Source organism: Rhodococcus sp. DN22, from assembly GCF_036669995.1.
Taxonomy (GTDB): Bacteria; Actinomycetota; Actinomycetes; order Mycobacteriales; family Mycobacteriaceae; genus Rhodococcus_F; species Rhodococcus_F erythropolis.
This window is the reverse complement of record NZ_CP133326.1, coordinates 3,307,353-3,538,038: the sequence shown is the minus strand read 5'-3', so window position 1 is coordinate 3,538,038 and position 230,686 is coordinate 3,307,353. Positions and strand designations below refer to the sequence as shown.

Sequence of the window (230,686 nt, the reverse complement as noted above, 5' to 3'; positions counted from 1 at the left end):
TTTTGGCCGTTGATGGTGGGTGCGGGGTTGGTGGTGGCGGATCCGGGTGGGCATCGTGATCCGGTGTATTTGGTGGGTGTGATCGAGCGGTGGGGGGTGTCGGTGGTGCATTTTGTGCCGTCGATGTTGGAGGTGTTCGTGGGGGAGTTGAGCGTGGGGGAGTTGGGGGTGGGGTGTTCGGGTTTGCGTCGGGTGTTTGTGTCGGGTGAGGGGTTGTCGTCGGTGTTGGCGGGGCGGTTTGCGGGGGTGTGTGGTGCGGAGTTGGTGAATTTGTACGGGCCGACGGAGGCGTCGGTGGATGTGACGTTTCATCGGGTGGAGGGTGTTGTGGGGGTGGGTGTTCCGATTGGTCGGCCGGTGTGGAATACGCGGGTGTTGGTGTTGGATTCGCGGTTGCGGCCGGTTCCGGTGGGTGTGGTGGGGGAGTTGTATGTGGGTGGGGTGCAGGTGGCTCGGGGGTATGAGGGTCGTGTGGATTTGACGGTGGGTCGGTTTGTGGCGGATCCGGTGTCGGGGGTGGTGGGTGCTCGGGTGTATCGGACGGGTGATGTGGTGCGGTGGGGGTGTGGTGGGGTGTTGGAGTTTGTGGGGCGCACGGATTTTCAGGTGAAGGTGCGGGGGCAGCGGGTGGAGTTGGGTGAGGTGGAGGCGGTGTTGGCTGCTCAGGTGGGGGTGGCTGGTGCGGTGGTGGTGTTGCGGTCGGGTGTGGGTGGGGATTTTTTGGTGGGGTTTGTGGTGGGTGAGGTGGGGGTGGTGGTCGATGAGGTGGTGGTGTTGGAGGGGGTGCGGAGGTCTCTTCCGGGGTTCATGGTGCCGTCGGTGGTGGTGGTGTTGGGGGAGTTTCCGGTGACGGTGCATGGGAAGTTGGACCGTAAAGCCCTCCCGGACGTCAACTTCGAACTTCAAGCGCTGCAGTATGTTGCGCCACGAACGCCGGTCGAGGAGACGGTTGCCGCAATCTTCGATGATCTGCTGGGAACGTCGACGGTGGGCGTGAACGACGACTTTTTTGCCCTGGGTGGGAACTCTCTCAGTGCGGCCAGGCTGGTTGCGCGAGTGAATTCTGTTCTCGGCGAACGGATCAACATTCGCGACGTCTTCGATGCTTCTACCGTTGCAGCGCTGGCCGAGTTGGCGCAGTGTCGCGGAGGAGAGGGGGCCAAGCCGGCGTTGAGGCCGCGGGGTACGACGACGGATATCCCACTTTCGCCGGCGCAGGAGCGAATGTGGTTTGCGAATCAGTTCGACCCCGAGTCCGCCGCCTACAACGTCGCGTGCGCGTTGAGGCTCGACGGCACAGTGAATCTGAGTGCACTTCACGCGGCATTTGTCGACGTCGTCGAGCGGCACGAGTCCTTGCGCACTGTTTTTCCTCTCACTGACGACGGCCCGCGTCAAGTGATCATGTCTACCTCACAGGTGATATCGGATCTTGCACCGATACTTGTGCAGGGAGAGGAAGAGCTGCGCGAGCGTTGCCGGCAGATCGTTTCGGATGGTTTCGACGTCATGCAGCAGGTCCCGATGCGCGCCACCTTGTTGCGGCGAGACGACCAGGTCCACTCGCATGTCCTGGTGATCGTGATTCACCACATCGCCGCCGACGGATTCTCCACGGTACCGCTGGCCCGAGATCTCATGAGCGCATACACCTCCCGTGTGAACGGTGAGGCACCGCAGTGGGCGCCGCTCGGGATCCAGTATGCCGACTACGCGTTGTGGCAACGTGGTTGGTTGGGCTCGGAATCGGACTCTCGGTCTCTGATCTCGAAACAGCTCGGCTATTGGGCCGAGAATCTTGCGGGCGCACCGGAGGTTCTCGACATTCCGACCGATCGACCGCGCGGTGATGTGCGTTCGCTTCGACGCGGACGGATCAGGTTCGTGTTCGGTCCGAAGGTGCATGCCGGTGTGGTTGCCCTGTCGCGCAAACACAACGCCACGGTCTTCATGGTTGTGCACGCAGCCTTGGCAGTGCTGCTGGCGAGGCTCAGTGATGAGGACGACGTAGCCGTCGGAACTCCCATCGCCGGGCGTGGGGAGCGCGAACTCGACGACCTGGTGGGCATGTTCGTCAACACTTTGGTGTTGCGCACTGCAGTGGACCGCGGCGCAACTTTCGGAGACTTCCTCGACCAGGTCCGAAACGTAGATCTGAGCGCCTTCATTCACGCGGACGTGCCGTTCGAAAGAGTCGTCGAGATCGTGAATCCTTCACGTTCGACGGCGTACTCGCCCCTGTTTCAAGTCATGTTGGAGTTCCAAGACATCAAACGGCCTGCACTCGAACTCCCCGACCTGCAGGTGACCGACGTGGGCGTCGAGATCGACACCATCAACTTCGATCTTCAGTTGACGGTGACGCAGAACGCCGGCGCAGCCGGCGAATCGGACGGTCTTCGCGCCGAATTCGGATATGCCACAGATATTTTCGACGAGGAAACGGTAGCGGGCTTCGCCGACCGCCTGCAACGGATTCTCGAGCGCGTTATCACGGATCCGCAATCACGGATCGGAGATATCGAGATCCTCGACGCCTATGAGTCAGCCGAACTGGTACCCGTGCGAGGTGAGATTTCCGCCGCTGTTCAGACCCTTCCGGATTTGCTGACTGCAGCAACAGATATGGCGACTGCCCAGGATCCCGGCGCCGTTGCGCTGGTGTTCGAGGAACGTGAAGTGACCTATCTCGAACTCGACGCGCAGTCGAACCGATTGGCCCGCATGCTGATCGAATCCGGAGTGGGTCCCGAATCGGTGGTGGCGTTGTGTCTCCCACGCTCCATCGAGTCCGTTCTGGCGGTGTGGTCCATTGCCAAGACAGGTGCGGCATTCCTTCCCGTGGACCCGGGACATCCTGCTGCTCGTATCGAGCACATGCTGGGCGACTCCGGTGCAGGGTGGGGGATAACGTCTCGAGCTCACAACGCGGCATTGTCCGGCCTCGTGCCGTGGCTGGTCCTCGACGATGCCGGTTTCGAGGAACGGCTGCGGGCGTACTCGCCATCGAAAGTCACCGACGCGGATCGGAAGGCACCGATTCGCATCGACAATCCGGTCTATCTGATCTACACGTCGGGGTCGACAGGAACACCCAAGGGCGTGACGGTCACACATCGCGGGTTGAGCGACTTCGCGCTCCAGGAGCGTGAGACCTTCGCCGCCACGACCCGATCCAGAACTCTGCACTTCGCTTCGCCGAGTTTCGACGCGTCGGTTCTCGAGCTCGTGATGGCCGTTGGTGCTGGAGCCACGATGGTGATCGTGCCACCGACCGTCTACGGCGGGTCGGAACTGGCGGCGTTACTGGAGCGCGAGCGCGTCACCCATTGTTTTGTGACTCCGGCGGCCTTAACGTCCGTCGACCCAGACGGTCTCACCACTGTCGGTTGTGTCGTGACAGGTGGGGAAGCGTGTCCGCCGGAATTGGTGGCCCGCTGGGCTCCGGGCAGAAAGATGTTCAACGCCTACGGTCCTACCGAGGCAACTGTCGTGTCGAGCATCAGTGCGGCACTGGCTCCGAACGACCCGGTCACTATCGGCACACCTACTCGCGGATTCAGCGAGGTAGTGCTGGACTCGCGTCTGCGAGCGGTACCGGTAGGTGTCGCGGGGGAGTTGTATCTTGCCGGGCCGGCTCTCGCTCGCGGCTATCACCGGCGATACCCGTTGACCGCCACGCAGTTTGTCGCAGATCCCTTCGGTGCGCCGGGAACGCGGATCTATCGCACGGGCGATCGCGTGCGGTGGACGCCCGACCGACGGCTGGAGTATCTCGGGCGCACCGATGCCCAAGTCAAAGTCCGTGGGTTCCGCATCGAACTCGGGGAAGTCGAGGTGGCACTGCAGACGCACCCGCGCGTGGCCCAGGCGGTGACGGCCGTCTGGAACGGCGACGGCAGGGATCGGTTGATCGGCTACGTGGTTCCCGATCGCGGAGCGAGTGTCGATCCGCGAGACGTCCTCGCCCATGCAGGCAAGCGCCTGCCGTCGTACATGGTGCCGGCGGCGGTGGTGGTGCTCGACGCCGTTCCGCTGACGGTTCACGGAAAACTCGACCGCGCAGCGCTTCCCACACCCGATTTCTCGTCCGCCGCCACACCCGACCGGCCACCGCGAACGGAAACCGAGAATCTTCTTGCCGCTCTGTTCGCGCAGGTTCTCGGTCTCGACGCGGTAGGAGTGCATGATTCGTTCTTCGAGCTCGGTGGCGACAGCATCATGTCCATCCAATTGGTGGCCCGCGCTCGCGATGCGGGTGTGATCATCTCACCCCGAGATGTTTTCGACCACAAATCCGTCGCCGCGCTTGCCGAGTCGGCGCACCTTGAGCAGGACAGGCCTGATGTACTCGCGGAGCTACCGGGATCCGCTGTCGGAACTGTTCCACTGAGCCCGGTGGCGCAGTGGATGCTCGACCGCAGCAGTGGCGGGCTGCGTGGCGGCGGAGTGAAACGGTTCTCCCAGGCGCTCTTGCTGACAGCTCCCGCTGATCTCACCCAGGACCTCCTTGTCCGTGGTCTCCAGGTGTTGCTGGACCGCCACGGAATGCTTCGAGCTCGCTTGGTTGAGAGTGACCGGGTCATGGAAGTCTTACCACCCGGCTCGATCTCGGCCGAAGGACTGATCCACCGCGTAGCTGTCGATTCGGTGGACGACGAAGGTTTCAGGGCCTTGGCGTCGGGAGAACTCGAGGCCGTGGCCGACAGCTTGGATCCCGCCACGGCTGACATGGTGCGCGTGATCTGGTTCGACCTGGCCGACAAACCTGACGTGTCGACCAGGCGGGGCCGACTACTTGTGGTGATTCATCACCTGGTTGTCGACGGCGTCTCGTGGCGCATTCTGGTCACCGACCTGGCGTCGGTGACAGCACAACTCCAGGCCGGTGTCACTCCCGAACTGCCACAGATCGGGACGTCGTTCCGGCGATGGGCGCATGGGCTTGTCGAGCACGTGGGCGACCGGAGCGTCGAACTGGACATGTGGAGAACGATCCTGGACGGCGATGACCCGTTGATCGGTTCGCGCCCACTCGATCCCACGATCGACGTCGACGACACGGTCGACACCGTTACAGTGGACATCTCGCCTTCGGCGACCAGGAACCTTCTCACCACGGTTCCTGCGGCATTCCACGCCGGCGTGAACGACGGACTTGTCACCGCTGTTGCGTTGGCCTCGATCGGGTGGCGACGACGCCGCGGTATGGATACCGCTGCCGCCCTGATCACGCTCGAAGGACACGGGCGCGAGGAAGGGGTGGTTCCCGGCGCAGACCTCGCTCGCACCGTTGGTTGGTTCACCACGCTCTACCCGGTGCGCGTGGAACTTGGCGCAATCGACGTCGACGACGCACTGGCAGGTGGCGCCGACGCCGGGCGGGCTCTCAAAGCTGTCAAAGAGTACGTGCGTGCGATCCCCGATCATGGAATCGGATTCGGGATGTTGCGGTACCTGTCGGGCGAGAGCGACCCACTCGGCCGATTCCGTTCTCCTCAGATCAGTTTCAACTATCTGGGCCGGATCAGCTCCTCTGACGGAACACAGGACTGGCTGCCGGTGGAGGGCAATCGAAGGCTCGGCGGAACCCAGAACCCGTCCATGCCTGCGGCGTCCGTGATCGACATCAACGCGGCGGTTGAGGATCATGTCGACGGGCCCTGCCTGACAGCATCTTTCACCTTTCCCCGCGGAGTGCTCGACAGGTCTGACATCGCGGAGTTCGCGGAACTGTGGCGTCGTGCGCTCGACGGACTCACCGCGCACGCGTCGCGACCTGATGCGGGCGGTCTGACGCCGTCGGACATTCCCCTGGTCTCGGTGGACCAACAACAGATCGAACGCTGGGAGAACGATTTCCCCGGATTGCGCGATGTCTGGTCGGTGTCGCCTCTTCAGGCCGGGCTGATGTTCCATGCCTCACTGGCGGCCACGTCGACGGACGTCTACACAGCGCAGTTGTGCGTCGAGCTCGAAGGAGCGGTTGATTCCGAGCGTTTGCGCGGCGCTGCTGCCGGACTACTCGCAAACCACCCGAATCTGTGTGCAGCGTTTCTCTACGACGTGAACGGCCTACCGGTGCAGTTGATTGTCGACGATGCAGTGATTCCCTGGACCGAGGTCGACCTGAGTGATCGCGGATCGGCAACCGACGCAGATCTGGAGCGCCGCCTCGACGAGGACCGCAGTGCACCCTTCGACCTCGCTTCGCCGCCGCTGCTTCGGCTGACGCTGCTGCGAACCTCGCCGACGAGGTGCGTGTTGGTGGTGACGAACCATCACATCGTTCTCGACGGCTGGTCGATACCGTTGCTGGTTCGCGAACTGTTGATGCGATACGCGGCCGACGGTCTCCCGGTCGAGAGGGCCCCGGCCGATCTTCCCGAGACTCCCTCCTACCGCGCCTATCTGGAATGGTTGATGCACCGCGATATGGAGACCTCGCTCGCGGCGTGGGAGGACGCCTTGGAAGGCGTCGACGAGCCGACGTTGTTGGCGCCTTCGACGCCGATCGCGGAGCAGCTGGTGCCCGAAGAGGTTGCCGTCGATCTACCCGATTCAGTGCGCGACGGACTCGGTGCGCTGGTCCAACGGAGCGGGATCACGATGAACACGGTGATCCAGGCGGCGTGGGGTGTCCTACTGTCTCGGATGCTTTCCCGTGACGACGTCGTCTTCGGCGTCACGGTTTCGGGCCGCTCACCCGAGTTGCCTGGTGTGGAAAACATGATGGGGCTGCTGATCAACACGTTGCCTGTCCGAGTGCAACTGGATCCGGACGAGACGTGTACGCAGCTGCTCGCTCGACTGCAAAGCGAGCAGACAGCTCTGCTCGATCATCACTATGTCGGACTCGGCGCGATTCAATCTGTCGTAGGGACAGGCAATTTGTTCGACACACTGTCGGTCTTCGAGTCGTATCCGATCGATACCTCGGGGATGGGCGGGAACACCGACATTGCCGGTATGCGCGTCACCGCTGTGAATGCCCGCGACGCCACGCATTACCCGCTCACCGTGCTGTCGGTCGCGGAACCGACGCTGCAGGTCAGCCTGCGGTACCAGCCGGCGGCATTCGACCGCGCCGCGGTCGACACCATTGCACAGCGAATGTCGCGGATTCTTGCCGCCTTCGCAGCGAACGCGGATACACCGGTCGGTGAGGTCGACGTGTTTGTCGCCGGTGAGCGTGGGTTGGTGGTGGGTGGTTGGGATGGTGTGGGGGTTGTGGTGGGGGGTTTGACGTTGGTGGATGTGTTGGATGGGCGGTTTGCTGGTGTGGGTGGTGGGGGGTTGGTGTGTGGTGGGGTGGTGTTGTCGTGGGGTGAGTTCGATGTTCGGGTGAATCGTTTTGCGCGGTTGTTGATTTCGTTGGGGGTGGGTCCGGAGTCGCGGGTGTGTGTGGCGTTGTCGCGGTCGGTGGAGTTGTTGGTGGCGGTGTTTGCGGTGGTGCGGGCTGGTGGGGTGTTCGTTCCGGTGGATGTGGGTGCGCCGGTGGAGCGGGTGGGGTTTGTGGTGGGGGTGGTGGATCCGGTGGTGGTGTTGTCGCGGGTTGGTGATGGTGGGTGTTTGCCGGTGGGGGTGGGGTTTGTTGATGTGGGTTGTGTTGATGTTTCGGGGTTTTCGGGTGGTCCGGTGGGGGTGGGGGATCGGTTGGGGGTGTTGTTGCCTGAGCATGCGGTGTATGTGATGTTCACGTCGGGGTCGACGGGTCGTCCGAAGGGGGTGGTGGTGTCGCATGCGGGGGTGGTGAATCGGTTGTTGTGGATGCAGGGGGAGTTTCCGTTGGGTGTGGGGGATGTGGTGTTGCAGAAGACGCCGGTGTCGTTCGATGTGTCGGTGTGGGAGTTGTTTTGGCCGTTGATGGTGGGTGCGGGGTTGGTGGTGGCGGATCCGGGTGGGCATCGTGATCCGGTGTATTTGGTGGGTGTGATCGAGCGGTGGGGGGTGTCGGTGGTGCATTTTGTGCCGTCGATGTTGGAGGTGTTCGTGGGGGAGTTGAGCGTGGGGGAGTTGGGGGTGGGGTGTTCGGGTTTGCGTCGGGTGTTTGTGTCGGGTGAGGGGTTGTCGTCGGTGTTGGCGGGGCGGTTTGCGGGGGTGTGTGGTGCGGAGTTGGTGAATTTGTACGGGCCGACGGAGGCGTCGGTGGATGTGACGTTTCATCGGGTGGAGGGTGTTGTGGGGGTGGGTGTTCCGATTGGTCGGCCGGTGTGGAATACGCGGGTGTTGGTGTTGGATTCGCGGTTGCGGCCGGTTCCGGTGGGTGTGGTGGGGGAGTTGTATGTGGGTGGGGTGCAGGTGGCTCGGGGGTATGAGGGTCGTGTGGATTTGACGGTGGGTCGGTTTGTGGCGGATCCGGTGTCGGGGGTGGTGGGTGCTCGGGTGTATCGGACGGGTGATGTGGTGCGGTGGGGGTGTGGTGGGGTGTTGGAGTTTGTGGGGCGCACGGATTTTCAGGTGAAGGTGCGGGGGCAGCGGGTGGAGTTGGGTGAGGTGGAGGCGGTGTTGGCTGCTCAGGTGGGGGTGGCTGGTGCGGTGGTGGTGTTGCGGTCGGGTGTGGGTGGGGATTTTTTGGTGGGGTTTGTGGTGGGTGAGGTGGGGGTGGTGGTCGATGAGGTGGTGGTGTTGGAGGGGGTGCGGAGGTCTCTTCCGGGGTTCATGGTGCCGTCGGTGGTGGTGGTGTTGGGGGAGTTTCCGGTGACGGTGCATGGGAAGTTGGACCGTAAAGCCCTCCCGGACACTGATTTTGCGAGCGCTGCGTTTCGGACTCCCGCCACTCCTGCCGAAATCGGAATCGCCCGTGCTGTTGCCGACGTTCTCGGTCTCGACCAGGTGAGTGCCGACGACAGTTTCTTCGAACTCGGCGGGGATTCCCTCAGCGCCACTCGAGTCATCGCCCGCATCAACGCCGCATTGCACACCAATATGGGGGTCAATGCACTGTTCGACGCCCCCGTGGTCGCGGACCTGGCGGCCTCGATAGATCCAATCGACTCCGCGCCGGGCGAGCCTGGACTCGAGGGAGCTACTCGTGTGCCCCTCACGAGTAGGGCACGGCCAGAACGTATTCCGCTGTCGTTCGCGCAATCGCGGATGTGGTTCGTCAACCAGTTCGACACGTCGTCTCCGCTCTACAACATCCCCGTCGCACTACAACTGGACGGGTTCCTGGATTCGGGTGCGCTCCAAGCCGCGCTGGGTGATGTGGTGGAACGGCACGAATCTCTTCGAACGATCTTTCCTGCGTCCGCAGACGGGCCCTACCAGGTGATCGCCGAACCCGCGGTCGCTGCTCCTCGAATCCACCCCGTGTTGATTCCCGGCGAGGGGCTTTTCACGGACTTGCACGCGTTCTTCGACATCGGATTCGATGTGTCCGAAGAGTTCCCGCTGCACGTGAGGTTACTCCGAACCGGACCGGAGCAGCATGTACTCGCGATCGTTGTTCACCACATCGCCGCAGACGGCTTCTCGATGGCACCACTGGCACGCGACCTGATGAGTGCATATACCGCGCGCACGCAAGGTCGGAGCCCGGACTGGGTGCCGCTGCCGATTCAGTACGCCGACTACACCCTCTGGCAGCGTGAGATCGTCGACGCAGACGTTGGTCCGGAAACTTCGCCCTCGGCCGAATTCGATTATTGGACAGCGAAGCTGTCGGGTATTCCGGACGTCTTGCCGCTCCCTCTCGATAGACCACGAACCTCGAAACGGTCTGCCGAGGGCGCGGTGGTTTCGATGGACTTCTCGCCCGAGATCCATCGAGCTTTGAACGAACTCGCACACCAGAACGGTTCGTCTCTGTTCATGGTGATGCATGCGGCTCTGGCGGTATTGCTGGCACGGCTCACTACAGCGGACGACGTAGTGATCGGGACTCCGGTCGCAGGTCGCGGTGCATCGGTGTTCGACGATGTGGTCGGGATGTTCGTCAACACGCTCGTCCTTCGCACACCTGTCTCATCCGGAGCAACCTTTGCCGAGGTGTTGGCCGCGGTGCGGTCAACGGATCTCGGTGCTCTGGACCATGCAGACATCCCCTTCGAGAGGTTGGTGGATTACCTCTCGCCCGACCGTTCCACCGAGCATTCACCTCTGTTTCAGGTACTCCTCGAATTCCAGACCGATACGGGACTGCGCTTCGACTTGCCGGAACTGACGGTTCGCTCGCTCGACGTCGATCTCGCGGTTGCGAAATTCGATCTGCAACTGAGTGTGATGGAGCACGTCGACGAGCACGGTGAGCCCGCTGGTATCAGCGCCGGTTTCCGTTATGCAACAGATATTTTCGATCGAATGTCGGTGGCGCGCATCGCGGCGCGCTTCGAAAGAGTGATCGGCGCCGTGACCGAGAACCAGTCGGTGGTCGTCGGTGATATCGACATGATTCTGGCCGGCGAACTCAGCGGGTTGCTGGTTGCGCCCACGCCCTCCGGCGCCGGAACAGACGAGGATTCGTTGTCGGATCTCTTCGATCGCACGGCGCTGACGTCCGGTGCTGCCGTGGCGGTGCGCTGCGGCGGATTGTCGGTTACGTACCGCGAACTCGACGAGCGAGCAAACCGCCTTGCTCGACTGTTGGTGGCGCAGGGGGTGGGGCCGGAAACCTTGGTGGCAGTCGCGATGGCCCGCTCGATCGACCTGATGGTGGCATTGCTGGCGGTGGTGAAGGCGGGTGGCGGATACGTACCGGTGGACTCGACTTCTCCGGTAAACCGGGTGGACTTCGTGCTGCGTGACGCCCGGCCGAAGTGTGTGTTGACCACCCGGGCCGACGGCGACTACATACGAGACAGTGACGCAATCGCAGACAGCGAGATTCCAGTGATTGCGGTAGACGACCCGGTGATTCTCGATGCGCTGCAAAGGTTTTCTCCGCTTGCGGTGACCGACCGAGATCGGCTGCTACCGCTCCGGCCCGAATCGGTGGCCTACGTGATCTACACCTCGGGGTCCACCGGGCGCCCGAAGGGGGTGCAGGTTTCTCACCGCAGCGTAGTGACGTTGCTGGCAAACACCAGAGCGCTCTTCGGCTTCGGCAGCGGCGATGTGTGGACGATGTTCCATTCGGAGGCATTCGACTTCTCGGTCTGGGAAATGTGGGGCGCACTCGCACACGGTGGCCGACTGGTACTGGTCGACTACTTCACGGCCCGTTCACCAGAGGCATTCCTCGAATTGCTACGGCACGAACGTGTCACGGTGCTCAATCAAACTCCCACCGCCTTCTATCAATTGGCGGAAGCCGACCGGCTTACCGGGGGTGCGGCCCTGTCATTGCGCTACGTGATCTTCGGCGGAGAAGCGCTCGACTTCGGACAGTTGACGCGCTGGTACGCCCGTCGCGGGACTTCGTCACCAGATCTGGTCAACATGTACGGCATCACGGAGACCACTGTGCACGTCAGCCATTTACCGCTCGATCGTGTGCTGGTGCGTCAACGATCGGCCTCGGTGATTGGTCGGGCGTTACCCGGATTGCGTGTGTATGTGTTGGATCAGCGGTTGCACCCGGTGCCGCCCGGTGTGGTGGGTGAACTGTATGTCTCCGGTGATCAGGTTTCACGCGGATACCTCGGCCGGTTCGGTCTGACGTCCGCGCGGTTCATTCCCGACCTCGCGGTCAGTGGTGCGCGTATGTATCGATCCGGTGACCTGGGGCGCTGGAACGACAGCGGGCAGCTGGAGTACCTCGGACGAAACGATCTGCAGGTGCAGGTGAAGGGGTACCGAATCGAACTCGGCGAGGTGGAGGCTGCACTGCTCTCCGGAGTGGGCGTGTCTCAGTCGGCGGTGGTAGCCCGCAGAGACCGGTTGGTGGGCTACGTGGTGCCGGAGTCCGGTGCCACTATCTCTCCGGCGGCGTTGCTCGAGTATGTCTCACAGAGGTTGGCGCCCCACATGGTCCCCGCTGTCGTGACGGTTCTCGAGGGTTTGCCGCTGACGGTGAACGGAAAGCTCGACCGGAATGCATTGCCTGAACCTGACTTCGGGCGACAGGCAACCGTAAGTCGTGGCCCCGCGTCCGCGACGGAAAACATCCTTGCGAGTCTGTTCGCCGAAGTTCTGGGACTCGAGGAGGTGGGGGTCGACGATTCGTTCTTCACTCTAGGCGGTGACTCGATCATGTCCATCCAGTTGGTGACGCGCGCCAGGTCTGCCGGAGTTCTGATCACACCGCGCGAGGTGTTCGAACGCAAAACTGTTGCGGCGCTGTCCGAGACGGCCGGAACGGCTGGCAACCGTGTCGTCGTCGACGAATTGCCTGGCGGCGGCGTCGGTGAGATCGAATTGACGCCGATCGTCGAATGGATGCTTGACCGTGGTGGAGATTTTCGCCGGTACTCCCAATCTGTTCTGCTCTCGGTTCCTGCCACGCTCGACGAGGTCACGCTGACACTGGCCATGCAGGCTGTGCTGGACCACCACGACATCCTCCGCGCAGGCATCCGGGCGACGCATCATCCTGAATCCGCTCGGCGGATGGACGTTGCGCCTGTAGGTACGGTGCGGGCGGAGACCGTCGTACGCCACGGGAGCCTCGGGGGTTCTGCCGCGGAGACGGTCTCGACAGAACTCGACGCAGCTCTGGGGCGGCTCGACCCGGAGGCAGGTGTGATGGTGCAGGCAGTCCTGCTCGACACCGACGGACAGATTCAAAAGGACCGGCAGAGCCGGAAACAGTTGCTAATCGTGGCGCACCACCTCGTGACGGACGGCGTTTCCTGGCGAATCCTGATCCCCGATCTTGCACTTGCCTGTGCGCAGGTGCAGACAGGCGTCGACCCGTCACTTGCTCCGGTCGGAACCTCGATGCGTCGATGGGCACATGGCCTCGTCGACGCCGCGCGCGAGCCGGATCGGGTCGCTGAAATCGACTATTGGCGAGAGGTGCTCGAGGGCCCGGATCCGACTCTGGGTGTGCGCGCCCTGACGAAGAGGGACACCGCCTCGGCCACCATTGACATCGAAGTACGAGTTCCCACGGGATTGACCGAGGCCGTGTCGACGACAGTTCCGCAGGCGATTCACGGGAGCGTCGAGGACGGATTGTTGACGGCTTTGGCACTTGCGATGGTCCGCTGGCGCATGGACCGCGGCATCGACAATCCGGAGACATTGATCAGTCTCGAGGGGCACGGACGCGAGGAACAGGTGGTTCCCGGGGCAGATCTCGCTCGCACGGTGGGATGGTTCACGTCGATCTTCCCGGTGCGGATCGATCTGAGCGGAGTGGATCCGGGCGACGCCTTCGCCGGCGGCCCGGCTGCGGGCGTCGCTGCCAAGGCCGTCAAGGAACAACTCCGGGCGGTGCCGGACCGCGGCATCGGCTTCGGGTTGCTGCGCTATCTGAACCGCGAAACGGCACCAACACTTTCGCAACTTCCGGAGCCCCAGATCAGTTTCAACTACCTCGGACGCGTCGGTGGATCCGAGGCCGACGCTACAGCGGGATGGGTACCGATCCGTGACGAGGACCTGCGGACGGTTGCGGCCGTCGATCTTCCACTCGCCAGCGTCCTCGAGGTCAACGTGATGACGGTCGACAGCGATACCGAGGACGGTCCGCAGCTCGTTGCCGGCTGGACGTTCCCACCGGACATTCTGGGTGCGGACGACGTTCGGCAACTGGGGCAGTGGTGGCTCGGCGCACTGGCCGGGCTCGGAGAGTTCGCGGCGGGCGGCGGCGGATTCACACCCTCGGACTTCGATCTGGTCGATCTTCGACAGGAGGCGATCGACGACCTCGAAAGTCGGTGTCCCGACCTGAGCGATGTCTGGCCACTCTCTCCACTGCAAGCGGGGTTGTTGTTCCACGCCGAATTGGCCGAACGATCGGTCGACGCATACCTCGTACAAGTGGCTCTCGATCTAGCCGGCGCAGTCGATTCGGAGCGCCTGCGCCGCGCCGCCGACGCGCTGCTCGGCCGGCATGAGAACCTGCGTACCGCCTTCCTTCACAGCGCCGACGGCCGTGCCGTCCAGGTGGTCCGAAGCAACGTAGCAGCGCCGTGGCAGGAAATCGACCTCACTGGTGCACCAGATCAGGAAATTGATCGAGCGCTGGCCGAGGACCGAGCGCGCCCGTTCGACATGGCACGGGCGCCGTTGATCCGATTCACCCTGATCGCTCTCGCCCCCGAAAAGTTCACGCTCGTGCTCACCAATCATCACATCCTTCTGGACGGCTGGTCCATGCCCCTGCTGATCCGGGAATTGGCGACGCTCTATGCCGCCGACGGTCAAGTGGCGGCCTTGCCTCACGCGCGCGCGTATCGCGACTATCTGACCTGGATGAGCCGCCGCGATCAGCAAGCTTCCCGAGCTGTGTGGGCGAGGACGCTGAGCGGAGTCGAAGGACCGACGCTGTTGGCTCCAGCGGTTCGATCGCGTCGACTCTCCACCATGGCGGCCGAGTGGGTGTTCGATCTGGACGAGGAATTCACAACCTCACTTCGCGGGATGGCGCGTGAACTCGGGCTGACGATCAACACGATTGTTCAGGCATCGTGGGGGATCGTCCTTGCTGCACTGACCGGGAGAGACGATGTGGTGTTCGGAGCGACGGTGTCGGGTCGACCTCCCGAGCTGACCGGGATCGAAACCATGGTCGGGCTGTTCATCAACACAATTCCGGTCCGAATCACGCTGCGCCCGAGTGAAAGTATCGGCACACTCCTCGCGCGGATCCAGGCCGAGCAAGCAGAGCTGTCGGATCACCACTGTCTCGGGCTTTCCGAGATCCACGTAGGCGCGGGGCCGGAGATCGGATTCGACACGTTGACTGTCTTCGAATCGTATCCCGTTGACCGTCAGGGGCTTTCGTCCGCTACCGATATTGCGGGGGTCCGGATCACCGATGTCGAAGCCAAGGACGCTGCCCACTACCCGCTCAGCCTCGTAGCATCGGTCGACACCAGGCTCCGCCTGAAATTCGAGTACATACCCGAGGTTTTCGGTGCCGCCGACATCGAAGAGATCGCCGGACGACTGCGGCGCGTACTCGAAGCGTGTACCCAGCCGGATCGCCCCTTGGCTGTGGTGTCGGTGCTCGCAGCCTCCGAACATGCTGAATTGGTGCCAGTCCGTGGCACGGCCGGCGGGTCGTCGCGCGTCTTCCCGGAGATCTTCGACGAGGCAGCCCAGCGTGATCCGAACGCACCGGCCGTGGAATCGGCGGACGGCAGCATGACCTACGGCGAGCTGGACATCCTCTCCAATCGCATTGCTCGCCTGCTCGTCTCGCACGGCCTGGGAACCGAGGACTATGTAGCGGTCGGTGTCCCACGTTCTCTCGCGTCCGTGGTGTCGACACTTGCCGTCGCCAAGACAGGCGCTGCGTTCGTGCCGATCGATCCCGACTATCCGGACGAGCGGATCAATCACATGCTGATCGATTCGAAGGTCAGCTTCGGATTGACCACCACCGCGGGCCGAGATCGATTGCCCGATATCGCGGAGTGGCTGATTATCGACGATCCGCATTTCACGAAGAAGTGCGAGGGATTCTCAGGGAGCCCGTTGACCGACAACGACCGACTCCGTCCGATCGGGTTGGATTCAGCTGCCTACGTGGTCTACACCTCGGGGTCGACCGGCGTGCCCAAGGGCGTCGTGGTCACGCAGCGAGGGCTCGACAACTTCGCCCGAGACCAGCTCGAACGCTACGGCGCAACTCCACAATCACGCACGCTGCACTTCTCCACTCCGAGTTTCGACGGGTCGCTCTTCGAATATCTGCAGGCTTTCGGAGCCGGGGCGACGATGGTTGTCGCTCCACCCGGGATCTACGGGGGCGAGGACCTGGCGCAACTTCTGGCAGAGCACGCCGTCACGCACGCGTTCGTCACCACAGCGGCATTGGCATCGGTGGACCCGGCTGGGCTGGAACAACTTTCGGAAGTCGTATTCGGGGGCGAGGCGTGCCCGCCCGACCTCGTCGCTCGCTGGGCACCTGGCCGCCGCCTGTACAACGCGTACGGGCCGACCGAAGCAACGATCATGTCCAACGTCAGCCCGCCGATGACCGCCGGAGAACCAATCACCATCGGTGGACCCGTCAGGGGCGTCAGCGAACTGGTGCTCGACACTCGACTTCAAGCGGTTCCCGTCGGGGTCCCCGGCGAGCTGTACCTGGCCGGACCAGGCGTGGCACGGGGATATCACCGAAGGGCGGGGTTGACGGCAGAACGCTTTGTTGCCAACCCGGCTGACCCAGGAACGCGGATGTACCGCACCGGCGACATCGTGCGATGGACGGCGGACATGTGTGTCGAGTACGTCGGGCGAAGCGACTTCCAGGTCAAGGTTCGAGGCTTCCGTGTCGAACTCGGTGAGATCGACAGTGTGCTGATGGCGGAGCCCAACGTCGGTCTTGCCGTTACGGTTGCCGATTCCGGCCCCACCGGAGACACCCGACTCGTGTCGTACGTCGTGCCCACGGCGGGTCGACTGGACGCCAGGATCCTGATTCGCGCCGTGGCCCGGCGCTTGCCTTCGCACATGGTGCCTGCCGTTCTCACGGTGCTGGAGAACATTCCGTTGACCGCTGTCGGAAAAGTCGACCGTTCGGCGTTGCCAAGACCCGAAATCGAGACGACCACAGGGGATTTCCGTCCCCCGGTCGGCCCGGTCGAACAGGCAGTGTCGGACGTGTTCGGCGAGGTGCTCGGCCTCGAACGAGTCGGTACCGACATCAGTTTCTTCGAGCTCGGTGGAAATTCTCTGAGCGCCACTTCGGTCGCGGCGAGGCTACGGGCGGTGCTCGGAGCTACCGTAGGCGTGCGGGATCTGTTCGAGACGCCGACGGTGGCCGAGTTGGCTACGGTGATCGGCCAGTCGGTTGCCGAAGGGTCGGAGCGACTGGGACCGCGCCCCCGACCCGACAACATCCCCTTGTCGTTTGCTCAGCAGCGGATGTGGTTCGTCAATCAACTCGACACCAGTTCTCCCGCATACAACATTCCGCTCGTGGTGCGGCTGAGCGGTGAACTCGACAAACCGGCCTTGAGATCAGCGATGTCCGATGTCATCGCCCGCCACGAATCGCTGCGAACGATGTTTCCGGTCCGCGGTGACGGACCGGTCCAGCACATCGTGCCCACCGAGAGCGCCGAGCTGCCGCAACTGACCGAGACATCGGTGACCGACGAACTTCATCTCCGTGACGAGCTTGCCCGGATGGTCTCGGCCGGTTTCGACGTCGCCGCACGAATTCCCCTGCGGGCAGCGTTGTTCACCATCGATGAGCGCGAACACGTGCTTGCCGTAGTGGTGCACCACATCTCGGCTGACGGCTTCTCGATGTCTCCGTTGACCCGAGACGTGATGATTGCATACGAGGCCCACGCGTACGGCGGGGATCCCCAGTGGACGCCGCTTCCAGTCCAGTACGCCGACTTCGCGCTCTGGCAACGGGAGATTCTGGGCTCAGTCGACGACCCCGGGTCGGTGATCAGTGAGCAGTTGGCTTACTGGCGACGTGCATTGTCAGGTGCTCCCGACCTCTTGGAACTTCCGCTCGATCGAGACCGGCCGACGCAACAGAGTTTTCACGGCTCGCGGATTCACTTCTCGATCAGCAGTGATCTTCACCGCCGTATTCTGAACGTGTCGCGGCAGCACGAGTCCACTGCATTCATGACTGTGCATGCAGCGCTCGCGCTCTTGCTGGCACGATTGGGCAGCACCGACGACATCGTGATCGGCACGCCGATCGCCGGCCGGGGAGATCGTGCCCTCGATGATCTGGTCGGCATGTTCGTCGGCACGCTCGCACTGCGCACACAGGTGGATCCGGCTCGATCGTTCCGCGAGTTGGTTGAGCATTGCCGCGAAGTCGACCTCGCCGCGTTCGCTCATTCCGACGTGCCCTTCGAGCGGGTAGTGGAGGCGGTCGGGCCGAAACGGTCGAGCGCCTATGCGCCGATTTCCGCGGTGTCGCTGGAATTCCAGAACAACAAACGACCGATTCTGAAGCTACCGGGACTGGAAGTCCGTGGGATCGATCCTGAACTCGAGGTAGTGAAGGTAGACCTGGAATTCCTTCTGGCCGAGGAGTACGACGATCGCGGTGAACCGGGAGGGATGAGCGGAGCCGTCGACTTTGCCACTGATCTCTTCGACCCCGGTACGGTCAGCGGTTTTGCCGACATGTTCGTTCGTGTGCTCGAGGCCGTGACCCGGAATCCGCAGGTACCGATCGGTGACATCGACCTACTCGGCGATCTCGAACGTCGCGAGTTGACGCCGGCGCATGGGCTCCCCGAAGTACCTCCGAAATTGTGGCCTGAGTTGTTGGCGGACGCCGTGGCGATCGATCCTGACTCGGTGGCCCTGTCGCTCGAGAACCGGCAGCTCAGTTATCGCGACCTGGACGAGTGGTCGAATCGTGTTGCCCGGGAGTTGTGCGGTCGCGGTGTGGGCCCGGAGACCTTCGTGGCACTGGGAATGCCTCGCTCGATCGAATCGGTGGTCGCGATCTGGTCGGTGACCAAAGCCGGAGCGGCTTTTGTGCCTGTCGATCCGGCCTATCCGCGCGAGCGCGTCGAATACATGCTCGCCGATTGCCGAGCCTCGCTCGGTTTGACTGTTCAGACCAGCCGAACTCACCTACCCGACGTTGTTCCCTGGCTGGAACTCGACGACCCACACTTCGCCCGGCGGGTAGCCGCGCTGTCGCCGGAACCGATCACCGATGACGATCGAACCGGTGAACTGAACCTCGATCATCCGGCCTACCTGATCTACACCTCGGGATCTACCGGGAAACCCAAGGGAGTGAACATTACTCATCGAGGTTTGGCGAGCTTCACGGCTGAAACTCGTGAGAGGTTCGAGGTCACTCACGACTCTCATGTCTCACAGTTGGCATCGCCGAGTTTCGACGCTTCCATCTTCGAGTTGACGATGGCATTCAGCGCCTCGGCGCAAGTCGTGATCGTTCCGCCTGCTGTGTACGGTGGCGCCGAATTGGCCGATGTTTTCCGGCGCGAGCAGGTCACTCATGCCACCATTACACCGACCGCGCTGGCGGCGTTGGGTGACAACGGTTTCGAGGCGCTCCGTGTTCTCGATCTGGTGGGCGAGGCCTGCCCGCCGGAGGTCGTCGCGCAATGGGCGCCGGGTCGGAGGCTGCACAACGGTTACGGCCCGACTGAAACCACCGTGCAGGCGAGCGTCAGCGATTCGATGAAACCCGGTGCGGGAGTGAACATCGGCTCGCCGGCAGTGGGCTTCGGCTTCCTGGTGCTGGACGAGCGTTTGCAGCCCGTCCCGGTGGGCGTGCCGGGGGAGTTGTACATCATCGGTCCAGGTATGGCACGTGGGTACCATAATCGGGCGTCGCTCACGTCGGAACGATTTGTCGCGTGCTCGTACGGGTCGCCGGGGCGCCGGATGTACCGCACCGGAGATGTCGTGCGTTGGCGTGAATCCGGCGGTGACAGTGCCAAAATCGTTGGCTCCGGCGATGGAGTGCATCACACGCTCGAATACATCGGGCGCAGCGACTTCCAGGTCAAGGTCCGTGGTTTTCGGATCGAACTCGGGGAAATCGATGCAGTTCTCTCACGCCATCCGTCGGTGGACTTCGCCGCGACTGTCGGCCACACGGGACCGTCGGGTGAAACGGTCCTGGTGTCGTACGTGCGTGCGTCAGCTGCTGACGCCACCGGCACTGACGAGATACGGGCGTACGCAGCCGACCGACTACCCTCGCACATGGTTCCGTCGGCAGTGGTGCTTCTCGAGCGGATTCCGATGACACCGGTGGGCAAGCTCGACCGAAAGGCCTTACCGGAACCCGAATTCGGTTCGGCTGCAGCCGAGTTCCGCGAGCCGGTCACCGACACCGAGCGCGCCGTGGTCGACTCGTTCGTCGAGGTTCTGGGTGTCGACCGGGTGAGCACTACCGACAGCTTCTTCGACCTGGGCGGGTCCTCCCTGGTGGCCACCCGAATCGTCAGCGCACTGCACTCTCGTTTCCGACGGAGAATCCCGCTTCAGTGGATGTTCCTCGACCCGACACCCGCTGGAATCGCTCGACGCCTCGACATGCCGACTGCCGACGCCGGTATAGAAGAGCTTCTCGCCGTGGTTGTTCCACTGCGGACGAAAGGGACTGGGCGACCGCTGTTCTGTGTGCACCCCGGTATCGGCCTGTCCTGGGGGTATGCCGGCTTGGTGCGGTATCTGCCCGAGGACAGACCCGTGTACGGACTTCAGCTCCCCGCTCTCAGCGACGACGGTGACTATCAGTCGATCGAACAGTTAGCCCATCGCTACGTCGAAGAGGTGGAGGCCGTTTCGCCGGACGGGCCGTACGACTTACTCGGGTGGTCCCTTGGCGGAGTCATCGCGCACGCCATGGCCGTCGAACTGCAATCGTCCGGCCGCGACGTCGCCACACTGGCGATGATGGACAGCTACCCCGACAACGGCGATGCCCCTGCGTCAGCCGAACTCGACGTCCGAGATCTACTGCGAGGACTCGGCCTCGAGATCGAGACCGACCGAGATCTGACCTTCGACGAGGCGGCGGCCGTGTTGGCCCGGAGGCTCGGGCCCGAGACGGGAGTCGACGGTCGGGACCTCGAACGGATTGCCCGAGGGTACGAGACTTCGCAGAGAATCACGCACCAGTTCGTTCCCCAGGTCTACGAAGGAGATCTGCTGATCTTCCTGGCATCCGGAGACGACGACACGATTCCGCGCGACAGGTCGCCGCAGGAATGGAGCCCACTCGTGACGGGCCGGATCGTGGAGGTGCCCGTGCGCTGCGAACACAACGAGATGATCGAACCTCCGGCCATGGCGGTCATCGGACCGGTGCTCGCCCGGGTGCTCTCGATGTTTTCCGGATACTCCGAACGGGCATGACAACTTCAAGCCACCAAGCCGCACGCCCGCGAAGCGAGCGCCACCGAGCTGTTGCCGGGCACCGCAATCGAGCACGAGGAGCGGCAATGAGAAGAATCGGACGTACTCGGGCAATGCTTGTCGTCGCCCTCGTCGCGTGGACGGGACTGTTCGGCGAAGCAGCGTTGGCCTCGGCTGACCCGGCCCCGACATCCCCTTCAGGCGGTTCAGCTCTCGATCACGTCGAGGAGATCAACGCCCGTCAGCTGACTATGTACGTCTACTCGGCTGCGATGGACAAGGTGATTCCGCTCGAGGTGATTCGGCCGGCAGACACAAGTGCGCCCCGGCCGACCCTCTATCTACTCAATGGCGCCGGCGGAGGCGAGGACACGGCGACGTGGCAGACACGGACAGACGTCGTCGACTTCTTCGGCGACAAGAACGTCAACGTCGTCAACCCGATCGGCGGTGCCTACAGCTACTACACCGACTGGGAGAAGCCCGATCCTGTTCTCGGACTGAACAAGTGGACCACATTTCTCACCCAGGAGTTGCCACCGATCGTCGATGCCACGCTCGGGACTACGGGTACGAATGCCGTTGCCGGATTGTCGATGGCAGGTACCTCGGTTCTGAGCCTGGCCGAGGCGGCGCCATCCGTTTACCGTGCCGTCGGTGCTTTCAGCGGGTGTGCCGAGACGAGTACTCAACCCGGTCAGGACTACGTGAGATTCGTGGTCGGATTCCGCGGCGGCAACGTGGACAACATGTGGGGTCCTCCCGGCGGTCCGGGCTGGGTAGCCAACGATCCTGTGGTCAACGCCGAGAGATTGCGGGGGGTCGACCTCTACATCAGCAATGGATCGGGCCTGCCCGGCCCACACGAGAATCTGGGCGGACCGATGGTCAACGGCGACCTCGGCGTTCTGGCGAACCAGGTGATCGTGGGTGGAGTCATCGAGGCCGGGACGAACCAGTGCACCCAGCGTTTGGCCGAGCGGCTCGACTCCTTGGGCATCCCGGCCACCTATGATTTCCGGGCAACTGGCACTCACTCTTGGGGTTACTGGCAGGACGATCTTCACAACTCGTGGTCGATGATTGCCGCGTCGATCGGTGCGCGTTAGCCGGCGAACCCTGGGGTCGGTGGCTGAGTTGTTTCTCACTCCGGGACACTCTTGCCGAACCTAGCCGACCGAACTGCAGGTCAGCGGCGTTATATTCGCCTCATGAGTTCAGAAACACTCGCTCCCCTCGACACCGACGTACTTGCGCGCAGGTTTGCGTGCCTGGGTGATCCGACGCGGCTGCGAGTGCTCCGACTTGCTGCCGGCGGTCCGATCGACGTCGAGACGATTGCACACGCCGCATCACTCGAGCCGTCGGCGTTGAGTGCCCACCTCGAGGCCTTGATCGAGGTCGGTTTTGTCGAGGCTTCGGTGCGTGAAGGCACTTCGGTTGTCAGTGTTGCCGGAACGGCATACTCCGATCTGATGGCAGCGGCCGCCGTCGTGGCTGCTCGTGGTCCGGTCGAAGACACACTGGGAGTTCTTCCCGATGACGTGGTGGTGCGCCGCATGGAATCCGGCGACTGGGATGCCGTCCGCTCGATCTACCGCGAAGGAATCGACACCGGAACCGCGACGTTCACCACCTCGGTGCCATCCGCCGAGAAGCTCGACGCGCAATGGTTACCCGATCATCGATGGGTGGCCGAGATCGACGGCCGCGTCGAAGGCTGGGCGAGCCTCAGCCCGGTGTCCTCGCGTGATTGCTACCGCGGGGTCGCCGAGAACTCCATCTACATCGGTAGCGGCGCTCGCGGGCGCGGCGTGGGCAAGCTGCTGCTTCGCCGACAGGTGCAAGCCGCCGACGCCAGTGAGATCTGGACAGTGCAGTCGTCGATTTTCCCGGAGAACCGGGCAAGCGTCGCCTTGCACCAGGCCGTCGGATTCCGAGTCGTCGGCACTCGGTCGCGTATCGCTCAACTGGGTGGGCGGTGGCGTGACACGTTGTTCCTCGAACGTCGCAGCGAGGACGCTGACATCTGAGAAGAGACGCTCAGCCCTTGGCAGCGCTGACTCCGGCGCGTCGCCCGTAGAAGCTGCCGTCACCGAGGGACGTTCCGGAGGCGTATCCACCGGCGCAGACGCCGGCGGTGCAGCGTCCAGCGGCAAACAAACCCGGGATCGGTTCGCCGGAGACGTGGATGACCTCCGAGTTGATCGACGTGCGCAGGCCGCCGAGCGTGAATCCGGCGGTGAAATTGCGAAGATCGAGCGCAGCGACGGGTGAGCCGATCGGCTTGACCCACTCCTTCTTCTTACCGAGTACCGGGTCTTCACCACGGGCGGCGTGCCGGTTGTAGACCTCGACCGTCGACTGAAGGGTGCCTTCCGGCAGGCCCATGTCGGATTCGAGTTCCTCGACGGTCTCGGCCACCCACTTGGGCTGGAATCTGAAGAACGGTGTGGAACTGTCGGCGGCGCAGCCCTCTTCGTAGGAAGCTTCGTCGATGATCAGGTAGGCCTGATTCTCGTTGCGCAGCAGCGTCTCCTGGCCGATTCTTCCCGGATACGTGTCCTCGTTGACGTAGCGCTGGCCGCGTCCGTTGACGAGAATGCCGCGGATCATCAACTGGGGGTCGCCGAAGAATGCGACCTCGGTGGCGTCCATGTGCGCGAGGTCGGCCCCGAGAGCCTGCGCCATCTGGATGGACTTTCCGTCGTGCTCTTCGATAGCCGCACCGGGGCGCCCGATCAGCCGTGGGGCGTACGACTGAATCATCGCTTCGTTGTAGGCGAAGCTTCCCGTCGCCAGTACGACACCCGTGCGTGCTCGAACTGCCACTTCCTTGCCGTACTGCTTGGCGATGATGCCGACCACTCGATCTCCGTCGACGACCAGGCGCTGGACTCGCATGTCGTATTCTGCTCGTACGCCGAGGCTTTCGGCCGTCTCGATCAGTGGCTTCATCAACATGAAACCACCGCCCTTCTCCCCGGTGCGCTTGCCGCTCATCTGTGGAACGTGCCCGCGAGGGGCCGGTGTCGCGATCGTGTTGAACGGTGCCGAGTTCTCGCCGCCGGAATACATGAGTCCGTCGTCGAAGGGTGTTTCCCAGCCGGGTTGGCCGTAGAAACTCTCCTTGAACGGCACTCCGTTGTCGACGAGCCAGTTGTAGTGCTCGACGCTGCCTTCGCAGTAGTCGGTGATCTTCTCCTCGTCGGCGCCGGGACCGAGTGCGGCCATCATGAACGATTTCATGTTGGCGGGGGAGTCCTCGAACCCGAGTGCCTGCTGCAACGGGGTCCCGCCGCCCAGATAGATGAATCCGCCTGCCAGCGCCGCAGCGCCGCCCCAGCCGCTCGTGCGCTCGAGCACCAACACGTCGGCGCCCGCTCGCGCGGCCTCGATCGAAGCACTCACTCCGGCAATGCCGTAGCCGGCGACGACGACGTCAGCCTCGAAGTGCCACTGCTCGATGTTTGCGGAGGACTGCGGACGGATTGAGCTGGCCTCGGCCATGGATTCGGATCCTTCGTTCTTCTGGTTGGTTGGTGGGGGAATCGGTGGGTGTGATCGATGCCCTGATGGCAGTATCTCGACCGAAAGTCAGTCGGTGTCCGTTTTCGCGGAATCGGCCGCGGCCTTCTCCTTGGCGCGCGCGGCCTTACGTCTGTCGGCCTTCACAGCGATCAGCGCATTGTTGAGCCCGGTGGCCAGCGGCCAGCCGACGTAGTGGCACAGGAAGATTGCGGCCTCTTCGAACTGCTGCTCGGTCAACTCCTCGTTGTGGAGAGCAGCGTTGATCTGGATCTTCGCCACATCGTTGTGCCCCTGGGCGGTGATGGCACCGATCAGGAGTAGTCGTCGATCACGTACCGACAGTCCCGGTCGCGTCCAGATGTCGGCAAAGAGGTGGTCGGCGGTGACCGCGAAGAAGTCGCCGGGAACGTCGGCGGGAAGCTCCCAGCCGTACACCTCGTTCATCTTCGCGACGCCACGAGCACGGGCCTCGGAGATGCGGCTTTCGTCGGTTCCACCGGCATCGGTCATGTGAGTGGTGTCGGTCATGCGTGCTCCCGAATAGTAGATGCCGTTGAAGGTTCGGCCGACCTGTCTTCGCTGTCATTCCCGACGCCCAGACCGGCACCGAGTCCGGCGAGCGCAAGGTGCGCGAGCGGCAGGTCGAGATTCAGCCGATCACCGAGGTCGATGGCCAAGGCCAAGTCCTTCTCCCCGAGATTGCGAACATGCCGCAGTATCGAGAACCACGGGTCGTCCTCCGAGACCGGTGCGGTGGTGTCGCGGAGCATGATCGCGCCCGCGCCACCGGTGATCGCATCGGTGTGCCTGACGACCTTTCCGAGCGTGCGGAGATCGAGTCCTGCTGCTTCGGCGAGTCGCGCGGCCTCGGTCGTGGCGGTGAACGAGACGAAGTGAAGAAGGTTGCGTGCGAGCTTCATTCGCGTTCCCGCGCCGACGTCACCGGCGTGAACCACCAGCTCGGCCCAGGATCCGAAGGGCTCGCGGACGGCTTCGAACGCCTCGTCGGAGCCGCCGATCATCACTGCCAGCCTGCCCTGCGCTGCGCCGCCGGCACCGCCACTGATCGGCGCGTCGACCAGCAGAACACCACGCTGTTGACAGATGTCAGCGAGTTCCACCGCCGTGGTGTCCGAGATAGTGGAGTGAATCGCGACGACAGTGCCTGGCTGTGCGGTCGACAGAATCCCGTGCGGCCCGCACACAACCTCGCGTACCTGCGCGTCGTCGAGCACCGTGACGGAGATGATGCTCGCCTGCGCTGCAACGTCGGCGGGCGTCGATGCTGCGCTCGCGCCCGCAGCGGTGAACGGTTCGAGCGCTTCTGCGCGGGCATCACACACCACCAGTCCGCCCGGCCAGTCCAGGAGGCGCTGCGCCATCGGCGCGCCCATGTTGCCTAGGCCGATGTATCCCAGTCTGGTTTTCGAAGCGCTGGCTTTCGGCGCCGATTGCGTCATGACCGGTACACCTGGCCTCCGTCGACGTTGAAGATCTGCCCGGTCACCCAGCCTGCGTCGTCGGAGAGGAGGAACAGGCACATGCCGACGAGATCGTCCGGTGTTCCCATGCGCTGCAACGGGATTCGTTTCACCATGTCCTTGACGATGTTGCCGGGGGTGACGGTTCGAGTCGCCTCCGTGTCGATAGGGCCGGGAGCGATGGCGTTGATCCGGATGTTCGACCAGCCGAGTTCGGTCGCGAGTTGTTGTGTCAGGCTGTTGACGCCGGCCTTCGCGAGTCCGTAGTAATTCGAGTACAGCCAGGCTGCTGTGGAGGACTGGTTGACGATCGAACCGCCCTTCGCTCGCATGTGAGGTACTACCGCCCGGCACACGTGCAATGCGCCGTCCATGTTGACGCTCATGAACTTTCGGTAGTAGTCCCAGTCCACCGTCAACAGGGAATCGATCTTCATTCCGCCGTAGATGGCAGCGTTGTTCACCAGGTGCTCGATGCTGCCGAACTGCTCGATCGTGAAGTCGGCGAGTGCCGCAGTCGACTCCCCGTCGGCGACGTCGACGTCCTTGAACACGGCATTTCCGCCGTCCGCGTTGATCTGCTTGGCGACTGCTTCACCGAGTTCGCGATTGAGGTCCGCCACGACCACGTTGGCCCCCTCCGCGGCCAGAGCGCGGGCATACGCCTCTCCGATACCCTGCGCTGCTCCGGTGACTATCGCGGTGCGACCGTCGAAACGTCCCATGTCGACCTACTTTCGTGGTGATCATTCTGTGGTGAGGGTGTGGGGTGAGGGTGTGGAATGTCAGGAAGGTGAAGCGACGAGCTTGGTTTCGAGGTATTCCTCGAAACCCGCGAGGCCCATTTCGCGGCCGATCCCGGATTGTTTGTAGCCGCCGAACGGTGCGTCGGCCGAATACCAGACGCCGCCGTTGACGCTCAGCGTTCCGGTTCTGACACCGGCAACGACGTGCGCGACGCGATCGGGATCGGTGCCCCACACCGACCCGGACAGGCCGTAGGGGGAATCGTTGGCAATCCGGATAGCGTCGTCGTCGTTGTCGTACGGAAGGATCACGAGGACGGGCCCGAAAATCTCCTCCTGCGCTACGCGAGACGAGTTGTCCAGCCCGGCAATGAGAGTGGGTTCGACGAAGAAACCCCTCTCGCGATCGTCGGGACGGCCCCCACCCGTCACGATCGTGCCGCCCTCTTCGACCGCGAGGGCGAGGTAGCTCTCCACCCTGGCGCGCTGGCGCGCCGAGATGACCGGGCCACACACCGTTCCGCGCGCGCTGGGGTCGCCGGCTCGGATACCCGCCATCGCGGCAGATGCCGCGGCCAGAGCATCGTCGTACCGAGAGCGCGGCACCAGAAGTCTGGTACTGAGCGCGCATCCCTGACCGGCATGAACGCAGACGGAGAACGCGGCAACCGAGCATGCACCCTTGATGTCCGCATCGTCGAGGACGATGAATGCGGACTTACCCCCGAGTTCGAGGAAGACCTTCTTGAGAGTTTGCGCGGCCGTGGCCATCACTGTGCGTCCGGTGGCGGTGGAACCGGTGAAGGACACGAGATCGACGCGCGGATCGCTGCACAGCTGCGCGCCTAGGGAGTGATCCGTCGACGTCACGACGTTGACTACGCCGGCCGGGATCTCGGTTTCTTCTGCAATCACCTTGGCGACCAGCGCGGCGCACCAGGGCGTGTCCGGCGCGGGTTTGAGAACGATGGTGTTGCCGGCTGCGAGGGCGGGACCGAGCTTGGCGAAATTGATCTGGTGCGGAAAGTTCCACGGTGTGATTGCGCCGACGACGCCGACGGCTTCCTTGAGCAGTCGGCGATGGGTCGGAATCCCCATGGGTGACGCGTGCCCGAGATCTTGTTCCCACGAATAGGTTTCGATCAGATCGGCCCAGTAGCGAAGATCTTCGATCGGGCCTTCGAGTTGCGGACCGCTCGTCAGCATGACCGGTGCGCCGACCTCGGCGACGGTGATCTCACGCAACTCCTCGATGTGGGACTGGAGTGCATCGCACAGTTGGCGCAGGCAGCGAGCGCGAAACCCGTGATCGCGTGCCCATTCGGTGTCGTCGAACGCACGGCGCGCAGCGGCGATGGCCGCGTCCATGTCCGCGGCGGTGCCTTCGGCCGCACGGCCGATCAGTTCCTCGGTCGCCGGGTTGAAAACTTCGAAGGTCCCGCCGGATCCGGGAACCAGTTTTCCGTCGACGAGAAGTGCAGAACTGTCTGCGGGTCGAAGCGTCATAGCGCAAACCCTCTCTTTCTGGACATGTGTCTGGACTCTAGTTCACACTTGTGGTTGAGGCAATGGTTTTTGGGGCATAAGAGATTTCGAGAGCCCAGCAGTCTCGAGAGGGTCTCGGATCTGCTTCGACGAAAAGCGCCTCGTGTCCGGTGCGGCGCCGCTACGGTTCACCGCACATTCACAACCACGTCTTCACATCCACAGGAGAGAGGTCGAAATGAACAGAGTTGACGGAAAAGTGGTGTTGGTGACCGGCGCTGCTCGAGGTCAGGGGCGCAGTCACGCCGTCCGTCTCGCGCAGGAGGGCGCGCACATCATCGCCTTCGATCTGTGCGCAGACATCGCCAGCAACGAATACCCGCTCGCCAGTCCAGCCGATCTGGAGGAAACCGCTCGCCTGGTAAAAGAGGCCGGGCAGCAGGTGGTGACGGCGCGTGTCGACGTCCGTGATCGCGCCGGACTCGAAACAGCACTTGCCGAGGCGGTAGGGCAGTTGGGCGGATTGCATGTCGTCGTGGCGAACGCCGGTATCTGTCCGCTGGGCAAACACGTGTCGACCGCCGGTTTCGTCGACGCCTTCGATGTGAACTTTCTCGGTGTCGTCAATACAGTGCACGCGTCGATGGAATACCTCGGCGAAGGGGGTTCGATCATCGCGATCGGCTCTGTTGCCGGTCTGGTGCCGCAGACCGGATTCAACGGGCAACAGGCGCTCCAGGGTCCGGGTGGCGACGGATACGGCCTGGCCAAGAAGCTGATTCAGGCCTACACCAGTTCGTTGGCGCTGACCCTCGGGCCGAGTTCCATTCGCGTCAACGCGATTCATCCGACCAATGTGAACACCGACATGTTGCAGAGCATGCCGATGTACCGGACGTTCCGTCCCGACCTCGAGAATCCGACCGCCGAGGATGCGGCTGTGACGTTCCCGTTCATGCAGGCGATGCCGATCCCGTGGGTCGAACCCGCGGACATCTCGCATGCAGTCGTGTATCTGTCCTCGGACGAGTCGCGATTCGTCACCGGCCAGCAACTGCGCGTGGACGCTGGTGCCGGGATGAAGATCGGTCTGTAGTAGAACTTTTCGCGTCGCTGCTGCCTGTTCGTGGTGAATTTTCCAAGTTTCCCCATTTCGTTGCCCTGGACAGGACGCTGTAGTAACGTCCAGACACGTGTCCAGCAAACGGGGCGATTCAAGTGGCGGGGGATCGATTGTCTACGAATCCACGCGCAGGCGCCTCACGGGCAAACAGGCGGAAACTGTGGCCAGGCTTGCCGAAGCAACAGTGAAAGTTCTACGCAAACAAGAGTTTTCCGGGCTGACTGTCCGTTCGGTTGCGGCCGAAGCGGGTGTAGGAACTGCGACCGCCTACACGTATTTCGCGTCCAAGGAGCATCTCGTCGCAGAGGTTTTCTGGCGAAGACTTCAGAACTCGTCGGCGCCTGATGGCTCAGGGTTGGATCGCACCGCGCACGTGCTGTCTGTACTTCGAAATATCGCGCTGCTTCTCGCGGACGAACCGGAGGTATCGGCCGCCGTGACCAATGCACTGCTCGGATCCGACCCTGAAGTGGAACATCTTCGCGGCCGGATCGGGCTCGAGATCCATCAACGACTCGCCTCGGCGTTGGATCCGAATGGCGAACCCGAAGTGTTGGAAGCGCTCGAAATGCTTTATGCCGGGGCGCTTCTGCGGGCAGGGATCGGCTACGGAACCTACGCGCAAATCGCTGGACGCCTCGAGGCCTCAGCTCTACTGATCCTGGAGAAATCATGACAGAAGCTTTGATCGATCCGGTGGTCTTCAATCCGTACGACTACCACTTTCACGACGATCCGTATCCGACGTACAAGCGTCTGCGCGAAGAATCACCCCTGTATCACAATCCGGACGTGGGATTTTGGGCATTGTCGCGATATGCGGACGTGGTCGACGGATTCAAGGACAACAAGCGTCTGTCGAGCGCAAACGGAGTATCACTCGACCCCGCAGCCTACGGTCCACACGCGCATTATGTGATGTCGTTTCTCGCTATGGATGATCCCCGCCATATGCGGTTGCGCCAGTTGGTTTCTCGCGGATTCACACCGCGGCGTGTTGCGGAGCTCGACGGCCGGATACTCGAACTGACGAAGCAACATCTGATACCCGCGCTGGGCGCGGGGGAGTTCGACTGGATTACGGAGGTGGCGGGAAAGCTGCCGATGGACGTCATCTCCGAACTCATGGGTGTCCCCGAACCCGACCGAGCCGAACTGCGGCGCAAGGCGGATCTGGTGGTGCATCGAGAGGCGGGTGTTCTCGACGTGCCGCAACCTGCGGTGGAGGCTTCGATCAGTTTGATGGGCTACTACAAGGAGATGATCGCGCAGCGTCGCCGATCGCGGACGGACGATCTGACCTCGGCCTTGCTCGACGCCGAGATCGACGGAGACAAGCTTTCGGACCAGGAGATCCTCGGATTCATGTTTCTGATGGTCGTGGCCGGAAACGAGACCACGACCAAGCTTCTCGGAAACGCTCTGTACTGGGGTTCGCACCACCGGGAGCAGATCGCACCGGTCCTCGACGATCCCGAACGAGCCTCGGAATGGGTGGAAGAGACTCTTCGCTACGACACGTCGAGTCAGATCGTGGCTCGGACTTCGGTTGTCGACCTCGAATACCACGGGCGCACGATTCCGGCGGGGGAGAAGGTCCTGCTCCTGATCGGATCGGCCAACCGAGACGCCGACGTCTTCGACGATGCCGACAGCTTCCAGATCGGCCGGAGTTCGTCGGGCAAACTCGCGAGTTTCGGTGGTGGCGTGCACTTCTGCCTCGGTGCCCACCTTGCCAAGCTCGAAGCCAAGATCGCCCTGGCGGAGTTCGGGCGTCGGGTCAGCGACTACGAAGTCGTCGAGTCCGGAATCGAGCGTGTTCATTCGACAAATGTCCGGGGCTTTGCGGCCCTGCCGGTGAAAGTGCAGGTGCGCTGATGCCTCGTTTCGAACCCAATCCTGTTCGCCGGCCGGCACTGATCAGTGGTGCGTCGTCGGGAATCGGCACAGCCACCGCGTATGCCCTGGCCGAACTCGGGCATCCGGTTGCACTCGGTGCGCGTCGAGTCGCCGAATGCGAAGCCATCGCCGAGAAGATCCGCAGCAACGGTGGTGAAGCGTTCGCCCACTTCCTCGACGTCACGGACGGTGATTCGGTCGACGGGTTCGTCTCGGCCGCAGAGGCAGTCCACGGCCCCGCGGAAATCGTCGTCTCCGGTGCCGGAGACCTCGAATTCGGGGCTGCGGACGAGATGAATCCTGAGGCGTTTCTACGGCAGATCCAAGTTCACCTCGTCGGTGCGCAGCGATTGGCGCATCGTGTTCTCCCCGGTATGAGGCAACGACAGCGCGGTGACTTCGTACTGATCGGCTCGGATTGTGCCGAGCGCCAGCGTCCACTCATGGGTGCGTACGACGCAGCGAAGGCCGGGCTCGAGGCAATGGGGCGTCAGATGCGAATGGAGCTCGAGGGAACAGGCATTCGCGCGTCGATCGTGCGACCCGGGCCGACACTGACCGGCATGGGGATGGACACGACGCCGGAGATCATCGGACCGGTCGGGGAATCGTGGAGCAAGTGGGGGTTCGCCCGCCATGGTTACTTTCTGCGCGCCTCGGACATCGCCAATGCCATCGTCGCCGTTGTGTCGGCGCCGCGAGGAGCACACATCGTGCTCGTCGAAGTTCAGCCCGAGGCGCCACTGGACAAACTTCCCACTGCGAACTCACAGGAGACGACATGACGCACGGAGTGCAAGAGACGTCGCGAACACTGCCAGAGCCGCCGCGGGTGTCCGGCGGGGATCTCCCGCACGGGCATCTCGAGGAACTGCGAACCGACCCGATAGCGCTCATGCGCCGGGTGCGTGAGGAATGTGGTGACGTCGGCGCCTTTCAACTTGCCGACCGCACAGTGATCTTGCTGTCCGGAGCCGAGGCAAACGAGTTCTTCTTCCGCTCCACCGACGAGGATCTCGACCAACAAGCGGCTTACCCCTTCATGAAGCCGATATTCGGTGAAGGCGTCGTCTTCGACGCCAGCCCGGAGCGGCGTAAAGAGATGCTGCACAACTCGGCTCTGCGCGGCGAACAGATGCGCGGGCACGCCGCCACGATCGGCCGCGAAGTCGAGGCGATGGTCGCGCAGTGGGGAGACGAAGGCGAGATCGATCTGCTCGACTTCTTCGCCGAGCTGACCATCTATACCTCGTCGGCGTGCCTGATCGGCAAGAAGTTCCGCGACGAACTGGATGATAGCTTCGCCAAGCTGTATCACGAGCTCGAACAGGGAACGGATGCATTGGCTTTCGTGGATCCGTACGCGCCGATCGAGAGTTTCCGCCGCCGCGACGAGGCCCGGTTGGCGTTGGTCGCTCTGGTACAGGACATCATGAACGGGCGCATCGCGAATCCTCCGCAGGGCAAGGATGACCGCGACATGTTGGACGTGTTGGTCTCGGTCAAGGACGAGAACGGCGACCTCCGGTTCAGTGCCGACGAGATCACCGGAATCTTCATCTCGATGATGTTCGCCGGCCACCATACGACTTCCGGCACGGCAGCGTGGTCGCTGATCGAGATGTTGCGGCATCCCGACACCATGACGGACGTCGTCGACGAACTCGACAATCTGTACTCCGACGGCGCCGACATCAGTTTTCATGCCCTGCGCCAGATTCCGGTTCTCGAGGCTGTGGTCAAGGAAACCCTTCGACTGCATCCGCCGTTGATCATCCTGTTGCGGGTGGCACGTGGAGATTTCGAAGTGGGCGGCTTCGAGATCCGAGAGGGCCATCTTGTCGCCGCGACACCCGCGATCTCCAATCGAATCGCCGAGGACTTTCCCCGGCCGGACACCTTCGATCCCGGGAGGTACATCGACCCGAATCAAGAGGACATCGTCAACCGCTGGACGTGGATTCCGTTCGGAGCCGGCCGGCATCGCTGCGTCGGCGCTGCGTTCGCCCAGATGCAGCTCAAAGCGATCTTCTCGATCCTGCTGCGGGACTTCGAGTTCGAGATGGCGCAGCCGTCGGAATCCTACCGAAACGACCACAGCAAGATGGTCGTCCAGTTGCAGCAGCCGTGCGCGGTGAGGTACCGGCGCCGAACACGTCCCGGGCGTGAGGGGTGATCATGCACGTCGAAGTCGACCTCGACCTGTGCCAAGGCCATGCGGCGTGTGAGCTGGAGGCACCGGAGATCTTTGTCGTCCCGAAGCGGGGGAAGGTCAGTCTTCTGGACTCGGACCCACCCGAGTCGCTCCGCGGTGAAGCCGAGATGGCGGTCAGGTACTGCCCGACCGGCGCCCTGAGAATTGTCGATTGATTGCAGCGAATTCATGTGCTCGAGGGAGGAAGTTCAGATGACGGGTTTCGACCGCGCAGAGCTCGACGAGATGGTCCAACGCTGGATCGAGGCGAACAAAAAGGCCGAAGCCGCCGGCGATTGGAAACCGTTGGCGGACATGTATACCGAGGACGCCACGTACGGGTGGAACTACGGCCCCAAGCAAGATTTCATGGCGGTGGGGCGCGAGGAGATTCGCGAAGTCGCGCTCGGTCTCGAGATGAAGGGCCTCGAAGGCTGGGAGTATCTGTATCAAGACTTTGTGATCGACGACCGTAGCGGAAACGTGATCGGCTTGTGGAAGCAGATTTCCGATGCCAAGCGTGAGGACGGTAGCAACTACTCCGTCTACGGTATCGGTGGTAGTTGGTTCCGCTACGGCGGGGATTTCCAATGGTCGTGGCAGCGTGACTTCTTCGACTTCGGGAACGTGTCGGCACTGTTCATGGAGATGATCGGCAACAACGCTCTCTCGAAGGGGATGCAGGGCCGGATCCAGCGATCGATCTCGGGCGACCCGCTACCGGGCTGGTATCCGGTGGGCACCGCGCCGGTTTCGCTGTGGTGAGTCCGATGTCGGTGCGCGATTCCTTCGAGGCACTCTCGCAGCGCGACCTTGCCGTGCTGGTGCCCGAGTTGCTCCTGTGCGGGCAGCTGATCGATCGCTCGGGCATGGCGCATCTGATCGTCGAATTCGGACGCGAGGGTATGGCACAGGTGGCCGTCGAGGAGTGGGAGTCGGCCAGCCCCTGGTACACCCGCCGCATGCAGAAGGCTCTCGGATACGAGGGCGACGACGTCGTGACGATCTTCAAAGGATTACAACTCGACATCGGCGCTCCTCCACAGTTCATGGACTTCCGATACCGGGTCGACGATCCGCTGCACGGTGAATTCTGGCTCGACCATTGCGGAGCACTCATGGACGTCGAGCCGTTGGGCGATGAGTTCGTGACCTCGATGTGTCACGACATCGAGGATCCGACTTTCGATGCAACGGCCATCGCGACCAACCCGCGCGCCCAGATCCGGCCGATTCACCGACCACCGCGCAGGCCCGCCGACCGACATCCGCACTGCGCCTGGACCGTTTCCATCGACCCGTCGCACACGCCTCCCGTGATGACCGCGCACACCGAGCGGATCGGACGCACCGCCGCGGTGACGGTCGAGCTGAGCCCGATCGATCACGGTGGGGACGGTAGGGCGGACTACTCGGGTCCGTTGTTGTCCGACCTGAGGTTTTCCGACTTCTCGCGATCAGCCTTGGTTCGTATCGCAGAGGAGATCTGCGTGCAGCATCATCTGTTGGCGTTGGGCTTTCTGGCAGCGGTTCGCCGCCGTGCCGACGAAGACAAGGCTCGCGAGATCACGCGAAAGCAATTGACCGGAATCGCGGGAGTTGCGGCACAGCGTATTCGAGATGCGCTCGGGCTTCCTTCGACGCTGGAATCGTTGGCATTGGTCCTGTCCGTGCATCCCTTGCTGAATCCGAAGCAGTATGTGGAGAGCGAGTTTCGACAGGACGGCGGTGCTCTGGAGCTGCGGATCTCGCGAGAAGCTCTTGTCGACCGCGACGGCGGTTGGCCGACCTTGCTCGGCAGCGAGCACCTTGATCCTCTCCAAGCTTTGGTCCGCGGCGTGAATCCGCACTTCACCGTGAGAGTGGTGGCCGAAGATGCCGCGGGGCTTCTTCTGGCCGTCGACATCACCGAGGCTCCCGCTCCGGAATGCGTCGAAGTCGCCATCACGAAGGTCAGTACCGGCGCGGCATTCGTATTCGAAGATCGCGGAATCCCCTTGCCTCTCTTCGTCGTCTGACCGGCCGAACCCGAAGGACTCAACCTATGGCGTACACGTTTGCAGACCTGTTCGAGCATTCCGTCGATGTGATGCCCGATCGCCTCGCGCTGATCGTTTCCGGCGAGGAGGTGACATACCGTGAGCTCGACGAGCGGGCCAACCGATTGGCGCATTACTTCCAGTCCGTCGGGTTGGGTGTCGGTTCGCACATCGGTATTCAGCTGCACAACTCGATCGAGGCGATGGTTGCTGTCCTCGCGGCCTTCAAGATCCGCGGCGTTCCCATCACGGTGAACTACCGCTACACGAGCGACGAATTGGTTTATCTGTACGAGAACGCGGATCTCACGGCGTTGGTTTTCCATCGTGGTTTCGCTGAGCGGGTCGCCGAGGCCTTGGTGGCCACGCCGCGGGTCAAGTACGTGATCGAGGCGGCGGACGAACTCGCTCTCGGGAACGAACCGTCGATTCCGGGGGCAGTGGCGTACGAGGATGCGCTCGGCAACCAATCCTCGCTTCGCACAGGTGAACATGCATTTCCCGAGCGTTCCGGCGACGACGTCTACGTTCTCTACACCGGCGGAACAACCGGACGACCGAAAGGCGTCGTCTGGCGGCAGGAAGACATCTGGCGCGTGTTGGCCGGCGGTTACGACTTCTATTCGGGTGAGCCGATCGCCGACGAGTACCAGCAGTCGCGCGGTGGCGCCGCGGCAGCCGAACCGATGCGGTGGTGCATGCTTCCACCGCTGATCCACACCTCGGCACTGATGCCGACGTTCAACGCTCTGTTCTCCGGAAACACCGTCATCTTCGAACCGAAGTTCGATGCGGCGCAGGTCTGGAAAGTCGTCGCCGAATATCGCCCGCAGGTCATGGTCATCACCGGCGACGCCATGGGCCGTCCACTGGTCGAAGCCCATCACGAATTGCAACCGGATGCGTCGAGCCTGGCCGTGCTCGCCTCCGGCGCTGCGCTCTTCTCCGGATCGGTCAAAGATGCGTTCTTCGACGTCTTTCCGAATCTGATGATCTCCGATTCGGTTGGATCGTCCGAAACAGGCTTCGGCGGAATCGGATTCGCAACCAAAGGGCTCGAGCAGCGTGGCGGACCCAAAGTGGGCGCCAACAGATTCACGGTCGTCGTCGACGACGACAACCGAGTGTTGGAGCCGGGCTCGGGCGCCGAAGGATGGCTGGCGAAACTCGGAAACGTTCCACTCGGCTACTACAACGATCCGGTGAAGTCGGCCGAGATATTCCGCGAGGTGAACGGCGCGCGGGCAGTGGTGACCGGAGACCGGGCGCGGATCGAGGACGACGGCTCGGTCACCCTCGTCGGACGGGGAAACATGGTGGTCAACACCGGCGGCGAGAAGGTCTTCGTGGAAGAAGTCGAAGCCGTGGTGAAGGCCCATCCCGACATCTACGACGCGACAGTGATCGGTGTTCCGGACGAGCGGTGGGGCAATCGGGTGGCGGCGGTGCTTCGCATCCGCGACGGTGTGGAACCGGATTTCGAATCCATCGAGAAGCACGCCCGCAGTCACCTCGCCGGCTACAAGATTCCGCGTTCCTTCTGGATCGCCGACGAGGTCGTTCGAGCGCCGAGCGGCAAGCCGGACTACCGCTGGGCCAAGGAGTTCTCACAGAACAGCGACCCGGTCCACCGGATCGACTAGCGCTCACACGCAACACCCGGCACCCGGCACCCATCCGTAAAGGAGCATCTGCAATGCCTGAGATCGACCTTCCCGACGGGTTCGACGTGACCGACCCGCATCTGTACGGCGAGCGCGTCCCGCTTGCCGAGTTCGCCGAACTACGACGATGCGCTCCGGTCTGGTGGAACGCCCAGGAACCGGGTACCGGCGGATTTCACGACGGTGGTTGTTGGGTTGTCTCCCGCCACGCAGACGTCCGCGACGTCTCGTTGCGCAGCGAGGAGTTCTCGAGCAACGTCAACGGCTGCATTCCGCGGCATGAAGACAACATCTCGGCGGAGGAGTTGGAGGCGACAAAACACGTCCTCATCAACAAGGACGCCCCTGAGCACACACAGCTGCGCAAGTTGGTGGCGCGCTTGTTCACTCCGCGGTCGGTGGAAGCGATGCGGGCCGGGTTGGAAGCGCGGGCAGAAGACATAGCGTCGGCTGCCGTGGCGGAAGGTAGCGGTGATTTTGTCAGCCAGGTCGCCAGCGAGTTACCCATGCAGGCGATCTCGGAGCTGATCGGTGTACCGCAGGACGGGCGCCGTCAGCTGTACGAATGGTCGAATCAGATGACGGGATACGACGACGAGTCGCTCGCCGGCGAGTCTCGGATGGCGTCGGCGCAGATCCTGGGCTACGCCTATCAACTGGCTGAGGCGAGACGGGAGGAACCGCTCGACGACATCATCTCACGCTTGGTGCATGCCGACATCGACGGGCAGAAACTCACCCCGGAACAGTTCGGTTTCTTCGTCATCATGTTGGCTGTCGCGGGCAACGAAACGACGCGAAACGCAACGACACTCGGCATGATGGCATTTCTCGAGCATCCGGATCAGTGGGAATTGTACAAGCGCGAGCGTCCGCGCACCGCCGCGGACGAGATCATCCGCTGGGCTTCGCCACTGACGTCGATGCAACGAACAGCAGTGGTGGACACACAGATTGCCGGCACTGCGATTGCGAAGGGGCAGCGCGTCGTACTGCTCTACGGCTCGGCGAACTTCGACGAAACCGTCTTCGGGAACCCCGACGTCTTCGACATCACCCGAGACCCGAACCCGCACCTCGCGTTCGGAGGAACCGGGCCGCACTACTGCGTCGGCGCCAACCTGGCCAGAATGGAGGTCGATCTGATCTTCGGCAAGATCGCCGATCACATGCCCGACATCAGCAAGCTCGGCGATCCGAGCAGGCTCTCGTCCGGTTGGCTCAACGGGATCAAGGAATTCAAGGTCGACTACGGCAACTCCACGTCATGTCCTTCGGGGCATTGACGTGTACAGCGGAAGAGTTGCACTTGCGGGCCCGATGCGCGAACTCGGCCAGTTCTACCGGATGGGCGCCGATGTCGCAGTGGGCTTGTTCCGCAACCGCTTTCAGGTGCAAGAGTTTCTCGAGCAGAGTTGGATGATCGCCCGGGTGTCGATCGTGCCGACAGTGTTGGTAGCCGTGCCGTTCACGGTCCTGGTGAGTTTCACCCTCAACATCCTTCTCCGCGAAATCGGTGCCGCCGACCTCAGCGGCGCCGGGGCCGCGCTCGGCGCCGTGACTCAGGTCGGTCCGGTGGTGACGGTGCTGATCGTGGCAGGTGCGGGCGCGACAGCCATCGCCGCCGATCTGGGATCGAGAACGATTCGTGAAGAGATCGACGCCATGGAGGTGCTCGGGATCGATCCGATCAATCGGTTGGTGATTCCGCGGGTGGTCGCGTCGACCGTGGTGGCTTTGCTGCTCAACGGACTCGTCTGCGTCATCGGCATCGCCGGCGGTTACGCCTTCTCGGTGTTTCTCCAGGGCGTGAACCCTGGCGCCTTCGTCGAGGGAATCACGTTGCTGACCGGCCTGCCCGAGGTGGCGTTGTCGATGGTCAAAGCTGCACTGTTCGGGATGCTGGCGGGATTGGTGGCCTGCTATCGCGGACTGTCGGTACGGGGTGGGCCGAAAGGCGTGGGGGAGGCCGTCAACGAAACGGTGGTGTACGCATTCATGGCGTTGTTCGTCGTCAACACCATCGTCACCGCGGTCGGCATCCGATTGACGGCGGGGTGATCGAGGTGACGCTGTCGGATTCGCTGGCACAAATCGGCAAGTTCGGACGCACGCGGGCGCGGGTGGCTCGAACGTCACGCTCGATCGACGATGTCGGGCGACAAGCTGTCTTCTTCGCGCGCGCCATCGCTCACATCCCGTGGGCAATTCGCAAACACCCCAAGGAAGTGTTGAGACTGGTAGCCGAGATCAGCATGGGCACCGGAGCTTTGGCAGTGATCGGCGGCACGGTTGCGGTCGTGGGATTTCTGACTCTCGCCTCGGGCGGCACCATAGCGATCCAAGGTTTCAGCTCACTGGGAAATATCGGAGTCGAAGCGCTCACCGGATTCTTCTCCGCCTTCATCAACGTTCGTATCGCCGCGCCGGTCATCGCGGGAATCGGCCTGTCGGCCACGATCGGAGCAGGTTCGACCGCGCAGATCGGTGCCATGCGCATCAGTGAGGAAATCGACGCCCTCGAATCGATGGCGATCAGTTCGGTCCCGTACGTCGTCAGCACCCGCGTCACTGCGGGGATGCTGGCGATTCTGCCGTTGTACTCCCTGGCACTCGTAGGATCTTTTCTGGCCGGAAGGTTCACCACGGTCGTCCTGTTCGGTCAATCGTCAGGGCTTTACGACCACTACTTCACGACGTTCCTCGATCCGGTCGATGTCGCATGGTCCTTCGTTCAAGTGCTCGTGATGGCACTACTGGTGATGCTGATCCACACGTACTACGGATACAACGCGTCCGGGGGACCGTCGGGCGTGGGAACTGCAGTGGGCCGCGGGGTTCGGCTCTCGCTGATCTGCGTCGTGGCAGTGACCCTGCTCGTCTCACTCGCGCTCTACGGCGGTTCCGGCAACTTCAATCTGTCCGGTTAGGGGGACTGCGTGCACAGATACGGCTACAAGTTGGCTGCTCTGGGCTTGGCTGCGGCGATCGTCGGGGTCATCGCTTTGTCGGTCGCGTCTTTCAACCAGGTGTTTGTCACTCGCGTCCCGATCACGGTGATCGCGGAGCGCGCGGGGCTCGTGATGGATCCGGGCGCGCGGGTGAAGATGGCCGGGGTGACCGTGGGCTCGGTGGAGTCCATCACGCCGACTGACTACGCCACCGCGCAACTGTCGTTGTCGATCGATCCCGAAGCGCTCGAGTCGATTCCGTCAAACGTGGATGTGGCGATCACGTCGAACACGGCCTTCGGCGCGAAGTTCGTCAGCCTGTCCTCGCCGGAGCAGCCGAGTAGTGCGCGACTTGCCGCCGGGGCGACGATCGACGCATCCCGGGTGACCGTCGAGCTGAACACGGTGTTCGAGAAACTCACCGCCGTGCTCCGGACGGTGGACCCGGGCAAACTCGATTCGACATTGGGTGCCCTCTCGACTGCTCTGCAAGGACGCGGCGAACGGCTCGGGGTCGCACTCGAACAAGCAGATTCCTCCTTGCTCGAATTCAACACTGCACGTGAGGCTCTCGATCATGTGTTGACTGACCTGCCAGCCGTCACGCAGACCTACCGCGACGCTGTTCTCGACTTGATGGACACCCTCGACTCGCTCACGACTACGGGAATCACTGTTCTCGACGAGCAGCAGAATCTTGATCTCCTCTTGCTCAACGTGATCGGGGTCGCCCGCACCGGAGAAGATGTACTGGGAGCCAACGCCGACGGTATCGACACCGTTCTGTCGTTACTGCGGCCGACCACCGCACTGCTCGAGGAATACTCCCCGGTGATTCCCTGCATGTTCCACGGACTTCAGGAGAGCAAGAAGATCGGCGACGGCGCCTACAACGGACAACCAGGAATCAAGATGTCGATCGGTCTGATCGCCGGAACCGAACCGTACCGATATCCCGACGACCTTCCGAAGGTCGCGGCAACCGGTGGCCCGCAGTGTATGGGCCTTCCACTGCGCGACCCGAACGTCAATGCTCCGTACCTGGTGACCGACACCGGGGTGAATCCGTTTGCGCCCGAGCGTCAGCCGAATGGTGGGCAACCGATGAACACGGTCCCGGATCTGATGAGCTACCTGTTCGGGACGGAGATCCGATGAAAGTTCGTGGGTACACCGTCAAGTTCGGAATTTTTGTTCTGGTGATGATCCTCGTCAACGCCGGGCTGATCCTCGTGTTCGGCCAGATGCGAGGTGGCGACGCGAGGTCGTACTCGGCGGAGTTCGTCAACGCCTCCGGGCTCAGAGCCGGCGACAAGGTGCGCATCGCCGGTGTGCCGGTCGGTTCTGTCGGCTCCGTCGAATTCGGTGGGAATCACCGTGCCCACGTGAGTTTCAGTGTGGATACGGGTGACACCGTGACCGTATCGACCAGAGCCGCTGTTCGATATCAGGATCTGGTGGGTAATCGATACCTCGAATTGCTCGACGATCCGGGGATCGCGGAACCGCAACCGGAGGGCGAGAGCATCCCCGTCGATCGCACCGCACCGGCACTCGACCTCGATGCGCTACTCGGTGGTTTCAAGCCGCTGTTTCAAGCCCTGGACCCGGAGCAGGTCAACGCGTTGTCGATGTCCTTGCTCGAGGTGTTTCAAGGCCAGTCCGGAACTGTGGCATCGGTGCTGGCGCACACCGGATCGATTACGAACACTCTCGCAGACCGCGACCAACTGATCGGTCGAGTGATCGGCAACCTCGACGGTGTGCTCAGCGAATTGCGCAGCCGCGGTGGTCAGTTCAGTGACACTCTCGATCACCTACAACAGCTGGTCAGCGGGCTCGCGGCGGACCGGGAGATGATCGGGACTGCCGTCGAGAGTGTGAACACCGCATCAGGCACCTTCGCCGATCTCCTCGCCGGAGTTCGCCCGGACATCGCGGGAAACCTATCGAAGCTGGACGCAAGCCTGAATCCGCTGATCGAGCAACAGAGTGAGCTCGATCGGATTCTCGCGTCCATGCCCTCGAACTACAAGCAGCTGATCCGAGTCGGCTCGTACGGGTCGTTCTTCAACTTCTATCTGTGCGGAATCGCACTGAAGGTCGACGGTGCCGACGGTACGCCGCTCACTGTCGACCTGGTGGATCAGACGACCGGAAGGTGCGCACCACGATGAGAGAGATGGCACAGAGCCAGGCCGTACGCGTGGGGGTCGTGGGATTGGTCGTCACGGCCGCCGTCGTATTGGCATCGCTCCAGTATCAGAATCTGCAGTTCCTGAAATCGGGTGTCGGGTACAGCGCGGTGTTCGCCGACGCCAGCGGTCTCGCGCCGGGAGACGAAGTCAACGCCGCCGGAGTGAAGATCGGAACGGTGGATCGGATCGAGGTCGAGCACGGACTCGCGCGCGTGGATTTCACACTGGAAGGCTCGATCGGTTTGGGAGAAAGCACATCGGCGGCCGTCACCACGATGTCGTTGCTCGGCAAGCGAGCGGTATCGCTCGATCTGGACGGTCCGGGAAGGATCGCGGTCGGCGGTGAGATCCCGGTCGAGCGAACAAGATCGGCGTACTCGCTGCCCGACGTGCTCGGTGACCTCACCACGACGGTCGAGGACATCGATCTCGACCAACTCTCCGAATCGCTCGACGCAGTGGGGCAGGTGATGTCCGACAGTGCGCCGAACCTGAGGCCGGCGCTGGACGGTGTCGCACGGATCTCCGACAGCGTCAATAGACGCGACGACATGTTGCGCACCTTGCTGTCCGATGCAAACGACGTCGCCGGGACGCTGGCCGAGCGTGGACCACAGGTCAACGCGCTACTCGTCGACGGCAACGCCTTGTTGGGAGAACTGGATCGGCGACAGGCGGCGCTGGGGGAAGTGATCACGAACATCTCGGCGTTGTCGACCCAGCTGAGCGGACTCGTCCACGACAACGAGGCGCAATTGCAGCCGGTCCTCGGCAAACTCGACACGGTTGTCGGAATTCTGCAGAACAACAAGGACAACCTTTCTCAGGGAATCGACGGTCTCGGTACGTACGTGGGCACGCTCGGTGACACCGTGGCCAGCGGCCCCTTCTACTACGCCTACGTTCAGAACCTGGTGCCAGCGCAATACACCCAACCGTTGATCAACGCGATGTTCGGGCTACCACCTGCGCCGCTACCGATTCCGGAGGTTCGATGATGGGTGCCTTACGAGTTCGCAAACCGGTGAACTGGCGTCGAATCGCCGTTGTTGGTGGAAGCGTCATCGGTGCGGCGATCGTCGTCGTGTCGGGATACCTTGCGGTGCAACATCTGCGCTACTACAACGTGACGGCCTACTTCACCTCGACGACCGGTCTGTATGTCGGTGACGACGTTCGTGTCGTGGGAGTCGACGTCGGCCGCGTCACCGCGATCGCCCCACAGGGAGATCGAATGCGCGTCGAACTGAAATTGGCGCGCGAGGTTCCCGTCGCCGAGGACGCGAAAGCGGTGATCGTTGCCCAGTCGCTGGTCTCGGCCCGCTTCGTGCAGTTGACGCCGGCGGTGACGGACGGCGCCGACGCACTGAATGACGGTGCGGAGATCCCACTCGACAGAACGGCCGTCCCGGTCGAGTGGGACCAGATCAAGGAACAGCTGGGCCGGGCTGCCGATGCTTTGGGTCCCGTCGGGGACGATCGCGGTCCCGCCGCCAACTTCCTCGACGGTGCCGGATCCGCACTGGTCGGCAACGGGGAAGCGCTGGGGCGCTCGGTGACCGAACTCTCGGAGGCTATGAGCACACTCGACGAAGGCGGAGCCGATCTGTTCGGCACCATCCGCGGCCTGCAGACCTTCACGACCGCACTCGCCGCAAGCGACGAACAGATCGTTCAGTTCCAAGGACGACTGGCAAATGTCTCGAGTGTGCTCGCCGAGAGCCGGACGCAATTGGCTCCGGCTCTCGCCGATCTGGACGCCGCCGTCGTCGACGTACAGCGGTTCGTCGAACAGAACCGAACCGGCTTGACGGAGCAGATCGCGAAGTTGGCCGACGTGTCCCAGGTATTGGTCGACAAGCGCGCAGGTCTCGAGAAGGTACTGCATCTGGCTCCGACAGCGTTGTCGAACTACTACAACGTCTACCGGCCGGCCCAAGGAGCGATGGTGGGTGTGCCCGCATTCCAGAACGTCGGCAACCCGATCGACTTGATCTGCGGCGGAATCGCCGGCCTGGCCAACGACACCTCGAAGAAGGGCGCGGATTTGTGCATCGAATACCTCGGCCCGTTGCTCAACACGATCAAGGCCAACTACCCGGACCTGAGCATCAATCCGACCCGGGCGCTCGGCGCTCTTCCGGACCAACTGGTGTACAGCGAGCCTGATCTGGAACCGACTGGCGCCTTGGGCTTTCCGACGGTACCGGTTGCGTCGAGTCTGACCGGACTGATCATGCCGTCGACAGGATCACGATGACTGCCCGCTGGTGGGGAACAGTGTGTGTGGCGGCGAGCGCCGTGCTCGTTCTGACGGGTTGTCAATGGAGCGGGCTGAATTCGGTGTCGCTGCCAGGCGCGGCCGGCCGCGGTGAGGGAAGTTTCTCGGTCGTGATCGAGATGCCCGACGTCACGTCGATCAGTCCGAACTCTCCGGTCATGGTCAACGACGTGACAGTCGGGAGTATCAGTGCGATCGAGACCGACAACTGGCACGCACGAGTGACGGTTGCGCTCGACGGCTCGGTGTCGCTGCCCGCCAACGCGACTGCCAAGATCGGCCAAACCAGTCTGCTCGGGTCCAAACACGTTGCGCTTGCGCCGCCTACCGATGTTGCGCCGGAAGGGCGGTTGTCGGAGGGATCGGTGATCCCCCTCGCGTCGGCCGGCGTCTATCCCACCACCGAGGAAGCGTTGACGGCACTGTCATTGGTCCTCAACGGCGGCGGGCTCGCTCAGATTCACAGCATCACCACGGAGCTGAACACGGCGCTCGGCGGACGGACGGATGCGGCGCGCGACCTGCTGAGCCAGATGGACACCGTGACCGAGACACTCGACCGTCAACGCGAGGCGATAGTCACGACCATGGAGAATCTCGACGTGTTCGCCGGCGAGATCACGGCTCAGCGAGACGTTCTCGGTGAGGCGTTGGAGACCCTCGATCCAGCCTTGGCGGAACTGAGCGCCCAACGCGTCGACCTGACCACCGCCCTCGATGCGGTCGGCAGGTTCGGGGACGTCGGGACCGATCTGGTCGACCGGACCCGCGACGATCTGAAAGCCAATTTGAGCTCCTTGGAATCGACGCTGCAGAAGGTGGTCGAAACAGGACCGGACCTGATCAACAATTTGGGCAATCTGAGTACATTCCCCTTCCCCCAGACGACCATCGACGACGGAATGCGCGGTGATTACACCAATTTGTGGGCACTGATCGACCTCACGAGTAATCGTCTCCAGTCGGGGCTCGGCTTCGGCACTCCGTTCGGGGCGCCGCAAACCCCCGTGGAGAACGGAGTACTGGTCGATCCCTTGACCGCCCCACTCGGCCCAGGGCAGCCCGGCCCACTTGGCACAGCGCAACCCGCCCAGGGAGGTGGACGATGATTCTCACGAAGTTGGTGCGAAGGCAATTGACGATCTTCGCGATCCTGGCGGTGATAGGCATGAGCGCAGCGGCTATCTCGTACCTGAGAGTTCCGACCATGCTCGGCATCGGGCGCTATTCGGTGACAGTCGAACTGCCCGACGCCGGCGGCCTGTATCGGAACGCGAACGTGACCTATCGCGGCGACACCATCGGTCAGGTCAGGTCGGTGCGTCTGTCTCCGGGAGTGGTAAGCGCCGAATTATCTTTGGAGAGTGCGGTTCCCGTTCCCTCCAGCGGGCTCACAGTAGCGGTGCGAAGCGTGTCGGCAATCGGCGAGCAATACGTCGACATGCAACCGAGCACCGCGGACGGACCCTTTCTGACCGACGGAGACGTGATCGGCCCCGACGCTGTCACGATCCCGACCGAGATCGGACCGGTCCTCGATCAGGCGCAGGCGATGCTCGCATCCGTACCGCGGGACAAGTTGCGATCGGTGATCGACGAGTCCGCGGCAGCTTTCGGAGGCAGGGGAGAGGATCTGGCTCGTCTGCTGGATTCGACCACTTCGTTCGTCGATCAGATGTCCGCTGCCACAACGCCGGCTACGACGCTCGTACAGCAGTTGGATCCGCTCCTGCAGACCCAGGTGGTGACGGGCGATCAGATTCGCCAGTGGGCGTCCAGTGTCGCTCAACTCAGTGGACAGTTGGAGGTCGCCGACGGGTCCGTGCGCAATATCCTCGAGACCGGACCGGGCTTCGCGACTGAAGCCGACCTGCTGTTTCAAGGCCTCAAACCCACTTTGCCTGTGCTGCTTGCCAATTTCACCAGCACCGCTCAGGTGGCTTTGACGTACAACGCCGGGTTGGAGCAGGTGCTCGTAATCTTGCCGCCACTGGTCGCGGCACAGGAAACCGTCGTACAACGCGGGCAGGTGGACGGCGCCGCGAACGTCAACTTCCATCTCCAAGCGCAGGACCCTGCGGCGTGCTCGACCGGTTACCTTCCGGCCGATCAGCGACGGGACCCGACCCAGACGAGTGTGCCGGACACCCCGGCTGATCTGTACTGCAAAGTGCCACAGAACTCGGTCTTCGCCGTTCGTGGATCTCGGAACATTCCCTGCATGGAGGTACCGGGCAAACGAGCACCGAGCCCGGAGATCTGCCGGAGCCCCGAAGCGTACGTGCCGTCGGGGACCAATGCGCCCGGCGAGTTGTACACCGGGCCTGACGGAGTCGACTATCAACACACGGAGTTGGCTCCGGCTGACTCCGGTCCGGGGGAGGGTGAGCCGTGGCAACAGTTGCTGACGCCGACGAATCGCTGAGAGGTGAGGTGCTGGATCCGGTCGGAGGGAAGCGCGGTGTACTCACTGCCCTGGTCTGGATTGCACTCGCGGCTCTGAGCGTCGTTGTGGTCTTCGGTGCTCTGGCAGTTCAATCCGACCGGGCGCGCGAGACCCAGCGTCAAGAGTACGTCGACGGTGCGGTCGCAGGAACCCTTGCCCTGATCGACGTTCACTCCGCCACAGTCGACGAGAATCTCGCGACGCTACAGGCCCTGAGTACGGGAGCCTTTGCCGACGAACTGAAGTCCGGCGAATCTGCGTTCGTCGCGTCCATCCGTGATTTTGCCGTCGATTCCGACGGTCGTGTCGACACCGCAGCGTTGGCATCGGAATCCGGAACCTCGGGGGTGGTACTGATCGCCGCCTCTGCTCAGGTCGCCAATTCAGCGGGAGAGTCTTCGGCGCGAACCTACCGTCTTCGCGTCGGTGTCGAAGAGGTCGACGGTCGGGTACTGATGTCGAGTGTGGAGTTCGTCCCGTGAAGCGCGTGGTCTTGGCGTTTGCAGCGCTGATCTTGGTGGGAGCCGGCGGGACTCTGCTCTGGAGTCACCACCGTTCGGCAGCAGCCGAAACCGCACGTGCCGAGGTGATCGGTGTGGCGCCGATGCTCGTCGAGAAGCTCTTGAGCTACAACAGCGATACCGTCGACGACGACCTCGCACGAGCGGCCGAAGGCGCCGGCGGATCGTTTCAGGACAGTTTCACCGAATTCGGATCGAAAACAGTTGCACCCCAGTCGAAGGAGCAGGGAATCAGCACGAAAGCCCGAGTCGCCGATGTCGGTGTGCTCTCCGTTGCTGCGGACCGCGCAGAAGTGCTCGTGTTCGTCGATCAGATCACGACGAGTGCCGCGCAACCGGCACCTGCGTCGACGTCGAGCCGAGTCGAGGTGACGCTCGATCGAGTCGAGGGAACATGGTTGGTGAGTGCCATGACTCCGGTCTAGTGGAGGTTGTCGCGACCCGCCATGATCAGCCTGGCAGTGACTTCGAGCCGGTCTGCGATCTGCGAATAGGACTCGTAACCCATGCCGGCTCGAACAAGCGCTCCGGACCAGGAGATTTCGAGTGCTTCGAGTACGTCGGGATCGTACGACGGACCCAGTGCCTCGATGAGCCGCTCGCGGATGTTCTTGCCGATACGTCCCCGAAGGTGTTCGACGTCGGGATCATTGCCCATCATCGCCGTGGTCACGGCCGCGGCCAGCTCCGGTTCGTCGGAAACGAGGAGTGCGACGCTTCGAAGGACCGAGCAGACCTGCGCTTCTCGTTCCGCCTCGGGGGAGGGCTCGTGAGGTACCGCGTCGAGGCGACGCCAGAACAGTTCTGCCACAAGGTGACTCTTGGACGAAAAATAGGTGTATGCCGTGGCTGCGGCGACACCGGCTTCCGCTGCCACCATTCGTACAGTCAGATCGGCAAACCCTTTGTCGCGCAGGACCGTGATCGCTGCCGCGGTCAATCGATCGACGGTTTCGGCTTGCTGCTGTGTGAGCCGTCGACGAGTGGACTCGAACTTGGTCTTACCAGACATGTGTCCAGACACTACGGGATCAGACCCGTGCGAGCAAAGTGTGCGCTATCGCTGCTCGTTCTCGCTCCCGCTCGGCGTCATGTCTCGCTCCCGCTCGGTGGGACAGAATTTCGAACCCCCGCGATCGCTAAGTCCATGTGTTAGAACGATTTCTAGAACATGTTCGGAAACTGTGCCCAGAATCAGAGAGGCTGACGATGACGAAGTGGGACGAGACGTGCGACGTACTCGCTGTGGGATCAGGCGGCGGACTCACCGGCGCGTACACGGCAGCCCGCGAAGGCCTCGACGTCATTGCGATCGAAGCAACCGACAAGTACGGCGGAACAACGGCGTACTCGGGCGGCGGCGGAATGTGGTTCCCGTGCAACGCCGTTCTTCGTCGGGGCGGGGACGACGACACCATCGAGGATGCGCTGGAGTACTACCGATCAGTGGTGGGTGATCGTACGCCCGCCGACGTTCAGGAAGCCTACGTTCGAGGTGGCGCCGGGTTGATCGACTACCTCGAAGAGGACTCGAACTTCGAGTTCCAGATACTGCCGTGGCCCGACTACTTCGGTGAAGAGCCCAAGGCTCGAGCGAGCGGACGGCACATTGTTCCCAAGCCGATGAACGCGAACAAGCTTGGTGCGCTTCGTGATTCGCTTCGTCCGCCGCTGGCGACGGAACGTCTGGGGGAGGAGTTGCCGAAGTACCTCGTCGGCGGCCAGTCGTTGATCGGTCGATTCCTGTTGGCTCTTGCGGAACTCCCGAACGCCACCATGCACCTGAAGACCACTCTCGAAGAATTGGTCGTCGAGGACGGAGTGGTGGTCGGAGCCGTCGTCGACCGAGATGGTCGGCGTCGAACCATTCAGGCACGCAGAGGAGTGATCCTCGCCGCCGGTGGATTCGAGCAGAACGAGACCATGCGTGCCGAATTCGGTGTCCCCGGATCCGCTCTCGACACGATGGGCTGCCCCGGCAACCTCGGGAAGGCGCACCATGCGGCGGTCGCCGCGGGTGCCGACACCGACCTGATGGGCGAGGCCTGGTGGTCGCCGGGACTCACCCATCCAGATGGGCGCTCCGCGTTTGCGCTGTGGTTCACCGGCGGAATCTTCGTGGACGACGACGGTCGTCGATTCGTCAACGAATCAGCGCCGTACGACCGCTTGGGTCGCTCTGTCATCGAACACATGCGGGCAGGGAAAGTAACCACGCCGTACTGGATGATCTACGACAACAGAGAAGGCGCAGTGCCGCCGGTGAAGGCACCCAACGTACCCATGGCCCAGACGGAGCAGTATGTGGCTGCGGGGTTGTGGAAGAGTGCACAGACACTCGAAGACCTCGCTGCCCAGATCGATGTTCCCGCAGCGGAACTGGTGGAGACCGTGAAGCGATTCAACGCGTTTGCGGCGACTGGCGTCGACACGGACTTCGGTCGAGGAGACACTGCGTACGACCGCGCCTTCTCCGAGGGGGCTTCGCCGCTCGTACCGATCGATCAAGGGCCGTTTCACGCTGCCGCTTTCGGCATCTCCGACCTCGGGACCAAAGGTGGTCTACGGACCGACGCGACCGGGAGGGTGCTCAAAGCCGACGGTACGGCGATTGCCGGGTTGTACGCGGCGGGGAACACGATGGCAGCGGCCAGCGGGACTACGTACCCCGGCGGTGGAAACCCGATCGGAGCGAGCATGCTGTTCAGTCACTTGGCTGCACTCGACCTCGCGAAGCTGCCGTCTTGATCATCAGTCGCTCGTCTCGGGGATGTGGTCAGGCCTTGCCGAGTCCGGCGGCGATTCCCTTGTCCAGTTGGGTGAGCATTGCTGTACCCAACGACGAAAGCTGGGCGACCTGGCGATCGTCGAGGCCCTCGAAGAGGAGACCTTGAACTGAGGCGACGTGCGGCGGTGCGGCCGCGACCACCTTTGCCATTCCCTCATCGGTGAGCACTGCGTTGGAGCCGCGGCTGCCACGAATGACTTCCCGTTTCACCCAGCCGGCCTTCTCCATCTTCGTGATCACGTGCGAGAGGCGGGACAGGGACGCGTTCGCGCGCTGGGCCAGTACCGACAACTGGAGCTTGTGGTCGGGGGCGTCCGAGAGTGCCGCGAGTACGAAGTATTCGAAGTGTGTGAGTGCCGAATCGCGTTGTAGTTGAGTGTCGAGTGCGGCAGGCAACCGTGTCACGAGAGCGATCAGTGTCAGCCATGCTTCTTGCTGCTCGGCTGTGAGCCACTTCGTCTGAGACTGCGCGTCGGGCTGCGCGGTCGGTTCACTCATCGGTGACTTCTCCTTCGGGTCGAGCATTCTTCGTGCACGGAGCGTGCTTGTGTACAGCGTCTCAGACGCATGTCCAGAAGAATCCTGCGGGGAATAGTTGCGGGACGCAAGTGTTGAGTTCTATATTAGGTTGAATCTTCAACTTACGACGAATGTCTATCCCGAGGAGTCCGTATGTCCACCACAACCATGCCTGCGCTGTATCTCAGCCACGGTGCTCCGCCGCTGGTGGACAGCGCGTTGTGGGTCGACCAGTTGGGGGCGTGGGCCGGCGATCTTCCGCGGCCGACGGCAATCCTCGTCGTATCGGCGCACTGGGAATCAGCACCGCTGACGATCGGATCGACGACCACGGGCACCCCGCTCATCTACGACTTCGGTGGTTTTCCCGAGAGGTTCTACCGCGCGAAGTACAACTCTCCCGGCGCTCCGGAACTCGCCGCCCAGGTTGCCGCGTTGATGCCGGACAACGAACGCGTGGTTCAGCAGCCGAATCGAGGCCTGGATCACGGTGCCTACGTGCCGCTCACGGTGATGTACCCGGACGCAGACATCCCGGTACTGCAAATTTCGCTGCCAACCCTCGATCCCGAGCGTTTGCTCCATCTCGGACAGCGCCTACGGCCACTCCGTGAGCAAGGTGTACTGATCGTGGGATCCGGATTCACCACGCACGGGCTACCGTTCCTGCGCGATCCGTCACCGGAGGCGCAGGCCCCGGGATGGTCGGCGGAATTCGACGCGTGGGCAGGGGAGAGGTTCGCTGCCGGTGACGTCGATTCCTTGATCGACTTCCGCGCTCAAGCTCCCGGGATGCCGTACGCGCATCCGACCATCGAGCACTTCGCCCCGTTGTTCGTCACGCTCGGTGCGTCATCCGATCCGGAACAGGTGCCCACCCAGGTGATCGACGGATTCTGGATGGGGCTTGCGAAGCGCTCGATTCAGGTCGCCTAGAGATTTCAAATCGCGCAGAGAATCAGGTCGCCCAGGTGGGTCAGCTTCGATTGCGAAGGAACTCGAGCGCCTGGTCGCCGTGGGTGTTGGCGCGTAGTTCACTCGAGATGACTTTGAGGACGGTGCGGTCGGTGTCGATCACGAAGGTCGAGCGTTTGACCGGAGCCAACTTGCCCAGGAGTCCGCGCTTGACGCCGAACTGTTCGGCTACCTTGCCGTCGGTGTCGGCGAGTAGGGGGTAGTCGAAGGATTGTGCGGTGGCAAAGGTGGACTGAGCTTCGACCGTATCGGTGCTGATGCCCGCTCGCGAAGCGCCCACCGCGGCGAATTCGCTGCCGAGGTCACGGAAGTGGCACGCCTCGGCGGTGCACACCGGCGTCGAGGCTGCCGGGTAGAAGAAGAGGACCAGGGGTCCGTTCTCGAGCAGGCTCGTCAGCGAGCGCGGAGTCCCGTCCTGGTCGGGCAGTGAGAAATCGGGAGCGAGTTGGCCTGGTTTCATTCGGCCGAGGTTACCCGCGCACGACGACCGTGTGGGGGAGCCTGGGATGATGGAGCCATGCACGGCGAGCCCACCTCCATGTCCGCACGGTCGTCCGACACCGCGATCGTCGGTGACGCGTCCGATTCCACCACCACCCGGGAGCAGTTCCGTGCCCTCGCAGCTGAGCACCGGGTCGTTCCGGTCACTCGGAAAGTGTTGGCGGACTCCGAAACTCCGCTCTCGGCATACGAGAAGTTGGCCGGCAATCGTCCAGGCACCTTCTTGCTCGAGTCGGCCGAGAACGGTCGTTCGTGGTCGCGGTGGTCGTTCATCGGCGTCGGAAGTCCGGCTGCACTGACCGTCGTGGACGGAGAGGCGGCCTGGTACGGCAACGTTCCGGCCGGTGCTCCGGCCGGCGGCGACCCGATCGACGCGCTCGGCGCCACCCTCGAGCTGCTTCGTTCGGAGCGGCTGCCCGACCTGCCCCCGCTGACCGGCGGAATGGTCGGATTCCTCGGCTACGACGCGGTGCGGCGCCTCGAGAGATTGGGTGACTCCGCGGTCGACGACCTGCAGATCCCCGAAATGGTCATGCTGCTTGCCGCCGACATCGCCGCAGTCGATCACCACGAAGGGGCGATCACCCTCATCGCCAATGCCGTCAACTGGGACGGCACGGACGAGCGCGTCGACACGGCGTACGACGACGCAGTCGCCAGGTTGGACGCGATGACTCGTGCTCTCGCGGCGCCGGCGAAATCGACGGTGTCGACATTTTCGAAAGCGACTCCGAACTACCGTCGTCAGCGCACCACCGAGAGCTTCGGTGTCGACGTCGAAAAGTTGATCGGCGACATCGAAGCGGGCGAGGCATTCCAGGTAGTTCTCTCGCAGCGATTCGAGATCGATTGCACTGCAGCGCCGATCGACGTGTACCGGATGCTGCGCGCGTCGAACCCCAGCCCGTACATGTATCTGCTCAACGTGCCGAACGGTGATGGAGAGACGGCGTTTTCGATCGTCGGTTCGAGCCCTGAGGCACTGGTAACCGTCGCCGAGGGCGTCGCGACAACACACCCGATCGCTGGAACCAGATGGCGCGGTGCCACAGAGGAGGACGACATCCTGCTCGAGAAAGATCTCCTCGCCGACGAGAAGGAAAACTCCGAGCACCTCATGCTCGTCGATCTGGGGCGAAACGATCTGGGTCGTGTCTGTCGCCCGGGCACGGTGAAGGTGCACGACTACCGGCACATCGAGCGGTACAGCCACGTGATGCATCTCGTATCGACCGTCACCGGTCATCTGGCCGAGGGAAAGCACGCTCTCGACGCCGTCACCGCATGCTTCCCCGCTGGAACCTTGTCAGGGGCACCCAAGGTCCGAGCGATGCAGCTGATCGAAGAACTGGAACCGACCAGGCGCGGTATCTACGGCGGCATCGTCGGCTACCTCGACTTCGCCGGCGACGCCGACACCGCGATCGCGATCCGAACGGCATTGATCAAGGACGGGATCGGATACGTCCAGGCGGGCGCCGGCGTCGTCGCCGACTCGGATCCGGTCTACGAGGACACCGAGGCCCGCAACAAGGCGATGGCAGTGCTGAGCGCGATTGCGTCGGCGCACACCCTGCGCACCATCGGAGGTGACGATCAGTGAGTGAGAACGAGTCGAGTGCAGCGGAGCCTACAAGCGCGTCTCGTGGCACCGCCGTGCCGAGAACGCTTCTGCTGGCGTTGTCGGCAGCAGCTCTGTGGGGCAGCTCACGAATGACGTGGGTTCATCTGACCTCGAGCGACGGCAAGACGCTGGAGAGGACGACGGATCTCGACGGCAGCACCTGGGCGGCGGCGATGACTCCGCTCGCGCTCGCGCTTCTGGCGGCGATCGCGGCGTCGTTTGCGGTGCGAGGTTGGGCACTTCGGGTAGTCGGACTGTTGGTTGCCCTCGTCGCCATCGCGGTAGCGGTTCCGGCAGTGCAGTTGTTGGTGTCCGGAGCCTCTGCGGACCGAGCGGTGGAGTTGGCCGAGTTGTCCGGTCACCCGGAAGATCTCTCGACGACTGTTTCGGTACTGCCTGCCTTGCTTGCGTTGGTCGGAGCGGTGGCGGCGCTCGGCGCGGCAGTACTTCTGATGCGCAAACCTCCAGTGCGAGGCGGGTTGTCGTCGAAATACGACAACCCTGCCGCGCGCCGCGAGGCCGCGGCCAAGCTCGGTCAGGGAGACAAACCTGCATCGGACGAGCCTGTGACACAACGGATGTTGTGGGATGCGCTCGACGCCGGAGAGGACCCGACAGCGACTGACGGGGACGACGGAGTTGGGGGAGACAACGGCGCGAAACCGGGGTCGTCCCACTGAGTAAGACTGAACCCTCACCTGCGTGGGTACCCCGACGGAGTAGCAAAATTTCGTCCCACTAGGCTGAGACCACCCTGATGACGTATCTCACATCGGGCTCTTGCCCAGAAAGGATTCGGGCCACGATGACCGTACTCGACTCGATTCTCGACGGGGTGCGCGCTGATGTCGCCGCCCGCGAAGCCGTACTCGACTTCGCTGCAGTCAAGGCTGCTGCGGCCGCTGCACCGCCTGCACTCGATGCTGCAGCAGCACTTCTGGAATCGAGCATCGGCGTCATCGCCGAGGTCAAGCGAGCGAGCCCGTCAAAGGGTGCGTTGGCCGACATTGCCGATCCCGCTGAGCTTGCCGCGGCGTACCAAGCCGGTGGCGCACGCATCATCAGTGTTCTCACCGAAGAGCGCCGTTTTCACGGCTCGTTGGCCGACCTGGACGCAGTCCGTAAAGCGGTCACCATTCCGGTGCTCCGCAAGGACTTCATCGTGGGGCCGTACCAGATTCACGAGGCTCGCGCTCACGGCGCCGACGTCATCTTGCTGATCGTCGCGGCACTCGAGCAGCAGGCGCTCGCCTCGTTGATCGATCGCACCGAATCTCTGGGAATGACTGCCCTCGTCGAGGTGCACACGGAGGAAGAAGCCAACCGCGCGCTCGAAGCCGGCGCCAAGGTGATCGGTGTGAACGCCCGCAATCTCAAGACTCTCGAGGTGGACAAGAACACCTTCGGTCGCATCGCTCCCGGTCTTCCGACCGAGACGATCAAGATTGCCGAGTCCGGTGTTCGCGGAACTGCCGATCTGTTGGCGTACGCCGGGGCGGGCGCCGACGCAGTGCTCGTCGGTGAAGGCCTCGTGACCAGCGGCGACCCTCGCAAGGCCGTCGCAGATCTGGTCAATGCAGGTGCGCACCCGTCCTGCCCCAAACCGTCTCGATAAATCGCTTCACCCGCCCGGCGTGCTTTGATGCACCCGGGCGGTGACCAGCGACACCGTTGGGGCAGACTGGTGGGGTGACTTCACGTACTCAGGAACCAGGCTCCGGTGCAATATTCAAGGGCGGCAATCTGCCGCCGGCCAGCGCGGGACTCACCGAGCGCTCCCACGATCCCGACGCCGGAGGCCATTTCGGCGTCTACGGCGGACGGCATGTGCCGGAAGCTCTCATGGCGGTTATCGAGGAAGTCACTGCGGAGTACGAAAAGGCTCGCGCGGACGACACGTTCTTGAACGAACTCGATCGCTTGCAGCGCGATTACACCGGACGTCCGTCGCCGATTTTCGAGGCAACGCGAATGAGCGAGTTCGCCGGCGGTGCGCGCATCCTTCTCAAGCGTGAAGATCTGAACCACACCGGTTCTCACAAGATCAACAACGTTCTCGGTCAGGTTCTGCTGGCAAAGCGTATGGGCAAGACCCGCATCATCGCCGAGACCGGAGCGGGCCAGCACGGTGTGGCATCGGCCACCGCCTGTGCACTGCTCGGTCTCGAGTGCGTCATCTACATGGGTGCTGTCGACACCGAACGGCAAGCACTCAACGTCGCGCGCATGCGACTTCTCGGCGCGGAGGTCGTTTCGGTCGAGACCGGTTCGCGCACGCTCAAGGACGCGATCAACGAAGCCTTGCGCGACTGGGTTTCCCACGCGGACAACACCTATTACTGCTTCGGTACCGCGGCAGGCCCGCACCCGTTCCCCACCATCGTTCGGGACTTCCAGCGAGTGGTCGGCCTCGAAACACGCGTCCAGGTTCAGGCACTGACCGGCCGCCTGCCCGATGCAGTCACAGCCTGCGTCGGAGGCGGCTCCAACGCAATCGGAATCTTCCACCCGTTCATCGACGATCTGTCGGTACGGCTGGTTGGCTACGAAGCAGCCGGCGACGGTGTCGAAACCGGAAGGCATGCAGCAACGTTCGCCGGCGGTACCCCTGGCGCATTCCAGGGTGCCTACTCCTACCTGCTCCAGGACGAAGACGGTCAGACCATCGAATCGCACTCGATCTCTGCTGGTCTGGACTACCCGGGCGTCGGACCCGAGCACGCTTACCTGAGCGATATCGGGCGCGCGACCTACGAACCCGTCACCGACAGTGAAGCCATGGATGCGCTGCTGCTGCTCTCGCGCCGCGAGGGCATCATCCCGGCCATCGAATCGGCCCACGCCGTCGCCGGCGCACTCCGACTGGGCAAAGAACTCGGTGAGGGCGCGATCATCGTCGTCAATCTCTCCGGTCGCGGTGACAAGGACATGGACACCGCCGCAAGCTGGTTCGGTCTTTTCGACGGCGCCTCAGGTCAGGCAGCCGCTCCGGATGATGCAGCAGACGAGAACGACAACACGGAAGGCTCGGACAAGTGAGCGAACGACCATCACGCCTCGCACCCACCTTTGCCGCCTGCAAGGCTGACAAGCGTGCCGCCCTCGTCGGTTACCTGCCTGCCGGTTATCCGACCGTTCCCGAATCGATCGACGTGTTCAAGGCGATGGTCGACGGTGGCTGCGACATCATCGAAGTCGGTGTCGCGTATTCCGATCCGGTCATGGACGGTCCGACCATCCAGCGTGCAGCCGAAACTGCACTCACCAACGGCGTTCGCCTTCGCGATATCTTCACCGTGATCGAGCAGATCAGTTCGGTCGGCGGCAAGGCCGTCGTGATGACGTACTGGAACCCGGTACTGCAGTACGGCGTCGACAAGTTCGCACGAGACCTCGCTTCCGCCGGCGGGCTCGGACTCATCACCCCCAACCTCATTCCGGAAGAAGCCGGCGCCTGGATGGAAGCATCCGAGGAGCACCACCTCGACCGGATCTTCCTTGTCGCTCCGTCCTCGACGGAAGAACGACTCGCGATGACACTCGATGCGAGTAGTGGATTCATCTACGCGGCCTCGACGATGGGTGTCACCGGCGCTCGCGACGCAGTGTCTTCGATGGCTCCGGAACTGACCGCACGAATCCGCGCGCATTCCGATATTCCCGTCGGCGTCGGATTGGGAGTTCGCTCCGGCGCACAGGCTGCCGAAATCGCGGCATACGCCGATGCCGTCATCGTCGGCTCGGCTCTGGTCTCCGCGGTCGAGAACGGCCTGGGAGCGGTTCGCTCGCTCACCGAAGAACTCGCCGAGGGCGTCCGCTCGGCTACCGTGGCGTCGTGACCTCAACTGTGGACCTGCTGGCCTATATCCCCAGCCCGCCCCAAGGCGTCTGGTACGTCGGACCGGTGGCGCTTCGCGCCTACGCGCTCTTCATCATCCTCGGCATCATCGTCGCGATCGTGTGGGGAGATCGTCGTTGGGTCGCCCGCGGCGGCGAGAAGGGGACCGTTCTCGACATCGCGATCTGGGCCGTTCCCTTCGGTCTGATCGGTGGCAGGCTCTACCACGTTTTGACCGACTGGCCCGCCTATTTCGGCGAGAACGGTCAGCCACTCGACGCACTCAAGGTGTGGCAGGGAGGCCTCGGAATCTGGGGAGCAGTGTTCCTCGGCGGCATCGGTGCGTGGATCGGCTGCCGTCGACGCGGCATTCCGGTGTCCGCCCTCGGAGACGCGATTGCGCCCGGAATCTTGCTCGCGCAGGCTATCGGTCGTATCGGCAACTACTTCAACCAGGAATTGTACGGTCGCGAGACCACCGTCCCGTGGGGCCTCGAGATCTTCGAGCGTGTGAACTCTTCCGGCCAGCTCGATCAACTGGCAGGTGTCTCCAACGGAGAAGTCATTCGGGTCGTTCACCCGACGTTCCTCTACGAAGCTGTGTGGAACGTCCTGATCGTGATCCTGCTGGTCCTCGTCGACCGACGATTCAAGATCGGCCACGGACGCCTGTTTGCTCTGTACGTCGCGGGCTATTGCCTGGGCCGGTTCGTCGTCGAACTGATGCGCGACGATTTCGCCTACGAGATCGCCGGCATTCGCGTCAACACCTTCACTTCGGGGATCGTGTTCTTCGCCGCACTGGCCTACTTCTTCCTGGCGAAGAAGGGTCGTGAGGATCCGGCTGATTTGAAGTCGAAGGACTACGTCGCTGCGGTAGCTGCCGGCGAAGCAGGAGTCGCGGCGCCAGTTACCGAAACTGATTCGGCGAAGGCCGATGCTGAAGATTCTGAATCCGATGCTGCTGAATCCGCTTCCAGTGAGGCAAGCACCTCCACGGCAGCGTCGGATGAGTCGTCGGACGCGGTGAAGCTGTCGAAGAAAGACAAGCCGTGACAGGTCCCTATTCGCAGGGGGGATTCCCCGAGGATCAGGGACCGGTCTACGGCGCGCCCAATCCGTACGGATATCAGCAGCCATTGCCGCCTCCATCGATGTACGGGTTCGGAGATCCCTACGCCCCGTACGGTCGGCACCCGGTAACCGGGGAACCGTATTCCGACAAGTCGAAGGCCACCGCTGGACTGTTGCAGATCTTGCTGGGCTTCTTCGGAATCTGTGGAGTCGGGCGCCTCTATATCGGAAGTGTCGGCATCGGATTGTGCCAACTGCTCGGCATGTTCTTCGCGCTGTTCATGTCGGCGTTCCTCATCGGAATTCCATTTGCGATCGGAATCTGGATCTGGGCGTTCGTCGACGGCATCGTGATACTTTCGGGCAATGCGCGGGACGGTGCTCGCCGGCCATTGCGAGGATGAGTCGCGAGCGCGAACCGAGGAAACATGTGTGGGGGACTGGCCTCGAGAAGGTCGAACCTTCTCGAAGTCCGATAACAAAAGCTATTACGTACCGTCGTCGAATCGAAGGAAAGTACGTTGCCTAACTTGAACAAGAATCCGGAACCTTCCGAGTCGGGGGACTCGTCTGGATCACAGCCGCCGGTTCCACCGCAGTTCGGGTCGCCGTTCGACTACGACGCGACGGCGGATGCGTCGTTGACGGAAACCTCGGCACCCACCGAAAAGACGCCGTCGACGGAGACCACCGGCACCGGTCCAGGCTGGGACACGTATTCGGGAGTCGGAAACGGTCCGGGATGGGGAAACCACCCCATCTACCCGCCGCCGACCGGAACCGAATCGACCACAGCGTTTCCCGCTGCCGATTCTGATTCCACCCCGAATCAGCCCACAGCGCCGTACACGTCGCAGGAAAGCTACGCCGCTCAGAACTATCCGGCGACCGACTATCCGGCGCCGGACTACTCGAGGCCGACCCAAACCCCGACGGACGGTCCCGTCTACGGTGCACCGGCAGATCAGACTCCGAATCCCTACGCGGCTCCGCCGCAGGGCTACCCCCAGCCGGGATACTCACAGCCGGGTTACGGTCAGCCTCAGGGGTACCCACAAGCTCAGGGGTACGTCCAACCCGGCTACGGTTTGGTTGATGCATCCGCGCCTTATGGCCGTGATCCGCTGACGGGTGAACCGTTCTCGGACAAGTCGAAGACCACCGCTGGCCTGTTGCAGATTCTTCTCGGATTCATCGGTATCTGCGGCATCGGTCGGTTGTACATCGGAAGCACGACTATCGGAGTGCTCCAGCTACTCGGAATCTTCCTCGGCTACATTCTTCTGTTTCTGGTCGTGGGAATTGTGGTCGTCCCAGCGATCTGGATCTGGGCTTTCATCGACGGCATTATGATGTTGACGGGTAGCGTGCGTGACGGCCAAGGTCGGCCACTGCGTAGCTGATCGAAAACGATGTTCGGAACTGTGGCCCCCTGACGCTCGTCGTCAGGGGGCCACAGTTTTACTCTCGCGACCTGCGGTTATGGGCTGATAAACTAGCGCACGTCGGCTGCATGTCCGCGTGGAGGTCGCCGAGTGCCGTTTTCTCGAATACCTGAACCTCGGGGCCTGTACGACCCCGATCAGGAAACCGATTCGTGTGGTGTAGCCGTGGTAGCAGACACCTCTGGACGCCACCTGCATTCCGTTGTCGACGATGCGCTCGCGGTCCTGGGCAATCTCTCCCATCGCGGCGCAGTTGGGCGCGAATCCAACAGCGGAGACGGCGCGGGCATTCTGATTCAGCTGCCGACGGAGTTCTTCGACGCGGTGACCGAGTTCGAGCTTCCACCACCCAACGCGATGGGTGAGAACACCTACGCGGCCGGAAACTGCTTTCTCCCGGTGGATCAGGAAGCACGTCGGCGCGCGGTAGTTCGGATACACCGGTACGCAGCGGCAGAAGGACTGCAGATTATCGGGTGGCGAGAGGTGCCAGTCGACCGAGACTGCGTCGGAACCGTTGCCGCGCAGTGCGCTCCGTACATCAGTCAGTGTTTTGTGACGTGCGCCGAGTCACGAGATCGTAGTGTGGGCGGAATTGCCTTGGACCGACGAGTCTTTGCCCTCAGGAGACAAGCCGAGCGGATTCACTGTGCCGACACTGCAGTGTATTTCCCCTCGTTGTCCGCCCGAACCATCGTGTACAAGGGCATGCTGACGCCGACGCAGTTACCCGGTTACTTCACCGACCTACGCGACCACCGAATGCGAACTGCGTTGGCAGTAGTGCACAGTCGATACTCCACGAACACATTTCCGTCGTGGCCACTCGCTCAGCCGTATCGCTGCATCGCCCACAACGGCGAGATCAATACGATTGTGGGAAACAGGAATTGGATGCGCGCTCGCGAGCCGATGCTGCGGAGCACACTTTTAGGTGGGGACATCGATCGCCTGTTTCCGATCTGCACCCCGGGAGGATCCGACTCTTCGTCGTTCGACGAAGTACTGGAGCTTTTGACGCTCGGGGGCCGCAGTGTGCAACACGCCATCGCGATGATGATTCCCGGAGCCTGGGAGAACGATTCTTCGATGCCCGACGAGATAAAGGCCTTCTACCAATTTCACGGTTGTCTGATGGAACCGTGGGACGGTCCGGCGTCCGTGACGTTCAGCGACGGCATTGTTGTCGGGGCCGTGTTGGATCGCAACGGTCTTCGCCCAGGGCGATGGTGGCGGATGAAGAACGACCGTATCGTGTTGGCCAGTGAGAGCGGTGTGTTCGACGCTCCCACGTCCGAGGTGTTGGAGAAGGGGCGCCTCGAACCGGGACGCATGTTTCTCGTGGACACCGCTCGCCATCGGATCGTTTCCGATGCGGAGATCAAGTCCGAACTCGCGAGCACAGCCCCCTACCGGGACTGGGTCGACGGGGGATTGGTCGACCTCGAGGAAATCCCCGAGACTGCGCCTGCCCGAGGCGATCCGGCTCCGCTGTTGCAACGGCAGTTGCTCTTCGGATACCACGCCGAGGACCTGCGGGACATTCTTGTCCCGATGGCAAGCTCAGGATCGGAGCCGTTGGGATCGATGGGTGTCGACACGCCTCTCGCCGTTCTTTCGGAGCGGCCGAAGCTGTTGTACGACTACTTTATTCAGCTCTTTGCTCAGGTGACCAACCCGCCTTTGGACGCGATTCGCGAGGAAGTCGTCACAACGCTTGGTGTCACCCTCGGCGCTGAGCAGAACTTGTTCGAAGCGTCGGCGCTGTCGTGCCGAAGGATTGTTCTCGATAAACCGGTGATCGGACCGGTGAAGATGGCGAAGGTCGCCGAACTATGCGGCGCAAGAACTCCGAGAAGCGCTGTCCTACGGGGAGGTTTCGATCCGAGAGGCAGTCTCGCCGAAGGCGTCGAGAGGCTTCGTGAGTCCGCCCGAACAGCCGCCGCAGCCGGTATCGAGATTCTGGTGATCTCCGACCGTGGATCAGGCCCTGAGCAGGCTCCCATTCCGTCATTGCTCGCAGTATCAGCCGTGCACCACGATCTGGTTCGTCATGGCCTGCGGACCAAGGTTTCCCTCGTCGTCGAGTCGGGTGACGCGCGCGAAGTTCATCACATCGCGCTGCTGATCGGCTACGGTGCGGCGGCTGTCCACCCGTATCTTGCTCTCGAATCGGTAGAAGCACTCAGCGAGCAAGACGAACTTCCCGGGATAAATTCGGAAAAGGCATCGGACAACTATCTGAAAGCGGCAAATTCCGGCGTGCGCAAAGTGATGTCGAAGATGGGAATCGCTACGGTTCACTCCTACACGGGCGCAAAGGTATTCGAGGCCGTGGGCTTGGGTCGAGAGTTGGTCGACGAATACTTCTGCAACACACGGAGCCGGATCGGCGGGATCGGTATCACCGAAGTCGCGCGAGAAGTTCTGATGCGTCACGCGGCTGCGTTCTCGTCGTCCGCAGTGCAGCATCGTCAGTTCGACAATCGTCAGTTGACCGACAGCGGACAATACCGGTATCGCCGCGGTGGTGAATTGCATGTGTTCACACCCGAGTCCGTGTTCTTCCTTCAGCATGCGACCCGGACGGGGCGAAGTGAGATGTTTCGTCGCTACAGCGATGAAGTCGATCGACTGAGCGCGCAGGGCGGAACACTTCGGGGATTGTTTCGATTTCGGCGTGAGATTCGTCAGCTGATTCCCCTCGATCAGGTCGAACCCGTCGAGATGATTCTCGCTCGATTCAACACCGGTGCGATGAGCTACGGTTCCCTCTCTGCCGAGGCGCACGAGACGATGGCGGTTGCGATGAATGCTCTCGGCGGACGTTCGAACACCGGTGAGGGCGGAGAGTCACCGGAGCGGTTGCGTGACAACAAGCGTCGAAGCGCAGTCAAGCAGGTCGCGAGTGGTCGCTTCGGGGTGACCAGCGATTACCTGGTCAATGCCACTGACATTCAGATCAAGATGGCCCAGGGCGCCAAGCCCGGTGAAGGAGGGCAGCTTCCGGGGTCCAAGGTGTACCCGTGGATCGCGGAAACCCGGTACTCGACACCTGGAGTCGGCCTCATTTCTCCGCCCCCGCACCACGACATCTATTCGATCGAGGATCTCGCCCAATTGATCTACGACCTCAGATGCGCGAACAATCGCGCGCGGATACACGTGAAGTTGGTCAGCGCAGCCGGAGTCGGGACTGTTGCGGCAGGTGTGGCCAAAGCACACGCCGACGTGGTGCTGATCTCGGGTCACGACGGCGGGACGGGTGCTGCGGCACTCTCGTCCATCCACCACGCGGCTACGCCGTGGGAGATCGGGCTGGCCGAAACTCAGCAGACCCTGGTGCTCAACGGGTTACGCGATCGGATCGTCGTCCAGTGTGACGGGGGTTTGCGCACGGCGCGGGACGTCGTCGTTGCTGCGTTGCTGGGGGCGCAGGAGTACGGGTTTTCCACGGCGCCACTCATCGCGGCCGGGTGCGTCATGATGCGGGTATGTCACCTCGACACCTGCCCTGTCGGAGTAGCGACGCAGAATCCCGAACTGCGCGAGCGATTCACCGGCCGGCCCGAGTACGTCGAGAACTTCTTTCGCTTCATCGCCGCCGACGTACGACGGTTGTTGGCAGAACAGGGGTTTCGAAGTATCGACGATGCGCTGGGGCACGCAGACGTATTGGAAATGTCTCCGGCGGTGGCGCATTGGAAGAGTCGGACGTTGGATCTCTCACCACTCTTCGACGTTCCGGCCACGCCGGCCGGCGCGGCCTACCAACCGTATGTACCTGTTTCGAGCGAACTCGAACGCACCCTGATCAAGTTGGCTGCGAACTCGCTCGAGGACGCTCGACCCGTACATATCGAACTGCCAGTACACAATACGGATCGAGCGGTGGGAACGAGGCTGGGCGCTGAGGTGACCAGACGCTACGGCGCCGTCGGGCTACCTCAAGGCACCATCGACGTCGTGCTCAGAGGAACGGCAGGCCAGTCACTCGGTGCGTTCCTGCCACCGGGCATCTCGCTGGTCGTCGTCGGCGATGCAAACGATTACGTGGGAAAGGGGCTCTCGGGTGGACGAATCGCGCTTCGGCCGAGTGAGGACGCACCCTTCGTGGCCGAGGATCAGGTGATTGCCGGCAATACGCTGCTGTACGGCGCTACGAGCGGTGCGCTCTATGCCAGGGGGCGTGTCGGGGAACGATTTGCGGTGCGCAACTCGGGCGCGGTCGCTGTGGTGGAAGGCGTCGGAGACCATGCGTGCGAGTACATGACCGGGGGTCGCGTCGTCATCATCGGCCCAACTGGTAGGAACCTTGCTGCGGGAATGTCGGGCGGAATTGCCTTCGTACTCGACGTGAAGGCAGAAAAGGTCAACCGCGACATGGTCGTTCTGGAGCGGCCTTCGGCGGAAGACTGTCGTCAGCTGGTCGAAATTCTCGGCGAGCATTTGGCTGCGACCGGTTCGCCGGTGGCGGCAAAACTTCTCGACGACTGGGTTGGCCAGAGTCCGAGATTCACCAAAGTTTTGCCTGTCGATTATCAGAAGGTCGTGGAAGAGAACGAACTGGTGGAGCCGGCTCATGCCTGACGCACGCGGGTTCCTCAACGTGAAACGATCCGGCTCACCGACCAGATCGACCGATGTGCGTGTCGGTGACTGGGCGTCAGTATACGAGTCGCTGGATCCCGTCGTGCGAAATCGAGACGTATCTGCACAGGCCTCGCGTTGCATGGACTGCGCTGTGCCGTACTGCCATTCGGCCGATGTGGGGTGTCCGCTCGGCAATCTCATTCCGGAATGGAACGACCTGGTTCGGCGTGGACGGTGGTCCGAAGCCTCGGAGAATCTGCATTCCACCAACAATTTCCCCGAGTTCACCGGACATCTGTGCCCCGCACCGTGCGAAACGGCGTGCGTTCTCGCACTCGACGGCGAGCACACGTCGGGGGGTGTCACCATCAAGCGCATCGAACAGGCAATCGTCGACAACGCCTGGGAGTCGGGTTGGTTGGGGCCGCAGGCACCGGTAGTTCACAGCGGAAACTGTGTTGCGGTTGTCGGTTCGGGACCGGCGGGACTGGCCGCGGCTCAACAACTGACACGAGCCGGACACAGTGTCACGGTGTTCGAGCGGAGCGATCGGATCGGGGGACTGCTTCGCTACGGAATTCCGGAATTCAAGTTGCCCAAGGCCCTCATCAACCGGCGGCTGGACCAACTGACCGCCGAGGGGACCAGGTTCGTCACCGACTGCGCCGTCGGAGTGAACGTGAGCGCGCACGACCTCTCGACGGAATTCGAGGCGGTAGTCCTGGCGGTCGGGGCTGATCGTGCCAGAGACACCGACGTACCGGGTCGTAGTCTTCGCGGAATCCATCGTGCGATGACGTACCTGCGTGCGGCCAACCGCGAATGCGAGGGTGACGGTGCGTCGAGCATCTCGGCGCGAGGTAAGAACGTCGTGATCATCGGTGGCGGCGACACGGCCGCCGACTGCCTCGGCACGGTGCATCGCCAGGGTGCGCTCTCGGTGACGGAATTGGACTACCACGTCCCACCTCCGGCACGCCGCGATCGAGATCGCGACCCATGGCCGTTGTGGCCGCGGGTCCTGCGCACCTCGCCGGCGGACGAGGAGGGCAGTGACAAACGATTCCGATGGGCGGCGCAGGAATTTCTCGACGACGGTGGGGGTGCGGTCCGCGCAATCCGGATGGTTCCGGTAGCCGTGTCACGAGCGAAGGACGGACAACGGACCCTGGTGGAGACCGGCGACACGACGGATCTGGTGTGCGAGATGGTCTTGCTCGCTCTGGGTTTCGACGGCGTCGAAACCGCCCCACTGCTCACCGACCTTGATGTCGGCACCGATCCACTCGGCAGAATCGAGTGTGATGTCGGGTGGCAGACCCGGACACCCGGCGTATTCGTCTGCGGCGACGCGCATCGCGGGGCGTCGCTGGTCGTGTGGGCGATTGCCGAGGGACGGTCGGCCGCACGTGCCGTCGACGTGTTTCTCACAGGCGAGTCGGCGCTTCCGGCTCCGGTTCATCCAAAGGCATTTCCGCTGTTCGTGAGCTGACCAACTGAATCGAGTAAGTACAGAAAGTGCAGGTCGCAAATGCCGGATAGAAGTGCGGTGGGGTAGCGACTAGGCTCGAGCCGTGAACCGACGGACAAAAATTGTATGCACACTTGGACCTGCGACAGCTTCTGGCGACCGCATCCGTGAGCTCGTGGAGAGCGGCATGGACGTGGCGCGCCTCAACTTCAGCCACGGCGAGCATGCCGATCACGAAGAAAACTACATTCGCGTCCGCGCCGCGTCGGACGCCACCGGAAAGGCCGTCGGTGTTCTCGCCGACCTTCAGGGGCCCAAGATTCGCCTCGGCCGATTCAAGGACGAGCGGACCACCTGGGCCAACGGTGAAGAGGTTCGTATCACCGTCGACGACGTCGAGGGAACGCACGATCGCGTCGGGACCACGTACAAGGAATTGGCGCGCGACGCCAAGGCCGGCGATCGACTGCTGGTCGACGACGGAAAGGTCGGCCTGGTCGTCACGTCCATCGACGGCAACGACGTCGTCTGTCGGGTCACCGAAGGCGGTCCGGTCAGCAACAACAAGGGCCTCTCACTGCCCGGTATGAACGTCTCCGTTCCAGCCCTGTCGGGCAAGGACATCGCCGACCTCGAGTTCGCTCTCAAGCTGGGTGTCGACTTCATTGCACTCTCCTTCGTTCGCTCACCGGCGGACGTCGAATTGGTTCACGCCATCATGGATCGAGTCGGGCGCCGCGTTCCCGTCATCGCGAAGCTCGAGAAGCCCGAGGCCATCGACAATCTCGAAGCCATCGTGCTCGCGTTCGACGCCGTCATGGTCGCCCGCGGTGACCTCGGTGTCGAGTTGCCGCTCGAGCAGGTCCCGCTCGTTCAGAAGCGCGCAATCCAGATTGCTCGTGAGAACGCGAAGCCGGTCATCGTCGCGACGCAGATGCTCGAGTCGATGATCGAGAACTCACGTCCCACTCGCGCAGAGGCATCCGATGTCGCCAACGCCGTTCTCGACGGCGCCGACGCAGTCATGCTCTCGGGCGAGACTTCGGTGGGCAAGTACGTCATGGAAACCGTTCGCACCATGGCCCGCATCGTCGAGGCCGTCGAGAACGAATCAACCCGTGTCCCACCGTTGACCCACGTCCCGCGCACCAAGCGCGGTGTCATCTCGTACGCAGCACGCGACATCGGCGAACGTCTCGACGCCAAGGCCTTGGTTGCGTTCACTCAGTCCGGTGACACGGTGCGTCGACTGGCTCGTCTGCACACGCCGCTGCCGTTGCTCGCCTTCACACCGCTGCCCGCGGTGCGCAGTCAGCTGACGCTGACGTGGGGAACCGAGACGTTCCTGGTCGATGCGGTGGCCACCACCGACGAGATGGTGCGTCAGGTGGACAGTGCGTTGCTCTCCCTCGGGCGGTACGTCAAGGGCGACCTCGTGGTCATCGTTGCCGGATCCCCTCCGGGAACTGTCGGTTCCACCAACCTCATTCACGTCCACCGTATCGGCGAAGAGGACCACTGAGTGACCCACGCGAACGCGTCCACCGACCTCGGTACTCTCCTCGGTCTGTTGGATCTGGAGCAGATCGGTGAAGACGCGTTCCGTGGATACCACCCGAAACAGGTAGGTTCGCGGACGTTCGGCGGTCAGTTGGTGTCTCAGGCACTGATGGCCGCCGGGCGGACCGTCGACGGTGATCGCCCCATCCATGCGGTGAATGCCCATTTCATTCGCGGCGGAGATGTCAAGGCGCCCATCGAGTATCGGGTGGATCGTCATCGCGACGGGCGGGCGTTCGCCAACCGTCAGGTGACTGCCTATCAGGGTGAGAACGAATTGTTCGTGATGCTCGCGGCGTTCCAGGACTCCGGCAAGGGGCTCGACCATGCTGTCGAGATCCCGGATGTTCCACTTCCGGAGTCGTTGCCTCCCATCGGCGATCATCTGGTGGGGTACGAGGAGAAACTGCCGCATTTCAGTGCGGCGCTCAAGCCGATCGACATGCGGTACGCCAACGATCCGGCGTGGATCCTCAAGGGCACCGGCGAGAAACTCAACCACAATCGGGTATGGATGCGCCCCGACGGTGATCTGCCGGACGATTCGCTCATTCACGCTGCGACGCTGGCATATTCGTCCGACACCACCGTGCTCGATTCGATTCTGACCACTCATGGTTTGTCCTGGGGTCATGATCGTATCGTCGCGGCGACGGTCAATCATTCGATCTGGTTCCATCGCCCGTTCCGGTTCACCGACTGGGTTCTGTACGCCACCGAATCGCCGGTCGCCGCAGGTTCGCGCGGTCTGGCAACCGGACGGTACTTCTCGGTGGAAGGACTGCTGTTGGCGACGGTGGTCCAAGAAGGAATGATCAGGCATTTCCCGCGCAAAGGGGAATGAGATGCGGGCCCGAGACTGAACTCGGGCCCAGAATCAAGCAGACTTGCGATATTGCGGTGAGAGTTCGTCGGCGCGGTCCCACGGAGACCAGTCGACTTCGCGTCCATCGAGTTGGGCCGCAACAACTTCCAAGCCCGCGTGCCAGCCGGCAGCGTGGGCGTACGCGGACTCTTCGTCTTCCATCGTGTGGGTGAGGGTCAGCCAGCAACCGCCGGTGCCGTCCGGTGCCAGTTCCCAATGCAGAGTATCTGCGTCCCAGAGGAATTCGAGAATTCGGTGCGGGTGGACGCTGATGACCGTCCCGCGCGTCACGTGATCTGCTGGCAGTCCGAATCGCTCGACTTGTTCCGGGGTCACCTTGAACAGCAGATCCGCGCCTGGAGTGAGGTTGAAATCGACGTCCGCCGGGAACCAGGCGTCGAGGTACTCGCGTTCCGTTATCACTTTCCAGACCTTGTCCGGTGCGTGCGGAATCGCCAGTTGGAAGCTCAGTGACACCCGACCGTCATAGGTCAGGTTTATCTTGCCGTTGTCCATCGGTGCCTCCAATGCTTGGTGCCCGTGCGGTTGCCCCCATCGTGCCATCTAATTGCTTGGGATGGAATAACTGCAGGTCAGATCGTTACCTATTGATAGGTTATGTCGATTTGTCTCGTTTTGAGAGCGGCGTTCCGGATGCGTTTCGTGGCAGTGAGACAAACGCGCAGTACGCTGACCAAGCACGACTGGCGCGGGTGGGAATTACCACCGGGGAGTGCACATCGCGAGGCATCGACCGCCTGGGTGCTTCACACATCTTGTGTGAAGGGGGATTCATGTCTACCGAGAATCGGCCTACCGAAAACGTCTCTACCAAGAATCTGTCGACCCAGACCGCGCCCGCTCGAATAATCGACGGACGCGCAATTGCCGATGCTGCGCTCGCGGACCTGTCAGTGCGCACCAGGCAGTTTCGTGATGAGGCGGGGCACGTTCCTTGCCTGGCCGCCGTCATCGTGGGAGCGGACCCGGCCTCGAAGGCGTATGTACAGATGAAGGCCAAACGATCTGTCGCCGTCGGAATGACGTCGCGGACGGTCGAACTCCCGGTGAGTACAACCACCGAAGAACTGGTCGACGTGCTGAGAGCGTTGTCGGCGGACCCTTCGATCGACGGCATACTGCTGCAACACCCGGTGCCAGGCCACATCGACGAACGGGCCGCGTTCGATGCCATCTCGGCCGACAAAGACGTTGACGGCGTTACCTCGGCAGCGTTCGCGGCAATGGCGTTGACCGGTGGGGGATTCGAATCATGTACACCGAGTGGCATCCTGCGCCTCCTCGACGCCACAGGCGTCGAACTCACCGGAAAGCATGCTGTCGTGGTCGGCCGAAGCCCGATACTCGGATTGCCGATGGGAATGCTCCTCCTGCGTCGAGGCGCAACGGTGACGTACTGCCATTCGCGAACCGTCGACCTGGCCGCCCACGTCGCCTCGGCAGACGTCGTCATCGCGGCCGTCGGTGTTCCGGAACTGATCAAAGGGGCGTGGATCAAGCCTGGGGCAGTGGTGATCGATGCGGGGTACAACGAGGGCAACGTCGGAGACGTGGAGTACGCCGCTGCGCTCCCACATGCCGGTGCGATCACACCAGTGCCGGGTGGCGTCGGCCCCATGACGGTGGCAGTCCTGCTGGAACAAACACTGGCAGCAGCAGTTCGATCAGCGGACGTTCGGGCATGCAGTGAGAATCATGACAGTCGTGTTGAACCGGACCCCGCAATCGCCTCGGATCGATTGTGAGACCTCGGTTTCGAGACGGAGTATTCATCCGCCCCTCGATAACCGAATTACCGCGTCGAGCACCGCTGCGCTGGAATGGCTGAGCTGAGCGCGCAATTGGGTAATCGACAGTCAGCTGTGTGCTGTGGGGATGTCGATCGTCAACTGGGACGGTGAATCGGATGCCGATACGGTGTATGCCGGACGGATGTCGACCGTGCCGACAAACGACTGCAGGATCGCACTGTTCCTGGCTGCACTGTCTATGCGCGTGATGTTTTCGCCCTCGTGAGATACGGAGTTGAGCGACGAATCCGATTGGACTCCCATCAGGTCGACTTGAAGTATCGATCGACTTCCGACGTCCACGACTGTGCTGTCTCCCGCTCGGATTGCTTCGCTGACGTATTCGGTTTTCCAGAACACTGATCCATTTCCGTCGAATCGGTAGGTGATTCGGGTGAAACCGTCGTGATCGGTTACGTCGATCTCGGTCACGTCGACGCGCGGATTCGGTGAAGGGATCTCCGTGTCGTTCGGGAGCGGAGCAAGCGTGGAGATCTCGGTTGGTGGGGCATCGATCGGGGGAGTGCCGACCTGAACGGTGCCTGTCTGTGTTGCAGCATCGAGGACGGCCTGGGTGGAAGATTCGCCGGCAGTGCTGGATTCGCCGGCAGTATTGGATTGGCCGTCTGTTTGACACCCGGTGAGCAGCGCGAGAATCGATATGGCTCCGAGCAGAGCAATCAGCCGGTGACCGTTCATGGATCGAATCTAACGGCGGTCGATCTGGGGTACAGCCGAATGCCGAAACCTTGCGGTGCGGCCAGCTGCGGCAGGTGGTGCCCTCGGTGAGACTCGAACTCACACTGGACGGGTTTTGAATCCGTTTCCTCTGCCAATTGGGATACGAGGGCTTGTTGCGATGACTACATTAGAAGATGCGATTTCAATGTCAAACACCGGTACCCTCTAATCGTTCGCGTCTCGTGTCGGGGCGGTTCGATGGAGGAGGATGGTGGCCATGAATTCGCCGCAGCCGCAAGGCAATCAGCTCGCACCCCGTCGTGTTGTCGTCGCTGAAGACGAGGCGTTGATCCGCATGGATCTGGTCGAGATGCTCCGCGAAGAGGGCTACGACGTCGTCGGTGAGGCGGGTGACGGGCAGGTCGCGGTGGAGTTGGCCGAGTCGCTCAAGCCTGATCTGGTCATCATGGACGTGAAAATGCCCAGGAGAGACGGCATCGACGCCGCTTCGGAGATTGCCGCCAAACGCATCGCTCCTGTTGTCATTCTCACAGCGTTCAGTCAGCGCGAGTTGGTCGAGCGCGCACGCGATGCCGGCGCCATGGCTTACTTGGTCAAGCCGTTCTCGATCAGTGACCTCGTTCCCGCTGTCGAATTGGCGGTCAGTCGTTTCCGCGAGGTGACGGCGCTCGAGCGTGAGGTCGCTGATCTTTCGGACCGGCTCGAAGCACGCAAGCTGATCGAGCGAGCCAAGAGTGTTCTGATGGTTCGCCAAGCGCTCACCGAACCTGAGGCGTTCAAGTGGATTCAGCGCGCCGCGATGGATCGGCGCTCCACGATGAAGGCGGTCGCACAGGTCGTACTGGAAACTCTGGGCGGTGAACCGGACGCTTGAGCAAAGTGTCCGGGTTACCCGGTTGCTGCGTCGACCGTCGAAACGTCGCGCAGCGCTACAGCCGTGTAAACACTGTGCACCTTCAGATAACAGTCAGGTCACAGGGCTTTCTTGAAGGATCGCGAAACGGTTCCAAGGTCTAGCGTCTGATCCCACAGCGAGCGCCAGTTCGGGTGGCGCGAGCACCGGCTGATCTTAGGAGCGTGGGATGGCTAGACGAACACTTGTGCGTACTGCTGCAGTTCTCGGCGCGGCATCACTGGCACTTGCAGGCTGTAGCTCGGACAAGTCGGATGACTCGTCTTCGAGTGGCTCTACGTCCGGCGCTTCTGCCGCGACGACATCCGTCACGACTGATTGCACCCCGGAGCAGGCCAAGGCCGGCGCCACCCCGTCCACGGAAGCGCTGCGCATCGGCACGCTTCTTCCCGATACAGGCAGCTTGTCGTTCCTCGGGCCGCCGATGGTCGCGGGCACCCAGCTGGGAGTCAACGACGTCAATGCAGCCGGAGGCGTTCTCGGCCAACCGGTCCAGCTGATTCCCGGCGATTCGGGTGACACCACAACGGACACCGCCAATACCACCGTCGACCGCGAATTGGCTGCAGGCACTCAGGTCATCGTCGGCGCCGCGTCGTCTTCGGTCTCGCTCAAGGTGATCGACAAGATCGCCAGCGCAGGCGTCGTGATGTTCTCGCCTGCCAACACCTCGGACCAATTCGTCTGCTACCCAGACAAGGGCATGTACTTCCGCACCGCTCCGACGGACGTACTGCAGGCTCAGGCCGTCGCACAGCTCATTTCGGACGACGGTGGTCAGCGCGTAGCGATCATGGCCCTCAACGACCCGTACGGGACGGGTCTGGCGGACAACATCGAAAAGAATCTGATCGATTCGGGTGTCCCCTCCGATCAGATCGAGAAGATCATCTACGACCCGAACGCGCAGTCGTTCAACTCCGAAGTCGATCAAGTCAAGAACTTCAATCCGGATGCAGTGGCACTGGTGGGCTTCGAAGAGTCGGCGAAGATCATCACGCGCATGCACGAAGTGGGCATCGGCCCGTCGGACGGAATGGCGATGTACGGCGTCGACGGCAACATGGGCAACGCTCTCGGCGAATCCGTGGCGAAGCCGTTGCTCGACACCATGCAGGGAACGACGCCCCTGACGGACGTCGGAGCTGCCTTCCAGGATCGTCTGAAGGCTGTGAACCCCTCTCTGATCGACTTCAACTACGCCGGAGAGTCATACGACGCGGTGGTGATCTCAGCGCTCGCTGCCGAGCAGGCGAAGTCGACGGCCGGTACCGACATCGCGGCCAACATCAACAGCGTCACCGAAGGCGGCACCAAGTGCACGTCCTACGTCGAGTGCCTGCCGTTGGTGAAGGCGGGAACCGACATCGACTACGACGGCATCACCGGTGAGTTGGACTTCAACGATTCGGGGGAGCCGTCCATCGGTTCGTACGGAAAGCTCAAGTTCGGCCCTGAGAACACCCTGACCACAGAAGGATTCGTGGTGGTGGGCAAGTAAGCAGCCAAGGAGAATGGGCCAGGGTCTCGCGACCCTGGCCCATTCTCGTGTCTGTCCTACTTCTCTTTGCTTCCGGCAAGCGTTCCCAAGTACAGCTCGATCACCTTGGGGTCGTTCATCAGATTGGCGCCGGTGTCGGTGTACGCGTTCTTACCCTGATCGAGTACGTAACCGCGGTCGCAGATCTGAAGGCAGCGGCGCGCGTTCTGCTCGACCATGATGACCGAGACACCGGCAGCATTGATCTTCTTGCAGCGGATGAACACCTCGTCCTGGAACATGGGGGACAGGCCCGCGGACGGTTCGTCGAGCAGCAGCACCGACGGATCCATCATCAGGGCCCGGCCCATCGCGACCATCTGGCGTTCGCCACCCGAGAGTGCGCCGGCCTTCACCTTTCGTCGTTCACTCAGAAGAGGGAATAGTTCACTCACGAAGGCGAATCGTTCCGCGAATGCCTTGGGACGCAGATAAATGCCCATTTCGAGGTTTTCTTCGATGGTCAGAGTCTGAAAGACGTTCTGCGTTTGAGGGACGTACCCGACTCCCTTCTGAACGAGGACGTGAGCGGGCGCAGACGTGATGTTGTCCTCGCGTAGGGTGACCGACCCTTCGCGTACCGGTATCAGTCCGAACAGTGATTTCAGGAGTGTCGATTTGCCTGCGCCGTTCGGTCCGATGATCCCGACGATTTCCCCTTCCTTCAGGAAGAAGTTGCATTCACGCAGGATGTTGACGCCGGGAATGTAGCCCGCGACGAGGCTGTCGGCGCGGAGCAGGGCACCTGCCGACAGTCGCTGATGCTCCTCGGCCGTCGCGGCGAACTCTGCAGGCGTGAGTGAACGTGCGTGGTTCTCGCTCATGGCTTCTCGTGCCTTCCGCGCGGTTCCTCGGGACTCGATTCCAGCGTCGCGGCGAGATCGGCCGGAAGGTTGTCGACGTCGGGTTCCGACAGGTCCCCGCCCGACTCGAGGGTTTCGACCTCGGCTTCAGCCAGGGCGGCGGCCAGAACGGCCGTCTCGCCCACCGGATTTCCGTTGTCGTCGAACTCGAGGGCCTGGTCATGGTGGCTGCCCAGATATGCGTCGACGACGGCTGTGTTGGACGAGAGTTCGTCCGGGGTGGATTCGGCGATGACGCTGCCCTGCGCCATGACCACCACCCAATCGCTGATGTCTCGGATCACGTCCATGTCGTGCTCGACGAACACGACGGTCATTCCGTCGTCGCGCAATGACTTGATGTGTCCGAGCAGGCTTTGCGTCAGAGCAGGATTGACCCCCGCCATCGGTTCGTCGAGCATCACCACCGAGGGCGAGGTCATGAGTGCGCGAGCCATTTCGAGCAGTTTGCGCTGCCCACCGGAGAGTGAACCGGCGAGGTCGTCTGCCTTGGTGTCGAGTTTGAATCGTGCGAGGAGTTCGTTGGCGCGTTCGGTGATCTCGCGTTCCTGGCCTTTCCAGATCCACGGGACGAGAGATGCAAAAATGCGTTCACCACGTTGGCCGGTGGCACCGAGACGTACGTTGTCCAGCACGGTGAGTTTGGAGAGCGCCTTGGTCAACTGGAACGTCCGTACCACTCCTTTCCTGGCTACCTGGTGGGGATACATGCGGCCCAGCGATTGACCGTCCATCGACCACGTACCGGTGTCCGGCCGGTCGAATCCGGTAAGGAGGTTGAAGAGCGTCGTTTTTCCGGCACCGTTTGGACCGATCAGACCCGTGATGCACCCTCGTTGAATCTCGAGGTGATCGACGTCGACGGCCTTGAGACCGCCGAACGTCCGCGAGACGTTGTCAGCGACCAACACCGGGTCGGGTTTCGCCGATCCGGGAAGGTGAGGAACGTCGGCAAAGATCTGTGCTCTGGTATCGGCGTCAAGCATTGAGTTGCACCTCCCGCTTGTTACCCAGTATTCCCTGCGGTCTGAAGACCATCAGGAGAGCAATCATCAATCCGAGCAGGACATACCTGGTGGCCCCGACCTGTTGTTCGGTCAGCGAGAGCAGCGGATTCTCGCCGGAGATCGCCTGACGCAGCAAGGCATCAGGGATGGCGAGGAGGAACCAGAACAACATTGCGCCGACCACCGGGCCGAACACCGTTGCCGCCCCGCCCAGAATCAGTGCGCCGAACGCGAAGAACGTCTGCGCGGTCGAGTAGAAGTCCGGGTTGATGGACTTGGTCTGCAAAGCGTTGAACACCCCGGCCAGACCACCGATCACGCCGCCGAGAACCAGCGCCTGCATCTTGTACACGAAAACGTTCTTGCCCAACGATCGCGCTGCGTCCTCGTCTTCGCGAACCGCCTTGAGGACGCGCCCCCACGGACTGTGCGTCAACAGGTAGACAAATCCGCACAAGATCAAGACCAGCGTCCACCCCACGACCATCGACCAGAGGTCGTCTCCGTAGAACTTCACGCCGAGAAATGAGTACTGCTTGGCCGAGTCGAAGGGGCTCAGTGCGGTGAACGGGTCTGCGAAACCGAACAGGCCATTGGTGGAACCGGTCACCGAATCCGACGCGGTCGAGCGGAAGATCAGACGCAAGATCTCCGAGGCCGCGATGGTCACGATGGCGAGATAGTCGGCGCGCAGACGCAGCGTCGGGATACCGAGCACGAGCGCGAGGAGCCCGGCTGCGGTGAGTCCGACGAGGATGCCGAGCCAGAGCGGCTGGTCGTAGGTCACGGTCATGATGCCGACGCCGTAGCCGCCGAGAAGGGCAAAACCGATCTGACCGAAATTGAGCAGCCCGGCGTAGCCGAAGTGCAGGTTCAACCCGATTGCCAACAGTGCGTAGAAGATTGCCGACGGCCCGATCAGCTGGGCGAAGGAAACCTGGAAAGCTCCCATGATGTCCATGTTCGTCACCCGATCCTTTGTCTGGATCCGAGGATGCCCTGGGGGCGAACCACGAGGATCACGATCAAGACGAGAAGTCCGCCGATGTATTTGAGGTCTGGGTTGATGATGAGCGTCGAGAGTTGGACCAGAAGTCCGACGATGACGCAGCCGAGTAGCGCCCCGTACGCGGTTCCCAGACCACCGAGGGTGATTCCGGCGAACATGAGCAGCAACAGTTTGAATCCCATTTCCCACTGGACGCGTCCGCCGAGTTCGGAGATGCCGAACAGCACACCGCCGAGGGCGGCCAATCCGCCGCCGAGACCCCAAACGAACATGATCACGCGCTCGACGTTGATTCCGGACGAAGCGGCGAGGTCACGATTGTCGGAGACGGCACGCATGGCCTTTCCGATGCGAGTCTTCTGCAGAAGCAGTGCGACGCCGACCAGGACGACCAGACTGACGATCATGACTATCGCGTTGGCGTCGGTCAGTGCGATCGGGCCCCAGTTCTTCTCGACCTGGCCCTGGTAGTCGTCGAACGGTTCTGCGCGGTCGGAGAAGAAGATCAGGATCAAGTAACGCAATGAAATCGCGAGACCGATCGAGACCACCAATTGCGCGATCAACCCGGTCTTGCGCTTACGCAGTGGTTTCCAGACGATTCCGTTGGTCAGCAGGCCGATGCCGATGCCGACGAAGATCGCGAGGATCGTGGCGGGAATCAGCGGAACGCCGAAGGACGTGTTGATCACCCAGGCAGCAACGGCTCCCAACGTCACCATCTCGCCGTGAGCGAAGTTGGTCAGGCCAGTGGTGCCGTAGATCAGGCTCAAACCCACACCGGCGATCGCGATCACGAGGCCGAACCGCAGACCGTCGACCGTCGTGCGGATCAGCTTCTCGCCGAAGCTGACATTCGAGGCGGTACGTACCTCGCCGAACGAGAAGATCACGGTGTTCGCGCGGCCGGCCACCACCTCGCGTTCGACAGCGGCTTGCACACTGACCCCGTCGGGAAGTGTGTCGGCAACGATCTCGAAGGCGTAGGTGCCCGGTGCCACGGCCAGTTCCCAACGGCCGTTCGATGCCGATTCTCCGGTGGCGACTTCCGTGCCGGAAGAATCGAGCGCACGGACGGTGACGCCCTCGAGGCGTGTGCCACCGTTGTTGAGATTTCCGCTGACGGGGACAGCGTTGTCGGGAACCGGTGCTGTCGGTGTTGCGGATGCTGTCGGGGTCGGCGGTGTAGGGGAAGTGGTCGGTTCCTGAGCCGAAGCAGTTCCGGCCAGGCTGAGTAATGCGAAGAACGTCAGTAATGCAAAGGCCAGTAGTCGGCTGAGTGTCGCGAGGGTCTGCCGTTTCACTACGGGTGGGGCCACGTACGTCCTCCGAGCGGGTCGGGAATAGCGCGTCTGGACAAAGGTGCCGCGCAGCAGAGGGATTGTTTCGCTGCTGCGATTTCCGGACTCTAACGGCTCCGTTCGCTTCAGATGGGGTTCTGAGATTTCCGGGATGTTTCGGTTCCGTATCGAAGGCCGAAGGCTGCATCAATTGTCCGATTCTTGTGTCTGTTCCTGCGTAAACAACGGCGAAGGCGTCGATGTCGGTCGCGATCCCTAGACTGATGAACCGTGAGCCCCGCAACCACAACTCGGTCCAGCACGTCCACCGCTCCAGCCGGCACCACCGGCAAGGCGGACGATCGCCCTCTCTTGATGCTTCTCGACGGGCATTCGTTGGCGTTTCGCGCCTTCTACGCGCTGCCTGCAGAGAACTTCAAGACACACAGTGGGCAGGCCACCAACGCGGTGTACGGCTTCACGTCGATGTTGATCAACCTTCTTCGTGACGAGCAGCCCACCCACCTGGCCGCGGCCTTCGACGTGTCGCGTCAGACGTTTCGCGCCGACCTGTTCCCCGAATACAAGGCGCAGCGCGCGAAGGCTCCGGACGAATTCAAGGGCCAGATCGACATCACCAAGGACGTTCTCGGCGCGCTGGGCATCCCGGTCATGGCCGAGGAAGGTTTCGAAGCCGACGACGTGATCGCCACCTTGACCACGCAGGCGGAGGCCCTCGGATACCGGGTTCTCGTCGTGACCGGTGACCGTGACTCGCTGCAACTGGTGACCGACAACGTCACTGTGCTCTACCCGAAGAAGGGTGTCTCGGAGCTCACCCGATTCACGCCGACGGCCGTAGAGGAGAAGTACAGCCTCAGCCCGGCGCAGTATCCCGATTTTGCTGCACTGCGCGGCGACCCGAGTGACAACCTCCCCGGCATCCCCGGCGTCGGCGAGAAGACCGCCACCAAGTGGATCCGTGAGTACGGCGACCTGCAGGGACTGGTCGACAACGTGGACAAGGTCCGCGGCAAGGTGGGCGACTCACTGCGGGAGAACCTCGCGAACGTCCTGCTCAATCGTCAGCTCACCGAAATGGTTCGCGACGTTCCCTTGCCGTACACGCCCGAGCAGTTGGTGTTGGCCCCGTGGGACCGCGAGAAGATTCATGCGTTGTTCGACGATCTCGAGTTCAAGGTTCTCCGCGATCGACTGTTCGCGACCCTGTCGTCGTCCGAGCCCGAAGCAGAGGAAGGGTTCGAGGTCAGCGGCGACGCACTCGCCCCGGGTGCGGTTGCCGCGTGGCTCGACGCCCACGCACGAACCGGTGAGCGTCACGGCGTGACGGTGCTCGGAACCAGAACTCCGTTTGCCGGCGACGTCACTGCACTCGCGATCGCGGCCTCCGACGGTGAATGTGCATACATCGCGGCGTCGACGGCAACACCGGAAGACGAAGCAGCTCTCGGTGATTGGCTCGCCGACGCATCACAGCCGAAGGCGCTGCACGAAGCCAAGTGGGCGATCCATGCTCTGCGTGGGCGCGGTTGGACGCTCGGTGGACTGACCAGCGACACTGCTCTGGCCGCGTACCTCGTCCGGCCGGGCCAGCGCAGCTTCAATCTCGACGACCTCTCGCTCCGCTACCTCAAGCGTGAACTGCGCGCCGAAACATCCGGCCAGGAACAGCTTTCACTGCTCGACGACACCGAACAGCTCGATGCCGAAGCGGCCGAGACCGCGATGCTCAGCGCTCAGGCCGTTCTCGACTTGGCGGCTGCACTGGACACCGAGTTGGAGTCGATCGAATCCAAGTCGCTCCTCTCCGACATGGAACTGCCGTTGACGATCGAGCTCGCTCAGATCGAGGCCACCGGCATCGCCGTCGACAGCGCGCATCTGCACGATCTTCAGAGCCGTTTCGCCTCCCAGGTCGCCGACGCCGCAAACTCGGCCTACGAGGTGATCGACAAGCAGATCAACCTGGGTTCGCCGAAGCAGCTGCAGGTGGTCTTGTTCGAAGAACTCGACATGCCCAAGACGAAGAAGACGAAGACGGGCTACACCACCGACGCCGAGGCGTTGCAGGGTCTGTTCGACAAGACAGGACACCCGTTCCTCGAACACCTTCTCGCGCACCGTGATGCGACGCGTATGAAGGTGACCGTCGACGGTCTTCTCAAGGCCGTAGCCGAAGACGGACGCATTCACACGACGTTCAATCAGACGGTTGCCGCGACCGGACGCCTGTCGTCGACCGATCCGAACTTGCAGAACATCCCGGTGCGAAACGACGCGGGGCGCGAGATTCGCGACGGATTCGTAGTCGGGCAGGGGTTCGACGTTCTGCTCACTGCCGACTACAGCCAGATCGAAATGCGCATCATGGCGCACGTGTCAGGCGACGAGGGGCTGATCGAGGCATTCAACACCGGTGAGGACCTGCACAGCTTTGTCGGCTCGCGTGCATTCGGTGTACCGATCGAAGAGGTGACTCCTGAACTGCGTCGCCGGGTCAAGGCGATGTCGTACGGTCTGGCCTACGGGCTCAGTGCCTACGGATTGGCGTCGCAGCTGAAGATTTCGACCGAAGAAGCGAAGCAGCAGATGGATGCGTACTTCGCTCGTTTCGGCGGCGTGCGGGATTACCTCCACGCGGTGGTCGAGCAGGCACGTAAGGACGGCTACACCTCGACGCTCTACGGTCGTCGTCGCTACCTGCCGGACCTCAACAGCGACAACCGTCAACGTCGTGAGGTTGCCGAACGTGCTGCCCTCAATGCGCCGATCCAGGGCACTGCGGCCGACATCATCAAGGTGGCGATGATCAACGTGCAGAAGGCTCTCGCCGACGCCGGATTGAAGTCGCGCATGCTGTTGCAGGTGCACGACGAATTGGTGCTCGAAGTGGTTGCCTCCGAGTTGGAGGAGGTCACCGCGCTGGTCAAGGACAAGATGGCCACAGCCATCGAGCTGTCAGTACCTCTGGATGTTTCGGTGGGAACCGGTCGAAGCTGGGACAGCGCGGCTCACTAGGCAGCAACGAAAAAGGCTGGGCCGGAATCGACTTCGATTCCGGCCCAGCCTTTTCACGCTATTCAGCAGATGCGGTCTGCTCTGCGATCTGCTTGCGGACCTCGTCCATGTCGAGTGCCTTGACCTGAGTGACGAGCTCTTCGAGCTGAGCGGCGGGAAGCGCGCCGGCCTGGTTGAACACGAGTACGCCTTCGCGGAAGGCCATGATCGTGGGGATGGAGCGGATGTTGGCGGCCGCTGCGATTCCCTGCTCGGCCTCGGTGTCGACCTTGGCGTGAACGACGTCGGCATGCTTCTCCGAAGAGGCTTCGAACGTCGGTGCGAACTGGCGGCACGGGCCGCACCAGGAGGCCCAGAAGTCCACGAGGACGACGTCGCTGCCGTTGATCGTTTCGTCGAAGTTCTGCTGGGTGAGTGTCTGGGTGGCCACAGGGGTCCTTTCCATTGTGCGGGCTGTTGGTGTGTGCAACGCCCCGGAACCGCTGATTCTTCCCTGAGCCGATTTCAGCTTGCGTTCTCGGTCGCCCGAAACGTCCGGCGGTAGGCCTGCGGCGTGGTGCAACGCAGACGAATGAAGTGCTGGCGAAGCACGGCACCGCCGCCGAATCCGACGCGTTCTGCGATGACGTCGACGGAGAGGTCGGAATTCTCGAGGAGGTGTTGGGCGGCCAGTACTCGCTGATCGCTGAGCCAGCGGGCGGGGGTTGTTCCCGTTTCCGCTTGGAAACGGCGCGCGAACGTGCGCGCGGACATGTTCGCGCGGGCCGCGACCATGCCCACAGTGAGGTCGAGGGCGAGGTTCTCCGTCATCCAGTCGAGGAGCGGGGCAAGGGTTGCACTCGGCGTCGAGGCGAGGGGAGTGGCAACGTACTGGGCTTGCCCACCGTCACGATGGGGCGGCACCACCATCCTTCTCGCGATGCCATTGGCAACGCGAGAACCCTGTTCTTTTCGGACGATGTGCAGGCACAGGTCGATTCCTGCCGCGGTGCCTGCGCTGGTGAACACCGGATCTTCGTCCACGTACAACACGTCCGGATCGACCTTGGCTTCCGGATATGTCTGGGCAAGCCTCTCTGCATGCCGCCAATGCGTCGTGCATCGCCTTCCGTCCAGTAGTCCAGCCGCCCCGAGGACAAACGCTCCGGTGCACAGACTCGCCACCTTGGCGCCCCGGGCTACGGCCTCGTTGAGTTTGACCAACAGGGGATCGACACTCGAGTCGGGACTCGGTGAGCACATGTATGCGTCGCCGGCGTCGTAGGTTCCGCCGGCGGACACGACGATGAGATCGGCGTCGTCGAGAGAATCGAGGTTGTACGGAACATCGATGTTGTACCCGAACCGCGTTCGGATCGGACCCGGAACCGCGGCGATCAGAGAGAAGTCGTACGTGGGGAGGCCGTCGTCGGATCGGTCGAAGCCGAAGACTTCACATGCCACGCCGAGTTCGAACGCCTCGGTCATCGGCATCAGTGGGACCACCACTTTCGCGAGCATCTTTCGAGTGTGACAGAAAAACAGGAAAGTGGCAGAAAATCGTCCAAGTCTGGCTTTTCTGCCACTACTGCCACGTGGGACATTCCGTCAGGCTGGACACATGGCAATCATCGTCGTCAGCGTCTTGGTCCTACTGGTCCTGAACGTACTAGCTCTTGCCGGCCGAACGCCCGACACTCGTCACGACGTCAGTCCGCACGGAGACTTCACCCTTTGAGGGCAAGTCTGGCCTTTCAATACACCGCAGCTGCGGTGGTGTGGGGAGCTAGTTTCCTCTTCATGAAGATCGGGCTCGAAGGTCTGTCCTTCACGCAGGTAGTTCTGTGGCGCTTGGTCTTCGGTGCGCTCGCGCTGGTTCTCGTGACATCGGTCAGCCGGATCGGCCTACCGAGGGACTTTCGCGTCTGGAAACACATGGCTTTTCTCGCAGCGACACAATGCATCGTGCCGTGGCTGCTGTTCAGTTGGGCGGAGCAAAACATGTCCTCGGGACTCGCGAGCATCTACAACGCCACCACGCCACTGATGACTATGGCTGTCTCCCTTGCCTTTCTGCCGGGGGAGACGCTGACGCGATACAAATCGCTGGGGTTGCTTCTCGGATTCGGTGGGGTGCTGATCGTATTGGCGCCGTGGAATCTCGGCGTCGGCGGAAGTGTCAGTTCTCAGGTCGCTTGCCTGGGAGCGACTGCGTCGTACGGGATTTCGTTTGTCTACCTCAGACGTTTCGTGCTTCCTCTCGGCGTCGACACCCGCACAGTCGCGCTATTACAGATCAGTATCGGAGCTTTCGTGATGGTTCTGGCCTCACCGGTCATCGCGAATACACCGATGCACGTGACGCCGGCAATTGTCCTGTCGATGATCGCTCTGGGCGCACTGGGGACCGGGCTCGCATTCATCTGGAACACCAATGTCGTTCAGGGGTGGGGGCCGACTGCGGCGTCCACCGTCACTTATCTCAGTCCAGTGGTGGGCGTCGCTCTCGGCGCAATAGTCTTGAACGAAAGCGTTGGCTGGAATCAGCCGGTTGGTGCACTCGCGGTGATCGCGGGAATCCTGGTGACCCGACGTGCAACCCGATCTGTCACAGCGGCGGCGTCAGTAACCACTCCGTCTTCTGTTCGCCGTCCCAGCGCCTGATCGCGCCGCAGCGCCCTTGAATCACGTCGGTGCCCAGCAGGGCGATGGCTTCACCCAGACGTGCAGGTTCGACGCGTCGGGCGAGCGTTACATGAGGCGTCCACGCGCCGGGCTCGACGTGGGCGGGAAGTGCCGTCGAGCCAACTGTTGACTCGGCTATTTCTCGGTGCAGGTGAAGGAGTGCGCGCGAAGGAATGACCGAGCGCGCCAAGACCATCTGCTTGCCGCCGAACACGACGTAGCCACCGAGTCGGACCTCGAAGTCCGGGGCCGAGAAGCGCCGCTTCAACAGTTCGTCGATCTCCGCGGGGATCTCACGGGCGACGAACAGCGTGATGTGCGGACGGTTGGACGGGCTGTGATGAGAGGCCTGACTCGGTAAACCGGCGTCGGCGAGTAGCTGCCATTGTGCTCGCACTGCCGACTCACTCATTGGATCGAGGAGCAATTCCACCGACTGGACCATGGTGAGCAATGATTGCCTGATGACAGGTGCGAGCGCAATCGGTACTTCGGCCATGCGGCTGGGGCTCATGCACGGCGACGGAATCGGCCACGAAATCGTCCCGGCGACACGGCAGATCGTGGATGCGGCGTTGTCAGCGGTTCATGCTCCGCCCGTCGAGTGGGTCGAGCTTCCGCTCGGGAGTACGGCCATCGACAGCCACGGCACGCCGATTCCCGACGAGACCATCGATGGGTTGGGGCAGCTGCAGGGTTGGATTCTCGGACCCCACGACAGTGCGTCCTATCCGGAGAGGTTTCGCGGACAACTCACACCCGGCGGCGTCATCCGGAAGAAGTTCGAGCTGTTCGCGAACATCCGACCGGCAGCGGCGTTCCCCGGTGTCAAGGCGATGGTCCCCGACATGGATCTGGTGATCGTCCGCGAGAACACCGAGGGGTTGTACGCGGATCGGAACATGGCAGTCGGCAGTGGTGAATTCATGCCGACGCCCGACATCGCGCTGGCCGTCGGTGTGTTCACCCGCGCTGCGTGTGAACGGATCGCACGCACTGCCTTCGCGTTGGCGTCGCGACGGCGCAATCACGTCACGATCGTCCACAAAGCCAACGTCCTCACACTGACCACCGGCCTGTTCCGTGACGCCTGCCGAACCGTCGCTGCGGAGTACCCACACGTAGTCGTCGACGACGAGCACGTCGACGCGATGGCGGCGCACCTGGTTCGGCGCGGCGGCGACTTCGATGTCGTGGTGACGGAAAACATGTTCGGCGACATCTTGTCGGATCTGGCGGGCGAGCTGTCCGGTTCACTCGGAACCGCGCCGTCGATCAACGCTTCCGAGACGCAGGTCATGGCTCAGGCTGCGCACGGTGCCGCACCCGACATCGCCGGGAAGAATCGGGCGAACCCGACGGCACTGTTCCTCTCGAGTGCAATGATGCTCGACTGGCTCGGTGATGCGCGTGGCGATCGGTTGTTGTCTGCGGCAGCACGCCGGATTTCAGATGCCGTTCGCACGACCATCGCGTCGGGCATCGCGACCGCCGACCTCGGCGGTTTGGCATCGACCAGCGAATTTTCCGAAGTCGTGTACGCACACACTCTGCGTCGCTGATTCTTGTACGACAGGCCGGAATCTTGCGAAGTCGGCGACGGTGGAACTCCTGCCGTAACCTACCGTTCGACTGAATTTCGGATGGACGTTGCAAGTGCGGCGATCGACGAGTGGAGAGCAGAGTCGTGGTCGATGAAAACGCACGGGCACCAAGGCCACGTGGCGTGAGTTATGGCTCGAGCAGTGGCGGGCGTATCCGCACCAACGTGGTGCGAGTCTTGTTGGTGGGCTTGATCGTCGCACTGTGCGGCGGGTGTGTGACCAACAACGAGGGCCTCGTTCCGGAGGGGCCGCCACTTGACATCCAGAAGGTGCCCGAGATCGCCGCCCTGTTGCCCCCGAACGTCAGGGAGTCGGGCAAGCTGCAGGTCGGGGTCAACATTCCTTACGCACCAAACGAATTCAAAGATGAGAATGGCAAAATCGTCGGCTTCGACGTCGACATCATGAACGCAGTGGCGACTGTGCTCGGGGTCGAAGCTGTCTATAACCAGGCCGACTTCGACAAGATCATCCCCGCTATCCAGTCGGGAAGCTACGACCTCGGCATGTCTTCGTTCACCGACTCCAAGGAGCGGGAGAAGTCGGTCGACTTCGTCACGTACTACAGCGCAGGTATCCAGTGGGCTCAGCGGCCGGACAATCCCGTGGACCCGAACAATGCGTGTGGGTTGCGAGTGGCGGTACAGACCACAACTACCGAGGACATCGACGAAGTACCCGCCAAGAGCGAGGCATGCGTTGCTGCGGGCAAGCCGCCCATCGAGAAGATCAAGTACGACAGTCAGGACGACGCGGCCAACGCACTCATCCTGGGTCGAGTCGACGCGTTGTCCGCTGATTCACCGGTGACCGGCTACGCGATCAAACGGAGTAAGGGGCGGATGGAAGCTGCGGGTCAGCCCTTTGATTCCGCGCCGTACGGCTGGCCGATCGTGAAGGGTTCCGCCCTCGGTCCCGCCCTGCAGCAGGCAATGCAGTACCTGATCGACAACGGTGTCTATCAACAGATCGCGCAGACCTGGAGTGTCGAGGCCGGCGTCATCGAAGTATCCAAGATCAACGGCGCGGAAAGCTGATGAACATGACAACAACTGAGACTGGCGATCCGGCGCCGATCAAGGCGATCCCACTGCGCAGACCGGGCCGATGGGTCGCAGCAGTCGTGGTGGTGGTCCTGGTAGGGCTCTTTATCTACGGTTCGGCGACCAATGAACAGTTCGGCTGGGCGACTTACCGCCAGTACCTCTTCGACGCTCGAATTTCGAAGGCCGCCTGGGTCACCATTCAACTGACAATTCTGTCGATGGCAGCCGCGATCGTTCTGGGCATCGTCCTCGCGGTAATGCGGCTGTCGCCGAACCCGGTGCTGAAGTCCGCTGCCTGGGTGTATTTGTGGGTCTTCCGCGGCACGCCCGTTTACGTCCAGCTCGTCTTCTGGGGTCTCTTCCCCTCCATATACAAGAGCATCGATCTCGGCGTTCCGTTCGTCCATCAGTTCGTGCATTTCGACATGCAGGATCTCCAGGCGGCGTTTCTCTTCGCAGTCATCGGACTCGCATTGAACGAGGCGGCGTACATGGCCGAAATCGTCCGTGCAGGTATCGCCTCGGTCAACGAAGGTCAGACCGAAGCGTCAGTGGCTTTGGGAATGACGTGGGGCCAGACGATGCGGCGAACGGTCCTTCCCCAGGCGATGCGGGTGATCATCCCACCGACCGGCAACGAATTGATCAGCTTGCTCAAGACGACTTCGCTGGTGACCGCAGTGCCGTTGAGTACCGAACTCTACGGACGAGCGAGAGACATATCCGGTGCAAATTTCGAGCCGATCCCACTCTTGATGGTCGCGGTTACGTGGTACCTCGCAATGACCAGTGTTCTCATGGTCGGCCAGTACTACGTCGAACGCCACTATTCGAAAGGGTCGACGAGGACGCTCACCACTCGCCAGCTTCAGGCACTCGCCGACGCACAGGGCAAAGAAACGGTAGTGGAGACACTCCCGGATATTCCAGGAGGAGAACGCAGATGACACCGATGGTCAAGGCAGACCGGGTCTGTAAGAACTTCGGCGCGCTCGAGGTTCTCAAAGGGGTCTCACTCGAAATCGATCCCGGCCAAGTTCTGTGCCTCGTCGGGCCGTCCGGGTCGGGCAAGTCGACGTTCTTGCGCTGCATCAATCACCTCGAGCAGGTCAACGCCGGCCGACTGTACGTCGACGGCGACCTGGTGGGCTACTCGGAGAAGAACGGAAAACTGTACGAACTTCACCCGCGAGCAGCGGCCAAACAGCGCCGCGACATCGGGATGGTGTTTCAGCACTTCAATCTGTTCCCGCACCGCACCGCTCTCGAGAACATCATCGAAGCGCCGACGCAGGTGAAGCGCGTCAGTAAGAAGAAGGCTGTCGAACGAGCGAAGGACCTCCTCGATCAGGTCGGGTTGAGCGCCAAAGCCAACGCCTACCCGGCCCAGTTGTCGGGTGGTCAGCAGCAAAGAGTTGCCATCGCCCGCGCTCTCGCGATGGACCCGAAGCTCATGCTGTTCGACGAGCCGACGTCCGCGCTCGACCCCGAACTGGTCGGTGAAGTTCTCACCGTGATGAAGCAGTTGGCCAAAGAAGGTATGACGATGGTGGTCGTCACCCACGAGATGGGATTCGCCCGCGAGGTCGCCGACCAGTTGGTGTTCATGGACGGGGGAGTTGTGGTCGAGGCAGGCGAGCCGCGGGAACTCCTGGCCAATCCTCAGCACGACCGGACCAAGGCTTTCCTGTCGAAGCTGCTGTAGCCGTCAGGGTTTGACGGCGCTGAAAATTGCAGTGCCCGGAAAGAGTTGGCCGCGCAGGGGACTCCACTGTCCCCATTCGCGGTCCAACCACTCCGGCCATTCGGGCTCGATGATGTCGCGCACCTGAAGTCCGGCGGCGACGATCTCACGAACCCGGTCGCCGATGGTGCGGTGATGCTCGACGTAGGTGGGGACTCCGTTGTCATCGACCTCGACATACGGGGTGCGGTCGAAGTAGGGGAGGGTCGCGGTCAAGCCCTTCGGCCCGGGATCGTCGGGGAAGATCCATCGAATCGGATGGTTGACGGCAAAGACCCACGATCCGCCGGGACGCAGAACCCGGGCGACTTCGTTCATCACTCGCTGCGAATCGGCAACGAACGGGACGGCGCCGAACGCGGAACAGACGATGTCGAAACTCCCGTCGGCAAACGGCAGGAGTTCCGCACTTGCCTGAATCAACGGGACTGCCGGTCCGCCGGCATTCATCGCGTCCTGCCCGCGGGCGAGCATCCCCATCGAGATGTCGAGACCGACGGCCCGAGCACCATGTCCGGCGAGCCATCGGGCACACGGTGCCGAGCCGCAACCCACTTCCAATATGTCTTTGTCGACTATGTCGCCGAGCAAGTGGTGATCGCCCTCGTGCAGCCCTTCGGGGCACCAGACGAATTCACCTTCCGCGCTGTTCACGCCCAGAAACTCGCCGTGGGTTCGGTGGTAATCGTCGGCGTCGGCGTCCCACCACGCACGGCTGGCGCGGTCGCTGGCACTCGAATCGACACGGACTCGGCCGACGCCGCTGGTACCGAGAATGGAATTGGCAGCGGCATGGCGCTCGTCAGACATGAACAACACAGTAGAACGGGTGATGCGGGCGCAGGGTACCCGGGTTTGCCCGGCAAGATAGCCGACGCGTAGTCTTACTCACGCGAGTGTCTGTCATCCGACCGATTGTCTATACGAGATCTTTACCAAGGTCTCGGAATCAGTCGGACCGAGGGAGCTCGCGGTGCGCTTCCGCGGTGTGGAATGTGATCCGGTATTCGGTTGTTCGTTATTGATGCAGCTGGGTACTTCGATCTAGTACTTCACAAAGTACTTCCAACATTTGTACGCCACAGTTGCGCATCTCGTCCGACAAAATCCATCAACCGACCACAACTCGTCCGGAGCAATTCAACATATGCCCTCCACAACCGTCACCTCGCCGCAGGTTGCCATTAACGACATTGGCTCCGCCGAGGACTTCCTCGCCGCCATCGATGCCACGATCAAGTACTTCAACGATGGCGACATCGTCGAAGGAACCATCGTCAAGGTCGACCGCGACGAGGTTCTGCTCGACATCGGTTACAAGACCGAAGGCGTCATCCCTTCTCGTGAGCTCTCCATCAAGCACGACGTCGACCCCAATGAGGTCGTCTCCGTGGGAGATGCGGTCGAGGCTCTCGTCCTCACCAAGGAGGACAAAGAAGGTCGACTGATCCTGTCGAAGAAGCGCGCTCAGTACGAGCGTGCCTGGGGCACCATCGAGGAGCTCAAGGAGAAGGACGAGGCCGTCAAGGGCACCGTCATCGAGGTCGTCAAGGGCGGCCTCATCCTTGACATCGGTCTTCGTGGCTTCCTCCCCGCTTCGCTCGTCGAAATGCGTCGCGTCCGCGACCTCCAGCCGTACGTCGGCAAGGAGATCGAGGCCAAGATCATCGAGCTCGACAAGAACCGCAACAACGTGGTCCTGTCGCGCCGCGCATGGCTCGAGCAGACTCAGTCCGAGGTTCGCAGCGAATTCCTGCACCAGCTCCAGAAGGGCCAGGTCCGCAAGGGCGTCGTGTCCTCCATCGTCAACTTCGGTGCATTCGTGGACCTGGGCGGCGTAGACGGTCTGGTTCACGTTTCCGAGCTGTCTTGGAAGCACATCGATCACCCGTCCGAGGTTGTCGAGGTCGGCACCGAGGTCACCGTCGAGGTTCTCGACGTCGACCTGGACCGCGAGCGCGTCTCCCTGTCGCTCAAGGCAACGCAGGAAGATCCGTGGCGTCAGTTCGCCCGCACGCACGCCATCGGCCAGATCGTGCCCGGCAAGGTCACGAAGCTGGTTCCGTTCGGTGCATTCGTGCGCGTCGAAGAGGGAATCGAAGGCCTCGTTCACATCTCGGAGCTCGCTGAGCGCCACGTCGAGGTTCCGGACCAGGTTGTCGGCGTCGGCGACGATGCACTCGTCAAGGTCATCGACATCGACCTCGAGCGTCGTCGTATCTCGCTGTCGCTGAAGCAGGCCAACGAGGATTACAACGCCGAGTTCGATCCGTCCAAGTACGGCATGGCCGACTCGTACGACGAGCAGGGCAACTACATCTTCCCCGAGGGCTTCGATCCCGAGACCAACGAATGGCTCGAGGGCTTCGACAAGCAGCGTGAAGAGTGGGAGAACCGCTACGCCGAGGCTGAGCGTCGCCACAAGATGCACACCGCTCAGATGGAGAAGACCGCTGCAGACGAGGCCGCTGAGGCTGCCACCGCTGCTGCCGGCTACTCCTCGGAGACGGCTGCTGCAGACGACGCCGAGGCTCCGGCTGCTGCCGGCTCCGCTCCGGCCGAGTCCGCTGGCGGATCGCTTGCCAGCGATGCACAGCTCGCCGCACTTCGCGAGAAGCTGTCGGGCAACGCATAAGGATTACCGCTTGATCTGATCAGGCGAGATCTGTGAAGAACCCCGCCCCTGCACGTGCAGGGGCGGGGTTCTTCTCTCTGCCAGGTGTCACTTGCGAGCGAAGAATCAATTCAGTGAGTGAACACAAAAATGACCGGCACCGAAGGGTTGCCGGTCATTTTGTACTTCGTGAAGAGAACTCAGTTTGCGGGAGCAGGCACCCAGTAGGTGGCGGTCGCTTCGGCTGTGCGCTTACGCATCGACGCGAAGCTGTGTCGGCCTTGGCTCACGAGCATCGTGAACCACGTACGACGGTGCTCTGCCAGGGCAAAAGCAACTTCGGGAAACTCTATGCAGTGCACGCCGTTCGGCATTCCGAGGCGGTGCTGACCGTGATGGTCGCGATCTGCTCGCATGGCGTCCACTTTCTCGAGAAGGTGCAGGTACAGGTGCGTTCGCTAGAACATAACCGCACGGTCACCGAAATTGTGGTATTTGAGCCTCGAACGCCCCGGCGTGTTCGATCAGTAGGCGTGTCTGAATCTCTCGGGCGCGGAGATGAGAGACTGTCGAGTGTGTTGAGAGTTGGCCTCACTGGAGGCATCGGAGCCGGTAAGTCGACAGTGTCGAAAATCCTCAGCGAACTGGGAGCCGTCATCGTCGACGCCGACCTGATCGCCCGAGAAGTGGTCGAGCCCGGTACTCCGGGACTTGCCGCTCTGGTCGATGCATTCGGCGACGGGATTCTGTCCGAGGACGGCAGCCTCAACCGACCCGCGCTAGCGTCGTTGGCGTTTGCCGACGACACGTCACGCGGAACTCTCAACGGCATCCTCCACCCACTGATCGGTGCGCGGACGATGGAGCAGATTTCGTCTGCGCCGTCGGATGCAGTGCTCGTTCAAGATATTCCGCTGTTGGTCGAGGGTTCGATGGCGCCGGCATTCAATCTGGTCGTCATCGTTTACGTCGACGAGGAGGAACGAGTTCGGCGCTTGGTGGGCTCGCGCGGCATGCCTGAATCCGACGCTCGTGCGCGCATCGCAGCGCAGGCAAATGACGATCAGCGTCGTGCTGTTGCCGACGTGTGGCTCGACAACAGCGGAGAGCCGGGTTCACTCGACGACGTGGTCCGCGACTTGTGGGCGAATCGACTTGTTCCCTTCGAGAAGAACCTCCGCGAGGGCACGGTAGTGCGCGCACTGCCCGAGCTGACTCCAGCCGACCCGTCGTGGCCGGCGCAGGCCGAACGAATCATCGGCCGGTTGTCGTTGGCGTCCGGTGACCGTGCGCGCCGTATCGATCACATCGGATCGACCGCAGTGCCTGGTCTCGATGCCAAGGACGTGATCGACATTCAGATCACTGTCGAGCACCTCGGCGTTGCCGACGACCTCGCGGAAGATCTGGCCGCTGCCGGGTTCCCCCGGATCGAGCACATCGTCGCCGACGACCCGAAACCGTCGTACCTCGGTGGCGAGACCGATCCGGCGGTGTGGGCGAAGCGAATTCACGGAAGCGCCGATCCAGGGCGCCGCGCGAACATCCACATTCGGGTGGATGGTTGGCCGGGTCAGCAGTTCGCGATCCTCTTCCGTGACTGGCTTCGCGCCGACGCAGCGGCGCGTGCCGAATATGCCGAACTCAAGGTCAAGGCAGCCGAGAGTGCCGCCGGCATCGACGACTACGCCGCTGCGATCGATGCCTACCTGGGAGTCAAGACGCCGTGGTTCGACGCCGCTTTCCACCGGGCATGGGAGTGGGCCGAGAAATCAGGCTGGTCCCTCTAACCACTCAGCGCCACGTGACCGGCATGCCCACCGAGGTGAGCCAGGCGTCGAGATCGTGACCGTGGGCGGCGATGCCCTCGATAGCGCGGGCCGCGTTCAGCATCGCACGCTCTGACGTCTTCGGGTCGAGAATCCCGGCGGTGTTCGCCTCGAGCAATTCGTCGACGTCGAGCAATTCGACGCTGCGTCCGGTCTGCACGATCAGGTCGAGGTAGTGGTCCTCGGACGTCCAGACCTGGTCGCCGCGGATGAAGTCGCCGATGTCGACATAGAAATCCCAGTCTCGGATGTGTTCCGGGGTGAAGTGCAGGATCGACGCCCGAATTCCGAGTTCGGGAATGATCCAGGACTCCAGGTAGTGAAACCGGGGATGGTCGGCGTGGCGCGCCATGTACAGCCCCCACGGTTCTTCGCGGTAGTGCTCGACCGGGCGAACGAAGCCCTTGGGATCGACGTTGGTGCGAGCGGCGATGTCGAAGGTTTCGACCTTCGGCCGGTGAATGTGGGGACGTTCCTCGCTCATGGTCGAAGAACCTACCGCCGAACTGCATTTTCGGCTGAACGCGGACGAGCGGGCATTGTGTCGGTAGGTGCGCTTACCCTGGTTTCATGGCGTTTGCTTCCGAACATCCCGTGGTCGCACATTCCGAGTTTCGGCCGGTTGGTGACATCGAGCGCTCAGACGCGCGCTTCGAGGTCGTCAGCCCGTACGAACCGGCAGGCGATCAGCCGGCAGCTATCGCCGAGCTGGAGAAACGGATCAACGAGGGGGAGAAGGACGTAGTCCTCCTCGGTGCGACCGGTACCGGCAAGTCGGCCACGACTGCGTGGTTGATCGAGAAGCTGCAGCGCCCGGCTCTGGTGATGGCTCCGAACAAGACTTTGGCGGCTCAGCTCGCGAACGAGCTTCGGGAAATGCTACCCAACAACGCGGTCGAGTACTTCGTCTCGTACTACGACTACTACCAACCCGAGGCGTACATCGCCCAGACGGACACCTACATCGAGAAGGATTCGTCCGTCAACGACGATGTCGAGCGGCTGCGCCACTCGGCGACGTCCAGCCTTCTGTCACGACGGGACGTGGTCGTGGTGGCATCGGTGTCGTGCATCTACGGCCTCGGTACACCGCAGTCGTACCTCGATCGCTCGATTCAGCTGGACGTCGGTGTGGAGGTGCCGCGGGATGCATTCCTGCGTCTGCTCGTCGACGTTCAGTACAACCGCAACGACATGGCGTTCACGCGAGGTTCGTTCCGCGTGCGCGGCGACACGGTCGAGATCATTCCGTCGTACGAAGAGCTGGCGGTCCGCATCGAATTCTTCGGTGACGAGATCGAGGCACTGTACTTCCTCCATCCACTGACTGGTGACATCGTTCGCCAGGTCGACACGGTTCGTATCTTCCCGGCGACGCACTACGTCGCCGGCCCTGAACGCATGGAGCGTGCCGCCAAGGACATCGAGGCGGAACTCGAAGAGCGACTCGCCGAGCTCGAAGGCAAGGGCAAGCTCCTCGAGGCTCAGCGTCTACGCATGCGTACGCAGTACGACCTCGAGATGATCAAACAGGTCGGATTCTGCTCCGGCATCGAGAACTACTCGCGCCACATCGACGGCCGTGGCCCTGGAACTGCCCCCGCAACCTTGATCGACTACTTCCCGGAAGATTTCCTTCTGGTCATCGACGAGTCGCACGTGACGGTTCCTCAGATCGGCGCCATGTACGAGGGCGATATGTCGCGCAAGCGAAACCTGGTCGAGTTCGGATTCCGGCTACCGTCGGCAACAGACAACCGCCCTCTGACTTGGGAAGAATTCAGTCAGCGGATCGGTCAGACCGTCTACTTGTCGGCGACACCAGGTAAGTACGAGTTGGGTCAGTCCGGCGGTGAGTTCGTCGAGCAGGTGATCCGCCCGACCGGATTGATCGATCCCGAGGTCATCGTCAAACCCACCAAGGGACAGATCGACGATCTCGTTCACGAAATCCGCGAGCGAGCGGAACGTGACGAGCGTGTGCTGGTCACGACGTTGACCAAGAAGATGTCGGAAGATCTGACCGATTACCTGCTCGAACTCGGTATTCGCGTCCGTTACCTGCACTCGGATATCGATACGCTCCGGCGAGTCGAGTTGCTCCGTCAGCTCCGCCTGGGGGAGTACGACGTGCTGGTCGGCATCAACCTCCTGCGTGAGGGACTCGACCTTCCCGAGGTGTCGCTGGTCGCGATTCTCGATGCCGACAAAGAAGGTTTCCTACGTAGCTCCACCAGCCTCATTCAGACGATCGGCCGAGCGGCTCGAAATGTATCCGGTCAAGTGCACATGTATGCGGACAAGATCACCGCTTCCATGGCGCAGGCCATCGAGGAAACCGAGCGACGACGCGAGAAGCAGGTCGCCTACAACGAGAAGATGGGCGTCGACCCACAACCTCTACGCAAGAAGATCGCGGACATTCTCGATCAGGTGTACGAGGAGGCAGAGGACACTGCGGCGTCCGTGGACGTCGGTGGTTCGGGTCGCAATGCGACGCGTGGTCGGCGTGCGCAGGGTGAGGCCGGTCGTGCGGTCAGTGCGGGTGTGTACGAGGGGCGCGACACCAAATCGATGCCTCGGGCCGAATTGGCAGATCTGGTCAAGGAACTCACCGATCAGATGATGAACGCTGCACGTGACCTTCAGTTCGAGTTGGCTGGGCGATTGCGAGACGAAATCTCGGATTTGAAGAAGGAGCTTCGAGGAATGGACGCCGCGGGTCTCAAGTAGGTCGCCTCGCGTGCGTTCGTGCTTTCGACCGCTACGGTTTCAGGTATGGATGCACAGACTGCAGGCAAGACCGCGCGGACTCTCGAACTTCTCCATTCCTTGGCGTACTTCGTCCCGGAGACGGAGAAGGAACTTGTCGGCGTCGGGTTGGAGCCTGGCCGAATGGTGTACTTTGCCGGGCGATCAGCTCCGCTCGGCGCTCCACCCGCGACTGTCGTCACGGCCACCTTCTTCAACTTCAATCCTGAATTGATCGCCAGTGTCATCCCACGTGCCTGGGAATTGGCAAGGCCCACAGAGGTTGTCGCCGCGCGGTATCGGGCAATCGACGCGGCGTACGTCCGCCTGTTCGGTGCAGACGTGACAGGATCGGCGGACATGGCCGAGGCCGCCGAACTCGTGTCGATCGCTGCCCAGAACATTCCTGGAGTGGACGGCCGCCCTCTGTACGCGGGTTGGGCGTCGCTCGACTGGCCGGCCGAGCCGCACCTGCGTTTCTGGCACGCGCTGACACTGCTGCGTGAGTATCGCGGTGACGGCCACATTGCGGCCCTTCAGACCGCGGGATTGAACGGCCTGGACGCGTTGATCACGCACACCGCGACGGGAATCGGGTTTCAGCGCAAATTCGCGCAGACTCGTCGCGGATGGTCGCAGGAACAGTGGGACGAGGCCGTCGAGAGTTTGAAGGACCGCGAACTGCTCGATCGTTCGTCCGGTGCGCTGACCGAGGACGGGCAGGACTTGCGTGACGTCGTCGAAGACCTGACGGACGACCTCGCTTTGGCTCCGTGGGATGCGCTGGGTGAGGAGGGTGCCAAGCGGTTGCTGGAATTGGCGACGCCGTGGCGTACCGCCCTGGTCGAGCAGGAAGTATTTCCGGCGGCGCTGTTCGGGCCCCGCTTCGGCAAACTTCGCTGAGTGGTCACCACCGAACAAATGTGTCTGTGACGAAGAATCACATTCACTGTGGGCTTGTGGCGTGTACTGCAAATAACACTATCCGCGGCACAATCCCGCTAATGTCAGCGCAGCGGTTGTCGAGCGGGCGCAACAGCGTTGCGCCCGGTGCCGGCCGTACCGTCCGTCCCGTAACCATGGAGGAATGAATGAGTGCCTACCGGACCGTTGTCGTAGGAACCGATGGCTCCGAGTCGTCACTGAAGGCAGTCGACAGAGCTGCCGCCATTGCCAGTGGCTCGGACGCTCAGCTCGTCATCGCGTGTGCGTACTACCCGGCTGATCCCAAGGACGTGAGCGCTGCCGCTGATGCGTTGGGTAACGAGGCCTACCAGGTCACCGGTTCCGCTCCGACCTACGAGATCCTTCGCACCGCTCGTGAGCGCGCACATGCCCAGGGGGCAAAGGATGTTGTCGAGCGCGCCGTCGTCGGCGCTCCCGTCGAATCGCTTCTCGCTTTGCTCGACGAGGTGAAGGGCGACTTGCTGGTCGTCGGAAATCGCGGATTGAACACGTTGACCGGGCGTCTACTCGGATCGGTGCCTTCCGATGCCGCACGCAAGGCGACGTCCGATGTCCTGATCGTGCACACCGTTCGCTGAACTACCGGCAGTAGTCGGCCTCGGCCGCATCGACGAACACTTCAGCCAGCTGATCGGCGCTGGGGGGTGTTGTCGATGCGGCCGAGCCGTTTCCGGAGGTGACCATTGGTTCGCTTGCTCCGTTCAGCGATACCGCCCGCAGATTCGCGATGATCATCGCTCGATCCGTTCCGGCCGCGAGCTGCTGGCAGACGCCGTCACCGAGCGCCTGCAACATGTCGTCGGAAAAGGCGGGCGTGACCCCGGTAGACGCGAGCGCCGCCCGCAGCCGTTCTGCCTCGTCTACCGGTTTTTCGGTCGGTGCGGCAGCAACAGCAGCGATGTCGTCGCTGCCTGCAGCAGCCGTCGAACTCGAATCATCCTCTGAGCAACCGGCTGTCACCGCCGCAAGCATCCCGACGCCGATCACCACGCGAGCGATCTTGCGGATGGGTGCGGCGGAACTTGAGGGCAGGCCAAGCACGAGGGGTCATTCCTTCAGTCGTCGACACAAATTGGAGTGACACCACCATTCGTGGTGTCACGCACGAACCTACTCCGTGATGCTCACGAATCGAAGGCCAACTCTGCTGCTTCGACGCCGTCGAGAACCGAGGGGAGCGACTCGACGTGAATGATGCCGAGCCTCTGGGTAGCGCGGGTCAATGCGACGTAGAGGTCGTTCGTTCCGCGTGGTGACTCGTCGAGAATGTCGGCAGGTTCGACGATCAACACTGTGTCGAACTCGAGTCCCTTGACGTCCTTGACGGACAGGACGCTTACGGTGTCACTCGCAATGCCCGCCAGATCGGCAACGACCTCGGAACCGGCGATCACTGCGGTGATACCGGGATGCGACTCGGACTCGATGCAACGGCGCACGGTCGATTCCAATTCTTCGGCCGTGGTCTTGAGCGCCCACGGCGCGAATCCGCTGTCGCGTACCGACCGGGGCACGGATTGCTCCGGGTCGATCTCTTCGAGCACACGGTGCGCGACATCCATGATCTCCGAGGGAGTTCGGTAGTTGACGGTCAGTTCGGTGAGCTTCCAGCGCTTGGCGACGTAAGGCTCGAGAATCTTCTGCCAGGACGAAGTTCCCGCGGGATCACCGGTCTGAGCTGTATCGCCGACCAACGTCATCCAGCGATTCGGTATGCGCCGCATCAGCATTCGCCACGCCATTTCGGAGAGCTCTTGGGCTTCGTCGACGATCACGTGACCGTAGGTCCAGGTTCGGTCGCCGGCAGCGCGTTCTGCCGTGGTCTGGCGCTGGCCCTGATCGTGGCGTTGGGCGAGTTGGCTGGCGTCGATCAAGTCGTACGCCATCAAGATCTCGGGATCCATCTCGTCTTCGAGATCCTGTGGTGCAGACCCGGTGAGGATGTCGAGGGCGCCCTGGGCGTCGGCGATCTGCGCGCGCCATTCACGTTGTGCGCGTTCGCGTTCGGCGGCGTCGTCGACGCCGAGAATCTCGGCCAGTTCGTCGAGCAGGGGAGCATCGGCCGCACTGAAACCCGGTCCGACGCTCTGCAGAAGCTCGTCGCGTTGGGCGTCGTCGAGTTGCGGCGCTGCCTTGGCCAACCTCGCCGGCGACGTCCACAGTTCCGCGAGGATTTGCTGCGGCGACAATTCGGGCCACAGCTTTCCGATGGCGGACATGATGTCAGGGTCCTCACGCATCTCGTCGCGAATGTCGGCGATGTCGTCCCGACTGAGGAGTGACCCACCGTCGACGAGGTTTCCGCCGATGAGTTCGGCCATCTGCAGTGCCAACGCCTCGATGACTGCTGCCACGAAGATCGGGCGCGCCAGGTTGTGTGGGCGACGCGACGACCGAGCACGCCCGCGCGCCTTCGTGACAGTCTTGCGATCCAGTTTCAAGTCGTACGTGTCGAATCGAAGGGTTATCGGCTTCGACGGAACTTCCTGCCGATCCCGGACGGCGTTCTTGAGCACGTCGAGGATCGCGAGGGAACCCTTGATCTCACCGGCGGCGAGGGAATCCGTACGAGTCGCACGCACTCCGGGGTACAGGTCCCCGATCGTCGAGAGTAGAACTCCGGTCTCACCGAGTGAAGGAAGGACCTGGCTGATGTAGTCGAGGAACGTCGCGTTCGGCCCGATGATAAGAACACCGGCCTTGGCCAGTTGCTGGCGGTAGGTGTAGAGCAAGAAGGCGGCACGGTGAAGGGCGACTGCGGTTTTGCCGGTACCCGGACCGCCCTGGACGACCAAAACGCTCTTGTGCTCGGAGCGGATGATGGCATCCTGCTCACTCTGAATGGTCTCGACGATGTCGTTCATCTGACCCGTACGCGCTGCGTTCAGAGCGTCCAGGAGAGCGCTCTCACCGGCGACGCCGCCGGCTTCGGTCACCACGCCGGCGGCTCGGGCAGCGTCGAGGTCCAGGTATTCGTCGTTGATTCCGGTGACTGTTCGGCTCCGACTGCGGATATGGCGTCGTCGCTTGACGCCCTCAGGTGCCGCGGGCGTCGCCAGATAGAACGGGCGTGCCATCGGAGCTCGCCAGTCGAGCAGTAGCGTTTCGTAGTCGTTGTCGGTGTCCAGAATTCCGAGTCGGCCGACGTAGCGTCGCTCGTCGTCGAAGTCGATGCGTCCGAAACACATTCCGTTCTCGGCTGCGTCGTACTTGGCGAGATCCTCGGTGTACATGGCATTGAAGGATTCGCGTTCACTGCGTGCTTGCGGGGTTCCGCCGGTCTCGAGGAGCACCGTGCTCAAGCGAGTTTGGGCATACTTTCGAAGATCGTCGAGACGGGAGTACAACATCGTCACGTACTGCTGCTCGAGCTCTTGCTCGTTCAGTGACGGGTCCGCGTCGGGCAAAGGATCTCCTAGGCTTGATGAGAAATTCACGCGCTGCAAAAGCGCCAAGACAGTCTAGTTCCCCCAGATGAACTGCCGCATAGATACAGGTCAGGCCACCCGAAGGTGGCCTGACCTTGTTTTCGGTGCACTCAGTGCGTCAATTCGTCCTTCTTGGCGCGAGCCTTTTCGAGCGCCTTCTCGGCGCGCTTTCGGGCACGCTTACCCAGCACCTCGGTCTGCTCCGACGCCGTTTCGGCCCACTCGTTGCTCTTCTCGAGGGCGAGTTCGGCGAACTCAGAGCTGCGCTTGCTCGCCAGCTCTGCCAGTTCGGCGCTGCGCTCGCGTGCGGTTTCGGCCAGTTCGGAGCCGCGCTTCTGCGCGACTTCGAGGATGTCCGGGCCGCGTTCCTTGGCGACCTCTCCGAATTCCGCGGCTCGCTTGCTCGCGATCTCCGCAAACTCGGAGCTGCGCTCCTTCGCAAGTTCGAGCCAATCCGTGCCGTGTGCCTTCGCGGTTTCGGCAAGCTCGGAACCGCGTTCGGACGCCACCGACAGAGCATGCTCGACGCGATCGCTCGTGTGATCGGTCTGCGATGCGACCAAAGGAAGTGCTGCGGCGATAGACGCCTGGGCCTTCTTCGCGGCGCGACGGCCGCGCCAGCCGAGCGACGGCTTGCCCTCGGTGTCGACGGAGGCGATCATCAGTCCGCCGAGCAAACTGACGTTCTTGATGAAGTTTGTGCGCTGCATCGCTCGCAGTGACGGATCGGTTTCGTTCCAGAAGTCGTGACCGGCAAGCGTGGTCGGTACCAGGCTCCCCGCGAGCACCAACGACGCGAGCCGCGGCGCCTTGCCGGTGGCCAGCAGCGCACCGCCACCGATCTGGACGGCGGCGTTGATCTTGACGAGTGTTTCCGGATCAGCAGGCACCTTCTGCGTCACTGCTCCTGGCAGCGTCTCGACGGATTTGTCGATCAGCGGTGACGCTTTGGCTGCTCGCTGAGCAGGGTTGCGCAAAGCATCGATTCCCCCGGCGATGAAGATCGTGGAAAGCAGTGGACGAGCAATTCGACGTACCAGCATGTTTCAAGCCTCCCGATGTAGGTTCGTTTTCCACCCTAGCGATCTCACAAGGAATTGGTCCGGTTCGGCGATCCCGGCACGCCTGACCCGGTTGACGGATTCCTGGTCGCCGAAACGCGCTGTACTGCGACGATGACTTCTCCACTGATCCGGACACACCGTTCTGAAGTATCCGTTACCGCGTATCCGCATACGGCGTGTTCGAAGGTGTCACACAATGCACACCGATCAACCACCATGGAGTGGTTGCCACGAAGATATCGCTGAGCCGACGCCGTCCGCGGTCTTCGATTCGGGTGCGGCGCCAGCTGCGACTCCAGGGGCGTGGGCCGCTCGCGTGGATGCGATCCACGCCGAAGCGCTGCGCTGTTTTGTCACCGAATGGAACGACGATCCCAACTTCGTCGTTCTGGATTGGCAGCATCCGGGCTACACCTTCGACACGGAGGCACATGCTGCTGCGAAGGAGCTTGCGGAGTGGCGTGTCCCGGTCTATCCGAACGGCGACTACTACATATTCAGTCGTGACGACTTCACGGAAGGGACTCTGTCGACCTGGCTTCCGCGACTTCGAGTCAACGGTGAACAGGTCGACAGCCAAGTCGGTTAGCGGGTCCAGTACGGAACAGGTGAAACGTCACCAACCGCGTTCGCGCCACTCCGCCAGGTGCGGGCGCTCGGCGCCGAGCGTCGTGTCCTTGCCATGCCCGGGGTAGACGACGGTCGCGTCGTCGTACCTTCCGAACAGCTTGTTTTCCACGTCGTCGAGCAGAGAAGTGAACTTCTCGGGGTCGGCGGTCTTGCCTACTCCGCCGGGGAAGAGTGAGTCGCCGGTGAAGAGGTGAACCTGTCCGCTCGGTTCGGTGAGAGCCAGCGCGATGGAGCCGGGCGTGTGGCCGGACAGGTGAATGACGTCGAGGCTCAAGTTGCCAACGGTCACCTTGTCGCCGTCTTCGAGGAGTACGTCCGGGGTGACGGGAAGGACCTCTGAGTCGAGGGGGTGTGCGGCCGTCGGCACCTTGGTTGCGGCGTGAACGTCTTCGAGGGCCAACCAGTGATCGCCGTGCTGGTGGGTGGTGACGATGGAATCGAAAACAGGTGCTTCCTGTTCGATGAGCGCGATGATCTTCTCGGCTTCGTTGGCCGCATCGATCAGGAGAGATTTCCCGGTCGTGGAACAGACGACGAGGTAAGTGTTGTTGTCCATGGGGCCGACCGACATCTTCGTGATGACGGCGCCTTCGACTGTGCGCCGCTGAGGGGCAGAATCGGGGGAGACCTGACCGGTGTAGGAGTCGTCGATCACGATGGGCTGATTCGTCATGAAACGCAGGCTACCTTCGAATAGGGGCAGGTAGAGCGATGGGCTCGCCTGGTGAGAAAAACGTGTCGGTGGCTCGGCCTACGATGACGATCGCTCGAGGACTCGCGTTTGCGAGGCCACTCGAGACTTCTCCGGGGGGACGGCCCCGGACGATTGACAATGAAGGGAATTGGTGTGGCGGATCGCCTGATCGTGCGGGGTGCGCGTGAGCACAATCTGCGAGGAGTCGATCTCGACCTCCCGCGAGACAGCCTGATCGTCTTCACCGGGTTGTCCGGCTCCGGCAAGTCCAGCCTCGCGTTCGACACGATCTTCGCCGAAGGTCAGCGCCGCTACGTCGAGTCGCTCTCGGCATACGCGCGTCAGTTCCTCGGTCAGATGGACAAGCCGGATGTGGACTTCATCGAGGGATTGTCTCCTGCGGTGTCGATCGACCAGAAGTCGACCAACCGCAACCCCCGTTCGACGGTGGGCACCATTACCGAGGTCTACGACTACCTCCGACTTCTCTATGCCCGCGCAGGTTCGGCGCACTGCCCGGTGTGTGGTGAGAAGATCGCACGTCAGACGCCCCAGCAGATCGTCGACCAGGTGCTCGAGATGGAGGAGGGCATCAAGTTCCAGGTCCTCGCACCAGTGGTCCGTACTCGTAAGGGCGAGTTCGTCGATCTCTTCGATCAGCTCAACACCCAGGGCTACTCGCGAGTGCGCGTCGACGGTGTCGTCCATTCGCTGGCGGATCCGCCGAAGCTCAAGAAGCAGGAAAAGCACGACATCGAAGTAGTGGTCGACCGATTGCAGGTCAAGGCGAGTTCGAAGCAGCGCCTGACCGACTCGGTCGAGACCGCACTTCGCTTGGCTGAAGGCATCGTGGTCCTCGACTTCGTCGACCGTGAAGAAAATGCACCTGATCGTGAGCGTCGTTTCTCCGAGAAGCTGGCCTGCCCGAATGGCCACGCACTCGCGATCGACGATCTCGAACCGCGCTCGTTCTCCTTCAACTCGCCCTACGGCGCCTGCCCGGAATGCACCGGCCTCGGTATCCGCAAGGAGGTCGACCCGGATCTGGTGGTTCCCGATCCCGACCTGAGTCTCGAAGACGGTGCAATCGCGCCGTGGTCGATGGGCCAGAGTTCCGAGTACTTCGGACGGTTGCTGTCCGGCCTCGGCGACATTCTCGGATTCGACATGAAGACGCCGTGGAACAAGTTGCCGGCGAAGGCCCGCAAAGCAATCCTCGAAGGCAGTGAGGAGCAGGTTCACGTCCGTTACAAGAACCGGTACGGCCGTACCCGTTCTTACTACGCGGAGTTCGAAGGTGTGATGCCGTTCCTGCATCGCCGGCTCGAGCAGACCGAATCGGATCAGATGAAGGAACGGTACGACGGGTACATGCGCGACACCCCGTGCCCGGCGTGTGGTGGTGCTCGGCTGCGCCCGGAAATCCTGTCGGTAACTATCGCGGCTGGGGACTTCGGCAGTAAGTCCATCGCCGAGGTCTGTGAACTGTCGATCTCCGATTGCGCGGACTTCTTGAACAGCCTCACTCTCGGCTCGCGCGAAGAGGCGATTGCGGGTCAGGTCCTCAAGGAAGTTCAGGCACGACTCGGGTTCCTGCTCGACGTCGGCTTGGAATACCTTTCCCTCTCGCGTGCCGCTGGCACGTTGTCCGGTGGCGAGGCCCAGCGAATCCGCTTGGCAACGCAGATCGGTTCCGGACTCGTCGGCGTGCTGTACGTACTCGACGAGCCGTCCATCGGCCTGCATCAGCGTGACAATCGACGACTGATCGAAACCCTGACGCGCTTGCGCGACCTCGGCAACACGCTGATCGTCGTCGAGCACGACGAAGACACTATCCGCACGTCCGACTGGGTAGTCGACATCGGACCGTACGCCGGCGAGCACGGTGGCAAGGTCGTCCACAGCGGGCCATACGAAGAACTGCTGACGTGTGAAGAATCTCTGACCGGCGCCTACCTGTCAGGTCGTAGCTTCATCGAGGTTCCGGCCATTCGTCGACCGGTGGACCGCAAACGCCAGGTCACGGTCGTCGGAGCTCGCGAGCACAATCTCGACGGCATCGACGTGAGTTTCCCGCTGGGTGTTCTCACCGCTGTCACTGGCGTCTCCGGTTCGGGCAAGTCGACGTTGGTCAACGACATTCTCGCGACCGTCATGGCGAACAAACTCAACGGTGCACGCCAGGTACCTGGGCGTCACACACGAATCAACGGTCTCGATCAGCTGGACAAGCTCGTGCAGGTCGATCAGTCTCCGATCGGCCGGACTCCACGATCGAACGCGGCGACGTACACCGGCGTGTTCGACAAGATCCGAACCCTGTTCGCGGCCACGACGGAAGCGAAAGTCCGCGGTTACCAGCCCGGCCGATTCTCGTTCAACGTCAAGGGTGGACGCTGCGAGGCGTGCTCCGGCGACGGAACCTTGAAGATCGAGATGAACTTCCTGCCGGACGTGTACGTGCCCTGCGAGGTATGCCACGGCGCTCGGTACAACCGCGAAACGCTCGAGGTCCACTACAAGGGCAAGTCGATCGCCGAGGTACTCGACATGCCTATCGAGGAAGCAGCCGAGTTCTTCCAGCCGGTCACCTCAATTCACCGGTACCTCAAGACGCTGGTCGACGTCGGCCTGGGCTATGTCCGACTGGGTCAGCCGGCTCCGACTCTGTCCGGTGGTGAAGCGCAGCGCGTCAAGCTCGCCGCCGAATTGCAGAAGCGGTCCACCGGTCGCACGGTGTACATCCTCGACGAGCCCACCACGGGTCTGCATTTCGAGGACATCCGCAAGCTCCTGATCGTGATCAACGGTCTGGTGGACAAGGGCAACAGCGTGATCGTGATCGAGCACAATCTCGACGTGATCAAGACGTCGGACTGGGTCGTCGATATGGGGCCCGAAGGTGGATCCGGCGGCGGAACCGTTGTGGCGCAAGGTACGCCGGAAGACGTTGCCGCGGTCCCCGAGAGCTACACGGGCAAGTTCCTCAGTGAGGTTCTCACCGCGCAGCACGCGCCGGTCAAGGCCAAGCCGATCACCAAGAAGCGTGCGACGAAGGCAGTTGCCGCAAAGAAGGCCGCGCCACGGAAGAAAGCCGCTTCCGTGAGCTAGTAGAACGTGAGGAAGTAGAAATCGGTCAGTGATGCCGGGTCGGAATCGACCCGGCATCACTGCTTTGTCGATCAGGAAGTGCTGGCCTCGAGAATTACGTTGGCGACCTCTTCGGGGCGCGACCACATCGGCCAATGGCCGGTCGGGAGGTCGACGTACGTCACGGGGAGTTTCGCCAGTTCGGCGGCCATCGGATGACCTCCGTCGGCCATCTGGGCGATCACCGCGGAGGGGAAGGTGCTGCAAACGACGGTTGACGGCACCTGGTAGCGCTTTTCGTTCGTCAGGACAATCGGCTCACGCGCGGGCCCAGCCGGTTCGGGTACCGCGTTGGCGCGGAACGTCTCCAGAGCTTTCTCGTCGAGTCCTTCGAGGCTGCTGCCGTCCGCTTCGAGTTCTGCCCACGTGGGGAGCGGAATCTCGATGACATCGGAAGCCAGATCCGGTCGCAGCGCTGCGCCGTCGGGCATGGGGCCCGAGTCGACGTAGACGATCCGAGCGACGCGATCCGAGATGCGATCGGTGACGGCGTACCCCACCGGGCCGGCGCCGCTGTGTACGACCAAGACCGTGCGCTCGTCGGAGTCCGATACGGCGTCGACGACTGCACGGACGTGAGCGTCGAAGGTGACCGCTGATCGATCTGTGTCTACTGCGTCGAGCCCGGGCAGTGTCAGGCTGGTCACGCGGGTGTCGGAACGTTCGAGGTGTGGGAGTACTGCATCCCAAGCCCATGAACCGAGCCAGAATCCGGGAACAAGAACGATGTGAGTTTTCATGTACTCACAGTGCACCCGGGTTGGTGACAACAGAGTGTCACCAATTATGTCACCGTTTGGTATCGGAATCTGAGACACTGGTGAACGTGAATCGAGCTGCGAGATTGCATGCTCTCGTCGAGGAACTTCGGCGACAGGGCGATCGAGGGACTACGTGCTCCCGATTGTCCGAGGAATTCGGTGTCACCACCCGGACGATCAAGAGGGATATCGAGACGCTGATGATGTCGGGTGCGGCGATCGAAGCGCGCTCAGGCCCCGGGGGTGGTTACCGACTCGTAGGTCGCGCCACGCTACCGCCGGTGAATTTCACTGTTCCGCAAGCAGTTTCGATCGCGTTGGCCTTGACGGCGATGGGTGATGCTCCGTTTGCGCCGGATGGACGAGCAGCGCTGGCGAAACTGCTCGATGTGATGGACGAGGAGAGTCGTCGCAAGGTCGCGGAGCTCGGTGGCCGCGTGTGGATTCGCGGTGACGGCGGGGCTCTGACGGATTCGCGCGCGAACCGGCAGGCCGTCGAGCAAGGTCTCGAGCAGAGTCGCGTCGTGTCGTTGCACTACGTGGATGGGGACGGTGCGGAGACGGTGCGGGCAGTTGAGCCGCACATTCTGGCGCAGGACCGTGGGCAGTGGTTTCTCATCGGCTGGTGTCGCCAGCGCGACGCGGTGCGGTGGTTTCGACTCGATCGAATGCGTCGGGCCACGCTGACGAACGATCACTTCACACCACGCGATTCGACCGTCTTCGGGCAACCGCCCGAAGACGCTCGGCCTGTTTCTCCCCGTAGGTGAGTGACTCAGTCGATCATGTTGCGGGCTGCGGCAACGGAATCCGTGATCAGTTCGGTCAGGGCCGTCATATCGACGTCGCTCAGCCGTTTGACGTACAGGCAGCCCTTGCCGATTTTGTGCTTGCCGAGGCGAGCGAGCGTGTCGGTGTAGTCGTCGAAGTTCAGCGACAAGTACAACGTGAGCGCGGTGGCCCTGGGGGAGAATCCGATCAGTGGGGTGTCACCTTCGTGGCCACTCGCATATCGGTAGTGCCGTGCCCCGAATCCGATGATGCTCGAGCCCCACATGACAGCAGGCTCGCCGGTTGCGGCCGACAGCAGGGAGATCAGCTCCACGGCGTCGGCGCGTTTGCGGTCGTCGACGCGTGAAATGAATGCGTCGACGTCCTCGGGCGTCGGTTGAGTCTTGTTGGCGGTTGCCAACTCAGTAGACCGGACCGGTGAATTTCTCGCCCGGTCCCTTTCCTGGCTCGTCCGGGTGCGAGGACGCCTCACGGAATGCGCGCTGCAGGGCTTGGAGGCCTTCACGGATGGGTCCGGCATGAGGGCCGAGGTATTCGACCGACGCAGTCACGAGTCCGGCAAGTGCCGTGATGACGCGACGCGCTTCGTCGAGGTCCAGGTAGGGGCTGGAAGACGGATCGGCGTCGGAGAGGCCGAGTTTTTCGGCAGCCGAACTCATCAGCATCACTGCAGCGCGGCTGATGACCTCGACCGCGGGAACTTCGGAGAGTTCGCGGACGTCGGGGTTCGCGCCGTCGGTGTTCTGTTCTGCCTCGAAGTTCTCACTCATGGATGTAAGGATTCCATCAGGCCGTGACGGTGTTGAATCGGGCCTCTCCCGGCAGCACTGGGAGCGGCACCGATTTCTTTCATCTGTGGCGACCTGTTACTCTTGTTGCAACGACCGCCTCCGACTTGTTCGGGGGCAGCAAGTGGAGTCCGACTCCCACCTCTGCGCGGCAGGTGAAACTGCAGTTCAGTGGTTCCGGTCACCTGTTATCGGAGATCATTCTTCGTCAGGTTCCTCGCTCAGTCGAGGAGATAGGTTTCGGCGTGAGCTGGATCTTATGTGATCGGTCGACATCGGGCCCCGCGGATGAGCAATCATCACAGCGGGGCTTTTTTGTTGGGGTGCGGGCGGTACGGGCTGCGTGCGGTCATGAAGACCGCACCGTTCAACCTAGGAGGCCCCATCAGCACTGAGACCCGCATCAACGATCGTATCCGCGTTCCCGAGGTTCGTTTGGTCGGACCTGGCGGCGAACAGGTAGGCATCGTGCGTGTTGAAGATGCACTCCGCTTGGCCCTTGAGGCCGACCTCGACCTGGTCGAGGTAGCTCCTGACGCCCGTCCACCGGTCTGCAAGATCATGGACTACGGCAAGTTCAAGTACGAGGCTGCACAGAAGGCACGTGAGTCACGTAAGAACCAGCAGCTGACGGTCATCAAGGAGCAGAAGCTCCGACCCAAGATCGACGACCACGACTACGAGACCAAGAAGCGCAACGTCGTTCGCTTCCTCGAAGCCGGTTCCAAGGTCAAGGTCACGATCATGTTCCGCGGACGTGAGCAGTCACGCCCCGAACTCGGCTACCGCCTTCTGCAGCGTCTGGGAGCAGACGTCGCAGATCTCGGATTCGTCGAAACCTCGGCAAAGCAGGACGGCCGAAACATGACGATGGTCCTGGCACCGCACAAGGGCGCCAAGACTCGTGTCAAGGCGCAGGAGAGCGCTCAGGCGCCAGTGGCTCAGGCTGCTCCGCGTCCGGCTCCGGCCGCACCGGCTTCCAGTGAAGCAGCTCCGGAAGCACCGGCGACCGGCGATGCCGCTCCCGAGGCTCCGGCCAGCTAGTCGATTTCCCAAGATCCACCACGTAACAAGAACTGAGGACTCCATGCCCAAGATGAAGAGCCACAGCGGCGCCTCGAAGCGATTCAAGGTGTCCGGCAGCGGAAAGCTCATGCGCCAGAAGGCCGGCCGTCGCCACCTTCTCGAGCACAAGTCCAGCAGGGTTACCCGTCGTCTCGACGGTGTCGCTGTTGTCAGCCCTGACGACGCTCCGCGCATCAAGCGCATGCTCGGCATCTGAGTCGCCCCCTTACTGACCACCCGGGGCCGTACTTTCAGCCCCTAGATTGACAGGATTTTTCAAGTGGCACGCGTAAAGAGGGCGGTCAACGCCCAGAAGAAGCGTCGTTCAATTCTTGCTGCATCCAGCGGCTACCGTGGACAGCGTTCGCGTCTGTACACCAAGGCCAAGGAGCAGCAGCTCCACTCGCTCACCTACGCGTACCGCGACCGTCGTGCGCGCAAGGGCGAGTTCCGCAAGCTGTGGATCACGCGTATCAACGCTGCAGCTCGTGCAAACGACATCACGTACAACCGCCTCATCCAGGGCCTGCGTCTGGCAGAGGTCGACGTCGACCGCAAGATCCTGGCCGAGCTCGCTGTCTCCGATGCCGAGGCCTTTGCCGGCCTGGTCGCACTCGCGAAGGCCGCTCTGCCGGCTGACGTGAACGCTCCTGCCGGAGAAGCAGCCTGATTCACGCATCACAGCAACGGCCCGTGGACCCGCTCACCGAGCGGACTCCGCGGGTCGTTTCTGCTGTCAAGCTCCTGCGCACAGCAGAACGACGCAAAGCAGGACGTTTCCTCGTCGAGGGCGAGAACTCGGTCACCGAACTGTTGAACGGTGCACTCTCGAATGGCGAGGCCCGCCCGGTACACGACCTCTTCTACACCGAGGACGCAGCCGAGCGCTATCAGCACGTCATCGATCGGGCGCTGACCGCTGGAGTTCGTGTTGCACTTGTGACCGATCGAGCCATCAAAGCTCTCAGCGATACCGTCACGCCGCCCGGACTCGTTGCCGTCAGCGATCTACTGGGCGTACCGCTGAGCGCAGCCGTCCATCAGGAGACCCGCCTGCTCGCAGTGCCGGTCGAGGTCAACGAACCAGGTAACGCGGGCACCGTCATTCGCATCGCCGACGCAGTGGGTGCCGATGCGGCAATCCTCGCCGGCGACAGCGTCGATCCGCATAACGGCAAGGTCGTTCGTTCGTCGGCGGGCAGCCTGTTTCACCTGCCAGTCGTCCGCGATCGAGACACAGTGTCGGTGATCGAGCAGATTCGCGCAGCCGGCATTCAGATTCTCGCGACTGCAGCTGACGGCGAGGTCGATCTCGACGAGGCCGACGAGTTGCTGAGCAAGCCGACGGCCTGGCTGTTCGGTAACGAAGCGCACGGTCTCGATCCGGCGATCGCCGCGCAGGCTGATCATCGGGTCAGGATTCCGATCCATGGCCGCGCCGAAAGCTTGAACCTCGCGACAGCGGCGGCAATTTGCCTGTACGCAAGCGCGCGGGTGCAAAATCGCGCCACCGATCACGGCTGAAAACGCACGCGAAGACCTCACGGAATCCCATTTGCGGAAGCCTGAGACAATACAAGAGCAGAGACAATGCTCGAGCGAGTTCGAAAGCTCGCTCGCAGTACAAGAAGTAAGCAGTACAAGAAGCACGCAGTACGAGAAGTAAACCGAGAAGCGACAGGAGCGTCACAGCCGTGGCCAAAAATGAGGGCGCGACACCGCCGGAGGTCGACGCGAGTGTACTCACCGAAGAGGCGTTGACCGCTGCGGCTGAGAACGCCGAGAAGGCGCTGGCGGACGCCGCTGACCTGGACGCGCTGGCGCACGTCAAGGTGGAGCACCTGGGGGACAAGTCCCCGATCGCCCTCGCGCGCCGGGGTCTCGGCAGCCTTCCGGGCAAGGAAAAGGCGGACGCCGGTAAGCGCGTCAACATCTTCCGCACTCGGATCAACAACGCGTACGACGCTCGTCGTGAGGTCCTCCTCGCCGAGCGTGACGCCGCGGTGTTGGTTGCCGAGGCAATCGACGTCACTCTGCCTTCCGATCGCCACCCCGCCGGGGCGCGTCACCCGATCAGCCTGATTTCCGAGCAGGTCGCCGACGTATTCGTCGCGATGGGTTGGGAAGTTGCCGAGGGTCCGGAGGTGGAGACCGAGCACTTCAACTTCGACGCGCTCAACTTCTTGCCGGATCACCCTGCCCGTACGATGCAGGACACCTTCCACCTGGCACCCGAGAACTCGCGCCAGGTGCTGCGTACCCACACCTCGCCGGTGCAGGTCCGCACGATGCTCTCGCGTGAGGTGCCGATCTACGTGGTGTGCCCGGGCCGCACGTTCCGCACCGACGAACTCGATGCGACGCACACGCCTGTCTTCTCGCAGGTCGAGGGCCTGGCCGTCGACAAGGGCCTGACCATGGCCAATCTGCGCGGAACTCTCGACGCGTTCGCTCGCGCCCTTTTCGGCCCCGAGACGCGTACCCGTATGCGCCCCAACTACTTCCCGTTCACGGAACCGTCGGCCGAGGTCGACGTCTGGTTCGCGAACAAGAAGGGCGGCGCAGGCTGGGTCGAGTGGGGCGGCTGCGGCATGGTCAACCCGAACGTTCTGCGCGCCAGCGGTATCGATCCCGACGAGTACTCGGGTTTCGCATTCGGCATGGGCCTCGAGCGGACCCTGCAGTTCCGCAACGGTATCCCGGACATGCGCGACATCGTCGAAGGTGACGTGCGTTTCACGCTGCCCTTCGGTGTCGCAGGCTGACCGATCCGGTCCGCGGAACCTTCACAAAGACTTATCGACAAACGAGAGAGCTGAGCAGACGTGCGAGTAGCGCAATCCTGGCTGACCGAGATCCTGCAGCGGGCAACTCCGGACTGGGAGGTGACACCGGAAGAGCTGGACGCCGGGTTCGTCCGGGTGGGACTCGAAGTCGAGGAACTCGACACACTCGAGGCGATCGACGGCCCGTTGGTCGTCGGCAAGGTCGTCTCCATCACCGAACTGACCGAGTTCAAGAAGCCGATCCGCTTCTGCCAGGTCGAGGTCGGCGAACCCGAGCCTCGCGGCATCGTCTGTGGCGCACGCAATTTCAACGAGGGTGACCTCGTCGTCGTTGCGCTGCCCGGCGCAGTGCTGCCCGGCGGATTCGAAATCGCCACTCGCAAGACGTACGGCCAGGTGTCCGACGGCATGATCTGCTCCGTCTCGGAACTCGGTATCGGCAAAGACCATTCGGGCATCTTGGTGCTCGAGCCTGGTACCGCCGAACCCGGCGCCGACGGCAACGAGTTGCTCGGTCTCGGTGACACGATCATCGAACTGAACATCACCCCGGACCGTGGCTACTGCTTCTCGGTCCGTGGTCTCACGCGAGAGCTCGCGTGCGGCTTCGATCTCGAATACGCCGATCCCGCTTCGGTTCCCGCGCACCCGGCTGAGGGTGAAGCCTGGCCGGTGCGCCTCGAACCGGAGTCCAAGGCTTCGCGTTTCGTGATGCGGAAGATCACGGGTATCGATCCGCAGGCAGTGAGCCCGTGGTGGCTGCAGCGTCGACTTCTGCTCTCGGGTGTTCGCCCGATCTCGCCGGCCGTCGACGTCACCAACTACGTGATGCTCGAACTCGGCCAACCTCTGCACGCGTTCGATGCGACCACCGTGCAGGGCGACCTGGTGGTCCGTCGCGCCAAGGCGGGGGAGAAGCTGACGACGCTCGACGACGTCGAACGCACGCTCGATCCCGAAGACGTTGTCATCGCCGACGATTCCGGAGTCATCTCGCTGGCTGCCGTCATGGGCGGCGCAACCACCGAGGTGGGAACGGCAACGACGGACATCCTCCTCGAAGGAGCTACTTGGGATCCGCTCGCAGTCTTCAAGACGGCGCGCCGGCACAAGCTGCCGAGTGAGGCGAGCAAGCGTTTCGAGCGCGTCGTCGATCCGGCGATTCCGCTCGCGGCCGTCGACCGCGCAGCCGCTCTGCTGGTCGAGATTGCCGGCGGACGGATCGAACCGGTCCTGACCGACGTGGGCGATGTCGCCCCTCGCGCTGCCATTCGCATGGATATCGACCTGCCCGACCGTGTCGCCGGAGTCACGTACCCCAACGGCACCGCAGCTCGCCGCCTCACCCAGGTTGGCTGCAACGTCGAGGTCGGCGTCAGCGAAGAGGGACACGGCCAGTTGGTCGCGACGCCGCCGTCGTGGCGTCCGGACCTGGTGCAGCCTGCGGACCTCGTCGAGGAAGTTCTTCGCCTCGAAGGTCTCGAGCAGATCCCGTCTGTGCTTCCCGCCGCTCCGGCCGGACGTGGGTTGACTCCGTCGCAGCGGCGAAAGCGCACGGTCTCGAAGGCCGTGGCTCACGCCGGTTACATCGAGGTCCTTCCTCCGGTCTTCCTGCCGACGAACGTCTTCGACGTCTGGGGCCTCGACGCGGATGATCCGCGCCGCAACACCAGCAAGGTCCTCAACCCGCTCGAAGCCGATCGTCCGGAGTTGGCGACCACGCTGCTCCCGGGTCTGCTGGAGATCCTGGCTCGCAACGCTTCTCGCGATCAGCGTGATCTGTCGCTGTACGGCATCGCACAGGTCGTCCTGCCGGGCCCCGACACCAAGCCGGTGGATGCATTGCCGGTGGATCGTCGTCCGACGGACGAGCAGATCGCGAACCTGATCGCGTCGTTGCCGGCTCAGCCCGTGCACATCGCTGCAGTGTTGAGTGGTTTGCGTGAGCCGAGCGGCCCCTGGGGCCCTGGCCGTCAGGCCGAGGCTTCGGACACTTTTGCAGCAGTGCGGGTCATTGCAGCTGCAGCAGGCGTCGAGGTGGAACTGCGTGCGGCGCAGTACCTGCCGTGGCATCCCGGCCGTTGCGCCGAGGTTGTCGTTGACGGCAACGTAGTCGGTCATGCGGGCGAACTGCATCCGGCTGTTCTCGAGCGTGCGGGATTGCCTGCGCGCACTTGTGCACTGGAGATCGACCTCGACGCTTTGCCGTTGGTCGAGAACCTGCCGGCGCCGCGCATTTCGCCCTTCCCCGCAGTGCTCCAGGACGTGGCGGTTGTTGTCGATCGCGATATTCCTGCGGCGAAGGTCCAGGAAGCTCTGCGTTCCGGCGGCGGCGAACTTCTCGAAGACATTCGCCTCTTCGACGTCTTCGAGGGCGAGCAGGTCGGTGAAGGCCGCAAGTCGCTCGCGTTCGCGTTGCGATTCCGTGGTGTCGACCGGACGCTGACCGAGGACGAGGCCAGTGCCGCGCGTGATGCGGCAGTGGAGGCGGCTTCCAAGGCCGTCGGTGCGCAGATGCGCGGCTGATTTCCTCAACTGATCACAGAGCCCACGTCCATCCCAGGTGGTCGTGGGCTCTGTCGTGTTATCGGCTTTTCGACTGAGGTGAATCGGAAAGCCACACATCTGGCGCAACGGTGTCCGTCCGTCGCCCTTGCTGGTCGAGCACGTGGCCGAGCAGTTTGCGCAGATACAGCACGATGGATCGTTCCGTGACGCAAAGACCCGGAATCTCCTTGCGCAGACGAGTTTCGAATGCATCGAGTTCTGCAGGAGAATGCAGCCACAACTGAACCACCAGGTTGTCGGGGCCGACTACAGCGAAGCAGTTTCGAACTTCCGACGCCCGACTCAGCACTCGTCCCGCCGTATCGAGAAGCTCGGGTTCGACGCGGCACCACAAAGTGGCGAGCACGGGAAGGCCGGCCAGCGGCCGCGCGAATTCACACCGCAGCGCCACCAACCCCGAAGACGTGAGCCGGTCGATCTGGCGTTTGCACGCAGCGGGACTGACACCGATCGCGTCGGCCAACTCCTTCATGGGAGTGCGCCCGTCGTAAGCGAGCTTCGTCAGAACCTTGCGATCCTGTTCGGATATCCCGGTCGGCCGAGCGCGCACGGCAGGACGGTTTTCGCTGGTGGTCAGCACACCCTTCTCGGACGGTGCCAGCGCATTGAGTCTCCATCGCCCACCTTCGGTGAACCAGCGTGTGATGATCGAGGTTCGTGTCGCCAGTACACCGTCGATCGTTGCGACGTCTTCCGAGATGAAGCGCGACATCGACGCCAGATCCGCGGTACCGGCTGTGACGAGCAGATCTGCTCTGCCCGTTGATGCTTCGATGGTCACGGCGTGGGCCGAGCGAGTCAGCCGTGCCGCGACGGTGTCGAGAAGAGCAGGTGAGCAATCGATTTCGATGATCGCTGTGACGATGCTGCCCAGCACCTGTGGCCCTGGAGTGACCGTGACCCAGGCCAACGACGATTCGGAGAGTCGATTCCAACGACGGGCGAGAGTCGCGGCGTCGAGTTCGAGTGGTTCGGCCAACGAAAGCCACTTCGATCGCGGTGCGAGCTGGAGAGCATTGATTATCCTCAGATCGATTTCATCTATCCTGCGGCCGTTGCCGGCATCTGGTGCACTCATAACGTCATTATCCGGCATATTGCTGCAAGATTCGGACTATCTGCGACGCTCGACGGATGATCACAGAGGAGAAGTACGCGCTGATCGGAGCGGGCCCGTCTGGATTGGCCGGCGCGCGAAACCTCGATCGGGCCGGGATAGCGTTCGACGGCTTCGAGAGCCACGACGACGTCGGTGGGCTCTGGGACATCGACAACCCGCACAGCACCGTCTACGAGTCGGCGCACCTCATCTCTTCGAAGGGCACCACCGCATTCGCGGAGTTCCCGATGGCTGATTCGGTGGCCGACTACCCGAGCCACGTCGAACTTGCCGATTATTTCCGCGACTACGCCGATACTCACGATCTTCGCAGGCACTTTGCCTTCGGCATTACCGTCGTCGACGTTTCGCCGGTCGATTCGCTGTGGCAGGTCACCACGCGCAGTCGCAGCGGTGAGACAACAGTCGCGCGGTATCGAGGCGTGATCATCGCGAACGGAACGCTGTCGAAGCCGAACATGCCGACTTTCCGGGGCGACTTCACCGGCACGTTGATGCACACGAGCCAGTACCGCAGCGCCGAGATCTTCCGCGGGAAGAAGGTACTGGTCATCGGGGCGGGCAACAGTGGATGCGACATCGCCGTCGATGCCGTCCACCAGGCCGGGTGCGTCGACCTGAGCGTTCGGCGAGGCTACTACTTCGTCCCCAAGTATCTGTTCGGCCGACCCTCGGACACCTTGAATCAGGGAAAGCCGTTGCCGCCGTGGATCAAACAACGCGTCGACACCTTGGTACTCAAGCAGTTCACGGGTGATCCGGTGCGGTTCGGATTTCCGGCACCGGACTACAAGATCTACGAATCGCATCCGGTCGTGAACTCGTTGATCCTGCACCACATCGGGCACGGTGATGTGCACGTGCGCGCCGACGTCGACCGGTTCGAGGGGAGGACGGTGCGGTTTGTCGACGGATCGTCTGCCGACTACGACCTCGTTCTCTGCGCCACGGGGTATCACCTCGACTATCCCTTCATCGCGCGCGAGGACTTGGACTGGTCGGGCGCTGCCCCGGACCTGTTCCTCAACGTCGCGAGTCGCCGCCACGACAATCTCTTTGTTCTCGGCATGGTCGAAGCATCCGGTCTCGGATGGCAGGGCCGTTTCGAGCAGGCCGAGTTGGTGGCCAAATTGATCACCGCACGTACCGAAGCCCCCGCCGCGGCGCGGGAATTCTCGGCGGCGGCGGCCGGTCCTCCTCCCGATCTGTCCGGGGGATACAAGTACCTGAAGTTGGGACGAATGGCCTACTACGTGAACAAGGACGCCTACCGATCGGCGATCAAGCGACACATCGGACTGCTTGATGCCGCTCTGACGAAGGGAGGACAGTGATGCCGATCGACGACGTGGTGCTCAACTTCAACCCGGGATCGTTGATGATCCTCAACGTGGTGCTGGCCGCGATCATGCTGGGGATCGCCCTCGACACCTCGGTCGACGACTTTCGTCGTGCGCTCACCAAACCCAAGGCGATGGCGGTGGGTATTGCTGCGCAGTTCCTGCTGTTGCCGGCAGTGACTTTTCTCCTGACGCTGATTCTCTCGCCGGCTCCGTCGGTAGCACTCGGCATGATCCTGGTGGCGTGCTGCCCGCCAGGGAACATCTCGAACGTCCTGACTCACCGGGCGGGCGGCGACGTCGCACTCTCGGTGTCCATGACGGCGGTGTCGAACGTCCTCGCGATCTTCCTCATGCCGCTCAATCTTGCGTTCTGGGGGAGCCGACGCCCGGAGACCGACGCTCTGTTGCAGTCCGTGAACCTGAATGCGCTCGAGATGGTCGCGCAAATCGCCCTGATCATCGGTGTGCCGTTCGTTCTCGGCATCTGGGCGGCACGAAGGTTTCCGGAGATCGCCGCGAAAGCGCAGCCTTGGGTGAAAAACGGTTCGTTGGTGGCGTTGTTGATCTTCATCGTCGCGGGGGTGTCGAGGAATGCGTCGTACTTCGTCGACTACATCGGGGTGGTACTGCTCGCGGTCTTCCTGCACGACACGGTTGCCCTCGCACTGGGATACTTCTGCGGCGCCGTCACCGGGTTGAACGAATACAGCCGTCGCGCCGTCTCTTTCGAGGTCGGCATCCGCAATGCGGGGCTGGGGCTTGGCCTGGTGTTCACGTTCTTCGACGGTCTCGGTGGCATGGCCGTCGTGGCCGGCTGGTGGGGGATCTGGGACATCATCGCCGGGTTGGCTCTGGCGACGATCTGGTCCAAGCGACGCGCCCGAAAGGCGGTACCGGCATGACCGTCGCACTCGTCACGGGCGGAAACGGGTTCCTGGGTACCGCTGTCATCGACGCACTGATCGCGCAGGGCATCACCGTCGTCTGTGTCGACCTCACGGTCAAGGACACGCCGGACGATCGCATCCGCCGCGTCAGGGCGGACGTCTGCGACCCCACAGAATTGGGGCGGGTGTTCGGTCAGTACCGACCGAACGTCGTGATCCACCTTGCGTCCATCGTGAATCCCGGCAAGAACACGACAGCAGAGCAGGAATACCGCGTCGACGTCGACGGGACACGAAACGTGCTCGCGGCCTGCGTCGAACACGGGGTTGGACGGATCGTCGTGTCTTCGTCCGGAGCGGCGTACGGCTACCACTCCGACAGCCCACCGTGGATCACCGAGGACGTACCTGTCCGAGGCAACGACGAATTCACATACAGTCGCCACAAACGCCTGGTCGAAGAGATGCTCGCCGAATATCGCGTCGAACACCCGGAGTTGGAACAGGTTGTCTTCCGGATCGGCACGATCTTGGGTGAGAGCGTCGACAATCAGATCACCGCGTTGTTCGATCGCCGCAAGCTGCTCAAGGTTGCCGGGAGCGACAGCCCCTTCGTCTTCGTCTGGCACACCGATGTCGCGGGCGCTTTTGCGGAGGCCGTGACCGGAAACCAGGTGGGCATCTTCAATGTCGCGGGCGACGGCTCGTTGACCGTCGACGAGTTGGCTTCCCGGATGGGCAAGAGCACGGTGACGCTTCCTGCATGGTTGTTGCGAGGCGTTCTACGCGTCGGACGGCGATTGGGCGTAACGGAACACGGTCCGGAGCGCGTCGGATTTCTCCAGTACCGACCGGTTCTCGACAATCGGCGGCTCAAGGAACAGTTCGGATACGTCCCCGAATACTCGAGCGAGGAAGCGTTTGCCGCGTATCTCGCGTCACGCTGACCCCTTCGACGGACGGTCGTGGAAGGATCGGAATTGTCCGTGGCGTTTTCGAGAAGGGACTGACAGTGTCACGAAATGATGGGTCCGAACATGATGGGTCCGTGCACCGGGTAGTCGAGGCCGCCAGTGCACTCGACGACAAGGACTTCCTCGCGGTCGTCCGCGCAGTGGTCGAGCGTCGTCCGAGTTTGTCGGTCCTTCTTTCCGTGGTGGACACCGCTGCCGCGAGCCTCGAGCCGAACCGCGTCGAGGACGAGAACGAGATCACCGACGCCGAAGAAGTCGAACTGCCCGACACCGTTGTGGAGGTCGACGAGATCATCGACGTCCCGGTGGTACTTGCGACCGATCCGAGAATTCCCGAACCCGACTACACCGAAGGGGGAGTGCCCACTTTCGACCGCGTTCGGGAGAAGATAGAGGGGCGCTTCGGTACTTCAATAGGTTCGTCCGAACTGGCGCACGAGAGTCCTGCCGGAAAGTCCGTCGACGAGCAGTGGGACGAGCGCCAGAAGGCCGCAAAGGCCAAGCTCGAGGGGATCCGGCGATCCATGGGTAAGTAATTATGCATTCCGATGCACAATGATGCATACTGTGTGACATGACTGAAGGTGGTACGACCGAGAACGCACGCAAGCCGATCAGAGTCGCCGTTGCCGGCGCCAGTGGGTACGCCGGTGGTGAGGTTCTGCGTCTGCTTCTCGGGCACCCCTCCTATGTCGACGGCAGCCTGGTTATCGGTTCGCTGACCGCCGGTGGCAACGCCGGTTCGACGCTCGGTGAGCATCATCCGCACTTGCTTCCACTCTCGTCGCGGGTACTCGAAGAGACCACTGTCGAGATCCTCTCGGGTCACGACGTCGTCTTCCTCGGTCTCCCACACGGAAATTCGGCTCAGTACGCCAAGTTGCTGCCCGAGTCGACGGTCATCATTGACTGCGGCGCGGACTTCCGGCTGCAGGATTCCGCAGCCTGGGAGAAGTACTACAAGAGCACTCATGCCGGTACCTGGCCATACGGTCTTCCTGAATTGCCCGGTGCCCGTGAGAAATTGGTAGGCGCAACCCGCATTGCCGTTCCGGGCTGCTACCCGACGGCTGCGAGCCTCGCGCTGGCCCCCGCCGTTGCCGCGGGGATCGTGGAGTCGCACGTGAACGTGGTTGCGGTCAGTGGCACTTCGGGCGCCGGCCGGGCGCCGAAGGCCGATCTGCTGGGTTCCGAGGTCATGGGCTCCGTCCGTGCGTACGGTGTCGGAGGTGTCCATCGCCACACCCCTGAGATCATTCAGAATCTTTCGGCCGCAGGCGGCAAGGACATCAGTGTTTCCTTCACTCCAGTCCTCGCGCCCATGCCGCGCGGCATCCTCGCGACCTGCACGGCAGCCACCACGGCCACCGAAGAGCAAGCGCGCGAAATCTACGAAAAGGCATACAACGACGAGCCGTTCATCCACGTACTGCCTGCCGGAGTCTTCCCGCAGACCGGTGCCGTGATCGGATCCAATGCCGTACAGATCGGGGTCACCGTGGACGCCGACGCCGGTCAGCTCGTTGTCATCTCGGCAATCGACAATCTCACCAAGGGCACCGCCGGTGGCGCGGTGCAATCGATGAATCTCGCCCTTGGCCTACCCGAGACCGCAGGTCTCTCTACCGTGGGAGTAGCTCCGTGAGCACCGACAATCCGCAGCAGATCGACAACGCAATCGAGCCTGACGCGACCGTTGCAGACGTGGTTCACGTCGCCGGGGGACGTCTGCTCCGCACGCAGGGCGTCACCGCACCTGCCGGATTCCGCGGTGCCGGAATTGCTGCCGGTATCAAGAAGAGTGGCAAGTCGGACCTCGCATTGGTGCTCAACGAGGGACCCGATCTGGCCGCTGCCGGCGTCTTCACCCTGAACAAGGTCAAGGCAGCTCCGGTGCTCTGGTCTCAGCAGGTCCTGACGACGGGCAAGCTGCGCGCGGTGGTGCTCAACTCGGGCGGCGCGAACGCCTGCACGGGCGCGGGTGGATTCCAGGATGCACACAAGACTGCCGAGGAAGTTGCTTCGGCACTGAGTAATTGGGGCACCGAGACGGGCGCGATCGAGGTCGCTGTCTGTTCGACCGGACTTATCGGTGACCGCTTGCCCATGGACAAGCTGATCCCCGGTGTCACCGAGGTGGTGCACGAACTGGCCGGCGGAATCTCCGGCGGCACCGACGCGGCATACGCGATCATGACCACCGATACCGTGCCGAAGCAGGCGTCGCTGCACCACGCGAACAAATGGAACGTCGGCGGAATGGCCAAGGGCGCAGGCATGCTCGCGCCTGCGCTGGCCACCATGCTGTGCGTCGTCACGACCGATGCTGTCGCAACGGCGGATCAGCTCGATACCGCTCTGCGCGCCGCCACCCACCTGAGCTTCGATCGCCTCGACGTCGACGGCGCCACGTCCACCAACGACACAGTGCTCCTGTTGGCCTCCGGCGCCAGCGGTGTCACGCCGACGCAGGACGAACTGAACGCCGCAGTGCTGGCCGTGTGTGATGATCTCGCGGATCAGTTGATGGCAGACGCCGAGGGTGTCACCAAGCGGGTCAAGGTGACGGTTCGCGGCGCGGCGTCCGAGTCCGATGCGTTGATCGGCGCCCGGACCATCGCCCGCGACAGCCTGGTCAAGACAGCGCTTTTCGGTTCCGATCCCAATTGGGGTCGCGTTCTCGCCGCAGTGGGTATCGCTCCCATCGAGCTCGATCCCGATCGAATCAGTGTGTCCTTCAACGGGAGTCCCGTCTGCATCGACGGCGTCGGTGCTCCGGGGGCGCGTGAGGTGGACCTGAGTGGGATCGACATCGAACTCGACATCGATCTGGGAATCGGCAACGAGTCCGTGAGCATTCGCACCACGGACCTCTCGCATGCTTACGTCGAAGAGAACTCGGCGTATTCGTCATGACCGAGACGTATCCAGTGATCAGCGAGCATCAGAAGGCGCATGTCCTCGCCGACGCGCTGCCGTGGCTGCAGCGATTCCGAGACAAGGTGGTCGTGGTCAAGTACGGCGGAAACGCCATGATCGACGAGACGCTCAAAACGGCATTTGCCGCCGACATGGCGTTCCTGCGGACTGTCGGCATCCATCCCGTCGTCGTGCACGGCGGTGGCCCGCAGATCAACGCGATGCTGGCACGCCTTGGCATGAAGGGTGAGTTCCGCGGTGGTTTCCGTGTGACGACGCCCGAGGTGATGGACGTCGTGCGGATGGTGCTTTTCGGTCAGGTCGGCCGTGAACTCGTCGGCTTGATCAACGCGCACGGTCCTTACGCGGTCGGTATCTCCGGTGAAGATGCGCACCTGTTCACCGCTACTCGACGCACTGTTGCGGTCGAGGGGGAGCAGACCGACATCGGGCTGGTCGGGGACGTCACCACCGTGAACCCAGACGCGGTACTCGATCTCATTGCGGCAGGACGTATTCCGGTCGTCTCGACCATCGCACCCGACGCCGACGGTGTCGTCCACAACATCAACGCCGATACCGCTGCTGCAGCACTGGCCGAGGCGATCGGTGCCGAGAAGCTCGTTGTCCTCACCGACGTCGAGGGCCTGTACACCGATTGGCCGGACCGAGCCTCACTGGCCACCGAAATCGACACCGACGCCCTGGCCCAGTTGTTGCCGAGTCTCGACGCCGGCATGGTGCCCAAGATGGAGGCCTGCCTTCGCGCGGTGCGCGGAGGTGTGCCGTCGGCGCACGTGATCGACGGTCGGCTCGAACATTCAGTCCTACTCGAACTTTTCACCGGTGAAGGAATCGGCACGATGGTCGTGCCGGGTTCCTCGGTCGCCGGTCCCCAGCAGGGAGCTATCTCATGAGCACGATCGATCTGCAGCAGCGCTGGTCCGCTTCGCTGATGAACAATTACGGCGTACCCCGGGTTGCTCTCGTCCGCGGTGACGGCGCCGTACTCACCGACGCCGACGGCAAGCAGTACGTCGACTTCCTGGCCGGAATCGCGGTCAACATCCTCGGACACGGACATCCGGCCGTCGTCGAAGCCGTCACTACTCAGTTGTCGACACTCGGCCATGTTTCCAACCTGTACGCCAGCGAGCCGGTCGTCGAGTTGGCGGAGCAGTTGCTCGCTCATCTCGGCAACGTCACCGGGCGCGCGTTCTTCTGCAACTCCGGTACCGAGGCGAACGAGGCTGCCTTCAAGCTCGCTCGCGCCACCGGCCGGAAGAAGATCATCGCAGCCGAAGGCTCCTTCCACGGTCGCACGATGGGGGCACTCGCTCTGACGGGTCAGCCGGCCAAGCGGGCGCCGTTCGAACCGATGCCCCCCGGTGTCGAGTTCGTGCCGTACGGCGACGTCGAGGCACTCGAGCAGGCCGTCGATTCCGACACCGCCGCTGTGTTCCTCGAACCGATCATGGGTGAGGGCGGCGTCGTGGTGCCACCCGAGGGATACCTCGTCGAGGCTCGGCGGATCACCGCCGAGCGCGGTGCACTTCTCGTGCTCGACGAAGTGCAGACCGGCATCGGCCGGACCGGCTGGTTCTACGCCCATCAGGCAGTCGGCATCGTGCCGGACGTCATCACCCTCGCGAAGGGACTCGGTGGCGGAATGCCGATCGGCGCCTGCATCGCGACCGGGGCAACGGCCGAGTTGTTCGGACCGGGTAAGCACGGTACGACGTTCGGTGGCAATCCGGTGTGTGCTGCGGCGGCACTTGCCGTGCTGAAAACCATTGCAGCGGAAGACCTGATCTCACGCGCCGACAGCTTGGGTAAATCCATCTCGGCGGGCATCGAAGATCTGGGCCATCCGTTGGTCGACTACGTACGGGGATCAGGACTGTTGCTGGGTGTCGTGCTGACCGAGGACGTCGCGCCGGCGGTGGAAAACGCAGCGCGCGAAGCCGGGTACCTTGTGAATGCAGCGCAACCCGGAGTGATCCGGTTGGCGCCGCCGCTCATCCTCACGGACGAGCAGGCCGAAACCTTCGTGGCAGCACTACCTGCCATCTTCGACAGTGCACTATCGGCTGACCAGCCGGGGGAGAAGTGACTACCGTGGTGAAACACTTTCTCAGGGACGACGATCTGACTCCTGCGCAGCAGGCCGAAGTTCTCGAACTCGCAGCGATTCTCAAGAAGGACCCGTTCGCTCGGCGTCCGCTCGAGGGTCCCCGCGGAGTCGGTGTCATCTTCGAGAAGAACTCGACGCGTACACGTTTCTCGTTCGAGATGGGCATCGCGCAGATGGGCGGCCACGCCGTCGTCGTCGACGGGCGCAGTACCCAACTCGGTCGTGAAGAGACGTTGGCGGACACCGGACGCGTACTCTCCCGTTATGTCGACGCCGTCGTGTGGCGCACGTTCGGCCAGAAGCGCTTGGAGCAAATGGCAACGGGTGCAACGATTCCCATCGTCAATGCGTTGTCCGACGAATTTCATCCCTGTCAGGTTCTGGCCGATCTGCAAACGCTGATCGAGCAGAAGGGTGAGCTCAAGGGACTGAAGCTGACCTACCTGGGCGACGGCGCCAACAACATGGCTCACTCGCTGATGCTCGGCGGAGTCACCGCAGGCATCGACGTCACCATCGCAAGTCCCGCGGGTTTCGAACCGGCGGACTGGGTAGTGGCAGCGGCGCGCACACGCGCCGCGGAAACCGGTGCAACCATCACGCTGACTCAGGACCCGCAGGCCGGCGTCGTCGGCGCCGACGCGTTGGTCACCGACACCTGGACCTCGATGGGTCAGGAGAACGACGGACTCGATCGGGTCGGACCTTTCCGTCCGTTCCAGATCAACAAGGAGCTGCTCGCAAAGGCAGATCCGAAGGCCGTCGTCCTGCACTGCCTGCCCGCGCATCGCGGCGAAGAAGTCACCGACGAGGTTCTCGACGGGCCGCAGAGTGTTGTCTGGGACGAGGCGGAGAACCGTCTGCACGCCCAGAAGGCATTGCTCGTGTGGCTGCTGGAACAGCGAACCCAACTGGACCCGGCGTGAGCGTCGCTCCCACTCGGGCTGGTCGCCAGTCGCGCATCATCGCGCTTCTGGCGGCTCACCCTGTCCGAAGTCAGACGGAGCTGGCGGCCTTGCTCGGTGCCGAGGGCATCGAAGCAACGCAGGCGACGCTCTCGCGTGACCTCGAAGAGCTGGGAGCGGTGAAACTGCGTGCCGCCGACGGCGGCGCCGGTGTTTACGTGGTGCCGGAGGACGGGAACCCGGTACGCGGTGTGGCCGGCGGTACCGACCGCCTCTCACGGCTGTTGGGTGAGTTGTTGGTCTCCACCGATTTCAGCGGCAACATGGCGATCCTCCGGACACCGCCGGGAGCCGCGCACTACCTCGCGAGCGCACTGGATCGGTCCTCGATGCCGGACATCGTGGGCACGATCGCCGGAGATGACACCATCTTCGTAGTGGCCCGGGAACCGCTTTCCGGAGCGGAACTCGCGGCCATGATCGAATCGCTCGCCTGACCCCTTATTCTTTGATAGAGATTTTCAACCGAAGGAGCACAAAAACCATGGCCGATCGCGTCGTACTCGCCTACTCGGGCGGGCTGGACACTTCTGTTGCCATCAGTTGGATCGGTAAGGAGACGGGCGCTGAAGTTGTCGCCGTCGCCATCGATCTGGGGCAGGGTGGCGAGGACATGGAGGTCGTGCGTCAGCGCGCGATCGACTGCGGCGCAGTCGAATCCGTTGTCGTCGACGCCCGCGACGAGTTCGCGGACGAATACTGCCTGCCGACCATCGCGGCCAACGCCCTGTACATGGACCGCTACCCGCTCGTCTCGGCCATCAGCCGTCCGCTGATCGTCAAGCACATCGTCGAAGCTGCACGCTCGCACGGCGGCACCATCGTCTCGCACGGTTGCACCGGTAAGGGCAACGACCAGGTTCGCTTCGAGGTCGGATTCGGCGCCCTCGCACCCGACCTGCAGGTCATCGCACCGGTCCGCGACTACGCCTGGACCCGCGAGAAGGCCATCGCCTTCGCCGAAGAGAACAACATCCCGATCAACGTCTCCAAGAAGTCGCCGTTCTCGATCGACCAGAACGTCTGGGGCCGCGCCGTCGAGACCGGATTCCTCGAGGATCTGTGGAACGCGCCGACGAAGGACGTCTACGACTACACCCAGGACCCGACGGTCAACTGGAACGCACCCGACGAGCTCATCATCAGCTTCGACAAGGGCCGCCCGGTCGCCATCGACGGCCGCCCGGTGTCGGTTCTCGAAGCCATTCAGGAACTGAACAAGCGCGCAGGCGCTCAGGGCGTCGGCCGTCTCGACGTCGTCGAGGACCGTCTCGTGGGCATCAAGAGCCGTGAGATCTACGAAGCTCCCGGCGCGATGGTTCTCATCACGGCACACCAGGAACTCGAGCACGTCACCCTCGAACGCGAACTCGGTCGCTACAAGCGTCAGATGGAGCAGCGTTGGTCCGAGCTGGTCTACGACGGCCTCTGGTTCTCGCCCCTCAAGGACGCACTGGACACGTTCGTCAACAAGACGCAGGAACGCGTTACCGGCGACATCCGTCTCTTCCTGCACGGTGGAGCCATCACCGTCAACGGTCGTCGCAGCCCGGAGTCGCTCTACGACTTCAACCTCGCGACGTACGACGAGGGCGACAGCTTCGACCAGTCCGCATCGAAGGGCTTCGTCGAGATCCACGGTCTGTCGTCGAAGGTCGCCGCGAAGCGCGATCTGGGACTCTGAGCCATGACGGCTCACGGTGACGGAGACGCCCAAAAACACGGCACCAACGAAGGTGCGCTGTGGGGCGGGCGGTTCGAGTCCGGACCGGCCGCTGCCATGGCGGCGCTGAGCAAGTCGACTCACTTCGACTGGGTCCTCGCTCCGTACGACGTGCGGGCGTCGCAGGCGCATGCGCGTGTGCTGAACAAGGCAGGCCTGCTCAGTGAAGCCGACCTCGCAACAATGCTCGACGGTCTCGACCGTCTGGCGGCAGATGTTGCCAGTGGCGCCTTCGGACCGAGTGATTCGGACGAGGACGTACACGGCGCACTCGAGCGCGGTCTGATCGAGCGTGTCGGGCCTGAGGTCGGCGGACGCCTGCGTGCTGGACGTTCGCGCAACGACCAGGTGGCCACGCTGTTCCGCATGTGGCTTCGGGATGCGGTCCGCCGCATCTCCACCGGCGTTCTCGACGTGGTCGATGCTTTGGCGACTCAGGCCGGGGCCCATCCGGATGCCGTGATGCCGGGCAAGACGCACCTGCAGGCGGCTCAGCCGGTCCTGTTGGCGCATCACCTGCTCGCTCACGCACATCCGTTGTTGCGCGACGTGCAACGTCTTCGCGACTTCGACGTACGAGCTGCGGTGTCCCCGTACGGTTCCGGTGCACTCGCCGGTTCCTCGCTCGGTCTCGACCCCGAAGCCATTGCAGCGGAATTGAAGTTCGACAGCTCGGCCGAGAACTCGATCGACGCAACCGCTTCGCGTGATTTTGCGGCCGAGGCAGCGTTCGTGCTTGCGATGATCGGTGTCGATCTCTCACGCATGGCGGAAGAGATCATCATCTGGAGCACACCGGAGTTCGGCTACATCACGCTTGCCGACGCGTGGTCGACAGGTTCGTCGATCATGCCGCAGAAGAAGAATCCGGATGTCTCGGAACTCACGCGCGGTAAGTCTGGTCGTTTGATCGGTAACCTCACCGGCCTGCTGGCGACGCTCAAGGCTCAGCCGCTGGCGTACAACCGCGATCTGCAAGAGGACAAGGAACCGGTCTTCGACTCGGTTGCGCAGCTGGAGATGTTGCTCCCGGCCATCACCGGCCTGGTGCAGACTCTCGAGTTCCACACCGAACGCATGGCGGAACTTGCTCCGGCAGGGTTCACGTTGGCCACCGACATCGCGGAGTGGATGGTGCGCCAGGGCGTGCCGTTCCGGGTTGCACACGAGGCTGCTGGAGCGTGTGTGCGTGTCGCCGAAGCGCGAGGCGTCGGACTCGAAGATCTCACGGACGAGGAACTGGCCGGCGTCGACAGCGCGCTGACACCCGCTGTTCGTGAGGTGCTGACAGTCGAGGGTTCCATTGCTTCGCGCAACGCGCGAGGCGGCACTGCGGGGGTGCGGGTTGCCGAGCAGCTGGACGGAGTCAAAGCAGTGGCGCAGTCACTGCGGGAATGGACCCTGTGACCTCGCGGTCACGAGTGTTGTCGCTCTCTTTTCGGCAGTAGTCCTTCGGTCGTACGCGGTCAGGTAGCAGAATTTGCTCCCTGACCGCGTACGCGTATTCGCCGTCAGTAGGCTTGTCGCGCGCGGGAAAAATGAGACTGACGTCACATGGTGAGTAACTTGGGAGTGAAATGGTGGGATTGAATTCCAAGTCTGTGCTGGGCCCGATTCGTCGGGTGGTTGCGACAGCACAAAACGGCCTCGAGGTCGTCCGGTTGGGTGGGCTGGAAACGGATGCGACCACGTCGCCGTTCGAGATCGTCGAACGCGCAGCGATGTATCGGCTACGGCGCTACTTCCCGGACAGTGACCCGGAAACCGTCGGCGCACCGATCTTGCTGATCCCGCCGATGATGATGTCGGCGAACGTGTACGACGTGACCCGTGACCAGGGCGCTGTGGGAATTCTGCACGAGATGGGCCTTGATCCCTGGGTCGTCGATTTCGGTTCGCCCGACTCCGAAGAGGGCGGTTGGGATCGTAACCTCGCCGATCACATCATCGCTCTCAGCGACATCGTCGATCACATCCACCGTCACACCGGAAAAGATGTTCACATCTCCGGTTATTCGCAGGGTGGCATGTTCGCCTATCAGGCTGCCGCGTATCGGCGTAGTCGAAACATCGCCAGCGTCATCACCTTCGGCAGTCCGGTCGACACACTCGCCGCGCTACCCTTCGGCATCCCGGCGGGATTGGCAACCAAGGGTGCAGATTTCCTCGCCGATCACGTCTTCAATCGCCTGGCGGTCACCGGGTGGATGGCCCGTACCGGGTTCCAGTTGCTCGATCCCGTGAAGACGCTGAAGATGCGCGTCGACTTTCTGCTTCAACTGCACGACCGTGAGGCGTTGCTTCCGCGGGAGCAGCAACGACGCTTCCTCGCGACCGAGGGTTGGGTCGCGTGGTCGGGGCCCGCGGTAGCCGAACTGCTCAAGCAGTTCATCGTGCACAACCGAATGATGACCGGTGGGTTCGTCATCAAGGATCAATTGGTCTCGCTCGCCGAGATCACCTGCCCCATCCTGGCATTCGTCGGCGAGGTCGACGACATCGGCCAGCCGCAAGCGGTTCGAGGCATCAGTCAAGCCGCTCCGCGGGCGAAGGTCTACGAATCTACCTTGCGTGCAGGTCATTTCGGTTTGGTTGTCGGTTCCACCGCGGCCAATCACACCTGGCCGACCACCGGTGAATTCGTGCAGTGGACCGAGACGGGTGGACCCCTCCCGGACCGTATCGCGAACATGGTCTACGGCGCCGACCTCGAAGACCAGACCGGTGTGTCGATCAGCAATCGGATCATCCACACCGTCGCCTCGGTCGCTGAAGTAGGTGCAGGAGTCACCAAGGGAATCAGTGACCTTGCCGCCGGTGCGTTGCGCGGCACTTTCGAATTGTCGGGAGAAGCGGCACGAGCGTTGCCACGTCTGGCTCGACTCAACCAGATTCAGCCGCACACCAAGATCTCGCTGAGCCAGTTGCTGGCGGAGCAGCGTCGAAAGGCGCCGAACGGCGAGTGCTTCCTCTTCGACAATCGCGTGCACACCTATGAAGCGGTCAACGCGCGTATCGACAATGTCGTGCGTGGATTGATCTCCGTGGGAGTGCGTCCGGCAGCGCATGTCGGTGTCCTGATGGAGACCCGCCCCAGCGCACTCGCGGCCATCGCGGCCCTGTCGCGACTTGGTGCCGTCGCGGTCATGCTTCCGCCAGGCTCCGACATCACGGCGGCGGTCAAGCTGGGGTCGGTCGATCGGATCATCACCGATCCGGAAAACGTCGATGCTGCAGTGGTTACCGGTCGGCCGGTACTGGTGCTCGGCGGCGGCGATGCCCGTGGCCTCGAGGTGGATCCGTCACACGACGTGATCGATCTCGAACAAATCGATCCGACGAAGGTCAATCTGCCCGGGTGGTACCGACCGGATCCCGGTGTCGCCCGCGAACTCGCCTTCATCATCTTTGCGGAATCCGGCGGTGTGCTCGAGGCCAAGCAGATCACCAACTACCGGTGGGCACTGTCGGCCTTCGGCACGGCCACGGCGGCAGATCTCGATCGCGGTGACACCGTGTACTGCCTTGCACCACTCCATCATTCGTCGAGTCTGCTCGCGACCATCGGTGGTGCCATGGCCGGTGGCTCACGCATTGCGCTCTCACGTGGACTGAACCCCGCGAGGTTCGTCGAGGAAATCCACCGCTACGGCGTGACGGTCGTGAGTTACACGTGGTCGATGATGCGCGAGATACTCGACGAGGATCTTCTTCTCATCGACGGTAGTCATCCGGTCCGCCTGTTCATCGGTTCGGGCATGCCCCATGGTCTGTGGAAGCGGACAACGGAGGCGTTCGACCCCGCGCAGGTACTCGAGTTCTATGCGTCGACCGAAGGCGACGTGATTCTTGCCAATGTTGCAGGCTCCAAAGTTGGTTCCAAGGGGCGCCCACTGCCGGGTAGCGCGCAGGTGCGGTTGGCGGCATACGACCCGCTGAGTGGTCGGCTCCTTGAGAACGGAAACGGATTTGTCCGTGAGTGCGCCGAAGACGAGGTCGGATTGCTGCTCGGGCGCGCGGGATTCACCGCCGATCTCTCGGGCGGAGCCATGCGAGGTCTCTTCCAAGCCGGCGATTCGTGGATTCCCACCGAAAATCTCTTCCGCCGGGACGCCGACGGCGACTACTGGCTGATCGACCACAAGAACACGGTCATTTCCACGCTCCGCGGTCCCGTGTTCACCCAGCCGATCGTCGACGCGTTGTCGAGTGTGGCGCGGGTGGATCTTGCCGTTGCATACGGAGTCGGTGACGCGCCGCATCAGCTGGCGGTCGCTGCCGTGACATGGCGTCCGGGACGGCAGTTCCGTTCTGCCGAGCTTGCAGAGGCCCTCTCGCGCATCGCTTTCGACGCTCGTCCGGATATCGTGCACGTGGTTGACGAGATCCCGGTGGGTTCGTCGTACCGTCCGAGCTCCACTGCGTTGGCCGCGGCCGGATTGCCGGCGCCGGGGCCACGGACGTGGTTCCTCGATTCCGAGTCGCAGTCGTACAAGCGGCTGACCAAGGCAATTGCCGCGCAGTTGATGCCGACGAGGGTGAGCACCGGAGCACGGTAGCCTGAGGACATTCTGTTTGATCGGTTCGAGAGGACTCACGTGGCTATTGATTCGACGTTGCTCAGCATTTTGGCCTGCCCCCAGGACAAAGGCCCGCTGTTGCTGGTCGGGGACGAGTTGCTCTACAACCCGCGCCTGCGGCGTGCCTACCCGATCGAGAACGGCATTCCCGTTCTGTTGATCGACGAGGCACGCGATGTGGCGGACGACGAGCACGAGAAGTTGCTCGCGCGGGCTGAAGGCTAGATCGGTAATTCACCGGTCAGGTACCGCTGGAGGTTCGGAGCCACCAGCGGTACCAAAGCGTCAAAGCTCAATGATGCGAGTGGTTCGAGTCCGAGCACATATCGCGTGACAAGCAGTCCGGCCATCTGAGAGGCCACCAATTCCGCTCTGATCAAGCCGGTACCAGGTGGTGTGTCCACCCGCGGAATGATGTCGCGCAATACGACATCGAGCAGAAAGCTCTGGATCAGCTGCGATCCGTCGCCGGAAATGGCTGATCGAAAAGCCGCCAGAATCGCCGGCTGATGTTCCGAATCCCATAGCCCGATCACCGCCCGGAGAAGGCTTTCGCCGAGGTTTTCGGTCGGGGAGGTGTGAACCGGTCCCAGTACCTTTGCTGGATCGATCGGTAGCGCGATCGCAGCGGTGAACAACTGCTCCTTGCTCCCGAAATGGTGATGAATCATAGCCGGATCGACGTCAGCGGCCGCAGCTATCGATCGAACGGTTGTTCGTCGAAAACCGTTCTGGGAGAACGCCCGTCGCGCCGAATCGAGGATCTGCGCGCGAGTCTCCGACTTGCCCGGTCGTCGCCCCGAACGAATCGGTGCAGGACTCGTGTCCTTGTCGGTCATGGAGTGCGGCGATCGAGTGTGGCCGCGGCCAGCGATAGTGCGGCGGCGGCGAAGCCCGCCATGACGGCGAGATCACGCCACATCTGACCCGTCGCGTCGGCATGCATCGACACTTGCTGAAGTGCGTCGACGGCGTAGCTCAAGGGGAGGACGTTGCTGATCCATTCGAGCCAGGTCGGCAATTGGTCGCGCGGTACCAGGAGTCCGCAGAGGAAGAGCTGTGGAACCACAACTACCGGCATGAATTGCACCGCTTGGAACTCGGTCTTCGCGAATGCGCTGGCCAACAGGCCTAGCGCAACGCCCAGTATTGCGCCGAGAACTGCAATGACGATGACCCAGGCAAGACTGCCGGCGATGGTGAGTCCGAGGAATCCGAAAGCAACCGCGCACGCGAGAGCTGCTTGAGCGGCGGCGGAGAGCGAAAATGCCGCCCCGTATCCGGCGAGAAGGTCGAGTTTGCCCATCGGTGTGGTGAGCAGGCGTTCGAGGGTTCCTGAACTGCGTTCGCGCTGCATGGCGATGGATGTGACCAGGAACATCACCACAAACGGCAAGATTCCCAACATCGTGATCGCCACTCGTTGGAAGAGCGAAACCTGGCCGGGTGGCGTCGGGACGTCTTGGTAGAGGAAATACAGCAAAATCATCAACAACGACGGGACCAACAAGATCATGGCCACCGTGCGATGGTCCTGGCGGAGCTGAAGCAGAATGCGTACGGTCGTAGCGCCGAAGATCCTGATGCTCATGATATTTCACCTCCGACGGGTGAAGTCCGAATCAGCTCGAGAAAGGCGTCCTCGAGCCGTTCACATCTGGTTTTGGCGCGCAATTCATCGGGTGTGAGTTGAGCGAGGAGGTACCCGTCTCGCATCAGGATCAGCTCAGCGCAGTGGTCGGCCTCATCCATGACGTGGCTCGAGACCAACAGGGTGGTTCCGCTGCGAGCAAGGTCAGCGAATCGTTCCCACAATTCGACGCGAAGCACCGGATCGAGGCCGACGGTCGGTTCGTCGAGGATCAACACATCAGGTGACGCCACCAACGCGCAAGCCAGCGAGACTCGCCCGCGTTGACCACCAGACAGATCGGCGGCGGTCTGGTCGGCGTATCGGCTCAATCCGACGGCGTCGACCGCTGCTGCGACGTCTGCGCCGGATTTTCCGTACAGAGCGCCGAAATACTGAACATTTCGCGTGACCGTCAGGTCGCCGTACACACTGGGGGATTGGGTGACGTACCCGATCCGACGGCGAAGGGCAACGGACCCGGCGCGATCTCCCAGGACTCTGACCTCACCGCTTTCGACGATCTGCGTTCCGACTATCGCGCGCATGAGGGTTGTCTTGCCGCAACCGGAGGGTCCGAGCAGTCCGGTGATCGATCCTGCTGATACCTGCAGGTCAAGCGAGTGAAGAACTTCGTGCTTGCCGCGAATGACTCGTAGTCCGCGGATGTCTATTGCCGGCGTTGTGGTCACGGTTCGCCTCGTTTCAATAATTCATCACTTGTTGAATTATGCGACTCGGCCGACCGATGAGTCAACGGCGTGGGCACAATCGAAGGGTGAGCATCGAGACCTTGGAAAATGTGGAGAACCCGTTGGAAGCGGGCCTGACAATTCTCGGCTCGACCCTGACCGTCGACGACATCTCGCTGAGGATCGTCGAGGTCGAGGCGTACGGAGGGGAGAAGGACGGGCCATGGCCGGATCCGGCAGCACATTCGTATCGGGGGAGAACGCCGCGGAACAGCGTGATGTTCGGGCGGGCGGGGCGTCTCTACGTCTACCGCAGCTATGGAATGCACTTTTGTATGAACATCTCGTACGGCCCGGATGGTGTCGCGGGTGGTGTTCTGCTCCGAGCGGCCGAAATCGAGGCCGGTCACGATGTGGTGTCTGCTCGGAGATCGCCGGACCGGCCGTCTCACCAATGGGCCAGAGGGCCGGGTAATCTCGGTGCTTCTGTCGCAATCACGTTGGCGGACAACGGAACAGACGTGTTCAACCCTGCCTCTCGGATTCGGCTCGAATTGGGGGAGTCGAAGGAATGGGTCAGTGGACCGCGGGTGGGGGTCAGTACCGCGGCGGAGGTTCCGTGGCGCCTGTGGATTCCGGACTCGCGAGCGGTGTCCGCGTATCGCCGAAGCCCGCGAGCGCCGGTCATTTCGTGAAGATGGGATGATCGAGTCCGTGACTGAGAATATTCTCGACGAACTGACCTGGCGCGGGCTGATCGCCCAATCAACCGATCTCGACGCTTTGCGTAAAGATCTCGAGGCCGGACCGGTCACGTTGTATGCGGGCTTCGACCCGACAGGACCGAGCCTGCACGCAGGTCACCTGGTTCCGCTCCTCGCGCTCAAGCGGTTTCAGCGCGCCGGCAACCGCCCGATCGTTCTTGCCGGCGGTGCAACGGGCCTGATCGGAGACCCCCGTGACGTCGGGGAACGGACGATGAACTCCGCCGATACCGTCGCGGACTGGGCAGGTCGCATCCGTGGTCAGCTCGAACGATTCGTGGATTTCGACGATTCGCCGACGAGCGCGGTCATCGAGAACAACATGAACTGGACCGGCAAGATGTCGGCCATCGACTTCCTGCGTGATGTCGGTAAACACTTCTCCGTGAACGTCATGCTTGCGCGTGACACCGTGAAGCGTCGTCTCGAGTCGGACGGGATGTCGTACACCGAGTTCAGCTACATGCTGCTCCAGGCCAACGACTACCTGCACTTGCGACGCGATCTCGGCTGCACTCTGCAGGTCGGCGGGTCCGATCAGTGGGGCAACATCATTGCCGGCGTCGAACTCAACCGTCGTGTCGACGGTGAAAGCGTTCATGCAATGACGGTTCCGCTGGTGACCTCGGCCGATGGCAAAAAGTTCGGAAAGTCGACCGGTGGCGGAAGTTTGTGGCTCGACCCCGAGATGACCAGCCCGTACGCCTGGTACCAGTACTTCGTGAACACTGGCGACGCCGACGTGATCAAGTACCTGCGCTGGTTCACCTTCCTGACTGCGGACGAACTCGCGGAGCTGGAGACTGCAACAGCGGAGCGGCCGCATGCGCGAGAAGCGCAGAAGCGACTTGCCGCGGAGATGACGACCTTGGTTCACGGGGAACACAACACCCGTGCTGTCGAGCTCGCCAGTCAGGCGTTGTTCGGCAAGGCGGAGCTGGCGGAACTCGACGAGTCGACGCTAGCCGCGGCGCTGAAAGAAGCATCGGTCAGCGAATTGGCGCCGGGGGAGCCGCGCACGATCATCGATCTGCTCGTGACGAGCGGCTTGTGCGAGAGCAAGGGGGCCGCTCGACGCGCCGTGAAAGAGGGCGGTGCTTCGGTGAACAACCAGAAGGTGTCGGCCGACGACTGGGAGCCCACCGCATCCGATCTGCTTCACGGCAGCTGGTTGGTCGTCCGGCGCGGAAAGCGCAACTTCGCCGGCGTGAGAATCCTTCCGAACTGACGTGTGTGGGGTCACAGTTGTCTTGCGGGGCTCCTGTGGCCGCTGGTGGCCCGCCTCCGGGCGGGCTACCAGCGGATTTAACCTGTCGAACATCTGCGACCTGCACGTTTGACGCTCAGTTTTCATTCGCGTAACTTTGTCCAAGTCAGAGCGACACGGACACCAACCCCGACCGACAGGCCGGGGAAACGCGGTTGGACGAAGTCGGAGACAATCACGCTCAGCGGGAACTTGCTTCCTTGGAGCGAACAAGCTAAGATTGTAACCCTTGCCCCGGAGCTTTCAACCTGGTTGAAGTGATGGTGTGTGCGTGTTCTTTGAGAACTCAACAGTGTGTCGATGAATGTCAGTGCCAAATTTTTTTGGTACTTCACATCCGCGAATGATCAACCGCCTCTTGGGGTTTGGTTGGTTTGTGTGTGGTGTGAGTATTTTTCGTCGGTGATTGTTCATTCTTCCGTCTGAATGGTTGCCGACACATTTTTTGCTAGTTGAGTTTTTTTGCTAGTGATTTGACTCTTTTTGTCTATGACTGATTAGTGGGCTTGCCCGCGAAATCTAGAGTCTTCAACGGAGAGTTTGATCCTGGCTCAGGACGAACGCTGGCGGCGTGCTTAACACATGCAAGTCGAGCGGTAAGGCCTTTCGGGGTACACGAGCGGCGAACGGGTGAGTAACACGTGGGTGATCTGCCCTGCACTTCGGGATAAGCCTGGGAAACTGGGTCTAATACCGGATATGACCTCCTATCGCATGGTGGGTGGTGGAAAGATTTATCGGTGCAGGATGGGCCCGCGGCCTATCAGCTTGTTGGTGGGGTAATGGCCTACCAAGGCGACGACGGGTAGCCGACCTGAGAGGGTGACCGGCCACACTGGGACTGAGACACGGCCCAGACTCCTACGGGAGGCAGCAGTGGGGAATATTGCACAATGGGCGAAAGCCTGATGCAGCGACGCCGCGTGAGGGATGACGGCCTTCGGGTTGTAAACCTCTTTCAGCAGGGACGAAGCGCAAGTGACGGTACCTGCAGAAGAAGCACCGGCTAACTACGTGCCAGCAGCCGCGGTAATACGTAGGGTGCAAGCGTTGTCCGGAATTACTGGGCGTAAAGAGTTCGTAGGCGGTTTGTCGCGTCGTTTGTGAAAACCAGCAGCTCAACTGCTGGCTTGCAGGCGATACGGGCAGACTTGAGTACTGCAGGGGAGACTGGAATTCCTGGTGTAGCGGTGAAATGCGCAGATATCAGGAGGAACACCGGTGGCGAAGGCGGGTCTCTGGGCAGTAACTGACGCTGAGGAACGAAAGCGTGGGTAGCGAACAGGATTAGATACCCTGGTAGTCCACGCCGTAAACGGTGGGCGCTAGGTGTGGGTTCCTTCCACGGAATCCGTGCCGTAGCTAACGCATTAAGCGCCCCGCCTGGGGAGTACGGCCGCAAGGCTAAAACTCAAAGGAATTGACGGGGGCCCGCACAAGCGGCGGAGCATGTGGATTAATTCGATGCAACGCGAAGAACCTTACCTGGGTTTGACATATACCGGAAAGCTGCAGAGATGTGGCCCCCCTTGTGGTCGGTATACAGGTGGTGCATGGCTGTCGTCAGCTCGTGTCGTGAGATGTTGGGTTAAGTCCCGCAACGAGCGCAACCCCTATCTTATGTTGCCAGCACGTTATGGTGGGGACTCGTAAGAGACTGCCGGGGTCAACTCGGAGGAAGGTGGGGACGACGTCAAGTCATCATGCCCCTTATGTCCAGGGCTTCACACATGCTACAATGGCCAGTACAGAGGGCTGCGAGACCGTGAGGTGGAGCGAATCCCTTAAAGCTGGTCTCAGTTCGGATCGGGGTCTGCAACTCGACCCCGTGAAGTCGGAGTCGCTAGTAATCGCAGATCAGCAACGCTGCGGTGAATACGTTCCCGGGCCTTGTACACACCGCCCGTCACGTCATGAAAGTCGGTAACACCCGAAGCCGGTGGCTTAACCCCTTGTGGGAGGGAGCCGTCGAAGGTGGGATCGGCGATTGGGACGAAGTCGTAACAAGGTAGCCGTACCGGAAGGTGCGGCTGGATCACCTCCTTTCTAAGGAGCATCTCTTTCGCTCGCTGCACACAGGTGTGGTTGAGGAAAGCAGAGGCCATTTCGTTCCCGTATGTGGAACGGTGGTTGCTCATGGGTGGACGCTGACAAGCATTCGTTTTCGTTACTGCCGGCCTCAGTGCTGGTGGGAGAACAAATTATATCGGCATACTGTTGGGTCCTGAGAGAACACGCGAGTGTTTCCTCTCTAGGAAGTAACGACAAATGACTGCTGCAGTCATACCGCAAGAATTATTCGTGAGAGTGGTTTTTGTTGGTGTCTGCGTGTGTGTGGTTGTTTGTGTGTTGTTTGAGAACTGCACAGTGGACGCGAGCATCTTTGTTGTAAGTAATGAAGAGCGTACGGTGGATGCCTTGGCACCAGGAGCCGATGAAGGACGTAGGAGGCTGCGATAAGCCTCGGGGAGCTGTCAACCGAGCTGTGATCCGAGGATGTCCGAATGGGGAAACCCAGCACGAGTGATGTCGTGTTACCCGCGCCTGAATATATAGGGCGTGTGGAGGGAACGTGGGGAAGTGAAACATCTCAGTACCCACAGGAAGAGAAAACAACCGTGATTCCGTGAGTAGTGGCGAGCGAAAGCGGAAGAGGCTAAACCATGGGTGTGTGATAGCCGGCAGGTGTTGCATTCGTGGGGTTGTGGGGTTCATTTTGTCAATACTGCCGTGTTGGCCAACAGTAAGAAATCACAGGGTTAGTGGAAGTGGTCTGGAACGGCCTGTCGTAGAGGGTGAGAATCCCGTACACGAAAACTTTGTGACTGTTGTAATGGAAACCCAAGTAGCACCGGGCCCGTGAAATCTGGTGTGAATCTGTCGGGACCACCCGATAAGCCTGAATACTCCCTGGTGACCGATAGCGGACTAGTACCGTGAGGGAAAGGTGAAAAGTACCCCGGGAGGGGAGTGAAATAGTACCTGAAACCGTGCGCTTACAATCCGTCAGAGCCTTCGAGCAGTTTACTGCTGGGGGTGATGGCGTGCCTTTTGAAGAATGAGCCTGCGAGTTAGTGGCATGTCGCGAGGTTAACCCGTGTGGGGTAGCCGTAGCGAAAGCGAGTCCGAATAGGGCGATCGTAGTGGCATGCTCTAGACCCGAAGCGGAGTGATCTACCCATGGCCAGGTTGAAGCGACGGTAAGACGTCGTGGAGGACCGAACCCACTTAGGTTGAAAACTGAGGGGATGAGTTGTGGGTAGGGGTGAAAGGCCAATCAAACTCCGTGATAGCTGGTTCTCCCCGAAATGCATTTAGGTGCAGCGTCGCGTGTTTCTCACCGGAGGTAGAGCTACTGGATGGTCTAGGGGGCCCACAAGCTTACCGAAATCAGCCAAACTCCGAATGCCGGTGAGTGAGAGCGCGGCAGTGAGACTGCGGGCGATAAGGTTCGTAGTCGAGAGGGAAACAGCCCAGATCGCCAGCTAAGGTCCCTAAGCGTGTACTAAGTGGAAAAGGATGTGGGGTCGCGAAGACAACCAGGAGGTTGGCTTAGAAGCAGCCACCCTTGAAAGAGTGCGTAATAGCTCACTGGTCAAGTGATCCTGCGCCGACAATGTAGCGGGGCTCAAGTACACCACCGAAGCTGCGGCATTCACGCAATAGCCCCCCTTCACTCTGCGGAGTGTTGGGCAGGTGTGTGGATGGGTAGGGGAGCGTCGTGTGGCCATGGAAGCGGCAGGGTGACCTAGCCGTGGAGGCCACACGAGTGAGAATGCAGGCATGAGTAGCGAAAGACGAGTGAGAAACTCGTCCGCCGAATGACCAAGGGTTCCTGGGCCAGGTTAATCCGCCCAGGGTGAGTCGGGACCTAAGACGAGGCCGACAGGCGTAGCCGATGGACAACGGGTTGATATTCCCGTACCCGTGTGAACGCGCCCATGGTGAATCAGTGATACTAACCATCCTGAAGCCACGAGAAGACCTTCGGGTCTCGAGTTGGTGGATGCATGGGACCTGATCTGGTAGTAGCCAAGCGATGGGGTGACGCAGGAAGGTAGCTGAGCCAGTCAGTGGTAATACTGGTGTAAGCGTGTAGGGCGTGACCTAGGCAAATCCGGGTCGCACATAGCCTGAGACGTGATGCGTAGCCGATTGAGGCGAATTCAGTGATCCTATGCTGCCGAGAAAAGCCTCTAGCGAGCTTTCACACGGCCCGTACCCCAAACCGACACAGGTGGTCAGGTAGAGAATACTAAGGCGATCGAGATAACTATGGTTAAGGAACTCGGCAAAATGCCCCCGTAACTTCGGGAGAAGGGGGGCCCTGTCTGGTGACGACATTTACTGTCTGAGCTGGGTGGGGCCGCAGAGACCAGTGAGAAGCGACTGTTTACTAAAAACACAGGTCCGTGCGAAGTCGTAAGACGATGTATACGGACTGACGCCTGCCCGGTGCTGGAAGGTTAAGAGGACCGGTTAGTTCCTTCGGGAGCGAAGCTGAGAATTTAAGCCCCAGTAAACGGCGGTGGTAACTATAACCATCCTAAGGTAGCGAAATTCCTTGTCGGGTAAGTTCCGACCTGCACGAATGGCGTAACGACTTCTCAGCTGTCTCAACCGTAGACTCGGCGAAATTGCATTACGAGTAAAGATGCTCGTTACGCGCGGCAGGACGAAAAGACCCCGGGACCTTCACTACAGCTTGGTATTGGTGTTCGGTTCGGTTTGTGTAGGATAGGTGGGAGACTGTGAAACGGTGACGCCAGTTATCGTGGAGTCGTTGTTGAAATACCACTCTGATCGAATTGGACCTCTAACCTCGGACCATGATCTGGTTCAGGGACAGTGCCTGGTGGGTAGTTTAACTGGGGCGGTTGCCTCCCAAAATGTAACGGAGGCGCCCAAAGGTTCCCTCAGCCTGGTTGGCAATCAGGTGTCGAGTGCAAGTGCACAAGGGAGCTTGACTGTGAGACTGACAGGTCGAGCAGGGACGAAAGTCGGGACTAGTGATCCGGCACCGGCAAGTGGAAGCGGTGTCGCTCAACGGATAAAAGGTACCCCGGGGATAACAGGCTGATCTTCCCCAAGAGTCCATATCGACGGGATGGTTTGGCACCTCGATGTCGGCTCGTCGCATCCTGGGGCTGGAGTAGGTCCCAAGGGTTGGGCTGTTCGCCCATTAAAGCGGCACGCGAGCTGGGTTTAGAACGTCGTGAGACAGTTCGGTCTCTATCCGCCGCGCGCGTTAGAAACTTGAGGAAGGCTGTCCCTAGTACGAGAGGACCGGGACGGACGAACCTCTGGTGTGCCAGTTGTTCCGCCAGGAGCACCGCTGGTTAGCTACGTTCGGAAGGGATAACCGCTGAAAGCATCTAAGCGGGAAGCCTGTTCCAAGATGAGGTTTCTCACCCCCTCGAGGGGGTAAGGCCCCCGGCAGACCACCGGGTTGATAGGCCAGAACTGGAAGTGCAGTAATGCATGCAGGTGACTGGTACTAATAGGCCGAGGACTTACCACAAAGAAGCTACGCGTCCACTGTGCGGTATCTGAAACAACACACAGATACTGATGAGAAACCCTGTTTTCTCCATCCCCCAACACCAGAAACTGGTGTTGACGGGTGGTGAAACCAGGTGATCAGAAGAAGGTTACTGTGACAGTTTCATAGAGTTACGGCGGTCATAGCGAAGGGGAAACGCCCGGTCCCATTCCGAACCCGGAAGCTAAGCCCTTCAGCGCCGATGGTACTGCACTCGACAGGGTGTGGGAGAGTAGGACACCGCCGAACACCCGTTAAGAAAGGCCCCCCAACCATATTGGGTCCCCTTTCGTCGTTGTATGAGAGGAATGACTGTCGCCGGAGAATGGCGACGAGCGTCGGTCCTTCCGTCGGGGGAGGAGCGCCTCGATCAGGTGGCCCCCGTCGTGACAACGACGGGCGTGGATCACGCGGCGCTGCAGGCGGAGACCGCCGCGGTGGTGCCGGAGACAACAACCGTGGCGGTGCTGGAAACAGTAACCGCGGCGGCGGATTCAACGGCGGACAGCGTCGCGGCGGCGAGGGTGGGTTCACCCCTCGTGGACGCGATGGCGACCGCAACCGTCAGCAAGCACGACCTGACGAACCGGATTTGCCCGACAACGTAGAGCCCACGGAGTTGGACCCAGCCGTTCGTCGGGATCTGCTCAGCCTCGACAAGGACAACGCCAACACAGTTGCGCGTCACCTCGTCATGGCGGGCAAGCTCGTCGACGAAGATCCGGAACTCGCACTGCTCCACGCTCGCGCTGCCCGTCAGCGCGCCGGCCGAATTGCGGTCGTTCGTGAAGCTGCCGGAATCACCGCGTACCACGCCGGTGAATGGGCTGAAGCTCTCTCCGAGCTTCGTGCTGCCCGTCGAATGGCTGGCGGACCGGGTCTGATCGCTGTCATGGCCGACTGCGAACGCGGTTTGGGTCGACCAGAACGCGCGATCGAGCTCGGCCGTAGCGACGAGGCTGCCCTGCTTTCGGGCGACGAGGCGTCTGAGTTGAGGATCGTCGTCGCAGGCGCCCGCATGGATCTCGGTCAGTTCGATCAGGCAGTTGTCACACTGCAGACCAAGGATCTGGACGCAGCGCGTACCGGTGAAGCTGCGGCTCGGCTGTTCTACGCCTACGCCGATGCCCTCGTTGCAGCTGGTCGTGTCGAAGACGGACTGAAGTGGTTCCTCAACGCTGCAGCTGCTGACCTCGAGGGTGACACGGATGCTGAAGAACGGGTGGCCGAGTTGACCGGAGAAGATCAGTGACCGTGCTTCGTACTCAGTACGACGTACTTTTGCTCGATCTCGACGGCACGCTGTACGCCGGAGCTCATGCGATTCCCGGCACCCAGGCAGCTCTCGGTCAGGGCACGCAGGCCTTGTACTACGTGACCAACAATGCGAGTCGCTCACCTTCGGCAGTGTCGGCGCATCTGACCGAACTCGGTTTCGATTCCGAAGACGATCGTGTCGTCACCAGTTCTCAGACGGCGGTGCGTCTGTTGGCGGAGCGTCTCGAACCCGGTGCCGCTGTGCTCGTCGTCGGTACCGACGCATTGGCCGACGAGGTGACGCGCGTCGGGTTGCTTCCGGTGCGCGAATTCGCGGATTCTCCGGTTGCTGTCGTTCAAGGACATTCGACGGAGACCAACTGGTCGATCCTTGCCGAGGCGTGCTTGGCGATCCGGGCCGGTGCGCTGTGGGTAGCGGCAAACCTGGACACAACACTGCCGTCGGAGCGGGGTTTGGTGCTGGGCAACGGCTCGATGGTGGCAGCTCTACGCGCTGCGACCAAGCAGGAACCGTTGGTGGCAGGTAAGCCTGCTGCACCGCTGATGGAGGACGCGCTCGCTCGCAGTGGGTGCTCGCGTCCACTGGTGGTCGGTGATCGTTTGGACACCGATATCGAAGGCGCACACGCTGTTTCGATCGACTCGTTGTTGGTTCTCACCGGTGTGAGCACGCCGGGTGACGTACTGCGGGCTCCGGTTGAGCAGCGCCCCACCTACATTGCAGCAACTCTGGATTCGCTCAATCAGCCGGCCGTCGAATCGCTGGTCGGTGCGGACTCCAAGTGGTCTGTCTCCGTGAACGGGTCGGCGCTGGTTGTCGACGGCCCGGTTGTCGGGGACGAGATGTCGCTTCTACGCGCGGTTGCGCCTGTCGCATGGGCTAATCCGTCGTTCCGGACCCTGGAAGCGTCGGATGCCGGCGTGGCGGATCTGTTTGCATCCTGGCTCGTCTGATCTCTCGCAAATGTGTTCGACTCGCGGGGGTGCGGGTGTATGCGTAACCGAGAGCCATGCACTAACGTTGTGCCCGATGAGCACGCCGACACCGCACCCCGGAAACACGAGTAACGGATCTCCGTTGCCCGGGCCACGCCCTTCCGTCGATCCGGAACGCATACGTTCTGACGTCGACGGTTTGCTGGCGCGCCTCGGCGGCATCGAACAGGATCCGAACGATCAGCACGGAGCAGGTGTGATTCCGCAGAAGGCACATATTTTGGAACAGGCACACGAGGTGCTCGTCCAGGCACTCGCCTCTGTGGACAGGGCTTGACGTGGCACGTAGAGCACGGGTGGACGCCGAACTTGTCCGTCGCGGACTCGCACGGTCACGAGATCATGCGCAAGAACTGATTTCCGCCGGGCGAGTTCTCATCTCGGGAGCCGTTGCGACCAAGCCTGCGACGGCGATCGAAGCCGGAACGCCACTTCGGGTCGTCGAGGTGGAGCAGGAAGTTTCGTGGGCGTCGCGAGGTGCTCACAAACTGATCGGCGCACTCGACGCCTTCGGTGCCGAAGGATTGACGGTCGAAGGTCGCCGTTGCCTCGACGCCGGCGCATCCACCGGTGGGTTCACCGATGTTCTGCTGACGCGTGGTGCGAAGGAAGTTGTCGCAGTCGACGTCGGCTACGGACAACTGGTGTGGCGCCTGCAGTCCGATGACCGGGTGCACGTCATCGACCGAACCAATGTTCGTGCAATTGATGCAGAGACCATCGGCGGAACTGTCGATCTCGTTGTCGCGGACTTGTCGTTCATTTCTCTCAAACTTGTACTCGGGGCGTTTGTCGCCTGTACTGCTGACGGCGCGGACCTGGTTCCGATGGTCAAGCCTCAGTTCGAGGTGGGCAAGGACCGCGTCGGTGCCGGTGGCGTCGTACGAGATCCGGAATTGCGAATCTCGGCTGTGCTCGACGTGTCGGAGGCTGCTGCAAAGGTAGGTCTGCGGACGTTAGGTGTTGTGGCCAGCCCATTGCCCGGTCCGTCGGGAAATGTCGAGTATTTCCTGTGGCTTCGAAAGACAGGTTCGCCCGGTGATCACGAGCCGGACACCGAGGGAATTCCTTCGGTGGAGGACATGATTCGCAAGGCTGTAGAGGAAGGGCCCCAGTGAACGCGGTCACGAACGGCGAGTCGCGCGAGATCCTTCTTGTCGCACACCCTGGTCGACGTGACATCACGGAAACCGCCAAACGAGTCGGGAAGATTTTCGAACGGGCGGGAATCGGGCTGCGAGTCCTCGTCGACGAAGCAGACAGCTCGCGCATCGAAGCAATGACGGAACCCGCGGGCTTCTCTGCGCCGGGTCTCGACGTCACGGTTGTTCATCCCGGCCCTGATGCTGCCGTCGGATGCGAGTTAGTTCTGGTTCTCGGTGGTGACGGCACATTTCTGCGCGCCGCCGAACTCGCTCAAGAAGCGTCCATTCCGGTACTGGGCATCAACCTCGGACGGATCGGATTTCTGGCAGAGACCGAGGCCGAGCATCTCGACGAGGCGCTCGCACAGGTAGTTCGCAAGGAATATCGCGTCGAGTCCCGTATGACACTCGACGTTGTGATTCGGGTGGACGACGAGATCATCGATCGCGGGTGGGCGCTCAACGAGGCCAGTATCGAGAATCGTTCGCGTCTGGGAGTTCTCGAAGTTGTCCTCGAAGTCGACGGCCGACCGGTGTCTGCCTTCGGTTGCGACGGTGTTCTCGTGTCCACTCCTACAGGCTCGACCGCTTACGCATTTTCCGCAGGCGGCCCTGTCGTGTGGCCCGAACTCGAAGCTTTGCTCGTCGTACCCAGCAACGCGCATGCGCTGTTCGCGCGGCCGTTGGTCACCAGCCCGAATTCGATCATCGCGGTGGAGACCGTCGCCGGTAGCCACGACGGCCTGGTCTTCTGCGACGGTCGTCGTACGTTGGAACTGCCTGCCGGCGCTCGCGTCGAGATCGTTCGCGGCGCCACTCCCGTCAAGTGGGTCCGGTTGGACTCTGCGCCCTTCGCTGATCGGATGGTTCGCAAGTTCGAGCTTCCGGTTACCGGATGGCGAGGAAGGAAGCCTTAATCGTGCTCGCAGAGATCCGTATCGACAGTCTTGGTGTGATCTCCGAGGCCAGCGCCCAGTTCCACGAGGGCCTGACCGTCCTGACCGGTGAAACCGGCGCAGGTAAAACGATGGTCGTCACCAGCTTGCACCTCCTCAGCGGAGCGCGAGCCGATGCCGGGCGGGTGCGGTTGGGCGCGTCGCGAGCCGTCGTCGAAGGACGATTCATCGCCGACGACGTCTCACCGGCCACCGAGCGTGAGATCGTCCGAATCCTGGAATCGTCCGGCGCCGAGCGCGACGAGGACGGGACCATCATCGCCGTCCGGACAGTCGGCAGCGACGGCCGCTCACGGGCTCATCTCGGCGGACGAAGCGTGCCGGCGGGAGTTCTCTCCGAATTCACGGATCCACTTCTGACTGTCCACGGACAGAACGATCAGCTGCGATTGCTTCGTCCCGACCAGCAACGCAATGCGCTGGACCGCTTCGGGGACAAGGCAATCGGAACGCTGCTGACGAGGTACCGCAAACACCGTCGTGAATGGCTAGATGCTCGTTCGGAGTTGATCGAACGCACGTCGAAGGCTCGTGAACTGGCGCAAGAAGCAGATCAGTTGACCTTCGCGCTCAACGAAATCGACGGCGTGGCACCCGAGCCAGGCGAGGACACGGCAATCGTTGCCGAAGTTCGTCGACTCAGTGAACTCGATTCGCTCCGCTCGGCTGCGGAAGAGGCGCACGCTGCGCTCGCCGGTAGTGACGACATGGCCAACGGCGACGTCGGGGTCATGCCGGCGCTAGACCTGATGTCCGAAGCGCGGGCGCGTATCGAGTCGGTCACCGACGCAGATCTGGACGGCCTCGGTTCCCGGTTGGCCGACGCTATTGCCGTCGTCACCGATGTTGCCGGTGACCTGAACACCTATCTGTCCGGGCTGCCCGCAGACCCGGGTGCTCTGGACTCGCTGCTGTCGCGGCAATCGGAACTGAAGACTCTGACTCGCAAGTACGCCGCCGATGTCGACGGTGTTCTCGAATGGGCAGATACCGCTCGCGCTCGTCTGTCCAAACTCGACGTGTCGTCGGATGCGTTGTCGCTGTTGGCCAAGCAGGTCGAGGAGACGGCTGGCTTCACCGCGGAAGCCGCCACAAAGCTGAGCGCCGCCAGAGTCAAGGCAGCGGCAAAGCTCGCCAAAGCCGTCAGCGCGGAACTCGCCGGTCTGGCGATGGGACGTGCGGGCCTCGAGGTGACCGTCCGTTCTCAGCCTGCGGGCCCGCAGGACTCGGCGCCGCTCAGTGTCGGGGGAGTAGACCTTCATGCCGGGTCTGCCGGCGTCGACGAGGTGGAATTCCGTCTGTCTGCGCACAGCGGGGCACCGTCACTTCCGATCAGCAAGAGCGCTTCCGGTGGCGAGCTGTCACGCGTCATGCTGGCGCTCGAGGTTGTTCTCGCTGGTAGCGACACCGGCGCGACGATGGTTTTCGACGAAGTGGACGCGGGGGTCGGTGGTCGCGCTGCTGTCGAGATCGGCCGCCGATTGGCGAAACTTGCTCGTACGCATCAGGTTATCGTCGTCACCCACCTTCCGCAGGTTGCTGCGTTTGCCGACACCCACCTCGTGGTGGACAAGGTCGACGACAAAGGCGGAGTGGTGAGCAGTGGCGTGCGGACCTTGTCGGATTCGGATCGGGTGGTCGAATTGGCCCGTATGTTGGCAGGGCTGGACGACACCGAGACCGGTCGTGCGCACGCCGAAGAACTGCTCGAGATCGCGAATGCGGCCCGCGTCACAGATTGAAGGTTCTGTGGTGTTGGTGTGACTGATGTGGTAGTTGTCGGCGCGCCTCCACCGGTCAACGCGGTTTCAGGTTCATCATCGAAGCCATGAAGATGCCCGGATTGCTCTCACGTAACACCGAATCCTTGCCTGGGATCAGTGGCATCGCCAGGGCCGATCGGAACACGGCGAAGCTTCTACGCCGCGTCGGTCCTGGAGACATCGTGATCCTCGACGAAGTCGACATCGATCGCCGGACCGCCGATGCTCTGGTGAAAGCCGGAGTCATGGCCGTGGTCAACGCGTCGCCGTCGATTTCGGGGCGGTACCCCAACCTCGGACCGGAAGTGATCGTCGCCAACGACATCGTTCTGATCGATGCCGTAGACGGTGACGTCTTCAAGAACGTCAAGGACGGCAGCAAGATCCGCCTGCACGAGGGCGAGATCTTCAACGGCGAGAAGAGCCTCGTCAAGGGCGAAGAGCAGACCGAGGCCGAGATCTCCGATCGGATGATCGAGGCCAAGACCGGCCTGGTCGATCACCTGGAAGCGTTCTCGGGTAACACCATCGAGTTCATCCGCACCGAAAGTCCTTTGCTGATCGACGGAATCGGTGTTCCGGACATCGACATCGACTTGAAGGATCGCCACGTCGTGGTCGTCTCCGACGGACCCGAACACGAGGCCGATCTGAAGAACCTCAAGCCCTTCATCAAGGAGTATTCGCCGATCCTGATCGGTGTCGGCGCAGGTGCGGACGTGTTGAGCAAGGCCGGATACCGCCCCGATCTGATCGTGGGCGACCCGGAAGAGATCACCAGTTCCACCCTCAAGTCCGGCGCGGAAGTTGTTCTGCCCGCAGACCAGGACGGTCATGCGGCGGGGCTTTCCCGAATCCAGGATCTCGGCATCGGGGCGATGACGTTCCCGGCGACCTGCTCACCGACCGACCTTGCGTTGCTGCTCGCCGATCACCACGGCGCTTCACTGATCGTGACGGTCGGCAACGTGGTGTCCTTGGACGAGTTCTTCGACCGTGGGCGTCGTGAAAGCAATCCGTCGGCGTTCATGACACGGCTCAAGGTTGGGCCGAAACTGGTCGACGCCAAGGCTGTGGCAACGCTGTATCGAAGTCGAGTGTCCGGCGGCGCGATCGCGCTCCTGGTGCTCGCCGCCCTGGTGGCAGTGATCGTCGCCCTGGTCGTGTCCAATGCCGGTAGTGAAGTTCTCGACTGGGCAATCGCAACGTGGAACAGCTTCGCGCTGTGGGTTCAGGGGCTCTTCAAGTGATTTCGATGCGTCAACATGCAATTTCCATAGCGGCAATCTTCCTGGCACTCGCGATCGGCGTGGTGCTCGGTTCCGGAATGCTGTCCAGTGGATTGCTTTCGGGTCTGCGCGACGACAAGGCGGACCTGCAGAACGAGATCGAAGACCTCAATCAACAGTCCAATCAGCTTCAGCAGCAACTCAATTCCGCGGACGGCTTCGATGCCGCTGTCGGCGGTCGCGTTGTGCGTGACAGTCTCGCTGGTCGCACCGTCGTCGTCATCACGGCACCGGACGCCGATCCCGGTGATCTCGACGGTGTCAACCGACTCGTCACTGCCGCCGGCGGTGCCGTGACCGGACGCGTCTCGCTCACCGATTCGTTTGTCGACGCCACCGGTGGTGACCGCTTGCGGACCGTCGTCACCAATGTCATCCCTGCGGGGATCACCCTCAAGACCGGTGCGGTCGATCAGGGCAGTCTCGCGGGTGATCTGCTCGGTTCGGTTCTGCTTCTCAACGGGCAGAACAGCGAACCGCAGAGCACTCCGGACGAGATGAATCTCGCGCTCGACTCGCTGCGTAGCGCCGGTTTCATCAGCTACGACGACGGAGCGGTCAAGCCGGCTCAACTCGCCGTGGTTCTCACCGGCGACAACAAGAGTGAATCCGACGCAGCCACGGGTAACCGCGGCGCCGTCATCGCCCGGTTCGCCGGTGCTCTCGACGGACGCGGCGCAGGAACGATTCTCGCGGGCCGGCCTGGCTCGGCCGAGGGCAGTGGTCCGGTTGCCGTCGCTCGTGCGGACGCGGCGCTCTCAGCGGGCTTGACGACCATCGACAACATCGATCGGGAGTCGGGCAAGATCACCACGCCGTTGGCGCTGCAGGAACAGTTGAACGGCGGCGCCGGCCGCTACGGCACGGGACCGGGAGCGGCGGCGGTCACCGTCGGCGCACCCACCAACTGAACACCCCGGTATTGATACGCCGGTCACATCGGGGGCGGAAAGTCGGCGCGTTGTAGGCACCGACCCCCGATAGGTGTTACCGTGAAATCCCGTGGGTCGGCAGGCCCCAGCATGCTTCATCAGACCAAGCCCTGCACAGTCGTCACGGGAGCCCCTTTGCCACAGTCACGCACTAACACGCGTACCGCCACCAAGCACATCTTCGTCAGCGGAGGTGTAGCTTCCTCGCTCGGCAAAGGTTTGACCGCCTCGAGCCTGGGACAGTTGTTGACCGCGCGGGGAATGCGCGTGACCATGCAGAAGCTCGATCCCTATCTCAATGTGGATCCGGGCACCATGAACCCGTTCCAGCACGGCGAGGTCTTCGTTACCGAAGACGGTGCCGAGACCGACCTCGACGTCGGACACTACGAGCGGTTCCTCGACCGTGACCTCTCCGGCCAGGCGAACGTCACCACCGGCCAGGTTTACTCGACGGTCATCGCCAAGGAACGCCGCGGCGAGTACCTCGGCGACACCGTTCAGGTCATCCCGCACATCACCGACGAGATCAAGCGTCGCATCCTCGAGATGAGCGGTCCGGATCTGCAGGGACACCGCCCGGACGTCGTGATCACCGAAATCGGTGGCACCGTCGGCGACATCGAATCGCAGCCCTTCCTCGAAGCCGCTCGCCAGGTCCGCCACGACGTCGGCCGCGACAACGTCTTCTTCCTGCACGTCTCCCTCGTGCCGTACCTCGGCCCCTCCGGAGAACTCAAGACCAAGCCCACGCAGCACTCGGTTGCGTCGTTGCGCAGCATCGGCATTCAGCCCGACGCGCTGATCCTTCGTTGCGATCGTGACGTTCCGCAGGGCCTCAAGAACAAGATCGCCCTGATGTGCGACGTGGACGTCGACGCCTGCATCTCGACGCCCGACGCTCCCTCGATCTACGACATCCCGAAGGTTCTGCACCGTGAGGGCCTCGACGCTTACGTCGTTCGCCAGCTCGGTCTCCCGTTCCGCGACGTCGACTGGACCGTGTGGGGCAACCTCCTCGATCGTGTTCACCAGCCGCGTGAGACCGTGCGGGTCGCGTTGGTCGGCAAGTACGTCGACCTGCCCGACGCATACCTCTCCGTCACCGAGGCACTGCGCGCCGGTGGATTCGCGAACCGGTCCAAGGTCGAGATCTCCTGGGTCCCGTCGGACGCCTGTGAGACCGAAGCCGGAGCGCAGGCCGCTCTCGGTGACGTCGACGGTGTTCTGATCCCCGGTGGCTTCGGCATCCGCGGCATCGAAGGCAAGCTCGGCGCGATCCGTTTCGCACGTTCGCGCAAGCTGCCGCTGCTGGGTCTGTGCCTGGGTCTGCAGTGCGTCGTCATCGAAGCTGCTCGTAGCGTCGGCCTCGACGATGCCAACTCGGCCGAGTTCGAGCCGGACACCAAGCATCCGGTCATCTCCACGATGGCTGATCAGGAAGACGTCATCGCCGGTGACGCCGACCTCGGTGGCACCATGCGTCTGGGTGCTTACCCGGCCGTGCTGACCAAGGGTTCCGTCGTCGCTCAGGCCTACGGAACCGAGGACGTCTCCGAGCGTCACCGTCACCGCTACGAAGTCAACAACACCTACCGCGACCGGATTGCCAAGTCCGGCTTGCAGTTCAGCGGAACCTCACCGGACGGCCACCTGGTCGAGTTCGTCGAGTACCCGCGTGAGCAGCATCCGTTCTTCGTTGCCACCCAGGCACACCCGGAGCTCAAGAGCCGCCCGACGCGCCCGCACCCGCTGTTCGCCGCCTTCGTCGAAGCAGCGTTGACGTACAAGCTCGAAGAGCGCCTGCCCGTCGACGTCCACGGTGACGAGAAGATCGACACCGCTGCCACCGAGACGGCGCTCGACGCTGCAGTCGAGAACGTGGAAAAGGTCTAGCCACAGATGAGCGATCCCGGTCGGCACGAATTCGACACCCTCGGCTCCAAGACGGTCTACACCGGCGCGATCATCGCGTTGCGCGTCGACACCGTTGCGATGCCTGGTGGTCAGCGTGCCGATCGGGAAGTCGTCGAGCATCACGGCGCCGTTGCCGTCGTGGCACTGGACGAGCGCGACAATCTGGTGCTGATTCACCAGTACCGTCACCCGCTCGGGCACCGGTTGTGGGAAATTCCTGCCGGTCTGCTCGACGCTGCGGGGGAGAGCCCGGTCGAGGCGGCAGCGCGCGAGCTGGGCGAAGAAACCGGACTCGGCGCCGATCGGTGGTCGGTGCTGGTCGATGTCGCTCTCTCACCCGGGTTCACGGACGAGGCGGTTCGCGTCTTCCTCGCCGAGGGGCTGCACGAGGTGGAGCGCGACGATCCCGAACACGAAGAAGCCGATCTCGAGATTTCGCGGGTTCCGCTCGCCGACGCCGTCGACATGGCGCTACGCGGCGACATCGTCAATGCCACAGCGGTATCAGGCATTCTCGCGATCGCCACCGCACGCGCGACGGGAAAGCCGCTACGCCCCGCCGACGCACCGTGGCCCGATCGTCCTCGCGCATTCGGAGAACGCAAGTCGCGAGCCTGAAGTGCTTGCCCGACAGGTGGACTCGTATCTCGACCATCTAGCGGTCGAGCGAGGATCTGCGCGCAATACTCTACTTTCCTATCGCCGCGACCTGAATCGGTACGCGGAGTACCTGCACGGACGCGGCATCGACGACGTCGCGGGCGTGACGGAGAACGACGTCACCGAATTCGTGACACATCTGCGCCTGGGTGACAAAGATTCCGGCGTCGTACCATTGGCGGCCAGTTCGGCAGCACGCACCCTGATCGCGGTTCGCGGATTCCACAAGTTTTCCGCCGCCGAAGGTCTGGTCAGCGTCGACGTGGCCCGAACGGTCAAGCCGCCGACGCCCGGACGCAAGCTGCCCAAGGCCCTGCCTCTCGACGACGTGATCGCCCTGCTCGACGCTTCGGGTGGCGGTGCGGCCGGTGACGGGCCCCGCGACCTGCGGGATCGCGCTCTGCTCGAGCTCCTGTACTCGACCGGAGCGCGAATCACCGAGGCGATCGATCTGGACGTCGACGACATCGATACCGAAACTCGTTCCGTGCTGCTCAAGGGCAAGGGCGGCAAGCAGCGGATCGTCCCCGTCGGCAGGCCGGCGATCGCCGCCGTCGACGCGTATCTCGTCCGCGGGCGCCCCAGCCTGGCGACGCGCGGTGTTCCTGCCCTCTTTCTCAACGCTCGCGGTGGACGCCTCTCGCGTCAGAGTGCATGGCAGATTCTTCAGGACGCGGCGGCGTCCGCCGGGATCAAGGCGGACGTCTCACCCCATACGCTCAGGCACTCGTTTGCCACACACCTGCTCGACGGCGGCGCGGACGTACGCGTCGTGCAGGAACTTCTCGGTCACGCTTCGGTAACCACGACGCAGATCTACACACTGGTCACCGTCACCGCGTTGCGCGAAGTGTGGGCTCAGGCACACCCGCGTGCCCGTTAGGGGTTGGTTGGCTCATGCGTGTCTGCGAGACCATTCGGTGATGTAAGCGGTAGCGTTCAAGGAGCGCGAGCGGCCTCCACCGCAGTTTCGGGGGTTTGCCGGCGCCGAGAGCAACCGCCGAAAGAGTAGGGGAGCATCGGACCGTGTCGACATCGCAGCCACCAGCGGCGGAGTCCGCGCCGCCGCATGTCAATGCCCAACTCTTCGAGCGCGTGAACGAATCAGCACCAGCTGTACCCTCCGAACCAGAGGCGATGTTCGAAATAGATACGACGCCAGTAGCCTCTCCACCTGCGGAAACCCTCACCGTTTCCGCGGAAGAACTCGGCCCGACAGGTCGACCGGTCCGCGAGGTACCCCAACCGACACCGTTGGCGCACCACGGACCCGCGATGATCATCGCGATGTGCAACCAGAAGGGCGGCGTCGGCAAGACGACGTCGACCATCAACCTGGGTGCGTCGTTGGCCGAATACGGTCGCCGAGTGCTCCTGGTGGATCTCGATCCCCAAGGCGCGTTGTCTGCTGGACTGGGCGTCCAGCATCACGACCTGGAACTGACCGTCCATAACCTTCTGGTCGAACCGCGTGTGTCCATCGACGATGTGTTGATGCGAACTCGGGTCGACGGCCTCGACCTGCTGCCCAGCAACATCGACCTTTCGGCCGCCGAGATCCAATTGGTCACCGAGGTCGGACGTGAGCAGACCTTGGGACGCGTGTTGCACCCTGTTCTCGATCGGTACGACTACGTGCTCATCGACTGCCAGCCGTCGCTTGGCCTGCTCACGGTGAATGCACTGGCCTGCGCCGATTCGGTCATCATTCCGATGGAATGCGAGTACTTCAGCCTGCGCGGCCTGGCACTCCTCAACGACACCGTCGAAAAGGTGCACGATCGTCTCAATCCCAAGCTCGAGTTGGCCGGTATCGTCGTCACGATGTTCGACGCCCGGACTCTGCACGCTCGTGAGGTGATGGCGCGAGTCGTCGAGGTGTTCGGCGACGTCGTCTACGACACGGTGATCAACCGCACCGTCCGATTCCCCGAAACCAGCGTCGCCGGTGAGCCGATCACGACGTGGGCGCCGAAATCGGCTGGGGCCGAGGCATATCGAGCATTGGCCCGCGAGGTCATTCACCGGTCTGGTCGTTAGTGGAACTGATTGCATCGCAAGAAGATTCGGTCGAAGTCGAGCCGGATTCGATCGACCCGAACGTGCCGACCGACGCTCAGACCGCAGCCAAGGCTGCCGGTTTCCGAGTCACTCTCCGGAACTTCGAAGGCCCGTTCGATCTGCTGTTGAACCTGATCAATCAACGACAGCTCGATGTCACCGAAGTCGCCCTGCACACCGTCACTGACGATTTCATCGCATACACCAAGGAACTTGGCAGTGCGATGGGCCTCGATCAGACAACAGAGTTTCTGGTCGTCGCAGCTACGCTTCTGGACCTGAAAGCGGCCAGGCTGTTGCCCGCCGGGCAGGTCGAGGACGCGGAGGATCTGGCGCTTCTCGAAGCCCGCGACCTTCTCTTCGCGCGACTGCTGCAGTACCGGGCGTACAAACAAGTTGCGGCGCTGTTCGGTGAGTTGGAGGAAGCAGCGCTGCGGCGCTATCCGCGCTCGGTTGCCGTCGAGGATCAGTTCACCGAACTCCTGCCCGAGGTGTTGTTGGGCGTCGATCCTCAGCGTTTTGCGGAGATCGCGGCGACGGTGTTCACACCGCGTCCGGTGCCGACGGTGGGCCTCGATCACCTCCATGTGTCCAATATCTCGATACCCGAGCAGGCTGAGCGAATTCTCGAGTTGCTGCGCGAGCGAGGCATAGGGGAGTGGACACCCTTCGGGGACCTCGTTGCCGAGTGTGAGATCACCGTCGAGATAGTCGCAAGATTTCTCGCGTTGCTCGAGTTGTATCGCCGGCAGGTCATTGTGTTCGAGCAACCCGAAGCACTCGGACCGCTGATGGTGAGTTGGACCGGAGACGACCCGGCCGCGCCGGTCACAGAGGAGGACTACGGATGAACGCCGAGCCGACGGAACCAGAGTCTTCGCAGCTAGACGAGATGATCGAGCCTACCGAACACGCCTCGGAGTCCGAAGATTCCGCCCCCGATTTCGAACTCGACGACGATCAACTCGACGCAGTGCTGGAGTCGCTTCTGCTTGTCGTGGATTCGCCGGCCGAAGTGAACCAACTCGCATCTGTCACCGGAACCGCGTCGGAACGAGTCGAAGAACGCCTGACGTCGATGTCAGCCGCATTGACCGCTCGCGGCAGCGGAATGGACCTTCGCTACGCGGGCGACGGATGGCGTCTGTACACGCGACAAGAGTTTGCCCCGTACGTGGAAAAGCTGCTATTGGACGGCGCACGCACCAAATTGACCAGGGCGGCATTGGAAACTTTGGCCGTAGTCGCATACCGTCAACCGTTGACTCGTGCGCGGATCAGTGCGGTACGAGGCGTCAACGTGGACGGGGTGGTACGCACCCTCCTTGCCCGCGGACTGATCGCGGAAGCCGGGCCTGACCCGGACACCAACGCGACACGGTACTCCACGACCGAACTGTTCCTCGAACGGCTCGGCCTGGCCTCGCTCAGCGAGCTCCCGGAGTTGGCCCCGCTCTTGCCTGATGTCGATCTCATCGACGACATCAGCGAAAGCCTGGAATCCGATCCGCGATTTGCGAGAATGAACAAGGCAGACGTGCCCGCTGACGTAGTGGACACCGAAGTCGACGACTGACCGGAATTCCGGCGCTCGTCAGCACCGAGAAAGACCCGACCACGCTCGGGAAACAGTAGAAAACTGACAGGAAAAAAGTGAACAATCCCGCTCGCCGAGATGGCACACCGGACCGTAACAACTCCCGCGACAGCCGCGGCGCACGCAGCGATGCCCCCCGTGGTGGTCGCAGCGACGCCCCCCGCGGCGCACGTAGCGAAGCGCCCCGTGGTGGACGCAGCAACACTTCCCGTAGTACCTCGGGATACGACCGCAACGCCGGATCCGACCGTCCCCGCACGGACGACCGTCGCGGTGGATTCAATGATGACCGTCGCCCGCCGCGCAGCGACGACCGTCGCCCGCCGCGCAGTGATGACCGTCGCCCGCCGCGCAGTGATGACCGTCGCCCGCCGCGCAGCGACGACCGTCGCCCCGCACGCACCGACGACCGCCGTGGCGGTTACAACGACGATCGGCGCGGCCCGCGCACTGACGACCGCCGCGGACCCCGCAGCGATGACCGCCGTACCCCCCACGTCGACGCCCGTCGCGCACCGCGTGGCGGCGCTGACCGTCGTAGTGACGATCAGCGCGGCGCACGCCCCGACGCTCCTCGCGGCGGCGCATGGTCGAACGCACCTCGTGGGTCCAAGTTCGACGGACCTCCGCGCAAGCGCCCGGCAGCTCCGACACCGCCGGCGACCAACAAGCGTGGCAAGCCGAAGACCGAGAAGCCGCAGCGCGTCGTCTCTCAGAACCCGTTGGTCTCCAACGCCAAGCCGGCGCGTCATCAGCATGCCGAGATCACCAAGCACGACGGCCCGCCGAAGGGCGACGGCGTCCGCTTGCAGAAGGTGCTGGCTCAGGCCGGCGTCGCATCACGCCGCGCTGCTGAAGAGCTGATCGATCAGGGTCGCGTCGAGGTCGACGGCCGCATCGTGGTCGAACAGGGTCTGCGTGTCGACCCCGAGAACGCAGTGGTTCGTGTCGACGGCGTCCGCGTCGTCGTGCAGAAGGACCTCGTCTACCTCGCGATGAACAAGCCGCGTGGCTGGCAGTGCACCATGTCCGACGATCTCGGTCGTCCGTGCGTCGGTGACATCGTCTCCGAGCGCGTTCAGTCGGGTCAGCGGCTCTTCCACGTCGGCCGTCTCGACGCCGACACCGAAGGCTTGCTTCTCTTCACCAACGACGGCGACCTGGCTCACCGCCTGATGCACCCGTCGTTCGAGGTTCCGAAGACGTACCTCGCCACGGTTCACGGCGTTGTCGAGCGCAGCACCGGCAAGCAGTTGCGTGACGGCGTCACCCTCGACGACGGTCCGGCCAAGGTGGACGCGTTCACCGTGCTCGAGATCAACGAGGGCAAGACGCTCGTCAAGCTGGTTCTGCACGAGGGCCGTAAGCACATCGTGCGTCGCCTCCTCGATGCCGTCGGTCACCCCGTTGTCCGCCTGGTACGCACCAACGTCGGAGTTGTCGCCCTCGGCGATCAGCGTCCGGGAACGCAGCGCGTCCTCGGACGTAGCGAGGTCGGTGGACTGTACGAGGCGGTCGGCCTGTGACCGATTCGTCCATGCCGCTGGTAGTCGCTATGGACGGACCGTCCGGAACCGGCAAGTCCAGCGTCTCTCGCGCGTTGGCGCAGCGTTTGGGCGCTCGCTACCTCGACACCGGAGCCATCTACCGGATCGCGACCCTGCACGTGCTGCGTCAGGGAATCGATCTGGCGGATTCCGCCGCGATCACGGCCGCCGTTGCGGCGTTGCCGTGGTCCATCGGTACCGATCCGAGCAGCGAGCAGGTGCATCTCGACGGCGCGGACGTCAGCGAGGAGATCCGCGGCGACGCGGTAACCAAGGCTGTCTCCGCGGTGTCGGCTGTACCCGAGGTTCGTGACCTGCTGGTCGCCACTCAGCGTGAGTTGGCGGCCGGTGCGGAGCGGATCGTCGTGGAAGGTCGCGACATCGGAACCGTCGTACTCCCCGATGCAGACGTCAAGATCTTCTTGACCGCATCGGCGGAAACCCGTGCGGCACGGCGCAATACGCAGAACATCGGCCAAGGCCGTGAAGACAATTACGAAGCGGTGCTGGCTGATGTGCAGCGCCGTGACCATCTCGATTCGACTCGGGCAGTGTCGCCGTTGCGCCCTGCCGACGACTCCATTCTGGTGGATACGAGCGAATTGGGAATTGAAGATGTGATCGCCAAGTTGCTGTTGGTGGTCAGCGACAGAACTGGAGCAGTGCAGTGAGCGACGATCTGGTAACCGAATATGCCGGTGACGGAACTTGGTCCGAGGAATCGGAGTGGGATTACGCCGATCTCGAAGCGGACGGCGAAGGCGAAGCGCACATTGCCGTCCCGACCTTGGCTGTTGTCGGTCGACCGAACGTCGGCAAGTCGACGCTCGTCAACCGCATCATCGGCCGTCGTGAAGCGGTAGTCGAAGACATCCCCGGCGTTACCCGTGACCGCGTCTCCTACGAGGCGAACTGGGCCGGACGACGCTTCCTCGTCCAGGACACTGGCGGATGGGAGCCCGACGCAAAGGGCCTTCAGCAGGCCGTTGCCCGTCAGGCCGAGTTGGCCATGGGAACGGCTGACGCCATTCTCCTGGTCGTCGACGCCGTTGTCGGCGCTACGGCGACGGACGAAGCGGTCGCTCGAGTGCTTCGCCGCTCGAAGACTCCGGTCATCCTCGTTGCCAACAAGGTGGACGACGGACGCACCGAGTCCGAGGTTGCAGCACTGTGGTCCTTGGGCCTCGGTCAGCCGTACTCCGTGAGTGCGACGCACGGACGCGGTACCGGCGACCTGCTCGACGAGGTTCTCGAGAAGCTGCCGGAAACCCCGCGTGAAGGTATCCCCGGCGGCGGTCCGCGTCGTGTTGCTCTCGTCGGAAAGCCGAACGTCGGAAAGTCCAGCTTGCTCAACAAGCTGTCCGGTGACGAGCGGTCCGTCGTGCACAATGTTGCCGGCACCACCGTCGACCCGGTCGACTCCATCGTCGAACTCGGCGGGCGCCCTTGGCGTTTCGTCGACACAGCTGGTCTGCGCAAGCGCGTCAGCCATGCCAGCGGCGCGGAGTTCTATGCGTCGCTGCGTACGAAGAGTGCAATCGAGGCCGCTGAGGTCGCGATCCTGCTCATCGACGCACACGAGCCGATCACCGAGCAGGACCTCCGTGTTCTGAGCATGGTGGCCGACACGGGTCGTGCATTGGTGATCGCATTCAACAAGTGGGACCTCGTGGACGAGGACCGTCGACTCATGCTGGACAAGGAAGTGGACCGCGATCTGGTCCGCGTTCCGTGGGCTCAGCGAGTCAACATCTCCGCCCACACCGGTCGCGCCGTGGCGAAGCTCGTGCCGGCGCTCGACACGGCTCTCGAGTCCTGGGACAAGCGCATCCCCACGGGTCGCCTGAACACCTGGCTCAAGGAAGTTGTGGCGGCCACACCGCCGCCGATGCGTGGTGGCCGCCTGCCTCGCATCATGTTCGCGACTCAGGCAAGCACACGCCCGCCGACATTCGTTCTCTTCACCACGGGCTTCCTCGAGGCCGGCTACCGCCGCTTCATCGAGCGGCGTCTGCGTGAAGAGTTCAACTTCGACGGCAGCCCGATCCGCGTATCCGTCCGAGTGCGCGAGAAGCGTGACCGCAAGGGCCGCTGATTCTGCGTCCAATTCGGTACTGAAACGGCTCTGACCAGCCGATTGGTACTTCGGCCCGTCCCTGATGTAATCTTTCCAAGCGCCCGAAACAAGGGCGTGGGACGGGCTGTGGCGCAGCTTGGTAGCGCACTTGACTGGGGGTCAAGTGGTCGCAGGTTCAAATCCTGTCAGCCCGACCGAAGTTAGATCAAAAAGGCAGTTTCTCAGAAATGAGAAACTGCCTTTTTGTTTGCGCCTCAGAGGTTCGGCAACGGATCGCGCGGGAAGTCCTGCGGTGAAATGATCTCCGCGTCGGCAGCGTTCACGACTGGAACATATTCTTCGTCGATCTCGTACGTTATGCCCGCCGCAGTGAAGTGCGGCGTGGACGCAGTATCGACCGGTCCGAGAACGGTCATTTTCGGAAACTGGGTGAGGATCGACCTCGGTACTTTTCTGGACCGAAAGCTCGTCGAGAAGACGGTGATCGCCTTTCGGCTCGCCCGTGATCATGTAAGAGTCGGTTAGGTCCGCCAGATCAGTACTAGTGCCATGAGCAACCACAACTACATGGTTCCGGCAACTACCAAGAACTAGCTTGAGTGCGGGGATCAGGTACGAGAAGGTTCACTTTGGCGACTCCCCTTGGTTCCGGTGTTTTCAGTTGTGACGCTTGATGATCGGGTCTTGCTAGAGGCCCAGCGGGTGATGTGGATGATCCATCGCAACGAACCAATCTTCCTCTGGGAAAGGATTGAAGAAGCAGTCGATCTCGCCGATTTTCGCCAGTGCCTTGTTTAGCCTCTCGCGTACTTCCTCCGTCATATCAATCTCAGGTGAGTAGCGGATCTGGACTGTTTCGGCGCTGCCGTCACTGAAGAACTCATTGGGAAGCATGGAGATCTCGACGCGGTCTGTATCAAGGGTGGCGAGAACGATCTGCCTGATCGCTTCGCAGTGTCTCCTCTCATCGTCAGCCAGTCTCTTATTAGCCGCGATTCCAGCCACTCGCGTGTCCCGTTGCAGCTCATCTACGCGCTCAAGGATCAGTCGCATCATCTCTTCGGTCTTCGGGGGGACTGGGGCAGGAGTATCAGCCTTGATCTTCTCGATCTCCGCCCAGAACGTAGTCTTCTGCAGGTCGTAGCGATCCATCACTACGCTTTGTTTCATGTTCGTGAGCCCGATCAGCTGATCCAGGAGTGTCAGCCAGTTTTCCTCATCCAGTACGAATCCTTGATAGCCACGGAGCGGGCCTTCCAGCTCGTACATCTTCTCCATGTCGATGAGCAGCGGCACTACCCGTCGTTTCAGGTCACCCTTATGCATCGAGAGAGCACCAGCTTCATAGTTGATCCAGTCAGCGTGTTGGTTCTCCCTTGTCAGGATGAAAATGCCGACGTGCGAGTTACCAAGCTGATCTCTGATGGCTTCGATGTTGGTGTCACCAAAATGGATATCGCGTACGGACGTCCATGGGTCAAATCCCTCACCTAGAAGGTCCAGAGATTTACGTATCGCGTCGCCTACTCGCTGCGATAGATCCCCAGACCAGCTCACAAAGATCTTGAGTCGGTCAACCTTGTCAACGGAAGCTTCGTCCATCTGTGAATGTTAGCAAGGTGCGTTCCGTGTTCTTGCCGGCCGATCTGGTGACGGAATCGTTGTCTCATTTGTCCGCTGATTGTGTTGTCCAGCGGGCATTTCCCTGCACAAAAGTTAGATACAGGGTTTAATGTTCATGCAGGGAGAACCCCGATGGAAGGGTGCAGCGGTGCAGATCGCGATGGCGACAAACAGGACGATTTACTTGAGTGCATCGACGTAAGTCCGAGTCGTCAGTTGACGAGGAGTCGCAGATCCAGGCATCTCGCCTCGTGCAGCAGCACGCGTGCTCGAACTGAAAGACAAAGGTCACCCGATCCGAAGCGCCCATGACAAGGGTCCACTACGCCGCCGAAGAAATACGTTGTCACACAATGGAGTTCGTGCCTTCTCGCAACACACTTGGGGATCGGGTATGGGACGGTCGCGCGGATCTTGCGCGCGTACGACGTGTAGCCTTGGCGCAGTGAGACATTCAAGTTCTCTACCGATCCGGAACTCGTCGCGAAGGTCACCGACATCGTCGGGTGGTACCTCCACCCGCCCGGAGACCCGATCGTCCTGTGCGTTGAAAACGAGAAGTCGCAGCTCAAGCGTTGGACCGGACGGCTCCGACGTTGCCGATGCAGATCGGGATCCCGCAGAAGCAACCCATGACTATGTCCGTAACGGCACCACAACCTTGTTCGCGGGGTTGGAGATCGCGGCAGGGAAGGTGACCGCGGCACTGTCACCAGGAGTTTCTGGTTTTCGTCAAACGTGTTGCACGGGCGTATCCGAAACAGGAACTACATCTGCTGATGGACAACTTCACTCATACGAAGACCGAGGTCCGCGAGTGGTTGGCTGTGAACCCGCGGATCCACGTCCATTTCACCCTGACTTCTGCGTCCGGGATCATTGAACGTCAAGCGATTCACCGCGGAACTTTCCACAATGTCCGGGAACTGACGAGGATTCGCCGACGCTGGATATTTCAAGCGCGGCGATACACCCAACGTTCTTGCATCAATTTTGTGCATGAGCCTTCTTTGTGAATTCGAGGCCATCGACGCGCGATTGAATGCTGACAGGACAGTCCAGTGCGCGTTGAATCGCACCGGGTTTCCGGAGACTTTGATGTACCCCGAGTTTTTCGGAGTTCGTTTGTTTTACTTCAGGCATTGATCGACCCGAGAGAGGTCCGCAACGCCCCGAGGCTATCCGCCCGAGTTCCGCCGAAAAGTCCTCGACCTGTTGAAGTTAGGACGCACGGTCGCCGAGGCCGCATTAGGGCTCGATGTCACCGAACAGACCATCTACAACTGGCGCAACCAGGAACCCATCGACACGGGACAGAAGCCTGGGCTGAGCTCGATCGAGAGTGCTGAACTCGCTGCAGCTCGTCGCCGGATTGCCGGGCTCGAGACCGAACTTGCCATCGCCACGCGCTCCACGGAGTTGCTGAAGTCGGTGGCGGCCGAAAAGGCGGTTCGAAGCGATCGAAGTGATGGCCAAGTAGGGACTACCCGTCCAGACCGCGTGCCGCGTTCTGGAGGTACCGGAGTCCGGCTTTTACGAGTGGCGCAATCGCCCAGCCTCAGAACGCACTCCGCGTCACGCCTGGGGCGCAGCTGATCACCGAGGTGCACACCGCCTCGCATGGCACCTACGGTGCCCGCCGAGTTCATGGAAGAACTCACCCTTGGTCACGGAATTGCTGTTGGACACGGCTGCGTCGAGTTGTTGATGAGAGCCGCTGGTGTGAAAGGACTTTCGCGAAACCAACGTGCACTTCCAAGCATCAGCCTCCACCTCGAGCGATCTCGTGGACCGCAAATTCACCCGCGACGAGCCGAACAAGCTGGGGTCACGGACATCACCGAACATCCCACGCCTTGGATTCCAGCAATCTGACAGTCAATGCGCCGTCTGAGGCATATTAAGGGCACCAATCTTTCTTGTTGACACGGGTTTACCGCAAACTTTCTTGTTGACACGGGTTTACCGCAAACTACCGTGAAGGCCCGAGGTTAGTGAGGATAGACAAAACCGAGAACCGACTGATTCGGTTACTCGGTTGACCGCGATCGATTGGTCAGGAGCTCTTCTTAAGTAGGCCGGTTACTCCTGCTAACAGGATGGCAGTGAAGATCCAGGCCAGAATTCTCAGCACAGCCAAACCGGCCTTCAAAAGGACCGGTGCAGTGGAGCTGACCGACCAGTCCGGGCGAGTAATCCCTGTTGCGGCTGGGATGACGCCGGTGAGTGCGTAGCTGAACGTATCCATACACGGATATAGCGGATACAAGGAGCAATCGGCAGCCCCAGTGATCACTTCTGGCGGCGCTGACTCGGTGCGCGCACCCTGGGTAACCGCGGCTTCCGCCGCGGCACGGGGTGTGGAGGGCACGAAATGCACTCGATTCGCGTCAACTAGGACCATTCCGCCGATCAACGCAGCAGCAAGCCACACCACAGCGAAGAGTGGGTAGTATCCGTGGCCGGCGATGGCGAGATAAACTCCGCGGACCAATTTGGAAGGCAAGGGTGCAGTCTTGGTAACCTTGTTTGCCGCTTTCAAACGGAGTCTACGCGCGTCGGCAGGGTGTCCGTTGCGTTCGTAGACTTCAGCGATTGCAATCCACGGCTGAGGGCCCGCACCTGGCGTGGGGTCGGTATTGAGCCAGCGTGCAGCGGCTTCGCGATCGGTTCGGATCCGACCCTCGATGTTGCCGATTTCCCATCCGGTGGCCACCAGTTGGTACTTCGGTTCACCCGTTTGTGGGGTGATGAGCAGCGCGATTCTCGCACTGGAAAGGTTGACCTCTGCCAGCGAGTCCGCCGGAAGAGACAGCTGATTGATCGCAGAAGACTGAAGATTGAGGGCTGGCTTAGAACTATCATCTGAGGCGGAGGCGGAAATCAAGATTCGGAGGACGTCATTGAACTGCGCTCCGCGGGCTTGGACATCACCGTTTATAGCAATGGGTGCGGCGAATATTCCTCCGGTGATGGTTGTTCCGTCGAGGACAAGTGCATTTCCGTTGGGGTTGTTCAGGGTGGCGTCGGTCAGGACAAGTTGACCCCTTATCTCCGCACCCCGGGCGCAGACTTTGCCGTTGGCCGTTGTGGTGTCCGCGAACATTCCTCCGGTGATGGTAGCTCCGTCGAGGGCGAGCGCGTATCCGTTGGGGTTGTTCAGGGTTGCGCCTTCCAGGACGAGCTGCCCATCTATTTGTGCGCAAATGCCGCGGATTTCGCCGTGAGCTGTGATGTTGTCGGCGTTGATGCCGCCGGCGATGTCACTGCGGTCGAAGTTGAGTGCGATTTTGTCGGGGTTGTTCAGGGTCGCGCCTTCCAAGATGAGTTGGCCGCCTATCCGTGCGCCGAGGGCGCGGATTTCGCCGTGAGCTGTGATGTTGTCGGCGTTAATGCCGCCGGCGACGTCACTGCGGTCGAAGTTGAGTGCGATTTTGTCGGGGTTGTTCAGGGTTGCGTCTTCCAAGACGAGTTGGCCGCCTATCCGTGCGCCGACCCCGCGGATTTCGCCGTGAGCAGTGACGTGCCTTGCGAACAAGGCTCCGGTGATGTGTGAACCCTCAAGATTGAGGCCTGCAATGTTCGACGATGAGACAGTCAGTTCCCGTAGTTTCGAGTTGTTGAGGTAGATAGTTTCGTCGACGGCGCAGTTGATGAGGTGTAAAGGGAAGTCGATATCGATGTTGGCAAAGTCGACAAGTCCGATAATGTGCGCACCTTTGATCCGCAAGCCGTTCGGATCTAATTTATTTTGTTTGCAGGATAACACGGTGCGGATAGCACTCGCCGGGATGCTGCGGTTGGAGGCCCATTGATCGACCGATTCTGGTCCAGAGTGCTCCATTGATTCCCCGACCTGAAGGTCGACCACCTCCCCCTGTTGGGATGCCTCGATTAGACGTTTCACCCATACATCACTGCTTACTTCGTCGGTCATTTGCTCATTATCGGTGATTATTGGATTGGTGACTCGGTCGGGTATGTGCATTCGGCCGGACGCAGGTGCTGCCGATTTCGATCCGACTGTCATTGAACATGAAATTTGTTATGGTGACAGTTGCATTGCATGCCAGGCGTTCGGGTCGTTGGGCGGTACTCAACGGTGTTCCCTGGGTCCTCCCACCTGCTCGCATGCGGAGTTCACTGCGCAGTCGCGGCCGACGGCGGATCGGATGATTTCTTCCAGTGCACGCCCGCTCAATGTCGCAAGTGGCCGGGAGAAGGCGCGCTCTGTTGGAAGCCGTTCCCGGGTGAATCTGGAAAAGCCCTAAAACAGACATATTGGACCGCAGCCGCGCTGCAAGCCTTTGTTGACCGGGAAGGTCACGTGCGCGAAACTGTCTGTCATATCAAATACGCTCTCAAGCTTGGATCCTGGCCGGGAACAACTTGCGAACAGAGTTAATTTCAGCAACGAGCAACGGACACATTGGAAGCCCTACCCGGCTAAGTATGGAGTCCATCCGCCGATGCTTGGCTACAAACTTCGCGGCTGCACGCGCCTACGCCGGTCGCGAAGGTTACGCCCGCATCTCTGGAGGTCAAGTCGAAAACGGCATCCAACTCGGCACACGGGTTGCCGTGCAGCAGGGAAGAAGAGCTATCAAAGCGACGAGCGACGCGGGCCATCGGAATCAATGCCCGGGTGGAGCTGGAATCCTCAGGGTGACTCATGGGCGCAGAAATACGGAGCGTTACAGAACTACGTGAAGCGGGAGGCTACACGAAAGCCCAAGCGCCACGTCGCACCGCCCGCTTACGCAGATCGGGCGGGTACCTCTTGTTCGTTCCCGACGCATGACTCCAACTTTCCAAAAGGATGAAGTCTCCGGAAAACCCCGATGCAATTCACAGTGTTGTCTTCGCGGTGATCGACCACCTGACAGACTCCGTGTCTGTGGACCTAATCGGTGTAGACGTGGAATGGGTAAAGGCCGAGCTGAAACAACTGGTCGAGCAGCTAGCGCCGGTCGACGAGCGACGTCAGTTAGGCACAACATCTCGTCTAACAGGACAAAAGACGCCGGCGTGTGGGCGCGATATTGCCCTCGCTGCCGTTGAGCGAATCCGGCCGCTGTTCGATCGCCTATACCCACAATGGCAAACCGAAAATCGTCCGGATGAACTCTACGAGTTCGGCGTCGTGCGGGATGCGGCAGTCAGGTTGTTTGCCCGGATCGACAGCCATGAGAAGGTACTTCAACGGGTGGGTGGGGCGGACCCCTCACCGAGGTTATCCGCCGCGCAGTTGCATCCGCTGATCTGGCAAGCTGCGAAGGCCCAATGGTCAACGGATCATTTTCATGAGGTAGTTCTGGCCGCAGCGAAGGCTGTCAATTCCCAACTACAAGCGAAGATAAATCGACGCGATGTGGCGGAGCAGAGTTTGATTAACGAGGCCTTTAGCGAGAGCGTCCTCGCACGTGATGAGGTGCGAGGCGAGGTTGTTGATGCCTGGAACGGTGCTGCCCGGCCAGGGATGTTACTTGCGAAGGCGGGCTGGAAACGGTTGTGGGATTATGCGGTTTATACCTAAGCATACCTTGATAGCGGTGAGAAACGGATTGAAGCGGCTGCACCCCCAACCACTTCGATTCGGCTGTACCGTGCTTCTCCGGAAGAATTCAGGTTCAGCTTCAGTTGGACTTCGGAAGAGGAGCAGGCGAGGAAATGGCTTGGCATCCCGGAGGTCTGGGCTGCGGAATTCACTCCCGAGCGACTTCTTGCGCGCATTGAGGTGAAGACCAACGGGGAGCAAGAATACATCGCAATTCCGGATGGACTCCACTTGGAACGCATCAGATGATGGATCCGACTCTCAGATGCCTGGCGGCCAAACCTTACTGAGTACATGTTTGAGAACCCGTCATGTTCGGGCGAGTCGGCGGGTCATGAGGACGATCATGGCGATGGGACCATCGCTTCGTGGTGGTCGGGTCTGGTTTCGTAGTCGCGGACGCAGCGGCGGTGCTTGCTGATCCACGCGAGGGTGAGCTCGACCACCCACACGCGGGGGCGGAGGTGGAATCCGGTACTGCCTGGTTTGCGATTGATGATCTGAATTCGCAGGGCGAGAACATGTTCCGCCCAGACAAGTAACCGACCTGGGTAGCCGCCTTCGGCCCAGACCAGCCGTATGGTGGAGAACGCGACACGCAGTGCGGCGAGTAGCCGGTGCGCGGCGGCGCGGTCCTGGATGGACGCGGCGGTGACCACGACGGCGAGCAGCAGGCCGTTGACATCCAAGGCAATGTGTCGTTTGCGGCCGTTTGCGGCCGTTTGTTCTTTTCGTGCCGTGCCACCCGCGACAGGATCGGGGCACCGTGTCGGCTGCGGGCACGGTCTGCGAGTCGATGACCGCAGCGGTCGGGCACCGGTCCCGCCCTTCGTGCATGCGTGTCCGGTCTCGCAGCGTGTCATGCATGCGTTGCCACGTGCACCCTGCGAGCGAAGACCGCGTATACGGTCATCGGCGGTGGGTACTCCGCCGGTAGCTGCCGCCACGCGATACGACCCCGAACCAGCTAAAGGATGGCATCCAGGATCATTCGGCGGCAATGCTTCTCGGGCCTGCCGCCGAGACCTGCCGAGTTGCTCGGCGGCGGCAGCAACGGTTCCAGGATCACCCACTGGGCGTCGGTCAGCGACGACGACGGATACACCGCGCAGCAATGTCCGCGCGACGGATGGGGCGGGTACGACGGGCACAGCGAGATCGGCGATGAGGGCATTCGTGGGCTCCTGGGCACGGGCAGCGATATTGGTAATCACTGACCAAATCAGGAGCCACCCATCGTTCTACACCGCAGCACGGCCCACGATCACGAGTTCTCAATCACGTTCTCAGAGTGGATCAATGTGCAGCGAGGCAGTCCGAGGTTCCAATGAAACACCGCCTGCTTGGATAACACGCATAATCTGAGCCTGGGCTTCAGAGGACTGATGGGCTCCAGCTTCAAGCGCCGCAGGCAACCAATCGGGGCCCTTTGTTGAATCTTTGTGAAACCGCTCTAATTCTCCGAGTCGGACTGTCACAATGCCGATTTCATCCAGGCTTTCGAGTAGGCGTTCTCCGGCGGTTGAGTTGGCGGTGAACGCTCTGTCTCCAAAAGTCTTTAGGTCGCGCCAGGGGCTTTCAGTATGAAGCGCTTTTGCTATCCTCTCCTTTGTTGATTTATTATATTCCTCATCTGGGTTTTCGTCCAGAATTGCATCTATCATTGACTTGATGTCTTGCTTTTTCGGCTTAGGTCGTGGCTGTCTGAATTGTGCAGTTGCTGCTTTGTAGTCTCCGGAAATCTTGGACCAGTCACCGCCGACCGAGTTTACTAGACGACTCATTAAGGGCTCTTCGTTAAGTACGTCCAAATCGGGTATTGCTACAACGCGAACTCCAATGTTTCTTAGAGTGGATGATATTCGGGGCATTGCCCCCTTTCCGTATGTCGAGGTGAATAGTACTTCGTGCGGTTTGATCGATAGGTTGTGTGTGGTGTGTAGGTGATCGAGTGCGGCGGCATAGAAATTGCAATCTCGATCGTTTTCCGCCAGTACGACTATTTGATGAAAAAGACCGTCCAGTAGATTGGTGTACCGAAGGATAGGATCTCGCCATACTTCCGAGATTTCAGATGCGGACAATTGCTTCACCACCGTTTCATCTTCTTGGCGAGTAAGGCGGAGAACCGTGGTGTCTACATCCTTCGCCTCAAGTAGTCCAATAACAATGTTTCGATCGTGCGTGGCAATTACCACTTGAATGCCACGTCGGGTGGATAGGTCGGCCAGGGCGCGACCCAAGATTCGTGCTTGAGGTGGGTGTAGGAATGCCTCCGGTTCATCGATCAAAATAACTGGATGTGTTGAAGTTACTAGAGGTATCAAGACTCCCAACACACTTTGCATGCCATCGCCTTGTTCATGCAGGGGCTTTAGCTCAGATAATTCCTGAAGGTATTCTTCTGTTACAGAGTCAATTGGCGGGGGTGTCGAGTTCGTTTGACCCACGCGAAGCTGTATATTTCCGCTGATTCGATCTAGCGTAAGGGGTCTGCCGAAGATATCAATCGATAATTTGCTCAATTCATCGAGCAAAAGTTTCCTGTCCTCTAGTGCGTGGACGGGATGAGTGGGTGGATCGGTGAAGTTTCCTCGCCTACCGACGGGCTGAACCCATTGAAATCGATCTCGAGCATTCGCGTGACTGACCAAAAACGATGCCAGTGCTCCAAGCCTGTCGATCCCAAACGCTCCAGACCAGTACGTATTTGCATCGGCCGCTGTTATTGCCCCCACTCCGGCTCGATGGAAACTGCCACTCTGACCTTGAGCCCCTAGCGCAAAGATACTGTGCTCGCCTAGCCACGCGATCAGATCTGCCGCGGGGGCCGATCGTTCCATCGTGAGATCGGTCAGAACTGGAGGGATCGCCACCCTGGGCTGGCCAGGGCCATGCGACAAGTGCTCGTATATTTGTCGAAGTAGGGTGGACTTTCCGACGTTGTTACCCCCAACAACCGCAACGACGCCGGCGCGGGGCAGTTGCACGGCATCACCTGAACCCACGGTGATGCTCTCAATAGCAAAGGAGAAGTTATTGTGTTTTCCTGCTTTAAGGGTCTCATCGAGACCTTGCTCCCATAGTGGATACATCACTCCATGCTACTTTCTCTGGCTTTTCGTCCCGAGGAAACGGGTTACTTTGACGGAATCAGATACTGTTCAGGTTAATTCGTATACGGCCTTGCCATTTCGCTGATTTTCCTTCGACGCGAAATTACTTGTTGAAACAGGCCGCCAATCCTGAGTTCTACTAGAACGCTGCCGCCATCTTCGAGGTAAGCATCCTGAAATCTTGTGGGATTGCACTGATACCGGTCATGGGGAGGCGAACAGGTGCCGATGGCCCTTCTCGAATGGTCTCTGAAGGTGGGTTGTGTCATCGTTCGCCCGAATACCATTGCCGCAGGATACCGAACCGTCTGGTCTTTGATGTGCGTCACGGAGGACTACTTTGGCGGTTGGTGCGGCTTGGGGTGCGTGGGTGATGGCATGTGGGGGAGAGGCGCGGCGTTGGCGGTGGGTGCTGATAGGTGCGGCGTTTTATTCTCGGCGGTGACAACCGCCGTCTGAACCCAAGTGGTCGATGCCGGTTGATCGGGGGTAGTGGCATGTTTTCCCTGCGTGCGATGACGGTCGTGCTTGTTCGCCGATAGATTCGGACCATGACACTTGCCGATGCGTGGCAGGCCTATACGGACGTCCTTCGCGACTGTGCCCCGGTCACGGCCGCGGCTGTGCGTGCGCCTCGGGTTCTGGCGGATCGGGAGGCTGCTGAAGGCGCGGTCGCTTCGTGACAGGAGGAGCTGCGTGAGTTCTTCGCTCTGCACGACGGCTAGGCTTTCCGTTCGGAAGACGATCAGTTCGTCGGTGAAGTCTTACCTGGGGTGGAGCTGCTTTCCCTCGCCCGAGTGGTCCCTTTGCACCAGCTTTGTCGTGAAATGTTGCATCCGATCTACTATCTCGGGCCGTATTGGCCTGCCACGGTTCGGGCGCAGAATGCAGGGGAAACTGCTGAAATGTTTCTTCTGCCTACATTCCGTTCGCTGAGGACGGTGCGGGTGATTTTCTCTATGTCGACACCCATGAGGGCGAACAGCATGGGTTCATCCGCTCATTTGCTGCAGCGGTCGCGACGAGAGTGGTCCCCTGTTCGGCTCACTGGCCGAGTACGTTGATTCGGTTCGTCGAAGTGTCGAGTCCTGTTCTGAGCATTCGTATCTGGTGCCGTCGGTCACCGATGGGGTTGGCGTGGGATGTCGATTTTTCCGATCGACCTCCGATGGCGCCGCAGCCGGATCCGACGCCGCTGCACCTTCCGTTCGCGCTCAGTGACTTTCCGCCTTCACTGATCACTGCTGATGACGACCTCGTCGACCTCGATGTCGTCCGCGCGGCTGTCCCCGACACCGCATGGCCGCTTCATCCTGGTGCGCAGGTGCAGGGAGGGGAAGTAGTTTTCCGGCGGGTCCCATGCCAACGTGGGGTGACGATGAATTCGGTCGTCGAGATAGACGGTGAGCCCAAGTTCTTCCTGACGATGTCACCGGAGTCGGCAACGAGGTCCTCGTGCACGAGTTGCCGCCGGGCGGCTTCACATTCATTGTTGACCACTGACTCACGCGGCCTGCTATTTACTCGCGGGTGCCGCGGGAGGTAGATCTCCGGTAATCCGAAGCCCTATGCGGCCGCTGCCGGCACAACAGTTGTGGAAGATTGAACAAATGCTCGGAATTGCTGCTGCGTCGCGGGACCTCTTTAGTCTCCGGATAGCGTTGATGGCCTGTGGATTGTCGTGCGTGCTTGCGGGCTGTGGGCCGGAGCCGCAGGTTATCGAGCCGGGGTACGAGTCTTTACCGAGGTGCGAGGTTCAGTCGGAGATTCCGGTGGAAGAGCTCGATCAGGCCGTGCTGCACGATTGCGATGCGGAAGGTGTGAAGATTCGGATGCCTGACGGTTGGGGTGTCGTCGAGGTCGGCGCGGTGGGTACGACCGCCTCTTTTAGTGGTTCGGACAAGGACGGTGAGGTCACAACTGTCAACTGGGGTATCGAAGGGGTCGGGGTGACCTTTCGTGACGGCGACGATCGACGAATCTGTGGAAGCACGGAAGCCGCCCGCCGAAAACAATCCGCAGGTACTCGGTAGTCGTGTGACTCACGGATTTGGGTGGCGGCTTTCTACGAGGAGTGCAGTTATGGAACGATGAAGCCTGTCGATCAGGTCGAGGCATCGCCCGCCGCGAGGGGTGGTGCACGTGATCGACGAATCTGGCAGGTCTATTTTCTCGTCACCGTGGTCTTCGGGCTTTTCTTGCACTATGTGTTTGGTGTGTCACGTGGTTGACGGGTGGCCTCGCTGCGTTGGGGTGGGCCGCGTTCGAAATTGTTCGTTGGTTTAGCGTGCGCGGGCGGGGCGCGCACTGAGCGAGCCAGGAGGCGGACGAACGAAGATCAGAACCTGGACCCCTCCACCCCACCCCGACTAACTGATGCGACACTCGGCTGCCTTCCACTCTAACCGTCCCCTGGTGCATTTTCGACGTTATTTGTCCGAAATATGAACTGACACAGCGAAAGTGTCTCGTTCTGGAAGGTCGCTTACTTTACCCATGCCGTTCGTAGGTGGGAAGGCGGGAGGCTGAAGTCGTGGCTTTGGAAGTCTTCACAAATTAGGGATGCGGTGGCGCCTTGGGGTGTGCGGATGTGGACGGACACAATCGTCGCGTGGGTGAGTCGTTCATCTACAACGATTTGCTCACCGGTGGCACTCCGGATACGGAGAAGGCTCGCTTGGCGTTCCGGCTCATCCTCTCGCGTGACTAGTGTGCCGAGTTTCCGTTGTCTCAGTTTTCGTGAAAGCGCTTCGAATGCAAGCTATTTCATAGCTATGCCTGGTTGTATGACCCAATCAGGCTGGTGGGATCGGCACAAAGCTCCGCATCTCGTCCCGTCCGGGCCGGATGACGCCTGCGGCGGATTCGGGAACCTCGTTCCAGGCGCCGGGAAGGTCACGTAGAGGCTCGGAGACGACGATTCGGGTCTCCTCACTCAGATGGTGCAGGGCATCCACCTCAGGATGGAGCTTGCGCAACGTGGAAATCTCGGTGGAGAAGAACAACGACCTCGACTGGTGCTCGCTGGAATAGCGAAAGATCCAGGTGGAGATGCCATCCGACGTGGCGACGGTCATCTGAACCGGATTGTCGATTCCCTGCGAGCGGGCCGTGTGCTCGACGAATCCGACGGCCCTCGCGACACCTTCGAACGGATCGTCGGTCAGGCCGAACGTCAGCGCGAGGAAGAACAAGGTTTCCGAGTCCGTCGATCCTTCGAGATCCGGAAAGAGCGACGGATCAATGGCAGTCACCAATTCCCGTTTCATGTCGTGGAATCCGTGTAGTGAACCGTTGTGCATCCACAACCATTGCCGGTGCCGGAACGGGTGACAGTTGCTGCGCTGCACTGCAGTTCCCGTCGAGGCGCGGATGTGAGCGAACAGCAGAGGGGTGCGCAATTGGGAGGTGACTTCGCGCAGGTTCGAGTCGTTCCACGCGGGTTCGATGCTCTTGAAAACTGCCGGTTGGGGGCCTTCCCCGTACCAGCCGATTCCGAAGCCGTCGCCATTTGTCGTCGTGGCCCCGAGTTGAGAATGCAGGCTCTGGTCGATCAGCGAGTGCTGTGGCCTGAACAGCAAGTCATGGGCCAGTATCGGCTCTCCGGAATACGCCATCCACCTACACATACTTTCAACTCAAGCAGATCGAGTCGGCGTTGACGGTGCATGCGCAGCGGCGTGCGTCGTCTGGGTGGGCTTCCATGTCGACACAGCCCAGATCACGACGATGTTCAGCGCGATGATGAGAGTCGACCACCAGGGGTAGTACGGCAGCCACAAGAAGTTCGCGATGATCGAGATCGCGCAGATCACCACTGCCGACACCCGCGCCCAGGCCGCTCCGGTGAACAGTGCGAGCCCGACGAGAGCGACGAGCGCGCCCAGCACGAGATGGATCCAACCCCACGTCGTCAGGTCGAACTGATAGACGTAGTCGATCCCGACTACGAACACTTCGTTTTCGGCGACGGCAGCGAGTCCTTGGAAGAACTGCACGATGCCGACCGTCACCAAGATGACGGCTGCCCCGATCGATGTTCCTACCGCGAAACCCTGCTTGACTGATGTTGTATCCGACATGACGGTTTCCCTTGATTCGGTGGGGGGGCGACCGGACACGTGCCCGGCACGCTCGTTGTAGTGATCGTTGTTCCACCGGCTGACCGCTATGAAACGGAAATACCTGTCCAATGCGGTGAGAAATCAGTGCGATCTGCTCCGATGTGCGGGCGAAATGTAACTTCTGACCCCTGTTGATCCGATGTACCCCTTGCCGGAACGCGTGTGCGGAGAAATTGCTCGTAACCGAAGTTCACAGAAAACAAGAGGAATTCGGCACGGAATTCGACCTATTTGTCCAGCTGTACTGGTATTTTGACTGAATTGACCGGAAGCTACGGTCCGCGGAAAAAGGTAGCGAGAGAATGACGATCTTCGGCAGGCGTACCGCGGGCATCACCGCGACGGCCTTCGTCTTGGCGACCGTTGTGTCGACAGCACTCCCCGCAGTGGGATCGGCTGCCCCCGTTTCGCTCACCCGCGCGTGCAACTCGGAAATCAACGAAAATTCGATGTCACTCGATCCGGCCGTGATCGACGGTTGGTACGACATCTCGACTGGATCGCCTGGAACGAAAATCAACTCGATCGAGGCGTGGCGGACAGTGCCGGGAGACATCCTCGAGTTTCGCGCATCGGTGACGATCAGAGCCCACGGAAGTCCCGTCCGAGGGACCCTTCGGATCGACGGCGCCGGCTTGACCGGAGATCAGGATTTGATCTCCAGAATGACGTTGACCCAAGATCTCGGCCGGTCAGGGTCAACGGTCACCGACGCTGACGACGGTTCGGTCATCCCCGTACGTGCCAAGCTCGCATTCGACGTCACAACTCCTGGACAAGTGGCACAGAACCAGACGGTCAACCTCTCGGCAGTCAAGATTGTCTTGGCAGGAGACACCACCGATCCGGGAGGTGAATGCCCCGGCCCCGGCCCGGGCCCCGGCGGCGGCGGGAATGGAAGCGGTGGCGGGAACGGCGGTGGTGACGGTTCCGGTGGGAACGGTGGGGATTCCGGTGACGCACTTCCCGGTCGTAACGTAGGAAACCGAGTACCAATTGCCCAGATTCCGTCCGGCCCGACTTCTCGTCCGTGACAGCGGCACCTGGATCCACGGCCAGCCGAACGTGGGCCGCTGCAGTAGTGGCGACAATGCTCTTGATCGGCGGATGTTCCGACGACGGTGACTCGCCGACCCGCGTCCTCGCGACCGGCCAACAAGATTTGCCGCCAGAGATTCGCGCGGTGGTCGACGGTCCGGATGTCCCGACCACGCTGCGCACAGGCAACAGCACCGCTGACATCCTGCCGATCAAGACGACGACGGACGGCTCGCTCATTCCGCCCGAGGATGTCAGTGAGATCGGATGGTGGGCAGATTCGGCATTTCCCGGCTCCGGCGCGGGCACCGTGGTGATCACCGGACACATCAACGACATCTATCAGGGTGACGGTTTCGGAAAGAAGTTCTCGACACTGGAAATCGGCTCGGTCGTGACCGTGGCGGGCGCCGGGGGACAGACCTGGAACTACCGTATCGATGCGGTCGATCACTACAGCAAGGACGGCGAGCTGCCGGTCGAGCGATTGAACAGCCTCGACGGACCCGAAACCCTCGCGCTGATCACCTGCGGCGGCGAGTTCGTCGGTCCGCCGTTCGGATACGAGGACAACGACGTCGCGTGGGGAACTCCGGTGCCCGCATAGCCGAAAACCAGACGTCGGAACGGTTGATAAACTGGGTCCCGCGTTCGTGGCCATCCACGCACGTTTCGAAAGTCCGAAGAAGGAGATTGTGCTGTGGTTGACCTCGCCTATGTCATCGCTGGGTCCGAAGCGACTGGCGGTGCCGGCCTGCAGGTCGACCTGAAGACGTTCCAGGCATTGGACGTCTACGGCGTAGCGACCACCACATGTATCGTCTCGTTCGATCCCAAGAACAACTGGGGTCATCGCTTCGTACCGATCGCTCCTGACGTGATCGCTGATCAGATCGAGGCTGCCACTGCGGCTCACGATCTGGACGTCGTCAAGATCGGCATGTTGGGCACGCCCGCCACCATCGAGGTTGTGGCAGAGGGCCTGCGTCGGCAGTCCTGGCGCCACGTCGTCCTCGACCCGGTCCTGATCTGCAAGGGCCAGGAGCCCGGCGCGGCTCTCGATACTGATACAGCACTTCGTGATTCGATCCTCCCGCTCGCCACCGTCGTCACACCCAACCTGTTCGAGGCACGCACCCTCGCCGGAATGGACAGCATCGAAAGCGTCGACGACCTCATCGAGGCCGCACGTCGTATCCATGATCTCGGACCCAAGTACGTGCTCGCAAAGGGCGGTGTCGAACTCGCCGGTGGCGACGCCGTCGACGTGTTGTTCGACGGGACCGACGTGACGGTTCTCTCCGCCCCCAAGGTCGGCGAAGAGCGCGTCTCGGGTGCCGGTTGCACGCTGGCCGCCGCAGTGACCGCGGAGCTGGCAAAGGGCGCCGACGTGGGAGAAGCCGTCGCTCTGGCCAAGAAGTTCGTCACGGCGGGCATCGAAGGCCGCGTCTCGGCACACACGCCGTTCGACACCGTCTGGCAGGGCGCGTTCAAGGGATAGGCGCACGGCGGCTCACATCGCCGCGCGCGGCCTGGCAGGATCGAGTGCGTGAGTACTGCGAACCTGAATCGAAGCGAAGTCGCCGAACGATCTCGAGCCATCTCCGTCGCCGGTTACCGGGTGGAGTTGGATCTGCGATCGGCGGTCGACTCCGCCGTGAAGACCTTTTCGACGGTCACGACAATTGATCTGACGTCCTCGGTGGAGTCCACGTGGCTCGATTTCATCGGTGCTGCAGTCGATTCCGTGGACGTCGACGGTGCGTCGATTCCGGTGGAGTACGACGGATCCCGGATCGTGCTGCGCGGACTCGGCGGATCGAACGTCGTGCGAGTGGCAGCTCACGGCCACTACAGCCGTTCCGGCGAAGGGCTGCACCGATTTGTCGACGACGCTGACGATCAGACGTATCTGTACACGCAATACGAGCCTGCCGATGCCAGGCGTGTTTTCGCCTGCTTCGAGCAGCCGGACCTCAAGGCGCCCTTCACATTCGAGGTGACAGCACCTGACGGCTGGGAAGTCCTGTCGAATCAGCCCGCGACCCAGACTCTCTCCGTGGACGGTGCACAACGCGTCACTTTCGCCCCGACGCTGCCGATCTCGACCTACATCACCGCGATCGCGGCCGGGCCGTATCACCGCGTGGCGTCGTCGTGGAGTCGCGGCGAACTCACTGTCGAGTTGGGTGCGCTGTGCCGGGCGTCGTTGGCTCCGTACCTCGATGCGGAGAACGTTTTCGACATCACCCGTCAGGGGCTGGACTTCTACGCCGAGTACTTCGACTATCCGTATCCGTTCGGCAAGTACGACCAGATCTTTGTCCCCGAGTACAACCTCGGCGCCATGGAGAACCCGGGACTGGTGACCTTCACCGAGGCATACGTGTTCCGCGGCTCCGCAACCGACGAGCAGCATCAGCGCCGCGCCAACACGATCCTGCACGAAATGGCGCACATGTGGTTCGGCGATCTCGTGACCATGGTCTGGTGGGACGACCTGTGGCTCAAGGAATCTTTTGCCGATTTCATGGGATCGCTGGTCAGCGCCGAAGCCACTCGCTTCACCGATGCCTGGGTGGCATTCGCCATCAAGCGAAAAGCGTGGGCGTACCTCCAAGATCAGCTGCCGACGACTCATCCCATCGTCGCCGACATCGTCGATCTCGAAGCTGCGAAGCTTAACTTCGACGGAATCACCTACGCCAAGGGCGCCAGTGTCCTCAAACAACTTGTGGCGTTCGTCGGGCGTGACGCGTTCTTCGAAGCGGCACGCCGGTACTTCAAGGCTCACGCGTACGGAAACACCACGCTGGTCGATCTGCTCGACGTGCTCACGGAGACTTCCGGGCGCGACGTGCGCGAATGGGCCCGAATCTGGTTGCAGACCACCGGGGTGTCCACGCTGTCGCTCGACGGAACCGATGTGGTCCAGACGGACCCGCGGCCGCATCGGCTCGCAGTCGGAATCTACGACTACAACGAGTCCGGAGATCTTGTTCGCACCGAACGCGTCGAACTCGGCATCACCGAATCACGCACGTCGGTCGACCTTCCGCCCGGAGCACTCACACTGCTCAACGACGAAGACCTCACCTACGCCAAGGTGCGATTGGACGCGGAATCTCTGTCCACTGTCGAGGCATCCCTGGACCGCGTGAGCGATCCGCTTGCGCGCGGGGTGATCTGGTCGTCGCTGTGGAACTCGGTGCGTGATGCGCAGCTCTCGGTGTTCCGGTACCTCGACATGGTGGAACGATTCGCTCCCGCGGAGACAGATCTTGCGATTCTCAGCTCGATCCTGACCGATGCCCAATACGCGGTTCTTCACTACGTTCCGAAAAGCTTGCGGCCCAATGTAAGTGCAGGCTGGTTGGAAACGACCTGGAAGGCGGTGTTCGAAGCCGAACCGGAGTCCGGAAGACAGCTGGCATGGGCACGGGCTCTGTCGGCCGCTGCAGCGGTCAACGATGCTCGCGCCGACGAGGTGCGGTCGATACTCGACGGCACCTGCCCGGGGCCGGTCGGACTGGCTCTCGATCCTGATCTGCGGTGGGCATTGTGGATCGCCCTGTCGGCGACCGGCCATGCGAGTGTGAGCGACTTCGATGGTGAGCTGAGCAAGGACAGCACGTCAGCGGGTCGAACGGCGTACGTCCGCGCCGCGGCGTCGATTCCCGATGCCGAGACCAAGGCGGCTGCCTGGGCGTCGGCGACCACCGATGCCTCACTCTCGAACGACCGCCTGGATGCGACGATCGCCGGATTCCGTTCGGGCACGGACCCGTCGTTGATCGAGGGATATGCGGCAGAGTACTTCTCGTCCCTGGGGAAGTGGTGGTCCGAACGCAGCATCGAGATCGCCCGACGGTTGGTGAACGGACTCTTCCCGGCAGCTGAAGACACCTCTGCTGTCGATTCCTGGATCCAGGCCAATGCTGAGGCGCCCGCGTCGCTGCGGAGGCTTGTTCTCGAGCGTCGGGATCACCTGGCCCGAGACCTACGTGCCCAGGCGTCGAACGCGGTGATCTGACGCCATCAGCTCCGAAATGTCCTGTTCTTGGATATTGTCTAAACAGGGCTGCGACAGGAGACGACGTGCACACGATCACGGATCTGTCGCTGGTCACGGGCCCGGTTCCGCCCGTGGTGACGGTGCTCGGAATTCTGGCACTTCTCTGGCTGATCTTCTCGAGATCGAGGCGTCACGTGCTGATCTCGATTCCGGTCTGCATCGTCGCGGCAATCGCGATCACTCTCGTGCTGTACTGGCTGATCGAGAAGGTGTGGCACCCGTTCCCCGATCCGATTGCCCGTCCGGTCTACGTGTGGATCGGGTTGGGCATTCTCGGCGTGCTGCTGGGTGTTTCGCGGGTATTTGCGGCGACGCGGATCGACGGTCGCGTGCTCACCGTGGTCTCGGTGCTCCTGGTGGTCGTGTCGAGCGCGGCTCACGTGAATCTGCAGTTCCAGTCGTATCCGACGTTGGGAACAGTGCTGGGACTCTCGGACGCGGAGAAGGTTTCACTCGCCGACCTGGACGACGGCAAGGACGGGGCGGTACCGGTTTCGCAATGGAAGGCTCCCGCCGACATGCCGTCGGCGGGCAAGGTCAGCACGGTCACGATTGCGGGGACGGTCTCCGGATTCAGCGCCCGCGACGCCGAGATCTACCTACCGCCCGCGTATTTCACCAACCCACGACCGGAGTTGCCGGTGTTGGTCCTGCTGGCCGGCCAACCAGGCGCGCCCGAGGACTGGCTACAGGGCGGACGTCTCGTCCAGACCATGGACGCCTACGCCGCTGCGCATTCGGGCTTGGCTCCCGTTGTCGTCGTTGCTGACGGGACCGGGTCGGAACTGGCGAATCCGCTCTGCGTCGATTCCCAACTCGGGAACGTCGCGACGTACCTTTCGCGCGATGTTCCCGACTGGGTGCGCGGGAACCTCCAGGTGGATCCCGACCCGAGGAAGTGGGCGATCGGGGGACTTTCCTACGGCGGTACCTGCGCGTTCCAGATGGCGACGAACTTCCCCGCGGTCTATCCGACGTTCCTGGATCTGTCCGGTCAGATCGAACCCACACTCGGCGATCGCAAGCAGACGGTCGATGCAGCGTTCGGCGGCAATGAAGCCGCGTTCGTGGCAGTGAATCCGCAGGATCTGCTCCGGGAGAAGAAGTTCCCCGACAGCGCCGGGGTGTTCGTGGTCGGCAAACAGGACAACGACTACCGCCCAGGTCTTCAAACGCTCTACGAAGCCGCAAAGGCCGCAGGGATGGACGTCCAGTACGCCGAGGTCGACGGAGGGCACAGCTTCCAGGTGTGGTCGGCTGGATTGGCGAGTCAATTAGGTTGGCTGGGAACGCGACTCGGCCTGCCCGGATGAACGATCGTCCGGAAGTTCCGAAGACCCGATGATCAGCGGGTGAATTCTTCCGGTCGCCCCGGCTTCGGAGCCCAATCCCTGCGGATCCGCCACACTCGCGAGCCGAAGGTCGAGTGCGCCGGTCCATTCTCGGGTCAATTGCGCATCGAGTGCGTCGACGCGCTCGAGTAGCGGAGGGTGCTGGTCCGGCGGGCAGGCTTCGAGCAAGGTCGCGAATACCGCGCGCAGACGACGCTGGACCTGCGCGGAATTGGTACTGAAGTGCCGGATCTCGTCGGTGGCGACGGACACGTAATCGGTCCAGGTGCGTTGCTGCCCTCTGATCAGCGTGAGATCCGAGGTTGACGTGTCGAAGCGGACCCGCGGGGCGAGAAGTACCAGAAGATCTTCGATGTGGTCGAGAGCCTGCACGGCTCGGCCCGGGTCGTTGATGGCGGGTGACAGTGCCTTGAGCGCGATGTCCACGATCGACTGAAGCGCTGCACCGGGGCTGACGACCGGGCTGTGCGTGTCACCGAAGATCAAGCACGACATCAAAGTGTCCGGGCGTACCTTCAGCGAGGGTCCGCGTACCTCGAAGAGGGGCGCGTTCTGGGCGACGAACTCGCCGATGCTGGGGACGACTTCGACCGAGACGTCCCAGCGGCCGGCCAACCGCTGCAGTCGTGCGAGGTCGATCGCCAGCAGAATCCGGCCGTCGGGTGAGAGGTGGCGCAGGCGAATCACCAGTGCGTCGGCGCTCTCGGAGTTCTCGGACTCGCGCGGTTGGGGTAGGGGGAGCGGCTGACTGGGTTTCGGTGCGCCAGAGGGCAGGTCCTCGTACAGCGGATAGGCACGAATCGTCGCGCTCCGGCCCTGGGCCGCTATCCAACGCAGCAACCGACTGGAATTGAGAATCGACCCGACCTTCGCCACCAACGCGATGAACAGGATCGCACTGGCCAATGCCAGAAGCAGTGCGATCGCCGTGGAGATGGTCGGTGAGGAATTCTCCGAATCGAGCGCCAGATCGAGCGCAATGATCAAGGAGAAGACGAACGTGGCCAGAAACATGCCGATCGACCACCGCATCACCCGCTGCTGCGCGAGCATCGGGACCACCCGCACCGAAATCTGCGAGGCGCCGAACTGCATTGCGAGGGTGATGGCGGTGAACACCAGACCGGTGAGAGTGATCATCCCGCCGGCGATGACGCTGAGCAGCGTCGCGGTGGCCCCGGCGTCGACGCCCTCGGAAATGGTACCGACGTCGCCGTCGCTGACCAGGTCTCCGTCGATCCCGACGAGGATGTTCGCGGTGACGACGGACAGGACGACGAGGATCACGGGGAGACGCCAGACGGGGACTGTTCGTAGTCGTCGGCGAGTTCGACGCCAGCGAATTCTGTCCGAGAGCCGCCGCGACAATCCGACCTTCGACGTGGGGGTTGCGGTGTCGACGACGGGGCGCGGTGGTGGGGGCGGGGGAGTGGAACCGAAACTTCCCGACACCGTTTCCTGAACGTAGATCTTCGCGTGGATCATCGGCTCGCGATAACGCTGTTCACGGGCCACTGCCCGGCTCATCTTCGCCGGCTTGTCGCGGTAACGCGAGCGCGCCCACGGCGCACCCGGGCGACTCAACCGAATTGCTCCGATCAACAGAAGTGGGGTGAAGAACAGCCCGATCAAGCCGGTCCAGAGTTTGCCCTTCATCAACGTGATCACGGCTAGTCCGAGTTGGATCACGATCGCGACGACAACGCCGATCAACGTCGCCAGGCTCCGGTCCTGCTCGTACGGGTCGAACTCTCCCGCGAACCCGATCGGGTGGACCCCGAGAAGGAAAAGGAACGAGATCGCGATGGCAACGAACACCGCGTCGATGGACGAGCGACCTTCCTCGGCCCAGTAGACATCGCGCAGATGCAACACGAGCGCGTACTCGTCGAGGACCAACGCGCTGCCGATACCGAACACCGACGCGAGAACACAATTGGCGATCGGGGTGTGATAGTCGGCCAGAGCGATGAAGGCGAAGCCGGACACGAGCATCATCATCAAACCGAAAACCATGTGGTGGATGTGCATTCCACCGGGCGTGACATTGCCTGGCCACCACGAGACCTCGGCCCGGATCATCCGGACGCTGAAGCGGATGAACAGGAACGTCAGGACAAAGGCGAGTAGGAGGAAGAACAGCGGGAGCCTGCCGGTGTCGACGACCGTGTGCTCGAACCAGGACCGCACGGCGTCAACTCTTGCTGGTGGCGAGCTTGATCAGCTGAGGAGCCGTTGCGTCGGGCAGGTAGGCACGCGTCAGTGCGATTCCGATCCGAGGCAGGTCGGCCTCGTCGCGGAAACACAGGAAAACGGGTTCGTACCTCGGCTTGAACTTCTTCTTGAACGCGTGAAGAGACCGGAAGCCGTAGAGCGGTTCCATCGCGGCTCCGAGCATGTCCAGCAGGCGGTCCATCGATGCGGCGTCGGCGCCGTCGTCGCTGCGTGCGAGCGGTGCTCCGGACAGTGAGACGAATTGGGCACCTTGTTCTTTGAACTCGAGGGCCGACGATGCGATGAGGAACTCGACCACCGGACGGAACCCGTCGGGACGTCGACGCATGACGTCGAGTGTCCAACCCTGAACCACGCCGCCTTCGCCGTACACCGGCAACCACGAGGTGACGCCGTGAATGCTTCCGGTCGGGTCGACGGCCAAGCCGACCCGGACGTCGCGGTCGAGCGCCTCCTCGACGCTTCCGAGGGTGAACCCCATCTCGGGTAGCCCCTTGTCGCCCACCCATTCCTCGGAGATGGCGCGCACCTGAGCCAATACGGAGAACGGCTCGTCGGCCAATGTTGTCATCCGGAAGGTGATGTCGTCCTTCTTGGCCTTGTTGAGCGCCGAGCGGATGTCCTGCCAGGATTTACCGGTGAACTGCAGTTCTGGTAGGTCGACGATCGTGTCTTCGGCGACCTGAACGGTGCGCCAGCCACGCCGGGCGGCGGCATCGGCTGTCTCCTTCCCCACGGAGAACAAGCAGGGAGTGAGGCCGTTGGCTTCGGACATCGTCGTGAATTCGTCCACCGCTGCGGCAAGTCGGTCGGGGCTCGCTATCGGATCGGCCAGGACCACGACGACACCGACATGCCGTTGGAATGCAACGACGCTCTCACCCGACTCGCCGAAGTAGTAACTGTTGCCGTCCCACGTCGTCATCCACGACATGGTTCCGCCGCCGTGCCGTTTGAGCAGTTCCCGAGCGGCGGCGCGCGGATCGTTCCCGGACAACGGCCCGCCTCGAATCTTGCGCCGCATCGGTACGTGGAAAGCGTGGCGGCCCTTGATCAACAAGATGAGTTCGAGAAGCCAGAGCAGCGCGGTACCGACCGTGACGGCGCCGGCGCTCTCGTAGTCGAAGAAGATGACCGAAACGAGGACGAGGGCGGTGGCCAAGACCGTCAGTGAACCGAACACCACGGCAACCCACCAGGCCCAGCGGCGACCTCGTCGCAACTGGTCCGCGATCAGGGCAACGATGACCACGTCGATCAATGCCGTCCAGCCCGAACCGGTTTCGGCTTCCGTCGGCCCGAACGGTCCGCTTCCGGGGAACAGCCAGACGGCGATCTCGACCACGCCGATCAGGAGCAGGCCGATGAATCCGAGCAGGCGGATCTCGCGTCGCGTTCGGGGGATGAACCCGCGCTCTCCGTCGCCGAAGAACTTCTCGCCCACCGGCAGGAATATCGCGACCGCGATGAGGTGCTGCACGTCGGCGAGGCGGCCTTCGAAGAGGAACGCGATCGCAATGTACGCGCACAGAATGGCGCGCACTCGCATTCGCCAGGGCGAGCGGAGTGTTGCCGTGGTCGCGGCGAGTGCGGCGATGATTGCGGTGGTCACGCCGACGTCGCGGTGGGTGGCGAGGTTGCGAGCCCAATCCCAGTCGGTGTGGCTGCCCGCCCAGAGGAGGAGCGATGCACCGAGTTCGCCCGCCAACTGACCGCTGATCGTGACGATGGCCGCGTTCTTGGTTCCCAGGCGCCATTCGCACCAGCCGACCGCGAAGGCAAAAACGACGATGATCGAAACATACTGACCCGGCGTCAATCCGAAGAACCACCCCGTGACGAGAGTCCACCACTTGCCTTCCTGCAAGGCAGGAACTCCGTAGGCGATGTCGTTGAACCACGAGTAGGTACGGACGTGATTCCACAGGGCGCCGGTCGCGATCCCGACGACGGTGATGGTGAGCACGACGCTCGCGGTGAACGGCACACGCCGCAGGACGCTCAGCGTGTCGGAAGCAAAGCGAGAGGCCCGATTCGACGCGCCCGGCGCGCCCTGGTCGGTCTGCGGGGTGGGGGTCTGGGACTGCTCAGCCATCGAGGTTCTCTTCTCGCCATGCCGCACGGTGGATTCTGCCTGTTCAGCATGACAGGAATACAGACCGATAATCAGGCGAAGCGGCCAAAATGGACCAGACTGGCTGAGGGTCTCAGTCTCGTGGCGCTACTGTCGAGCCATGGTGAACGGAGATTTACTGAATCGGGACCACGTGGTCGCCTCACTTGCCGCTTTCGAACCTCGGTCGGTCGAATTGGACGGAAGGCGCTCGGCGTCGGTGGTCATCGTCGTCATGCGGACTGCGGACGGAACACCAGTGTTCCCGGTGACGAAGCGGCCGAGCAAGATGCGCGCCCACCCCGGTCAATTCGCGTTGCCGGGCGGAAGCGTCGACCCGGGCGAGTCGTCCGAACAGGCAGCGGTTCGGGAACTTTCCGAGGAGCTGGGTGTCGACGTTCCCGAGTCGAAGATCATCGGCCGGCTCGACGACTACGTCACTCGTTCGGGATTCGTGATCCGGCCGTTCGTCATGTGGTCGGGCGACGACATCGGGGGACTGGTACCCAATCCCGACGAGGTGGCCCAGGTGTATGCCGTCACGTCGGAGGAGCTTGACGTGGACTCGCGCTTCGTCACCATCGAGGAGTCACCGAACCCGGTGATCCAATGGCCGTTCCGAACGAGCCTGATCCATGCGCCGACCGGAGCCGTCATCTATCAGTTCCGCGAAGTGCTGAACGGACGGCACACGCGCATCGACAAGCTCGAGCAGCCGGTGTTCGCCTGGAGATAGGGGCAGCTCGACACGCTCGGGACAGTTCAGGCTACGGCGCCTCGGCGAATAGTCCGTCGTGCTGTGGAAAGCTGGCCGCACGGCAATCGAACGACGCGAGGTGTGTGCAGTGAACTCTGGCGAACAAGAACCGATCCCCACGGATCGGATTCTCACTGTTCCCAACGTGCTCAGTATCGTGCGTCTACTCGCTCTGCCGCTGTTCGCCTACCTGCTGCTCGTCACGCACTCGGACGGCTGGGCATTGGCGCTGCTGATGCTCAGCGGGTTCACCGACTGGCTCGACGGCAAGCTGGCCAGAGTGCTCGGACAGACCTCGCGTCTGGGAGCGCTTCTCGACCCGCTGGTCGATCGTCTGTACGTCGTGACGACACTGGTCACCTTCGTCGCCCGCGATTTCATTCCCTGGTGGGTCGCAGCGATACTCATCGGCCGTGATCTTCTGCTTGCGTTGACGCTGCCGATCTACCGCAGGCGTGGCCTGCCACCGCCCGAGGTGGTTTATCTCGGCAAGGCTGCGACCTTCCTACTGATGTTCGCTCTGCCGTTGATTCTTGCCGGGCACGGAGACTGGGCCATCGGACCGTTCACCCATGCCTTCGGTTTCGCTTTCCTGATCTGGGGAACCGTCCTGTACGTGTGGACTGCCGCGATCTACGTGCTCAAGGCCGTTGACGTTGCGCGAACCCACGAGGTCGTGCCCCGATGAAGTCGACCGGGGAGGACGTCCGTCGTAACCCGGTACCGTCGCTGCTTCGGTCACTCATGACCGAACATCTCGACCCGGGCTACGAGGCAACTGCATTCGAACGCCAGCACGAGCACACCAAGAACAGATCCTCGAAGACGGGGCCGTGGCTGGCCCTCGGCGCACTGTTGATCGGGTTCATCGTCACGGTCTCGGCTGTTCAAGCGACGAAGCAGGTGACCGGCACCGAAGAGGTTCGAAGCGAGTTGGTGGCGAAGGTCCGTGATGCGGAGGATCGAATCGATTCACTGGCCGCGTCCCGCGATTCACTCGGCGGCGCCGTCGACGCCGCGCGCGGCGTGGCGCTCGAAGGCGATGCACGCGGCAGCGCCGTCCTCGACCAACTGCGAGCGGTCGAATCCGGCGCAGGAGCCGAAGCTGTTCACGGGGAGGGACTGGTGGTGACGTTGACCGACCCGGCCGGACGCCCGAACCTCTCGGATGCGTCGCAACGGAGTGTCGGCGGTAAGACAGTTGTCCTCGATCGCGATCTGCAGACCGTCGTAAACGCCCTGTGGGCTGGGGGAGCGGAGGCGATCGCCGTCGGCGGCGTGCGAATCGGGCCGACGGTGACCATTCGTCAGGCGGGCGGCGCGATGCTCGTCGACAACCAACCTGTTTTCTCCCCGTACCTCGTCGAGGCGATCGGAGACACGCGAGCACTGCAGCGGAAATTCGTCGTCAGCGACGCCTACGTGAGAATGTCTAGCGTCTCGCAACTGTACGGAGTCGGTTTCGCGGTGGCCGAAGACGATTCGTTGACTCTGCCGCCTGCGGCGCCTCGCGCCGTCCGAGTGGCAACAGAACCAACAGAACCCAAGTGACAGAAGGAGTTCGATGAAGGCCGGTTCCGCCCTGTACGGACTCGCAGCACTGGTCGTCGGCATCGTCCTGGGCGTAGTTTTCAGCCCGCAGGTGCCCGACGTGATCCAGCCCTATCTTCCGATCGCTGTCGTTGCGGCGCTCGACGCCGTCTTCGGTGGACTACGCGCGTATCTGGACGAAATCTTCGACGCGAAGGTGTTCGTGGTTTCCTTCGTCTTCAACGTGCTCGTCGCGTCGTTGATCGTCTGGCTCGGTGATCAGTTGGGTGTCGGTACTCAACTCTCGACGGCGATCGTCGTCGTGTTGGGTATCCGGATCTTCGGCAACGCAGCGGCATTGCGACGCCGACTGTTCGGAGCGTGAGTCATGGCGGAACATTCCACGACCGAACCGGAAGAAGAACCTCCCGTCACCACTGCGGGTGAAGGTCGTCACGAGTTGCGTTCACCGTCCAAACACCGCACCAACGTCGTCTTCGCAATCCTCGCTGCTGTGCTGTTGGGCGTGCTCGGCGTTGCGATTGCCACACAGGTACGCAGCACAGTGGCCGGAGATTCACTCGACGCCGCGCGCCCTGCCGACCTCCTGGTGGTTCTCGACAATTTGAATCGGCGCGAAGCCGCGCTGAGGCAGGAAGTCGCGAATCTTCAGGAATCGCTTGCCACTTTGGAAGCCGGTGGCAACACGGGAGCAGCGCTGGACGAGGCGCGGGCGCGGCTGACCTCACTCTCCATTCAAGTGGGGACCGCTCCGGCCACTGGACCGGGTGTGACGATGACCCTGACAGATCCGGCGGGCGGCGTCGGATCGGAAGTGATTCTCGATCTCATCCAGGAACTGCGTGCTGCCGGTGCCGAAGCCATCTCGATCGCAGGTGCGAACGGCGAACCCATTCGTATCGGCGTGAACTCGTGGGTGAGTGGGCGCGGCGGCGAGATCGAATTGGACGGAACCCGGATCGAGCAGCCGTACACTGTGACCGCGATCGGAGATCCGCCGACATTGGCGGCAGCGTTGAACATTCCCGGAGGCGTCTTCGACAATGTCGCACGCAATGGCGGAACGTCGTCCGTCGAGCAATCGCAGCAGGTCACGATCTCCGTCTTGCGACAATTGAATCCGCGCCAATACGCTCAACCCGGAAATTGATCTTTTTGCGTCCGACTTTCGGACGGCCTGTGAAAGGAAGCCACTGTGAGTGAGCTCGATACACCTACCGATCTGCGCTACACCGCGGAGCACGAGTGGGTGAAGCGAACCGGCCCGACCTCAGTTCGAGTCGGTATCACCGACTTTGCTCAGTCGCAGCTCGGTGACGTCGTGTTCGTCCAGCTTCCCGCTGTCGACGAAGACGTGACCGCCGGTGAATCGCTCGGTGAGGTCGAGTCGACCAAGAGCGTCTCCGACATCTTTGCTCCGTTCACTGCGAAAGTTCTTGCAGCGAACGGTGAATTGGACGGACAGCCCGACCTCGTCAACACCGACCCGTACGACACGGGTTGGTTGGTCGAACTCGAGGTTGCCGACGAGGCCACACTCGACGCCGCACTCGCGGCAACTCTGGACGCGGAGGCATACAAGGGACTCACGTCCGAGTAGAAAACCTGCGCGTGGACCGGCCAACTCGTGTTGTGTCGCGGCCTGTCTCGCTGCACACGGCGGTCTGCGCAGGGTACGGTCGTTAGGTACGCATGTGCCGAGTCGGGGCGCAGGGCCGTATCGAACGTGACTGTGAAAGATGCTCGTGAAGAAAGTGCACTGCGTAGTCCAGTGATTCATGATCTGGATGATTGACCCAGGAGGAGAAACAGTGAGCGAGAACGGTAACGACGCGGGCTATGGGGAGTCGCCGGCGGAGACCACTTCGGTTTTCCGCGCGGACTTCCTCAATGAGCTCGACAACACCTCCTCTGCAGCACCGGCCGCCGAGCAGCCGGTTTCGGGCGTGGAAGGCCTTCCTGCCGGAGCCGCACTTCTGGTGGTCAAGCGGGGACCGAATGCAGGATCCCGCTTCTTGCTCGATCAGCCGACGACGTCGGCAGGTCGGCACCCGGACAGTGACATCTTCCTCGACGACGTGACCGTCAGCCGTCGTCACGCCGAGTTCCGTCAGGAAGATGCAGATTTCCACGTCGTCGACGTCGGAAGCCTCAACGGCACCTACGTCAACCGTGAGCCTGTCGATTCGGCAGTTCTCGCGAATGGTGACGAGGTTCAGATCGGCAAGTTCCGTCTGGTGTTCCTCACCGGCCCTCGTGCCGGCGGTTCGCAGGTCGGCGAGTCGTCAGCAGGTGCGGGTAGCTAATGACGGCAGTGCGGCAGCAGAGCCAGCCCGGAATGTCGATTGGTTCCGTGCTGGATCGGTTGCGTCCAGATTTTCCCGACGTGACGATTTCGAAGATCCGTTTCCTCGAGTCCGAGGGCTTGATCAGCCCGCAACGGACACCGTCGGGATACCGCAGATTCTCTGTCGAGGACTGCGAGCGTCTTCGCTTCGTGCTGACCGCTCAACGCGATCAGTACCTGCCGCTCAAAGTGATCAAAGAACAACTCGAAGCGATCGACAGTGGCGCAGCGACGGTGAGTGCAGAAGTTCCTGCGCCTCGTCGTGCTCGCGTCCTGTCGATCGCTACGGGCGATGTCTCACCCGAGGCGTTCCGGGTCGATCGCGAAGTTCGAGTCGGTCGTCAGGATCTTCTCGCGCGCGCTGACATCGACGATCGGTTTCTGACCGATCTGATCCGCACCGGTTTGGTCGTTCCCGGCGCGGCGGGCTTCTTCGACGAGGATGCCGTGACGTTGGCGCGCACCGCTAAGGCGATGTCCGAGTACGGCTTGGAGGTTCGCCATCTGCGGGCGTTCAAGTTGGCTGCTGATCGCGAAGCGGGGCTGGTGACTCAGATCGCCGGACCGGTTGCCAAGGGTCGTGACGCCGGAGCACGTGATCGTGCCGAGGAAATGGTGCGGGAGCTGGCCGCTCTGTCACTGACTTTGCACACGTGTCTGGTCAAATCGGCAGTTCGGGGAAGTCTCGATCGCTGAGTTCCTCGATCAGCGGGGCACACTCGAATAGAATTTCAGTACGACCGCATCGGAGTCGGTCGGCTGGATCACGTCAGGTTGGAGGCAAGCTCGATGGGCGAAATGCGTGTGATCGGAGTTCGTGTCGAGCAGCCTCAGAATCAGCCGGTCCTGTTGCTGCGAGAGTCCGACGGCGATCGGTACCTGCCGATCTGGATCGGGCAAACCGAAGCTACCGCGATTGTTCTCGAACAACAGGGAGTCGAGCCGGCGCGGCCGCTGACTCACGACCTGATCAAGATCTTGATCGAATCTTTCGGTCGGAGCCTCAAGGAAGTTCGGATCGTGGACCTGCAAGAGGGCACTTTCTACGCGGATCTCGTCTTCGACGAGCAGACCACTGTCTCGGCACGTCCGTCGGATTCGATTGCATTGGCCCTGCGCATCGGCGTTCCGATCTTCGCGTCGGAGGCTGTTCTCGCCGAGGCCGGTCTGGTCATTCCCGGCGAGCGCGAAGACGAGGTCGAGAAGTTCAAGGAATTCCTCGACACCATCTCGCCGGACGATTTCAAAGCCACTGATGGTTAGCCTGAATTGACTGGTTGCGGACTTTAGTCTTCAACTCTCAAGTAGAGGTTGAGTCTCGGTCGGCGTGTTGCGTTGACCATGCACCCTCCTGGACTTACCGTTGCGTGCGGTGGAGATCTTCTCGCCTTGTCGATCGAGGCGTACTCTGGGTAAGTCCACTCATGGAATTACCTGCCTTGGATTCACATCTGAAAGTTCGGTCGGCACGGGATTCTCGTGACTGCTGATAGCACAGGTTGGTTACATGATGGCGAAGCGAGAGGGAGACGGCAGTGGAAGAACAGTCGAATGAGCGCGGGACGGGCATAGCCGGTAGTGCCGCGACTGCAGAAATGTCTTCCGAAGAGCTGCAGCCGGGCCTGTTCCCGGACGATTCCATCCCCGACGACCTCGTCGGATATCGAGTACCCAGTGCGTGCCAGATCGCCGGGATCACGTACCGCCAACTCGACTACTGGGCACGGACGTCGTTGGTTGTTCCGTCGATCCGTGGCGCTGCCGGATCCGGAAGCCAACGTCTGTACTCCTTCAAGGACATTCTCGTTCTGAAGATCGTGAAGCGTCTGCTCGATACCGGCATCTCACTGCAGAACATCCGCGTTGCCGTCGATCACCTCCGTAAGCGTGGCGTCCGCGATCTTGCCAACATCACTCTGTTCTCCGACGGCACCACCGTGTACGAATGCACGTCCCCCGAAGAGGTCGTCGACCTCCTCCAGGGTGGGCAGGGCGTATTCGGCATCGCAGTCAGTGGCGCGATGCGTGAACTCACCGGAACGATCGCCGACTTCCCCGCCGAGCGGGCCGACGGCGGCGAAAGTGATCCCAACCCGGAAGACGAGTTGGCTTCGCGACGCAAGAATCGCGCCAGCCGCAAAACCGGATAACGTACGTCACATCTCTTTGGAGGATGCCACGGTGCAGGTAGGCGTTTCGGTCAACTAGACTGGGCCTGCGTCGCCGGCGTACGGGAGAGCCTCGGATACCGATTCACCGAACTTGTCTTTGTTTCAGTCTTTGTCTCAAAGGTCAGTCGTGAGCGGGATCAGGGCGCCGAAGGAGCAATACCTCCCCGTCAATCTCTCAGGCACCAAGGACCGTACGGGCTCCGACGCCTCTGGAAAGCGGTGGGACAACCCACCCGCCGACGGGGAAAGGCTGTGGCTTCCGCCTTCGGCGGATCACTACCGAATCTCTCAGGCGCTCGGGAATCGAGCATGCGACAGAGGGGGAGGAACGCACCGCAGTTCGGTGTGTGTCCTGATCCTCCGATCTGTCTGGGAGTTGTCGTGATCGACGCTGCAAGCCGTATATTTGCCGACCGCCATGTCGGTCCGAACGCCGCGGAACTCGCGCGCATCCTCGAACTCGTCGGGGTCGATTCACTCGACGAACTGGCAACCAAGGCCGTTCCCTCCGTCATCCTCGACGCTGCCCCGAACGGCATCGCTGCCGGACTCGACGCTCTGCCGCTTCCGGTCGGAGAGCACGAGGCACTTGCCGAACTGACTGCACTCGCAGCCCAGAACACCGTCGCGACGTCGATGATCGGTCTCGGCTACTTCGACACGTTGACGCCGCCGGTGTTGTTGCGCAACATCATCGAGAACCCGGCCTGGTACACCGCGTACACCCCGTATCAGCCGGAGATCAGCCAGGGCCGTCTCGAAGCCCTCCTCAACTTCCAGACCATGGTCGCCGATCTCTCCGGCATGGAACTGGCAAACTCGTCGATGCTCGACGAGGCCACCGCCGCTGCCGAAGCCATGACGCTCCTGCGCCGCGCGAACCGCAGCAAGTCCCCACGATTTGTCGTCGACGCCGATCTCTACCCGCAGACCCTCGCCGTCATCGAGACTCGCGCCGAGCCGCTCGGCATCGAGATCGTCTCTGCGGACCTCACCGCTGGTCTTCCGGAAGGTGACTTCTTCGGCGTCATCGCCCAGATCCCAGGTGCCTCGGGACGAGTCGTCGATTACACCTCGATCATCGCGGAAGCTCACGAGCGCGGCGCACTGGTTGCCGTCGGCGCAGACCTCCTCGCGATGACGCTCATCACCTCACCCGGTGAGCTCGGTGCGGATGCGTGCTTCGGAACCACCCAGCGTTTCGGTGTTCCCATGGGATACGGCGGACCGCACGCCGGTTACCTGGCCGTGCACTCCAAGCATGCGCGTCAGCTGCCCGGCCGCTTGGTCGGCGTCTCCATCGACGCCGACGGAGACAAGGCATACCGCCTGGCGCTGCAGACACGTGAGCAGCACATTCGCCGCGAGAAGGCGACGTCCAACATCTGTACCGCTCAGGTGCTCCTCGCCATCCTCGCTGCGATGTACGCGAGCTACCACGGCGCCGAGGGACTCAAGGCGATTGCGTTGCGCGTCGCTGCCCGCGCACACGCGTTGGCAAACGGCCTGCGCGAAGGCGGCGTGACCGTTGTCCACGATTCGTTCTTCGACACCGTGCTCGCTCAGGTTCCGGGCAAGGCGGCCGACGTCGTCGCTGCGGCCAAGGAATCCGGGATCAACCTGCGTCTGGTCGATGCCGATCATGTCGGTATCTCCTGCGACGAGGCCACGACCGCCGACCACGTCCTTGCCGTGCTCGACGCGTTCGGGATCGAGGATGCTGTTGTCGCCATCGAAGCCGAGGGCAATTCGGTTCCGGCTGCTCAGGAGCGCACCTCCGACTACCTGCAGCACGAAGCCTTCACCCGTTACCGTACGGAAACGGCAATGCTTCGCTACCTGCGCGCGCTGTCCGACAAGGACATCGCCCTCGATCGCAGCATGATCCCGCTGGGTTCGTGCACCATGAAGCTCAATGCGACCGCCGAGATGGAATCCATCACCTGGCCCGCGTTCAACGCGATCCATCCGTTCGCGCCGACATCGGATGCGCCCGGTCTGCTGAAGATCATCAAGGATCTCGAAGACTGGCTGGTCGCGGTCACCGGCTACGACAACGTCAGCCTGCAACCCAACGCCGGCAGCCAGGGGGAATACGCGGGCCTGCTTGCGATCCGCAACTACCACCTCAGCCGGGGCGACGACCACCGCGACACCTGCCTCATTCCGTCGAGTGCTCACGGCACCAACGCGGCTTCTGCCGTCATGGCCGGGATGCGCGTCGAGGTTGTCGCCTGCCGTCCCAACGGTGACGTCGACGTCGACGATCTGCGCGCGAAGATCGCCGATCACGCCGAGCGTCTCGCCGCGATCATGATCACCTACCCTTCAACGCACGGTGTCTACGAGCACGAGATCGCCGACATCTGCGCAGCGGTACACGACGCCGGTGGCCAGGTGTACGTCGACGGCGCCAACCTCAATGCGCTTGTCGGCCTTGCCCGTCCGGGCCGATTCGGCGGCGACGTCAGCCACCTGAATCTGCACAAGACCTTCTGCATCCCGCACGGCGGCGGCGGACCCGGCGTCGGCCCGATCGGTGTGCGCTCACACTTGACGCCGTTTTTGCCCGGACACCCGATGGCCCCCGAACTCGGTGGTGGAGGAACGATCTCGGCAGCGCCGTACGGCAGTGCGTCCATTCTGCCCATCACCTGGACCTACATCCGGATGATGGGTGCTGCGGGCCTGCGCCGCGCCAGCCTGACCGCCATCGCGTCGGCCAACTACATCGCGCGTCGACTCGACGAGTACTTCCCGGTTCTCTACACCGGCGAGAACGGCATGGTCGCGCACGAGTGCATCCTCGACCTCCGGGGGTTGACCAAGGACACCGGCGTCACCGTCGACGACGTCGCAAAGCGTCTGGCCGACTACGGTTTCCATGCTCCGACCATGAGCTTCCCCGTGGTCGGCACGCTGATGGTCGAGCCCACCGAGAGCGAGAACCTCGAAGAGATCGACGAGTTCTGCGAGGCGATGATCGCCATTCGCGGCGAAATCGATCGCGTCGGAGCGGGCGAGTGGACGGTGGAGGACAACCCGCTACGCGGTGCTCCCCACACTGCGGGAAGCATTGCAGCGCAGTGGGATCACCCGTACTCGCGTGAGATCGCCGTCTTCCCGCGTGGCAAGGCTCGCCCGAAGGTGTGGCCGTCCGTGCGTCGTATCGACGGTGCACATGGCGACCGCAACCTGGTCTGCTCCTGCCCGCCGATCGAAGCGTTCGCAGGCAACTAAGGCGTGTGCCCGCCGGAGATCATCACCTCTCGTGTACGAGTTCGAGAACGGTGATCTCCGGCGGGGCGCCGACGCGTACCGGCGGACCCCAAGCCCCGGCGCCACGCGTCGTGTACAGCACTGTGTTTCCGACCCTGTCCAAGCCTTGCACCGAAGGCTGCTGCAGCGGAACGAGATACCGCAGCGGCCACATCTGACCGCCGTGAGTGTGCCCGGACAGTTGCAGATCGATACCCATCTCGGATGCCTCGATCGCTTGACGCGGTTCGTGCGCGAGAAGCAAGGCGAAAGTATTCGGATCGCGACCTGCGAGCGCGGCAGTCAGGTTCGGCTCGTACGGGGCCGGCGACGTGTAGTCGTGGATGCCCACGATGTCGATGGTATCGCCGCCATGCTGGATCGAGGTGCGGCTGTTGCGAAGTGTGGTGATCCCCAATGTCTCCCACACGTCGAGCCATTTGCCGCCGTCGTCGGCGTAGAACTCGTGGTTTCCGCTGACTCCGAAGATTCCGTCGGGCGCCCGAAGATCGGCGAGCGGAGCAAGATCGGGAGCAACTTTCGCGACGGTTCCGTCCACGAGGTCGCCGCCGATCGCGATCAGATCGACATTCTGCGAGTTCACGATATCGACCACCTTGCGGGTGAAGTCGACCCCGCGGGCCGGTCCCACGTGCAGGTCGGTGATCAAGGCGATCCGGTATCCGTTGAAGCCCTCAGGTAGGCGAGCGAGCGGCACGCGGACGCGGGAAATCTTGGGGCCCGACGCCTCGTAGACGCCGTAGCCGGCGGTGCCGATCGCCGCGAGAGTGACTGCTGCCGTAGCCAACTGCAACGTACGACGCTTGGCTGGGTCGACTTCGGTCGTGGTATCCGTGTGGCGTGCACGTAGTCGACCGATCCCGGCGAACAGGCCGATCACGAGCAGTCCGGGAATCAGATACAGCCACGAAGCCAGCCAGACCCATCCGACAAATCCGATCGGTCGCGCCCACGATGTCGGAAAGACTTCGCCGCTGCCGACCCCGATGAGCGTCGAGACCGCCAAGACGACAAGCGCAGTGTCGGCGAGACGAGCCCATCGCCTCGGGATGCCGGTGGCGCGAACGAGTCGGCGATGCAGGAACCAGGTCAGAAGGGCGAGAAGGACTGCAAAAACCGCGACGCGCCCCATCAGGACAGCATCTTGGTCACTGCGGCCGCGAGAGCGGGGTCGGACGTCGAATCGACCCGAACCAATGTTCCGCCCGTCCGATCCGAGACGTCTTGGAGTGTGGAGACGTCGTCGCCCGCACCGACGACGATCACGTCGACCTGTACCGGACGCGACGGATTGCCCGCAGCGGCGATCGCGCTGAGCAGTTCGGCTCGCGTCGTGGTGGATTCGTCAGGCGTACTCGAGGTGATCAGCAGCACCGAGTTGACTCGCCCCGCGTCGAAACCGTCCACGGCGGCTTTGTAGGAGCTGGCAAGCGCCGGGTATTTGGAGGTCTTTCCGCCGGCCCGAAGCCCGTTGAGGAAATCGGTGATCGTGGCACGCCGATTCGGCTCGGACAGTGAACCGCCCGGAACCAGGATGCGCTCGGACGGTTTTCCGTCGGTGCCCGTGCTGAACTCGCGAAGGCCGATGTCCGAAGCGTCAGGGCTGCGACCCAATTGGGTATTCACCGCCGAGGCAATGTTCGCCAAGCGGGTAGTGCCACCGTCGTCGGTACCCATCGACGCCGACGTGTCCATCAGGATGGTGGCACTACGCGGCGAGACCGGGTTGGCGACTATGTCACCGAGCGCCGCTGCGGTCTCCGCCGAAGCCGGTTTCAACGTGGACGAGATCTTGGCCGGGGACACCGCCCCGAGATCGGGAAGGTCTTGGCCCTCGACCCGGAAACCGGCGCCGACGAACAACTGTGACTGATTCGGCTCACGCATGAAATCGGCAAACTGTGCCGCTGCGCGCGACGCGGTTTCGTCGATCCCGCTGCCCGAGACGATGACCGCCGGATAGTCCGCGACTGGCGTTGCGCCGGCGGGGGAGTACGTCGTCATCGCCGCGTTCGCGCTCTGCGCTATCGACTGTTCCGTGGCCGGAACGGCTTTCACCGAATCCGGTGTTCCGGCGCTCAGTGCTCCGAGGGCTTCGGCGGTGGACGAGGGGGGAGTCGGCAAGGATTGGAACTGCAACGCCCGTGCACTGAGCGCAGCGTTGACCTGAGCGGACTTCGCCTGATCCGTCGTGACCGGTCCGGCACCCGCATCGGCGACGTCGGCAGCGATCGCCTGTGCAGCCATCGAGGTTTCGGTACTTCCGACCGGCAGGGCGACCGTCAGATCGGAAGGCAAAGACTTCCAACTCGATGCTGCGCCGGCCAATGCTGCCGCGGTCTCGGGACCGGCTGCCAGAACGATCGGGGAACTCGCGAGCGAGCGAGGATCACCGTTGATCACGGCCTTGCCCGACAGTGGCGCGAGTTCGAACGAACTCGCCGGGATCCACAGGGAGGGACGTGGTCCCAATGCTGCGTCGTCCCAGGGGGCCGCCGGACCGGCTTCGAGTGCCGTCGAGACCGACGCGGACGGCGCACCGTGCACCACGACGGCGATGCAGTGATCACGCACCACCGGCGAGGTCTGGGTGTACCGCTTCGCCAGTTCCTCGACCTGTGGGGCTATGGACGGATCCGCGGTGACGTCGAGTGTCTTGTTGCCCTCGACGCACGTACCGGCTGCCTGCTGTCCCTGATCGTCGATCCGGTTGCTGAGGGCCTTCCATCCGAAGAAGCCTGCCACGATCAAGACGATCAGCACGACGACGAGAATCGGCCCCTTACTGATACCTCTGGCGCCTGACCCGCCGCGATGTTCGCCCACGTACCTTGCCCTACCTTGGTCACTCGAAGAATGTCTGTTGAACGGACTGTGTCCTCGGCCAGTCTAGTGACGAAACTTCGGGGCCTACGCGAACAGCCTCGACACCGGGAGCGGTGCCGAGGCTGTTCGGGTTCAGCTTCGAGTTCGAAGAAGGTGAAATCAGGCGTTGGCGGCCTTGTACTCGCGGCGGCGGCGATGCAGGATCGGCTCCGTGTATCCGCTGGGCTGCTTCGCGCCTTCGAGGATGAGTTCCTTGGCAGCCTGGAACGCGATGTTGGAATCGAAATCAGGTGCCATGTTGCGGTACTCGGCGTCGCCCTCGTTCTGACGGTCGACAACCGGGGCCATGCGCTCGAGTGCACTGACAACGTCGCTCTCGCTGACGATGCCGTGACGCAGCCAGTTGGCGAGTAGCTGGCTCGAGATGCGCAGCGTGGCGCGATCCTCCATGAGCGCGACATCGTGGATGTCGGGAACCTTGGAGCAGCCGACGCCCGCGTCGATCCAACGGACCACGTAGCCGAGGATGGACTGGCAGTTGTTGTCGAGCTCTTCCTTCTTCTCCGCGTCCGTCCAGTCGGTGCTGGGAGCGAGCGGGATGGTCAGGATGTCGTCGACGCTCGCACGCGGCTTTCCCTTCAGGCTGTCCTGAACAGCGAACACGTCGACGCGGTGGTAGTGCGTCGCGTGCAGCGTTGCGCCGGTCGGCGAAGGTACCCATGCGGTGTTGGCGCCGGCCTTGGGGTGACCGATCTTCTGCTCGAGCATGTCTGCCATCAACTCGGTCATGGCCCACATGCCCTTGCCGATCTGAGCCTTGCCCTGCAGACCGCAGGCCAGACCGGTGTCGACGTTCCAGTCCTCGTACGCACCGATCCACTTCTGCTTCTTCATCGAGGCCTTGCGCACCATCGCGCCGGCTTCCATGGAGGTGTGGATCTCGTCGCCGGTGCGGTCGAGGAAGCCGGTGTTGATGAACACCACGCGGTCGACGGCTTCCTTGATGCAGGCAGCGAGGTTGACCGTCGTACGACGCTCCTCGTCCATGATGCCGACCTTGAGCGTGTTCTCCGGAAGCCCGAGGACCTGCTCGACACGGCCGAACAGTTCGGTGGTGAAGGCAACTTCCTCGGGACCGTGCTGCTTGGGCTTGACGATGTAGATCGAGCCGGTGCGGCTGTTGTCGAGCGGTCCGTTGGCGTCACTGATCGAGAGGCCGTGCACTGCACAGGCACTGGTGATCAAGGCGTCGAGGATGCCCTCGGGGACCTCGTTGCCGTCGGCGTCGAGGATCGCGGGGTTGGTCATGAGGTGACCGACGTTGCGGACGAACAGGAGCGAACGACCGTGCAGGCTGAGTTCGCTGCCGTCGACTGCGGTGTACTTACGGTCGCCGTTGAGCGTGCGGGTGAAGGACTTGGCGCCCTTCTTGATCTCCTCGGACAAGTCACCACGGTTGAGACCCAACCAGTTTCGGTAGCCGACAACCTTGTCGTCGGCGTCGACAGCGGCGACCGAGTCCTCGAAGTCCATGATCGTGGTGACGGCGGATTCGAGAACGACGTCCTTGACGCCGGCGGCGTCGGTGCTGCCGATCGGGGACGAGGCGTCGATCTGGATCTCGGCGTGCAATCCGTTGTTCAGCAGCAGGATGCTCGTCGGTGCGTCCTTCTCGCCGAGGTAGCCGACGAACTTCTCCGGCTGGGCGAGCGTGGTGACAGTACCGTCTGCCAACGTGATCTTCAGTTCACTGCCGTCGACAACGTACTTGGTTGAATCTGCATGCGATCCCGACGCGAGAGGTGCTGCCGCATCGAGGAATTCACGCGCCCAGGCGATGACCTTGTCGCCGCGGACCTTGTTGTAGCCGGAACCCTTCTCGGCGCCGTTCTCCTCGGAGATGGCGTTGGTGCCGTACAGCGCGTCGTACAACGAACCCCAGCGGGCGTTGGACGCGTTGAGTGCGAAGCGCGCGTTGAGGATCGGCACGACCAACTGCGGGCCGGCCGTCGAGGTGATCTCGGTGTCGACGTTCGCGGTGGTGACCGAGAATTCGGCAGGCGTCGGCAGGAGGTAGCCGATTTCCTGCAGGAACGCCTTGTATGCAGCGGCGTCGATGGGAGCGCCGGCGTGATCGCGATGCCACTGATCGATCTGAGCCTGCAGATCGTCACGCTTGGCAAGCAAGTCGCGGTTCTTCGGTGCGAGCTCGGTGATGACCTTGTCGGCGCCGGCCCAGAACGTTTCGGCGTCTACACCGGTGCCGGGAAGAGCCTCCTCGACCACGAAGTCGTAGAGAACCTTGGCAACCTGAAGACTGCCGACCTGAACGCGCTCAGTCATGAATAGCCTCACTTTTCCGAAAGCGGAGCATCACATATGGATGCCATGAACCAACATCAATGTTACCTGGGAGTATTCCCACCGCTGTCCGCGCCCTGAGCTGCGATAATCGGGCGCGAAGAGCTGAAACGATCAAGTGAAATTCGTTCTGTCTAGAGTTTGCGCGCGGAAATCTCGAAACCAGCCGCGCGTAGACGCTCGACCAGGACGTCGCCGAGCGCTGTCGCTGGAGTCAAAACGCCGGTGGCCGGGGGAAGAGCCTTTTGGTCCTTCGCCAACGACAACGCAGATTCGCCGAGCATTACCGCCGTCGCGCTGTATCCCGGGTCGCCCTTCGCCTTCACTCGTGAGGTGTATCGGGCGCCGGTCGTGGTCGTGGTGAACACGTCGAGCGTGAAGTGGCCCTTCTTCTGGGTGCTCTCGCTCGGACCTTCACCGGGAGCCGGCAATACCTTGTCGAGAAGGAAGCGCGTCGGGGGAAGGGCGAGTCCGGCGACCAGCGCACCGAGGCCGACCGCCACGCCGCCCGCAATCACCGGTGACACCACCGAAGAGCCGACACTCATCACCTCGCTGTACTTGAACTTCTTGCCGTACGCCCACTCTCGGAGCGCATTGCTGCGACGGACGACTCGTGTGTTGTACGACGCCATCACGAACGGCGCTTTCCACCCCTTCAGCGAAGGATCGATCTTCTTGCCGTCGACCACGCTCACGTCGCTCTGGCGTCCGAGTTCGGGCTCCCGATCACGATCGGGGCTCAGCGAGTACGGCGAGGCAGCAAGTTTCCGCAGGCGCGCATCGTCTTTCGACACGTCGATCTGGTTGCGAAGCGAATCGATGGTGCCACCGCTCACGCCGCCGCGCAGGGCCGTGACCACCAGGGTGGTGTCGGTGAGCTCGCCGGCGCCGTCGGCGGCGACCTTCTCGTGCAGGACGTGAACTCCGAGATCGGAAGGGATGGAATCGAATCCGCAGGAATGGACGATCTTGGCACCGGTCGAGACCGCCAGCTCATGGTTGTCGTCGATGCTCTCGCGGTGGAACAGCACCTCACCGGTCAGGTCGACGTAATGAGTTCCGGCGGAGGCGCATTCGTGAACAAGGGCGTGGCCGTACTTGGCATACGGGCCGACCGTGGTGGCGACGACCCGGGTTCGCTGGGCGAGTGCCCTCAGCGCCGTGGCGTCGTCGGCTTCGGCGATGATCAGGGGGAGATCGGCAGCGGCAGTACCCAGATCGGCGCGAGTGGCTGCCAACTTCTCGAGGGAGCGGCCACCGAGGCCGATCTTCGTGCCTTCGGGAGCATGTTTGACGAGGTAGTCGGCGAGAAGCTTACCGACGAAGCCGCTCGCTCCGTAGACGATGATGTCGAGTTCTCGGGCGGGCGAGGTTCCAGTCATGGAGCCAGCCTACAAACGAGTAGTCGAAAGTGATGTGACCGCGGTCACTCGGCGGGGAGGGGCTCCTTCACGACGAGGATCGGAGCCTCGACTTCGAGCAACAGGCGTTGCAGCGGGCGTTCGAGCAGGAACTTGCCGATGGGGGACATCCGGCGTGTTCCGACGATCAGGAGATCGACACCCGCGTCGTGGACCAGGTCGACGAGCGCGGTAACCGGATCGCCGTCGTGCTCTGTGGTGCGCAGATCCCACTTCGTCTCCGAGAATCCACCGGCGTCGAGCGCTGACTGGATTTCGCCGCGAAGAGCGGCCCGATCGTCCTCGGTGTCTCCGAGGTTGACCGTGCCTCCGATGTTGACGTCGTCCAGGACGTGCAGAACCAGCAGTTCCTCGCTTCGACCCACGGATTCCCGTGCAGCGGCCACGATTGCGGCACGGCCTTCCGGGCTGTCCTTGTGTACGACGGCGATCGTCATGGTTCCTCCGAGTCGGTGAGCAGTGTCGGCTCCATTATCGCCTGCAATGCTGTGCTCTACCTGAAATGAGCTACTCGACACGGGGGTTCGGGGGTGACGAGATCGCCACATCGGGGCGCCTAGGTGCCGCCCATCACGAATGCGGCGTGCTGCCGATCACCACGGCGAGGGTTTGTAGTCCTTGAGGAAGCAGCCGTGCAGGTCGACGCCCAGTTCACCCTGAACGATGGGGTCGTAGACGCGGGCGGCACCGTCGACGAGGTCGAGTGGTGCGTGAAAACCTTCGTCGGCCAACCGCATCTTGGTGAAGTGTGGGCGTTCGTCGGTGATCCAGCCGGTGTCGACGGCGGTCATGAGGATGCCGTCGTCGAGCATTTCCTTGGAGCTGGTGCGGGTCAGCATGTTCAGTGCTGCCTTGGCCATGTTGGTGTGCGGGTGGCCAGGGCCCTTGTACGCGCGGCTGAACTGGCCTTCCATGGCGGAAACGTTCACGACGTACTTGCGTCGCGCAGCGGACGCAGCCATCGACGGGCGCAAGCGCGAAACGAGGATGAAGGGCGCGACCGAGTTGCAGAGCTGGACTTCGAGAAGCTCGATCGGATCGACCTCTTCGACGGTCTGAACCCAGCTGTTGGTGTGCGCGAGGTCGGGCAGCAGCCCGCCCGCGTCGATGGCGATGCCCTGCTCGATGCGATCGGGTGACGCCGACTTGGCGACGAGGGCGAGTGAACTGACCGCGTCGGCGGACAGATTTCCGGAGGTGATGCTTGCGACGTCCGACAGCGATCCGGCCAGAGCCGCGGGGTGGGCGTCGCTCGTCTTGCCGAAAGTCAGGACATCAGGCAGTTCACCGGCGGGAAGCGCACCGGACTCGGCGTCGACCAGAGCGCCGTAGGCACCGGGGGAGCGTCGGACGGTTTGCGCGGCGTTGTTGATGAGGATGTCGAGTGGACCCTGTGCGGCAACGGAATCCGCGAGTGCAACAACCTGGGCGGGGTCGCGGAGGTCGATGCCGACGATGCGCAGACGGTGAATCCAGTCGTTGCTGTCTTCCATCGCTTTGAATCGGCGGATCGCGTCGTTGGGGAATCGCGTCGTGATGGTCAGATGTGCGCCGTCACGCAGCAGGCGCAACGCGATGTACATGCCGATCTTCGCGCGGCCGCCGGTCAGAAGTGCGCGTCGGCCGGTGAGATCAGTGCTGGCATCACGTTTGCTGCGGCTGGTGGCAGCGCAATCGGGGCACAGTTGGTGGTAGAAGGCGTCGACTGCGGTGTAGCGCTGCTTGCAGATGTAGCACGGCCGCGCCTTGATGAGCGTGCCGGCGGAAGCGCCCGCGGTGTTCGACTTGATCGGAATGCCTGCGGTCTCGTCGTCGATGCGATCGGGTGAACCGGTGGCAGTCGCAGCGACCACTCGGCGGTCGGCTTCGTTGACGGCTGCGCGCGAGGCGAGGCGACGCTTCTTCTTGAGTCGCTTGAACAGATGGCCGACAGCGCGCTGCATGGTGATCGAATCGGGATGCTCGTCGTCGAGTTCGGCGGCTTCGGAAAGGACCTTCAGGCAGATTTCGAGTTCCGCGGGGTCGAGTCCGGTGAGTTCGGCTCGAGCAGATTCTGAATCGGCTGTTTCCAGCGAATCTGCCTGCAGTGCATCCGACTTCTTGGTGTCTGTATCCACTTCGAACTTCTGTTCCATCTCGATCGCCGCTCGCGCGGACTGTTCCCTGGTGCGGGAACTTCGCCAATTACGAGAAAAGCTCCGGTTCGATGAACCGGAGCTTTTCCTGTCTGTCTCAACACAGAGTGTCCGAGGGGGGACTTGAACCCCCACGTCCGTTAATAGGACACTAGCACCTCAAGCTAGCGCGTCTGCCATTCCGCCACTCGGACTCGGCCCCGATTTCTCGGTGCTGGGAAAGAGTATCCGATGCCATCCCCAGGTCCCAAATCGCCCCACTGCTGTGCGCCTTTATTAACCGCCGAGGGTTAATAAAGGCGCACAGCAAAAAGACCCCAACCTGATCAGGCTGGGGTCTTTCTGCTGTATTCGAGTGTCCGAGGGGGGACTTGAACCCCCACGTCCGTTAATAGGACACTAGCACCTCAAGCTAGCGCGTCTGCCATTCCGCCACTCGGACTCGGCCCCGATTTCTCGGTGCTGGGAAAGAGTATCCGATTAGGTCAGCTGCCCCAAATCGCCAGGTTGCGGGGCATTCCGGTCGCCCGCGTCGTTTGATTCGATGGTAGGAAAGTGGAATGACCACAACCCCGAATAATCCGAATCCGAGCAGAGCCGAAGCAGAAGTAGTCGAACTGGTCAGTTCCCTCATCCGCTTCGACACCTCGAACACGGGAGAACTCGAAACCACCAAAGGCGAGCGTGCGTGCGCGGAGTGGGTTGCCGCGCAGCTTCAAGAAGTCGGTTACGAGACGGAATACGTCGAGTCCGGAGCACCCGGCCGAGGAAATGTCTTTGCTCGCTTGAAGGGAGCCGAGTCGGGTCGTGGTGCGTTGATGCTTCACGGTCACCTCGACGTAGTTCCGGCCGAGCCCGCCGACTGGAGCGTCCATCCCTTTGCCGGCACCGTCCAGGACGGTTACGTCTGGGGGCGCGGCGCCGTGGACATGAAGGACATGGTCGGGATGATCCTGGCCCTCGCCAGACAGTTCAAGGCGGAAGGCGTCGTACCGCCGCGTGATCTGGTGTTCGCTTTCGTGGCGGACGAGGAAGCGGGCGGAAAGTACGGATGCCAGTGGCTGGTCGAGCACCGCCCGGATCTGTTCGAGGGAGTGACCGAGGCCGTGGGTGAGGTCGGCGGTTTCTCGCTGACGGTTCCGCGGCCTGACGGAACCGACCGCCGTCTCTACCTCGTGGAGACTGCGGAAAAGGGCCTCGGTTGGATGCGTCTGACTGCCAAGGGACGCGCCGGACACGGCTCCTTCCTCCACGACGACAACGCAGTCGCGACACTCGCCGGCGCGGTCTCGAGGCTTGCTGCCCACCAGTTCCCGATCGTGATCTCGGATTCGGTCGCGGAGTTCCTGACCGCCGTCGGCGAGGAGACCGGATTGGACTTCGATCCGGGATCACCCGACATCGACGGGACTCTCGCGAAGTTGGGGACGATCGCCAACATCATCGGGGCGACGTTCCGTGACACGGCGAACCCGACGATGCTCAAGGCCGGATACAAGGCGAACGTCATTCCGCAGACTGCCGAGGCGGTCTTCGACTGCCGCGTGCTGCCGGGACGGCAGGCCGAATTCGAGCGCACGGTGGACCAACTGATCGGTCCCGACGTGACCCGCGAGTGGATCACCAAGCTGGATTCGTACGAAACAACGTTCGACGGCCACCTCGTAGACGCCATGAACGAGGCGATCCTCGCCCACGATCCGGAGGCTCGCACAGTTCCGTACATGCTCTCCGGCGGAACCGACGCGAAGGCATTCGCGAAACTGGGCATTCGCTGCTTCGGCTTCGCGCCGTTGCAGTTGCCGCCCGAGCTGGATTTCAGCGCGCTGTTCCACGGCGTCGACGAGCGCGTTCCGGTGGACGCACTACTGTTCGGGACACGTGTTCTGGAACATTTCCTGCTCAATTCCTGACGAGCACGTAGATAGATCCGTGAGCTCGACGCACATCGAGCTCTCTTGTCACAGAAAGGATTCGCATGGCGCACGATCCGTACGAACCATTGCCGAAGTTGCCGAGTTTCGAGCTGACCAGTGACGACATCACTGCGGGCCAGCCGCTGAAGCTTGCTCAGGCCAGTGGAGCCTTCGGTGTCCCCGGTGGCGAAGACATCTCACCGCAGCTCTCGTGGTCCGGCTTTCCGGCCGAGACGAAGAGCTTCGTGGTGACGGTGTTCGATCCGGACGCACCGACTGCGTCGGGGTTCTGGCACTGGGCCGTGGCGAACATCCCCGCTTCCGTCACCGAGCTCCCCGCCGGTGCCGGCGCGGCGGACAGCGATGTCCTGCCCGCCGGAACCGTCACCCTCCGCCACGACGGTGGTGGGTTCGGTTTCATCGGTGCAGGCCCGCCTCCCGGGCACGGTCCGCATCGCTACATCGTCGCGGTGCATGCCCTCGACGTGGAGGCGCTCGACGGAGTCACCCCTGATTCGTCGCCGGCGTTCCTCGGTTTCAACGTGTTCCATCACGCGATTGCGCGTGCAACCCTGACCGGGACGTTCGAGGTCGAATAGTCACTTTGCTGTGCGCCTTTATTAACCGCGGGCGGTTAATAAAGGCGCACAGCACTCTCTAGCGAGGGTTCTCAGCTCCCACAGCCTGGGCGATCGACGAGAAACCCGCTGCGCGGACCCGCTTGGCTATCCCCTTGTGGATGCTGCGAGCCCAGAACGGTCCGCCGTAGATGAAGCCGGTGTATCCCTGCACCAGTGTCGCGCCGGCGAGGATCCGTTCCCACGCCTGATCGGCCGTCTCGATACCGCCGACCGAGATGATGGTCATCTTGTCGCCCACTCGGACGTACAGGCGCCGAAGTACTTCGAGTGAGCGCTCGGCGACCGGTGCACCGGACAGCCCGCCTGCGCCGAGTGCAGCTACCTCGGCGTCCGGGGTCTTCAAACCGTCGCGGCGGATCGTGGTGTTGGTCGCGACGATTCCGGCAAGCCCGAGTTCGATTGCCAGATCGGCGACCGCGTCGACGTCCTCGTCCGAGAGGTCGGGCGCGATCTTCACCAGTACCGGCACGCTGACGGTGTCGAGCACGGCCTGCAGGATCGGGCGCAGTGATTCGACGGCCTGCAGATCACGGAGTCCGGGCGTGTTCGGCGAGCTGACATTCACGACCATGAAGTCGGCCAGCGGACCCAGAAGCTGCGCGCTGGCGGTGTAGTCGGCAGCGGCGTCGGCGGCTTCGACGATCTTGGTCTTGCCGATGTTGGCACCGATCGGCACCGTGACGCGGCGCTGTCGCAGGAAATTCGCCGCGTGACCAGCGCCGTGGTTGTTGAAGCCCATCCGGTTGATCAGAGCGCGGTCGGCCGGAAGACGGAAGAGACGCGGCGCGGGGTTACCGGGCTGAGCCTGGGCCGTCACTGTTCCGACCTCGGCGAAACCGAATCCCAACGGGCCCCAGGCGTCGACTCCGGTGGCGTCCTTGTCGAATCCTGCGGCCAGGCCGAGAGGTGCCGGGAACGCCAGACCGAAAGCCTGACTGCGCAGAACCGGGTCGTCGACGACAAGGACTTTTGCGACCAGACAGCGAAGGGGAGCGAACCGTGTCACCAGTTTCATCGCGGTGAAGGCAATGTGGTGGATGCGTTCCGGTGGGACCCGGAACATCAGGCTCAGCAGCAGTTGGTACACGATTCTCCAGCTCTTCGATGGTGTGATTTTGTCAGCGGCGGGCTCTGGTCGTCTGTTGGACGATCAGTGCTGAATGCCGTCCGGATCGGTCACGTGCAGCGGCGTCTTCTTTCGCTTGAGGAGCACGCGACGACTGCCGTCGGGGTAGAGACGGACTCGGGAGAGTTCCCATCCGCCGAACTCGGCGGAGATCGCCAGACGCATCGACGCCGTGACCCGCGAAACGTTCGGCGGTAGTCGAAGGGGCACATAGTCGAACTTGTCGTCCGACGTCTCCCACTGCGCGGGGATCCCGCGCGCTCGCTTTTCCATCAGTTCTCCCGTGACGGGATGACCTGCAGCCCGTCACCGGTTGCCGATCCGACGATCAGATTGCCGTTGGAAGAGTCTACGGCCAACGAATTCGGCTGTCGCACCGTCTTGAACCGTCCGGTCTCCACGGGGATGCCGGACGACAGATCGAAGCCGACCACTTCGTTGGTCGCGGTCAGTGTCACCCACACCCGATCCGCGGTCTCGTCGTAGGCAACGGCGTACGGCGACTCGCCGACGGGGTAGCGCTGGTGCATCAGGAGCGGATCGGCAGTGAAGACGAGCAGTTCGTTGCCGGTGGTGTCGGTGACCAGAATGCGTCCGAAGCGATCGGTGGCCAGATGAGTTGCGCCCTCACCGGCGCGGAGAGCGACGCCGAGTTTGCCGTCTTCGAGGTTGATCGCCGTCAACGAGGTCTGACGGTGATCGAGGGCGCTCAGGTTGTCGCCGGTGACCGCGAGTTCGTCGACGGATGCGAATCCCGAAACCGTCTGTGACTGATCGGTCTTCGGGTCGACGATGTGAACTGAACCATTGTCCGTGCCGATCGCGATGCGGCCGTCGTTGAGTTCGACCGCTGAATTCGCCTGCCCGTCTACCGGGATGGACGTCTGTTCGCCCGAAGTCAGATTCAGCTTCACGACCTGGCGATCCATCGACAGAAGAGCGCTACCGTCAGAGCCGATCGAAACGTCGCGTACGTCGGAATCCAGGGCTGTTGGACGGCCTGCAGAGGCGGGGTCGGCGCCGGCCAAACTGTCCGTAGGAACGACCAGCACCGATCGGGGGTCGTTGGCAACCACTACAGCGCTGCGCGTGATCGGGTCGAATGTGATGGAATCGATCAGACCTGAATACGGGTGAACCACGCCGTCCGGGGTACTGATGGTGGCCGGTGAGGCCGCTGCCGTTGCGGGATCGATCGTGATGAGGTCGTCTCCGCCATCTCCGGAAGAACATCCTGTGACCAGCAGAACCGCCGCCCCCATTGCTGCTGCAGTGGTGCGGATCCCTAGGCGAGCCATGTGTAGTTCCTCTTTTTCTTGTCATCTGTTCTTCACGCAGTGCGACTGTCATCGATCATCCCTGATCGCAGTCGGGCGCCGTTCATCGCGTCGAGGAACTACCGACCATTCCGCTCACACCCCTGACGCGATACCGTACGAACAGCGATTGCGGTTGACGCTGCAATCACCGAGGAGATCATTGTGATTCCCACAGAACCCACCGATTCCGGCGCGCAGTCGCCCGAACCGGCGCGGCCGGGCTTCGAGATCGAGGACCTCACCGTCGGCGCTCACGCACACGGTTTCGGCAGGTCCGACGGTCGAACTTTCGCGTTCCGCGTACGAAAGAGCATGCTGTTCGTCGAGGTATACGGCGAATACTGCGAGCACAGTGTGCCGACCCCTGCAGACGTTGTCGCCACCGCGGAGCGATCGGTGACCGACATCGATCTGACCGACGAGCGAAGCATCGCCGGTGTGGTCCGCGACGCAGTTCTGTCCACGGAGGCTGATTGGTCACAGCCCGGTCCCGGTGACGGAGTTCGTGACGGCGACGGCCGCAGCCTGCCGACGGTGAGAGCCGTCCTGAACAGGCTGGGATCGATCATCGATTCTGTTCGGTGAATTCTCGGCGCGGGATGACCAGCGTTGCTCCGGTTGTCGGATGCGGGAACACCTCGACCGGATAACCGTAGACGCGGGTCAGAAGCTCTTCGTGCAACACCGATTCCGGGGGACCGTCAGCGGCGATGCGGCCGTTTTCGAGCACGACGATCCGATCCGCGTACGCCGCTGCCAACGCGAGGTCGTGCAAAACGACGACGACGGCATCGCCGTCCGCAGCGCGAGCGCGCGCCACGGACATCACCGCCTCCTGGTGTCCGAGATCGAGAGCTGCAGTCGGCTCGTCCAGCAGGATGGTCGACGTTTCCTGTGCCAGTACCCGGGCCAGCGCGACCCGCGCCTGCTCGCCGCCGGACAGCACGGCGAACGGCCGATTGGCGAACCCCTCGACATCGCAGGTCTTCATCGCCGCGGTGATAGCAGCGCCGTCGCGGTCTTCTCGGCGAGTTCCGGTCCATGGCGCACGTCCCATACGAACCACCTGGCGAGCGCTGAACGAAAATCCGATGGTGTGTTTCTGGGGGAGCACCGCGCGTCGGCGCGCCATGTCGATCGGCGACCACTGAGTGAGGTCGGTGCCGTCAACGTCCACCCGCCCAGCGATGACGGGCTGATCACCGGCCAACGCCGCAAGAAGAGTCGACTTACCGGCGCCGTTCGGTCCGACGAGAACGACTAGCTCGCCTGCCCGGACTTCGATGGACACGCCTTCCAGAATCTGCCGACCACCGCGTTCGACTGTGATGTCGCGCGCCTCGAGGGTGACATCACCGACGGCTGGGCTCTTCGGTTCGGGGGTGACGCGGCCGAACAGTTCGCGCCAGTTTCTTACGAGGCTGCTCATGCCCACCCGCCCTGTTGCGCGCGCGTGCGTCGGAGAAGCCAGAAGAAGAAGGGGCCGCCCACCAGAGCGGTCAGCATTCCGAGGGGCAGGTCTGCGTTGTCGATCAGCGACCGCGAGCCCAGATCTGCGACAAGCAGAACCAGTGCGCCGGCGAGGGCGCTCGCCGGAATCAGCGCGCGGTGGCCAGGTCCGACGAGAATGCGCATCAGGTGCGGAACGACCAGGCCGACGAAGAGGATGATTCCCGTGAAGGCAACACTTGCGGAGACGAGGAGAGCGACGATCAGTACCGCGAACTGGCGCAGCCGTTCGACGTTGACGCCCAGGTGACGGGCCGCGTGTTCACCGAGCGCCAGCAGGTCGAGACGTGGGGCGATCATCATGGTCGCGGCGATCCCGACGACGGTCATCGGCGCCACGATCAGGACTGCGTTCCAGGAAGCGCCGTTGAGTGAGCCGAGTTGCCAGAACACGATCTGATCGCGAGCGGACGGGCTGGCGACGAAGGTGAAGAACGCGATGAGCCCGCCGGCGAACGCGTTGATCGCGACGCCCGTCAGCACCAACGTCACTACTTCGGTTCGGCCTTCGTGCCGAGCCAGCAGGTAGACCGCCGCGGTGGTGACCAGCCCGGCGACGAACGCAGCCGCAGCAACGGCCCAGCCGGCCACGAACGTTCCCCCGACGACGATGACAGCACTCGCGCCAACTGCCGCGCCCGCAGACACTCCGATCACTCCGGGTTCTGCGAGCGGATTGGAGAACACACCCTGCAGGAGCGCACCGGAACATCCCAGCGCCGCGCCGACACAGATGGCGAGCACGACGCGGGGGAATCGAACCTCCCACAAAGTCACTTCACCGCTGGGATGGGCGGGCATCGGACCGAGGTCGAGCCCGATGCGATGCAGGATGCTGCCCAAAACCTCGAGAGGCGACGTCGGAACTTGACCGATGCACGCCGACAGCACCGCGACGATCACGAGGGCGAGAGTCAAGCTGACCAGAACCGCACTCACCCGCGACCGCGACGCGGGGCCAGACGCCGACTTGTCGGCGCCCCCGACGTCATGGGAATCCTCGGCTGCGGACACAGTCTTACCTGCTTCGGAACTACCTGTCTCTGTACTCACGAATCAGCACTCACGAATCTTTGCTCACGATCCACCGGGCTCGTAGATCGCTTCGGCGAGTGCCGCCATGACGCGTCCGGTGTTCGGCCCGAAGCTGAGCAGTACTCCGTCCGCCATGTCGACTACTCGTTTGTTCTTTCCAGCCGGCGTCTGAGCGATGCCAGGGACCTTTTCGAGGCCGTCGATTCCGCCGATCGATGCCAATCCGTCCGTCATCATCAGCAGGGCGTCAGGCGCTGCGGCGATGAGCGCTTCGCTGGTGATGGGCACGAACTGTTGTGTGATGCCCGAGGCGGTTCCTGCATCGGTGGCGCCGAGTGCCTCGATCAAGGAATCTGCTCCGGACCCTTCACCGCCGATCATGGTGATGGCCGATCCGCGCATGTAGAGGAATGCGATTTTCAGTGGATCGCCCTCGGTGGGGACCAGATCGCGAGCTCCAGCGATTTCCGATTCGGTCCGATCGACCAGCGCTGCGCCCTGGGCGGGTACGCCGAGCGCGTCGGCGACGGCCTGGAGTTGTCCTGGCACACCCTCGAGTGTTCGGGTCGGATCGAAGAAGACGACGGGAACACCGGCGGCGCGCAACTGATCCTGGACGCTCTTGGGCCCGATACTCGTGTCGGTGAGAACAACGGTGGGATTGAGGTCGAGAATTGCCTCGGTATTGAGCGATTGGCCGCCGACCGTGACAACCGGCACGTCCGCGACTGCGGGGAACTTGGCTGCGGTGTCGCGGCCGACGAGATTGTCACCGAGGCCGAGCGCCACCGTCGTCGTCGCGAGCGTCCCGTAGCGGTCGGCCGCAACGATCCGGCTGTTGTCGGTGATGGTCACGTCGACGCCGTCGAAGCTCTTCACCGTCACGGGCAGTGTCGCGGTCGGGTTGTCGGACACGGGAACCGGGCTGGAATCTTCGAGTACCGCGGTCCTGGCGCCCTGAGATGTCGTGGAATTGTCGCTGGGACCGCAAGCCACCAGACCGAAACCGGCTGCTGCGACCAGAGCCGCCGCGGCCAAGCGCTTCATCATTTGACGAGGTAGCTCTCGATGTCGCCTTCGAGGTCGGCGAACAGGTCGCCGTTGAGGCGGTATGCCAGATTCACCTCGTCGATGAAACGCTGCTGTTCCTCGGCAGGAATCTGCAGTGCATCCAGATTCGAGCGGTAGTCGTCCTTGAAAGGCTTCGGCTTGGGGATGCCTTCGAAGATGTAGAAGCGAAGTCCGTCGGTCTCGAATCCGTAGGCGCGTTCGAGCATCCGGCGGATGATCTGTCCGCCCGAGAGATCGCCCATGTACCGAAGGTAGTGATGTGCGACGAAGCCGGCAGGCCAATCGAACGCCACCTCCTTCAGGCGGGCGATGTAACGCTCGGTTGCCGGCAGGGCCACGAGTTCGTCGCGCCAGTTCGGTCCGCCGAGGAACTCGAGATCGGCTTCGAGTGAAGCCACGCGCAACAGATCCTCGGACAGGAACGGGGCGACCAACTCGTTGTCGGCGTGTGTGCGGCCGGCCTCTTCGAGGCTCGTGTAGACGAGGTACGTCTGTCCCAGAAGTGCGGCGTAGCCAGCCGTGGTCAGCTCACCGCCGAGTAGTGCGCCTACGAATCGCGACTGCTCCGTCTCGCGGTGTGCTGCGTCCGTCTCGGTCTTGATTCGTTCGGAGAAGGCTGGGCCTGCGTCTGCGGAAAGGCTGTCTACGTCGAGCGTGGTCATTGATTCTCCTGAGGCTGTAGTCAAGCGTTGCCTACTAGGTTAGCCTGCCCTCGCCAACACGATACCTCCGGTATTTCGATCAGCGGGACAGATCAAGCGCTCACATCGTCGAGAGCCGCGGCAATCGCTTTCGGAAGTTCCAATTCTTCGGTTGCCAGTACTCCTGTCAACTGGGCGAGATCACGCGTGCCGACGACGGCGCTGGCCACCCCGGCGCGATCGCGCGCCCAGGCCAGTGCCACCGCCAGTGGGGAAGTACCCAGACCGTCGGCAGCGGTAACGACTGCGTCGACCACCCGGATCGAGGAATCGGTCAGATAGCTCTGCACATCCTGCGAATGTGCTTCGTCGGCGCCGCGGGAATCGACGGGAATGCCGTCGCGGTACTTGCCGGTCAGCACACCGCCCGCGAGGGGTACTGCGGCGAACACTCCGACGCCGTGATGGGCCGCCGCTGCGAACAATTCTTCCTCGACGCCGCGTGCGAGCAACGAGTACTCGGCCTGCGTCGCGGCGAGTGTTGTTGCGCCACCGGCTCCTACGGCCGTCGCGAGCTGCCAGCCGAGGTAGCCGCGAACTCCGACGTACCGCACCTTGCCGCTCGAGACGGCGTAGTCGAGGGTTGCTGCAACCTCGTCGACGGGCGTGAGCGGATCCCAGGTTGCGACCTGCCACATGTCGAGGAAGTCGGTTCCGAGTTCACGAAGAGTCGCGTCGAGCTGGCGGAGCAATCCGCGCCGCGAGCAGTCGACGCGGTCGGTGCCGATCGGTGTGGGGTCGATGCCGGCGCTCGAGCTGATGATGAGTTCGTCACGTGGAACGACGTCGTCGAGCAACTCGGCGAGGATCCGTTGCGCCGCACCGGCGCCGTAGGCGGGCGAGGTGTCGACCAGGGTTCCGCCGGCCTCGGCGAACGCAAGTAGCTGTGCAGCAGCCTCGTCGCCGTCCGTGTCGCGTCCCCATGTCAGTGTGCCGAGCCCAAGTCGCGAGACCCGAAGTCCGCTCGTTCCGACAGATCTGTGCTTCATAACCGCCTGCATCTCGCGCCCGACTCGTGTGCGCAAGTGCGGCACCCGAGAGATCTCACCACGTGCAGACTAGTAGGCGCTCGCCTCGAGTCGGGGTATTCGGACACGGACGTGCCGGGCGCGGCGCGGCGCCGTGGGCCCCGGTAGCGTGGCGCCGGTGAAACGTGAACCCGACACACGAAACCTGTGTGCAGTAACCCCATTCGAATCAGCCGGGATCGGTGAGTGATGGGCGAAGCGATGACCTGGCTCCAGGCCGTGATCCTGGGCCTCGTGCAGGGCTTGACCGAGTTCCTGCCCATCTCGTCTTCCGGACATTTGCGAATCGTGTCGGAGATATTCTTCGGCAGTGACGCCGGCGCGTCGTTCACCGCCGTGACGCAGCTCGGCACCGAGTTGGCGGTCCTGATCTACTTCGCACGCGACATCGTGAGGATCATCACTGCCTGGTTCCGAGGTGTGTTCAATGCCGAGCACCGGGGCGATCTCGATTACCGGATGGGCTGGTACGTCATCATCGGCACCATCCCGGTCGGCATCCTCGGGTTCTTCTTCAAAGACCAGATCCGTACCGGCGCACGCAATCTGTGGCTGATTGCTACGATGTTGATCGTGTTCGCGCTCGTCATCGCTGCTGCCGAGTACTACGGACGCAAGACGCGCCCGATCGAATCGCTCACAGCACGCGACGGCATCATCATGGGTTCGGCTCAGGCGCTCGCGCTCATCCCGGGTGTCTCACGTTCGGGTGGCACGATCAGTGCCGGCCTTTTCCTCGGACTCACCCGTGAGGCCGCAGCCCGTTACTCGTTCCTGTTGGCGATTCCGGCAGTTCTCGCCTCCGGTTTGTTCAGCCTCCCGGATGCCTTCGAGCCGGCTGGTGAGGGTCTGAACGCGAGCGGTCCGCAGTTGCTGGTGGCAACCGTCATCGCCTTCGCGGTCGGTTACGCAGCGATCGCCTGGCTGCTTCGATTTGTTGTCGATCACTCCATGTACTGGTTCGTCGGATACAGAATCGCTCTCGGCGTAGTCGTCCTTGCGTTGCTGGCCACAGGGGTCGTGTCCGCGACATAGGGCCCGTTTCGACGTCGACCACCCGTCCGTGCGGCCACCGCCCCATTAGGGTTGTGGAATGACAGTTGTCCTACTGCGGCACGGGCGGTCGACGTCCAACACTGCCCATACCCTGGCCGGTCGAACGCCGGGTGTGGAACTCGACGACCACGGCCGGAAACAGGCCGAAGGCGTCGTCGATCGGCTGGTCGGTCTGGACATCGCGGAGATCGTCCGCTCGCCGCTGTTGCGGTGTGAGCAGACGGTCGGCCCCATTGCCGTCGACCGTGGTCTGACGCCGGTGGTCGAGGATCGCCTCATCGAGGTCGATTACGGCGACTGGACGGGTCGCCCGCTCAAGGAACTCTTGGAAGAACCGCTCTGGAAAGTGGTGCAGCGCCACGCTTCCGGTGCAGTGTTTCCCGGCGGTGAAGGGCTGGCCCAGGTACAGGCGCGAGCCGTTGCCGCGATCCGAGAGCACGACGCACGGCTGGCCGAAGAACACGGCAAGGACGTCGTCTGGATTGCGTGCACGCACGGTGACGTCATCAAATCGGTTCTCGCCGACGCGTTTGCGATGCATCTCGATTCGTTCCAGCGCATCGTCGCCGAGCCCGCCTCGGTCAGTGTGATTCGCTACACGGCGACACTGCCGTTCGTTCTTCGCGTCAACGACACCGGAGACGTGCTCGCCGCGATCGGTGCGGCGAAGGCCGCGACCAACGGTTCGGCTCCCGCGCAGGAGTCCGTCCCCGGCGGAGAGGTCGGTGCGTGAGCTGTGACGGATAATGGGTATTCAGTGATGTTCTGCTCGAACTCGAGGAGGTGCAATGTCGCGCGCGATTCACGTATTTCGCACTCCTGACCGATTTGTCGCAGGAACGGTGGGCGAACCCGGTGACAGGTCTTTCTATCTCCAGGCCGTGCACGAATCACGGGTGGTGAGTGTGCTGCTCGAGAAGCAGCAGGTTCAGGTCCTCGCCGATCGCATGGGCTTACTCCTCGAAGAGGTACATCGACGCTTCGGAACCGAGGTTCCGCCACAAGCCGACGACGTCTCCGACCTCAGCCCGCTGGTCACACCGCTCGACGCGGAGTTCCGGGTCGGCACGATGGGGCTCGGTTGGGACGCCGATGCCGGGGCGGTCGTCGTGGAGCTGCTTGCCGTCAGCGAGACGGAGTTCGACGAATCGGTTGTCCTCGACGACGCCGACGACGGTCCGGACGCAGTCCGTGTGTTCCTGACTCCGGAGCAAGCGCGCGAGTTTTCGCTGCGGTCCGAACGCGTCATCGCGGCGGGACGCGCGCCGTGCCCGCTGTGTGGTGAACCGTTGGCGCCCGAGGGGCACGTCTGCATCCGCACCAATGGGTACCGACGCGGCGAGTCCTTCGGTTTTGCGATCGACGACGCAGACGACGACGAGGTCTGACGTCGTGTCCGAACCTGGTGTGCCGGACGTGCTGCTCGAGGGTGATCTGACTCTGATCGGTCAGATCACCACGGCGAGCAACGCCACGCTGGTATGTGAGTCGACTCTGGGGGAGAAGTCCACCCGCGTGGTCTACAAGCCGGTCCGGGGTGAACGCCCACTGTGGGATTTCCCGGACGGCACTCTGGCGGGGCGTGAGGTCGCGTCGTACCGCGTGTCCGAGGCGCTGGGTTGGGGAGTGATTCCGCGAACAGTGTTGCGGGACGGCCCCTTCGGTCCAGGCATGGTGCAGCGATGGATCGACACCGTCGATCGCCGTGCGGATGGATCTGGCGGACTCGAGATGGTGGACCTGTGCAGTCCCGGCAACGTTCCGCCGGGGTGGTTCGAGGTCCTGCAGGCCTTCGACTCGGAGGGTGAACCAGTCTCCCTGATCCATGCGGACGATCCACGGCTGCAGCGAATGGCCGTTCTGGACGTCCTCATCAACAACGCCGACCGCAAAGGTGGTCACGCCCTCGAAGGCGTCGACGGCTCGGTGTACGGCGTTGATCACGGAATCTGTCTTCACTCGGAGAACAAGCTGCGGACCGTGTTGTGGGGGTGGGCCGGGCAGCCCGTACCCGGTGCTTTGATCGCCGACGTCGCCGAATTCGCGACAACTCTCGACGGGGATCTCGGCGACGAGTTGTCCGAACTGATCACCGAGGAAGAGATCGTGGCTTTGGCGGTGCGGGCGATGCAGTTCGCCGAGTCCGCTGTGATGCCTGAGCCGAACGGCCATCGAACGATTCCCTGGCCGGCCTTCTAGTCGCGAGACGTTTCCTGCTGTTCGCGAGTTGCCGTCAATCCGGGTGAGCGAACCAATCGCAGTAGTTGTTCGCGCAGCGCGGCGACATCCCCGACGCCGACGGTCAACGCCGCATCTTCCTTCTCGAGCGTCAGTAGTCGCTCGTACGTCAGTCTTCCGGCGTCGGTTATCGCGATCACGCGCCGACGCTCGTCCCTCGGATCGGTGTCACGAGTGACGTAACCCGCTCGTTCGAGACGGTCGATCGTGCGGCTCATCGTCTGATCGGTGACTCGGGCGTTCTTCGCGATGTCGCGTTGAGACGCCGCCCCACCGGCGATCGAGTGGAGCACGATCAGGCCCGCGTGCGTCATGTCCTGAGACCGCAAGACCTTCTCCCACGAGTGCTCCACCAGGCGTGCAGCGGTGGACAACAGCCGGCCGGTGGGCCAGTCGTCCAGGCCGTCGCTGCTCATTTTTCTGCCTTCCGTTTGCAATTACTCAGCATGCTGAACAAAATAGTCGGCAAGTCCTCTGCTGCCGATCCCTGGAGACCCAGTGAGCACACCAGTACAAAATCGTCCTGTTCGTCGCCTTCGATGGATTGTGCCAGCTCTCCTCGTGATCGGCTGGCTGGCAATCGGAGGATTCGGCGGTCCGTTCGCCGGAAAGCTCAGCACGGTGCAGCAGAACGACAACACGTCGTTCCTGCCTGCGTCGGCCGAAGCGACCGAGGTGGCAAAGCTTCAAGAGAGCTTCACGGACACGCGCTTCGTGCCGGCCATCATCGTGGCGGAACGACCGGGTGGCCTCGAGCCCGCCGACTCCACCTTCCTGTCCCAGACCGTCGATTCGTTTGTCGGTACCGAAGGATTCGGTGACGCGTCATCGCCGCCGATCCCGTCGGCCGACGGCCAGGCACTCCAGATGTTCCTGCCGGTCGACAGCACCCTCGAAGTCAAGGACAGCGTGAAAGCGCTGCGCGCGGCGCTGGAGTCGAGCCCTGACGGACTGACAGTCAAGGTGACCGGCCCCGCTGGGCAGGTTGCGGATCTGTCGGCAGCATTCGCCGGTATCGACGGATTGCTGTTGTTGGTAGCCGGATCCGTCGTGATCGTGATCCTGATCATCGTCTACCGGAGCCCGATCCTGCCGTTCGTGGTGATCTTCTCGGCGATTTTCGCACTCGGATTGTCGAGCTTGCTCGTGTATCTGCTCGCGGACGCGGACGTCATCGCACTGAACGGTCAGAGCCAGGGCATCCTGTTCATCCTCGTGTTCGGTGCCGCCACCGACTACGCGCTACTTCTGGTCTCTCGCTATCGGGAAGAGTTGCGGATCGAGAAGGACAAGTACGCAGCAATGCGCACTGCGTGGCGCGCGACGCTCGAACCTGTCGCAGCGTCTGCGGGAACGGTCATCGCGGGCGTTCTGTGCCTGTTGCTCTCCGACCTGAACTCGAACCGCGGACTCGGTCCGGTGGCCGCCATCGGTATCGCCGCGTCCTTCCTCGCATCGATGACCTTCCTACCTGCTGTTCTGGTTCTGTTCGGGAGGACGGCGTACTGGCCGACCAAGCCGAAGTTCGATGCCGACCGCGAGCACCACGACGAGGCGAACGATCACCGGTTCTGGGCCGGGCTCGCTGCTCGAATCGGTAGGCATCCGCGCCGCTTCTGGGTGGCGTCGACGCTGGTGCTGGTGATCTTCGCGATGATGATGCCGCAGTTCAAAGCCAGCGGTGTCTCGTCGTCCGACATCTTCTTGCTCGATGTCGATTCGGTTGCAGGCCAGGAGATTCTCGGCGAGCACTTCGACGCGGGTTCGGGTTCACCGGCCGTGGTCATCGCGAATGCAGACCAAGTGGATGCCGTTGCGGCGGCCAGTCGCGTGGAGGGTGTCAGCGACGTGAGCGTCGTGCAGAACGGGGGAGCGCCTCTGGTTGTCGACGGGCGAGTCTCCCTGCAGGCGACGTTGACTGACGCTGCCGACTCGCTCGAGGCCGAAGACACCATCGTGCGACTGCGTGATGCAGTTCACTCAGTGGAGGGCGCCGACGCATTGGTCGGTGGTGTCACTGCGACCGACCTCGACACGAAGACCACCTCGACACGGGACCGGACACTCATCATTCCCGTGGTGATCATCGTGGTGTTCGTGATTCTCTCGCTCTTGCTGCGTTCGCTTCTCGCACCGCTGCTTCTCATGGGCACCGTGGTGCTCTCGTTTGCTGCGACACTGGGCATTTCGTCGCTGGTGTTCGACCACGTCTTCGGTTTCCCCGGTGCGGATCCGGTGGTCCCGCTCTTTGCGTTCGTGTTCCTCGTGGCTCTGGGAATCGACTACAACATCTTCCTCATGACGAGGGTGCGTGAGGAAGCGCTGAAGATCGGCACCAGGGCGGGTGCTCTGCGGGGACTCACGGTGACCGGCGGGGTGATCACATCTGCCGGAGTTGTTCTGGCAGCAACCTTCTCGGCGTTGGCGGTGATCCCGCTGTTGTTCCTCGCCCAGATCGCGTTCATCGTGGCGTTCGGTGTCCTGCTCGACGCTCTGATCGTCCGATCCTTGCTGGTCCCGGCCTTGACCTACGACATCGGTCAGAAGATCTGGTGGCCGAGCAAGCTCGCGTCGACGCCCGAACCGGAGCAGGATCAGCCAGCACCTTCCCAGCCTCAGAGCAGTCTCCACTAGGCTCGGCAGCATGCAGTCTTGGTCCGATACCGCACTCCCGTCCGTTCCCGGTCAGGGGCCGCCGTTGCGGCTGTACGACACAGCCGACCGTCAGGTTCGCCCCGTCACCCCGGGCGAGAAGGCGACGATGTACGTCTGCGGCATCACCCCGTACGACGCCACCCACCTCGGCCACGCGGCCACGTACCTCACGTTCGACCTCGTGAACCGAATCTGGCGCGACGCCAGACACGATGTCCACTACGTCCAGAACGTGACCGACGTGGACGACCCGCTGTTCGAGCGAGCCAATCGCGACGGCGAGGACTGGATCGTCCTCGGCATGCGTGAGACGGCACTCTTCCGAGAGGACATGGAAGCGCTGCGTGTGCTTCCGCCGAAGGACTACATCGGCGCCGTCGAATCGGTGAACGAAGTAGTGGAGTTGGTGGAGAAGTTCGTGGCGTCCGGCGCCGCGTACATCGTCGACGACGCGGAGTTCCCCGACGTCTACTTCCGTGCCGACGCGACCGAGCAGTTCGGCTACGAGTCGGGCTACGACCGCGCGACGATGGAGAAGTTCTTTGCCGAACGCGGCGGAGATCCCGATCGCGTCGGAAAGCGCAATCCGCTCGACGCACTTGTCTGGCGTGCGGAGCGTCCGGGCGAGCCCTCGTGGCCCTCACCTTTCGGGCCGGGTCGCCCCGGCTGGCACATCGAATGCGCGGCCATTGCACTCAACCGCATCGGCTCCGGCTTCGACGTCCAGGGCGGTGGCAGCGATCTGATCTTCCCGCACCACGAGTTCTCGGCTGCGCATGCCGAATCGGCAACGGGTGATCGCCGATTCGCGCGGCACTATGTGCACACCGGCATGATCGGTCTCGACGGCGAAAAGATGTCGAAGAGTCGGGGAAACCTGGTCTTCGTCTCCAAGCTGCGCGGCGAGGGGGTGGACCCAGCAGCAATCCGTCTCGGACTGCTGTCCGGCCACTACCGCCAGGATCGCGCGTGGACCGATCAGGTCCTCGCGGATGCTCAGTCGCGCCTGAAGGTGTGGCGCGAGGCAGCAGCTCTCGGTTCTGCGCCGTCTGCCACTGACACTGTTGCGCGTTTGCGTCAGCACCTGGCCGACGATCTCGACACCCCGAAGGCGCTCGACGCGCTCGACGGTTGGGCCCGCCGCGCCATCGAGGGCGGCGGATCCGACACGCAGGCACCCAGCGAGTTCGCCGATGCCGTCGACGCCCTACTGGGTATTTCGCTTCGCTGAACCCCTGCTGTGCGCCTTTATTAACCGCCCGCGGTTAATAAAGGCGCACAGCAGTTTCTAGGCGTAGTCCAACGCACCTTCGGCGGGTGTCGGCACCCGGCGCCGTAGCGGCGAGCCCAATGCCCTCGCCAGATCCGTTCCGTCGTGCTCGGCAAGCAGCTCACCGTTCGACCAGACCAGCAGCGCGGCGCTGACAGCCTGTTCGGCCGTGGAGTGCGCGAGGTCGTAGTGCGCACACCCGGGGACGTCTGCGTATGTGATCCACAGGTCGTAGCCGGTCATGAAGAGGTCCAGGTCGAACTGAACGCTCAAGCCGAGAAGCTCGCTGCGACCGTTGTCGTCGACACCGGCGAAAGCCTCGTCGAGTGCCAGCAGACGCGGGGCGTGCGGGTCGGCCGAGTCCAACATGACGTGCGCCGCCGCGAAGAGCGGAAGGTGCAGCGAGACGGACTGCTCGCCACCGGACAGCGCGCTGTGCCGCGCGACGGTAAGACGGTCTTCCTTGCCCTCACCGCTGATGAGGGTGAACGAGAACACGCGCCATTGACGGTAGTCGAGCGCCGAGGACAGAATCTCCGGGTACGAGCGTTCGGGGTGCGCCGCGCGGGCGGTACGGATCTGCGTCGCGAAATGTGCTCGCAGAGTTGCCAGTTCATCGACGCCGAGGGCCGACGCGTCTCGATCCAGCAGCTTGGAGATCGCCCGCGAGCTGTCGTCGAGGTTGTCGGCGAGCACCCAGTGAACGCCGATGGTATTACCTGAGGACATCCGACGCTCACGCATCTCGGTGCCCATCTGTGCGATCAACTCGCGTGCGTCGACCGTGCGCTCGTGGATCTGCTGAGCCAATCCCGTCAACAGGGCATCTTCGAGAATGCGACGCTCGGATTCGGTGAGCAACTGCTCCTGATCGCCGCGAGCGTCGTGGATCCGCGTTGCGAACTCGCCGATCGACGAATAGCCCTGATCGTCCTGGACTCGTACGACGGTCAGCCCATCCGGTGCATCCCACTGCAGACGGTAGTCCTGTCCGGCTGCTGCGAGTTGCGCGTCGAAGTCCTGCAGCGCCGAGGTCAGTGCCGTGCGGGTTGCCTTTCGGGCGCCGTCGGTGACTCGGACTGCCGAGGTCGCAGCCTCGAGCGCTCGGTACAACTTGTCGACGTCTTCGGGGAGGACAGGCGGGTGGGCTGCGTCCTCGCTGCGATCTTCGTTCTGGATGCGGTAGACCAACTGATCGGGGCTCATCCACGCCGCTGAACTTGCCGGCCAGCTCAGATGTTCCTTGACGCCCAACAACTGGAGAAGGTCCGGGCGCGCGTAGGGTGCGAGTCGCTCTGCATCACTGCGGGTTTCGGTCAGGGTGTGACGCAAGGTCTCCACGGCGGTGTTGTACGCACCCTCCGCCGTGCCGATCTGGAGGACGGCGGCGTCGTACGCCTTTCGCGCCGCACGCTGTTCGACCTTGCATTCTTCGATCTTCGCGCGGGCTTTTGCCAGGTCCAGGTCGATCTGCTCGGCGCTGGCACCGAGGGTGTCGCGCAGCGTCTCGAGACGCTGCACCTGCTGGAGCAGACTCTCCTCGGCGATGGCGGCTTCCTCGGCGAATTCCTCCGCATTGGCGCGTGATTCGTCGAGACGGTCGCGAGACTCGCGTTCGAGTTCGACTTCCTTGGCATGCTCCCGTCGGCAGCGCAGCGCCAGTTCGCCCTGCTTCTCGAAATGGCGGATCGCCGCCGCGAGGGAGTCGAGTTCACGGCCGATATGCGGCGTCCGGTGCTGCGACGCCGTCGCTCGGAGTTGCTTTTCCTTCGCCGCGAGATCAGCGATCGCCGCATCGAGTTCGCGTTGTGCCGTTTCCGTGGCCTCCGAGCGAGTACGGAGTGCGCCGGCGGATTCGGTGACCGTCTTGAGTGCGCGCAGGATCGAACCTGTCTTCGGCAATTCCTTTGCCGCAGAGTTGATCCGGCTCAGTTGCTCGTTGGTCTGCGCTACCAGTGCCTTGGCCGTATCGACTGCCGCGGCAAGTTCTTCCAGAGCCGCGTCGATCTCGGTGATCCGAGCTTCGCGTCGACGCGCCCGTGCTGTGGTGCCGATGTACTCGGCATCGGCCTTGACGTGCCGGCCACGCGCGACGCCCTGCCAGAAGCGGCCGTCGACGCCGATCGCGACGCTTGCATCGGAGTCTCCCGGTGCCTCGACGAGACTGATCGACGCGAGAATGTCCTGTACCCGAGCGTCGGGTACGTCGGCATTGCCTTCGACCTCGAGGACGTCGGCCAGCGTTCGTCCCTTCGGACGCTGCTTGACGGGCAGAGCCGTCAGGAACTGCTCGCTCACGTGCTCGGGAATCTTCTCGTCCGGGCAGACCCAGCCGTCGAGCAGATTTGCCGCCTGGAGTGCGGATTCGATTCCCGTGGCCACGTCTGGTTCGACGGAATCGGCGAAGCGCACCAACTGCCATAGCGGTGCACCTCCCAGTTCACTGCGGTTATCGGTGCGTGCGTGGAAGGCAGGCGGAGCGTCGTCGTGTTCCGCGGAGACGGCCTTGCGCTCGGATTTGAGAGCCGCGATGGAGGCGTGTGATGCAGATATTTCAGCTTCGGCCTCACGTCGACGCTCGCGCAGCGTCTCGGTGCCGGCCTCGGTGTGCTCGGCGAGAACTGCGGACAGCGCCGGAGCGTCTTCGTCGCCGACCTCGGCGAGCGCCGCGTCGAGAGCTTCGAACAGCGACGTGTCGGCGCCGACAGCCGAAAACAGGGAGGAGTGATCGGTCCACCACGCGCGCAGCCCGCTGGCGCACTGACTGCGTGCGAGTTCCACGGCAGCTTCGCCCTCGAGCACAGCCGCCTTGGACGCTTCGAGCAGCTCTTGTCCACGGCGAGAGCTGTTTTCGGCCCGGGTTCGTTCGGTCGCCGCCTTCTCGACGGTCGCCAGTGCGGTGCGGACGACGCGTACGTCACCGTCACGCTCCTCGGCATGGCCACGGACGGCTGCCGTGATCTGGTCACTGCGTGAGCCGTCGGGCAGGGGAGTCCAGACGATGCCGGCGTCCTCGGCTGCTGCCTGAAGTTCGTCCTCGGCGCGCGAGAGTGCTTCGGCCGCACGCTTGACCGACGATGCAGCCTTGTCGGCTTCGTCGCCGCGTTGTGCGAGTGCGGCCTGCGCTTTCCGGGACTTGTCTGCCTGCTGCTCGGTCGAGAGCTTGAGCGTCGCGACGGCCTGGGCGAGGTCGTCGAGTTGCTGTTTGCCTTCGTACGCGCTCGAGCGTTGCAGTGCTTCGACATTGGCGCGCGCGTTCTCGAGTGCCTGCTCGGCCTGGTTGAAGCGCTCCTCGGCTGCTGCCCGCGCCTCACGGCTGCGGGTCTGGGCGAGCGACGACTCGTCCATGGCGGCAACACCTCTGGTGACCGCTGCGAGGCGGGTGCTGACCTGTTCGATCTCTCCGCGAGACTGCTGACGCAGGTACTTGGTGTAGACCCCGATGAAACTCTGGGCTGCCTGATCGGCGGCCGCGAGCCCCTCGAGCGCGCGGCCGACTTCCTCCATGTCGCTGAACGAACGCGCAGCTTCGAGGACCAACTGATCGTCGAGTGGACGGAGACCGTCGGTGAGTGCCTGCGAAAGGCCCTTCGGGTCGAGGTTCTTCGCGAGCTGGGGGCGGCGAAGCGTGAGAATGAGATTGATCAGCTGGTCGTAGCGCTGCACACCGAGACCGAACATTCGCGCGTCGATGGCTGTGCGGTAGTCGAGGGGACGGTCGGTGATGGAATCGCTGCCGAGTTGTTCGGCCAACTGCTTCTTGGTGAGAGGACGATCGTCGTTGCCGATCAGCGAGAAGTCGACTCCGACGCGGCCGTCGGCGACGAAGTACCAGCGGGTGACCTTGTCGTTGGTGCGGGTTGCGCGCATGCCGATGCCCACGGTCACCGACTCGGGATCTTCGAGGGAGCCGCGGCAGAACTCCATCCACACGTAGGAGTGCGCGCTGTCCTGACCGCGGTAGAGCAGGTTGGACTTCATCGTGCGCTCTTCACCGGCGAACGGGTTGAGGCGCCGCGGTTCGATGCGGCCGTCGAAGACGAACGGGAACAGGACCTCGAGGGCCTTGGTCTTGCCGGATCCGTTGGGTCCCCGCAGAACCAGTCGACCGTCGGCGAACGAGAACTCTTGGTCTCGGTAATCCCAGAGGTTGATGATTCCAGCCCGAGTAGGTCGGAAGCGGGCGTTGCTCATACGTTCTCTACCTCTGATAGTTCGCCGTTGGGGGAAGGTTCGGGGCCGAATTCGTCGACCGGATCCGGTGCGGAGTTGTCCACCGCGAAGTCGATCTGAGGATCGCGTTCGCGCACGGAGACCACGACGTCGCGGTACCGGGCAAGGACGGGCAACACCAGTACGCCGCCGTCGACCGCATGCGTCAGGCGCAGACGTTGCAGCAACCCGAGCGCCTGCTTGCGCAGCCCGTTGTGATCGGCCTGCCACTGCGCCGCGAAAGTTCGCCCGAACTGGTCCACCAACTCGGTGACCTTGTCAGCGAGCCAGTCGTCGTCGATTTTCGGGTACGTGACGGGTTCCGGTGGCTCGGTCGGTTCGCCGGCAGGAAGCGGGAATTCTTCTTCCTCGTCGGCGAGGTCCTCGAAGATTCCAGCCTCAGGGATGGCGGCATCGAGTTGTTCGATCAGGTGATCGTCCGACACGTGCGGGATCGGAAGTTTCGGCAGTTCGGGAGCGTCGACGTCGAGTACGCGGTCGGCAATCTCGCCGGCCAGGAGAAGTGCCACCTGAGCGATCGTTCCGGTGCTCGGGAAGCGGACGTCGGAGAGTCGGCCGGTGGGATCGATCATCGCGATTCCCTCGGCGCGGCGCTCGGCCACCAACCCCGTCAGTAGTTCGACTTCCGACGCGGTCTTGGGCTGCGCCAACGCGATCAATTCGTGCTGATCGAGTTCACCGGCCAGTACGACCGGGCGCTCGACGAGTGCCCGACGCACTCGGCGTCCGATCTCTTTCGCGTCCACGGGAATTCCGTCGTCCTCGGAGGCGCTCGAGGTCTCCGCCGCCAGCAGCCCTCGGATGGAGTGCAGGTGCTGCAGGGCGCGCGGCGGACGGAACAGGGCCACGACGACGGAACGATCGATGTCGTAGAGCGCTTCTCCCGCTTCGGGATTGGACGCCCAGCCGTTTGCGTCACCGTCGGCGAGGGCGATGGCGCCCCGGACGCCGAGCCAGCCGACGGCATCGACGAAGGCGTCGCGGTTCGACGCACGATCGGTGGAGAGTTCCACGCCGTCGACCTGCGCGGCGTCGGCCGCGACGTGATCGGCCAACTCCGACAACGTGATCTGGTTTCCGGCGCGGCCCAGCGCGGCCAGGCACAACGCCAGGTAGGCGTAGCGCGTGCGATCGAAGGTTCGCTCGGAGGCAGTTCTGGCCGGTGCCGACGGGTTGAGCCGATCCGACACCGTGAACAGGCGAGCGGTGGTCTCTGTCACCTCGAGGCGGTATCCGAACAGCTCCAGTAAGTCGTCACGTAGCTCGGTGGCCCAACGGCGCAAGAGCGGCAACGCAATTCGATCCGGGTACGTCGAGGTGATCAGGTGATTGGACAGAATCACACGCGCCGCTCGTTGGTACGAATCGAGGGCTAGGGGCGTGATCTCGCGAGCTCTCATCGAACACTGACCTCGATGCCGTCGAGATGCATTCGTCCGCGAGCAGTCTTGATGGTGGTCGAACCGTCCGAGGGACTGAGCGTCAGCTTCACCCCGTTCTCACTACCGGTGGAGCTCTTGACGCGTCCCACCACCGGAACGCGCGCGGTCAGTGCTGCATTGAGCAGACTCAGCAAAACTTCGGTCTCCTGCTCGTTGAGTTCGCGCTGATAAACACCGTTCGACGCGAGGGATTGCGCCGCGGCACTGCGCGTACGTTGCGCCGCCAACTGCTCTTCGCGCAGGCGGCGGATGCTGCCGTCGTTGCGGGCGACTTTGCTCGGCAAGCCGGGTGAGGGCGGGCGGCCGGTTTCGGCGAGTGTTCGCGCGATCTCGACCGGCGGTGCCTCCCACCACGAGCGTGAGTGCGAAATGATGTCGGCGTCCGGATGCACCATCGAGAGATGGCGTGGACGACCGAGGTCGAACACTGCCTGGAACAGAGCATGAGCTGCGTCTTCGGACGGCGTGGCGGCGAACCAACCGGCGAGGTGCCGGAGCTGGCTCTCACGGCTGACGCCGCCGCGACGGGTTTCCGTGACGCGGCGAAGGAGCGCCAGAACCGCGGCGATCGCGCTCATCGTGCCCTCACGTAGACGCTCGGACTCGCTGATCCCCGATTCCGCGGAGACGAACCAGGCGGTCAATCCTCGCCAACGCGCAGCCCAGTCGTCTTCGCGTTCGGTGATCGGGACGAACACCCGTTCGTCACTGGCGGCGGCGAGGCGGATCATGCGATCGACCCCGGTGGATTCGACGTGCTCGATCGCTTCCTTGAGCTTGGGGGCGTAGCGCGCCAGATCGGAGCTGAACTCCCGCATGTGCGTGAGCAGAGCGTCCTTGTGCGTGAGGAAAGCCTGCGGAGTGATCTCCGTGGTCCGTACGAGGTCGCCGAGGGTGAGATAGAAGTGCGCGGCTCGATCAGCCATGTCGGAGAGTGTCGAGTCGAGGCGCTTGAGCTTGCGGAAGATCAGATCGCCGTCGGAGCTTCGGTTGGCCTCGGCGAGTTCGGACATGTCTGCGAGCAGGTCCGGCAAAGCGAGACGCGAGAGCGACGCCGAGTCCAGGCGTGCGGCGAGAACGTCTTCGACTGATCGATAGACCTGGTATCCGGCCTGACCGAACTGGTAGACGAAGTGGCGATTGCGGTACTCGGCCAGCGTGGCCGCGCGGGTGCCGTCGTAGCTGCGCTCGAGGATCTCCCACACGTGGAGCTGATCCAACAGGGGAGTGACCTCTGCTGCCGACAGATCGGCCGCCGGATCCGATCCACCGATCTTCTCGAGGATGTGCGCGACGGCTCCGGCATGCAGCAGGACGGTGTAGTTGGCGCGAGCATGGTCGAAGGCACGAAGTACCCAGAGGTACTCGGCCCGTTTTTCCGCGATCGTGAACGAAAACAGCTTCAGTCGATTGGTGTCGGCGTACGCGGCGTAATCTGGCGCACTCGTTTCTTCCACCATGACAGGGTAGGCGAGAGACGCCCCCTCTTTTTCCTACGGGCGATCCGTAGCAGGGGATGCGGCGCGTCGCCACTGCGATTCGTTCTCGATCATCCATGTGAGCAGGTGCTCGGCCGCCGCCTCGTCGGAGTCCGGGCCGACCAGCAGATCGGCGAACGCTTGGCTGGGGGCGACGATGCGGATGCCGTCGCGGGTGAGCAATCGGTCGAAGGCAGACGGTGAGAGGGGAGCGGTGATCCACACGTCACCGCCGGATTCCACCCGCCGTAGTCCGAGAGCGTCGGCGAACTGATCGACGTTGTCGGCATGGAAGTGGGCACGTCGAGTGGGCGCGTACCGAGCAAAGGGTGCGGCGGCCACCGAGGCGGTACCGGCGTAGATGTGACCGCTGAGCTGACGCAGTTGATCGAAGAGTGCTTCCAACCCGTCCGGCGCGTGAAAGCCGTGAGGCGTCGGCGCTTTGGCCCCGGCCTCAGCCGCCCATTCACGAAGCATCTTCGGCCAGCGGACGTCACCGATCCCACCGCGGGGGAGCCTGGTCACCAGTTCACGATCCGACAGTGTCTGAACCACCCGATAGGTTGCTCCCGTCGACGCACCGGCCAGGCGCACCAAGGCAGTGATCGCCAGTGGCGCCGCGAAATCGGCAAGCGCTCGCACAACGCGAGCTGACGGATCGCCTGTCAACTGTCCGGAAGGACGTCCGGGCCCCCGCCACGGATCGGCGTCGGCTCCGCGTCCACGCACCCAGACGGCGGGTCGATCAGCGGTCAACGACACGTTGCCCGTGGCGTCTGCGTACGAGATCGCGTGGGAATCGAGCTGCCGGCGAACCGGCTCGGACAGATATTTTGCGCACACGAAGCCCGATTGACCGGTGGGGAAGCGATCGGCGATACCGGGAACGTCGCTGCTCAGGACACCGTGAGCGGCGTACACGCCGAATTTGGCCACCGAGCCGTCAGGGGAGCGGAGGTCGAGTCGGAGTGGCGCCTCGGACAGGTCGGGGGAGCGCTGCGTCGACAAAGACCAGGTAGGAGGCAAATTTTCTTCGATGACGGCAACCGATCGCCGAAAAATGTCGATCGGCCGTTCCGGTTCCGACTCAGATTCGCTCATGTTCCAATGGTATCAATATCTGTCGACGACGGAAACACAAGATTTGCCGAATAATGTTCGCCCTGACAGCCTCGCGACAACGGTGGTCGCTTTCGCCGAGAAACTCACTACCTACACAACTTCAAATTCGAAATTGCCGAGATCGATCAGCGTTGCTTCGGCATGATCAGGGGAGCGACGACGGCGAGCAGTAGTGCGGGGATCAGGAAGCTCGCGGCAGGCGAAGAGTCGTAAATCGGTGTCAGGGCCAGGGGAGCAAGAGCGGCGCCGCCGAAGCGCATCGCTTGGACGACGGACACGGCGCCGCCACGGTTCGGCCCCGCGGATCCGAGGACCGCCGCGTTGACGCCGACCAGCACGAACTGGCTCGCGACGCCTGCGACAAACCATGCGATCGCGATCACCGGCACCAAGCCGGCAAGGCCGACGACGGAGACCAGAACTGCTCCGCCCAGGGCGCCGATCATCACGGAGGAGCGTGCGCCGATGCGATCGATGAGGATTCCGATGCGCCGGGCCGAGAGGATGCCGGCCACGCCGAAGACGGTGAGCAGTAGGCCGCGGACGGTGGGGGACAGCCCGAACTCGTCTTCGAAGCGGAAGGCGAGCAGGAAGCTCAGTCCACCGAGGGCGCCCCAGCCGAGCAATGCAGCGATACCTATGCGGAGCACTTCGGGGCGTAATGCATCGCGGAGACGGGCGGGAGTGGTCGCTGCCGGTGCTTCGGACTTCGGAAGTCCAACGGCTCCCAGAATGCCCGCGACCACTGCGATGACGAGAAAGGCCAGACGCCAGTCGAATTCGGCCGCCAGTCCGCCGATCAACGGAGCCGACGACTGCCCTGCGGCCTGGAAAGCGCCGAAGGCTCCGAGGGCTCGACCCAGCCGTGCCTGCGGTGTTGCGGCCGCCAACGAGGCAAGCAGTAGCGGCGTGGTGAATGCGTTCGCGGAGCCCTGCAGTACCCGGGCGGCAAGGAAGATCTCGAGTGTCGGGGCGAGGAAGCATGCCAACGACGCGAGGACGTAGACGCCGTATGCGATGCGCACCGTCCGAACCTTGCCCCACCGCGTCCCGAGCGTCCCGGACACCAACATCAGAGCGGCGAAGGGGAGCAGGTACGCGGTGAGGGAAGAGGCGGCCGCCGACGGACCGACCCCTAGATCGTCACCGATCTCGGGAAGGATCGAAGCAACCACGCCGCCGCCGAACGGGCCGAGGAACCCGCCGGCGTACAGCGCGATCAGTTGAAGCCGGAGGCGCAGTGGGCGCTGCGTACTTCCACCTTCTTCTGGAGTGTTCTTGCTCACAGTCCGAAGCTGCCGGGGCCTCGCCGTCTGAGGTAGCGCTCGAATTCCGCGGCGATGGCATCGCCGTCGATCTTGGAGATTGCTTCGCTGATGTCGGTTTCGGCGTCTCCCCGTTCTTCCAGGGTGCGCACGTATTCGCCGATTTCCTCGTCGTCCGCGGTCATTTCGTTGACCGCTTCCTCCCAATCCTCCGACTGAGCCGGGAGCTCCCCGAGTGGGACCTCGATGTCGAGAACATCCTCGACTCGTTGAAGGAGGGCCACTGTGGCCTTCGGGTTGGGTGGCTGCGAGACGTAGTGCGGAACCGCCGCCCAGAACGAAATAGCGGGTACACCAGCACGAACGCACTCGTCCTGAAGAACCCCGGTGATGCCCGTCGGGCCTTCGTACCGCGTCTGTTCCAGGTTGAATCGGGCGGCGGATTCACTGCTGTAGGCCGTGCCCGTCACCGGGACCGGTCGGGTGTGCGGAGTATCGGCGAGCAGGGCGCCGAGGATGACGACCGTCTTGACGTTCAGTTGGTCGATCAGCTCGAGCAGATCCTCGCAGAAACTGCGCCACCGCATGTTGGGCTCGATCCCGCGAAGCAGGACGATGTCGCTCTCGCTGCCAGGAGGCGAACAGACCGACAAACGTGTTGCCGGCCAAACGATTTCGCGAGTGACACCGTCGACCTGCCGGACTGTGGGGCGGTTGACCTGATAGTCGTAGTAGTCCTCTGAATCGAGTTCGGCGAGCGGCTGGGCATCCCAGATCAGCTCGAGATGTTCGACCGCACCGCTGGCTGCGTCACCGGCGTCGTTCCAGCCCTCGAAAGCTGCAACGAGGATGGGATCACGTAGGACAGGGATGTCGCCCTCGAGGCGGTCGCTGCTGTCGACGGCAAAGCCGTCAGGGCTCTCGAAGGCC

183 protein-coding genes, 4 tRNA genes, 3 rRNA genes, 2 pseudogenes and 1 riboswitch (1 of these 193 running past the window's edge) are annotated in these 230,686 nt (G+C 62.4%); of the genes and pseudogenes, 127 read left to right on the top strand and 65 right to left on the bottom strand.

Annotated elements, in window-relative coordinates:
- From RA302_RS16085 to RA302_RS16075, 3 genes are all read left to right on the top strand, one after another.
- Positions 1-20,886, top strand: partial view of a non-ribosomal peptide synthase/polyketide synthase gene (locus tag RA302_RS16085; protein WP_338477309.1) — the 3' portion only. Its footprint begins 5,907 nt before the window's first position; only the last 20,886 of its 26,793 coding nucleotides appear in the window; its start codon lies beyond the left edge, outside the window; its stop codon occupies positions 20,884-20,886.
- An 86-nt stretch (positions 20,887-20,972) separates the two neighbouring features.
- The gene (locus tag RA302_RS16080) at positions 20,973-21,995 is read left to right on the top strand and encodes an alpha/beta hydrolase family protein (RefSeq protein WP_003944025.1); all 1,023 of its coding nucleotides are present in this window, start codon (positions 20,973-20,975) and stop codon (positions 21,993-21,995) included.
- A gap of 102 nt (positions 21,996-22,097) precedes the next feature.
- The gene (locus RA302_RS16075; RefSeq protein WP_030536776.1) at positions 22,098-22,919 is read left to right on the top strand and encodes a GNAT family N-acetyltransferase; all 822 of its coding nucleotides are present in this window, start codon (positions 22,098-22,100) and stop codon (positions 22,917-22,919) included.
- A 10-nt stretch (positions 22,920-22,929) separates the two neighbouring features.
- Here RA302_RS16075 and RA302_RS16070 read toward each other — a convergent pair whose 3' ends face one another.
- The 5 genes from RA302_RS16070 to RA302_RS16050 all read right to left on the bottom strand — a co-directional run bounded on the left by RA302_RS16070 (position 22,930) and on the right by RA302_RS16050 (position 28,150).
- A complete protein-coding gene (locus tag RA302_RS16070; protein ID WP_050656861.1) occupies positions 22,930-24,396 on the bottom strand; it encodes an FAD-dependent oxidoreductase in 1,467 nt (488 codons plus the stop codon).
- Positions 24,397-24,483: 87 nt separating this feature from the next.
- The gene (locus tag RA302_RS16065; protein WP_070161422.1) at positions 24,484-24,927 is read right to left on the bottom strand and encodes a carboxymuconolactone decarboxylase family protein; all 444 of its coding nucleotides are present in this window, start codon (positions 24,925-24,927) and stop codon (positions 24,484-24,486) included.
- A 14-nt stretch (positions 24,928-24,941) separates the two neighbouring features.
- Positions 24,942-25,877, bottom strand: coding sequence for an NAD(P)-dependent oxidoreductase (locus tag RA302_RS16060; protein WP_054187433.1), 936 nt, complete (start codon positions 25,875-25,877; stop codon positions 24,942-24,944).
- Complete coding sequence (locus RA302_RS16055) at positions 25,874-26,623, bottom strand: SDR family oxidoreductase (RefSeq protein ID WP_030536773.1); 750 nt, start codon at positions 26,621-26,623, stop codon at positions 25,874-25,876. Before RA302_RS16055 ends, RA302_RS16060 begins: the two co-directional genes overlap by 4 nt.
- A 60-nt stretch (positions 26,624-26,683) precedes the next feature.
- A complete protein-coding gene (locus tag RA302_RS16050; RefSeq protein ID WP_030536772.1) occupies positions 26,684-28,150 on the bottom strand; it encodes an aldehyde dehydrogenase in 1,467 nt (488 codons plus the stop codon).
- 217 nt (positions 28,151-28,367) lie between these two features.
- On the opposite strand from RA302_RS16050, the gene RA302_RS16045 reads away from it, so the two are divergent.
- The 20 genes from RA302_RS16045 (at position 28,368) to RA302_RS15950 (ending at position 47,870) form a co-directional block, all read left to right on the top strand.
- A complete protein-coding gene (locus RA302_RS16045) occupies positions 28,368-29,225 on the top strand; it encodes a mycofactocin-coupled SDR family oxidoreductase (RefSeq protein ID WP_047272231.1) in 858 nt (285 codons plus the stop codon).
- Positions 29,226-29,361: 136 nt separating this feature from the next.
- Entirely contained in the window at positions 29,362-29,928 is a 567-nt protein-coding gene (locus tag RA302_RS16040) for a TetR/AcrR family transcriptional regulator (RefSeq protein ID WP_024487471.1), read from the top strand.
- Entirely contained in the window at positions 29,925-31,130 is a 1,206-nt protein-coding gene (locus RA302_RS16035; RefSeq protein ID WP_003944019.1) for a cytochrome P450, read from the top strand. Before RA302_RS16040 ends, RA302_RS16035 begins: the two co-directional genes overlap by 4 nt.
- On the top strand, positions 31,130-31,936 hold the full coding sequence (locus tag RA302_RS16030; RefSeq protein ID WP_003944110.1) for an SDR family oxidoreductase: 807 nt from the start codon (positions 31,130-31,132) through the stop codon (positions 31,934-31,936). The genes RA302_RS16035 and RA302_RS16030 overlap by 1 nt, the downstream gene beginning before the upstream one ends.
- Positions 31,933-33,327, top strand: coding sequence for a cytochrome P450 (locus tag RA302_RS16025; RefSeq protein WP_007728646.1), 1,395 nt, complete (start codon positions 31,933-31,935; stop codon positions 33,325-33,327). Before RA302_RS16030 ends, RA302_RS16025 begins: the two co-directional genes overlap by 4 nt.
- 2 nt (positions 33,328-33,329) lie before the next feature.
- Positions 33,330-33,521, top strand: coding sequence for a ferredoxin (locus RA302_RS16020; RefSeq protein ID WP_020907945.1), 192 nt, complete (start codon positions 33,330-33,332; stop codon positions 33,519-33,521).
- Positions 33,522-33,558: 37 nt separating this feature from the next.
- Positions 33,559-34,110, top strand: a complete 552-nt coding sequence (locus RA302_RS16015) for a nuclear transport factor 2 family protein (RefSeq protein WP_338477308.1) — start codon at positions 33,559-33,561, stop codon at positions 34,108-34,110.
- A gap of 5 nt (positions 34,111-34,115) precedes the next feature.
- Entirely contained in the window at positions 34,116-35,363 is a 1,248-nt protein-coding gene (locus RA302_RS16010; RefSeq protein ID WP_083291592.1) for a hypothetical protein, read from the top strand.
- 26 nt (positions 35,364-35,389) lie between these two features.
- Positions 35,390-37,027, top strand: coding sequence for an acyl-CoA synthetase (locus tag RA302_RS16005; protein WP_070161383.1), 1,638 nt, complete (start codon positions 35,390-35,392; stop codon positions 37,025-37,027).
- Positions 37,028-37,080: 53 nt separating this feature from the next.
- Positions 37,081-38,334 (top strand): cytochrome P450, encoded by a 1,254-nt coding sequence (locus RA302_RS16000; protein WP_030536770.1) that lies wholly within the window; start codon positions 37,081-37,083, stop codon positions 38,332-38,334.
- Positions 38,335-38,395: 61 nt separating this feature from the next.
- Positions 38,396-39,109, top strand: coding sequence for an ABC transporter permease (locus tag RA302_RS15995; RefSeq protein ID WP_176742009.1), 714 nt, complete (start codon positions 38,396-38,398; stop codon positions 39,107-39,109).
- Positions 39,106-39,978, top strand: coding sequence for an ABC transporter permease (locus tag RA302_RS15990; protein WP_083291584.1), 873 nt, complete (start codon positions 39,106-39,108; stop codon positions 39,976-39,978). Before RA302_RS15995 ends, RA302_RS15990 begins: the two co-directional genes overlap by 4 nt.
- Before the next feature lie 9 nt (positions 39,979-39,987).
- Complete coding sequence (locus RA302_RS15985) at positions 39,988-41,157, top strand: MCE family protein (RefSeq protein WP_070161385.1); 1,170 nt, start codon at positions 39,988-39,990, stop codon at positions 41,155-41,157.
- On the top strand, positions 41,154-42,176 hold the full coding sequence (locus tag RA302_RS15980; protein WP_007728666.1) for an MlaD family protein: 1,023 nt from the start codon (positions 41,154-41,156) through the stop codon (positions 42,174-42,176). The genes RA302_RS15985 and RA302_RS15980 overlap by 4 nt, the downstream gene beginning before the upstream one ends.
- Before the next feature lie 5 nt (positions 42,177-42,181).
- Positions 42,182-43,195 (top strand): MCE family protein, encoded by a 1,014-nt coding sequence (locus RA302_RS15975; protein ID WP_050794052.1) that lies wholly within the window; start codon positions 42,182-42,184, stop codon positions 43,193-43,195.
- A gap of 26 nt (positions 43,196-43,221) precedes the next feature.
- Complete coding sequence (locus RA302_RS15970) at positions 43,222-44,457, top strand: MCE family protein (protein ID WP_228232691.1); 1,236 nt, start codon at positions 43,222-43,224, stop codon at positions 44,455-44,457.
- Positions 44,454-45,587: an MCE family protein gene (locus tag RA302_RS15965; protein ID WP_176742006.1), complete on the top strand. Its 1,134-nt coding sequence runs from the start codon at positions 44,454-44,456 to the stop codon at positions 45,585-45,587. The genes RA302_RS15970 and RA302_RS15965 overlap by 4 nt, the downstream gene beginning before the upstream one ends.
- A complete protein-coding gene (locus RA302_RS15960) occupies positions 45,584-46,903 on the top strand; it encodes an MlaD family protein (RefSeq protein ID WP_070161389.1) in 1,320 nt (439 codons plus the stop codon). The genes RA302_RS15965 and RA302_RS15960 overlap by 4 nt, the downstream gene beginning before the upstream one ends.
- Positions 46,870-47,406, top strand: a complete 537-nt coding sequence (locus tag RA302_RS15955; protein ID WP_256261724.1) for a hypothetical protein — start codon at positions 46,870-46,872, stop codon at positions 47,404-47,406. Before RA302_RS15960 ends, RA302_RS15955 begins: the two co-directional genes overlap by 34 nt.
- Positions 47,403-47,870, top strand: coding sequence for a hypothetical protein (locus RA302_RS15950; protein ID WP_070161393.1), 468 nt, complete (start codon positions 47,403-47,405; stop codon positions 47,868-47,870). Before RA302_RS15955 ends, RA302_RS15950 begins: the two co-directional genes overlap by 4 nt.
- Here RA302_RS15950 and RA302_RS15945 read toward each other — a convergent pair.
- Positions 47,867-48,457: a TetR family transcriptional regulator gene (locus RA302_RS15945; RefSeq protein WP_003943994.1), complete on the bottom strand. Its 591-nt coding sequence runs from the start codon at positions 48,455-48,457 to the stop codon at positions 47,867-47,869. The genes RA302_RS15950 and RA302_RS15945 overlap by 4 nt on opposite strands.
- Positions 48,458-48,654: 197 nt before the next feature.
- Here RA302_RS15945 and RA302_RS15940 point away from each other — a divergent pair, with 197 nt between their 5' ends.
- Complete coding sequence (locus tag RA302_RS15940) at positions 48,655-50,193, top strand: FAD-binding protein (RefSeq protein WP_070161395.1); 1,539 nt, start codon at positions 48,655-48,657, stop codon at positions 50,191-50,193.
- 28 nt (positions 50,194-50,221) lie between these two features.
- Here the strand turns inward: RA302_RS15940 and RA302_RS15935 are convergent, their stop codons facing one another.
- Entirely contained in the window at positions 50,222-50,731 is a 510-nt protein-coding gene (locus RA302_RS15935; protein WP_030536759.1) for a MarR family transcriptional regulator, read from the bottom strand.
- Positions 50,732-50,905: 174 nt separating this feature from the next.
- Here RA302_RS15935 and RA302_RS15930 point away from each other — a divergent pair, with 174 nt between their 5' ends.
- On the top strand, positions 50,906-51,688 hold the full coding sequence (locus RA302_RS15930) for a class III extradiol ring-cleavage dioxygenase (protein WP_003944012.1): 783 nt from the start codon (positions 50,906-50,908) through the stop codon (positions 51,686-51,688).
- Between the two features lie 40 nt (positions 51,689-51,728).
- On the opposite strand, the gene RA302_RS15925 is transcribed toward RA302_RS15930, so the two are convergent.
- Positions 51,729-52,187 carry a peroxiredoxin gene (locus RA302_RS15925; RefSeq protein ID WP_007728696.1) on the bottom strand — a complete coding sequence of 153 codons (459 nt, stop codon included), beginning with the start codon at positions 52,185-52,187 and terminating at the stop codon, positions 51,729-51,731.
- A 57-nt stretch (positions 52,188-52,244) separates the two neighbouring features.
- On the opposite strand from RA302_RS15925, the gene RA302_RS15920 reads away from it, so the two are divergent.
- The 12 genes from RA302_RS15920 to RA302_RS15865 all read left to right on the top strand — a co-directional run bounded on the left by RA302_RS15920 (position 52,245) and on the right by RA302_RS15865 (position 68,677).
- Positions 52,245-53,831, top strand: coding sequence for an anthranilate synthase component I (locus RA302_RS15920; protein WP_007728697.1), 1,587 nt, complete (start codon positions 52,245-52,247; stop codon positions 53,829-53,831).
- A gap of 110 nt (positions 53,832-53,941) precedes the next feature.
- On the top strand, positions 53,942-54,532 hold the full coding sequence (locus RA302_RS15915) for a TIGR02234 family membrane protein (protein ID WP_256261725.1): 591 nt from the start codon (positions 53,942-53,944) through the stop codon (positions 54,530-54,532).
- 125 nt (positions 54,533-54,657) lie between these two features.
- Positions 54,658-55,467 carry an indole-3-glycerol phosphate synthase TrpC gene (gene trpC / locus RA302_RS15910; RefSeq protein ID WP_003944016.1) on the top strand — a complete coding sequence of 270 codons (810 nt, stop codon included), beginning with the start codon at positions 54,658-54,660 and terminating at the stop codon, positions 55,465-55,467.
- A 74-nt stretch (positions 55,468-55,541) separates the two neighbouring features.
- A complete protein-coding gene (gene trpB / locus RA302_RS15905; RefSeq protein ID WP_070161397.1) occupies positions 55,542-56,891 on the top strand; it encodes a tryptophan synthase subunit beta in 1,350 nt (449 codons plus the stop codon).
- Entirely contained in the window at positions 56,888-57,691 is an 804-nt protein-coding gene (trpA, locus tag RA302_RS15900; protein WP_003944010.1) for a tryptophan synthase subunit alpha, read from the top strand. Before trpB ends, trpA begins: the two co-directional genes overlap by 4 nt.
- On the top strand, positions 57,688-58,746 hold the full coding sequence (lgt, locus tag RA302_RS15895; protein WP_176742007.1) for a prolipoprotein diacylglyceryl transferase: 1,059 nt from the start codon (positions 57,688-57,690) through the stop codon (positions 58,744-58,746). The genes trpA and lgt overlap by 4 nt, the downstream gene beginning before the upstream one ends.
- Entirely contained in the window at positions 58,743-59,168 is a 426-nt protein-coding gene (locus tag RA302_RS15890; RefSeq protein WP_030536756.1) for a TM2 domain-containing protein, read from the top strand. Before lgt ends, RA302_RS15890 begins: the two co-directional genes overlap by 4 nt.
- 126 nt (positions 59,169-59,294) lie before the next feature.
- The gene (locus RA302_RS15885; RefSeq protein WP_058227005.1) at positions 59,295-60,167 is read left to right on the top strand and encodes a TM2 domain-containing protein; all 873 of its coding nucleotides are present in this window, start codon (positions 59,295-59,297) and stop codon (positions 60,165-60,167) included.
- A 132-nt stretch (positions 60,168-60,299) separates the two neighbouring features.
- Positions 60,300-64,799 (top strand): glutamate synthase large subunit, encoded by a 4,500-nt coding sequence (gene gltB, locus RA302_RS15880; protein ID WP_338477307.1) that lies wholly within the window; start codon positions 60,300-60,302, stop codon positions 64,797-64,799.
- A complete protein-coding gene (locus RA302_RS15875) occupies positions 64,792-66,294 on the top strand; it encodes a glutamate synthase subunit beta (RefSeq protein WP_070161402.1) in 1,503 nt (500 codons plus the stop codon). Before gltB ends, RA302_RS15875 begins: the two co-directional genes overlap by 8 nt.
- Positions 66,295-66,376: 82 nt before the next feature.
- Entirely contained in the window at positions 66,377-67,795 is a 1,419-nt protein-coding gene (gene pyk / locus RA302_RS15870; RefSeq protein WP_003944038.1) for a pyruvate kinase, read from the top strand.
- Positions 67,796-68,677: an acyl-CoA thioesterase II gene (locus RA302_RS15865; protein WP_003944096.1), complete on the top strand. Its 882-nt coding sequence runs from the start codon at positions 67,796-67,798 to the stop codon at positions 68,675-68,677.
- A 33-nt stretch (positions 68,678-68,710) separates the two neighbouring features.
- On the opposite strand, the gene RA302_RS15860 is transcribed toward RA302_RS15865, so the two are convergent.
- Positions 68,711-69,214 carry an SRPBCC domain-containing protein gene (locus RA302_RS15860; RefSeq protein ID WP_003944006.1) on the bottom strand — a complete coding sequence of 168 codons (504 nt, stop codon included), beginning with the start codon at positions 69,212-69,214 and terminating at the stop codon, positions 68,711-68,713.
- A gap of 278 nt (positions 69,215-69,492) precedes the next feature.
- Between RA302_RS15860 and RA302_RS15855 the strand changes: the two genes are divergently transcribed.
- On the top strand, positions 69,493-70,464 hold the full coding sequence (locus tag RA302_RS15855; RefSeq protein WP_058227008.1) for a tetrahydrofolate dehydrogenase/cyclohydrolase catalytic domain-containing protein: 972 nt from the start codon (positions 69,493-69,495) through the stop codon (positions 70,462-70,464).
- Positions 70,465-70,575: 111 nt separating this feature from the next.
- Here the strand turns inward: RA302_RS15855 and RA302_RS15850 are convergent, their stop codons facing one another.
- The gene (locus RA302_RS15850; RefSeq protein ID WP_070161404.1) at positions 70,576-71,208 is read right to left on the bottom strand and encodes a hypothetical protein; all 633 of its coding nucleotides are present in this window, start codon (positions 71,206-71,208) and stop codon (positions 70,576-70,578) included.
- Between the two features lie 75 nt (positions 71,209-71,283).
- Positions 71,284-71,360, bottom strand: a tRNA-Leu gene (locus RA302_RS15845).
- 107 nt (positions 71,361-71,467) lie between these two features.
- On the opposite strand from RA302_RS15845, the gene RA302_RS15840 reads away from it, so the two are divergent.
- Together RA302_RS15840 and RA302_RS15835 are read left to right on the top strand one after the other, a co-directional pair.
- A complete protein-coding gene (locus RA302_RS15840; RefSeq protein WP_003944029.1) occupies positions 71,468-72,085 on the top strand; it encodes an ANTAR domain-containing response regulator in 618 nt (205 codons plus the stop codon).
- Between the two features lie 208 nt (positions 72,086-72,293).
- Positions 72,294-73,625 (top strand): ABC transporter substrate-binding protein, encoded by a 1,332-nt coding sequence (locus RA302_RS15835; protein WP_003944031.1) that lies wholly within the window; start codon positions 72,294-72,296, stop codon positions 73,623-73,625.
- Positions 73,626-73,681: 56 nt separating this feature from the next.
- On the opposite strand, the gene RA302_RS15830 is transcribed toward RA302_RS15835, so the two are convergent.
- Genes RA302_RS15830 through RA302_RS15815 form a run of 4 tightly spaced genes read right to left on the bottom strand, consistent with a single transcriptional unit; the run spans position 73,682 to position 77,811 of the window.
- Complete coding sequence (locus RA302_RS15830) at positions 73,682-74,488, bottom strand: ABC transporter ATP-binding protein (RefSeq protein ID WP_007728720.1); 807 nt, start codon at positions 74,486-74,488, stop codon at positions 73,682-73,684.
- The gene (locus RA302_RS15825; RefSeq protein ID WP_029255470.1) at positions 74,485-75,513 is read right to left on the bottom strand and encodes an ABC transporter ATP-binding protein; all 1,029 of its coding nucleotides are present in this window, start codon (positions 75,511-75,513) and stop codon (positions 74,485-74,487) included. The genes RA302_RS15830 and RA302_RS15825 overlap by 4 nt, the downstream gene beginning before the upstream one ends.
- Positions 75,506-76,495 carry a branched-chain amino acid ABC transporter permease gene (locus tag RA302_RS15820; protein WP_003944088.1) on the bottom strand — a complete coding sequence of 330 codons (990 nt, stop codon included), beginning with the start codon at positions 76,493-76,495 and terminating at the stop codon, positions 75,506-75,508. Before RA302_RS15820 ends, RA302_RS15825 begins: the two co-directional genes overlap by 8 nt.
- A gap of 5 nt (positions 76,496-76,500) precedes the next feature.
- Positions 76,501-77,811, bottom strand: a complete 1,311-nt coding sequence (locus RA302_RS15815; protein ID WP_231783556.1) for a branched-chain amino acid ABC transporter permease — start codon at positions 77,809-77,811, stop codon at positions 76,501-76,503.
- Positions 77,812-78,114: 303 nt separating this feature from the next.
- Here RA302_RS15815 and polA point away from each other — a divergent pair, with 303 nt between their 5' ends.
- Positions 78,115-80,862, top strand: a complete 2,748-nt coding sequence (polA, locus tag RA302_RS15810) for a DNA polymerase I (protein ID WP_007728727.1) — start codon at positions 78,115-78,117, stop codon at positions 80,860-80,862.
- Between the two features lie 58 nt (positions 80,863-80,920).
- Here the strand turns inward: polA and trxA are convergent, their stop codons facing one another.
- Complete coding sequence (gene trxA, locus RA302_RS15805) at positions 80,921-81,292, bottom strand: thioredoxin (RefSeq protein WP_003944106.1); 372 nt, start codon at positions 81,290-81,292, stop codon at positions 80,921-80,923.
- Between the two features lie 74 nt (positions 81,293-81,366).
- A complete protein-coding gene (locus tag RA302_RS15800; RefSeq protein ID WP_003944097.1) occupies positions 81,367-82,362 on the bottom strand; it encodes a helix-turn-helix domain-containing protein in 996 nt (331 codons plus the stop codon).
- A gap of 213 nt (positions 82,363-82,575) precedes the next feature.
- Between RA302_RS15800 and RA302_RS15795 the strand changes: the two genes are divergently transcribed.
- Complete coding sequence (locus tag RA302_RS15795; RefSeq protein WP_064112540.1) at positions 82,576-83,505, top strand: DMT family transporter; 930 nt, start codon at positions 82,576-82,578, stop codon at positions 83,503-83,505.
- Here RA302_RS15795 and RA302_RS15790 read toward each other — a convergent pair.
- Positions 83,450-84,025, bottom strand: a complete 576-nt coding sequence (locus RA302_RS15790; protein WP_007728733.1) for a 2'-5' RNA ligase family protein — start codon at positions 84,023-84,025, stop codon at positions 83,450-83,452. The two genes, RA302_RS15795 and RA302_RS15790, sit on opposite strands and share 56 nt — an antisense overlap.
- Here RA302_RS15790 and RA302_RS15785 point away from each other — a divergent pair.
- The 4 genes from RA302_RS15785 (at position 83,991) to RA302_RS15770 (ending at position 87,881) form a co-directional block, all read left to right on the top strand.
- Positions 83,991-85,088: an isocitrate/isopropylmalate dehydrogenase family protein gene (locus tag RA302_RS15785; RefSeq protein ID WP_039972997.1), complete on the top strand. Its 1,098-nt coding sequence runs from the start codon at positions 83,991-83,993 to the stop codon at positions 85,086-85,088. The two genes, RA302_RS15790 and RA302_RS15785, sit on opposite strands and share 35 nt — an antisense overlap.
- 242 nt (positions 85,089-85,330) lie before the next feature.
- Positions 85,331-86,167, top strand: coding sequence for an ABC transporter substrate-binding protein (locus RA302_RS15780; protein WP_228232724.1), 837 nt, complete (start codon positions 85,331-85,333; stop codon positions 86,165-86,167).
- Complete coding sequence (locus RA302_RS15775; protein WP_003944035.1) at positions 86,167-87,123, top strand: amino acid ABC transporter permease; 957 nt, start codon at positions 86,167-86,169, stop codon at positions 87,121-87,123. Before RA302_RS15780 ends, RA302_RS15775 begins: the two co-directional genes overlap by 1 nt.
- Positions 87,120-87,881: an amino acid ABC transporter ATP-binding protein gene (locus RA302_RS15770; protein ID WP_003944053.1), complete on the top strand. Its 762-nt coding sequence runs from the start codon at positions 87,120-87,122 to the stop codon at positions 87,879-87,881. The genes RA302_RS15775 and RA302_RS15770 overlap by 4 nt, the downstream gene beginning before the upstream one ends.
- Before the next feature lie 3 nt (positions 87,882-87,884).
- Here RA302_RS15770 and RA302_RS15765 read toward each other — a convergent pair whose 3' ends face one another.
- Complete coding sequence (locus RA302_RS15765) at positions 87,885-88,730, bottom strand: class I SAM-dependent methyltransferase (RefSeq protein WP_064112545.1); 846 nt, start codon at positions 88,728-88,730, stop codon at positions 87,885-87,887.
- 337 nt (positions 88,731-89,067) lie between these two features.
- Here RA302_RS15765 and rpsA point away from each other — a divergent pair, with 337 nt between their 5' ends.
- Positions 89,068-90,555 (top strand): 30S ribosomal protein S1, encoded by a 1,488-nt coding sequence (gene rpsA, locus RA302_RS15760; protein ID WP_003944095.1) that lies wholly within the window; start codon positions 89,068-89,070, stop codon positions 90,553-90,555.
- A 179-nt stretch (positions 90,556-90,734) separates the two neighbouring features.
- Here rpsA and RA302_RS15755 read toward each other — a convergent pair whose 3' ends face one another.
- Positions 90,735-90,950 carry a hypothetical protein gene (locus RA302_RS15755; protein ID WP_003944056.1) on the bottom strand — a complete coding sequence of 72 codons (216 nt, stop codon included), beginning with the start codon at positions 90,948-90,950 and terminating at the stop codon, positions 90,735-90,737.
- 159 nt (positions 90,951-91,109) lie between these two features.
- Between RA302_RS15755 and coaE the strand changes: the two genes are divergently transcribed.
- Positions 91,110-92,324: a dephospho-CoA kinase gene (gene coaE, locus RA302_RS15750; RefSeq protein ID WP_047272286.1), complete on the top strand. Its 1,215-nt coding sequence runs from the start codon at positions 91,110-91,112 to the stop codon at positions 92,322-92,324.
- Between the two features lie 4 nt (positions 92,325-92,328).
- Here the strand turns inward: coaE and RA302_RS15745 are convergent, their stop codons facing one another.
- A complete protein-coding gene (locus tag RA302_RS15745) occupies positions 92,329-92,847 on the bottom strand; it encodes a DUF402 domain-containing protein (RefSeq protein ID WP_003944071.1) in 519 nt (172 codons plus the stop codon).
- 86 nt (positions 92,848-92,933) lie between these two features.
- Between RA302_RS15745 and uvrB the strand changes: the two genes are divergently transcribed.
- The 3 genes from uvrB (at position 92,934) to RA302_RS15730 (ending at position 96,658) form a co-directional block, all read left to right on the top strand.
- On the top strand, positions 92,934-95,096 hold the full coding sequence (gene uvrB / locus RA302_RS15740) for an excinuclease ABC subunit UvrB (protein ID WP_338477306.1): 2,163 nt from the start codon (positions 92,934-92,936) through the stop codon (positions 95,094-95,096).
- 45 nt (positions 95,097-95,141) lie between these two features.
- Positions 95,142-96,017 carry a hypothetical protein gene (locus tag RA302_RS15735; protein ID WP_007728746.1) on the top strand — a complete coding sequence of 292 codons (876 nt, stop codon included), beginning with the start codon at positions 95,142-95,144 and terminating at the stop codon, positions 96,015-96,017.
- Between the two features lie 188 nt (positions 96,018-96,205).
- Positions 96,206-96,658, top strand: a complete 453-nt coding sequence (locus tag RA302_RS15730) for a universal stress protein (protein WP_003944055.1) — start codon at positions 96,206-96,208, stop codon at positions 96,656-96,658.
- A gap of 1 nt (position 96,659) precedes the next feature.
- Here RA302_RS15730 and RA302_RS15725 read toward each other — a convergent pair whose 3' ends face one another.
- The 3 genes from RA302_RS15725 to RA302_RS15715 form a co-directional block, all read right to left on the bottom strand.
- On the bottom strand, positions 96,660-97,121 hold the full coding sequence (locus RA302_RS15725; RefSeq protein ID WP_064112538.1) for a DUF732 domain-containing protein: 462 nt from the start codon (positions 97,119-97,121) through the stop codon (positions 96,660-96,662).
- Between the two features lie 83 nt (positions 97,122-97,204).
- Positions 97,205-99,487, bottom strand: a complete 2,283-nt coding sequence (locus RA302_RS15720) for an ATP-binding domain-containing protein (RefSeq protein WP_064074470.1) — start codon at positions 99,485-99,487, stop codon at positions 97,205-97,207.
- Between the two features lie 131 nt (positions 99,488-99,618).
- Positions 99,619-100,551 carry a DoxX family protein gene (locus RA302_RS15715; protein ID WP_003944048.1) on the bottom strand — a complete coding sequence of 311 codons (933 nt, stop codon included), beginning with the start codon at positions 100,549-100,551 and terminating at the stop codon, positions 99,619-99,621.
- A gap of 217 nt (positions 100,552-100,768) precedes the next feature.
- On the opposite strand from RA302_RS15715, the gene RA302_RS15710 reads away from it, so the two are divergent.
- Complete coding sequence (locus RA302_RS15710) at positions 100,769-101,161, top strand: DUF2716 domain-containing protein (protein ID WP_228401016.1); 393 nt, start codon at positions 100,769-100,771, stop codon at positions 101,159-101,161.
- 27 nt (positions 101,162-101,188) lie between these two features.
- On the opposite strand, the gene RA302_RS15705 is transcribed toward RA302_RS15710, so the two are convergent.
- The gene (locus RA302_RS15705) at positions 101,189-101,875 is read right to left on the bottom strand and encodes an MBL fold metallo-hydrolase (RefSeq protein ID WP_070160597.1); all 687 of its coding nucleotides are present in this window, start codon (positions 101,873-101,875) and stop codon (positions 101,189-101,191) included.
- Between the two features lie 174 nt (positions 101,876-102,049).
- On the opposite strand from RA302_RS15705, the gene uvrA reads away from it, so the two are divergent.
- Positions 102,050-105,010, top strand: a complete 2,961-nt coding sequence (gene uvrA, locus RA302_RS15700; RefSeq protein WP_024487477.1) for an excinuclease ABC subunit UvrA — start codon at positions 102,050-102,052, stop codon at positions 105,008-105,010.
- A 71-nt stretch (positions 105,011-105,081) separates the two neighbouring features.
- Here uvrA and RA302_RS15695 read toward each other — a convergent pair whose 3' ends face one another.
- Positions 105,082-105,789: an alpha/beta hydrolase gene (locus tag RA302_RS15695; RefSeq protein ID WP_070160599.1), complete on the bottom strand. Its 708-nt coding sequence runs from the start codon at positions 105,787-105,789 to the stop codon at positions 105,082-105,084.
- 80 nt (positions 105,790-105,869) lie between these two features.
- Between RA302_RS15695 and RA302_RS15690 the strand changes: the two genes are divergently transcribed.
- A complete protein-coding gene (locus RA302_RS15690) occupies positions 105,870-106,580 on the top strand; it encodes a WYL domain-containing protein (protein WP_047270467.1) in 711 nt (236 codons plus the stop codon).
- Positions 106,581-106,585: 5 nt separating this feature from the next.
- Here RA302_RS15690 and RA302_RS15685 read toward each other — a convergent pair whose 3' ends face one another.
- Positions 106,586-107,002: a DUF1801 domain-containing protein gene (locus RA302_RS15685; RefSeq protein WP_003944044.1), complete on the bottom strand. Its 417-nt coding sequence runs from the start codon at positions 107,000-107,002 to the stop codon at positions 106,586-106,588.
- A gap of 1 nt (position 107,003) precedes the next feature.
- Positions 107,004-107,372: a DUF1844 domain-containing protein gene (locus RA302_RS15680; protein WP_007736262.1), complete on the bottom strand. Its 369-nt coding sequence runs from the start codon at positions 107,370-107,372 to the stop codon at positions 107,004-107,006.
- Positions 107,373-107,741: 369 nt separating this feature from the next.
- Here RA302_RS15680 and infC point away from each other — a divergent pair, with 369 nt between their 5' ends.
- The 6 genes from infC to pheT all read left to right on the top strand — a co-directional run bounded on the left by infC (position 107,742) and on the right by pheT (position 113,767).
- Positions 107,742-108,434, top strand: coding sequence for a translation initiation factor IF-3 (gene infC, locus RA302_RS15675; RefSeq protein WP_003944008.1), 693 nt, complete (start codon positions 107,742-107,744; stop codon positions 108,432-108,434).
- Positions 108,435-108,477: 43 nt separating this feature from the next.
- Positions 108,478-108,672, top strand: a complete 195-nt coding sequence (gene rpmI / locus RA302_RS15670; RefSeq protein ID WP_003944043.1) for a 50S ribosomal protein L35 — start codon at positions 108,478-108,480, stop codon at positions 108,670-108,672.
- A gap of 63 nt (positions 108,673-108,735) precedes the next feature.
- The gene (rplT, locus tag RA302_RS15665; RefSeq protein WP_003944011.1) at positions 108,736-109,125 is read left to right on the top strand and encodes a 50S ribosomal protein L20; all 390 of its coding nucleotides are present in this window, start codon (positions 108,736-108,738) and stop codon (positions 109,123-109,125) included.
- 23 nt (positions 109,126-109,148) lie between these two features.
- Positions 109,149-109,979, top strand: coding sequence for an RNA methyltransferase (locus RA302_RS15660; RefSeq protein WP_070160601.1), 831 nt, complete (start codon positions 109,149-109,151; stop codon positions 109,977-109,979).
- A 170-nt stretch (positions 109,980-110,149) separates the two neighbouring features.
- Entirely contained in the window at positions 110,150-111,220 is a 1,071-nt protein-coding gene (gene pheS / locus RA302_RS15655) for a phenylalanine--tRNA ligase subunit alpha (protein WP_042450484.1), read from the top strand.
- A gap of 60 nt (positions 111,221-111,280) precedes the next feature.
- Entirely contained in the window at positions 111,281-113,767 is a 2,487-nt protein-coding gene (pheT, locus tag RA302_RS15650) for a phenylalanine--tRNA ligase subunit beta (RefSeq protein WP_070160604.1), read from the top strand.
- Positions 113,768-113,825: 58 nt separating this feature from the next.
- Here the strand turns inward: pheT and RA302_RS15645 are convergent, their stop codons facing one another.
- Entirely contained in the window at positions 113,826-114,887 is a 1,062-nt protein-coding gene (locus RA302_RS15645) for an Lrp/AsnC family transcriptional regulator (RefSeq protein WP_054801331.1), read from the bottom strand.
- 56 nt (positions 114,888-114,943) lie between these two features.
- Between RA302_RS15645 and RA302_RS15640 the strand changes: the two genes are divergently transcribed.
- From RA302_RS15640 to RA302_RS15575, 14 genes are all read left to right on the top strand, one after another.
- Entirely contained in the window at positions 114,944-116,263 is a 1,320-nt protein-coding gene (locus tag RA302_RS15640; RefSeq protein WP_070160606.1) for an NAD(P)/FAD-dependent oxidoreductase, read from the top strand.
- Positions 116,263-117,174 (top strand): bile acid:sodium symporter family protein, encoded by a 912-nt coding sequence (locus tag RA302_RS15635; protein WP_070160616.1) that lies wholly within the window; start codon positions 116,263-116,265, stop codon positions 117,172-117,174. The genes RA302_RS15640 and RA302_RS15635 overlap by 1 nt, the downstream gene beginning before the upstream one ends.
- Positions 117,171-118,106: an SDR family oxidoreductase gene (locus tag RA302_RS15630; RefSeq protein WP_058227020.1), complete on the top strand. Its 936-nt coding sequence runs from the start codon at positions 117,171-117,173 to the stop codon at positions 118,104-118,106. Before RA302_RS15635 ends, RA302_RS15630 begins: the two co-directional genes overlap by 4 nt.
- Positions 118,107-118,207: 101 nt before the next feature.
- Complete coding sequence (locus RA302_RS15625; RefSeq protein ID WP_338477292.1) at positions 118,208-118,669, top strand: hypothetical protein; 462 nt, start codon at positions 118,208-118,210, stop codon at positions 118,667-118,669.
- 38 nt (positions 118,670-118,707) lie between these two features.
- Positions 118,708-119,778, top strand: coding sequence for an N-acetyl-gamma-glutamyl-phosphate reductase (gene argC / locus RA302_RS15620; RefSeq protein ID WP_030536727.1), 1,071 nt, complete (start codon positions 118,708-118,710; stop codon positions 119,776-119,778).
- Positions 119,779-119,810: 32 nt separating this feature from the next.
- On the top strand, positions 119,811-121,049 hold the full coding sequence (gene argJ, locus RA302_RS15615; RefSeq protein ID WP_050656537.1) for a bifunctional glutamate N-acetyltransferase/amino-acid acetyltransferase ArgJ: 1,239 nt from the start codon (positions 119,811-119,813) through the stop codon (positions 121,047-121,049).
- Complete coding sequence (argB, locus tag RA302_RS15610) at positions 121,046-121,969, top strand: acetylglutamate kinase (RefSeq protein WP_007736229.1); 924 nt, start codon at positions 121,046-121,048, stop codon at positions 121,967-121,969. The genes argJ and argB overlap by 4 nt, the downstream gene beginning before the upstream one ends.
- Positions 121,966-123,165 carry an acetylornithine transaminase gene (locus RA302_RS15605; RefSeq protein ID WP_070160612.1) on the top strand — a complete coding sequence of 400 codons (1,200 nt, stop codon included), beginning with the start codon at positions 121,966-121,968 and terminating at the stop codon, positions 123,163-123,165. Before argB ends, RA302_RS15605 begins: the two co-directional genes overlap by 4 nt.
- A complete protein-coding gene (argF, locus tag RA302_RS15600) occupies positions 123,162-124,112 on the top strand; it encodes an ornithine carbamoyltransferase (RefSeq protein ID WP_064689643.1) in 951 nt (316 codons plus the stop codon). The genes RA302_RS15605 and argF overlap by 4 nt, the downstream gene beginning before the upstream one ends.
- Positions 124,109-124,588, top strand: coding sequence for an arginine repressor (locus tag RA302_RS15595; RefSeq protein ID WP_007736224.1), 480 nt, complete (start codon positions 124,109-124,111; stop codon positions 124,586-124,588). The genes argF and RA302_RS15595 overlap by 4 nt, the downstream gene beginning before the upstream one ends.
- 47 nt (positions 124,589-124,635) lie before the next feature.
- Positions 124,636-125,835: an argininosuccinate synthase gene (locus RA302_RS15590; protein ID WP_007736221.1), complete on the top strand. Its 1,200-nt coding sequence runs from the start codon at positions 124,636-124,638 to the stop codon at positions 125,833-125,835.
- 3 nt (positions 125,836-125,838) lie between these two features.
- A complete protein-coding gene (argH, locus tag RA302_RS15585) occupies positions 125,839-127,281 on the top strand; it encodes an argininosuccinate lyase (protein ID WP_047270474.1) in 1,443 nt (480 codons plus the stop codon).
- A gap of 170 nt (positions 127,282-127,451) precedes the next feature.
- Positions 127,452-130,433, top strand: coding sequence for an acyl-CoA synthetase (locus RA302_RS15580; RefSeq protein ID WP_021334041.1), 2,982 nt, complete (start codon positions 127,452-127,454; stop codon positions 130,431-130,433).
- Between the two features lie 39 nt (positions 130,434-130,472).
- Positions 130,473-130,679, top strand: coding sequence for a Trm112 family protein (locus RA302_RS15575; protein WP_003944045.1), 207 nt, complete (start codon positions 130,473-130,475; stop codon positions 130,677-130,679).
- On the opposite strand, the gene RA302_RS15570 is transcribed toward RA302_RS15575, so the two are convergent.
- The 3 genes from RA302_RS15570 to RA302_RS15560 are packed head-to-tail and all read right to left on the bottom strand — an operon-like array spanning position 130,676 to position 132,776.
- Positions 130,676-131,293, bottom strand: coding sequence for a TetR family transcriptional regulator (locus tag RA302_RS15570; RefSeq protein WP_058037511.1), 618 nt, complete (start codon positions 131,291-131,293; stop codon positions 130,676-130,678). The two genes, RA302_RS15575 and RA302_RS15570, sit on opposite strands and share 4 nt — an antisense overlap.
- Entirely contained in the window at positions 131,290-132,045 is a 756-nt protein-coding gene (locus RA302_RS15565; protein ID WP_003944033.1) for an ABC transporter permease, read from the bottom strand. The genes RA302_RS15570 and RA302_RS15565 overlap by 4 nt, the downstream gene beginning before the upstream one ends.
- Entirely contained in the window at positions 132,042-132,776 is a 735-nt protein-coding gene (locus RA302_RS15560; RefSeq protein WP_058037510.1) for an ABC transporter ATP-binding protein, read from the bottom strand. Before RA302_RS15560 ends, RA302_RS15565 begins: the two co-directional genes overlap by 4 nt.
- 86 nt (positions 132,777-132,862) lie before the next feature.
- On the opposite strand from RA302_RS15560, the gene RA302_RS15555 reads away from it, so the two are divergent.
- From RA302_RS15555 to RA302_RS15445, 23 genes and pseudogenes are all read left to right on the top strand, one after another.
- Positions 132,863-133,471, top strand: coding sequence for a DNA-3-methyladenine glycosylase (locus RA302_RS15555; RefSeq protein ID WP_003944023.1), 609 nt, complete (start codon positions 132,863-132,865; stop codon positions 133,469-133,471).
- Positions 133,472-133,490: 19 nt separating this feature from the next.
- Positions 133,491-134,768 (top strand): tyrosine--tRNA ligase, encoded by a 1,278-nt coding sequence (gene tyrS / locus RA302_RS15550; RefSeq protein WP_007736194.1) that lies wholly within the window; start codon positions 133,491-133,493, stop codon positions 134,766-134,768.
- A gap of 567 nt (positions 134,769-135,335) precedes the next feature.
- Positions 135,336-136,853, top strand: a 16S ribosomal RNA gene (locus RA302_RS15545).
- Between the two features lie 340 nt (positions 136,854-137,193).
- Positions 137,194-140,328 (top strand): 23S ribosomal RNA (locus tag RA302_RS15540).
- Between the two features lie 153 nt (positions 140,329-140,481).
- Positions 140,482-140,598 (top strand): 5S ribosomal RNA (rrf, locus tag RA302_RS15535).
- The 16S, 23S and 5S rRNA genes sit together here, the layout of an rRNA operon.
- A 63-nt stretch (positions 140,599-140,661) precedes the next feature.
- Positions 140,662-141,601 (top strand): annotated as a pseudogene (locus tag RA302_RS15530) (hypothetical protein).
- Positions 141,598-142,581 (top strand): HAD-IIA family hydrolase, encoded by a 984-nt coding sequence (locus tag RA302_RS15525; protein WP_058226686.1) that lies wholly within the window; start codon positions 141,598-141,600, stop codon positions 142,579-142,581. Before RA302_RS15530 ends, RA302_RS15525 begins: the two are co-directional and overlap by 4 nt.
- A 76-nt stretch (positions 142,582-142,657) precedes the next feature.
- Positions 142,658-142,900 (top strand): hypothetical protein, encoded by a 243-nt coding sequence (locus tag RA302_RS15520; RefSeq protein WP_003946140.1) that lies wholly within the window; start codon positions 142,658-142,660, stop codon positions 142,898-142,900.
- 1 nt (position 142,901) lies between these two features.
- Positions 142,902-143,741, top strand: a complete 840-nt coding sequence (locus RA302_RS15515) for a TlyA family RNA methyltransferase (RefSeq protein WP_003946142.1) — start codon at positions 142,902-142,904, stop codon at positions 143,739-143,741.
- On the top strand, positions 143,738-144,685 hold the full coding sequence (locus RA302_RS15510) for an NAD kinase (protein WP_003946132.1): 948 nt from the start codon (positions 143,738-143,740) through the stop codon (positions 144,683-144,685). Before RA302_RS15515 ends, RA302_RS15510 begins: the two co-directional genes overlap by 4 nt.
- A 2-nt stretch (positions 144,686-144,687) precedes the next feature.
- Positions 144,688-146,466 carry a DNA repair protein RecN gene (gene recN, locus RA302_RS15505; RefSeq protein ID WP_070160131.1) on the top strand — a complete coding sequence of 593 codons (1,779 nt, stop codon included), beginning with the start codon at positions 144,688-144,690 and terminating at the stop codon, positions 146,464-146,466.
- Between the two features lie 86 nt (positions 146,467-146,552).
- A complete protein-coding gene (gene steA / locus RA302_RS15500) occupies positions 146,553-147,737 on the top strand; it encodes a putative cytokinetic ring protein SteA (RefSeq protein WP_007731902.1) in 1,185 nt (394 codons plus the stop codon).
- The gene (locus RA302_RS15495; protein ID WP_007731900.1) at positions 147,734-148,687 is read left to right on the top strand and encodes a copper transporter; all 954 of its coding nucleotides are present in this window, start codon (positions 147,734-147,736) and stop codon (positions 148,685-148,687) included. Before steA ends, RA302_RS15495 begins: the two co-directional genes overlap by 4 nt.
- 156 nt (positions 148,688-148,843) lie before the next feature.
- The gene (locus RA302_RS15490) at positions 148,844-150,604 is read left to right on the top strand and encodes a CTP synthase (RefSeq protein WP_003946139.1); all 1,761 of its coding nucleotides are present in this window, start codon (positions 148,844-148,846) and stop codon (positions 150,602-150,604) included.
- Between the two features lie 6 nt (positions 150,605-150,610).
- Positions 150,611-151,243, top strand: coding sequence for an NUDIX hydrolase (locus RA302_RS15485; RefSeq protein ID WP_007731894.1), 633 nt, complete (start codon positions 150,611-150,613; stop codon positions 151,241-151,243).
- A 1-nt stretch (position 151,244) separates the two neighbouring features.
- Positions 151,245-152,168, top strand: coding sequence for a site-specific tyrosine recombinase XerD (gene xerD, locus RA302_RS15480; protein WP_007731892.1), 924 nt, complete (start codon positions 151,245-151,247; stop codon positions 152,166-152,168).
- A 143-nt stretch (positions 152,169-152,311) separates the two neighbouring features.
- Complete coding sequence (locus RA302_RS15475; RefSeq protein ID WP_003946138.1) at positions 152,312-153,325, top strand: ParA family protein; 1,014 nt, start codon at positions 152,312-152,314, stop codon at positions 153,323-153,325.
- A gap of 50 nt (positions 153,326-153,375) precedes the next feature.
- Positions 153,376-154,197: a segregation/condensation protein A gene (locus RA302_RS15470; protein ID WP_046379919.1), complete on the top strand. Its 822-nt coding sequence runs from the start codon at positions 153,376-153,378 to the stop codon at positions 154,195-154,197.
- Positions 154,198-154,238: 41 nt separating this feature from the next.
- Entirely contained in the window at positions 154,239-154,922 is a 684-nt protein-coding gene (gene scpB / locus RA302_RS15465; protein WP_070160144.1) for an SMC-Scp complex subunit ScpB, read from the top strand.
- A 77-nt stretch (positions 154,923-154,999) separates the two neighbouring features.
- A complete protein-coding gene (locus tag RA302_RS15460; RefSeq protein ID WP_083291427.1) occupies positions 155,000-156,469 on the top strand; it encodes a pseudouridine synthase in 1,470 nt (489 codons plus the stop codon).
- An 11-nt stretch (positions 156,470-156,480) separates the two neighbouring features.
- Positions 156,481-157,161 carry a (d)CMP kinase gene (gene cmk, locus RA302_RS15455; RefSeq protein WP_170320421.1) on the top strand — a complete coding sequence of 227 codons (681 nt, stop codon included), beginning with the start codon at positions 156,481-156,483 and terminating at the stop codon, positions 157,159-157,161.
- Positions 157,158-158,585: a ribosome biogenesis GTPase Der gene (gene der, locus RA302_RS15450; protein ID WP_003946199.1), complete on the top strand. Its 1,428-nt coding sequence runs from the start codon at positions 157,158-157,160 to the stop codon at positions 158,583-158,585. Before cmk ends, der begins: the two co-directional genes overlap by 4 nt.
- A gap of 102 nt (positions 158,586-158,687) precedes the next feature.
- A tRNA-Pro gene (locus RA302_RS15445) sits at positions 158,688-158,761 on the top strand.
- 60 nt (positions 158,762-158,821) lie between these two features.
- Here RA302_RS15445 and RA302_RS15440 read toward each other — a convergent pair.
- Both RA302_RS15440 and RA302_RS15435 read right to left on the bottom strand, forming a co-directional pair.
- Positions 158,822-158,983: a hypothetical protein gene (locus RA302_RS15440; RefSeq protein ID WP_176741980.1), complete on the bottom strand. Its 162-nt coding sequence runs from the start codon at positions 158,981-158,983 to the stop codon at positions 158,822-158,824.
- Between the two features lie 271 nt (positions 158,984-159,254).
- Positions 159,255-160,169 (bottom strand): toll/interleukin-1 receptor domain-containing protein, encoded by a 915-nt coding sequence (locus tag RA302_RS15435; RefSeq protein ID WP_070160134.1) that lies wholly within the window; start codon positions 160,167-160,169, stop codon positions 159,255-159,257.
- Positions 160,170-160,508: 339 nt separating this feature from the next.
- Here RA302_RS15435 and RA302_RS15430 point away from each other — a divergent pair.
- Both RA302_RS15430 and RA302_RS15425 read left to right on the top strand, forming a co-directional pair.
- Positions 160,509-161,119: pseudogene (locus tag RA302_RS15430) on the top strand (IS630 family transposase); the annotation flags it as partial.
- 286 nt (positions 161,120-161,405) lie between these two features.
- Entirely contained in the window at positions 161,406-161,786 is a 381-nt protein-coding gene (locus RA302_RS15425) for a hypothetical protein (protein WP_256938626.1), read from the top strand.
- Positions 161,787-162,246: 460 nt separating this feature from the next.
- Here the strand turns inward: RA302_RS15425 and RA302_RS15420 are convergent, their stop codons facing one another.
- Complete coding sequence (locus tag RA302_RS15420) at positions 162,247-164,127, bottom strand: hypothetical protein (RefSeq protein ID WP_338477264.1); 1,881 nt, start codon at positions 164,125-164,127, stop codon at positions 162,247-162,249.
- Positions 164,128-165,009: 882 nt separating this feature from the next.
- Between RA302_RS15420 and RA302_RS15415 the strand changes: the two genes are divergently transcribed.
- Positions 165,010-165,726 carry a TIGR02391 family protein gene (locus RA302_RS15415; protein ID WP_338477262.1) on the top strand — a complete coding sequence of 239 codons (717 nt, stop codon included), beginning with the start codon at positions 165,010-165,012 and terminating at the stop codon, positions 165,724-165,726.
- A 365-nt stretch (positions 165,727-166,091) separates the two neighbouring features.
- On the opposite strand, the gene RA302_RS15410 is transcribed toward RA302_RS15415, so the two are convergent.
- The 3 genes from RA302_RS15410 to RA302_RS15400 form a co-directional block, all read right to left on the bottom strand.
- Positions 166,092-166,436 carry a transposase gene (locus RA302_RS15410; protein ID WP_256938627.1) on the bottom strand — a complete coding sequence of 115 codons (345 nt, stop codon included), beginning with the start codon at positions 166,434-166,436 and terminating at the stop codon, positions 166,092-166,094.
- Positions 166,437-166,714: 278 nt separating this feature from the next.
- The gene (locus RA302_RS15405) at positions 166,715-166,921 is read right to left on the bottom strand and encodes a transposase (protein WP_256938628.1); all 207 of its coding nucleotides are present in this window, start codon (positions 166,919-166,921) and stop codon (positions 166,715-166,717) included.
- Between the two features lie 112 nt (positions 166,922-167,033).
- Entirely contained in the window at positions 167,034-168,842 is a 1,809-nt protein-coding gene (locus tag RA302_RS15400) for an AAA family ATPase (RefSeq protein ID WP_218680911.1), read from the bottom strand.
- 572 nt (positions 168,843-169,414) lie between these two features.
- Between RA302_RS15400 and RA302_RS15395 the strand changes: the two genes are divergently transcribed.
- Both RA302_RS15395 and RA302_RS15390 read left to right on the top strand, forming a co-directional pair.
- Entirely contained in the window at positions 169,415-169,546 is a 132-nt protein-coding gene (locus RA302_RS15395) for a hypothetical protein (RefSeq protein ID WP_256261708.1), read from the top strand.
- Positions 169,547-170,635: 1,089 nt separating this feature from the next.
- Positions 170,636-170,896 carry a hypothetical protein gene (locus RA302_RS15390; protein WP_070161074.1) on the top strand — a complete coding sequence of 87 codons (261 nt, stop codon included), beginning with the start codon at positions 170,636-170,638 and terminating at the stop codon, positions 170,894-170,896.
- Positions 170,897-171,658: 762 nt separating this feature from the next.
- Here the strand turns inward: RA302_RS15390 and RA302_RS15385 are convergent.
- Both RA302_RS15385 and RA302_RS15380 read right to left on the bottom strand, forming a co-directional pair.
- Positions 171,659-172,480, bottom strand: a complete 822-nt coding sequence (locus tag RA302_RS15385; protein WP_031331541.1) for a class II glutamine amidotransferase — start codon at positions 172,478-172,480, stop codon at positions 171,659-171,661.
- 21 nt (positions 172,481-172,501) lie between these two features.
- The gene (locus RA302_RS15380; protein WP_030537512.1) at positions 172,502-172,945 is read right to left on the bottom strand and encodes a hypothetical protein; all 444 of its coding nucleotides are present in this window, start codon (positions 172,943-172,945) and stop codon (positions 172,502-172,504) included.
- Positions 172,946-173,289: 344 nt separating this feature from the next.
- On the opposite strand from RA302_RS15380, the gene RA302_RS15375 reads away from it, so the two are divergent.
- The 5 genes from RA302_RS15375 to RA302_RS15355 all read left to right on the top strand — a co-directional run bounded on the left by RA302_RS15375 (position 173,290) and on the right by RA302_RS15355 (position 179,413).
- Positions 173,290-174,021, top strand: a complete 732-nt coding sequence (locus RA302_RS15375) for a hypothetical protein (RefSeq protein WP_070161072.1) — start codon at positions 173,290-173,292, stop codon at positions 174,019-174,021.
- Positions 174,018-174,632 (top strand): class F sortase, encoded by a 615-nt coding sequence (locus RA302_RS15370; protein ID WP_231783390.1) that lies wholly within the window; start codon positions 174,018-174,020, stop codon positions 174,630-174,632. Before RA302_RS15375 ends, RA302_RS15370 begins: the two co-directional genes overlap by 4 nt.
- Positions 174,633-174,725: 93 nt before the next feature.
- Positions 174,726-175,526 carry a bifunctional hydroxymethylpyrimidine kinase/phosphomethylpyrimidine kinase gene (gene thiD, locus RA302_RS15365; protein WP_003946192.1) on the top strand — a complete coding sequence of 267 codons (801 nt, stop codon included), beginning with the start codon at positions 174,726-174,728 and terminating at the stop codon, positions 175,524-175,526.
- A gap of 48 nt (positions 175,527-175,574) precedes the next feature.
- On the top strand, positions 175,575-178,058 hold the full coding sequence (gene pepN, locus RA302_RS15360) for an aminopeptidase N (protein ID WP_070161070.1): 2,484 nt from the start codon (positions 175,575-175,577) through the stop codon (positions 178,056-178,058).
- Positions 178,059-178,123: 65 nt separating this feature from the next.
- Positions 178,124-179,413 (top strand): alpha/beta hydrolase-fold protein, encoded by a 1,290-nt coding sequence (locus RA302_RS15355; protein ID WP_193595269.1) that lies wholly within the window; start codon positions 178,124-178,126, stop codon positions 179,411-179,413.
- Here RA302_RS15355 and RA302_RS15350 read toward each other — a convergent pair.
- Together RA302_RS15350 and RA302_RS15345 are read right to left on the bottom strand one after the other, a co-directional pair.
- The gene (locus tag RA302_RS15350) at positions 179,375-181,642 is read right to left on the bottom strand and encodes a DUF2254 family protein (protein ID WP_070161068.1); all 2,268 of its coding nucleotides are present in this window, start codon (positions 181,640-181,642) and stop codon (positions 179,375-179,377) included. The genes RA302_RS15355 and RA302_RS15350 overlap by 39 nt on opposite strands.
- 4 nt (positions 181,643-181,646) lie before the next feature.
- Positions 181,647-183,782, bottom strand: a complete 2,136-nt coding sequence (locus RA302_RS15345) for a DUF2156 domain-containing protein (RefSeq protein WP_070161066.1) — start codon at positions 183,780-183,782, stop codon at positions 181,647-181,649.
- A 139-nt stretch (positions 183,783-183,921) separates the two neighbouring features.
- On the opposite strand from RA302_RS15345, the gene RA302_RS15340 reads away from it, so the two are divergent.
- From RA302_RS15340 to gcvP, 11 genes are all read left to right on the top strand, one after another.
- Complete coding sequence (locus tag RA302_RS15340; protein ID WP_070161064.1) at positions 183,922-184,536, top strand: CoA pyrophosphatase; 615 nt, start codon at positions 183,922-183,924, stop codon at positions 184,534-184,536.
- A 109-nt stretch (positions 184,537-184,645) separates the two neighbouring features.
- The gene (locus RA302_RS15335) at positions 184,646-185,245 is read left to right on the top strand and encodes a CDP-alcohol phosphatidyltransferase family protein (RefSeq protein WP_030537518.1); all 600 of its coding nucleotides are present in this window, start codon (positions 184,646-184,648) and stop codon (positions 185,243-185,245) included.
- On the top strand, positions 185,242-186,108 hold the full coding sequence (locus RA302_RS15330) for a DUF881 domain-containing protein (RefSeq protein ID WP_003946177.1): 867 nt from the start codon (positions 185,242-185,244) through the stop codon (positions 186,106-186,108). The genes RA302_RS15335 and RA302_RS15330 overlap by 4 nt, the downstream gene beginning before the upstream one ends.
- Positions 186,109-186,121: 13 nt before the next feature.
- Entirely contained in the window at positions 186,122-186,472 is a 351-nt protein-coding gene (locus RA302_RS15325; RefSeq protein WP_003946178.1) for a DUF1290 domain-containing protein, read from the top strand.
- Positions 186,473-186,475: 3 nt separating this feature from the next.
- Positions 186,476-187,258 carry a DUF881 domain-containing protein gene (locus RA302_RS15320; RefSeq protein ID WP_007731994.1) on the top strand — a complete coding sequence of 261 codons (783 nt, stop codon included), beginning with the start codon at positions 186,476-186,478 and terminating at the stop codon, positions 187,256-187,258.
- Positions 187,259-187,303: 45 nt separating this feature from the next.
- A complete protein-coding gene (gene gcvH, locus RA302_RS15315; protein WP_003946160.1) occupies positions 187,304-187,708 on the top strand; it encodes a glycine cleavage system protein GcvH in 405 nt (134 codons plus the stop codon).
- Between the two features lie 211 nt (positions 187,709-187,919).
- Complete coding sequence (gene garA, locus RA302_RS15310) at positions 187,920-188,414, top strand: glycogen accumulation regulator GarA (protein ID WP_003946166.1); 495 nt, start codon at positions 187,920-187,922, stop codon at positions 188,412-188,414.
- Positions 188,414-189,151 carry a MerR family transcriptional regulator gene (locus RA302_RS15305; RefSeq protein WP_003946161.1) on the top strand — a complete coding sequence of 246 codons (738 nt, stop codon included), beginning with the start codon at positions 188,414-188,416 and terminating at the stop codon, positions 189,149-189,151. Before garA ends, RA302_RS15305 begins: the two co-directional genes overlap by 1 nt.
- A 93-nt stretch (positions 189,152-189,244) precedes the next feature.
- On the top strand, positions 189,245-189,718 hold the full coding sequence (locus RA302_RS15300) for a bifunctional nuclease family protein (protein WP_338477247.1): 474 nt from the start codon (positions 189,245-189,247) through the stop codon (positions 189,716-189,718).
- A 332-nt stretch (positions 189,719-190,050) separates the two neighbouring features.
- Complete coding sequence (locus tag RA302_RS15295) at positions 190,051-190,605, top strand: MerR family transcriptional regulator (RefSeq protein WP_021344354.1); 555 nt, start codon at positions 190,051-190,053, stop codon at positions 190,603-190,605.
- Positions 190,606-190,825: 220 nt separating this feature from the next.
- A riboswitch (glycine riboswitch) is annotated at positions 190,826-190,954 on the top strand.
- Between the two features lie 53 nt (positions 190,955-191,007).
- Positions 191,008-193,866 (top strand): aminomethyl-transferring glycine dehydrogenase, encoded by a 2,859-nt coding sequence (gene gcvP / locus RA302_RS15290; protein ID WP_042451011.1) that lies wholly within the window; start codon positions 191,008-191,010, stop codon positions 193,864-193,866.
- Positions 193,867-193,888: 22 nt separating this feature from the next.
- Here the strand turns inward: gcvP and RA302_RS15285 are convergent, their stop codons facing one another.
- From RA302_RS15285 to RA302_RS15250, 8 genes are all read right to left on the bottom strand, one after another.
- Positions 193,889-195,037 (bottom strand): metallophosphoesterase, encoded by a 1,149-nt coding sequence (locus RA302_RS15285; protein WP_054187381.1) that lies wholly within the window; start codon positions 195,035-195,037, stop codon positions 193,889-193,891.
- On the bottom strand, positions 195,037-196,731 hold the full coding sequence (locus tag RA302_RS15280) for a VWA domain-containing protein (protein ID WP_070161062.1): 1,695 nt from the start codon (positions 196,729-196,731) through the stop codon (positions 195,037-195,039). Before RA302_RS15280 ends, RA302_RS15285 begins: the two co-directional genes overlap by 1 nt.
- 159 nt (positions 196,732-196,890) lie before the next feature.
- A complete protein-coding gene (locus tag RA302_RS15275; RefSeq protein WP_070161060.1) occupies positions 196,891-199,074 on the bottom strand; it encodes a malate synthase G in 2,184 nt (727 codons plus the stop codon).
- A gap of 152 nt (positions 199,075-199,226) precedes the next feature.
- Positions 199,227-200,477, bottom strand: coding sequence for a saccharopine dehydrogenase NADP-binding domain-containing protein (locus RA302_RS15270; RefSeq protein WP_070161058.1), 1,251 nt, complete (start codon positions 200,475-200,477; stop codon positions 199,227-199,229).
- 44 nt (positions 200,478-200,521) lie between these two features.
- Positions 200,522-200,953 carry a universal stress protein gene (locus RA302_RS15265; protein ID WP_003946198.1) on the bottom strand — a complete coding sequence of 144 codons (432 nt, stop codon included), beginning with the start codon at positions 200,951-200,953 and terminating at the stop codon, positions 200,522-200,524.
- A gap of 156 nt (positions 200,954-201,109) precedes the next feature.
- The gene (locus tag RA302_RS15260) at positions 201,110-202,651 is read right to left on the bottom strand and encodes an SDR family NAD(P)-dependent oxidoreductase (protein WP_030537525.1); all 1,542 of its coding nucleotides are present in this window, start codon (positions 202,649-202,651) and stop codon (positions 201,110-201,112) included.
- 108 nt (positions 202,652-202,759) lie between these two features.
- Positions 202,760-202,845, bottom strand: a tRNA-Leu gene (locus RA302_RS15255).
- Between the two features lie 162 nt (positions 202,846-203,007).
- Positions 203,008-203,093, bottom strand: a tRNA-Leu gene (locus RA302_RS15250).
- 118 nt (positions 203,094-203,211) lie between these two features.
- On the opposite strand from RA302_RS15250, the gene RA302_RS15245 reads away from it, so the two are divergent.
- Both RA302_RS15245 and RA302_RS15240 read left to right on the top strand, forming a co-directional pair.
- Positions 203,212-204,564 (top strand): M20/M25/M40 family metallo-hydrolase, encoded by a 1,353-nt coding sequence (locus RA302_RS15245; protein WP_003946170.1) that lies wholly within the window; start codon positions 203,212-203,214, stop codon positions 204,562-204,564.
- Positions 204,565-204,629: 65 nt separating this feature from the next.
- A complete protein-coding gene (locus RA302_RS15240) occupies positions 204,630-205,166 on the top strand; it encodes a YbhB/YbcL family Raf kinase inhibitor-like protein (protein ID WP_054827756.1) in 537 nt (178 codons plus the stop codon).
- Between the two features lie 58 nt (positions 205,167-205,224).
- Here RA302_RS15240 and RA302_RS15235 read toward each other — a convergent pair whose 3' ends face one another.
- The 3 genes from RA302_RS15235 to RA302_RS15225 all read right to left on the bottom strand — a co-directional run bounded on the left by RA302_RS15235 (position 205,225) and on the right by RA302_RS15225 (position 207,632).
- Entirely contained in the window at positions 205,225-206,295 is a 1,071-nt protein-coding gene (locus RA302_RS15235) for a quinone-dependent dihydroorotate dehydrogenase (RefSeq protein WP_047270506.1), read from the bottom strand.
- Between the two features lie 63 nt (positions 206,296-206,358).
- Entirely contained in the window at positions 206,359-206,607 is a 249-nt protein-coding gene (locus tag RA302_RS15230) for a DUF5703 family protein (RefSeq protein WP_007733391.1), read from the bottom strand.
- A complete protein-coding gene (locus RA302_RS15225) occupies positions 206,607-207,632 on the bottom strand; it encodes a lipoprotein (protein ID WP_047270507.1) in 1,026 nt (341 codons plus the stop codon). The genes RA302_RS15230 and RA302_RS15225 overlap by 1 nt, the downstream gene beginning before the upstream one ends.
- Before the next feature lie 183 nt (positions 207,633-207,815).
- Here RA302_RS15225 and RA302_RS15220 point away from each other — a divergent pair, with 183 nt between their 5' ends.
- Positions 207,816-208,238: a hypothetical protein gene (locus RA302_RS15220; protein ID WP_030537527.1), complete on the top strand. Its 423-nt coding sequence runs from the start codon at positions 207,816-207,818 to the stop codon at positions 208,236-208,238.
- Here RA302_RS15220 and RA302_RS15215 read toward each other — a convergent pair.
- From RA302_RS15215 to RA302_RS15195, 5 genes are all read right to left on the bottom strand, one after another.
- Complete coding sequence (locus RA302_RS15215; RefSeq protein WP_007733386.1) at positions 208,219-209,082, bottom strand: heme ABC transporter ATP-binding protein; 864 nt, start codon at positions 209,080-209,082, stop codon at positions 208,219-208,221. The genes RA302_RS15220 and RA302_RS15215 overlap by 20 nt on opposite strands.
- Positions 209,079-210,176: an iron ABC transporter permease gene (locus RA302_RS15210; protein ID WP_030537529.1), complete on the bottom strand. Its 1,098-nt coding sequence runs from the start codon at positions 210,174-210,176 to the stop codon at positions 209,079-209,081. Before RA302_RS15210 ends, RA302_RS15215 begins: the two co-directional genes overlap by 4 nt.
- 63 nt (positions 210,177-210,239) lie before the next feature.
- Positions 210,240-211,247, bottom strand: coding sequence for an ABC transporter substrate-binding protein (locus RA302_RS15205; protein ID WP_003946195.1), 1,008 nt, complete (start codon positions 211,245-211,247; stop codon positions 210,240-210,242).
- A complete protein-coding gene (locus tag RA302_RS15200; RefSeq protein WP_003946162.1) occupies positions 211,244-211,930 on the bottom strand; it encodes a biliverdin-producing heme oxygenase in 687 nt (228 codons plus the stop codon). Before RA302_RS15200 ends, RA302_RS15205 begins: the two co-directional genes overlap by 4 nt.
- Positions 211,931-212,022: 92 nt before the next feature.
- Positions 212,023-212,958 (bottom strand): aldo/keto reductase, encoded by a 936-nt coding sequence (locus RA302_RS15195; protein ID WP_003946175.1) that lies wholly within the window; start codon positions 212,956-212,958, stop codon positions 212,023-212,025.
- Between the two features lie 228 nt (positions 212,959-213,186).
- Between RA302_RS15195 and RA302_RS15190 the strand changes: the two genes are divergently transcribed.
- From RA302_RS15190 to RA302_RS15175, 4 genes are read left to right on the top strand one after another with little or no spacing between them, the layout of a single operon-like run.
- Positions 213,187-214,032, top strand: coding sequence for an undecaprenyl-diphosphate phosphatase (locus tag RA302_RS15190; protein WP_030537531.1), 846 nt, complete (start codon positions 213,187-213,189; stop codon positions 214,030-214,032).
- Positions 214,033-214,090: 58 nt separating this feature from the next.
- Positions 214,091-214,786: a histidine phosphatase family protein gene (locus tag RA302_RS15185; protein ID WP_003946173.1), complete on the top strand. Its 696-nt coding sequence runs from the start codon at positions 214,091-214,093 to the stop codon at positions 214,784-214,786.
- 55 nt (positions 214,787-214,841) lie between these two features.
- A complete protein-coding gene (locus RA302_RS15180; protein ID WP_003946200.1) occupies positions 214,842-215,441 on the top strand; it encodes a DUF3090 domain-containing protein in 600 nt (199 codons plus the stop codon).
- A 4-nt stretch (positions 215,442-215,445) separates the two neighbouring features.
- Complete coding sequence (locus tag RA302_RS15175; protein WP_030537533.1) at positions 215,446-216,252, top strand: SCO1664 family protein; 807 nt, start codon at positions 215,446-215,448, stop codon at positions 216,250-216,252.
- Here RA302_RS15175 and RA302_RS15170 read toward each other — a convergent pair.
- Entirely contained in the window at positions 216,249-216,707 is a 459-nt protein-coding gene (locus RA302_RS15170) for a MarR family transcriptional regulator (protein WP_042450996.1), read from the bottom strand. The two genes, RA302_RS15175 and RA302_RS15170, sit on opposite strands and share 4 nt — an antisense overlap.
- 82 nt (positions 216,708-216,789) lie before the next feature.
- Here RA302_RS15170 and RA302_RS15165 point away from each other — a divergent pair, with 82 nt between their 5' ends.
- Both RA302_RS15165 and mshC read left to right on the top strand, forming a co-directional pair.
- Positions 216,790-218,925 (top strand): MMPL family transporter, encoded by a 2,136-nt coding sequence (locus RA302_RS15165; protein WP_063316378.1) that lies wholly within the window; start codon positions 216,790-216,792, stop codon positions 218,923-218,925.
- A 10-nt stretch (positions 218,926-218,935) separates the two neighbouring features.
- Positions 218,936-220,177, top strand: coding sequence for a cysteine--1-D-myo-inosityl 2-amino-2-deoxy-alpha-D-glucopyranoside ligase (mshC, locus tag RA302_RS15160; RefSeq protein ID WP_070161055.1), 1,242 nt, complete (start codon positions 218,936-218,938; stop codon positions 220,175-220,177).
- A gap of 57 nt (positions 220,178-220,234) precedes the next feature.
- On the opposite strand, the gene RA302_RS15155 is transcribed toward mshC, so the two are convergent.
- The 6 genes from RA302_RS15155 to RA302_RS15130 form a co-directional block, all read right to left on the bottom strand.
- On the bottom strand, positions 220,235-224,410 hold the full coding sequence (locus tag RA302_RS15155; protein WP_338477225.1) for a TIGR02680 family protein: 4,176 nt from the start codon (positions 224,408-224,410) through the stop codon (positions 220,235-220,237).
- Positions 224,407-225,849, bottom strand: a complete 1,443-nt coding sequence (locus tag RA302_RS15150; RefSeq protein WP_338477224.1) for a TIGR02678 family protein — start codon at positions 225,847-225,849, stop codon at positions 224,407-224,409. The genes RA302_RS15155 and RA302_RS15150 overlap by 4 nt, the downstream gene beginning before the upstream one ends.
- Entirely contained in the window at positions 225,846-227,351 is a 1,506-nt protein-coding gene (locus tag RA302_RS15145) for a TIGR02677 family protein (RefSeq protein WP_007733760.1), read from the bottom strand. The genes RA302_RS15150 and RA302_RS15145 overlap by 4 nt, the downstream gene beginning before the upstream one ends.
- 33 nt (positions 227,352-227,384) lie before the next feature.
- Positions 227,385-228,470 (bottom strand): hypothetical protein, encoded by a 1,086-nt coding sequence (locus tag RA302_RS15140; RefSeq protein ID WP_007733759.1) that lies wholly within the window; start codon positions 228,468-228,470, stop codon positions 227,385-227,387.
- 146 nt (positions 228,471-228,616) lie between these two features.
- Positions 228,617-229,732: an MFS transporter gene (locus RA302_RS15135; RefSeq protein ID WP_164490617.1), complete on the bottom strand. Its 1,116-nt coding sequence runs from the start codon at positions 229,730-229,732 to the stop codon at positions 228,617-228,619.
- A 41-nt stretch (positions 229,733-229,773) separates the two neighbouring features.
- Complete coding sequence (locus RA302_RS15130; RefSeq protein WP_223257810.1) at positions 229,774-230,628, bottom strand: PAC2 family protein; 855 nt, start codon at positions 230,626-230,628, stop codon at positions 229,774-229,776.
- Between the last annotated feature and the right edge of the window lie 58 nt (positions 230,629-230,686).

Bases quoted from the DNA above. Each gene is read 5' to 3' on its own strand.
- RA302_RS16080 (WP_003944025.1), top strand. From the start codon at position 20,973: ATGAGAAGAATCGGACGTACTCGGGCAATGCTTGTCGTCGCCCTCGTC.
- RA302_RS16075 (WP_030536776.1), top strand. From the start codon at position 22,098: ATGAGTTCAGAAACACTCGCTCCCCTCGACACCGACGTACTTGCGCGC.
- RA302_RS16070 (WP_050656861.1), bottom strand. From the start codon at position 24,396: ATGGCCGAGGCCAGCTCAATCCGTCCGCAGTCCTCCGCAAACATCGAG.
- RA302_RS16065 (WP_070161422.1), bottom strand. From the start codon at position 24,927: ATGACCGATGCCGGTGGAACCGACGAAAGCCGCATCTCCGAGGCCCGT.
- RA302_RS16060 (WP_054187433.1), bottom strand. From the start codon at position 25,877: ATGACGCAATCGGCGCCGAAAGCCAGCGCTTCGAAAACCAGACTGGGA.
- RA302_RS16055 (WP_030536773.1), bottom strand. From the start codon at position 26,623: ATGGGACGTTTCGACGGTCGCACCGCGATAGTCACCGGAGCAGCGCAG.
- RA302_RS16050 (WP_030536772.1), bottom strand. From the start codon at position 28,150: ATGACGCTTCGACCCGCAGACAGTTCTGCACTTCTCGTCGACGGAAAA.
- RA302_RS16045 (WP_047272231.1), top strand. From the start codon at position 28,368: ATGAACAGAGTTGACGGAAAAGTGGTGTTGGTGACCGGCGCTGCTCGA.
- RA302_RS16035 (WP_003944019.1), top strand. From the start codon at position 29,925: ATGACAGAAGCTTTGATCGATCCGGTGGTCTTCAATCCGTACGACTAC.
- RA302_RS16030 (WP_003944110.1), top strand. From the start codon at position 31,130: ATGCCTCGTTTCGAACCCAATCCTGTTCGCCGGCCGGCACTGATCAGT.
- RA302_RS16025 (WP_007728646.1), top strand. From the start codon at position 31,933: ATGACGCACGGAGTGCAAGAGACGTCGCGAACACTGCCAGAGCCGCCG.
- RA302_RS16020 (WP_020907945.1), top strand. From the start codon at position 33,330: ATGCACGTCGAAGTCGACCTCGACCTGTGCCAAGGCCATGCGGCGTGT.
- RA302_RS16015 (WP_338477308.1), top strand. From the start codon at position 33,559: ATGACGGGTTTCGACCGCGCAGAGCTCGACGAGATGGTCCAACGCTGG.
- RA302_RS16010 (WP_083291592.1), top strand. From the start codon at position 34,116: ATGTCGGTGCGCGATTCCTTCGAGGCACTCTCGCAGCGCGACCTTGCC.
- RA302_RS16005 (WP_070161383.1), top strand. From the start codon at position 35,390: ATGGCGTACACGTTTGCAGACCTGTTCGAGCATTCCGTCGATGTGATG.
- RA302_RS16000 (WP_030536770.1), top strand. From the start codon at position 37,081: ATGCCTGAGATCGACCTTCCCGACGGGTTCGACGTGACCGACCCGCAT.
- RA302_RS15995 (WP_176742009.1), top strand. From the start codon at position 38,396: ATGGGCGCCGATGTCGCAGTGGGCTTGTTCCGCAACCGCTTTCAGGTG.
- RA302_RS15980 (WP_007728666.1), top strand. From the start codon at position 41,154: ATGAAAGTTCGTGGGTACACCGTCAAGTTCGGAATTTTTGTTCTGGTG.
- RA302_RS15975 (WP_050794052.1), top strand. From the start codon at position 42,182: ATGGCACAGAGCCAGGCCGTACGCGTGGGGGTCGTGGGATTGGTCGTC.
- RA302_RS15965 (WP_176742006.1), top strand. From the start codon at position 44,454: ATGACTGCCCGCTGGTGGGGAACAGTGTGTGTGGCGGCGAGCGCCGTG.
- RA302_RS15960 (WP_070161389.1), top strand. From the start codon at position 45,584: ATGATTCTCACGAAGTTGGTGCGAAGGCAATTGACGATCTTCGCGATC.
- RA302_RS15945 (WP_003943994.1), bottom strand. From the start codon at position 48,457: ATGTCTGGTAAGACCAAGTTCGAGTCCACTCGTCGACGGCTCACACAG.
- RA302_RS15940 (WP_070161395.1), top strand. From the start codon at position 48,655: ATGACGAAGTGGGACGAGACGTGCGACGTACTCGCTGTGGGATCAGGC.
- RA302_RS15935 (WP_030536759.1), bottom strand. From the start codon at position 50,731: ATGAGTGAACCGACCGCGCAGCCCGACGCGCAGTCTCAGACGAAGTGG.
- RA302_RS15930 (WP_003944012.1), top strand. From the start codon at position 50,906: ATGTCCACCACAACCATGCCTGCGCTGTATCTCAGCCACGGTGCTCCG.
- RA302_RS15925 (WP_007728696.1), bottom strand. From the start codon at position 52,187: ATGAAACCAGGCCAACTCGCTCCCGATTTCTCACTGCCCGACCAGGAC.
- RA302_RS15920 (WP_007728697.1), top strand. From the start codon at position 52,245: ATGCACGGCGAGCCCACCTCCATGTCCGCACGGTCGTCCGACACCGCG.
- RA302_RS15915 (WP_256261725.1), top strand. From the start codon at position 53,942: ATGACGTGGGTTCATCTGACCTCGAGCGACGGCAAGACGCTGGAGAGG.
- trpC (WP_003944016.1), top strand. From the start codon at position 54,658: ATGACCGTACTCGACTCGATTCTCGACGGGGTGCGCGCTGATGTCGCC.
- RA302_RS15875 (WP_070161402.1), top strand. From the start codon at position 64,792: ATGCCTGACGCACGCGGGTTCCTCAACGTGAAACGATCCGGCTCACCG.
- RA302_RS15860 (WP_003944006.1), bottom strand. From the start codon at position 69,214: ATGGACAACGGCAAGATAAACCTGACCTATGACGGTCGGGTGTCACTG.
- RA302_RS15855 (WP_058227008.1), top strand. From the start codon at position 69,493: ATGTCTACCGAGAATCGGCCTACCGAAAACGTCTCTACCAAGAATCTG.
- RA302_RS15850 (WP_070161404.1), bottom strand. From the start codon at position 71,208: ATGAACGGTCACCGGCTGATTGCTCTGCTCGGAGCCATATCGATTCTC.
- RA302_RS15840 (WP_003944029.1), top strand. From the start codon at position 71,468: ATGAATTCGCCGCAGCCGCAAGGCAATCAGCTCGCACCCCGTCGTGTT.
- RA302_RS15835 (WP_003944031.1), top strand. From the start codon at position 72,294: ATGGCTAGACGAACACTTGTGCGTACTGCTGCAGTTCTCGGCGCGGCA.
- RA302_RS15830 (WP_007728720.1), bottom strand. From the start codon at position 74,488: ATGAGCGAGAACCACGCACGTTCACTCACGCCTGCAGAGTTCGCCGCG.
- RA302_RS15825 (WP_029255470.1), bottom strand. From the start codon at position 75,513: ATGCTTGACGCCGATACCAGAGCACAGATCTTTGCCGACGTTCCTCAC.
- RA302_RS15820 (WP_003944088.1), bottom strand. From the start codon at position 76,495: ATGGACATCATGGGAGCTTTCCAGGTTTCCTTCGCCCAGCTGATCGGG.
- RA302_RS15800 (WP_003944097.1), bottom strand. From the start codon at position 82,362: ATGCTCGCGAAAGTGGTGGTCCCACTGATGCCGATGACCGAGGCGTTC.
- RA302_RS15785 (WP_039972997.1), top strand. From the start codon at position 83,991: ATGACAGGTGCGAGCGCAATCGGTACTTCGGCCATGCGGCTGGGGCTC.
- RA302_RS15790 (WP_007728733.1), bottom strand. From the start codon at position 84,025: ATGGCCGAAGTACCGATTGCGCTCGCACCTGTCATCAGGCAATCATTG.
- RA302_RS15775 (WP_003944035.1), top strand. From the start codon at position 86,167: ATGAACATGACAACAACTGAGACTGGCGATCCGGCGCCGATCAAGGCG.
- RA302_RS15770 (WP_003944053.1), top strand. From the start codon at position 87,120: ATGACACCGATGGTCAAGGCAGACCGGGTCTGTAAGAACTTCGGCGCG.
- RA302_RS15765 (WP_064112545.1), bottom strand. From the start codon at position 88,730: ATGTCTGACGAGCGCCATGCCGCTGCCAATTCCATTCTCGGTACCAGC.
- rpsA (WP_003944095.1), top strand. From the start codon at position 89,068: ATGCCCTCCACAACCGTCACCTCGCCGCAGGTTGCCATTAACGACATT.
- RA302_RS15755 (WP_003944056.1), bottom strand. From the start codon at position 90,950: ATGCGAGCAGATCGCGACCATCACGGTCAGCACCGCCTCGGAATGCCG.
- RA302_RS15745 (WP_003944071.1), bottom strand. From the start codon at position 92,847: ATGAGCGAGGAACGTCCCCACATTCACCGGCCGAAGGTCGAAACCTTC.
- uvrB (WP_338477306.1), top strand. From the start codon at position 92,934: ATGGCGTTTGCTTCCGAACATCCCGTGGTCGCACATTCCGAGTTTCGG.
- RA302_RS15735 (WP_007728746.1), top strand. From the start codon at position 95,142: ATGGATGCACAGACTGCAGGCAAGACCGCGCGGACTCTCGAACTTCTC.
- RA302_RS15730 (WP_003944055.1), top strand. From the start codon at position 96,206: ATGAGTGCCTACCGGACCGTTGTCGTAGGAACCGATGGCTCCGAGTCG.
- RA302_RS15715 (WP_003944048.1), bottom strand. From the start codon at position 100,551: ATGCTGGTACGTCGAATTGCTCGTCCACTGCTTTCCACGATCTTCATC.
- RA302_RS15710 (WP_228401016.1), top strand. From the start codon at position 100,769: ATGCACACCGATCAACCACCATGGAGTGGTTGCCACGAAGATATCGCT.
- RA302_RS15705 (WP_070160597.1), bottom strand. From the start codon at position 101,875: ATGACGAATCAGCCCATCGTGATCGACGACTCCTACACCGGTCAGGTC.
- RA302_RS15695 (WP_070160599.1), bottom strand. From the start codon at position 105,789: ATGAAAACTCACATCGTTCTTGTTCCCGGATTCTGGCTCGGTTCATGG.
- RA302_RS15680 (WP_007736262.1), bottom strand. From the start codon at position 107,372: ATGAGTGAGAACTTCGAGGCAGAACAGAACACCGACGGCGCGAACCCC.
- infC (WP_003944008.1), top strand. From the start codon at position 107,742: ATGAAGACCGCACCGTTCAACCTAGGAGGCCCCATCAGCACTGAGACC.
- rpmI (WP_003944043.1), top strand. From the start codon at position 108,478: ATGCCCAAGATGAAGAGCCACAGCGGCGCCTCGAAGCGATTCAAGGTG.
- RA302_RS15645 (WP_054801331.1), bottom strand. From the start codon at position 114,887: ATGAGTGCACCAGATGCCGGCAACGGCCGCAGGATAGATGAAATCGAT.
- RA302_RS15640 (WP_070160606.1), top strand. From the start codon at position 114,944: ATGATCACAGAGGAGAAGTACGCGCTGATCGGAGCGGGCCCGTCTGGA.
- RA302_RS15635 (WP_070160616.1), top strand. From the start codon at position 116,263: ATGCCGATCGACGACGTGGTGCTCAACTTCAACCCGGGATCGTTGATG.
- RA302_RS15630 (WP_058227020.1), top strand. From the start codon at position 117,171: ATGACCGTCGCACTCGTCACGGGCGGAAACGGGTTCCTGGGTACCGCT.
- argC (WP_030536727.1), top strand. From the start codon at position 118,708: ATGACTGAAGGTGGTACGACCGAGAACGCACGCAAGCCGATCAGAGTC.
- argB (WP_007736229.1), top strand. From the start codon at position 121,046: ATGACCGAGACGTATCCAGTGATCAGCGAGCATCAGAAGGCGCATGTC.
- RA302_RS15605 (WP_070160612.1), top strand. From the start codon at position 121,966: ATGAGCACGATCGATCTGCAGCAGCGCTGGTCCGCTTCGCTGATGAAC.
- RA302_RS15590 (WP_007736221.1), top strand. From the start codon at position 124,636: ATGGCCGATCGCGTCGTACTCGCCTACTCGGGCGGGCTGGACACTTCT.
- argH (WP_047270474.1), top strand. From the start codon at position 125,839: ATGACGGCTCACGGTGACGGAGACGCCCAAAAACACGGCACCAACGAA.
- RA302_RS15580 (WP_021334041.1), top strand. From the start codon at position 127,452: ATGGTGGGATTGAATTCCAAGTCTGTGCTGGGCCCGATTCGTCGGGTG.
- RA302_RS15570 (WP_058037511.1), bottom strand. From the start codon at position 131,293: ATGACCGACAAGGACACGAGTCCTGCACCGATTCGTTCGGGGCGACGA.
- RA302_RS15565 (WP_003944033.1), bottom strand. From the start codon at position 132,045: ATGAGCATCAGGATCTTCGGCGCTACGACCGTACGCATTCTGCTTCAG.
- RA302_RS15520 (WP_003946140.1), top strand. From the start codon at position 142,658: ATGAGCACGCCGACACCGCACCCCGGAAACACGAGTAACGGATCTCCG.
- steA (WP_007731902.1), top strand. From the start codon at position 146,553: ATGAAGATGCCCGGATTGCTCTCACGTAACACCGAATCCTTGCCTGGG.
- RA302_RS15485 (WP_007731894.1), top strand. From the start codon at position 150,611: ATGAGCGATCCCGGTCGGCACGAATTCGACACCCTCGGCTCCAAGACG.
- scpB (WP_070160144.1), top strand. From the start codon at position 154,239: ATGATCGAGCCTACCGAACACGCCTCGGAGTCCGAAGATTCCGCCCCC.
- cmk (WP_170320421.1), top strand. From the start codon at position 156,481: ATGCCGCTGGTAGTCGCTATGGACGGACCGTCCGGAACCGGCAAGTCC.
- RA302_RS15440 (WP_176741980.1), bottom strand. From the start codon at position 158,983: ATGACCGTTCTCGGACCGGTCGATACTGCGTCCACGCCGCACTTCACT.
- RA302_RS15435 (WP_070160134.1), bottom strand. From the start codon at position 160,169: ATGGACGAAGCTTCCGTTGACAAGGTTGACCGACTCAAGATCTTTGTG.
- RA302_RS15420 (WP_338477264.1), bottom strand. From the start codon at position 164,127: ATGACCGACGAAGTAAGCAGTGATGTATGGGTGAAACGTCTAATCGAG.
- RA302_RS15415 (WP_338477262.1), top strand. From the start codon at position 165,010: ATGAAGTCTCCGGAAAACCCCGATGCAATTCACAGTGTTGTCTTCGCG.
- RA302_RS15405 (WP_256938628.1), bottom strand. From the start codon at position 166,921: ATGCCCTCATCGCCGATCTCGCTGTGCCCGTCGTACCCGCCCCATCCG.
- RA302_RS15400 (WP_218680911.1), bottom strand. From the start codon at position 168,842: ATGTATCCACTATGGGAGCAAGGTCTCGATGAGACCCTTAAAGCAGGA.
- RA302_RS15395 (WP_256261708.1), top strand. From the start codon at position 169,415: ATGACACTTGCCGATGCGTGGCAGGCCTATACGGACGTCCTTCGCGAC.
- RA302_RS15385 (WP_031331541.1), bottom strand. From the start codon at position 172,480: ATGGCGTATTCCGGAGAGCCGATACTGGCCCATGACTTGCTGTTCAGG.
- RA302_RS15380 (WP_030537512.1), bottom strand. From the start codon at position 172,945: ATGTCGGATACAACATCAGTCAAGCAGGGTTTCGCGGTAGGAACATCG.
- RA302_RS15375 (WP_070161072.1), top strand. From the start codon at position 173,290: ATGACGATCTTCGGCAGGCGTACCGCGGGCATCACCGCGACGGCCTTC.
- RA302_RS15345 (WP_070161066.1), bottom strand. From the start codon at position 183,782: ATGGCTGAGCAGTCCCAGACCCCCACCCCGCAGACCGACCAGGGCGCG.
- RA302_RS15340 (WP_070161064.1), top strand. From the start codon at position 183,922: ATGGTGAACGGAGATTTACTGAATCGGGACCACGTGGTCGCCTCACTT.
- RA302_RS15330 (WP_003946177.1), top strand. From the start codon at position 185,242: ATGAAGTCGACCGGGGAGGACGTCCGTCGTAACCCGGTACCGTCGCTG.
- RA302_RS15325 (WP_003946178.1), top strand. From the start codon at position 186,122: ATGAAGGCCGGTTCCGCCCTGTACGGACTCGCAGCACTGGTCGTCGGC.
- RA302_RS15320 (WP_007731994.1), top strand. From the start codon at position 186,476: ATGGCGGAACATTCCACGACCGAACCGGAAGAAGAACCTCCCGTCACC.
- RA302_RS15305 (WP_003946161.1), top strand. From the start codon at position 188,414: ATGACGGCAGTGCGGCAGCAGAGCCAGCCCGGAATGTCGATTGGTTCC.
- RA302_RS15300 (WP_338477247.1), top strand. From the start codon at position 189,245: ATGGGCGAAATGCGTGTGATCGGAGTTCGTGTCGAGCAGCCTCAGAAT.
- RA302_RS15295 (WP_021344354.1), top strand. From the start codon at position 190,051: ATGTCTTCCGAAGAGCTGCAGCCGGGCCTGTTCCCGGACGATTCCATC.
- RA302_RS15285 (WP_054187381.1), bottom strand. From the start codon at position 195,037: ATGGGGCGCGTCGCGGTTTTTGCAGTCCTTCTCGCCCTTCTGACCTGG.
- RA302_RS15275 (WP_070161060.1), bottom strand. From the start codon at position 199,074: ATGACTGAGCGCGTTCAGGTCGGCAGTCTTCAGGTTGCCAAGGTTCTC.
- RA302_RS15270 (WP_070161058.1), bottom strand. From the start codon at position 200,477: ATGACTGGAACCTCGCCCGCCCGAGAACTCGACATCATCGTCTACGGA.
- RA302_RS15265 (WP_003946198.1), bottom strand. From the start codon at position 200,953: ATGACGATCGCCGTCGTACACAAGGACAGCCCGGAAGGCCGTGCCGCA.
- RA302_RS15260 (WP_030537525.1), bottom strand. From the start codon at position 202,651: ATGGAACAGAAGTTCGAAGTGGATACAGACACCAAGAAGTCGGATGCA.
- RA302_RS15245 (WP_003946170.1), top strand. From the start codon at position 203,212: ATGACCACAACCCCGAATAATCCGAATCCGAGCAGAGCCGAAGCAGAA.
- RA302_RS15240 (WP_054827756.1), top strand. From the start codon at position 204,630: ATGGCGCACGATCCGTACGAACCATTGCCGAAGTTGCCGAGTTTCGAG.
- RA302_RS15230 (WP_007733391.1), bottom strand. From the start codon at position 206,607: ATGGAAAAGCGAGCGCGCGGGATCCCCGCGCAGTGGGAGACGTCGGAC.
- RA302_RS15225 (WP_047270507.1), bottom strand. From the start codon at position 207,632: ATGGCTCGCCTAGGGATCCGCACCACTGCAGCAGCAATGGGGGCGGCG.
- RA302_RS15215 (WP_007733386.1), bottom strand. From the start codon at position 209,082: ATGAGCAGCCTCGTAAGAAACTGGCGCGAACTGTTCGGCCGCGTCACC.
- RA302_RS15205 (WP_003946195.1), bottom strand. From the start codon at position 211,247: ATGATGAAGCGCTTGGCCGCGGCGGCTCTGGTCGCAGCAGCCGGTTTC.
- RA302_RS15200 (WP_003946162.1), bottom strand. From the start codon at position 211,930: ATGACCACGCTCGACGTAGACAGCCTTTCCGCAGACGCAGGCCCAGCC.
- RA302_RS15195 (WP_003946175.1), bottom strand. From the start codon at position 212,958: ATGAAGCACAGATCTGTCGGAACGAGCGGACTTCGGGTCTCGCGACTT.
- RA302_RS15190 (WP_030537531.1), top strand. From the start codon at position 213,187: ATGGGCGAAGCGATGACCTGGCTCCAGGCCGTGATCCTGGGCCTCGTG.
- RA302_RS15185 (WP_003946173.1), top strand. From the start codon at position 214,091: ATGACAGTTGTCCTACTGCGGCACGGGCGGTCGACGTCCAACACTGCC.
- RA302_RS15180 (WP_003946200.1), top strand. From the start codon at position 214,842: ATGTCGCGCGCGATTCACGTATTTCGCACTCCTGACCGATTTGTCGCA.
- RA302_RS15170 (WP_042450996.1), bottom strand. From the start codon at position 216,707: ATGAGCAGCGACGGCCTGGACGACTGGCCCACCGGCCGGCTGTTGTCC.
- mshC (WP_070161055.1), top strand. From the start codon at position 218,936: ATGCAGTCTTGGTCCGATACCGCACTCCCGTCCGTTCCCGGTCAGGGG.
- RA302_RS15155 (WP_338477225.1), bottom strand. From the start codon at position 224,410: ATGAGCAACGCCCGCTTCCGACCTACTCGGGCTGGAATCATCAACCTC.
- RA302_RS15150 (WP_338477224.1), bottom strand. From the start codon at position 225,849: ATGAGAGCTCGCGAGATCACGCCCCTAGCCCTCGATTCGTACCAACGA.
- RA302_RS15145 (WP_007733760.1), bottom strand. From the start codon at position 227,351: ATGGTGGAAGAAACGAGTGCGCCAGATTACGCCGCGTACGCCGACACC.
- RA302_RS15140 (WP_007733759.1), bottom strand. From the start codon at position 228,470: ATGAGCGAATCTGAGTCGGAACCGGAACGGCCGATCGACATTTTTCGG.